The 230,686-nt window shown below is 41.0% G+C and carries 225 protein-coding genes, 2 tRNA genes and 3 pseudogenes (2 of these 230 running past the window's edge); 79 read left to right on the forward strand and 151 right to left on the reverse strand.

Translation table 11 applies throughout. The features are described 5' to 3' along the window. From cfbD to ribC, 9 genes are all read right to left on the reverse strand, one after another. Nucleotides 1-200, reverse strand: the beginning of a protein-coding gene (cfbD, locus tag MmiHf6_RS03980) for a Ni-sirohydrochlorin a,c-diamide reductive cyclase catalytic subunit (RefSeq protein WP_316558409.1). Its footprint begins 1,033 nt before the window's first position; the window shows 200 of its 1,233 coding nt (coding positions 1-200); its start codon is at nucleotides 198-200; its stop codon lies off the left edge, out of view. A 182-nt stretch (nucleotides 201-382) separates the two neighbouring features. After that, complete coding sequence (cfbE, locus tag MmiHf6_RS03985) at nucleotides 383-1,936, reverse strand: coenzyme F430 synthase (protein WP_316558410.1); 1,554 nt, start codon at nucleotides 1,934-1,936, stop codon at nucleotides 383-385. Between the two features lie 337 nt (nucleotides 1,937-2,273). Beyond that, nucleotides 2,274-3,419, reverse strand: coding sequence for a pyridoxal phosphate-dependent aminotransferase (locus tag MmiHf6_RS03990; RefSeq protein ID WP_316558411.1), 1,146 nt, complete (start codon nucleotides 3,417-3,419; stop codon nucleotides 2,274-2,276). A gap of 288 nt (nucleotides 3,420-3,707) precedes the next feature. Further along, nucleotides 3,708-4,031 (reverse strand): hypothetical protein, encoded by a 324-nt coding sequence (locus MmiHf6_RS03995; protein WP_316558412.1) that lies wholly within the window; start codon nucleotides 4,029-4,031, stop codon nucleotides 3,708-3,710. Nucleotides 4,032-4,429: 398 nt separating this feature from the next. Further along, on the reverse strand, nucleotides 4,430-4,834 hold the full coding sequence (gene ribH / locus MmiHf6_RS04000) for a 6,7-dimethyl-8-ribityllumazine synthase (RefSeq protein WP_316558413.1): 405 nt from the start codon (nucleotides 4,832-4,834) through the stop codon (nucleotides 4,430-4,432). A 96-nt stretch (nucleotides 4,835-4,930) separates the two neighbouring features. Beyond that, a complete protein-coding gene (locus MmiHf6_RS04005; protein WP_316558414.1) occupies nucleotides 4,931-5,431 on the reverse strand; it encodes an MAG6450 family protein in 501 nt (166 codons plus the stop codon). A 5-nt stretch (nucleotides 5,432-5,436) separates the two neighbouring features. Beyond that, nucleotides 5,437-5,898 (reverse strand): Panacea domain-containing protein, encoded by a 462-nt coding sequence (locus tag MmiHf6_RS04010; protein ID WP_316558415.1) that lies wholly within the window; start codon nucleotides 5,896-5,898, stop codon nucleotides 5,437-5,439. Between the two features lie 242 nt (nucleotides 5,899-6,140). Beyond that, nucleotides 6,141-6,740 carry a DUF1877 family protein gene (locus MmiHf6_RS04015; RefSeq protein ID WP_316558416.1) on the reverse strand — a complete coding sequence of 200 codons (600 nt, stop codon included), beginning with the start codon at nucleotides 6,738-6,740 and terminating at the stop codon, nucleotides 6,141-6,143. Between the two features lie 146 nt (nucleotides 6,741-6,886). After that, complete coding sequence (gene ribC, locus MmiHf6_RS04020; RefSeq protein ID WP_316558417.1) at nucleotides 6,887-7,351, reverse strand: riboflavin synthase; 465 nt, start codon at nucleotides 7,349-7,351, stop codon at nucleotides 6,887-6,889. A gap of 103 nt (nucleotides 7,352-7,454) precedes the next feature. Between ribC and MmiHf6_RS04025 the strand changes: the two genes are divergently transcribed. Then, nucleotides 7,455-9,284, forward strand: a complete 1,830-nt coding sequence (locus tag MmiHf6_RS04025; RefSeq protein ID WP_316558418.1) for a radical SAM protein — start codon at nucleotides 7,455-7,457, stop codon at nucleotides 9,282-9,284. Here the strand turns inward: MmiHf6_RS04025 and MmiHf6_RS04030 are convergent. The 6 genes from MmiHf6_RS04030 to MmiHf6_RS04055 all read right to left on the reverse strand — a co-directional run bounded on the left by MmiHf6_RS04030 (nucleotide 9,254) and on the right by MmiHf6_RS04055 (nucleotide 15,187). Beyond that, nucleotides 9,254-10,591, reverse strand: coding sequence for a nucleotidyl transferase AbiEii/AbiGii toxin family protein (locus MmiHf6_RS04030; protein WP_316558419.1), 1,338 nt, complete (start codon nucleotides 10,589-10,591; stop codon nucleotides 9,254-9,256). The two genes, MmiHf6_RS04025 and MmiHf6_RS04030, sit on opposite strands and share 31 nt — an antisense overlap. A 30-nt stretch (nucleotides 10,592-10,621) precedes the next feature. Continuing rightward, complete coding sequence (locus tag MmiHf6_RS04035) at nucleotides 10,622-11,341, reverse strand: DUF6577 family protein (RefSeq protein WP_316558420.1); 720 nt, start codon at nucleotides 11,339-11,341, stop codon at nucleotides 10,622-10,624. Between the two features lie 345 nt (nucleotides 11,342-11,686). Beyond that, nucleotides 11,687-12,895, reverse strand: coding sequence for a Fic family protein (locus MmiHf6_RS04040; protein ID WP_316558421.1), 1,209 nt, complete (start codon nucleotides 12,893-12,895; stop codon nucleotides 11,687-11,689). 454 nt (nucleotides 12,896-13,349) lie between these two features. Then, complete coding sequence (locus MmiHf6_RS04045) at nucleotides 13,350-13,769, reverse strand: pyridoxamine 5'-phosphate oxidase family protein (RefSeq protein WP_316558422.1); 420 nt, start codon at nucleotides 13,767-13,769, stop codon at nucleotides 13,350-13,352. Nucleotides 13,770-14,096: 327 nt separating this feature from the next. Continuing rightward, nucleotides 14,097-14,285 carry a hypothetical protein gene (locus MmiHf6_RS04050; protein ID WP_316558423.1) on the reverse strand — a complete coding sequence of 63 codons (189 nt, stop codon included), beginning with the start codon at nucleotides 14,283-14,285 and terminating at the stop codon, nucleotides 14,097-14,099. 482 nt (nucleotides 14,286-14,767) lie between these two features. Then, nucleotides 14,768-15,187: a pyridoxamine 5'-phosphate oxidase family protein gene (locus tag MmiHf6_RS04055; protein ID WP_316558424.1), complete on the reverse strand. Its 420-nt coding sequence runs from the start codon at nucleotides 15,185-15,187 to the stop codon at nucleotides 14,768-14,770. 310 nt (nucleotides 15,188-15,497) lie between these two features. Between MmiHf6_RS04055 and MmiHf6_RS04060 the strand changes: the two genes are divergently transcribed. Further along, nucleotides 15,498-16,343 carry a S4 domain-containing protein gene (locus MmiHf6_RS04060; RefSeq protein ID WP_316558425.1) on the forward strand — a complete coding sequence of 282 codons (846 nt, stop codon included), beginning with the start codon at nucleotides 15,498-15,500 and terminating at the stop codon, nucleotides 16,341-16,343. Nucleotides 16,344-16,678: 335 nt separating this feature from the next. Here the strand turns inward: MmiHf6_RS04060 and MmiHf6_RS04065 are convergent, their stop codons facing one another. Further along, nucleotides 16,679-17,110 carry an MreA family transcriptional regulator gene (locus tag MmiHf6_RS04065; protein WP_316558426.1) on the reverse strand — a complete coding sequence of 144 codons (432 nt, stop codon included), beginning with the start codon at nucleotides 17,108-17,110 and terminating at the stop codon, nucleotides 16,679-16,681. Nucleotides 17,111-17,621: 511 nt separating this feature from the next. Here MmiHf6_RS04065 and MmiHf6_RS04070 point away from each other — a divergent pair. From MmiHf6_RS04070 to MmiHf6_RS04080, 3 genes are all read left to right on the forward strand, one after another. Beyond that, nucleotides 17,622-18,212: a CDP-2,3-bis-(O-geranylgeranyl)-sn-glycerol synthase gene (locus tag MmiHf6_RS04070; RefSeq protein WP_316558427.1), complete on the forward strand. Its 591-nt coding sequence runs from the start codon at nucleotides 17,622-17,624 to the stop codon at nucleotides 18,210-18,212. Nucleotides 18,213-18,296: 84 nt separating this feature from the next. After that, nucleotides 18,297-18,836 carry an orotate phosphoribosyltransferase gene (pyrE, locus tag MmiHf6_RS04075; RefSeq protein ID WP_316558428.1) on the forward strand — a complete coding sequence of 180 codons (540 nt, stop codon included), beginning with the start codon at nucleotides 18,297-18,299 and terminating at the stop codon, nucleotides 18,834-18,836. A gap of 700 nt (nucleotides 18,837-19,536) precedes the next feature. Beyond that, complete coding sequence (locus tag MmiHf6_RS04080; RefSeq protein ID WP_316558429.1) at nucleotides 19,537-20,676, forward strand: hypothetical protein; 1,140 nt, start codon at nucleotides 19,537-19,539, stop codon at nucleotides 20,674-20,676. Between the two features lie 389 nt (nucleotides 20,677-21,065). On the opposite strand, the gene MmiHf6_RS04085 is transcribed toward MmiHf6_RS04080, so the two are convergent. Next, nucleotides 21,066-22,421: an FAD-dependent monooxygenase gene (locus MmiHf6_RS04085; protein WP_316558430.1), complete on the reverse strand. Its 1,356-nt coding sequence runs from the start codon at nucleotides 22,419-22,421 to the stop codon at nucleotides 21,066-21,068. A gap of 694 nt (nucleotides 22,422-23,115) precedes the next feature. Here MmiHf6_RS04085 and MmiHf6_RS04090 point away from each other — a divergent pair. Beyond that, nucleotides 23,116-24,762: a DEAD/DEAH box helicase gene (locus tag MmiHf6_RS04090; protein WP_316558431.1), complete on the forward strand. Its 1,647-nt coding sequence runs from the start codon at nucleotides 23,116-23,118 to the stop codon at nucleotides 24,760-24,762. Nucleotides 24,763-24,929: 167 nt separating this feature from the next. On the opposite strand, the gene MmiHf6_RS04095 is transcribed toward MmiHf6_RS04090, so the two are convergent. Next, nucleotides 24,930-25,193, reverse strand: coding sequence for a hypothetical protein (locus tag MmiHf6_RS04095; protein WP_316558432.1), 264 nt, complete (start codon nucleotides 25,191-25,193; stop codon nucleotides 24,930-24,932). Between the two features lie 915 nt (nucleotides 25,194-26,108). Between MmiHf6_RS04095 and MmiHf6_RS04100 the strand changes: the two genes are divergently transcribed. Together MmiHf6_RS04100 and MmiHf6_RS04105 are read left to right on the forward strand one after the other, a co-directional pair. Then, nucleotides 26,109-27,254, forward strand: coding sequence for an AAA family ATPase (locus MmiHf6_RS04100; protein WP_316558433.1), 1,146 nt, complete (start codon nucleotides 26,109-26,111; stop codon nucleotides 27,252-27,254). Further along, nucleotides 27,247-29,517: a S8 family peptidase gene (locus MmiHf6_RS04105; RefSeq protein WP_316558434.1), complete on the forward strand. Its 2,271-nt coding sequence runs from the start codon at nucleotides 27,247-27,249 to the stop codon at nucleotides 29,515-29,517. Before MmiHf6_RS04100 ends, MmiHf6_RS04105 begins: the two co-directional genes overlap by 8 nt. A gap of 69 nt (nucleotides 29,518-29,586) precedes the next feature. On the opposite strand, the gene MmiHf6_RS10215 is transcribed toward MmiHf6_RS04105, so the two are convergent. The 3 genes from MmiHf6_RS10215 to MmiHf6_RS04115 form a co-directional block, all read right to left on the reverse strand. Beyond that, on the reverse strand, nucleotides 29,587-29,667 hold the full coding sequence (locus tag MmiHf6_RS10215; RefSeq protein ID WP_420891320.1) for a DUF2080 family transposase-associated protein: 81 nt from the start codon (nucleotides 29,665-29,667) through the stop codon (nucleotides 29,587-29,589). Between the two features lie 453 nt (nucleotides 29,668-30,120). After that, nucleotides 30,121-30,324 (reverse strand): helix-turn-helix domain-containing protein, encoded by a 204-nt coding sequence (locus MmiHf6_RS04110; RefSeq protein ID WP_316558435.1) that lies wholly within the window; start codon nucleotides 30,322-30,324, stop codon nucleotides 30,121-30,123. A 2-nt stretch (nucleotides 30,325-30,326) separates the two neighbouring features. Beyond that, entirely contained in the window at nucleotides 30,327-30,614 is a 288-nt protein-coding gene (locus MmiHf6_RS04115) for a hypothetical protein (protein ID WP_316558436.1), read from the reverse strand. A gap of 134 nt (nucleotides 30,615-30,748) precedes the next feature. Here MmiHf6_RS04115 and MmiHf6_RS04120 point away from each other — a divergent pair, with 134 nt between their 5' ends. After that, nucleotides 30,749-31,945 carry an IS5 family transposase gene (locus MmiHf6_RS04120; protein ID WP_316558437.1) on the forward strand — a complete coding sequence of 399 codons (1,197 nt, stop codon included), beginning with the start codon at nucleotides 30,749-30,751 and terminating at the stop codon, nucleotides 31,943-31,945. Between the two features lie 79 nt (nucleotides 31,946-32,024). Here the strand turns inward: MmiHf6_RS04120 and MmiHf6_RS04125 are convergent, their stop codons facing one another. Beyond that, entirely contained in the window at nucleotides 32,025-32,489 is a 465-nt protein-coding gene (locus MmiHf6_RS04125) for a hypothetical protein (RefSeq protein WP_316558438.1), read from the reverse strand. Between the two features lie 167 nt (nucleotides 32,490-32,656). Between MmiHf6_RS04125 and MmiHf6_RS04130 the strand changes: the two genes are divergently transcribed. From MmiHf6_RS04130 to hflX, 6 genes are all read left to right on the forward strand, one after another. After that, a complete protein-coding gene (locus tag MmiHf6_RS04130) occupies nucleotides 32,657-32,968 on the forward strand; it encodes a hypothetical protein (RefSeq protein ID WP_316558439.1) in 312 nt (103 codons plus the stop codon). An 8-nt stretch (nucleotides 32,969-32,976) separates the two neighbouring features. Then, nucleotides 32,977-33,354, forward strand: a complete 378-nt coding sequence (locus MmiHf6_RS04135; protein WP_316558440.1) for a hypothetical protein — start codon at nucleotides 32,977-32,979, stop codon at nucleotides 33,352-33,354. Between the two features lie 352 nt (nucleotides 33,355-33,706). Next, nucleotides 33,707-34,792 carry a tRNA-intron lyase gene (gene endA / locus MmiHf6_RS04140; RefSeq protein ID WP_316558441.1) on the forward strand — a complete coding sequence of 362 codons (1,086 nt, stop codon included), beginning with the start codon at nucleotides 33,707-33,709 and terminating at the stop codon, nucleotides 34,790-34,792. Between the two features lie 209 nt (nucleotides 34,793-35,001). Beyond that, nucleotides 35,002-35,157 (forward strand): hypothetical protein, encoded by a 156-nt coding sequence (locus MmiHf6_RS04145; protein WP_316558442.1) that lies wholly within the window; start codon nucleotides 35,002-35,004, stop codon nucleotides 35,155-35,157. A gap of 66 nt (nucleotides 35,158-35,223) precedes the next feature. Continuing rightward, nucleotides 35,224-35,652, forward strand: coding sequence for a DUF2209 domain-containing protein (locus tag MmiHf6_RS04150; protein WP_316558443.1), 429 nt, complete (start codon nucleotides 35,224-35,226; stop codon nucleotides 35,650-35,652). Nucleotides 35,653-35,747: 95 nt separating this feature from the next. Further along, nucleotides 35,748-37,043, forward strand: a complete 1,296-nt coding sequence (hflX, locus tag MmiHf6_RS04155) for a GTPase HflX (RefSeq protein ID WP_316558444.1) — start codon at nucleotides 35,748-35,750, stop codon at nucleotides 37,041-37,043. Between the two features lie 93 nt (nucleotides 37,044-37,136). Here the strand turns inward: hflX and comE are convergent, their stop codons facing one another. The 8 genes and pseudogenes from comE to MmiHf6_RS04195 form a co-directional block, all read right to left on the reverse strand. Next, a complete protein-coding gene (comE, locus tag MmiHf6_RS04160; protein ID WP_316558445.1) occupies nucleotides 37,137-38,249 on the reverse strand; it encodes a sulfopyruvate decarboxylase subunit beta in 1,113 nt (370 codons plus the stop codon). Nucleotides 38,250-38,289: 40 nt separating this feature from the next. Beyond that, a pseudogene (locus tag MmiHf6_RS04165) lies at nucleotides 38,290-39,576 on the reverse strand (cysteate synthase); the annotation flags it as partial. A gap of 21 nt (nucleotides 39,577-39,597) precedes the next feature. Further along, entirely contained in the window at nucleotides 39,598-39,912 is a 315-nt protein-coding gene (locus MmiHf6_RS04170) for a hypothetical protein (protein WP_316558446.1), read from the reverse strand. 117 nt (nucleotides 39,913-40,029) lie between these two features. Then, nucleotides 40,030-41,049, reverse strand: a complete 1,020-nt coding sequence (locus tag MmiHf6_RS04175) for a homocysteine biosynthesis protein (protein WP_316558447.1) — start codon at nucleotides 41,047-41,049, stop codon at nucleotides 40,030-40,032. Further along, the gene (locus MmiHf6_RS04180) at nucleotides 41,046-41,678 is read right to left on the reverse strand and encodes a (Fe-S)-binding protein (RefSeq protein ID WP_316558448.1); all 633 of its coding nucleotides are present in this window, start codon (nucleotides 41,676-41,678) and stop codon (nucleotides 41,046-41,048) included. Before MmiHf6_RS04180 ends, MmiHf6_RS04175 begins: the two co-directional genes overlap by 4 nt. A 6-nt stretch (nucleotides 41,679-41,684) precedes the next feature. After that, the gene (locus tag MmiHf6_RS04185) at nucleotides 41,685-42,395 is read right to left on the reverse strand and encodes a GTP-binding protein (protein ID WP_316558449.1); all 711 of its coding nucleotides are present in this window, start codon (nucleotides 42,393-42,395) and stop codon (nucleotides 41,685-41,687) included. Next, nucleotides 42,392-43,204 (reverse strand): ATP-binding cassette domain-containing protein, encoded by an 813-nt coding sequence (locus MmiHf6_RS04190; RefSeq protein WP_316558450.1) that lies wholly within the window; start codon nucleotides 43,202-43,204, stop codon nucleotides 42,392-42,394. The genes MmiHf6_RS04185 and MmiHf6_RS04190 overlap by 4 nt, the downstream gene beginning before the upstream one ends. 272 nt (nucleotides 43,205-43,476) lie before the next feature. Next, nucleotides 43,477-43,617, reverse strand: a complete 141-nt coding sequence (locus MmiHf6_RS04195) for a hypothetical protein (protein ID WP_316558451.1) — start codon at nucleotides 43,615-43,617, stop codon at nucleotides 43,477-43,479. A 332-nt stretch (nucleotides 43,618-43,949) separates the two neighbouring features. On the opposite strand from MmiHf6_RS04195, the gene MmiHf6_RS04200 reads away from it, so the two are divergent. The 3 genes from MmiHf6_RS04200 to MmiHf6_RS04210 all read left to right on the forward strand — a co-directional run bounded on the left by MmiHf6_RS04200 (nucleotide 43,950) and on the right by MmiHf6_RS04210 (nucleotide 46,161). Beyond that, a complete protein-coding gene (locus MmiHf6_RS04200) occupies nucleotides 43,950-44,174 on the forward strand; it encodes a hypothetical protein (RefSeq protein WP_316558452.1) in 225 nt (74 codons plus the stop codon). Between the two features lie 277 nt (nucleotides 44,175-44,451). Continuing rightward, complete coding sequence (locus MmiHf6_RS04205) at nucleotides 44,452-44,946, forward strand: Lrp/AsnC family transcriptional regulator (RefSeq protein WP_316558453.1); 495 nt, start codon at nucleotides 44,452-44,454, stop codon at nucleotides 44,944-44,946. A gap of 9 nt (nucleotides 44,947-44,955) precedes the next feature. After that, on the forward strand, nucleotides 44,956-46,161 hold the full coding sequence (locus MmiHf6_RS04210) for an aminotransferase class I/II-fold pyridoxal phosphate-dependent enzyme (protein WP_420891314.1): 1,206 nt from the start codon (nucleotides 44,956-44,958) through the stop codon (nucleotides 46,159-46,161). Here MmiHf6_RS04210 and MmiHf6_RS04215 read toward each other — a convergent pair. From MmiHf6_RS04215 to MmiHf6_RS04230, 4 genes are all read right to left on the reverse strand, one after another. Then, nucleotides 46,115-46,456, reverse strand: coding sequence for a hypothetical protein (locus MmiHf6_RS04215; RefSeq protein ID WP_316558454.1), 342 nt, complete (start codon nucleotides 46,454-46,456; stop codon nucleotides 46,115-46,117). The genes MmiHf6_RS04210 and MmiHf6_RS04215 overlap by 47 nt on opposite strands. A gap of 375 nt (nucleotides 46,457-46,831) precedes the next feature. Continuing rightward, on the reverse strand, nucleotides 46,832-50,551 hold the full coding sequence (locus MmiHf6_RS04220; protein WP_316558455.1) for an AAA family ATPase: 3,720 nt from the start codon (nucleotides 50,549-50,551) through the stop codon (nucleotides 46,832-46,834). Then, complete coding sequence (locus tag MmiHf6_RS04225; RefSeq protein WP_316558456.1) at nucleotides 50,548-52,239, reverse strand: exonuclease SbcCD subunit D; 1,692 nt, start codon at nucleotides 52,237-52,239, stop codon at nucleotides 50,548-50,550. Before MmiHf6_RS04225 ends, MmiHf6_RS04220 begins: the two co-directional genes overlap by 4 nt. 144 nt (nucleotides 52,240-52,383) lie before the next feature. Beyond that, entirely contained in the window at nucleotides 52,384-53,079 is a 696-nt protein-coding gene (locus tag MmiHf6_RS04230) for a PHP domain-containing protein (RefSeq protein ID WP_316558457.1), read from the reverse strand. 195 nt (nucleotides 53,080-53,274) lie between these two features. On the opposite strand from MmiHf6_RS04230, the gene MmiHf6_RS04235 reads away from it, so the two are divergent. Beyond that, on the forward strand, nucleotides 53,275-53,763 hold the full coding sequence (locus tag MmiHf6_RS04235; RefSeq protein ID WP_316558458.1) for a hypothetical protein: 489 nt from the start codon (nucleotides 53,275-53,277) through the stop codon (nucleotides 53,761-53,763). 338 nt (nucleotides 53,764-54,101) lie between these two features. On the opposite strand, the gene MmiHf6_RS04240 is transcribed toward MmiHf6_RS04235, so the two are convergent. The 8 genes from MmiHf6_RS04240 to MmiHf6_RS04275 all read right to left on the reverse strand — a co-directional run bounded on the left by MmiHf6_RS04240 (nucleotide 54,102) and on the right by MmiHf6_RS04275 (nucleotide 62,329). Beyond that, a complete protein-coding gene (locus MmiHf6_RS04240) occupies nucleotides 54,102-55,877 on the reverse strand; it encodes a ribosome biogenesis/translation initiation ATPase RLI (protein WP_316558459.1) in 1,776 nt (591 codons plus the stop codon). A gap of 226 nt (nucleotides 55,878-56,103) precedes the next feature. Further along, nucleotides 56,104-56,553: an EMC6-like membrane protein gene (locus MmiHf6_RS04245; RefSeq protein WP_316558460.1), complete on the reverse strand. Its 450-nt coding sequence runs from the start codon at nucleotides 56,551-56,553 to the stop codon at nucleotides 56,104-56,106. A 271-nt stretch (nucleotides 56,554-56,824) separates the two neighbouring features. After that, nucleotides 56,825-56,983: a hypothetical protein gene (locus MmiHf6_RS04250; RefSeq protein WP_316558461.1), complete on the reverse strand. Its 159-nt coding sequence runs from the start codon at nucleotides 56,981-56,983 to the stop codon at nucleotides 56,825-56,827. Further along, nucleotides 56,955-58,217, reverse strand: a complete 1,263-nt coding sequence (locus MmiHf6_RS04255) for an ethanolamine utilization protein EutH (RefSeq protein ID WP_316558462.1) — start codon at nucleotides 58,215-58,217, stop codon at nucleotides 56,955-56,957. The genes MmiHf6_RS04250 and MmiHf6_RS04255 overlap by 29 nt, the downstream gene beginning before the upstream one ends. Nucleotides 58,218-58,694: 477 nt before the next feature. Then, on the reverse strand, nucleotides 58,695-59,837 hold the full coding sequence (locus tag MmiHf6_RS10250) for an MBL fold metallo-hydrolase (RefSeq protein WP_316558463.1): 1,143 nt from the start codon (nucleotides 59,835-59,837) through the stop codon (nucleotides 58,695-58,697). Between the two features lie 713 nt (nucleotides 59,838-60,550). Beyond that, on the reverse strand, nucleotides 60,551-61,165 hold the full coding sequence (locus MmiHf6_RS04265; RefSeq protein ID WP_316558464.1) for an orotate phosphoribosyltransferase-like protein: 615 nt from the start codon (nucleotides 61,163-61,165) through the stop codon (nucleotides 60,551-60,553). Nucleotides 61,166-61,433: 268 nt separating this feature from the next. Next, nucleotides 61,434-61,949: an NOB1 family endonuclease gene (locus tag MmiHf6_RS04270; RefSeq protein WP_316558465.1), complete on the reverse strand. Its 516-nt coding sequence runs from the start codon at nucleotides 61,947-61,949 to the stop codon at nucleotides 61,434-61,436. A 62-nt stretch (nucleotides 61,950-62,011) separates the two neighbouring features. Then, nucleotides 62,012-62,329, reverse strand: coding sequence for a DUF6951 family protein (locus MmiHf6_RS04275; RefSeq protein ID WP_316558466.1), 318 nt, complete (start codon nucleotides 62,327-62,329; stop codon nucleotides 62,012-62,014). Between the two features lie 469 nt (nucleotides 62,330-62,798). On the opposite strand from MmiHf6_RS04275, the gene MmiHf6_RS04280 reads away from it, so the two are divergent. Further along, the gene (locus MmiHf6_RS04280) at nucleotides 62,799-63,185 is read left to right on the forward strand and encodes a 30S ribosomal protein S8e (protein ID WP_316558467.1); all 387 of its coding nucleotides are present in this window, start codon (nucleotides 62,799-62,801) and stop codon (nucleotides 63,183-63,185) included. 115 nt (nucleotides 63,186-63,300) lie between these two features. Here MmiHf6_RS04280 and MmiHf6_RS04285 read toward each other — a convergent pair whose 3' ends face one another. The 7 genes from MmiHf6_RS04285 to MmiHf6_RS04315 all read right to left on the reverse strand — a co-directional run bounded on the left by MmiHf6_RS04285 (nucleotide 63,301) and on the right by MmiHf6_RS04315 (nucleotide 71,851). Beyond that, the gene (locus MmiHf6_RS04285; RefSeq protein WP_316558468.1) at nucleotides 63,301-63,441 is read right to left on the reverse strand and encodes a hypothetical protein; all 141 of its coding nucleotides are present in this window, start codon (nucleotides 63,439-63,441) and stop codon (nucleotides 63,301-63,303) included. Between the two features lie 402 nt (nucleotides 63,442-63,843). Then, nucleotides 63,844-65,043, reverse strand: a complete 1,200-nt coding sequence (locus tag MmiHf6_RS04290; RefSeq protein WP_316558469.1) for a cysteine desulfurase — start codon at nucleotides 65,041-65,043, stop codon at nucleotides 63,844-63,846. A gap of 535 nt (nucleotides 65,044-65,578) precedes the next feature. Continuing rightward, the gene (locus MmiHf6_RS04295) at nucleotides 65,579-66,382 is read right to left on the reverse strand and encodes a TPD domain-containing protein (protein WP_316558470.1); all 804 of its coding nucleotides are present in this window, start codon (nucleotides 66,380-66,382) and stop codon (nucleotides 65,579-65,581) included. A 169-nt stretch (nucleotides 66,383-66,551) separates the two neighbouring features. Then, nucleotides 66,552-68,612 (reverse strand): hypothetical protein, encoded by a 2,061-nt coding sequence (locus tag MmiHf6_RS04300; RefSeq protein WP_316558471.1) that lies wholly within the window; start codon nucleotides 68,610-68,612, stop codon nucleotides 66,552-66,554. A gap of 281 nt (nucleotides 68,613-68,893) precedes the next feature. Beyond that, on the reverse strand, nucleotides 68,894-69,751 hold the full coding sequence (locus MmiHf6_RS04305; RefSeq protein ID WP_316558472.1) for a ribose-phosphate diphosphokinase: 858 nt from the start codon (nucleotides 69,749-69,751) through the stop codon (nucleotides 68,894-68,896). 158 nt (nucleotides 69,752-69,909) lie between these two features. Next, nucleotides 69,910-70,047 (reverse strand): hypothetical protein, encoded by a 138-nt coding sequence (locus MmiHf6_RS04310; protein WP_316558473.1) that lies wholly within the window; start codon nucleotides 70,045-70,047, stop codon nucleotides 69,910-69,912. Between the two features lie 7 nt (nucleotides 70,048-70,054). Further along, the gene (locus MmiHf6_RS04315; RefSeq protein WP_316558474.1) at nucleotides 70,055-71,851 is read right to left on the reverse strand and encodes an NAD(P)H-hydrate dehydratase; all 1,797 of its coding nucleotides are present in this window, start codon (nucleotides 71,849-71,851) and stop codon (nucleotides 70,055-70,057) included. A gap of 858 nt (nucleotides 71,852-72,709) precedes the next feature. Between MmiHf6_RS04315 and MmiHf6_RS04320 the strand changes: the two genes are divergently transcribed. Next, on the forward strand, nucleotides 72,710-74,173 hold the full coding sequence (locus MmiHf6_RS04320; RefSeq protein WP_316558475.1) for a DHH family phosphoesterase: 1,464 nt from the start codon (nucleotides 72,710-72,712) through the stop codon (nucleotides 74,171-74,173). Between the two features lie 169 nt (nucleotides 74,174-74,342). Further along, on the forward strand, nucleotides 74,343-75,425 hold the full coding sequence (locus tag MmiHf6_RS04325) for a nucleotidyltransferase domain-containing protein (RefSeq protein WP_316558476.1): 1,083 nt from the start codon (nucleotides 74,343-74,345) through the stop codon (nucleotides 75,423-75,425). Between the two features lie 103 nt (nucleotides 75,426-75,528). On the opposite strand, the gene MmiHf6_RS04330 is transcribed toward MmiHf6_RS04325, so the two are convergent. The 3 genes from MmiHf6_RS04330 to yciH form a co-directional block, all read right to left on the reverse strand. After that, complete coding sequence (locus MmiHf6_RS04330) at nucleotides 75,529-75,711, reverse strand: hypothetical protein (RefSeq protein WP_316558477.1); 183 nt, start codon at nucleotides 75,709-75,711, stop codon at nucleotides 75,529-75,531. Continuing rightward, nucleotides 75,702-75,848 (reverse strand): hypothetical protein, encoded by a 147-nt coding sequence (locus tag MmiHf6_RS04335; protein ID WP_316558478.1) that lies wholly within the window; start codon nucleotides 75,846-75,848, stop codon nucleotides 75,702-75,704. Before MmiHf6_RS04335 ends, MmiHf6_RS04330 begins: the two co-directional genes overlap by 10 nt. Before the next feature lie 468 nt (nucleotides 75,849-76,316). Next, a complete protein-coding gene (gene yciH, locus MmiHf6_RS04340; RefSeq protein WP_316558479.1) occupies nucleotides 76,317-76,625 on the reverse strand; it encodes a stress response translation initiation inhibitor YciH in 309 nt (102 codons plus the stop codon). A 467-nt stretch (nucleotides 76,626-77,092) separates the two neighbouring features. Here yciH and MmiHf6_RS04345 point away from each other — a divergent pair, with 467 nt between their 5' ends. The 6 genes from MmiHf6_RS04345 to MmiHf6_RS04370 all read left to right on the forward strand — a co-directional run bounded on the left by MmiHf6_RS04345 (nucleotide 77,093) and on the right by MmiHf6_RS04370 (nucleotide 83,244). Continuing rightward, nucleotides 77,093-77,335, forward strand: coding sequence for a helix-turn-helix domain-containing protein (locus MmiHf6_RS04345; RefSeq protein WP_316558480.1), 243 nt, complete (start codon nucleotides 77,093-77,095; stop codon nucleotides 77,333-77,335). A 132-nt stretch (nucleotides 77,336-77,467) separates the two neighbouring features. After that, the gene (locus MmiHf6_RS04350; RefSeq protein ID WP_316558481.1) at nucleotides 77,468-78,565 is read left to right on the forward strand and encodes a mannitol dehydrogenase family protein; all 1,098 of its coding nucleotides are present in this window, start codon (nucleotides 77,468-77,470) and stop codon (nucleotides 78,563-78,565) included. Nucleotides 78,566-78,744: 179 nt separating this feature from the next. Beyond that, entirely contained in the window at nucleotides 78,745-80,016 is a 1,272-nt protein-coding gene (locus MmiHf6_RS04355; protein ID WP_316558482.1) for an Nre family DNA repair protein, read from the forward strand. Nucleotides 80,017-80,189: 173 nt separating this feature from the next. After that, a complete protein-coding gene (locus MmiHf6_RS04360) occupies nucleotides 80,190-80,453 on the forward strand; it encodes a metal-sensing transcriptional repressor (protein WP_316558483.1) in 264 nt (87 codons plus the stop codon). 395 nt (nucleotides 80,454-80,848) lie between these two features. Continuing rightward, on the forward strand, nucleotides 80,849-82,813 hold the full coding sequence (locus MmiHf6_RS04365) for a heavy metal translocating P-type ATPase (RefSeq protein ID WP_316558484.1): 1,965 nt from the start codon (nucleotides 80,849-80,851) through the stop codon (nucleotides 82,811-82,813). A 140-nt stretch (nucleotides 82,814-82,953) separates the two neighbouring features. Next, complete coding sequence (locus MmiHf6_RS04370; protein WP_316558485.1) at nucleotides 82,954-83,244, forward strand: hypothetical protein; 291 nt, start codon at nucleotides 82,954-82,956, stop codon at nucleotides 83,242-83,244. A gap of 146 nt (nucleotides 83,245-83,390) precedes the next feature. Here MmiHf6_RS04370 and MmiHf6_RS04375 read toward each other — a convergent pair whose 3' ends face one another. Next, nucleotides 83,391-84,161 carry a hypothetical protein gene (locus MmiHf6_RS04375; RefSeq protein WP_316558486.1) on the reverse strand — a complete coding sequence of 257 codons (771 nt, stop codon included), beginning with the start codon at nucleotides 84,159-84,161 and terminating at the stop codon, nucleotides 83,391-83,393. A 522-nt stretch (nucleotides 84,162-84,683) separates the two neighbouring features. Here MmiHf6_RS04375 and MmiHf6_RS04380 point away from each other — a divergent pair. Then, the gene (locus tag MmiHf6_RS04380) at nucleotides 84,684-84,896 is read left to right on the forward strand and encodes a hypothetical protein (protein ID WP_316558487.1); all 213 of its coding nucleotides are present in this window, start codon (nucleotides 84,684-84,686) and stop codon (nucleotides 84,894-84,896) included. A 235-nt stretch (nucleotides 84,897-85,131) separates the two neighbouring features. Here MmiHf6_RS04380 and MmiHf6_RS04385 read toward each other — a convergent pair whose 3' ends face one another. Beyond that, entirely contained in the window at nucleotides 85,132-85,398 is a 267-nt protein-coding gene (locus tag MmiHf6_RS04385; RefSeq protein ID WP_316558488.1) for a hypothetical protein, read from the reverse strand. A 259-nt stretch (nucleotides 85,399-85,657) separates the two neighbouring features. Between MmiHf6_RS04385 and MmiHf6_RS04390 the strand changes: the two genes are divergently transcribed. Further along, the gene (locus tag MmiHf6_RS04390) at nucleotides 85,658-85,978 is read left to right on the forward strand and encodes a hypothetical protein (RefSeq protein WP_316558489.1); all 321 of its coding nucleotides are present in this window, start codon (nucleotides 85,658-85,660) and stop codon (nucleotides 85,976-85,978) included. A gap of 92 nt (nucleotides 85,979-86,070) precedes the next feature. Here the strand turns inward: MmiHf6_RS04390 and MmiHf6_RS04395 are convergent, their stop codons facing one another. From MmiHf6_RS04395 to MmiHf6_RS04435, 9 genes are all read right to left on the reverse strand, one after another. Beyond that, the gene (locus MmiHf6_RS04395) at nucleotides 86,071-86,607 is read right to left on the reverse strand and encodes an inorganic diphosphatase (protein WP_316558490.1); all 537 of its coding nucleotides are present in this window, start codon (nucleotides 86,605-86,607) and stop codon (nucleotides 86,071-86,073) included. 102 nt (nucleotides 86,608-86,709) lie between these two features. Continuing rightward, nucleotides 86,710-92,346 (reverse strand): DUF4011 domain-containing protein, encoded by a 5,637-nt coding sequence (locus MmiHf6_RS04400; protein WP_316558491.1) that lies wholly within the window; start codon nucleotides 92,344-92,346, stop codon nucleotides 86,710-86,712. Between the two features lie 628 nt (nucleotides 92,347-92,974). Continuing rightward, nucleotides 92,975-93,649, reverse strand: coding sequence for an ADP-ribosyltransferase (locus MmiHf6_RS04405; RefSeq protein WP_316558492.1), 675 nt, complete (start codon nucleotides 93,647-93,649; stop codon nucleotides 92,975-92,977). Between the two features lie 152 nt (nucleotides 93,650-93,801). Beyond that, entirely contained in the window at nucleotides 93,802-94,935 is a 1,134-nt protein-coding gene (locus MmiHf6_RS04410) for an aldo/keto reductase (protein WP_316558493.1), read from the reverse strand. 219 nt (nucleotides 94,936-95,154) lie between these two features. Beyond that, the gene (locus tag MmiHf6_RS04415) at nucleotides 95,155-95,319 is read right to left on the reverse strand and encodes a hypothetical protein (protein ID WP_316558494.1); all 165 of its coding nucleotides are present in this window, start codon (nucleotides 95,317-95,319) and stop codon (nucleotides 95,155-95,157) included. Continuing rightward, nucleotides 95,301-95,561, reverse strand: coding sequence for a hypothetical protein (locus MmiHf6_RS04420; protein WP_316558495.1), 261 nt, complete (start codon nucleotides 95,559-95,561; stop codon nucleotides 95,301-95,303). The genes MmiHf6_RS04415 and MmiHf6_RS04420 overlap by 19 nt, the downstream gene beginning before the upstream one ends. Nucleotides 95,562-95,904: 343 nt before the next feature. Further along, the gene (locus MmiHf6_RS04425) at nucleotides 95,905-96,528 is read right to left on the reverse strand and encodes a DUF2150 family protein (RefSeq protein WP_316558496.1); all 624 of its coding nucleotides are present in this window, start codon (nucleotides 96,526-96,528) and stop codon (nucleotides 95,905-95,907) included. Between the two features lie 152 nt (nucleotides 96,529-96,680). Further along, nucleotides 96,681-96,914, reverse strand: coding sequence for a UPF0179 family protein (locus MmiHf6_RS04430; protein WP_316558497.1), 234 nt, complete (start codon nucleotides 96,912-96,914; stop codon nucleotides 96,681-96,683). A 283-nt stretch (nucleotides 96,915-97,197) separates the two neighbouring features. Continuing rightward, nucleotides 97,198-98,244 carry an NAD(P)-dependent glycerol-1-phosphate dehydrogenase gene (locus MmiHf6_RS04435; protein WP_316558648.1) on the reverse strand — a complete coding sequence of 349 codons (1,047 nt, stop codon included), beginning with the start codon at nucleotides 98,242-98,244 and terminating at the stop codon, nucleotides 97,198-97,200. Nucleotides 98,245-98,584: 340 nt separating this feature from the next. On the opposite strand from MmiHf6_RS04435, the gene MmiHf6_RS04440 reads away from it, so the two are divergent. Both MmiHf6_RS04440 and MmiHf6_RS04445 read left to right on the forward strand, forming a co-directional pair. Next, complete coding sequence (locus MmiHf6_RS04440; protein ID WP_316558498.1) at nucleotides 98,585-99,460, forward strand: DUF63 family protein; 876 nt, start codon at nucleotides 98,585-98,587, stop codon at nucleotides 99,458-99,460. 140 nt (nucleotides 99,461-99,600) lie between these two features. Continuing rightward, entirely contained in the window at nucleotides 99,601-100,644 is a 1,044-nt protein-coding gene (locus MmiHf6_RS04445) for a stage II sporulation protein M (RefSeq protein WP_316558499.1), read from the forward strand. 196 nt (nucleotides 100,645-100,840) lie between these two features. Here the strand turns inward: MmiHf6_RS04445 and MmiHf6_RS04450 are convergent, their stop codons facing one another. Beyond that, nucleotides 100,841-101,167: a hypothetical protein gene (locus MmiHf6_RS04450; protein WP_316558500.1), complete on the reverse strand. Its 327-nt coding sequence runs from the start codon at nucleotides 101,165-101,167 to the stop codon at nucleotides 100,841-100,843. A gap of 140 nt (nucleotides 101,168-101,307) precedes the next feature. On the opposite strand from MmiHf6_RS04450, the gene MmiHf6_RS04455 reads away from it, so the two are divergent. From MmiHf6_RS04455 to MmiHf6_RS04465, 3 genes are all read left to right on the forward strand, one after another. Further along, a complete protein-coding gene (locus tag MmiHf6_RS04455) occupies nucleotides 101,308-102,471 on the forward strand; it encodes a formate--phosphoribosylaminoimidazolecarboxamide ligase family protein (RefSeq protein WP_316558501.1) in 1,164 nt (387 codons plus the stop codon). Nucleotides 102,472-102,642: 171 nt separating this feature from the next. Continuing rightward, nucleotides 102,643-102,996, forward strand: coding sequence for a hypothetical protein (locus MmiHf6_RS04460; RefSeq protein ID WP_316558502.1), 354 nt, complete (start codon nucleotides 102,643-102,645; stop codon nucleotides 102,994-102,996). Nucleotides 102,997-103,178: 182 nt separating this feature from the next. After that, nucleotides 103,179-103,337, forward strand: a complete 159-nt coding sequence (locus MmiHf6_RS04465; RefSeq protein WP_316558503.1) for a hypothetical protein — start codon at nucleotides 103,179-103,181, stop codon at nucleotides 103,335-103,337. 60 nt (nucleotides 103,338-103,397) lie between these two features. Here the strand turns inward: MmiHf6_RS04465 and MmiHf6_RS04470 are convergent, their stop codons facing one another. Next, nucleotides 103,398-104,756, reverse strand: coding sequence for an MATE family Na+-driven efflux transporter (locus tag MmiHf6_RS04470; protein WP_316558504.1), 1,359 nt, complete (start codon nucleotides 104,754-104,756; stop codon nucleotides 103,398-103,400). Nucleotides 104,757-105,156: 400 nt separating this feature from the next. Here MmiHf6_RS04470 and MmiHf6_RS04475 point away from each other — a divergent pair, with 400 nt between their 5' ends. The 6 genes from MmiHf6_RS04475 (at nucleotide 105,157) to MmiHf6_RS04500 (ending at nucleotide 109,463) form a co-directional block, all read left to right on the forward strand. Further along, complete coding sequence (locus tag MmiHf6_RS04475; protein ID WP_316558505.1) at nucleotides 105,157-106,383, forward strand: translation initiation factor IF-2 subunit gamma; 1,227 nt, start codon at nucleotides 105,157-105,159, stop codon at nucleotides 106,381-106,383. Then, nucleotides 106,361-106,819 (forward strand): type II toxin-antitoxin system VapC family toxin, encoded by a 459-nt coding sequence (locus MmiHf6_RS04480; RefSeq protein WP_316558506.1) that lies wholly within the window; start codon nucleotides 106,361-106,363, stop codon nucleotides 106,817-106,819. Before MmiHf6_RS04475 ends, MmiHf6_RS04480 begins: the two co-directional genes overlap by 23 nt. Before the next feature lie 351 nt (nucleotides 106,820-107,170). Further along, nucleotides 107,171-107,785, forward strand: coding sequence for a DNA-directed RNA polymerase (locus MmiHf6_RS04485; RefSeq protein ID WP_316558507.1), 615 nt, complete (start codon nucleotides 107,171-107,173; stop codon nucleotides 107,783-107,785). Nucleotides 107,786-107,829: 44 nt separating this feature from the next. After that, entirely contained in the window at nucleotides 107,830-108,015 is a 186-nt protein-coding gene (gene spt4 / locus MmiHf6_RS04490) for a transcription elongation factor subunit Spt4 (protein WP_316558508.1), read from the forward strand. A 1-nt stretch (nucleotide 108,016) separates the two neighbouring features. Continuing rightward, nucleotides 108,017-108,643, forward strand: coding sequence for a GTP-dependent dephospho-CoA kinase family protein (locus MmiHf6_RS04495; protein WP_316558509.1), 627 nt, complete (start codon nucleotides 108,017-108,019; stop codon nucleotides 108,641-108,643). 241 nt (nucleotides 108,644-108,884) lie between these two features. Beyond that, nucleotides 108,885-109,463 (forward strand): hypothetical protein, encoded by a 579-nt coding sequence (locus MmiHf6_RS04500; protein ID WP_316558510.1) that lies wholly within the window; start codon nucleotides 108,885-108,887, stop codon nucleotides 109,461-109,463. Nucleotides 109,464-109,891: 428 nt separating this feature from the next. Here the strand turns inward: MmiHf6_RS04500 and MmiHf6_RS04505 are convergent, their stop codons facing one another. The 6 genes and pseudogenes from MmiHf6_RS04505 to MmiHf6_RS04530 all read right to left on the reverse strand — a co-directional run bounded on the left by MmiHf6_RS04505 (nucleotide 109,892) and on the right by MmiHf6_RS04530 (nucleotide 113,462). After that, nucleotides 109,892-110,062, reverse strand: coding sequence for a hypothetical protein (locus tag MmiHf6_RS04505; RefSeq protein ID WP_316558511.1), 171 nt, complete (start codon nucleotides 110,060-110,062; stop codon nucleotides 109,892-109,894). After that, nucleotides 110,035-110,178 carry a hypothetical protein gene (locus MmiHf6_RS04510; protein ID WP_316558512.1) on the reverse strand — a complete coding sequence of 48 codons (144 nt, stop codon included), beginning with the start codon at nucleotides 110,176-110,178 and terminating at the stop codon, nucleotides 110,035-110,037. Before MmiHf6_RS04510 ends, MmiHf6_RS04505 begins: the two co-directional genes overlap by 28 nt. Before the next feature lie 174 nt (nucleotides 110,179-110,352). Continuing rightward, entirely contained in the window at nucleotides 110,353-110,937 is a 585-nt protein-coding gene (gene hisB / locus MmiHf6_RS04515) for an imidazoleglycerol-phosphate dehydratase HisB (protein WP_420891322.1), read from the reverse strand. A gap of 297 nt (nucleotides 110,938-111,234) precedes the next feature. Then, nucleotides 111,235-111,972, reverse strand: a complete 738-nt coding sequence (gene hisA / locus MmiHf6_RS04520; RefSeq protein ID WP_316558513.1) for a 1-(5-phosphoribosyl)-5-[(5-phosphoribosylamino)methylideneamino]imidazole-4-carboxamide isomerase — start codon at nucleotides 111,970-111,972, stop codon at nucleotides 111,235-111,237. 85 nt (nucleotides 111,973-112,057) lie between these two features. After that, nucleotides 112,058-112,930, reverse strand: a pseudogene (gene hisG, locus MmiHf6_RS04525) (ATP phosphoribosyltransferase). A gap of 163 nt (nucleotides 112,931-113,093) precedes the next feature. Then, nucleotides 113,094-113,462, reverse strand: coding sequence for a hypothetical protein (locus MmiHf6_RS04530; RefSeq protein WP_316558514.1), 369 nt, complete (start codon nucleotides 113,460-113,462; stop codon nucleotides 113,094-113,096). Nucleotides 113,463-114,533: 1,071 nt separating this feature from the next. On the opposite strand from MmiHf6_RS04530, the gene MmiHf6_RS04535 reads away from it, so the two are divergent. Then, nucleotides 114,534-115,742 (forward strand): methionine adenosyltransferase, encoded by a 1,209-nt coding sequence (locus MmiHf6_RS04535; RefSeq protein ID WP_316558515.1) that lies wholly within the window; start codon nucleotides 114,534-114,536, stop codon nucleotides 115,740-115,742. Between the two features lie 221 nt (nucleotides 115,743-115,963). Here MmiHf6_RS04535 and MmiHf6_RS04540 read toward each other — a convergent pair whose 3' ends face one another. The 10 genes from MmiHf6_RS04540 to engB form a co-directional block, all read right to left on the reverse strand. Then, on the reverse strand, nucleotides 115,964-117,964 hold the full coding sequence (locus MmiHf6_RS04540; protein ID WP_316558516.1) for an AIPR family protein: 2,001 nt from the start codon (nucleotides 117,962-117,964) through the stop codon (nucleotides 115,964-115,966). 35 nt (nucleotides 117,965-117,999) lie between these two features. Further along, on the reverse strand, nucleotides 118,000-119,400 hold the full coding sequence (gene glmM / locus MmiHf6_RS04545; protein WP_316558517.1) for a phosphoglucosamine mutase: 1,401 nt from the start codon (nucleotides 119,398-119,400) through the stop codon (nucleotides 118,000-118,002). A 181-nt stretch (nucleotides 119,401-119,581) separates the two neighbouring features. Continuing rightward, nucleotides 119,582-120,367, reverse strand: coding sequence for a proteasome assembly chaperone family protein (locus tag MmiHf6_RS04550; RefSeq protein ID WP_316558518.1), 786 nt, complete (start codon nucleotides 120,365-120,367; stop codon nucleotides 119,582-119,584). 72 nt (nucleotides 120,368-120,439) lie between these two features. Continuing rightward, a complete protein-coding gene (locus tag MmiHf6_RS04555) occupies nucleotides 120,440-120,616 on the reverse strand; it encodes an RNA-protein complex protein Nop10 (protein ID WP_316558519.1) in 177 nt (58 codons plus the stop codon). Nucleotides 120,617-120,707: 91 nt separating this feature from the next. Further along, entirely contained in the window at nucleotides 120,708-121,508 is an 801-nt protein-coding gene (locus tag MmiHf6_RS04560) for a translation initiation factor IF-2 subunit alpha (protein ID WP_316558520.1), read from the reverse strand. Nucleotides 121,509-121,753: 245 nt separating this feature from the next. Further along, nucleotides 121,754-122,107: an RNA polymerase Rpb4 family protein gene (locus MmiHf6_RS04565; RefSeq protein ID WP_316558521.1), complete on the reverse strand. Its 354-nt coding sequence runs from the start codon at nucleotides 122,105-122,107 to the stop codon at nucleotides 121,754-121,756. 187 nt (nucleotides 122,108-122,294) lie between these two features. Next, nucleotides 122,295-122,594, reverse strand: a complete 300-nt coding sequence (locus MmiHf6_RS04570) for a 50S ribosomal protein L21e (RefSeq protein WP_316558522.1) — start codon at nucleotides 122,592-122,594, stop codon at nucleotides 122,295-122,297. 1,021 nt (nucleotides 122,595-123,615) lie between these two features. Next, a complete protein-coding gene (locus tag MmiHf6_RS04575) occupies nucleotides 123,616-124,563 on the reverse strand; it encodes a hypothetical protein (RefSeq protein ID WP_316558523.1) in 948 nt (315 codons plus the stop codon). Between the two features lie 350 nt (nucleotides 124,564-124,913). Beyond that, a complete protein-coding gene (locus tag MmiHf6_RS04580) occupies nucleotides 124,914-126,257 on the reverse strand; it encodes a tRNA pseudouridine(54/55) synthase Pus10 (protein ID WP_316558524.1) in 1,344 nt (447 codons plus the stop codon). A gap of 20 nt (nucleotides 126,258-126,277) precedes the next feature. Next, the gene (gene engB, locus MmiHf6_RS04585) at nucleotides 126,278-127,009 is read right to left on the reverse strand and encodes a GTP-binding protein EngB (protein ID WP_316558525.1); all 732 of its coding nucleotides are present in this window, start codon (nucleotides 127,007-127,009) and stop codon (nucleotides 126,278-126,280) included. A 173-nt stretch (nucleotides 127,010-127,182) separates the two neighbouring features. Here engB and MmiHf6_RS04590 point away from each other — a divergent pair, with 173 nt between their 5' ends. Then, nucleotides 127,183-127,941, forward strand: coding sequence for a Nif3-like dinuclear metal center hexameric protein (locus MmiHf6_RS04590; protein ID WP_316558526.1), 759 nt, complete (start codon nucleotides 127,183-127,185; stop codon nucleotides 127,939-127,941). A gap of 156 nt (nucleotides 127,942-128,097) precedes the next feature. Here MmiHf6_RS04590 and MmiHf6_RS04595 read toward each other — a convergent pair whose 3' ends face one another. Both MmiHf6_RS04595 and MmiHf6_RS04600 read right to left on the reverse strand, forming a co-directional pair. Continuing rightward, complete coding sequence (locus tag MmiHf6_RS04595; RefSeq protein WP_316558527.1) at nucleotides 128,098-129,546, reverse strand: right-handed parallel beta-helix repeat-containing protein; 1,449 nt, start codon at nucleotides 129,544-129,546, stop codon at nucleotides 128,098-128,100. A gap of 502 nt (nucleotides 129,547-130,048) precedes the next feature. Beyond that, a complete protein-coding gene (locus MmiHf6_RS04600; RefSeq protein WP_316558528.1) occupies nucleotides 130,049-131,671 on the reverse strand; it encodes a sodium:solute symporter family transporter in 1,623 nt (540 codons plus the stop codon). 237 nt (nucleotides 131,672-131,908) lie between these two features. On the opposite strand from MmiHf6_RS04600, the gene MmiHf6_RS04605 reads away from it, so the two are divergent. Then, a complete protein-coding gene (locus MmiHf6_RS04605; RefSeq protein ID WP_316558529.1) occupies nucleotides 131,909-132,202 on the forward strand; it encodes a hypothetical protein in 294 nt (97 codons plus the stop codon). A 90-nt stretch (nucleotides 132,203-132,292) separates the two neighbouring features. On the opposite strand, the gene gyrA is transcribed toward MmiHf6_RS04605, so the two are convergent. The 7 genes from gyrA to MmiHf6_RS04640 all read right to left on the reverse strand — a co-directional run bounded on the left by gyrA (nucleotide 132,293) and on the right by MmiHf6_RS04640 (nucleotide 140,793). After that, complete coding sequence (gyrA, locus tag MmiHf6_RS04610) at nucleotides 132,293-134,932, reverse strand: DNA gyrase subunit A (RefSeq protein ID WP_420891323.1); 2,640 nt, start codon at nucleotides 134,930-134,932, stop codon at nucleotides 132,293-132,295. 176 nt (nucleotides 134,933-135,108) lie between these two features. Beyond that, complete coding sequence (gyrB, locus tag MmiHf6_RS04615) at nucleotides 135,109-137,163, reverse strand: DNA topoisomerase (ATP-hydrolyzing) subunit B (RefSeq protein ID WP_316558531.1); 2,055 nt, start codon at nucleotides 137,161-137,163, stop codon at nucleotides 135,109-135,111. Nucleotides 137,164-138,024: 861 nt separating this feature from the next. Next, nucleotides 138,025-138,297 (reverse strand): hypothetical protein, encoded by a 273-nt coding sequence (locus tag MmiHf6_RS04620; RefSeq protein ID WP_316558532.1) that lies wholly within the window; start codon nucleotides 138,295-138,297, stop codon nucleotides 138,025-138,027. Between the two features lie 401 nt (nucleotides 138,298-138,698). Next, entirely contained in the window at nucleotides 138,699-139,136 is a 438-nt protein-coding gene (locus MmiHf6_RS04625; RefSeq protein ID WP_316558533.1) for a PPC domain-containing DNA-binding protein, read from the reverse strand. Between the two features lie 163 nt (nucleotides 139,137-139,299). Then, the gene (locus tag MmiHf6_RS04630) at nucleotides 139,300-139,773 is read right to left on the reverse strand and encodes a peptidylprolyl isomerase (protein WP_316558534.1); all 474 of its coding nucleotides are present in this window, start codon (nucleotides 139,771-139,773) and stop codon (nucleotides 139,300-139,302) included. A 122-nt stretch (nucleotides 139,774-139,895) separates the two neighbouring features. Continuing rightward, nucleotides 139,896-139,980: transfer RNA gene (locus MmiHf6_RS04635), tRNA-Ser, on the reverse strand. Between the two features lie 126 nt (nucleotides 139,981-140,106). Beyond that, nucleotides 140,107-140,793 (reverse strand): peptidylprolyl isomerase, encoded by a 687-nt coding sequence (locus MmiHf6_RS04640; RefSeq protein ID WP_316558535.1) that lies wholly within the window; start codon nucleotides 140,791-140,793, stop codon nucleotides 140,107-140,109. Between the two features lie 207 nt (nucleotides 140,794-141,000). On the opposite strand from MmiHf6_RS04640, the gene MmiHf6_RS04645 reads away from it, so the two are divergent. Next, entirely contained in the window at nucleotides 141,001-141,243 is a 243-nt protein-coding gene (locus MmiHf6_RS04645; protein ID WP_316558536.1) for a hypothetical protein, read from the forward strand. A 156-nt stretch (nucleotides 141,244-141,399) separates the two neighbouring features. Continuing rightward, entirely contained in the window at nucleotides 141,400-141,561 is a 162-nt protein-coding gene (locus MmiHf6_RS04650) for a hypothetical protein (protein ID WP_316558537.1), read from the forward strand. A 33-nt stretch (nucleotides 141,562-141,594) separates the two neighbouring features. On the opposite strand, the gene MmiHf6_RS04655 is transcribed toward MmiHf6_RS04650, so the two are convergent. From MmiHf6_RS04655 to MmiHf6_RS04685, 7 genes are all read right to left on the reverse strand, one after another. Next, nucleotides 141,595-142,434: a protease inhibitor I42 family protein gene (locus tag MmiHf6_RS04655; protein ID WP_316558538.1), complete on the reverse strand. Its 840-nt coding sequence runs from the start codon at nucleotides 142,432-142,434 to the stop codon at nucleotides 141,595-141,597. 167 nt (nucleotides 142,435-142,601) lie between these two features. After that, nucleotides 142,602-143,783 (reverse strand): argininosuccinate synthase, encoded by a 1,182-nt coding sequence (locus MmiHf6_RS04660; RefSeq protein WP_316558539.1) that lies wholly within the window; start codon nucleotides 143,781-143,783, stop codon nucleotides 142,602-142,604. 619 nt (nucleotides 143,784-144,402) lie between these two features. Then, entirely contained in the window at nucleotides 144,403-145,740 is a 1,338-nt protein-coding gene (locus tag MmiHf6_RS04665) for a cyclic 2,3-diphosphoglycerate synthase (RefSeq protein ID WP_316558540.1), read from the reverse strand. Nucleotides 145,741-145,890: 150 nt separating this feature from the next. Continuing rightward, entirely contained in the window at nucleotides 145,891-147,057 is a 1,167-nt protein-coding gene (locus MmiHf6_RS04670) for a pyridoxal-phosphate-dependent aminotransferase family protein (RefSeq protein WP_316558541.1), read from the reverse strand. A 326-nt stretch (nucleotides 147,058-147,383) separates the two neighbouring features. Further along, entirely contained in the window at nucleotides 147,384-147,707 is a 324-nt protein-coding gene (locus MmiHf6_RS04675; protein WP_316558542.1) for a hypothetical protein, read from the reverse strand. Between the two features lie 486 nt (nucleotides 147,708-148,193). Continuing rightward, nucleotides 148,194-148,823 carry a sugar O-acetyltransferase gene (locus MmiHf6_RS04680; RefSeq protein ID WP_316558543.1) on the reverse strand — a complete coding sequence of 210 codons (630 nt, stop codon included), beginning with the start codon at nucleotides 148,821-148,823 and terminating at the stop codon, nucleotides 148,194-148,196. Nucleotides 148,824-148,933: 110 nt separating this feature from the next. Next, nucleotides 148,934-149,488, reverse strand: a complete 555-nt coding sequence (locus tag MmiHf6_RS04685; protein ID WP_316558544.1) for a CBS domain-containing protein — start codon at nucleotides 149,486-149,488, stop codon at nucleotides 148,934-148,936. 269 nt (nucleotides 149,489-149,757) lie between these two features. Between MmiHf6_RS04685 and MmiHf6_RS04690 the strand changes: the two genes are divergently transcribed. Continuing rightward, on the forward strand, nucleotides 149,758-151,440 hold the full coding sequence (locus MmiHf6_RS04690; RefSeq protein WP_316558545.1) for a SulP family inorganic anion transporter: 1,683 nt from the start codon (nucleotides 149,758-149,760) through the stop codon (nucleotides 151,438-151,440). A 241-nt stretch (nucleotides 151,441-151,681) separates the two neighbouring features. Then, nucleotides 151,682-153,574 (forward strand): chloride channel protein, encoded by a 1,893-nt coding sequence (locus MmiHf6_RS04695; RefSeq protein ID WP_316558546.1) that lies wholly within the window; start codon nucleotides 151,682-151,684, stop codon nucleotides 153,572-153,574. A gap of 44 nt (nucleotides 153,575-153,618) precedes the next feature. On the opposite strand, the gene MmiHf6_RS04700 is transcribed toward MmiHf6_RS04695, so the two are convergent. Beyond that, nucleotides 153,619-154,023: a hypothetical protein gene (locus tag MmiHf6_RS04700; RefSeq protein ID WP_316558547.1), complete on the reverse strand. Its 405-nt coding sequence runs from the start codon at nucleotides 154,021-154,023 to the stop codon at nucleotides 153,619-153,621. A 197-nt stretch (nucleotides 154,024-154,220) separates the two neighbouring features. On the opposite strand from MmiHf6_RS04700, the gene ilvD reads away from it, so the two are divergent. Next, nucleotides 154,221-155,882 (forward strand): dihydroxy-acid dehydratase, encoded by a 1,662-nt coding sequence (gene ilvD, locus MmiHf6_RS04705; protein ID WP_316558548.1) that lies wholly within the window; start codon nucleotides 154,221-154,223, stop codon nucleotides 155,880-155,882. A gap of 109 nt (nucleotides 155,883-155,991) precedes the next feature. Here the strand turns inward: ilvD and MmiHf6_RS04710 are convergent, their stop codons facing one another. The 3 genes from MmiHf6_RS04710 to MmiHf6_RS04720 all read right to left on the reverse strand — a co-directional run bounded on the left by MmiHf6_RS04710 (nucleotide 155,992) and on the right by MmiHf6_RS04720 (nucleotide 159,059). Continuing rightward, nucleotides 155,992-156,135, reverse strand: coding sequence for a hypothetical protein (locus MmiHf6_RS04710; protein WP_316558549.1), 144 nt, complete (start codon nucleotides 156,133-156,135; stop codon nucleotides 155,992-155,994). 737 nt (nucleotides 156,136-156,872) lie between these two features. Next, a complete protein-coding gene (locus MmiHf6_RS04715) occupies nucleotides 156,873-158,000 on the reverse strand; it encodes a class I SAM-dependent methyltransferase (RefSeq protein WP_316558550.1) in 1,128 nt (375 codons plus the stop codon). 96 nt (nucleotides 158,001-158,096) lie between these two features. Further along, nucleotides 158,097-159,059 carry a replication factor C small subunit gene (locus MmiHf6_RS04720; protein WP_316558551.1) on the reverse strand — a complete coding sequence of 321 codons (963 nt, stop codon included), beginning with the start codon at nucleotides 159,057-159,059 and terminating at the stop codon, nucleotides 158,097-158,099. A gap of 626 nt (nucleotides 159,060-159,685) precedes the next feature. Here MmiHf6_RS04720 and MmiHf6_RS04725 point away from each other — a divergent pair. Continuing rightward, nucleotides 159,686-160,681, forward strand: coding sequence for a DNA integrity scanning protein DisA nucleotide-binding domain protein (locus MmiHf6_RS04725; protein ID WP_316558552.1), 996 nt, complete (start codon nucleotides 159,686-159,688; stop codon nucleotides 160,679-160,681). Nucleotides 160,682-161,181: 500 nt separating this feature from the next. Beyond that, nucleotides 161,182-161,313 (forward strand): hypothetical protein, encoded by a 132-nt coding sequence (locus MmiHf6_RS04730; RefSeq protein WP_316558553.1) that lies wholly within the window; start codon nucleotides 161,182-161,184, stop codon nucleotides 161,311-161,313. A 125-nt stretch (nucleotides 161,314-161,438) separates the two neighbouring features. Here MmiHf6_RS04730 and pyrI read toward each other — a convergent pair whose 3' ends face one another. After that, nucleotides 161,439-161,942 (reverse strand): aspartate carbamoyltransferase regulatory subunit, encoded by a 504-nt coding sequence (pyrI, locus tag MmiHf6_RS04735; protein ID WP_316558554.1) that lies wholly within the window; start codon nucleotides 161,940-161,942, stop codon nucleotides 161,439-161,441. Then, the gene (pyrB, locus tag MmiHf6_RS04740; protein ID WP_316558555.1) at nucleotides 161,939-162,874 is read right to left on the reverse strand and encodes an aspartate carbamoyltransferase; all 936 of its coding nucleotides are present in this window, start codon (nucleotides 162,872-162,874) and stop codon (nucleotides 161,939-161,941) included. The genes pyrI and pyrB overlap by 4 nt, the downstream gene beginning before the upstream one ends. 306 nt (nucleotides 162,875-163,180) lie before the next feature. Between pyrB and hxlA the strand changes: the two genes are divergently transcribed. Both hxlA and MmiHf6_RS04750 read left to right on the forward strand, forming a co-directional pair. Then, nucleotides 163,181-164,476 (forward strand): 3-hexulose-6-phosphate synthase, encoded by a 1,296-nt coding sequence (hxlA, locus tag MmiHf6_RS04745; RefSeq protein ID WP_316558556.1) that lies wholly within the window; start codon nucleotides 163,181-163,183, stop codon nucleotides 164,474-164,476. A 203-nt stretch (nucleotides 164,477-164,679) separates the two neighbouring features. Continuing rightward, nucleotides 164,680-165,852 (forward strand): pyridoxal-phosphate-dependent aminotransferase family protein, encoded by a 1,173-nt coding sequence (locus MmiHf6_RS04750; protein ID WP_316558557.1) that lies wholly within the window; start codon nucleotides 164,680-164,682, stop codon nucleotides 165,850-165,852. 145 nt (nucleotides 165,853-165,997) lie between these two features. Here MmiHf6_RS04750 and MmiHf6_RS04755 read toward each other — a convergent pair whose 3' ends face one another. Next, nucleotides 165,998-166,309: a hypothetical protein gene (locus MmiHf6_RS04755; RefSeq protein WP_316558558.1), complete on the reverse strand. Its 312-nt coding sequence runs from the start codon at nucleotides 166,307-166,309 to the stop codon at nucleotides 165,998-166,000. Between the two features lie 42 nt (nucleotides 166,310-166,351). Here MmiHf6_RS04755 and MmiHf6_RS04760 point away from each other — a divergent pair, with 42 nt between their 5' ends. The 5 genes from MmiHf6_RS04760 (at nucleotide 166,352) to MmiHf6_RS04780 (ending at nucleotide 171,389) form a co-directional block, all read left to right on the forward strand. Next, entirely contained in the window at nucleotides 166,352-167,506 is a 1,155-nt protein-coding gene (locus MmiHf6_RS04760; protein WP_316558559.1) for a hypothetical protein, read from the forward strand. A gap of 242 nt (nucleotides 167,507-167,748) precedes the next feature. Beyond that, nucleotides 167,749-169,188 carry a TIGR00297 family protein gene (locus tag MmiHf6_RS04765; RefSeq protein ID WP_316558560.1) on the forward strand — a complete coding sequence of 480 codons (1,440 nt, stop codon included), beginning with the start codon at nucleotides 167,749-167,751 and terminating at the stop codon, nucleotides 169,186-169,188. A gap of 107 nt (nucleotides 169,189-169,295) precedes the next feature. After that, a tRNA-Leu gene (locus MmiHf6_RS04770) sits at nucleotides 169,296-169,378 on the forward strand. Nucleotides 169,379-169,619: 241 nt separating this feature from the next. Then, the gene (locus tag MmiHf6_RS04775) at nucleotides 169,620-170,216 is read left to right on the forward strand and encodes a Panacea domain-containing protein (protein ID WP_316558561.1); all 597 of its coding nucleotides are present in this window, start codon (nucleotides 169,620-169,622) and stop codon (nucleotides 170,214-170,216) included. 597 nt (nucleotides 170,217-170,813) lie between these two features. Next, on the forward strand, nucleotides 170,814-171,389 hold the full coding sequence (locus tag MmiHf6_RS04780) for a hypothetical protein (protein ID WP_316558562.1): 576 nt from the start codon (nucleotides 170,814-170,816) through the stop codon (nucleotides 171,387-171,389). 210 nt (nucleotides 171,390-171,599) lie between these two features. On the opposite strand, the gene MmiHf6_RS04785 is transcribed toward MmiHf6_RS04780, so the two are convergent. The 3 genes from MmiHf6_RS04785 to MmiHf6_RS04795 all read right to left on the reverse strand — a co-directional run bounded on the left by MmiHf6_RS04785 (nucleotide 171,600) and on the right by MmiHf6_RS04795 (nucleotide 174,166). Continuing rightward, on the reverse strand, nucleotides 171,600-171,779 hold the full coding sequence (locus tag MmiHf6_RS04785; RefSeq protein ID WP_316558563.1) for a Rossmann-fold NAD(P)-binding domain-containing protein: 180 nt from the start codon (nucleotides 171,777-171,779) through the stop codon (nucleotides 171,600-171,602). 595 nt (nucleotides 171,780-172,374) lie between these two features. Beyond that, entirely contained in the window at nucleotides 172,375-172,872 is a 498-nt protein-coding gene (locus MmiHf6_RS04790) for a flavodoxin (RefSeq protein ID WP_316558564.1), read from the reverse strand. 157 nt (nucleotides 172,873-173,029) lie between these two features. Further along, nucleotides 173,030-174,166 (reverse strand): aldo/keto reductase, encoded by a 1,137-nt coding sequence (locus MmiHf6_RS04795; protein ID WP_316558565.1) that lies wholly within the window; start codon nucleotides 174,164-174,166, stop codon nucleotides 173,030-173,032. 122 nt (nucleotides 174,167-174,288) lie between these two features. Here MmiHf6_RS04795 and MmiHf6_RS04800 point away from each other — a divergent pair, with 122 nt between their 5' ends. The 3 genes from MmiHf6_RS04800 (at nucleotide 174,289) to recJ (ending at nucleotide 177,354) form a co-directional block, all read left to right on the forward strand. Continuing rightward, on the forward strand, nucleotides 174,289-174,630 hold the full coding sequence (locus tag MmiHf6_RS04800) for a hypothetical protein (RefSeq protein WP_316558566.1): 342 nt from the start codon (nucleotides 174,289-174,291) through the stop codon (nucleotides 174,628-174,630). Nucleotides 174,631-174,702: 72 nt separating this feature from the next. Then, nucleotides 174,703-175,518, forward strand: a complete 816-nt coding sequence (gene hisF, locus MmiHf6_RS04805; protein ID WP_316558567.1) for an imidazole glycerol phosphate synthase subunit HisF — start codon at nucleotides 174,703-174,705, stop codon at nucleotides 175,516-175,518. A gap of 408 nt (nucleotides 175,519-175,926) precedes the next feature. Continuing rightward, nucleotides 175,927-177,354 (forward strand): RecJ family nuclease, encoded by a 1,428-nt coding sequence (gene recJ, locus MmiHf6_RS04810; protein WP_316558568.1) that lies wholly within the window; start codon nucleotides 175,927-175,929, stop codon nucleotides 177,352-177,354. Nucleotides 177,355-177,599: 245 nt separating this feature from the next. Here recJ and MmiHf6_RS04815 read toward each other — a convergent pair whose 3' ends face one another. From MmiHf6_RS04815 to MmiHf6_RS04825, 3 genes are all read right to left on the reverse strand, one after another. Further along, nucleotides 177,600-177,881 (reverse strand): hypothetical protein, encoded by a 282-nt coding sequence (locus MmiHf6_RS04815; protein ID WP_316558569.1) that lies wholly within the window; start codon nucleotides 177,879-177,881, stop codon nucleotides 177,600-177,602. Nucleotides 177,882-178,160: 279 nt separating this feature from the next. Beyond that, nucleotides 178,161-178,370: a hypothetical protein gene (locus tag MmiHf6_RS04820; protein WP_316558570.1), complete on the reverse strand. Its 210-nt coding sequence runs from the start codon at nucleotides 178,368-178,370 to the stop codon at nucleotides 178,161-178,163. A 163-nt stretch (nucleotides 178,371-178,533) separates the two neighbouring features. Further along, nucleotides 178,534-178,776 carry a hypothetical protein gene (locus MmiHf6_RS04825; protein WP_316558571.1) on the reverse strand — a complete coding sequence of 81 codons (243 nt, stop codon included), beginning with the start codon at nucleotides 178,774-178,776 and terminating at the stop codon, nucleotides 178,534-178,536. Nucleotides 178,777-179,078: 302 nt separating this feature from the next. Between MmiHf6_RS04825 and radB the strand changes: the two genes are divergently transcribed. From radB to MmiHf6_RS04850, 5 genes are all read left to right on the forward strand, one after another. Continuing rightward, the gene (gene radB, locus MmiHf6_RS04830; protein ID WP_316558572.1) at nucleotides 179,079-179,708 is read left to right on the forward strand and encodes a DNA repair and recombination protein RadB; all 630 of its coding nucleotides are present in this window, start codon (nucleotides 179,079-179,081) and stop codon (nucleotides 179,706-179,708) included. Nucleotides 179,709-179,931: 223 nt separating this feature from the next. After that, entirely contained in the window at nucleotides 179,932-180,963 is a 1,032-nt protein-coding gene (locus MmiHf6_RS04835; protein WP_316558573.1) for an S-methyl-5-thioribose-1-phosphate isomerase, read from the forward strand. Nucleotides 180,964-181,244: 281 nt separating this feature from the next. After that, nucleotides 181,245-181,424, forward strand: a complete 180-nt coding sequence (locus tag MmiHf6_RS04840) for a preprotein translocase subunit Sec61beta (protein WP_316558574.1) — start codon at nucleotides 181,245-181,247, stop codon at nucleotides 181,422-181,424. Nucleotides 181,425-181,866: 442 nt separating this feature from the next. Further along, entirely contained in the window at nucleotides 181,867-182,028 is a 162-nt protein-coding gene (locus MmiHf6_RS04845; protein WP_316558575.1) for a hypothetical protein, read from the forward strand. Continuing rightward, on the forward strand, nucleotides 182,009-182,353 hold the full coding sequence (locus tag MmiHf6_RS04850; RefSeq protein ID WP_316558576.1) for a hypothetical protein: 345 nt from the start codon (nucleotides 182,009-182,011) through the stop codon (nucleotides 182,351-182,353). Before MmiHf6_RS04845 ends, MmiHf6_RS04850 begins: the two co-directional genes overlap by 20 nt. A 121-nt stretch (nucleotides 182,354-182,474) precedes the next feature. Here MmiHf6_RS04850 and MmiHf6_RS04855 read toward each other — a convergent pair whose 3' ends face one another. Beyond that, complete coding sequence (locus MmiHf6_RS04855; RefSeq protein WP_316558577.1) at nucleotides 182,475-183,239, reverse strand: ABC transporter ATP-binding protein; 765 nt, start codon at nucleotides 183,237-183,239, stop codon at nucleotides 182,475-182,477. Between the two features lies 1 nt (nucleotide 183,240). After that, nucleotides 183,241-184,038 (reverse strand): ABC transporter permease, encoded by a 798-nt coding sequence (locus MmiHf6_RS04860; protein WP_316558578.1) that lies wholly within the window; start codon nucleotides 184,036-184,038, stop codon nucleotides 183,241-183,243. A gap of 290 nt (nucleotides 184,039-184,328) precedes the next feature. On the opposite strand from MmiHf6_RS04860, the gene MmiHf6_RS04865 reads away from it, so the two are divergent. Next, the gene (locus MmiHf6_RS04865) at nucleotides 184,329-184,643 is read left to right on the forward strand and encodes a hypothetical protein (protein WP_316558579.1); all 315 of its coding nucleotides are present in this window, start codon (nucleotides 184,329-184,331) and stop codon (nucleotides 184,641-184,643) included. Between the two features lie 191 nt (nucleotides 184,644-184,834). Here the strand turns inward: MmiHf6_RS04865 and rpsB are convergent, their stop codons facing one another. From rpsB to MmiHf6_RS04930, 13 genes are all read right to left on the reverse strand, one after another. Next, nucleotides 184,835-185,491: a 30S ribosomal protein S2 gene (gene rpsB, locus MmiHf6_RS04870; protein WP_316558580.1), complete on the reverse strand. Its 657-nt coding sequence runs from the start codon at nucleotides 185,489-185,491 to the stop codon at nucleotides 184,835-184,837. A gap of 165 nt (nucleotides 185,492-185,656) precedes the next feature. After that, nucleotides 185,657-185,848: a DNA-directed RNA polymerase subunit K gene (locus tag MmiHf6_RS04875; RefSeq protein WP_316558581.1), complete on the reverse strand. Its 192-nt coding sequence runs from the start codon at nucleotides 185,846-185,848 to the stop codon at nucleotides 185,657-185,659. 187 nt (nucleotides 185,849-186,035) lie between these two features. Further along, nucleotides 186,036-186,224 carry a DNA-directed RNA polymerase subunit N gene (locus MmiHf6_RS04880; protein WP_316558582.1) on the reverse strand — a complete coding sequence of 63 codons (189 nt, stop codon included), beginning with the start codon at nucleotides 186,222-186,224 and terminating at the stop codon, nucleotides 186,036-186,038. A gap of 11 nt (nucleotides 186,225-186,235) precedes the next feature. Further along, nucleotides 186,236-186,643, reverse strand: a complete 408-nt coding sequence (locus MmiHf6_RS04885) for a 30S ribosomal protein S9 (RefSeq protein WP_316558583.1) — start codon at nucleotides 186,641-186,643, stop codon at nucleotides 186,236-186,238. Nucleotides 186,644-186,648: 5 nt separating this feature from the next. Then, on the reverse strand, nucleotides 186,649-187,071 hold the full coding sequence (locus MmiHf6_RS04890; protein WP_316558584.1) for a 50S ribosomal protein L13: 423 nt from the start codon (nucleotides 187,069-187,071) through the stop codon (nucleotides 186,649-186,651). An 11-nt stretch (nucleotides 187,072-187,082) separates the two neighbouring features. After that, on the reverse strand, nucleotides 187,083-187,463 hold the full coding sequence (locus tag MmiHf6_RS04895) for a 50S ribosomal protein L18e (protein ID WP_316558585.1): 381 nt from the start codon (nucleotides 187,461-187,463) through the stop codon (nucleotides 187,083-187,085). A gap of 368 nt (nucleotides 187,464-187,831) precedes the next feature. Beyond that, nucleotides 187,832-188,875, reverse strand: coding sequence for a methyltransferase domain-containing protein (locus tag MmiHf6_RS04900; protein ID WP_316558586.1), 1,044 nt, complete (start codon nucleotides 188,873-188,875; stop codon nucleotides 187,832-187,834). A gap of 78 nt (nucleotides 188,876-188,953) precedes the next feature. Then, nucleotides 188,954-189,289: an ArsR/SmtB family transcription factor gene (locus tag MmiHf6_RS04905; RefSeq protein WP_316558587.1), complete on the reverse strand. Its 336-nt coding sequence runs from the start codon at nucleotides 189,287-189,289 to the stop codon at nucleotides 188,954-188,956. Nucleotides 189,290-189,521: 232 nt separating this feature from the next. Then, on the reverse strand, nucleotides 189,522-189,788 hold the full coding sequence (locus MmiHf6_RS04910; RefSeq protein WP_316558588.1) for a hypothetical protein: 267 nt from the start codon (nucleotides 189,786-189,788) through the stop codon (nucleotides 189,522-189,524). A gap of 153 nt (nucleotides 189,789-189,941) precedes the next feature. After that, a complete protein-coding gene (locus MmiHf6_RS04915) occupies nucleotides 189,942-190,292 on the reverse strand; it encodes a cupin domain-containing protein (RefSeq protein WP_316558589.1) in 351 nt (116 codons plus the stop codon). A 217-nt stretch (nucleotides 190,293-190,509) separates the two neighbouring features. Next, a complete protein-coding gene (gene serA / locus MmiHf6_RS04920) occupies nucleotides 190,510-192,084 on the reverse strand; it encodes a phosphoglycerate dehydrogenase (RefSeq protein ID WP_316558590.1) in 1,575 nt (524 codons plus the stop codon). A 278-nt stretch (nucleotides 192,085-192,362) separates the two neighbouring features. Next, nucleotides 192,363-194,072, reverse strand: coding sequence for a glutamate--tRNA ligase (locus tag MmiHf6_RS04925; protein ID WP_316558591.1), 1,710 nt, complete (start codon nucleotides 194,070-194,072; stop codon nucleotides 192,363-192,365). Nucleotides 194,073-194,225: 153 nt separating this feature from the next. Further along, a complete protein-coding gene (locus MmiHf6_RS04930; RefSeq protein ID WP_316558592.1) occupies nucleotides 194,226-194,531 on the reverse strand; it encodes a hypothetical protein in 306 nt (101 codons plus the stop codon). 384 nt (nucleotides 194,532-194,915) lie between these two features. Here MmiHf6_RS04930 and MmiHf6_RS04935 point away from each other — a divergent pair, with 384 nt between their 5' ends. Then, a complete protein-coding gene (locus MmiHf6_RS04935; RefSeq protein WP_316558593.1) occupies nucleotides 194,916-195,302 on the forward strand; it encodes a hypothetical protein in 387 nt (128 codons plus the stop codon). 13 nt (nucleotides 195,303-195,315) lie between these two features. Here MmiHf6_RS04935 and MmiHf6_RS04940 read toward each other — a convergent pair whose 3' ends face one another. After that, nucleotides 195,316-196,089: a fumarylacetoacetate hydrolase family protein gene (locus MmiHf6_RS04940; RefSeq protein ID WP_316558594.1), complete on the reverse strand. Its 774-nt coding sequence runs from the start codon at nucleotides 196,087-196,089 to the stop codon at nucleotides 195,316-195,318. 89 nt (nucleotides 196,090-196,178) lie between these two features. Then, nucleotides 196,179-197,297 (reverse strand): ORC1-type DNA replication protein, encoded by a 1,119-nt coding sequence (locus MmiHf6_RS04945; RefSeq protein ID WP_316558595.1) that lies wholly within the window; start codon nucleotides 197,295-197,297, stop codon nucleotides 196,179-196,181. Nucleotides 197,298-198,017: 720 nt separating this feature from the next. Between MmiHf6_RS04945 and MmiHf6_RS04950 the strand changes: the two genes are divergently transcribed. Continuing rightward, nucleotides 198,018-198,317: a hypothetical protein gene (locus MmiHf6_RS04950; protein ID WP_316558596.1), complete on the forward strand. Its 300-nt coding sequence runs from the start codon at nucleotides 198,018-198,020 to the stop codon at nucleotides 198,315-198,317. A gap of 521 nt (nucleotides 198,318-198,838) precedes the next feature. Here MmiHf6_RS04950 and MmiHf6_RS04955 read toward each other — a convergent pair. Both MmiHf6_RS04955 and serB read right to left on the reverse strand, forming a co-directional pair. Beyond that, nucleotides 198,839-199,693 carry a coiled-coil protein gene (locus MmiHf6_RS04955; protein WP_316558597.1) on the reverse strand — a complete coding sequence of 285 codons (855 nt, stop codon included), beginning with the start codon at nucleotides 199,691-199,693 and terminating at the stop codon, nucleotides 198,839-198,841. A 128-nt stretch (nucleotides 199,694-199,821) separates the two neighbouring features. Next, nucleotides 199,822-200,511, reverse strand: coding sequence for a phosphoserine phosphatase SerB (serB, locus tag MmiHf6_RS04960; protein ID WP_316558598.1), 690 nt, complete (start codon nucleotides 200,509-200,511; stop codon nucleotides 199,822-199,824). Between the two features lie 567 nt (nucleotides 200,512-201,078). Here serB and MmiHf6_RS04965 point away from each other — a divergent pair. The 5 genes from MmiHf6_RS04965 to MmiHf6_RS04985 all read left to right on the forward strand — a co-directional run bounded on the left by MmiHf6_RS04965 (nucleotide 201,079) and on the right by MmiHf6_RS04985 (nucleotide 204,204). Continuing rightward, entirely contained in the window at nucleotides 201,079-201,483 is a 405-nt protein-coding gene (locus MmiHf6_RS04965) for a M57 family metalloprotease (RefSeq protein WP_420891315.1), read from the forward strand. Between the two features lie 41 nt (nucleotides 201,484-201,524). After that, nucleotides 201,525-202,184 carry a hypothetical protein gene (locus MmiHf6_RS04970; protein ID WP_316558600.1) on the forward strand — a complete coding sequence of 220 codons (660 nt, stop codon included), beginning with the start codon at nucleotides 201,525-201,527 and terminating at the stop codon, nucleotides 202,182-202,184. 59 nt (nucleotides 202,185-202,243) lie between these two features. Further along, entirely contained in the window at nucleotides 202,244-202,840 is a 597-nt protein-coding gene (locus tag MmiHf6_RS04975) for a hypothetical protein (RefSeq protein WP_316558601.1), read from the forward strand. Nucleotides 202,841-202,876: 36 nt separating this feature from the next. Further along, nucleotides 202,877-203,494 (forward strand): dTMP kinase, encoded by a 618-nt coding sequence (gene tmk / locus MmiHf6_RS04980; protein ID WP_316558602.1) that lies wholly within the window; start codon nucleotides 202,877-202,879, stop codon nucleotides 203,492-203,494. Nucleotides 203,495-203,925: 431 nt separating this feature from the next. After that, nucleotides 203,926-204,204: a hypothetical protein gene (locus MmiHf6_RS04985; RefSeq protein ID WP_316558603.1), complete on the forward strand. Its 279-nt coding sequence runs from the start codon at nucleotides 203,926-203,928 to the stop codon at nucleotides 204,202-204,204. 42 nt (nucleotides 204,205-204,246) lie between these two features. Here the strand turns inward: MmiHf6_RS04985 and MmiHf6_RS04990 are convergent, their stop codons facing one another. From MmiHf6_RS04990 to MmiHf6_RS05020, 7 genes are all read right to left on the reverse strand, one after another. Continuing rightward, a complete protein-coding gene (locus tag MmiHf6_RS04990) occupies nucleotides 204,247-204,582 on the reverse strand; it encodes a DUF3784 domain-containing protein (protein ID WP_316558604.1) in 336 nt (111 codons plus the stop codon). 191 nt (nucleotides 204,583-204,773) lie between these two features. Beyond that, on the reverse strand, nucleotides 204,774-205,040 hold the full coding sequence (locus tag MmiHf6_RS04995) for a hypothetical protein (RefSeq protein ID WP_420891324.1): 267 nt from the start codon (nucleotides 205,038-205,040) through the stop codon (nucleotides 204,774-204,776). A 38-nt stretch (nucleotides 205,041-205,078) separates the two neighbouring features. After that, a complete protein-coding gene (locus tag MmiHf6_RS05000) occupies nucleotides 205,079-206,143 on the reverse strand; it encodes a PDDEXK family nuclease (protein WP_316558606.1) in 1,065 nt (354 codons plus the stop codon). Beyond that, on the reverse strand, nucleotides 206,133-206,912 hold the full coding sequence (locus MmiHf6_RS05005; RefSeq protein WP_316558607.1) for a DNA-methyltransferase: 780 nt from the start codon (nucleotides 206,910-206,912) through the stop codon (nucleotides 206,133-206,135). The genes MmiHf6_RS05000 and MmiHf6_RS05005 overlap by 11 nt, the downstream gene beginning before the upstream one ends. A gap of 61 nt (nucleotides 206,913-206,973) precedes the next feature. After that, complete coding sequence (locus tag MmiHf6_RS05010; RefSeq protein WP_316558608.1) at nucleotides 206,974-208,242, reverse strand: radical SAM/SPASM domain-containing protein; 1,269 nt, start codon at nucleotides 208,240-208,242, stop codon at nucleotides 206,974-206,976. Between the two features lie 219 nt (nucleotides 208,243-208,461). Beyond that, the gene (locus MmiHf6_RS05015; RefSeq protein ID WP_316558609.1) at nucleotides 208,462-209,070 is read right to left on the reverse strand and encodes a translation initiation factor IF-2 subunit beta; all 609 of its coding nucleotides are present in this window, start codon (nucleotides 209,068-209,070) and stop codon (nucleotides 208,462-208,464) included. Nucleotides 209,071-209,332: 262 nt separating this feature from the next. Next, nucleotides 209,333-209,698 carry a hypothetical protein gene (locus tag MmiHf6_RS05020; RefSeq protein WP_316558610.1) on the reverse strand — a complete coding sequence of 122 codons (366 nt, stop codon included), beginning with the start codon at nucleotides 209,696-209,698 and terminating at the stop codon, nucleotides 209,333-209,335. A 314-nt stretch (nucleotides 209,699-210,012) separates the two neighbouring features. Here MmiHf6_RS05020 and MmiHf6_RS05025 point away from each other — a divergent pair, with 314 nt between their 5' ends. Further along, nucleotides 210,013-210,141 (forward strand): hypothetical protein, encoded by a 129-nt coding sequence (locus MmiHf6_RS05025; RefSeq protein ID WP_316558611.1) that lies wholly within the window; start codon nucleotides 210,013-210,015, stop codon nucleotides 210,139-210,141. A gap of 24 nt (nucleotides 210,142-210,165) precedes the next feature. Here MmiHf6_RS05025 and MmiHf6_RS05030 read toward each other — a convergent pair whose 3' ends face one another. After that, complete coding sequence (locus MmiHf6_RS05030; protein WP_316558612.1) at nucleotides 210,166-210,687, reverse strand: 50S ribosomal protein L16; 522 nt, start codon at nucleotides 210,685-210,687, stop codon at nucleotides 210,166-210,168. 764 nt (nucleotides 210,688-211,451) lie between these two features. On the opposite strand from MmiHf6_RS05030, the gene MmiHf6_RS05035 reads away from it, so the two are divergent. After that, nucleotides 211,452-211,997, forward strand: coding sequence for a hypothetical protein (locus tag MmiHf6_RS05035; RefSeq protein WP_316558613.1), 546 nt, complete (start codon nucleotides 211,452-211,454; stop codon nucleotides 211,995-211,997). Between the two features lie 238 nt (nucleotides 211,998-212,235). Beyond that, the gene (locus MmiHf6_RS05040) at nucleotides 212,236-212,769 is read left to right on the forward strand and encodes a hypothetical protein (protein WP_316558614.1); all 534 of its coding nucleotides are present in this window, start codon (nucleotides 212,236-212,238) and stop codon (nucleotides 212,767-212,769) included. A gap of 12 nt (nucleotides 212,770-212,781) precedes the next feature. On the opposite strand, the gene MmiHf6_RS05045 is transcribed toward MmiHf6_RS05040, so the two are convergent. From MmiHf6_RS05045 to MmiHf6_RS05090, 10 genes and pseudogenes are all read right to left on the reverse strand, one after another. Further along, on the reverse strand, nucleotides 212,782-213,858 hold the full coding sequence (locus MmiHf6_RS05045; protein ID WP_316558615.1) for a radical SAM protein: 1,077 nt from the start codon (nucleotides 213,856-213,858) through the stop codon (nucleotides 212,782-212,784). Between the two features lie 311 nt (nucleotides 213,859-214,169). Further along, on the reverse strand, nucleotides 214,170-214,478 hold the full coding sequence (gene rpl12p, locus MmiHf6_RS05050; protein WP_316558616.1) for a 50S ribosomal protein P1: 309 nt from the start codon (nucleotides 214,476-214,478) through the stop codon (nucleotides 214,170-214,172). 79 nt (nucleotides 214,479-214,557) lie between these two features. Continuing rightward, nucleotides 214,558-215,397 (reverse strand): annotated as a pseudogene (locus MmiHf6_RS05055) (50S ribosomal protein L10); the annotation flags it as partial. A 1-nt stretch (nucleotide 215,398) separates the two neighbouring features. Next, the gene (locus MmiHf6_RS05060; protein WP_316558617.1) at nucleotides 215,399-216,040 is read right to left on the reverse strand and encodes a 50S ribosomal protein L1; all 642 of its coding nucleotides are present in this window, start codon (nucleotides 216,038-216,040) and stop codon (nucleotides 215,399-215,401) included. 367 nt (nucleotides 216,041-216,407) lie between these two features. Further along, entirely contained in the window at nucleotides 216,408-216,893 is a 486-nt protein-coding gene (locus MmiHf6_RS05065; protein WP_316558618.1) for a 50S ribosomal protein L11, read from the reverse strand. A gap of 345 nt (nucleotides 216,894-217,238) precedes the next feature. Next, a complete protein-coding gene (locus tag MmiHf6_RS05070) occupies nucleotides 217,239-217,715 on the reverse strand; it encodes a transcription elongation factor Spt5 (protein WP_316558619.1) in 477 nt (158 codons plus the stop codon). 1 nt (nucleotide 217,716) lies between these two features. Beyond that, entirely contained in the window at nucleotides 217,717-217,947 is a 231-nt protein-coding gene (locus MmiHf6_RS05075) for a protein translocase SEC61 complex subunit gamma (RefSeq protein ID WP_316558620.1), read from the reverse strand. Between the two features lie 389 nt (nucleotides 217,948-218,336). Then, nucleotides 218,337-218,936, reverse strand: a complete 600-nt coding sequence (locus tag MmiHf6_RS05080; protein ID WP_316558621.1) for a hypothetical protein — start codon at nucleotides 218,934-218,936, stop codon at nucleotides 218,337-218,339. Between the two features lie 431 nt (nucleotides 218,937-219,367). After that, nucleotides 219,368-220,489 carry a cell division protein FtsZ gene (gene ftsZ / locus MmiHf6_RS05085; protein ID WP_316558622.1) on the reverse strand — a complete coding sequence of 374 codons (1,122 nt, stop codon included), beginning with the start codon at nucleotides 220,487-220,489 and terminating at the stop codon, nucleotides 219,368-219,370. 400 nt (nucleotides 220,490-220,889) lie between these two features. Next, nucleotides 220,890-221,282: a hypothetical protein gene (locus MmiHf6_RS05090; RefSeq protein ID WP_316558623.1), complete on the reverse strand. Its 393-nt coding sequence runs from the start codon at nucleotides 221,280-221,282 to the stop codon at nucleotides 220,890-220,892. Nucleotides 221,283-221,563: 281 nt separating this feature from the next. Here MmiHf6_RS05090 and ppk1 point away from each other — a divergent pair, with 281 nt between their 5' ends. Then, nucleotides 221,564-223,738, forward strand: a complete 2,175-nt coding sequence (gene ppk1 / locus MmiHf6_RS05095) for a polyphosphate kinase 1 (RefSeq protein WP_316558624.1) — start codon at nucleotides 221,564-221,566, stop codon at nucleotides 223,736-223,738. Between the two features lie 1,253 nt (nucleotides 223,739-224,991). Here the strand turns inward: ppk1 and MmiHf6_RS05100 are convergent. From MmiHf6_RS05100 to MmiHf6_RS05110, 3 genes are all read right to left on the reverse strand, one after another. Beyond that, nucleotides 224,992-225,234: a hypothetical protein gene (locus MmiHf6_RS05100; RefSeq protein ID WP_316558625.1), complete on the reverse strand. Its 243-nt coding sequence runs from the start codon at nucleotides 225,232-225,234 to the stop codon at nucleotides 224,992-224,994. Then, a complete protein-coding gene (locus MmiHf6_RS05105) occupies nucleotides 225,225-225,872 on the reverse strand; it encodes a hypothetical protein (protein WP_316558626.1) in 648 nt (215 codons plus the stop codon). Before MmiHf6_RS05105 ends, MmiHf6_RS05100 begins: the two co-directional genes overlap by 10 nt. Before the next feature lie 172 nt (nucleotides 225,873-226,044). After that, nucleotides 226,045-228,987 carry a CYTH and CHAD domain-containing protein gene (locus MmiHf6_RS05110; protein ID WP_316558627.1) on the reverse strand — a complete coding sequence of 981 codons (2,943 nt, stop codon included), beginning with the start codon at nucleotides 228,985-228,987 and terminating at the stop codon, nucleotides 226,045-226,047. Nucleotides 228,988-229,488: 501 nt separating this feature from the next. Here MmiHf6_RS05110 and MmiHf6_RS05115 point away from each other — a divergent pair. Next, nucleotides 229,489-230,010: a hypothetical protein gene (locus MmiHf6_RS05115; protein ID WP_316558628.1), complete on the forward strand. Its 522-nt coding sequence runs from the start codon at nucleotides 229,489-229,491 to the stop codon at nucleotides 230,008-230,010. 114 nt (nucleotides 230,011-230,124) lie between these two features. On the opposite strand, the gene MmiHf6_RS05120 is transcribed toward MmiHf6_RS05115, so the two are convergent. After that, nucleotides 230,125-230,686, reverse strand: the final stretch of a protein-coding gene (locus MmiHf6_RS05120) for a proteasome-activating nucleotidase (protein ID WP_316558629.1). The gene runs 1,013 nt beyond the window's last position; 562 of the gene's 1,575 nt are visible here — the last part of the coding sequence; its start codon lies off the right edge, out of view; it ends in the stop codon at nucleotides 230,125-230,127.

A 230,686-nucleotide genomic window follows, 5' to 3' on the forward strand; every position in this document is an offset into this window, starting at 1 on the left:
CCGCCGAAAACGAAATCATTTTCATCCATTGCGCTTGTCAAAACGCGGAGGCGGTCTTCTTCGAGCAGGCGAGCGTGTTTAAAAGAGCAGCCGGGCGGCCCGTGCAGAATCGCGACATCCACATTTAAATCGCGAAGTGTATAAAGCGAAGCCACAATCGAACTCGGCCTCGGATGAACAATCAGTTTTTCCTCTGTCATTTTTCTACCTTTAATAATCAAATAAATAATCAAATCCAATTTCAATTCTCTGAAATTTAATTAATCTAAAACTCGATTAATCTGAAACACGATTAATCTGAAACTTTCAATATCTTGAAACTTTCCACATCTGAAGTCTTCTGCCATTCAAAATTTTGACATGAAGTATTTTCCTAAAGCACTTATCGGAAGCACTTGACGGCCGCGACGATGATATCTCCCTCGTCCGTTATTTCAATTGCTTTTTCAAGACCGTCTTCAAATGAATCCGCGTAAATTGATTTGCAGAAGATGTCATCTTCCGTTTTCTCAAGCGGGTCGTCTTCACAATCGCTTGCTTTCACTTTTGTAAACGGTTTCATACGTTCGCCGACCAAAATCAAATTTTGAATGTCATCTCTGTAATCGACGATCAATTCTTCGATATCGTGCGGTTCAATTCCTTCGCAAACGGTTTTTTCGTCTTCGCCGATGACTAATGTGACGCGTTTGGAAACGGTCGAATCGTATTCGGGCGATTTCTTGTCTGTGTATTTCTCAAGCATATATTTGAGAGCGGTTTCTGCCGTTTCAATCGTCAATCCCGAATTGGAATTGTCCATGATCAAGCGGCCTTTTTCTTCGTATTCGCGCATGCGTCCTTTCACTCCTTTAAATTCGGAAATCACTTCCGTGATTTGCTGTTCGGGAATGTCCAGTTCAAGCGCTGCCGCAACTGCCGCGGCCATTGCCGTTTTGTAAGAGTTCACATTGTAACCGGAACTTAGCGGCGCTCTGAAAAATATTCCCGTTCTTGAAGATTCAATATCCGCGACAGGTTCTTCGTCCGTTCCCGTCGTAATATTGACATAAACGTCGGTCGGCGTGTTTTCTTCAACCGCCTCCCCTGAATCATCGAAAATAATCAATTCCTGATCTTCTCGAATATAATTTTGAATAATTTCGGAATCATGATAGCTGACAACAAAAGCGCTGCCTTCTTTTGAACGGCTGATCATTTTGGTTTTGGCGTCGGTCGAATTCATCGTTCCGCCCGCAATCATGTAATCGGGATGCGCTTCAGTCAAAATGCCGATGTCCTGCGCGCCCGTAAACCCGAGCGAGATTTCAAAAATCAACGTGTTGGGCATGTATTTGCGTTCAAATGCCAAATCCGCTAAATCGGGAACATATGCGGGCGTGATGCTGATACCGGGCTCGATTCGCTCAAATCTGCCGTTGTCCCAAAAGGTCATGCCTTCGGACGTGTGCAGAAGAACACGATTTTTGTAAGAGAGCATTTGCGCAAGCAATACAGCCGTGCTTGTTTTTCCGCGAACGCCCGTGATTTCAACCAAATACCGGTCAGCAATTCTTGGATCGCTTCGAAGAAGGCGGCCGACAATTTCGTGATGCGTCATCGTCGGAAGACCGAGTTCTTCGGCTTTTTTATAAAATGAATTTTCGGGGCTTAAATGAACGGGAAGACAAACGAGTTCAAAATCGTCCGTTAAATCGTCTTCATTCGCCGTGATTTTAATTTTGGTGCCTGTTTCAGAGTCTGTTTCAGAGTCTGTTTCAGAGTCTGTAACGGACTCGTCACCGGCGGCTTTCATAATATCTGCCGGCATTTTTTTGTAAACATCAAAAGCAACAGCCAATATGCCGTATTTTTCCAGCTGTTTCGCAATCGAAAGGCCGCCGTGATTCACGTCAAAGACGGCGATTTTTTCCCACGGGATTTCCGGATGAGGCATTTATGATCTCCAATTTATTTTGAATGAATCAATATCATTTTTCGTTTAAAATGGTTTTGTAATACAAAAAGGTGTCATATGTAATACTGCCCTGATTCCAAAGCAGCCGCTTTACTGCAAATCCTTTGAATTGTCACGATTTCAAATCCGATTGAAAACATATCAAAGAAATCAATCAAGAAATGATTGAAAACGGATTGGAAATTGATTGGAAACTGATTGGAAACTGATCCGAAATTATTGGAAACAGATCAGAAATTATTGGAAACAGATCAGAAATTGATTGGAAACGGATCAAAAGCCGACGAAATGAAACGAAATAACAAACGAATAAATATCAGCCGAATACTTTTTCCATTCTGACAAGTGCTTCCTGAATTTTTTCAACGGATGCCGCATATGAAATTCGGATGTTGTTTTTGCCGGACTCACCGAATGCGATTCCGGGTGAAACTGCAACGTGCGCTTCTTCTAAAAGGCGGTCGGTGATTTCTTCGCCGCTTCCGAATTCGCTGACATCGGGATACGCGTAAAAAGCGCCGTCGGGCATCGGACATTTCAGACCGAGCTTTCGGAGTCCTTCGATAAGCACGCCGCGTCTTTCTTTGAAGGCCGCCTGCATTTTATGAAGTTCGTCCTGCGGTCCTGTCAGTGCTTCGACGCCGCCGTATTGGACAAATGTCGTGACATTGCTGATGGTATGGCTTTGGATTTTTTCAAGACTTTTAAAAATGTGCTGCGGCGCGTCCATGTAGCCGAGGCGCCAGCCGGTCATCGCGTATGCTTTTGAAAATCCGTTGATCGTGATGGTGCGCTCGTGCATGTTGTCAAAAGAAGCGATGCTGTAATTCTTTTTGTCGTAGATGATTTTTTCATACATTTCATCCGACATGACTAAAAAGTCGTGATCGATTGCCAAGTCGGCGATTTCTTTCAGCTGATTTTTGTCGTAAACTGCGCCCGTCGGGTTGCAGGGCGTGTTGATAACGATCATTTTGGTTTTGTCGGTGATGTATTCCAATAAATCTTTTTTTGAGAAATAGTTTTTTTCGGAATCGGTTTCAATCCAAACGGTTTTGCCGCCCGCCATTTTGACGCACGCGTCGTATGAGACCCAGGCGGGATCGAATAAAAGAACTTCGTCGCCGTCTTCGATAAGCGTCATCATGGATTCAAAAATCGCGAGCTTCGCGCCGGGCGTTACCATGACATTTTCGGATGCGGTCGGAATGCCGTTTTCGCTTCGCAGTTTGTCGGCGATTGCGGACCTGAGTTCGGGAATTCCGGCAACGGCGGAATAGTGGGTTTCTCCGGCCAGCATGGCGCGGTATGTTGCGTCTGTAATATTTCGGGGCGTGTCAAAATCCGGTTCGCCGAGTGTGAAGTTGATCACGTCAACGCCGGATGCGATCATGTTTTTCGCTCGTTTGGATGATTTGATTGTCGCCGATTCTTCAACCCTTTCTATTCTTGATGAAATCATTTCTTTTCCGCACCCTAAGGGATTCAACAAACCGATAATTTGAATCATGTATTTGAAAAATAATTTAAAAACAAAAAATTGATTTTTGAATTGATAATTACTTTCTGTAATAATAACTCTTGCTGTCTGTTCCATTGGATACGGAATGAATAAAACGGTTTCGGCTGAAAAAAATCATATTTTAAATGCAGCGCTTATTTTGGATTATTTGATAAATGCAACTTTAATTTTTTGTTACTTTTTAAAAATACAACTTTCATTTTTGGTTACTTTTTAAAAATACAACTTTCATTTTTGGTTACTTTTTAAAAATTTGTGCGGCTTGCGCGGGCGGCGGCAGCGGGTGCGGCTGCCGGCGAAGCGGCGCGGCAGCAGCGACGGCGCAAACCTGACCGGCAGCGGAAACAGAAACAGTAAGGTAGCAGCGGAAACAGAAACAGTAAGGTAGCAGCGGAAACAGAAACAGTAAGGTAGCGGCGGCACGTTCACGAATGCCAACAGATTACGATAAAATGAGCAGATACAGGCAGCAACGCAGACCTGACCCGCAACGGTAAAACATAAACCAGACCTGCAAGCTGAAACATAAACCTGACCAGCAAGCTGAAACATAAGCTGTTTTGTATTTTTTGTTTTGTATGGGAAGAATCCGCCAAGTCTCGTTTCCTCCGCTGCGCTTCGGAAACTCAACTTGCGGGGGCGGTTTTTGAAATTTAATTCAATCAAAAATTGATTGAAACATCATTTTTATCAAAATTCTTCAAAAACAGAACGCCGTCTTTTATCCAAATCTAAAACATTTAAGTTTAGGATTTTATCGGGCGTTCAGGTTCACCGATTTTGAAAATTGGATGTTTAGGTTTCATCCGGAAAACAAAATAAAAACGGCAAACGAATTTGAAAAAGAAATAAAAACGGAGCAGCTCGCGCGCGGCGATGCTTCAAAAAGTAAAAAAATAAAAAATCAAAGTAAAAAGTAACAACAAAAAATAAAAGAAATAAAAAGGAAATCAAACGCGCTGGACGATTTTAACAGCGGCTTCGACTGCTCTTTTGGCGTAGTCCATGCGTTCCATTGCCTGCATGCGCGTCATTCCGGGACCGGAAATGCCGAGCGCAACGGGTTTTCCATATTCGAGTGACAAATCTGTCATTTTTCTTGTCACTTGCGCGACGACGACTTCATCGTGGCTCGTGTCGCCTTCAATGACACAGCCGACGGTGACGACGGCGTCAATGTCTTTGTTTTCAAGCAATTTTTTAATCGCAAGCGGCATGTCATAAGCGCCGGGGACGTAAATTTTTTCGGTGACTTCCGCGCCTAAGAATTTGGCGTGTTCTTCGCCGAGGATTTCCATTTGATAAGTGATATCTCTGTTGAATTCGGCAACAACAAATCCGATTTTAATTGTCATTTTGATTTTTCTCCTGTATTTTAATGGTACATTTTTAAGATTTTAAATTCATTTTTAAGATTTTATTATGATAGGTATTGTATTATTAGAAGATTTTTATTCATTGACATCATGAGGCGGATCCATCGAAATAATATAAAAAATATTTTCGTCACAAAATCCGTGCAAACGATATGTGCTGCTTAAATAAAAATGGTGCAGAGGATGAAACCCTCTGTCGATATGTTCGGGATCTTTGGGAACATGTGAATTTTCACCGGTATTTCTGTATCCTTTGATTTTCTTAATTTCTTCAGCAGTATAACCGAGAGTGTCATGTATAAAACTGTCGAATACTTTTCTTTCGTCTTTAGATTGTTTATACAAACACACATTTTTTATTCCGCATTTTTCGTAGTGTTCGAAACTGTAAATCAATAAATCCGATGTGTCAATTTTTGGAGATAACGGTCTTTCCCGCGGCGAAAATCCTTTTTGTTTGTTTGAGACATCCCCGACAGTAATTCGATTCATTTTACCGGATGTTTTATTATCAGGTGTTTTAGATGTTTTAGGTATTTTAGATGCTTTGTCAGATGTATTCTGTTTTTTAGACATGGAAATCAGTCATTTTGGCTCTCTTCATAGATTTTTGCATAATATTTTTTCATATCGGCTGCTGAAATAATTGCTTCCGATCTTTCAGAATCACCCAAATCGCCTCTTGCAATTTGCCACGGCTCTTCATCATGAGTTAAATTCTCCAATTGAAATTGTGTTAAATCGCCGTAGGAAGCCCAAACGAATTCCAACACATCTTCCGCTTCATCGAAATCATAATCACATTCTTTTTGAGGAATATGAAGCCAACCGTACTGTTTGTATTCTTGGTAAAGCATCGGATTCGCAGGCCCGTGTATCCATGCCTGAAAATCAGAATTCGTACATAACGGTTTATCAAGTAATGTATATGTCCATGCAACAGCATAATAACATAATTTTTGAAGCTTTTTGTGCTGCAACGGCTCTTTATTCAAAAACCAATCAGCCACATCAAAAATGTCAGGTAATTTATTTTCATCCATTTCTTCGGCTCCTCCGAACATGTTACGTACATGTACGTCAAACATCAGAAAGACAAGCAGAAAGATAAATACTTTATTATATTGGTTTTATTCGGATAAAACAATTAGAATAAAATTTGTTCAGAATAATCCGTAAATGTTACGGGACGATTAAAAAACAGTTGGAGACAGTCAAAGAACGATAAGAAGATAATTAGAGAACGGTTAGAAGACAGTTAGAAAATACGGATATTCAAATTAAATCATTCAAAATCTTCATTTTCATATATTGAAAAGATAACGGCATGATTTTCACCGTCATTCACTTTTTCATAAAAACTTCTGAGAACGGCAATTTCATTCCAAAGCATTTCAAAAATATCGCCCGCGCTTTCTTTCAACGCCTGCTTCTTCTTGCTCAAAAAACTGCGCTTCGTCAGTTTCTTAATTTTAGAATCAAAAGCGTCTTTGAATTGCTCTTTATCAATCGTTTCCAAAATTGCGGCGCCTTTTTTGATTTCATCATTTGTCATATAAACGGCAGGATCCATGATTTGAAATCCGCCGCCGTTGTCGCTGCCGTCGCCGCCGTCACTGCTGTCATTTTCTTCATCAATAAATAAAATCGGATCAATGACCAAAGCCGAACCGTCACCGCCTGCAAGAATTTCTCCGCCGCCGACAATTTCCCAATATTCCGAGAATTCATCATCGTCCGCCAAAACATTAATGGCACGGTCAATTTGGGAAAGTTCGATTCTTTCAGAATTGATCAAAATGTCGATGAATTGATCTTTGTCGATGTCACCGTTTTCAAAATCTCTGATCTGCTGTTTGGAAACGGCGGCAAAAACGATAATCATAAGGATCTCCAATATGGTTTTGATGTTACAGTTTTAGTGTTTTGATTTATGATATTTATGATTTATGATTTATAGTTCATGATTTCAATTTATGATGTTTTGATTTCCGCTTTTTATTCGATTTTATTCGATTTTATTTATCGGATTTATCTTCCGAGCGGTTTAGCGTCCGCGAATCCTTCGCGCTGTCCCGTCCCCGCTTCTTTGATCATTTGTTCGGGTGACTGAAGCATTTTAACGACATTTTTCGCGTGTTCGCGCGTTCGGCTGTCCATTAAAAAAGAAAGTTCTTTATCGTCACGACCTTCGTCTTCGTGAACAAAAACCTCAATGATGTGTTTGTTTGTCATCAGCTGCGCCGCAATTATTCCCGTCGACGCTTCGTGCGCACACGTTTTGTCCTGCGGCTTGCTGCCGGGCATTCCGAGCGCCATCACGATGTCACAGTTTTGTTCTTCGATCAGTTTTTTCGCGGCAACCGGCAAATCTTTGATTCCCGGAACCGTCACGCGGATGAGTTTTGCGTTGATATGCTGCTTGAGTTCGTCAACAGCAGCGGCGCCCATATTGCAGCGGGCAAAAGTTGTGTCGGCAATTCCGATTGTAGGCATAGACGAAAAAATAGACAGATAAATAAATAAAGGTATTCATTTTAAGAAAGAAATCCTGAAATCAGTCATTTAGACAGTCATTTAAAAGGGAATAGAAATTGTTATGAAAGCAATCATTTTAGACGGCTATGTAGACGAACCCGCGTGTTTCGGCGTTCCGCCTTATCTTTCTCCTTATCCCAGATACACGGCAGGCGCGCTTATTGATGCCGGCTTCCAAGAAGAAGATATTTCATATTTCACAATCGACACCGTTCGCGCTTCCGGAAAAGCGCTGACCGAACAGTTCAGATCCGCTGACGTTTTCATTATCATTTCGGGAATGACCGTCCCCGGCAAATATCTCAGAGGAACGCCGATTACGGCTGATGAGATCCGCGCACTTTTCAGACTTTCAAACGGCAAAAAGATTCTCGGCGGCCCGATCCGCCTCGGCTATTCGGCAGAAGGCGGCGTTGCGGCAACAAATCTTTCATTTTTGCCCGAAGACGTCATGGTCGCGCAAAAAGATGTTGAAAGTTTTGTTTACGATTATTTTTCAAACAAATCAAAATTTTCAAACGAATCAAAATCCGACTCCGAGACAAAATCCAACTCGCTGATAAAATCCAACTCGCTGATAAAATCCAACCCGCTGATAAAATCTGACTCCGAGCTCAAATCCGGCTCACACATTGAACACCGCTACAGAACGGCAGCAGACATCGCTGTCTGGTCCAAAAAAGGCGCGTTCATTGTCAAGCAGCATCCGGATTTCCCGAATATTATCTGCGAACTTGAAACTTACCGCGGCTGCGGCCGAAAAAAGCATTGTTCGTTTTGCACGGAATCTTTTTACGGCAAACCTGATTTTCGTGACGAAGAAGACATTATTTCCGAAACAGAATTGCTTTACAATAACGGCGTTCGTCATTTCAGAATCGGCCGCCAGCCGGATTTGTTCGCCTACAAAGGAATTGATGACGGCGGCGCAAACCTCAAGCCGAATCCTGTGGCGATTGAAAAACTTTATTCGGGAATTCGCCGCGTCGCGCCCGATTTGAAAACGCTTCACATGGATAACGGAAATCCGATTACGATTGCCGAATATCCCGAGGAGTCGCGTGAAATTTTGAAAACGATTGTCAAATATCATACACAGGGAGATGTTATTGCAATGGGAATTGAAAGCGCCGATCCTGCCGTCATTGAAGCAAACGGATTGAAAGCGACGCCGGAACAAGTCTTGACAGCTGTTCGATTGGTTAATGAAATCGGCGCGGTTCGCGGCGCAAACGGAATGCCTGAAATTTTACCGGGCATCAATTTCGTTTACGGGCTTCTCGGTGAAACGAAAAAAACGTATCAGCTCAATTATGATTTCCTCAAACAGATTTATGATGATGGTTTGATGGTTCGAAGAATAAACCTTCGCCAAGTCATGGTTTTTCCGAAAACGGCACTTTTTGAAAACAGCGTTTCGGATTTTAAAAACGAAAAGCTTTTCCGCGCGCACAAAGAACAAGTCAGAAAAAATATTGACCTGTCGATGCTTCGGCGCGTTGTTCCGGCCGGGACCGTTCTCAAAGATGTTTTCACGGAAGTTTCCGAAAACGGCGCAGACGCTTCCAAAGTGATGACTTTTGGCAGACAGTTCGGCACATATCCGCTTTTGGTCGGTATTCCCGCGGATTTGGAATTGAATCGCTTTTATGACATTCTTGTCACCAACCACGGTTTCCGATCGATTACAGGCGTTCCTTATCCCGTGAATGTCAACACGGCACCGATTTCGATTTTAAAAGAACTGCCCGGATTGAATAAATCAATGGCTGAAGAATTGATTTTGAAGCGGCCTTATTCGAATGAAGAAGATTTGCTGAAACGGTTTCAGTATGGGAAATTGATTTCAAAATATGTTTATTATTCTTCACCCGAAATCAATGATATTTGATAGAGATAATAAAAAGCCTCAGGGTTTACTTTTTTAAGCATTCTTGTTGTTTTTGTATCAAGCGAACCGTTTATCTTTAAATCCTTCACATTTACAGCAGACTTAAATCTGTTTATTTCAACCCGATCAGTCTTAATAATTGAAGCGGCGTATGCTGTTTTCGATGATGCAATCAGTGCTTGATTCATATTAAATTTTCCGGAAAAGATGTATGATCTTACACTCACCAGACCGCGATTCAATATCTTCAAATTTGTATTTTTTCGATCCTCATTCAAACATATCGCTAATGCTGTTTCAATGATATCATTCAAAACATCAATACAATTCGCCCCGCTCTTTCTGTAACTCAACTCCGTTTCTGCAAACTTTGTAAAAACTTCTGCAACAACTTGCATATCATCTGCTTCATCAAATAAACATCCGATATCAAACATTTGCTTGATAATTTCCATTCCCATATCTCGTCCGTTTTTTTGATACGGGATTCCTGACGTATTCGGAGCAAAAGCTGTCAATTTATCACCGAGAAGATTGTTACAGTCCGGAATTTGCACAATAATGTTTTCACCATCTGTTAAAAGAAATTCATGGAAAATGTCAGTAAATACTGTTTTTGTGTAAAGAATTTCTTCCCTTAAGACATCCAATAAAACATATTCCTCATTTTCTCCAAGGACCGATTCATAATATAATTTATAATGTTCTTTTTGAATCAATGCCGGAGCTTTAACAGCTTCATCAGACCTAACAGATTCAGTAAAATCAATAGACTTAACAGATTCAGTAAAATCAATAGACTTAACAGATTCAGTAAAATCAATAGACTTAACAGATTCAGTAAAATCAATAGACTTAACAGATTCAGTAAAATCAATAGACTTAACAGATTCAGTAAAATCAATAGACTTAACAGATTCAGTAAAATCAATAGACTTAACAGATTCAGTAAAATCGAAAGACTTAACAGATTCAGAAAACTCGACGAACTCAGCAGAAATCGGATCTTGACGAAAGTTTCTCTCATATCTCAAAAAGCCTTTATCTTCACAGATTTTTTGCAATATTTCATCGAGCCCATTTTTATCCGGAGTGATGATGTCTATATCAATGGATAAGCGTCTGATCGGATCAAGCAGCAATACTAAAGAGGTCCCGCCTTTGAATACAAAATTCAAATCTGATTCTGCCAATCCTTCCAGCAATATGAGCGCACGAATCATTTTTTCTAAAAGAATATCCTGTACGTGTCCTTTTTTAGAATTAGATTTAATCCAATCATATGTAATACATTCTTCAGATATCATAAATGTCGAATTAACGACTGCGGCTATTAATTATTGCCGATTTAATTCTGTCAGTAAATCCGATATTTTTGATCTTTTTCCTTTTCTTCCCGCATATCTGAGCATCGTATTGCGATTTATTGTGTAATTATCAAAAGCGTTTTCATAAATATGATAAATTTCATTATTTTGAAACGGAGAGAATTCCTTATCTGAATATAAATCAACCAAAATTTTTTCCAAAGCCGGCAGCGGCATTTCAGAACCGGTCATGAGAGGAGAATCCGTAACGAAAGGGCGAACAATAATATATTCCGCAAATTCAGAAATATCTTCATACAAATCCTGAACGCGTATGACATCACGATAAATACTCTTCAAATCATAATACATATATTTTGAAGCAGCGCGCTCAACATCAACAAAATAAATATTATAATTTATCAAATGTTGATTTAATTTATTTACAAATGCCATTTCCCATACACAAAATTTAATCTCGGAATAATTATCAAGAATTATTTTTCCGATTTCTTTTGTTTTTTCAGACGGTTCCTGCGTAAATGTTGTCGTCTCCCCAAACTCATATGTTCCGCGTCCGACACGCTGAATCACACCTTTTTCAACCAAATCATGAATTCTCCAATTCACTGTTGCTTTCGAGATTTTTGGTTCTTTTTTTGAATAATAATTGAAGAAATCATTCACCTGACATACATTCTGATTTGAAAGCTGTTTTTTAAATTTTATAAGATCCAATTTCTGTTTCATAATATATGACTGGGATGAAACTATTTCAAATTATTGTCATAAATTTAAAAAAATTGACAATAATTTGAATTAACGGCATCTAATGTGATATTTTTAAAAACAAAGTTGAAAAAAATTGAAAAAGAATAATAAAAAAATCAAAAAGTAAAATCAAAAAGTAAAATCAAAAAGTAAAATCAAAAAGTAAAAACAAAAATTAAAAGATCAAAAATTAAAAAGAGCAAAAATTAAAAAGAGCAAAATAAAAGAGTAAAATAAAAGAGCAAAATAAAAGAGTAAAATAAAAGAGCAAAATAAAAGAGCAAAATAAAAGAGCAAAATAAAAAAAAGACAAAAAGAAATTGATTATTCAAAATCAGCAAGCACATAATTCGTGCTTCTTCCGCCTTCTTTTTCTTGTTTCAGAACACCTTTTTGAATCAAGTCTTTAATGTCTCTCAACGCCGTATCCTGTGATATTTTTGTAATTTTTGCCCATTTCGAAGTCGTCAGTTTGCCGTCAAAGCCGTCTAACAGGATGTTGATGATTTTTTTCTGTCTTTGATTGAATTCCGTTTCTTCATTATTTTTCCAAAAATCTGCTTTTTGAAGAATTTGTCCGGTCATCTTTTCAGACATTTCGATTGCATGTCTCAATGTTTCTAAAAACCAAATCAGCCAATTCGTTATGTCTAATGTATCGGTTTGCGTTTTTTGAAGCATTTCATAATATTCTTTGCGTTCTTTTTGAATTTGAGCAGACATACTGTAAAAACGCTTTTCTGTCCCGTCCGACCGGGCCAGCAGCATGTCGGTCATCGCGCGCGCAATTCTTCCGTTTCCGTCTTCAAAAGGATGAATGATTAAAAACCATAAATGCGCAATTCCTGCCTTTAAAACGGGATCTAAATTCTCTGATTTTTTTGTTTCTGTTTGCTCTTCTGTTTGCTTTTCTGTTGGCTCTTCTGTTTGCTCTTCTGTTTGTTTTTCATTTTGTTTTTCATTTTGTTTTTCATTTTGTTTTCCGGTTTCTTCCGAATTTATCCAATTCAAAAAGATTTCCATTTCGTGCGGAACTGTTTCGGGACTTGGCGCGGTATATTCAATGACTTCTTTTCCGGGTCTTCCCGAAATCACATACATTTGATTCGGACTCCAATTGCCGACAACTTTCAAATGTGAACTTCCTGAAAACAATAATTTGTGCCATTGAAACAGGCGTTCTTTTGTCAGCGGTTCATTGTAATTTTGAGTTGCGTCTAATGTCATTTCAACGATGCCGTCAACTTGGCGGCTTGAAGAAATCAATCCCGGTTTGTCCATTCCAAGATGTTTGGCAATTGAAGAATAAACTTCAATTTCATTCAGTTTTTCGTTTTCGATTTCGGATGATTTGACAATTTCAACAGATACCGTTTTCAAAACGGCTTCTTCTTCCAACGAAAAACCGATTGATAACATCTTCCCGATCAGTTTTCCCTGTTTGTTTCGCGTGTCGGCAAGATGAGAGATGATTTTTTTATCATCCCACATAAAATTCGGCCAACCTTCCTGTTGATAAATATATTGCGGCATAAATCTTGTTCCCGTTTTTATTTTCATATCATATTCATTTCAAGCATATTGTTTAGAGATTTTTAGAAACTATTGCTCAAACACCTTGATTTTGTTAAATTTGCGGTGAATAAAATCGTAATCTCCGCAATTTATGCGGCGAATATATTTAAGATTTACCACATTCTCCGCAATTTATGCGGCGATTATTTTTCAAAATGTCGCCTAATCTCCGCAAAATGTGCGGCGAATAAAAATTTAATCTCCGCAAAAATGACCGGCAGATATTAATTTTTGAAAAACAAGTAAATCGTAAAACAAACATAAAACTAAAAAAATGAAACAAAAAAGTCACAAAAAGAACAAAACAAAAATAAAAACAAAAAATAAAAACAAAAAATAAAAACAAAAAATAAAAACAAAAAATAAAAACAAAAAAGAAACCGGAAATAAATCCGGCAAACTCATAATTTATTTATAAAATCTTTTGTCCGGCATCTTTTCCGGATTTGCAGTTAAAGATATCTGTAATTTTAATTCTGATAATTTCCTTCATCGGAAGACCGGGTTTTGCTTCTTTGACACGTCCTGTCATGCCGTCGTAAACATCGCCTTTTGCGGTGATTTCGACTGCTTCACCTTTGATCTGAATGCAGCCTGCTGTTTCGGGACTCCAGATGTAAAGCGCAACTTTCGGGTTTTCCTTAATGTTTGCGATTGTTTTGAGGAAGAAGTTGTTCATGATGTGAATGTAATCATCTTTGTCATCACTATCATCGATTTCAGCGATTCCGATCGGAATGACGTTGGGTGTTTTATCGTTGGAAGCGGTGGCAAGCGGTAAAACTCTGACTTTTTGAATATCTTCTTTCATTTCGGGCGTTAATTTAACCATATTTTACATCTCCTTTTATTATTTTTTGTTATTATCCGTTTTTAAAATAATCACTGAAAATAGAATTGCAGGCTATTTAAAAATTCCCTGCTCTATATTTTTATGATTCTATAAATTTCAAAGATATGATGAAAATAACTTTTCAAACAAAAAAAGAAAATGAGACAAAAACGGCAGTGAAAATTGAAGAAATTTGAAGAAAATTGGGTATGATTTTTGATTGTTTTTCAAAAAATGGTGCGGCTCGCGCGCGGCGGCGGCAGCGAAAACCGAAACCTATAGGTAACGGCGGCAACAAACACCTCCCTCCCATCGCAAACAAACACCTCACTCCAATCTGCCATTTTGAAATTTTGTGAGGCGAAGCCGAGCAAAATTTAATGCCAACGGATTACGATTAAAAAGAGCAGATACAGGCGGAAGCACAAATCTGATTTGCAGAGGCACATTTAAAGACAGTTGCAGACGAGCAGGCACAGCCGAAACCGGCAGCAAAAGACAGGGGTAAGAAAGCACTCGCAGGAGTCGAATGCAACTGAAAAAGCAGAACGTTTTAAAATTTTCGTTTCGTATGGGAAGAATCCGCCAAGTCTCGTTTCCTCGCTGCGCTCGGAAACTCAACTTGCGGTGGCGGCTTTTGAAATTTAATTCAATCTAAAATTAATTGAAACATCTTTTTTATCAAAATAATTCAAAAACGGAACGCCTCTTTTTCAATAAAATCTAAAACATTTATTAGGGTTTTATCGGGCGTTCAGGTTCACCGACTTTCTTAAAGTTGGATGTTTAGATTTCATCTAAAAATAAAATAAAATAAAACGGATGAACGAATTTGAAAAATAAAATAAAAACCGTGCAAATCGCGCGCGACGCAGTGCCGCAGAATAAAGCAGACATGAATGAATGAAAAATAAAAAAGTCAAAAAGTAAAGTTAAAAATAAGTTAAAAATAAAGTTAAAAATTAAAAAAGTAAAATGAAAGCAGAATCAACTTTCATTTACAATTTCTTTTTGCCGGCTTCCTTTCCAAGCTGGCAGTCAAAGACTTCCGTGACTTTGACGCGGATAACTTCAATCAACGGCAGGTCCGGTTTCTCGGGTCTGACGCGGGCGGCGAAATCTTCATAAACACTGCCTTTGTTTGTGATTTCGACGACTTCGCCTTTGATTTGGTTGCAGCCGACTGTTTCGGGTGTCCAGAAATAAAGAGCGACAAGCGGATTTTCTTTAATGTTGTTTAATGTTTTGAGGAAAAAGTTGTTCATGATGTTGATATAATCATCTTTTTCATCGCTGTCATCAATTTCTAAGATCGCAATCGGGACGACGTTCGGGACGCCTGATTTCGTTGCAGTTGCAAGCGGCAAAACGCCGACGCTTTTGATATCTTCTTTCATTTCAGCTGTTAATTTAACCATTGTATTGAACTCCACGCTCTGAAGAGCAACTTGAATTGTTCTGCTTATTTAATATAGGTTTCGAAAAAATATTAGAATCTGAAAGAAATTCAATCCTGTTTCAAAATAATTTTTGAATGAATTCCAACATTTTTTACCGTTTATTAATTTTAGCATTTTATTTCATTTTATTTTATTTTATTTTGCGTTTTATTTCATTTTGTGTTTTATTTCATTTTGTTTTATTTCGTTTTGTGTTTTATTTCGTTTTGTATTTAATTTACGTTTTAAACGATGTTATTTATAACAAAGACGTTTTTGGCATGATATTATGAGACTTGACAGTTATTTGGTGGATACCGGCTTTTTCAAATCACGCGGGCGCTCCAAAAGAGCGATCGAAGAAGGAAAAGTCAAATTAAACGGCACTGTCTGCACCAAACCTTCTAAAAACATTACCGTTGACGATGTGATCGACGTCGAGGAAGGCATGGATATGCCGCGCGGCTATTTCAAAATCAAAGCAATTCACGAAAGAATCCCGCTGTTTAAAGACGGCGATTACGTTTTGGATTTGGGATCCAGCGCCGGCGGCTTTTTGATGTTTGCAGGCGAACATATCGGCGGCACTGGACACGTTCACGGCATTGAATTTTCAAAAGATTTTCGAACAGAACTCGGGAAACTGGCGTTTGAAAATGAAAACATAAGCGTCATGTTTGCCGATGTCTTTACCGTTCCTTTTGAAGAGGTTGCGACAAAAGAAACTTCTAAAAACGGATTTTATGATGTTCTTCTCAACGATATGACGCTTGAGCCGACAGATTCGGTTTCCGCGCTCATTCGAATGGATCCTCTTTTAAGACCGGGCGGCCGTCTTCTTCAAGTCATTAAAATCCCGAAAAACAGATCCAAATCCTCTGTTCTTCGAAAAATCGAAGAAGCCGGATACATTATTGAAGAAGTCATTGAACCCGAAAGACAGGAAACGTATATTATCGCCCGTAAAAACGGCGGAGAATCCGATGATGAAAACGGTGAAAACACGGAAACAGATAATGAATTTTTGGATTCCGCTTATGTCGATGAAGACGGTGTCGAATATGACCTGTCCGAAGAAATCGGCGGCGACGAAATTGACATTACAGATATGATTTTTGAAGGCGAAGAAGATTAATTCAAAAATCATTCCTTTTTTTCAAAAATAATTTAAAAATTAAAAAATGCTTCAAAAATTGCCTCAAAAACACATTCCAAGTTATTTCAAAATTATTTCAAAAAAATCAAAATTATTTCAAAACCGCTTCAAAATGTTTCAAAAACGTTTAAAAATTGTTTCAAAATCATTTCAAAAACGTTTAAAATTGTTTCAAAAATGTTTCAAATATCACTTTAAAAAGATTTCAAAGCCGCTAAAGCTGAAAAATTAATTCTCATAAATCTAAAAAATATTAAAAATATCAAAAAATAAATTGAAAAAATGAATTGAAAATACCCGTATATTTTTTCAATTCATTTTTGTCCGTCTTTGTTGATCAGTTCTTTCAACTGATTTATTTTGCCGATCGAATTTTCATAATCTTCATGCGCTTTCATTTCGTAATACGCATAAATCGTTTCCATGGAAGCACAGAGCGAATAAACTTTTAAAGGGCGTCCTTTTTTGTTTACTCTCACCATACGATTTTCAATCCAGCCGTTGTCGCCCATGAAACAAATCGCTAAACTGATTTCCGGCTGACGGAGACCCGTCCCGATTTCAATTTCACGTGATGATGCTTCTTTTACATTCGACAAATAAACCAGTGTGAGTGCTACATTCCTTTGAATGCCTAAGTTTCTCAAATCGGAAACAAAAATTAAATCGTTTTCATCTAAGATTTTAACTTCGAAATCGATCAAATAACCACCTGCTGCATTGTCGAAAACGTCTGACAGAGTCATTTTTCGAAAACGCTTTTAAATTTTTATCTATATAACGACGTTTTTTTCCTCATCTTTTCACCTTATTTTTCATCCGTTTTTTTAATGCAGTCTGTCCCGTCAACTTCGTGAATTAATTTGGTTCAATTATTTAAATAAATCGAAATTATTTTTGAAAAGTTTAGTTTTATGCCGGATTTATTATAATCAGCTTAAATCAGCTTCAGATTCTGTTTTCATACAATGATCCATTTTACAATAATAATAAAAGTAGTAATTCATATTAATAATAGTATGTTTAGATATTAATCGTTTGATATTAAAATAATTAAATTGTCATCTTTGATTTGCCATCTTTGATTGCCATCTTTGATTTACCGTCTTTGATTGCCGTCTTTGATTGCCATCTTTAATATCATCTTTGATTTTCATCTTTCACATTATTTTTATTGCTGATGACTGACCGATTCCGCGATAAATATAAAACATGGAACGGTTATTTCTTTTCAATTCACTTGAAAGGTTTTAAAACATGTTTCTTGAACTCATAACAGCAGTTGTCGTCGGTTTGTGGGTAATGCTCCCCGCTTATCTGCCCAATTCATTTGCAGCCGTTTTCGGCGGCGGGAAACCGATTGACGGCGGAAGAACAATGAAAGACGGGCGCCGCATTTTAGGAGACGGCAAAACCTGGCGCGGCCTTTTCGCTGGCATTCTTCTCGGTTTTTTAACAGGCGCCGCTGAAATTTTCGCCCTTCGTCACGGATTTCATTTTTTCGGAATTGAACTTCCCGGATTCAGCGCAACCGGCGTTCCCGGCGCGTTTGACCTATCCGCCGTGATTGCTATTTTATCGCTCGCAATCGGCGCTCTTTTGGGCGACATGGCGTTCAGTTTCTTAAAACGCCGTCTCGGGCTTCAAAGAGGACAGGCAATGCCGCTCATTGATCAATATGATTTCTTAATCGGCGCTTTCCTGCTGACCGCGATTACTTCTTACGGCTGGCTGACAATGACATTGGATTGGCTGACATTTATTGTCATCATTATCATTACGCCGATTCTTCATGTCGGAACAAATATCGTCGGTTATTGGCTCGGCATCAAAAATGAGCCGTGGTAAATTGAAAATGTAAAACAATTCAAAAAATGTAAAAATGAAAAATTAACGCAAAAAAATAATTGACACATTCACTCACTGATTATTATGGACAATTCTGAAATTATTCAAGCTTTAAAAGACTGCAACGCTGTTCAATTCGGCGATTTTACGTTATCGTCGGGGCAGAAAAGCAATTTTTACATCGACATTAAAAAAGCAAGCACCGACCCGAAAACATTGAAGATTATTGCCGATTACATCGCCCGCTTTCTTCCGTCCGTTACGGAAACGCCGGCAGACAAAATAATTATCGGCGGCGTTGAACTCGGCGGCGTTCCGATTGCAACAGCCGTTTCTCTTTCAACCCAATATCCGCTTTTGATTATTCGTAAAGCAACCAAAGAATACGGGACGAAAAGCCGTTATGTCGGGGAATTGGACACGAATAAAGAAATCATTTTGATGGAAGACGTGACAACCAGCGGCGGTTCCGTTAAAAAAGCGATTGAAGCTCTTTTGGAAGACGGCGCTGTCATCCGTAAAGTCATCACAATCGTTGACCGTGAATCCGGCGCGGCCGAATCTTTAAAAGAACTCGGCGTCGAATTGATTCCGCTCGTTTCTTCAAGCGAATTGGTTGAGTAAAGCGCTTTCGATTCGTTTTCTTTTTACTTTTTCAATTCTTTTTTTATATTTTCCTTTTTTACTTTTTTGTTTAAAATATGAAAAACGCAGGGTGCCGTTTGAAATATTAAATGAAAAACGGAGCGGCTCGCGCGAGACGGCGGGCAGCAGCGGCGATGCAAACCTGACCGGCAGCAGCAACCATAAAAAGACAGTTGCAGACGATCAGGCTGAGCAGCACCGCAACAGTAAAAGACAGTCGCAGATTGGAAGGTTCAGCAGGAACAGAAAAGCAATTTGAATCAACAGTTTTTGATTTTTCGTTTCGTATGGGAAAGAATCTCCATCTCCTCCTTCACTCGCTTACGCTCGCGAACTCGTCGTTGGAGAGGCGGTTTTTGAAATTTAATTCAATCTAAAATTAATTGAAACATCTTTTTTATCAAAATAATTCAAAAACGGAACGCCTTCTTTTATCGAAATCTAAAACATTTATTTAGGGTTTTATCGGGCGTTCGGGTTCACCGTGTTCTGAAAAATGGATGTTTAGGTTTCATCCAAAAACAAACTAAAACGGCGGACGCGTTTGAAAAATTAATTAAAAAACGGAGTATCTCGCGCGCGGCGGAGGCAGCGGAGGCAGCTCAGAAATTGCATGTTCAAATCAGGACATTTTGAGCAATGTTTATTACCGATTCGTCCTATTCATTGTTGATTCATCGTGATTTCTAAACAAACGCTTCTAAATCTTCTGAAATATTTCATTTTTATGACCGTCTGCATCGTCATCGTTTCCGCGGGATTGTTTCATTTTGTCCCGCCCGAAGACGTGAAAAAAACGGTCGTTTATGCCGCGCGAGACTTGATGACTCCGGGAGGCGACATTGTGATCGTTTATCCGTCACTTTCCGATTGGAGCGGTTTGGAGCGTTTCAAATTATCCGATGAAGGCGAAACATATAACGTCGTCTACACGTGGTCTTACGACACACAATCTTATTCTCAAAGCGTTGAAATCCCGCGCGAGATGTTTGAATATTATCAAAACAAATCGCATGACCGCCGCGATTACGCCCAGTACGCCGTTTCCGAATATGACCGCGACGTCGTTTTAAAACTTGCAGAATCTTTCCGCGCGCACGGACAAAAATACAGATATTCCGAAGACGAAATCGCGCTGAACATCATTTCTTTTGTTCACACCATTCCGTACACCTACGATTCGGAAACAAAAGGCGTTTTGGAATATCCGCGCTATCCGGCAGAAACACTCGTTGAAGGCGGCGACTGTGAAGACCGCGCGATATTGGCAGCCGCTATTCTTTATGAATTGGACATCGACTGCATTTTAATTCACATGAAAGATCACATGGCGCTCGGCCTGAAAGACAACGGCAATTTCACGGGACAATCTTATGTTTACAACGGCACCGTTTACTATTACGCGGGCGTCACCGACGGCGAAACAACAGTCGGTATCATTTCCGAAGACATCAATCCCGAATTGATTGCAATTTTCCCCGTCGTTCAATCCCCTGTTTTATCCGCCAAAATCAATCAATACATGATCGGATTCGATGATGATTCTTACAAATATGTTCTTCAGGGAACCGTTCAAAACGCAGGTGCCGGTCACGGTCAAAATGTGTCGATCCGCGTTGTCACGGAAATCACAAACAGCGCCGACACCGTTCCCGACCAGCTCATTTCAATTGCTTCAATTCCCGAAGATTACAGCGCCGACATAGAAGTGACAATAAAAGTGCCGAGAGCAAACGGAATCATTACAATATTCATTGAAGGAGAGAATTTCGAACCGATAGAAGTCGGCGGATTTTATTTCAACCTCGGAAACCGCTGATTTATCGGCTGCGGTTTGATTTTATTTTAAAAATATTTCAATAATATTCTTTTCTCCCGATTTCCAATTATGCTTTCCGATCTTGTTTTCGAATTCTGTTTTCCGATTCTGTTTTCTAATTCTTTTTCTTAGTTCTATTTTTTCAATTCTTTTAATTTTCCAATGTTGCGGCGCCGGGCTAGGGTTGTGCTGCTGCTTTCAGGTTTTCGTTAAGGCAGCCGCTGCCGCTGCTCGCGCGAGCCGCACAAATTTTAAAAAATAATCAAAAAAGAGTATTGCATTTAAAAAAAAGAATCAAAAAGAGTATTGCATTTTTTAAGAAACAATCAAAACAGGGAAATGCATTTTTAAAAAAATAACCAAAAAGAGAATTGGATGTCAATATTTCCTCATTTTAAGAGAAGATCCAAACCTCGTTTCATTGTGCCGGAAATTTTTCCGCACTGCATTTCTTTCATTTTATCGGCGGGAAGCAGTTTAAACGCCGCGTTGATTCGCGTGTCCGACACCAGGAATTTGTCCATCAGCTTTCGCGCCTGAACGGACGCATCAAGCGCTTCACCGAACTCGGCGCGCCACCGCTGCTCGTACGCCGCCGTTGACAAGCCTCTGCCGCATTGGTCTTCCAGCACGGCTTCTGCCGCGACTTCGCCTGCAATTTTTCCGGCAGCCATTGCAAACGGAATGCCGCCGCCGTTTGTTGCCATCACGTGTCCGGCCGCATCCCCCGCCACCATCACGGAGTTGGTTGCCGTTCTCGCAGGCGCGCCCGAGACGGGAATGATGCCAGCAATCACGGATGTGATTTTTCCGCCTTTTAACTTTTCCGATGCGATCGGATGTTCCCGGATGAAACGATTTAAAAATTCGCGCGCGGACAGCTTTTCCGTACAAAGCGATTTTCGAAGCCCGATTCCGACATTCGCTTTGCCGTCACCTTCGGGAAAAATCCAAATATAACCGCCGGGGACGTATTTGTTTCCGAAAAACATTTCCAAAGAATCCGAATCAATATCAACGTCAGTCATTTTATATTCAAAACCGATGCCTCTTTCATATCCCGAATCATTCCCGTAATCAAAATCCGAAATCGAATTTGCAAGGTCAGACACCGTGCTTTCCGGTCGCCCCATTCTTTCTTGCGGCCCCGTATTTTCGAATTGTCCCATGCTTCCGATTGCCGAGTCAGACGCTGTCGTTTTTGTATTATGACATAAGCCGAATGTTTTCCCGATAAAAGAATTCGGCCCGTCGGCACCGATAATCACTTTCGTCGTCACATCGAATTTTCCGAAAATGCCGTGCAAGCGAACGGTATGTTTTGTCGACCCGGATAAAACGGATGTGACAGTTGTCCCGCACAATAACTCCGCGCCGGCTGACGCGGCTTGTTCGGCTAATTCCGTGTCAAAAATGCGCCTGTCCAAAACATAGCCGTCGACATCAAATTCTTTGGATTTCAAATCGGGCGTGTAAAGTCTTTGCTTTTTTGTTTTGCAAAGAATGCTGTTTTTCGGGAGCTTTTTCATTTCTTTGGGCAGCGTCATTCCCGGAATCAATTTTTCGATTTCAGACGCGTCCGGCGTAAATCCGGCGCATTGAATCGGCGCGCCGATTTCGCGTTTCCGGTCAACAAATAAAACATCAATACCGCCGAAAGCGGCGTATTTGGCGGCAATCGAGCCGGCAGGGCCCGCGCCGACAATGACGGCGTCATAGTTTTTTTGAGTTAACGGAAACGACATTTTAAACTCCTGTATTTGTTTTAAAGAATTTTGCGTTTTAATTTTCTTTTAATTTTGCTTTATTTTGTTTTAATTTTCTTTTAATTTTCTTTTAATTGTTTTAATTTTGCTTTATTTTGTTTTAATTTCACTTTTTAATTGTTTTAATTTCACTTTTTTAATTGTTTTAATTTTGATATTGATTCGTTTATTATTGATTATTGTTATTGATTATTTGTTATTTATGAATCCGGTAATTTATGAGTCTGTTATTGAAAAGAATGAATACGCCAAACGAATAAATCATTTATCTCAATTTTCGAGAAACTGTATAGAAAGGTTCATATACCGGGATACTATTTTTAGAATTCCTATCCGGGTTACGTTTCTCTCGGGTGTGTTACGGCACATCAAATAATCAGAGAATGATTCCGGAATTTCGGTCGTATTCCGACAATCAGAGAGAAAATATCGTTTATCCGATTTGTTTTACTTTGTTTTTTTAGAGAACGGCCGCTTAATCAGAAACAGCGTTTTACTCTGTTCTTCAATCGTGTTATTGATTTGCTGAAACCTTTTTCAGCAGCTTTCGGCGCAATGATTTGAATTTGTGTTCATTGCTGCCTTTTCCGTTCGGGATGGCCGGACGAGTCGGTCTCTTTGAAGCAGGGTTCTTTGACGTTGTTTTTGTTCATAAATTTAAGGAAAAATAATTATGACAACAACATTTCAAGATCTCGGCATATCGGACAGAATTATTCAAACTCTTCTCATGAAAGGATATGAGAATCCGACCCCGATTCAAATTCAAACAATTCCGCTTTTCTTAAGCGGTGACTGCAATATTATTGGTCAGGCGCAGACAGGCTCCGGAAAAACCGCAGCATTCGGCATCCCGATCATTCAAAATATCACCGAAAAAACAGGCCGCGTTCAGGCAATCGTTTTAACGCCGACACGTGAGCTTGCGATTCAGGTTTGTGATGAAATGTCGTCTTTCGGCGGCATGAAAGGATTAAACATCGTCCCCGTTTTCGGCGGTCAGCCGATTCCGATTCAGCTTCGCGCGCTTGCAGCCGGCGCAGACATCGTTGTCGGAACACCCGGCCGTGTCATTGATTTGATTCACAGAAAACGCCTCGATTTGTCTCACATTTCTTATTTCGTTTTGGACGAAGCCGACGAAATGCTGAACATGGGATTCATTGACGATATCAAAGAAATCATTCAGCACACAAGCGACGACAAACGTATGCTCTGTTTCTCGGCAACGATGCCCAAACCGATTTTGGGAATTGCTAAAAAATATATGGGTCAATACGAAATGGTTTCCGTCGAAAAAGTTCAGGAATCCGTTTTGATCGAACAGCTTTCAATTGACGTTCCGCCGGCATTGAAATTTGAAGCGCTTTGCCGTGTGATCGACTCCGATCCCGACTTTTACGGATTAGTTTTCTGCGCCCGAAAAGACACTTCCGACGAAGTCGTTCAGAGATTGGAAGAACGCGGCTACGACGCCGACGTGATTCACGGCGACATTTTACAGGAGCAGCGCATCCGTATTATGGACCGCTTCAGAAAACATAAATTGAAAATTTTGGTCGCAACCGACGTTGCCGCTCGCGGTATTGACGTGAATGAATTAACGCACGTTGTCAACTATGATATCCCGCAAGACCCCGAATCTTATACGCACAGAATCGGAAGAACCGGCCGCGCCGGAAAAACCGGTATCGCAATTACACTTTTAACGCCCTCTGATTTCAGAAAATTCGCGTTTATCAAAAAGCTTGCCAACGTTGATGTCCGCCGCGTCGAGCTTCCGGATGCCGATCAGGTGGCCGCGATGAAGCGCGACAAATTACTTCACGACCTTTCGGTTGCGGTTCAATCCGATTTCGTCAACACCGAAGAAGCCGAACCGTTCAAAGAGTTCGCGGAAGCATTGATTACGGAAGACAGAACTGCAGAAGATGTCGTTGCCTGCCTTTTGAAACGCGCTTATGAAAGCAGAATTTTGCCGCGCGCCGATGACAAACTTATTGATGAAATGTTTGCGCAGATTCCGAAAAACCGTTTCGTCAATGACGGTGCCAAGAAAGGAAGATACGGCGCCAAAAACAGTGACGACGGCAGAAGCCGTGACCGTAACGGCGGCTACTCCAAAGGCGGCAGAAGCGGCGGCTCCGGCTACAAAAAGGAAGGCGGCAGATCTGACGACCGCAAAGGCGGCAGCAAATACAAGAGCGGATCCAGCAGCAGCGGAAGCGGAAACAAAGGCGGCAAGAAATACGGCGGCAAAGATTCCAGTTCCAACAAGGATTACGCAATGAAGAGAATCGAAAACAAGAAATATAAATGAAAATATTGATGAAGCGAAGTGATTCGCTTTTTTCAATTTCTTTTTCAATTTCTTTTTTATTTCTTCTTTTTTCTTTTTTGATTCATTTTTCAAACAAATCCGATGGCGATTTTTGATTCATTTTTTCAAATAAACTCATGGCGATTTTTGATTTGATTTTTATAGGTTCAGTGTCGACTTTTGATTTGATTTTTAAATTTTGCGCGGCTCGCGCGCGGCGGCGGCAGCTGCTGCCGTAACGGAAGCCTGATTGCAAGCGGCAACAGAAACCCGATTGCCGGCAGCAAACTAAAATACAGTTGCAGACTTGCAGACCTGTTCAGAGTTGACAGTAAAAGACAGTTGCAGACGAGCAGGCTGAGCAGTGCCGAATGCAACTGAAAAAGCAGAACGATTTTGATTTTTCGTTTCGTATGGGAAGAATCCGCCAAGTCTCGTTTCCTCCGCTTCGCTTCGGAAACTCAACTTGCGGGGGCGGTATTTTGTCTTTTCATTTACTTTGTTTTTTGTTGAAACATCTTTTTTCATCAAAATAAACAAAAACGGAACGCCGTTTTTTTCCAAAATCTGGCTTTGTGTATAAAGTCCATCCTGTGTATAAAGTCCGCATTCTGTGTATAATGTCGGTGAAAACCGACTTTATACACAAAACCAGACAAATGTAAAAAATTGGAATTAGAAAAACGAAGATAAAGATCATCAAATTCTCATGTTGAAAAAACAATTAGTTTTATTCTTGACATTGAAACAATCTAAAAACCGAGAAATTAAAATATAAAAGCAAAAACAAACAATGGTATAAATGATTTTTAGATGTAAGAAAAGTACCACGGATCCGCAGCCGACAATAAAATTATTTCTATTATGCTAATGATTATTTCCATAATCACCACCTCCTCCTTGTGATCTTGGCGTTTCACTTTGTAAACGCATTTTTTACATTTTTTCTCTACTGTTAACATATTCCGGGTACTTATTAACAACATTAACAAAAAAATGGCAGAAGGGACCGCGGTCACCCCTAAGGGTATGCTTATGTTAGATTTTGAGTCATAACAAAAGTGAAATTACATCTCTTGAATTATTTATATAACTTTGGATATGTGAAATTTTAAATTAAAGTAATATAAAATATTAAAGGAAGTAGGAGTGGAGAACGGCTAATAGAAGAAGAGAAAGGCTGGTAGAAGAGGAGAAGGCTGGTAAGAGATGAGAAAGGTTGTAGGTGACGGGAGTTTTTAAATCGTTCGAAACTTTGATATAATCGTTCAATCTATCTATCATTTGTACATCAAATATTTGTGTATCGTTCAATTTTTTCCTATAACTGTTCTAATTTAAAGAGGGTGTCATTTATTAAATATTCAATTGAAATCGGAAAGATTGTTGAAGGTGCTTTAAAACACGATCAGACTAAAGTAATTAATTATACTAAACAATTAATTTGCAAACTTGAAGAAGATCATGAAACATATGCTGCAAAGAAATTCACTCAATTAATGGACAATAAAAATTCGACAAATCTCTCCCCAATGGGGATAACGAAAGAAGCAAATTTGCCAATTGATTTAGAATCTCGAATAGAAATGGTGGATGTTATATGTCCTAATGATAATGATATTGAAGTCATATTGTCTAAATTAAACAAAGAGAAATTTCAGTCATTTATTCTTAATCGTAAAAATGCAGACAAATTAAATTCAGCTGGTATTGATGTGTCTAATACTTTGTTATTGTATGGTCCTCCCGGGTGTGGTAAATCAAAATGTGCATATTTAATTGCAAAAGAATTAGAATTACCTCTCGTAGTTGCTAGATTAGATAGTTTAATTTCATCTTATCTGGGGACAACAGCAAAAAATATACGAACTCTATTTGAATATGCACAAAAAACTCCATGCGTTCTATTTTTAGATGAATTTGATGCAATTGCTAAAGCAAGAGATGATAACAATGAATTAGGCGAACTTAAAAGAGTTGTAAATAGTTTACTCCAGAACGTAGATTCAATGAGTAAAGACAGTTTATTAATTGCTGCCACCAATCATGAAACTTTGTTAGATTCAGCAGTATGGCGAAGATTCGACTATAAAATTGAAATAAATCTCCCTGAACCTGAAACAATAATTGAGTTAATTGATTTGTTCACCAAAAACAATATTGAATTTAATTTTAAGGAAAAAAAAGAATTTTCCATATTATTTAATGGTCTTAGTGGATCTGACATTGAAGAAATTATAAAAAAGGCTATTCGTAATTCTATTCTCAATGATTCTTCTTTTTCAAAAAGGGATATTTACGACGAGTTTTTTTTAAATATGAATATCATCCCCCAAAATTGTAAAAACAAAAGAGAAGAAAATATTATCAAAGCAAAATATTTGAAAAATTTGGACCCTATTTTTAGTTATTCTGTCATTGGGGATGTTTTAGATCTTTCCAAATCAACGGTTTATTCTTTAATCTCTGAAAAAGGTGAAGTCAATGAGTGAAAAAAAATTACCTATCCAATTAGTATTGCCTAGAGTTTCGGATATAACATCCAATACGGGGTTCCCAGCGCCTAAGTTTTTTGGAGAGTTCACCCCCGAAATTCAACAGAAAATAATCAATGATTTCGATTTTGTTCGGGATTATTACAAAGATCTATTTATTGAAAACGAACATGTGCCGGCAGTTAGCAAAATTACTATTAAATCCGAAGCCATCGCCAAATCTCATAAACCGGCAGACCTATGTAAAAAATGCCCCATTATTGGCAGCAAAAATTTGAATGAAATCTACATTAAAGTGACAAAACAGTCACTTGATGAGACTATTAAAATCATAGAAGAAGCATCATCTGTTGCGATTAAGGCAAATTTAACTGCCATTGAAACCATTCAACCTATTCAGATCGAAGAAAAAATAACCAGTGAGTTATTAAAAAAAATAGAGGGGGGAGAGTTCAATGAAATTAATGATCGTATCAAAATAAAATTTTTCAATTTTGATAATGAATACGATGACCAACAAATTCTTCAATATTTAATGACAAAACTTGATGCAATTGACTCCTGCGAACATTATGAATTAATAACCTTTAAAGGGTTACAATATATAAAAGCTAAAATCAATAACTCTGAGGATATCAAAAACATTGCTTCTCTAAATGGTGTAAAAACAATTGATTTTTTTCAAAATTATTCTCTTCCTTCTGATTATTCAATAATTTCAGATAATGGCTTCACATCTCAGAAAGAATATGCCAATTGTGAGACATGTATTGGAATTATTGATGGTGGAATCAGTACAGGCAACGAGTTATTAAGACCTTATATCGCAGATCGAATGGAATATGTAAGTTCTGAATATCAAAATCCATCACATGCAACATTCATTGCTTCTACAATTCAATTTGGTAATGAATTAAATGACATTGAATCTAATGATTGGAGACATTTCTCATTTATTGATGTTGTTGCGTTGCCAAACAATGATCCAACTTATGGTCCTACAGATGGTGTTGGTGAATTAGAATTAATGGAAATTATAATAGAAGCAATGGATAAACACTCAAGTAATGTAAAAATATGGAATTTATCTCTTGGATTCGAAGATATCATATGCGATGGACATATGACAGACTTTGGAATTTTTTTAGATTTAATTCAAGATGAATATACCGTTCAATTTTTCGTTTCGAGTGGTAATTTTAAAGTGGGAACTAGACAATGGCCACCCCAGGAAGAAATAGGTGAATTAGACCGAATTATTTCTCCGGCAGATTCTGTAAGAGCAATTACAGTGGGGTCAATTGCTTTATCGGATTCCGATAATTCAATTGTAAAATGTAATGAACCTTCTCCATTTAGCCGAAGAGGTCCTGGGGCAAATTTCCTAATCAAACCTGATGTTGTTGATTATGGGGGAAATATTGGAACGAACTCCAGTTATGAAGGGTTAGGTCTTAAAGGTCTGGATTCGGCAGGTCATGTAATTGAAGGAATCGGAACCAGTTATTCTAATCCACGCGTCACTCAAAAATTTTCTTCAATATATGATGAAATGGTGGATAAAGACATATTGCTTGCTAAAGCGATGATAATTCATTCCGCAAAAATCGAATCAAGAGAACATTTTAGCTCCGAAAACGATGTTAATTATTATGGATTCGGTAAGCCTGCAACAGACGTTTTAGATATTCTTCAATGTAGTGAAAGTGAAGTAACTCTTGTTTTCCGCCAAGAAATTAAACAGCGAAGTCATCTTGAAATGTGGGATTTTCCTTATCCGCCCTCTTTAATCAGGGATGGGAAATATTATGGTGAAATTTGTATGACTCTTGTTTATAATCCGCCACTGAATGAAAATTATGGAAATGAATATTGTAGATGTAATATTGATGTGGGATTCGGTAGGTATGTATTAACTGAAAATGGAGCCAGGTATAAAAGTGAAATTCCCTTGGATCGGACATGGAGTAAAGCAACAGAGTCAGAAATGGTAGAAAATGGTTTTAAATGGAGCCCGGTTAAATCTTATTATCGCAATATTAAAAATGGAATTGAAGTCCGAGACGGATGGAAAATCAGAATTGATATGACTCCTAGATTTAATGAAATTATTCCTCGACAAGAATTTGTGTTAATCGTAACAATTCGAGATCCTGAGGGCCGACACGACATCTATTCGGAGATGATTCGTGGATTAAAAGAAAAAGGTTTCTCTACGAATAACTTGGAAATTAAACAACAAATTCGTCAGCGTCAATAAATCAATTCTCATTGGTGTTTTGGATATTTTTATACATCCAAAATACTAATTATTTTATCTAAATGGATATTATATTTCATTAATCAAGAATATTTTTACTTTTTCTCCAATCCATTCTTTTGGCAAATATACTCTACCGGATGTATTCAATCTGCCCGGTGCTTTTTTTCAATTACTCCCTAAGCATTAATCGTAATTTCCAAAGAAAACGTAAATTAATTTACTTTTCCGCTTTCGCTTTGAACTTAATTATTACAATTGTCAGTAGATAAGTTAGTCCCAGCCACCCACCCACGATTATTAAAGACCGCAGTCTTTATAATCTCCCCGGGGTAAATTCCGCCTTGCCGGTTCCCTTAATTAAAGACAGAATTTAGAAAGGCAACTGGAAGAATTGAACCGTATAGAGGGTGACGAAATTTATTTTGAAAAGAAATCCGGTTACAAAGAATATCAACCAAAATATGAAAAGTTAATGACTCGATTTGTAGAAATATAAATCCTATTTAACGTAAGTCATTTATAACAGACTTTGGACGAATTGAACTATTATATTTCGCATCAAATTAAAAAGTAATATTGATGCAAAATAATTCCATTATTTCAAAAAACATTCTTAATCCACCAATAAACAGCCCCGCTCTTCTTCCCCCTATTCAACAACCCCCTCTCATACATTTGCTCTAAATGGTTCTTTGCAGTCTGCCATGCCATTTCCGACCTTTCAGAAATCTCTTTTGTAGTGAGAGCTTTATTTGCAAAATAAAGGGTATTCATAATCCTTTTTTCCTCCGGACTGAGAATCATTATCAAACCACCAAATCAATCTTTAATTCATTTTTTCCGCCAGTTCCCGGCTCTGGTTTTACGACCGTAAATTTAATCTGATTACCTTTTGTAATATTCATTTCTTCTGATATTTCTTTAGGAATTCTGATGATGAATTGTTTTCCATCCCATGATAATTTTGACTTTTTTTCGATAATATGCGGCTTTTCTTCCAGTATCTCTTTGAGCTTATCTGAGAATGGCGAATAATCTACAACTGGCAATTCATCAAGCTCTTCTATTTCATCTGTTTTAGCGGATTTTGTCATAATATCTAATAGAATATCATACGATTATAATATAAAGTCCTTTCTTTTTAATTAATATCGTACGAAATCGAATGAAACTTTTAAATAGATATACGACTTTTAGCATATCGTACGATATTCCAAAAGTGATAATTATGAATTCAGGACTTCCTATTAACATACGAAAGGAGCGCGGTTATGAAATCGCTGCCACGTCATTAATAGTGGAGACTGAAAAAGGGTGGAAAGTGCCGAGCCAAAGCGGCGGCGGTTCATATTTCGTAAAAAGTAACGGTTTCAGTGCCAAATGCACCTGTAAGGATTTCAAAGGTGGAACTGATAAATGTAAACACATTTGGGCAGTTGAATTTATTATAACCGGACAAATAAAACGAAAAGCAGAACCCGTTCAAAAAAAGACATATAGCCAAAACTGGCCGGCTTACGACAAAGCTGCAATATGCCAAAAATCTCAATTTATGGAACTGTTAAGCGATTTAACAAACTCAATTGAACAGCCAGCTAATTCAATGGGAAGACCGGCACTTCAAATCCGAGATATGATTTTCACATCAATTTTAAAAGTGTACACCACATTTCCTTTGAGACGATTTATGGATGAAGTGGAAGCAGCGCACTCTAAAAATTATATTTCCACCATTCCTTGTTATTCGTCAATCGGCCATTTTATGCAACGAGGAGACATTACTCCGATATTGGAAGAACTGGTTACAATAACAAGTCTCCCGTTAAAATCAATTGAAAACTCTTTTGCTGTCGATAGCACCGGATTTGGAACAAGCCAATTTCAGAGATGGTTTTCTTTTAAATATGGAAAAGAGATTAAGTCAAGACGATGGGTCAAAGTCCATGTTATGATTGGTACCAAAACAAATGTGATTACGAGTGTAAAAATAACATCCGAAGTAGAGAATGATTCTCCGCAATTGGAATATTTAGTTAAAGACACCGCTCGCAATTTCGAGATGACCGAAGTATCCGCAGACCGTGCTTATTTAAGTCAAAATAATTTGGAACTTATTGACAGCTTTGGTGCCATGCCGTATATCCCCTTTAAATCGAACAGTAAAGCCACAGAGAGAGGCGAACTATGGAAAAAGCTGTATCACTACTTCAATTTTAATCATGAAGACTTCATGGAGCATTATCATAAGCGTAGTAACGTGGAAACTACATTCAGTATGATTAAATCGAAATTCAGCGGTTCAGTTCGAGCAAAAACATGGGATGCGCAGGTCAATGAAGTATTGTGCAAAAATATTTGCCATAACATTTGTGTTCTGATTCATGAAATGCATGAATTAGGCATTGATTTTGACTTTAAAAAATAGATGGGCGGACAAAACAAGGTTAAAAAAGTAGATGCTTCAATTCATTATACGAATTTGAATATGAAGAACAATTGAGACATTATTTGTTTTCCTTGACAACTTTATTTACAATTTCATAAATCATTTCTTCTAATTCGCTTTTTGAAATATCCAATTTTTCTTCCGGAACAATTGGCTTTATTGCTACTTTTTCAGTGTTGTTGCAAACTTCTAAAAATCGGGATAGAGCCATCCGGACAATAAATGACTTGTTTTTTTGAGTTGCTTTTGCCAAATTTTCAAGTTCGGTATCTAAATATCCACTCAATGATACTGATATTTTCACCCTTTCCGGATTATCTGTCGGTATATCCTCCACAATGGATGCATAATCAAAATTAGGATTCGTTCGTTCCGTAAATAATTCCCCCAAAACAAACACAATTGCCGTATTTACAATATCAGATACGGATGAAAATTTTCGTTCTTGAATCATTAAATCCATTTGATTCAATAATTTTTGATTTATTATGATGGATGAGGTCTTTTTGTGTAGGGGAACCATAATTGTTTGACGTTTTTGAGAAATATTATTGTGTGCGATGTAAAAATAGTATTTTTATTTTTGAATACTATTTATAAGTTAATGGGCGTATTTTTTATATAAAATAACTATTATTTAGTAAATATTAAAATCCGAATCGGATTTGGTTATATTTTGGAGGAATAGTTATGGCCGGATTTTTAAGTCCCCAATGGATTGTAGACAATATAGGCATAATTTTTGTGATTTGTATCATTGTTGCTGCTTATTTTATTCTTAAAAAAAGACCGCTTGAAAAGCCAGTTAATCAAATGATTCAGAATTTCGGACGCGAATCATTTTTGAATAAAGATATGGCAGAAATTGAAAAATATTTAGAAGAAAATGTTGATTTCTCCGATGTGGATTATACAGCAGATGCCCTTGCGAAAGAAATATACCTAAAAGTAAATCAAATAGACCCAAAAAAATATGAAAAAGAACAAAAAATGAAATCATGAGGATGAAAATGGTTAAGTTGAATATAGACAAAAAAACGATAACAATTATTTCAATCCTTGTTTTTGTTATTTTTGCAGGTTGTTTAACACCTGCTCAATTAACAGAGGATGATAAATACGGCACCGTCAGTTATGAAGGAGCCATATATCCTATTGGAAACACAAATACGGTAACATTCAAAACTTTGGATGACAACACATATTATCCATTTTTTAAGAATAGCATCGACAAAACCAACGGTTATTATTTCGTGAATGGGAAAGGGCAAGTTTTTGAAAATTTGGAAAACGATTACGAGAATCACCCGATTGAGCTTACTCCGATTGATTTAGAAATCGGGGCATTTAATTGGGGCAAATGGTTTAGCGATATGGGTAAATTTTGAATAATTTACTCCCTTTCTTTTTTTTTAATTTTATTGTTGTGTAAAAAGTTGGCATCTTGTGTATAAATTCTGAGGAAAAATCGACTTTTTACACAAAGCCCCAAAATCTAAAACATTTATTTAGGATTTTATCGGGCGTTCAGGTTCCCCGATTTTGAAAATTGGATGTTTAGGTTTTATCCAAAAACAAAATAAAAACGAACCACCTGTTTGAAAAATTTATGAAAAACGGAGCAGCTCACGCGCGGCGGCGGCTGCCTGCAAGAACAGCGCGCCGTTTGGGCAACCTTTTTTAACCTGAATCAATGTTTAGATGAATATTCAAGATTCAAGAATTTAATTATAACAACAGGTGTCGCTTTTGAAAACGCAGATCAAAGGAAATTATGTCATCGGAGACGCGGAAGCCGTCTCGGCGCTTTATGATGCAGGCGGATTCGGCCGTCCTCGCGACAGCAGTCTTCAATTGCGTTTTACGGAAGCCGCTTACCTTTTGTCCCGCAATAAAATTGAAATTTTCAAAAACGGCAAAGAAACGGATTTTGATTCATTTATTCAATTTGCGGCGCAGCAGGAAGAATTTTTTGAACTCAAATACATCGTTTACAAAGATTTGAAAGAACGCGGCTATTATGTTCAATCTTCCGCGACCGATTTCAGAGTTTATCCGCGCGGCAGCAAACCCGGAAAAGGGTCGGCCAAAAGCTTCGTTTTTGTGAGATCGGAAAGAGTGCCGATAACGCTTCTTGAATTGACGGCGCTGATTAACGAAGCGCAGAACGTGAGAAAACAATTTATCCTCGCCATCGTCGATGAAGAAAGCGATATCACATATTACGATGTCAAGCGCGCCGATGCCGTCGGCAGTTTTGAAGGCGAAATGCCCGTGCCGTTTTTGCCGGAAGTTAAAAACAAGCCGTCAAAAGCCGTTTTGTTTAAAGAGCGAATCATTTTGGCGGATAAAGAAAAAGCCGATTTGCTTTACAAAAGATCTTTTTTCGGCAAAATGATGGATGAAGAACGCCTTTTGCTGTCGCTTCCCGAAGCGCTCTATTTGGCGGAAAATAATGTTTTGGAACTTTTCGGAATGAACGGCGAAAAACTTTCCGACGAGGAATTTTCAAAAAGCGCATCCCTCATTGATTCGGAATTTCCGCGAAAATATACGATTTACAAAGAATTGAAAGAAAAAGGATTCGTCCCGAAAACAGGCTTTAAATTCGGAACGCATTTTCGCGTTTACCGCAAAGTCGAAACACTTGACAAAATCCCGCACTCCGAATTTTTACTCAGCGTCGTTCCCCTCGAATATGAATTTAAGCTGCCGGCAACATCGGGTGCCATTCGATTGGCAAACAGCGTCCGCAAAAGAATGATATACGCGGCAGATCTCGGAAACAAACGCGAATACATTGAATTTGAAAGAATAAAGATGTAAAAAAATTTTGCTCGTGACCGACCTGCGGTCGGTCTCTCACAAAATTTCATCGGGCAGGGGGAGGGCAGTGTTTGTAAAAAAATTTTGCTCGGCTTCGCCTCACAAAATTTCATCTGGCAGGGGGGCGGTGTTTGTAAAAAATCGCTTCGCGATTTTTCAGGCTTCGCCGGTTTGCGCTTAGGGGCGGTGTTTGTTTCCGCTTAGGGGCGGTGTTTGTTTGCAGTTGGAGGGAGGTGTTTGTTTGCGCTTACCGTCAGGTTTTCGTTGCGGCAGCAGCTGCCGCCGCCGCGAGCCGCATCAATTTTTCAAAAACTGTGAAAAATGAGGAGCGAATTTACAATAAACCAAAAAAAGAAGATTTTTGAAAACTCAACGGCTTTATAGGAAAAACTCAATAGTTTCACTCAGAAGAAGAGGACAGGCTTTTTACAATGTTTACGGTAATCGCGGTTGATATTTCGGGAAGGCATCGAATTGATGCGGGCTATTACATGGTCTGCGCGGCGGCGTCTCTTGAAATTACGCCGACTTCAATTGAAAAAGTCAATGAGATCAATACCGACGCTTTTTTGTATCACGCGCCGCCGAAACTTCCCGATATTGTCAGAATTATTGAAACAACGGCGGCAAAAATCAAAAAGAAAGGAGCGCTGATCGTTGAGCGCGGCGACCTTTTTAATTTGGATGAAAATCTTTCGCAAGCGATGTTTACGCAGGAAATTCGATATCAGGAATCCATCGGCGAAAGAAAAGCGATCGAACTCGCGCATTATGTTTCTCTAAGCACGCGAAACCTTTTGCTGAAAGAAACGGGACTTGACATCCGAATTTATGAAAATGAAGAAAACGGATATGAATAGAACGAAAATGAAGAGAACATGAATGAAGAGAACGAGAATGAAGAAGATGAAAACGGATACGGAAGAACTGAAAACGGAAACAGAGAGGATTTAAAATGAACCCGTATCAAGAGCTTGTCACGGATTCCTCTCGAAATGTGATTCTCGTTATGCGAACAGACCCCGATTCGGACTCGGAAGACAACCGCCGAAAATTGCAGGAATTTTGCGAGTTGACAAAAGCGCTGAATGACCGCGTTGTCGATGTTATCACGCAGGAGCGCTATCCTGATCGAAAATACAATGTCGGAAGCGGCAAAGCAAAGGAAATTGCAATCGCCGCAAGAGATAAAAGAGCCAACCGAATCATCTTTTATGATCCGCTTTCAACGTCTCAAATTTACAATATTTCAAAACTCTGCAACGAAGCGGGCGCAAGCTGCCGCGTCATGGACCGGTTTCAGTTGATTTTAGATATTTTTGCACAGCGCGCCACAACGCATCGCTCCAAGCTTCAGGTCGAGCTTGCGCGTTTGCGCTACGAGCTGCCGAATGCGCGAATGCTGGTGTCGCTTTCCAAAAAAGAAGAACGCGCCGGCTGGGGCGGTCTCGGCGATTATGAAGATTCTTACGAGCAGGACATTAAAAAACGGATTGCGAGAATCACTGCCGAACTGAAAAAAGCGGATTTGGAAGAAGAAGCGCGCCGCGTTTACCGTCACAAAAACGGCTTTTTTATCGTTTCGCTCGCCGGTTACACAAACGCCGGCAAAAGCACGCTTTTTAACGCGCTCGTTGACGAACAGACGGAATCAAAAGATATGTTTTTCACGACATTGATTCCGAAAACAAGAGCGCTTGTTATCAACAAACGAAAAATATTGCTGACGGATACGGTCGGCTTCATTGAAGATTTGCCGCACTTTTTGGTCGACGCTTTCCGCTCGACTTTGGAAGGCATTTATTTTTCAGATATGATTCTGCTCGTCGTTGATTTCAGCGAACCGGTTGAACATATTCGCAAGAAATTGATGATCAGCCACGAAACATTGTGGGAGAAAAGCACGTCCAATATCATCACCGTCCTCAACAAATCGGAAACGATGAAGCCGGATGAGCGCAAGAAAAAATTGAGGGAACTTTCGCATTTGATTTACAATCCGATTTTCATATCCGCTAAAACAGGCATGGGAATCGCCAATTTGATTGATGAAATCAACCAAAATCTTCCGGCGCTGATGACGCGAACGATTTCACTTCCCAATGACGAGCGCGGCGCGTCTGCAATGTCATGGTTTTACGATAACGGCGTCGTTGAAGAAATCCTGTACGGCAAATATATGACATTTGAATTCAGCGCGGCAGAAGACGTGATGTCGAAGGCGGATGATATTGTTTCAAAGGCGCAGTGATGCGTTTATTGTAAGCATTTATTATAATTTATTTTAAGCATTTATTGTAAGCATTTATTGTAAGCATTTATTGTAAGCATTTATTGTAAGCGTTCACAACAATGCATTCATAAATCTCTTTTTAATTTCTTCCGCCGAAATCGGAATATTTGAAACGTCTGAATTGCCGGGAAGAATCGGAACATGAACGAAAGCGGCGCCGGTCATCTTTTGAGAAAATGAATTTTTCAGCTCTTCTTTTGTGCAGGCGCGCGAAACATTTGAAAACCCGGAACCGTGTGCGATAAACGGCAAATCAGCCGTCATGTATGCCGGACTGATTTGATTTCCCGTACTTCCGAATGTGCCGTTGTCAAGCGCAAAAATCGTCAGATTGAGCGGGTCAGCCGCTGCAATGACCGGCAGGACGGAAGAGCCGAGCAGGCTGCCGTCGCCGTCAATCACATAAACATTTCGATGCGAGGCAAGTGCGCAGCCGAGTCCGATGGCTGACACCTGCGTGTAACTGCCGAGCATGTAAAAATTCAAATCTCTGTCTTTCAAATCATACAATTCTTTTGAAGGGATACCGATATTGGAAATTAAAATATCTTCTTCGGAAATGTTTTCTGCAATAACTGAAATCGCATCCCGGCGTTTCATGAAAAGTTGATCAAACCCGTTCATTGAAAACGTTTTTGACGGCCAGTGTCTTTTCGGATAAGAAATTTGTATCGGGGATACCGGCTCCCAGCAGGACGGCAGAATCAATGCGACCGCCGGCGTGTTTTTTTCGTAAGCGATTTGAATGATTTCACCTAAATTTTCCAAATCCTCTTTTTTTGAAAAAATGCGGTACGGAATATCGTAAACGTCAAGCAGTTTCGTCAGATTCTGATTGAACGGAATTTGCGCTTCAATCGTTTCATCCGCGCCGCCGCGCCAACTCGCGAGTATCGGAAGCGGCATCTTATAAACGCACGTCAATGACATCATCGCGTTGAGCATGTTTCCAAGACCCGAACTTTGAATCGACTGAATCGGTTTTTTGCCGACCAAATAAGCGCCCGCGCAGATGCCGACACCGTCTTCTTCACGCGTTAAATCGATGACATCAAAAGAGTCGGGAAGTAAAGCTGTCAGCCGTTTATTTTTATCGCAGGGGAGAGACGCGACAAAGTCGATGCCTTCTTTCTTTAAAATTTCAATAACATGCTCCTCGTTCACAATAAAACCTCTTAAAATAAAATTTCATTTAATTCGTTCATTAATTTGATAAAATCTCTTTTAATTCATCAGCGCTTATTTCAGGAGAAACGGATGCAATCGAACTCATCGGAATATTTCCGAGATCCTCTTCGATTCGTTTGTAACCGCCGCCCGTCACGTTTAAAACAATCGTGTCATTGGCGCCGACAACTTTTTCTTCGACGGCTTGAATCAGCCCCGCAAACGCGACAGCTGCCGCCGGATCCGTATCGATTCCCGTCATTTCTTCAAACAGTTTGAATGCGTCATCAGCTACGCAGTTGTCAACAGAATCGATGTTTCCGCCGCAAGCGGTGAGCGCGTCAAAAACGCCGCCTGCAACGCCGTAAGGCGGTGAACGGTTTGTCAGAACGGGAGAGTAAACGGAAGCAACAGCGTTGAGCGCATCCGGCATATCCTCCTCGCAGATTTGACGGCTTCGGCGCTTCCAAGCCGACGACATCGGCGTAAACGGCCGATTTTGAATCAAATGAAGTTTCGGAAGAGTTGAGCCGAATCTGCCGTCCTGAATCAGCCGCTCGGATGCTTCCCATGCGGCAATGCCGCCGGTTCCTGAGCCGACCGCTTGGAAATAATAATCGGGAAGTCTGCCGAGCGTTTCTGCCGCGCTGAGCATCACGGTTCCCATCCCATCCCGCCGCGCAATGTTTTTAGCGCCGCCTTCGGGAATATATTCATCTTTTTTTGCGCAGGATTGATTCGGATTTCCGCAAAGTTTTTCGGAAACTTGGATCGCATCAAAATAATCTCCCGAAACAGTGATGATCTTGACATTTTCTTTCGACTCTGTGACTGTCCATAAAGATGAAACTGATTTTTCGGGAACGATCAAAACGACGGAGCGCCCGGTTTCCGCAGCGGCCTGCGCAAAAGCGCGTCCCGTATTTCCTGCTGACGCGATAACCATTGATTTTCCGCAATCGGCGCTTATGTTGGAAAGTGTCGGATAAGCTTCCAGCTCTTTAAACGAACCTGTTTTCGCGTAGCAGCCGCGTTCAGGCGCCCAGCCCGTAAAGGTCAGCCAAAGACGCGGAAGACCGAGATGCTTGGACAATGCTTTGTTTTGAAACGTCACGGGACATGTCCGCGTCGGAAGCGGGTTTTGGACGGGAAGCCAGTCGATATATCGAAATAATCCCGGAAGACCCGAACGAACGGTAAATTGTTTGTTTTCGTAAACCGTTCGAACCAAACCCGAATGTTTGGGGCATCCTCTGACGGATTCAAAAAATAAAGAATCTGATGAGAGAGATTTCTGCGGCAGAATTTCACCGCCGCCGAGACATTGAAGCCGATAGTTTCCCGTTTAAATCCCCCGCTCGCCTGATTCGATTTTAGTTTTAAGAAGAGAAGCTGCAAGTTCGCCGCGCCGCCTGTCGGATTGGCGCAGGCAAATCGGAATGCTTCGGCTGCCGTCCGACTCTGTTCTGCCATCCGACTTTGTTCTGCCGTCAGACTCAGCTCTGCCATCCGACTTTGTTCTGCCGTCAGACTCAGCTCTGCCGTCAGACTCAACTCTGCCGTCAGACTCGATTCTGCTGTCAGACTCTGTTCTGCTGTCGGAAACTGTTCCGCCGTTTGCCGCATAAACGCCGTTTTGACAAGAAAAAGTACAAGTCAAACATAAAACACAATTTTTCGAAATTACAAAAGGATCTTCAAGCGCATCTGTCGGACATGCTGCAGAAGCGACGCACTCGGCGCAGTTCAGACATTTTTCTTTTCGGACTTGAATTTCCTAATCAGTTCCCTGCCAAACATCCGAATACGCGGCGGAAAAGACTGATTTTCTGGATGAAACATCGATGACGGGAAGCGCAATGTCTTTGTCCGTGATTTGGAGCGCTTCAAATGTTTCTTCATCCGTTACGGGAATTGCGGTTGCAAAAGACGTCATGCATTCGGGACCTTTGGACGTGACAAAACCGCCCATCAAATTCGGATCCATTTCAAACATGTCGGCAGCAGCTGAAAGGTTCGGCTTTTCTTGCGTGCTGCGCGTCCCCGTTCCGAGAAGAACGCCGTCGGCACCGTTAATTAAAACGTGTTTTCCTGCGAAATGGTGTTTCAGTGAGGGATCGTTTTGAATCGGATTGATTTCGCCGCAGCCTGAAACTGTGATTTCAGATAAATTTCCCTGAAGCGGCAGAACCGAAAATATTGTCGGAACGGAACAATCGGTTGTATTGATGAAAGCGGAATAATTTTTAAAAGCGCCGCGCGTGATGATTAAACGCGCCGTATTCATGTCATCAATCGTCAGCTCTTTTGTAAATGATTTTGATTTTGCAAAAGAATTCGAAGCCGTTTGAATTTTGATTTGGGTTTCAGTTTGGGTTTCGGTTTGGATTTCAGTTTGAATTTCATTTTGGACTTCAGCTATAACGATGGTTTTTATTTCGGCTTGAATCGTTTTGCGGGAAACGAGATCTTTAAAGAGATGACCGCCGCCGTACCTTTTATTATTTTTTGAAACGGATGTTCCGAGAACGATTAAATCAATGAAACCGTTGTTTTCGTTCGGACACGGACCGACGCTTGCAGGAACGCCGTTTAAAGTAACATCGATCGCCTTTTCAAAAACGCCTGCTTCTGACGCCTGAAATGAAAAGACGGCCATTGTTCCCGACATGATTCCGAACGTGCCGCAAGTGACGGCATCGACTTCTCCGAATGCCGGCGGATTTCCTTCGCGGATTTTATTTTTCAATTCGGCTGCGGTCATCACTCTGATTTTTCGATTGTTTTCGGCGGTCATAAAACAATCACTCCTTCAATTCGAACATGAATTCCGGAAGATTTGTTCAAAACCATGTTAACCAATCCCGAATGCGCCCGATGCATCATGCAGAATCCCGGAAGAAATGAATAACGTTTTCCGAATTCGGGCGGATTTTTAATGACTTGAACATTTCCTTCAAACCCGATCATGTGATACATTTTGACATCTTTGATGTTCGGATTTTCACGCGCTTTTGCGGGGCTGACGACATAACCCGTAATGACGCCGGTCAGCGGATCGGCTTCACGGACTTGAATGACATGCTGAACAGGACAGCCGGCGCCTGCCGGGCGGCCGAGAACAAGATCGCCTGGCTGAATGTCTAAACGCTCCGTTAAATCGGCGCGGAAAGGCAGAATGATTTTGCGGGCGGACGGCTCATTCGGAAGCGCTCCGATGACAAAATCATAAGGCATTCCCGTAACATCAACGCCTGAATAAACAGAATCAGCCGTTCGTAAAAGCGTTTTTTCGGAAGAATGAAAAATGCAGTCGGCATTTTTTTTAGTTCCTGCTGCAACTGCATTTGAAAAAGACGCGCAGGTTTGAAAGCCGCAAGCGCCGCAATTTTTCCCGGGCGGCTGCCATGATGAAGCAGAAAACATGATTTTTCAGTCTCCTCGAAACAAATTGTCGGGCGCATCTAAAGGTCGGATGACGCCGAAATGATTCTGCCAGCCGACTTCTTTTTTGCCGACACAGATCGTGCAGACGCCCAGCGGCGGAACGCCTCGAAGCGTGTCTGTGCCGCCGGCGGGCGCGGGCAGTTCTTTGATGCGCTTCATCAGATAACGCATATTTGTTCCGGAAATCGCATCGGTTTCAATGATGTCCGTGTCGGGCGAGACGGTTCGGACAGCTTCTCTGAAAACTTCTTTTTCGGCTTGGGAGACCAAATCTATTTTTGTGACAACAACGGCATCCGCGAATGTAATCATCGGCGCCATTTTAAGCGGGGTGTGCATTCCGGAAACGGCGGGAACGACGCAGAGGCCGAAAGCGTTTTCGGTGTAAGGCGTGCATCGGAGGCAGAGTCCGGCGCTTTCGTAAATGAGGTAATCAGCGTTTTCCGAATTTGCCCAATTGACGGCATCTTGAAGAACTAAAATTCCGGTATGATCGGGGCACATGTCGCCGGAATAAACTTTTTTGACGGGGATGTTGAATTCTTTGGCGAGTTCTTCATCTTCCCAAGCTTGAACGACGTCGATTTTCAAATAAGCGACTTTTGATTCGGGAAGCAGGTTTTTGATGATTTGACGAACAACTGCCGTTTTTCCGGCGCTCGGCGGACCGGCAACGGTTATCAGGCGCGCGGTCATATCGGGACACACTCCGCGGCAGGTTTTTTGGTGTATTCTTTATCGGAAAGGAGTTCGCCGTCGCGGATGCGTTCTCGGAATTCGGAAAGTTCTTTGTCCATTTCTGAAATTTTGAGCAAAATTTCTTTTTCACGATTTCCGGGCTCTAAAATGCATTTGACGGTACCGTTTTCCATGACGATTCTTCGGTCTGTTAAAAGCGCGACATACGGATCGTGTGTGACAAAAATCGTTGTTTTTTGAAGGCTGCGAAGTTCTTCGATAACTTTTTCTTTAAAAATTCCGGCATTTTCGAGTTCGTCTAAAAGAATGATCGGCGTGTTTGAAATGATGACGGCGTCGGCGATGAAAAGGGAGCGAGTTTGTCCGCCTGAAAGCGAGCAGATGCGCATGTCGGCGCGGATTTTTTCGCCTGTGAATTTGTTGGCGGTTGCAACGGTTTTTTCAATCAGGGATAAATCTTTGATTTTTCGGGAGCGCAGATGCATTTCCAAAAATTCGCGAACGGTTAAATCGGCGAGACATTTTGTGTTTTGCGTGATCATTGCAATCGGTTTCATGGAAGGGTCGCGGATGAGTTCGTCGGCAGGCGTTTGTCCGTTGACGAGAATGGTGCGGCCGGTGACGGTATCTCCTTGGGCGAGAACTTCAATGTCGTTGATGAGAGCGGTTTTGCCGGAACCTGTCGGTCCGACAATGGATAAAACGTCTCCGGGAGAAAGAAGAATTTCCGTGAAATTTTCAATATTTCCGTTTTTGTTTTTTCCGGGGAGAACGGTGATTGAAAAAATTGAATTTGATGAAGACATATATGATGATTTTGTTTCTTCAGATATGAACTTTGGCATGAAATCAAAATTATTGTACAAAAAGGACAATTTTAAAAAACGGCGAAAAATAGAATTTGGACGAAAACAAAATCAATTAATACATTTTCAAAAATTTGAGATTTTCATGAATTGTACAATTGTCCTATTTTTGATTTTTCGGCGATTTTTAATAAGTCTTTAGAAGTTGATTATACTTTTGTGTCAATTTTTTAAAAAATTGTCCTGAATAGGAAAAATGTTCAATATTTCTATTATTTTCCCTTTATTTTCAATTCAATTTCTATTATTCCCCTTATTTTCAATTCAATTTCTATTATTCCCCTTATTTTCAATTCAATTTCTATTATTCCCCTTATTTTCAATTCAATTTCTATTATTCCCCTTATTTTCAATTCAATTTCAATTCATTTTTCTCTTTTGTTTTTTATTCAATTTTCTTGAAACCCAAACATCCATTTTTCAAAAATCGGTGAACCTGAACGCCCGATAAAACCTTAAAAAATGTTTAATTTTGAAAAAAGACGGCGTTCCGTTTTTGTTTATTTTGATGAAAAGAGATGTTTCAACAAAAAACAAAGTAAATGAAATTCTAAAAACCGTCCCCGCAAGTTGAGTTTCCGAAGCGAAGCGGAGGAAACGAGACTTGGCGGATTCTTCCCATACGAAACAAAAATTCAAAAACAGCTGATTTTTTAGCTGCTGTTCAGCTCCTGCTCGTTCCGTCTTGCAACTGTCTTTTGCTGTCAGCTTCCGGCTGAGCCTGCTCGTCTGCAACTGTCTTTTAATGTTTCCGATTGGAGTCAGGTTTCAGTTTCCGTTGCCGATCAGGTTTGCACTGCCGTTGCCGACAGACTGCACGGCAAAGCCGGCAGCTGCCCTGCCACGCCCGCCGCCGCGCGCGAATCGAACAAAATTTGAAAATGAATCAAATAAGAAGGCTTCGTTTTAATAAATGAATCAAAACGGGAATTTCCGTTTTAAAAAATGAATCAAAATGAAAAGTTCTGTTTTTAATAAATGAACCAAACCTGAAGGCTCCGTTTTAAGAAAAAAATGAAAATGTATAATTTCATCTTATTTTTTTTGTTTTCGCTTCTTTTATATAGATTGATTTGTTCTATTTTACGGCAAACGGATGCTAATCATCCGCCTGTCTTCAACTTGATACAGGCAGGCAAATTGCAGAAAACTCAAAACTCAAAACTCAAAACATGGAGTTAACAGAAATGGATAAACAAACACAGGACGTTCTTGAAATTCTGGAACAAAACGCGAAAGCGACTCCCGAAGAAATTTCAGAACTCACCAGAATTCCGCCGGCTGACGTTTTAGAAATGATTCGGACACTGGAAGCGGCGGGCGTGATTCGAAGCTATAAAACAATCATTGATTGGGATTTGGTGGAAAGTCCGTACGTGTACGCGTTTGTCCAGTTGAAAGTGTCACTTGAACGCGGTCACGGCTATCAGAAAATAGCGGACCGCATTTGCAAATTCACGGAAGTCCGGTCTCTTCGCCTTCTTTCAGGAGAAGATTATGACTTGGAATTCATGATTCAAGGAAAATCAATGAAAGATGTCGCATTCTTCGTCGCGGATAAAATAGCGACGCTCGACCAGGTTCAAAATACGTCGACGCACTTCATTTTAAAGACATATAAAGAAGACGGCGTCATTATGGAAGAGAAGGAAGAATTTAAAAGATTGCAAGTTTCGCCGTGAGGAACAACAATGACACAAATACCTGATTTATCGCCGAGAAAGGCAGATCAACTCGATTATTCAAAATATATTACCGGAAAAATGAAATATGTACCGCCGTCAGGAATTCGAAAATATTTCGATATCGCAGCGGGCATTGAAGACGTGATTTCCCTCGGCGTCGGCGAACCGGATTTTGTGACGCCGTGGCACATTCGCGAAATGTGTATTCATTCGCTTGAAAAAGGGGAAACCGCTTACACTTCCAATTACGGAATCATTGAGCTTCGCGAAGAAATCGCCAAGCGTTACAGAAGAGATTACAGACTCGACTATGATTCCGAGAGTGAAATTCTTGTCACGACCGGTGTCAGTGAAGCGCTTGACATTGCCATTCGCTGCGTCACAGACCCGGGAGATGAAATTTTAATCGTTCAGCCGACGTATGTCGCTTACGTTCCCGAAATCGTTTTAAGCGGCGGCACTCCTGTTGTCGTTAAAACGGTTGCAGAGAATGAATTCAAGATTTTGCCCGAAGAATTGGAAAAGGTCATTACGCCCAAAACGAAGGCGCTCATTATCAATTATCCGCATAATCCGACCGGCGCCGTTATGACTCGTGAAGATTATGAAAAGATTGCGCCCGTCATTGAAAAACACGATTTGATCGTGATTTCCGACGAAGTCTACGAATGTATGACTTACGACGGCGCCCACATTCCGTTTTCATCTATTGACGGCATGAGAGAGAGAACGATTCTTTTGAACGGATTTTCAAAATCATATGCCATGACGGGTCTTCGCCTCGGCTACATATTGGCGCCGCCGGAATTGATTTCCGCGATGATGATGATTCACCAGTATTGTATGATGTGCGCTCCGATTACGTCTCAAATCGGCGGTATTGAAGCGCTCCGCAACGGTGAAGAAGAAATGAAGACGATGGTTCGGGAATTCAACCGCCGCCGCATTTTAATCGTTGACGGCTTCAACAAGCTCGGCTTGGATTGTTTTGAACCCAAAGGCGCTTTCTATGCGTTCCCATCCATAAAATCAACGGGATTGACATCGGAAGAGTTTGCCGACAAATTCTTTGCCAACCAGCATGTCATCACGATCCCGGGAACCGCATTCGGCGAGACCGGCGCGGGACATTTGAGATGCGCTTACGCAACTTCCCGCGACGACATTAAAGTCGCGCTGGATCGGTTTGAAGATTTCTTAAAAACACTTTAAAATTTAACGAATGAAGCAAAGTGAAAAACTTTGTTTCACATTTACTTTTTTTGAAAATATGAAAAAGAAGAGCAGCAGCTTTTGAAATTTTAGATAAAAAGGGGCGTGAGTTTTCAATTATTTTTTTGAAAAATGGAACGGTTCGCGCGCGGCGGCGGCAGCTGCTGCCGTAACGGAAACCTGAAGGTAGCTGCGGCACGTTCACGAATGCGAACGGATTACAATAAAATGAGCAGATGCGGGCGGCAACGCAAACCTGATCGCAGCAGTGCAAACCGCCCCGCAACGGCAACATTAAAAAGCAATTCACAATCAGCGGTTTTTATTATTTCGTTTCGTATGGGAAGAATCCGCCAAGTCTCGTTTCTTCGCTGCGCTCAGAAACTCAACTTGCGGGAGCGGTTTTTGAAATATTATTTAATTTTAATTCAATTGAAACATCTTTTTTCATAAAAAATTTCAAAAACGGAACGCCGTCTTTTTTCCAAAATCTAAAACATTTAATTAGGGTTTTATCGGGCGTTCAGGTTCAACGATTTTTTAAAATGGATGTTTAGGTTTCATCCTAAAAACAAAAAAACCGAAGGACAAGTTTGAAGAAAATTAAAAATGAAGCGGCTCGTGCGCAACGCCGCCGCTGCAAACACGAACCGCTTGAAAACAATTTAAATCATTCGACAACAGCAGAAGCATTTGTCAGCGGATTCTTTTCGATCTTAAAGTTTACATCAGCCGAATCAATCAACGATTCGTCGTGTGAAACGACAATGATTTGTCCGACGCCGTCTTCGCGCATATGTTCGATCAATTTGATCAATTGACGGACGTGACCGCTGTCCAAAAAGACCGTCGGCTCATCAAAAATGAGCGGCGGAAGCGATGTTTTGCCGGCGCTGTTTTCACCGAATCCGAGTGACAGAAGACGATAAATCGCACAACGGAGAGCTAAATTAAAGATCGCGCGCTCGCCGCCGCTGAGCTGTTTAGGCTCCAATACCGAACCGTCTTTTTCGTGAACTTTTAAGTTGTAATCGCTGTCAAGCTCCAGATGGGAATAAGCGTTGTTGGAATAAATGAAATCAAACATTTCATTGAGAAGCTGATCAAGCGCCTCGATATTTTTCGCTCTCAAATCCGCGCGGATCCTCAAATACATTTCTTCAAGAGCGGTAACATCTTCCGATACGAAAGACAAAAAGAGAAGTTTGTTTCGAAGAATCCCGGATTCCTTTTCGTAATCGGAAAGCACTGAAAGTTCATTTCGAAGCTTGCCCGTTTCTTCCAAAATATTTGTTCTGTTCAAATCAAATTCGGCAACGGATTCTGTAACCGCGCGGATTTGAGCCAAAAGCTGTTCTTTTTTGGATTCAAAAGAAAAGCCACTGTTGTCGCCGCTGTTGTCGCCGCCGGCGCGTTCGTTGCCGTTGTCACCGCCAATGCTGCCGTCTTCGAATTTATCAATGATGATTTTGATTTTTTCATTCAACTCTTTAATTTTGACTTCCTTTTCTGAAATCTGTTTTTTGTAATGACTAACAGATTTATCCTGCTCCGCCATCGTTGTTTTACGGCCGTCCAAAACAGCTTTCAATTTGTCTTTCTCTTTTCCGAAATCAGCCAGCTGCTCGATTTTGGCGCGAACATCCGTAATCAAAGCGTAAATCTTGTTCGCCTGCTCAACTTTTGCTTTGACTTGAATCATTTCGGCATTGATTTTATCGGCTTCCGTTCTCAATTCAGAAATATTTTTCTCAACCGCTTCTTTCTGCTTTTCGACTTCTTCAAGACGCTTTTGAGATTCGGCACTCATGTTGCTTTCGGCTTCAAGCGTTTTGTACCCCAAAAGAATGGAATTGACTGCTTCCGAAAAACTCTTTTCGCGGCCGGAAAGCAAATCAGATTTCTCTCTGCGCTTGTCGCTTTCCGCCTGAAGCTCTTTCAAACGCTCCTCCGTTTTCGCCAAATCTTTTCGGCGCGCTTCACAGAAAACGGAATGCTCAAGCTTTCTCGCGTTCAGTGCCGCCTTTTGTTTATCAATGTCTTCCAAATCCTTTTTGAATTTTTCAATCATTTCCGCCTTTCCTTTTTCTTCGGCGTGGAACGTGTTCATTTCGGCTTTGATCTGCTCGATTTTTTCATCAATTTGAGAAATTTCTTTCAAAATCGACATCTGAGATTCGGATTCTGTTTTGAGCACCAAAAGCTCTTTGAGGCGCGCCGCGATTTCTTCGCGCTGTTTGACTTCTTCACCGGTGCCGTGCGAATGGGTGCCGCTGTTGTCGCCGCCGCTGTTGCTGCTGCCGTCACCGCTGCTGCCACCGTTACCGCTGCTGCCACCGTCACCGCTGTTGCTGCCGTCACCGCTGCTGCCGACACTGTTGCTGCTGCCATCACTGCTGCTTCCGCCACCGTCTGCTTTAATGATTTGACCGCAAGTGGGACATTTGCCGGCTTTCAAAAGTTCTTCTTTCTTTAAAATTGATTTTTGAATTTCTTTGTCGCGTGATTCCAGCGATGCGATTTCGGCCACATATGTTTCTTTCTTCGCCGAGAGTTGTTCGTGCGCGTCGGTGACGTCTTTTGGCAAAATGTCATTGAGCTGATAACGCGACGGCGGAACCGTTTCTTTCAAAATTACGGCGGCTGTAAGCTTTTCATTGCGTTTTGAATTGTGCATTTCAAGAAGCGCGGTATAATCGGAAATAAGTTTTTTCTTTTTCTCAAATTCGGCGGATTCATTTTTCAACTCAAGCGCCGCCTTTTCTTTGTCCTCATCCAAACGGCGGCTATCTTTATCGGTTTCTTCGATACTCTTTTCCTTTTCGTCCAATTCGCCTTTAATCAGCGCTTTTTTCTTCTCTTCTTCAGTTAATCGCGACTCCTCGCAGCGAACGCGTTCCAAAATATATTCTTCAAGCTTCTCAATATCATCGATCATCCGCCTCCAAGATTCCTCATCAGAAGGCTTCGGCAGATCTTCGATTTTAATAACATTGGAATAAAAAGAAATGTCGCAAATTCCCGAAATACATTTTTCGTCACAGGCTTCCGATTCTTTTTCAATCGGATTAGACTGCGATTCCTTTTCAAGCGCGGCGTACAAATCGTCAAACAATTTCAAAAACGCCGCTTTCTCCGTTTCGGCATTTGAAAGACCGCCTTCGACGGCTGCATTTGCTTTTGAAACGATCGAGATTTGATTTTCGATTCGTTTTTTCAGCTCATTCAAATTTATTTTGATTTCGGAAAGCTCCTTTTCTTTTTGCCGAATCTCTTTTTCGGCATTGTCTTTGCGGACGCCGATGACTTCCGATTCCTTTGAAACAGCATGCTTTGCCTCAAGCGCGCGGCTTTCTTCGGCGCGGGCGGCAGAGGACACGAGTTCGATATTGGCATCGTCATCGCTGATTCGAAGCGACGGAAAATCCGGATTTAAAACAGAAGCTTCATCGCGGTTTTTAAAACCGTTGATATCGGAGCGCAGCTGCCCCGCGGCAAGAGTGATTTCGGCAATTTTCTTTTCGGTGCTTAAAATTTCCTGAAGTGAATTTTCCCGCCTTGAAATTTCGGTATCACATTGCTGTCCCAATTCGGCGGATTCTTTTTTCAGCGTTTCGATTTCCGTTTTATCCTTTTCGATTTCTTTGATTTGAGCGTCCAAAAGCGTCAAATCGCTTGAAAGTTTGTCTTTCTCCTCATTCTTTTTCGCAACAGCCGCGTTGATTTTTTCAATCACTTCCTGACGGCGGTTGAGTTCGGCGTGCAGATTTTTAGCTCTCAGCTGAGCGATTTTATCTTGTGTGATTGTTTGCTTTTCATTTTCCGATCTCAAAACGCGTGAAACTGCCGTCTTGGAATTGTGAGCGCGCTCGCGGTATTCTTCCAATTTCCCGAGGCGGAGCAAATCATCGATCATTTGCTGGCGGTCTTTGGGTTTTGCGTTAATGAGCGCGTCGACATCGCCCTGCCGAATGTAAGCGCAATTTTGGAAATTCTTTTCATCCATATTCAGCAATTTTTGAATCGCCTCATACGTATTTTTGGATTGCTCGGCAATGATTTCACCGTTTTTTCTCAAAATGGATTTCGAATTGCTCGCGCCGCCCGTTTTCGTTGCGCGGTAATGCTGCTCGATTTGATAATCGTCTCCCGAGTGTTCAAAATCCAAAATAATGCAGGCTTTTGAACTGTCTTTTCGAATCATATCCGGAATCTGAAGCGCCGTTCCTCTCAGCACTTCGCCGCCGAAAATGCCCATAAAACAGGCTTCAAGAATACTGGATTTGCCGCTGCCGTTCACGCCCGAAATCACGGTCACGCCGTCCGGAAAATCCAAGTCAAGCGTTTCATAACTGCGGATATTTTCGACATGCAGATGCTTAAACTTCATTCTTCATCCTCCGAGCCGAACATATCGCCGAGCGTATATTGACGCGGCGGAGAGTGCGGTTTTTCTTTTGCTTTTTCTTTTTTAGTTTCGATTTTAGTTTCGATTTCAGTTTCGCCTTTTGTTTCGATTTTTGCTTCGTTAAAAGTTTCACTTTGGGTTTCGCTTTTAGCTTTATTTTTGAGTTCATATTCGTGTTTGGCAGAAACTACTGAATCCTGAGAAGAATCAATCATTTCTGTTTCTGCTTCCGTTTCGCCCTCTTGTGCATGCCGAATCTGTTCAATCACTTCAGCGACATTAATTGTATCAGCCGAATCGATTTCATTATCGATTTCATTATCAATTCCATACTCATCTTCAATCAAATTCAAATCACTGATATCGCTTTCATTGGATTCAAAATCATCAAGTTCGAAACCTGTTGATTCAAAACCGTTTGACTCGAAATCGGGATCATAAAGATAAATACTGTCGCGTCTGAATTCTTCTTTGAATTCATGACCGTTCAAATATTCTCTCAAACTGTCTTCCGAGACATCCGCCACGTTTGTTTTTGACGTATCAGAATCTCGAATAATGCTGTCAAGCAGCAAACCCGCTTCCGTTAAGTTCAGCCGCTTCAACTCCTGCGTAACGACTTCATCGGGGTCTCTGAATGTGATTTGTTTGATCTTATCGGAATCGTCTTTTTCCAAATCTCTTTTGTCGCCGACGCGGGCAACGACCGCGCCTTTGTTTTTGACATATTCTTCAATTTCGCTGATCGGAATCAGCGTTTTCTTAATGCCCGACAATTCGACAAAAACGACGGCGCCGTTTATCTTTTCGGAATAAGAATCGATTTTTGAATAAATTTCATCAATTTTGATTTCGCCGCTTTCATCGCTTGCAATCGGAATCGTAACGAAATCGCGCGTCGGAATCGTGCGCCGCGTGATTGAAATTTCTGTTCCGTCAAAAGTGAGAATGTTGTACGCGCGCGGCTCGACTTCGGCGGCGCTGCATCGCTCGGTGCTGCCGGGATAGGTCAGCCAGGCGCCGTTATGCTTGATGCATTCGTATTTGTGATTGTCACCGAGTAAAACCGCGTTAAATTGAATCGGAATGGAACAGGTAAAATCGTCACACGAAAGCGGCTGCCCCGGAAGAACAGGGTCGAGCAGCTGATGAAGCGTTAAAATGTTGTAAATCATTTTGCCTTCGCCGCCGCATTTCGGATCGGCTTCAAAGATTGAAAAATCGAAAGCTGCAAGGCGCGGACCGGAAAGGTTGTCGATTCCGTAAAAGCGGATTTGAGAATGCAGATTTTCAACGACGACGGGAGTGTTTCCGAGTCTTTTGGCAAGCCCCATCGTCTGAAAAATGTCCAACCACTGCGTGTTTTGCTTGCCTTCATGATTTCCGACGATTCCCAAAAACGGGATGCCGGCTTTTTTAAGCGGCGTTAAAATGGCAATCGTGTCAATCAAATCTTCAATCGTCGGATTGCGGTTGTCAAACAAATCTCCCGTATGAATCACGGCATCCATTTCATTTTCGACGGCATCTTGAATGACTTTTTCAAATGAATCAAAAAAATCACGGCGCCGGATATCGCTGTGATACTGTCGGGAACCGAGATGCGTGTCTCCCGTGTGAAGAATTTTGATTTCGGATTTTTCAACCGTGTAAACCGATATGTTTTCCATTTTAAACCTCAATGAACAAAATAAATTACATATAAATTAGAATACAAATTAGAATACAAATTAAAATATAAATGCTAATATTCGACCGTATTCGACCATACTTGACCTCGTTCGACTGCATTCGCCGCGTTCAACCGTTTGCCGTCAGAATTCTTTCAGCCTGCCGTTCATGATCAAACGCGTTCTTCGAACGACGTTTTTCTTCATTTGATTGATGACGGTGCCGACGGGCGTGTGTTTTCCCTCCGGAATTGTTTCCCCGCGAAGAATCGCATCAAACACATTTTCGCGCGTGTTGATGTCGATATTAACAAGCGTGTAGCCTTGCCCGACCAATTCGGCGATGTGCGCGTCGCTTCCGCCGACCTGCGGCATTCCGAGCCTTTCTGCTTCTGCCCGCGCCTTCTTATTAGAGCCGCCCGTAATGCATTTGGAGTTGAACGTTTCCGCCGCGTCTGCGCCGCTGCCTTCTAAGTAGCCGATTCCGTGAGCGGACTTTCGAAACGGATGTGCAATGATTGAAACGGCATTTAAATCGCGCGCGTAGTCCGTTGTTTCTTCCGGCGTCATGAATGAAGGAATCTTTTCGGTCACGCCGAGCACTAAAACGTGTCCTTTGGAAGTGCTGACTTCGGTTCCGGGAATGACGATAAAGTTGTCGTATTTGTCGGGATTTGATTTGACGATTTCAAGGGCTTTTAATCCGCCTTTCACTTCATCATGGTCACAAATAGCGATTCCGTTCAGATTTCTCTCTTTTGCGGCGCGCAGAATATCTTTGAGCGGCGTTTGTGAATCTCTGGAATATTTGGAATGAATGTGAAAATCGTATTTGAACATGAGACAGAATTGGCGCTCGTGTTATATATTTTTATAGTTTCGGCGGTGTTTTTCGAACTTTTCCGACCGCCGATTTTGATTCATTTGTTTAATACTTTCACCCCGCTTATTTGACCTTTATATTCTCTAAAGCACTTCTTTGATTTGTTCTTAAACTGAAATAAAAGAAAGAACCAAGATAAATCAGGTGAAATTATGTCAATTGAAATCGAATCGGAATTCTCCGTCATAAAAATCAAAGGAGAAAAATACCTTCAAACTGTCCTTTTAACGACAGAAGCCGCAGCCGCCGAAACCGGCACCGAAGTTCGCGCTGAAACTGAAACTGTTCAGACGACTTTCTGCGACAGGGGTATTTCATACATTCGTTCCGACCGAATGATTTCGGATCTGAATGCTGATTACGATGAAGATGACGCAATTCACGCAAAATATTCGCTCAAGGAAATCGATGAATTGATCGAATTCCGCAAGGATCCCGATTACGAAGATGACGTTTGCGAATTTGAAGATTTGAGCGCCTGTAACGGATATGACAGTCTGCTCCCTTACGATTACGAAACAGACATCGTTGACGCTTTGAATCTGGATGAACAAATCGCAATGTACGCGGCAAACTCCTGGGAATTTGTGTCAATCAACGACAACATCATTCTTTTCCAAAGACCGAAATGGGAAGCCTGATAAAAAAAGAATAAGAAATCGAAAAAATCTGATTTCGTTAAAATAAAATTGCATTTATCTTTCGCGGCAAATCCGGCACTCGATTTGTCGTGAAGATTCCTCCGGCTTATATTTCAAGCCGAAAACTCCAAAAAACAGAATTGTGAAAGAAAAACGAAACCAAAGCCATAACTTTGAATAAATGTGTGAATGAAAGGATTCAAAATACTTTTCTGCCGGAAGTGTGTGAACTTCCGGTGAATCCTTTTCAAACTTTTCTTAAATCAAACTAATTTTTGAATCAAACGTAAAATTCTTAAAAAAATTAAAGTGTTTTAAAATTTGATTTTTACGATTTTTTACGATTCTTCCAAATAATAATATTCGCCTTTTTCTTTTTGTTCACGATCCAATCTCGACATATAATTATTCACGCGCGGGCGCTTTGTTTCTTCGTCGCGGCGGAATGTAATATCCAAATTGGACAGGAATTTATTCATGCCGTCTTTCATATTGGTCGGCGCATTTGCAAAACCGCTTTTAGACGGCTCGCCTTCAAAAACAATCAAGCGCTGACTGATCATGTCAATCATATAAATATCGTGATCGACAACCATCGCAGTTTTACTGTTGCTTTCGGCAAAACGGGTGATGACACGCGTTGCAATAGCGCGCTGCTCAACGTCCAAGTGGGCGCTCGGCTCGTCCAAAATGTAGAAGTCGGCCTCGCGGCTGAGACACGCAGCAATTGCGACGCGCTGCAGCTCGCCGCCGGAGAGGTCTGTCAAATAACTGTCATAAAGCTTGTCCAAGCGCAGCGGTCTTGCGATTTCCGTTTCGTAGTAGCCGGTTCCGAATTTGTCGGCAACTTCCATCAGCAAATCACGGACGCGGATATCGGAGTCCGCTTTGATGTACTGCGGTTTGTAAGAAATTTTCACGTCAATTCCGACTTCGCCCGTATCGGGTTCGATTTCGCCGGCAAGAATCTTGACAAAAGTCGATTTACCGGTGCCGTTCGGGCCGACAATGCCGAGAACTTCGCCTTCTTTGACGCTGCCGCCTTTCGCCTCGAGTGAGAAAGCGTCGCCGAATTTCTTTGTGAAAGAATCGTAAGAGAGAATCGTTCGAACATCAGCGCCGTCTTTGGGCGGATGCGTTTCAAAGCGGAGGGCTTCGTCACGAATACGAATGTTTTCTTCGGGCAGATAGCCTTTGATGTATTGATTGATGCCGACGCGAACAGATTTAGGCATCGTCATGACACCGTATCCCGCGGGCACGCCGTAAGCGATGTGAACAGTATCGGCAAGCATGTCTAAAATTGCAAGATCGTGCTCGACGACGAGAACGGATTTGTTCAATTCTTTCGCCAAATCCTGAATAAGGCGAGCCGCGTTGATTCTTTGGTAAATGTCAAGATAAGAACTGATTTCATCGAAGAAGTAGAAGTCGGCTTCTTTGACGATACAGGCGGCAATCGCAACTTTCTGAAGTTCGCCGCCGGAAAGCGCGCCGATGTCGCGGTCCATGATGTCTTTCATTTCCAATCTTTCAACAACATCATCGAGGCGGCCGCTTGTATTTGCTTTATTAAGCAAATCCGAAGTTTTGCCTTTAAAAGCTTTTGGAATCAAGTCAACATACTGCGGTTTTTGAGAAACTTTCAAGTTTCCGGATGACGCGAGTTTGAAATAGTCGCCGAGCGCCGTTCCTGCATAATGCGCCAAAACTTTGTCCCAACCGGCTTCTTCTTCGCCGAAATTCGGAATCATTGCGCCTGAAAGGATTTGAACAGCGGTACTTTTACCGATGCCGTTTGGACCCAGAATGCCCGTGACTTTGCCCTGCTGCGGAACGGGCAGACCGTAAAGCGCGAACCCGTTTTGACCGTAGCGGTGTGTCGGGAATTCCAAAGATTCGGGGAGACCGATGATCATAATGGCGTCAAACTGGCATTTTTTGATGCAGATGCCGCAGCCGGAGCACAAGGATTCGGTGATGACTGCTTTGCCGTCCTCTTCGCTGAATGTGATCGTTTCGTCGCCCGTTCGGACGCGCGGGCAATATTTGTAGCATTCTTTGCTGCATTGGCGCGGCTGACATTTGTCTTTATTTAAAACGGCTATTCTCATAATGTTCTACCTTGAAAGCAATCTGTTTTTGGATTAATATTGAAATTAAATTGAAATTAAATTGAAATGAATTATTTGAAATGAATAATTTTTGAGCGACATTTGGATGAATATTTTTAATGAATATTGAACGGATGAAATAAATAATAAATGAAATTTCAGACAAAATATAATCAAAGAGGATAAAAATAAATTAAAAAAAGACCGGCTGACGCCGGATTAGATCTCAAAGAATATTGGTGTTTAAAAGAATCGTCCATGTGACGATACAGTAAATTAAAACCAAGAATTGGATTCCGAACCAGTCTTTCCAGTTCAGGAGCTTCATGTCCATTCGGAAAGCGGGAAAAACGAGTCTTCTTTGGATGTAGTAAGTGAAAATCATAATAAGCGGAAGGATGACGAACCAAGCGTATTTCAAAGGTGTGGTTTCGCCTTCAACAGGTGCTGCTGATCCGAGCAGGAAATAACAAATGACACCGGCGATAATACCGACGACGGATGCAGTCACTGTTCTGAGAAGACTTTCCTTGTACATTCTTTTCTTTTCTTCAGGCGTCTGCTCAATCTTGCCGCTTGGGCTGATATGGTATTCAGCCTCAACTTTTTCGGCTTCAACGTGTTCAGGCATTTCCGGCTCATTCGGTGTTGCCTGTTTTTTATTCCTCTTTGCCATTATTCCATAACTCCGAAAATCCATAGGAATTTTTGAACAATTCTTTTTGGATTGTTATTCTTTTGAATGTTATTTTTTGAATTGATATTCTTTAGAAGTTTCATTTAATTATTAATATTTCATATTTAAACCCGTTGACGATTCAAACCAAAAATGCCGGAAACAGGCAAATGTGAAAACTTACCACAAAAAAGAACAAGTCGTTCTCTTTTTTCAAAAATGGAATCCTCTGTCCAATAATTTTTTAAAAAATGCACCTGTGAGTCTTGATTCATTTAAAAATTTGTGCAGACTGCGCGCGGCAGCAGGCAGCTGCGGCTGTCGGGCAGAAACCGGGCCGGCAGTGCAAACTCAAATCTGCCGACAGCAGAAACTGAAACAGGATTGCCGGCAGCAGCAACTCAAATGCTGCTTTCAATATTTTCAGCATTTTTGGAATCCGAATCAGAATTGACAACTTTCAGCACATTTTTCTTTAAGAGGAAAAGCGTGAGCAAAATTGCCAATATGCCGCCTGTCAGTTTTGCAACAATAACCGGAAACACCATTTCCGTGTTGACGCCGCCTGCAAATGCTAAGACGTCGCCGAAGACGAATGCAGCCGACACCGTGAAAACGACGTTGAGAAGTTTCCCGCGCCGGTCCATGCCGCTCATTTGGCTCCAAATCGGAAGATTGTTTGCAAGCTGTGTTAAAAGTCCTGCCGATGCTTCCTGATTGATGCCGACTTTATTTCCGAATTTGTCCATGCCTTTGCCGAGTTTTCGTTTGAGAAAAAGAACCATCGGAAAAGCGCCGGCTAAAACGATTGCGATCAAACCGATGAGAAGAAGACCGACTTCAAGGGGAACGCCGCCTAAAACAGTGTCTTCTTCGACCATTAAGTTGAACAGCGGAAATCGGATTCCCGTCAAATATTGGAAAATCGCGACCCCCGGACTGATGACTGCAATGAATGTTACGATTTTTCCGAATATTGCGAAAAGTTTCAGCATCAGACTTTGTTTGAGAAGGAGACCGATTCCGACAAGAACAGCAAGAAGGATGACAGGAAGCGTGTTGATTAAAAGTTCGTGCGCCGTCAGTGGTGTTGATGTGAAATTCATCGCGAGTCCGCCGATCAAACAGCCGATCGGGAGCGTAACAATACCTAAAAGAATACCGGTTGCAAAAAGCGGATGATCTTTTTTGTCTAAAATCGTAAGCGCATAAGGAATCGTGAATGACAGCGTAATGCCCATCATGGAGGCGACGATTAAACCTGAATAGTTTCCGATAGCAGCGTTTCCTTCCGACATTTGAATCGCCATTGAATAGCCGCCCATATCAAGCGCGAGCAGTGAACCCGGGAACATGGCGGGTGACGCGCCAATCGCGTGATAGAACGGAGAGACAATCGGCGAAAGCACAAGCAGAAGAACGGGAGAAAGCGCAATGATTCCGACAATTGCCAAAGCCAGATCGCCCATCGCTTTGAAGCCGCGGTCAAATTGTTCGGCGTAGCCGAGTTTTCCGCCGCGCAGTTTATCATAAACGCCTAAAAGCATGAATAAGGCAAGAATCGTCATAACGACGCTGCTCACGCTTAAAGTTGCCCAATACAATGATACTGATGACGTAAAGACGTCAATGTTCGTTATACTTTCCACAAGGTCTGTAAACATAGTTTCCACTCACCAAAAAAGCTTGCTTAAAAGTTCAAAACTTTAAATTCAAAATTAAATCCGCCTTCGGAAGCCAAACCCCAAAGGAAATTTAAGTTTAAAACTTAAAAGTTCAAGCCGCTCAAACACACACATAAGATACAAATTGATACAACAAACGTGGTACAACAAGTTGATACAACAAACGTGGTACAATTTAAACAAAGATAGAATATAAAAGATGACGCAGAGAAGACTTTTTCAAAGAATTCTCCGCAGACATTAATGAAATAAAAACTCATTTTTCGTATAAAACATAACCCCGAGATAATTTCGAGGGACTCTGCAATAATACAAAGATTTGTCGGAAATCAGGCAGACCGTTTTATTCATACTGTTTTGTATAAATCGTGTCGTTCAGACTGCTTTATTTGGATTTTAAAAAAAATTATTTGCTCGAATCGATTTGCTCAAATTGATTTGCTCAAATTGATTTGCTCAAACCGTTTTTTCATTTCTTACAATATTTTGAATTTTATTGATTGAAAAAGCTTTAAAACCGTTCTTCTCAAGATGTTTCGCAAATTTATCTGTCCGCGGACTTTTGTTGGGATGATAAACGACTGTGATTTTCGGGCAGATTTCTTTGACCATACGCGTTAATCCGTCGACGTCTAAATGGTCGCTGAGACGTATGTTTTCAAACGGATAGTCTGAGCGGCACGTCAGGACGTATTTGCGGATGTCAGAGCTGAAATTAAAAAGTTCGCCGATAGGAACGATGCTGACATGACAGCTGACGCTGAGATCTTCGCTTTGACTGACAGTGTTTTGATTAAGACTGTTTTGGCTGACATCATTTTGACCGGCGTCATTTTGAATGAGAGTGCTTTGACTGAAACTAAATTGACCGGTGCCGATTTCAACGAGTTCGCCTGAGTTTCTGACAAATTTTTCCGTCAGCGTCAATGTTTTGCTGTTCATGGCAATCGGCCCGTTATATCCCATGTCGCGGAGTATGGAAACGGCTTTTTGGGATTTTCCGAATTCATAAGCGCCGAATGCGATTTTTCGTTCGCCGATGTGGGATAAAACGGCATGATGAAGTCCTTCAATATCGTCTTTAAAATAACAGCTTATGTCGGAAGGGTCGCCGTAACTGGCTTCCGTCAGCAAAATGTCGCATTTCGGAAGGTTTCGGGCATCTTTGACGTCGCCGGTGATCAGAATGGAATTCCCGAGCTCGTTTTCCCAGTAAAAAGCGGATGATCCGGGCGTGTGATAAACGTCAAATGTTTGAACTTCAACGCCGCAAACAAAAAAAGTGCTTCCGTTTTCAAATGTCTTTCCTTTATACGTTTTTTCATAACGGATTTCAAGCGCGCGGGCGGTTTCTTCAGAGCACCACGAAATTTCGGAAAGCATCGCCGATTTACCGTAGTGATCGGAATGCGCGTGTGTGATGAGATAAGCGTCGGGCGGTTCCTGAGAAGCCGGAATGCGCGTCGTATCGATTGCAAAAGTCAGCAACTGCCCTTCTTTGGACTTGAAACGAATAAAAAGATGAGGTTTGATACCGCCGTTATCGTTTTGACGGCGAAAAACAACAAAACCCAATTCTGCCAATTCTTTTGAATACACAATAAAACGCCTGCGCCTTTTTAAAAAATAAACAAACACGAAAACACGGCAATGGATTTAAATTTTGTTAATTTGCGAAAAGAGAAAGGTTGAAATGTGTGATTATTTTAATTTTGATTTTTATTTTAATTTTTTGATTTATTTCAACTTGATTTTAATAATCGGACAAACCTAAACATCCAATATTTCAAATCGGTAAACCTGAACGCCCGATAAAACCCTAAAAAATTATTTTGATTTCATTAAAAAACGGCGTTCCGTTTTTGAAGAAAATTGATAAAAAACGATGTTTGATTTTTGAAAAATAAATGAAAAATTCAAATACCGCCCCCGCAAGTCGAAATTCCCGCAGCGTAGCGAAGGGAATTGAGACTTGGCGGATTCTTTCCAAGACGAATTAAACATATCATCCCACTGATCAGACTCACGGCAACTGGAAAAAGCGGAAAACGCAAACCTGTTCCGGCAAAGTGCCGTCTTGCAACTGTCTTTTGTTGTTACTGCTGCTGAGGCGGTGTTTGTTTGCAGTTGGAGGCAGGTTTCCGTTTGCCGCCGCCGAGCCGACGCCGCGCGAATCGCAACAATTTAAAAAAGAAATCGAAAAACGTACCCCGTTTTTACAAAAATCAAAGAAAAAAGAAATCGAAAGTAAAAATAAGAAAAAGAAATGGAATTGAAAATAATAAAGAAAGAAAGAAGAAGAATCGGAAAAATTACCCGAGTCTTGTAATTCTCATAATCGCAACGACAGGAACGCCGTCGACTTCATCAAAACCGACTTTGTCAACCAAAACAGCGACCGCAATCGGATTGCCGCCGGCAGCTCTCGTTTGAGCAATCACGTCAGTGATCGTGCCGCCCGTTGAAATGACGTCGTCAATAATTACACAGTTCTTGCCGCGAACTTCGGAGAAGTTGCGCGAAAACGCGCCTTTCGCGGCGCCGGAATCCTCGAACTTGGCTTTTTTGGAATAGTAAACCGTAAATTCAGATTCCATTTCACCGGCCATGAAACTTGCAACAGGTACGCCGCTTGAAGAAACGCCGACAATCACGTCAATGTATTCTTTTTGCGTGACAGCGGCTTCAGACACCATGTCGCAGAGAATCTGCGCCGTGCAGCGGAGGCGTGTTGCGTTCTGTCCGAGCGCGCTCCAGTTGACCGACAAATCTTTCGGCATCGAACCGTCCGGATTCGGTTTTTTGTTCGTCAAAAGCCAGACAACCGTTTCGGTGGAAATGTTCAGTTCATCAGCGATTTGACCGGTCGTTAAACCGCTCTGCTGCAATTCATCCGCCTTTTGAGACAAGTCTTCGATTTTCTTCATATGAAACCCCCTGTCGGGATAAGTTATTGATAAATAATTGACAAGTTGAAATATTAGTTGACAAGTTGAAATATTAATTGATAAGTTGAAGTATTGATAAGTTGAAATTATGTAAACGATATTGCGATAATTACGTATTATTTAAAAATTTTAGAAATTTATGAATATTTACGATAAGCCGTAATAAATTATAATTTTGAATTAATTAAAATATGTAATGATATGCAATGTGTTTCCACCTATTTAATTTTTAATACATTTCGGCATTTTATATTGTTTTCGGTTTTTGCTTCACTTTTTTCTTCATTTTCTTTCGAAGCGGCGACCCGCAAACCGGACACTCTTCACCGTCTTTGAAATGGCGGAAACAGCCGATACATTGTTTCTGCCAAATAATTTGATCCGAAATCACGCGCTGCGCAACGGGCATAACGGCAATTCCGAGGCGCGCGGCAATATTCTGAACGGCAAAATCATCCGTGATTAAAACAGCGTCGTCACCGATTTTTTCATGATATTCCAAAGCTTTCGCTAAAATTCCGATATCGGTTGAAGAAAGTTTTTCAATATCGCGTGTTTGAGACGCCTGTTCTTTGACGGCGTCTGCAAAAACATCTTCGACCGCTTCGACCATCAGACCTTCCGCGACATAAATATCGTAACGAAGAGAAGCATCTTCACTTCTCATTTCGTCCTGAACATGCGGTATCGTCACCATGTCGGCGGCGGCAATCGGGCAATTACCCATAATAAAAACGGCTGAGTCCGCGATATATTTCTTCATATTTTGATTCGTTTTATTTATCGATTTAATTTTAATTTAATTTTACTTCATTATTAAGTCGCTTAATCATCATATTCGATTCGAATCGGGCTTTTGTTTTTAACAAGACTTTTGGCAATCATGCCGTTTTCCATCCAAACGACATTCATGACCAATGTCGGGACAAAACATGTCGGTGTCAGCGGAAATGTCTGAAGCTTGGATTCAAGCGTTTCATTTCTGTTGTCCATGATTTGGTCCATCGGGATGTCGAATTCCGTGCCCCAATTTTTGATTTTCGGGCATGTCGATTCAATCGTAACATGTGTTATCATGCCTTCGCTTTTAGCAGTCACTTTATTGACGTGACCGCAGATTGTATCCATTGTTAATGTCGCCATTTCTATAACCCTCTAAATTTTATAAATTTTAAATTTTACAAATTTTAAGAAATTTAACAATATTACCAAGCAGTAAAATGTTCTCAGTTTATTTATTCGTATTCCTTTTTCGGATTTTTATTTTCTTTTTTTAATAAGGTTCAAATAGAATGAATGACTGTTTGAGAGAATTAAAACTGAAATTCCGTATCGCAAGATTCATATATTGAATTATTCGTATTGGATTTTTGATTAAACTTCCCATTTACATTTAGCTCTCATCGCCGGCAAACCGTGCACGAAGGAACCGGACCGGCAGAAAAAGTATCTAAAAATGCAGAAATGCAAACAAACGCAGAAATGCGAGCGATTCCAAACGCTGCTCACGTTTGAATCAAAATTTAAAATAAATTAGATTTAATTAAGTTAAATTAAATAAAATAAATTTACATTAATTCATTACATTCACAACCCGACAGAGGAAATAATTATGAGATGGCAAGGTGCATCTAAAAGAACATATACAGGCGGCAAAAGAATTGCTTCCAGAAGCAAGAGAAAGTTTGAAATCGGTCGCGAATTCGCCGAAACCAGAATCGGCCCGACAAAGAACAAGAACATCGCAACACGCGGCGGCAACAGAAAGGTCAGACTTCTCAGCGACAATTTCATCAACGTCACTGACCCGAAGACCGGCAAAACACAGCGCGCAACTGCTGAAAAAGTGACCGGAAACCCCGCAAACAAACACTACATCAGACGCAACATCATGACAAAAGGAACACTCGTCAAAACCGACATCGGTCTTGTGAGAATCACAAGCAGACCGGGTCAGGCAGGCGTTATCAACGCAGTCCTTTTGGAAGAACAAGAGTAATTTTAATTACTCATTTCTTTTCTTTTTCATTTCTTTTTTCTGAATATTAAAATTGAAAAGCGAAAGCTCTTTTTCTTTGATTTTTTTGAATTTGCGGTTCGGGTTTTAAAATAAATTAAAACGGGGACAATTCGCGCGCGGCAGCGGCTGCGAGGCGGAAGCCTTCGAGCAGACGGCAAACAAAAACCTGTAGGCAGCAGCGGCACGTTCGCGAATGGGAACGGATTACGATAAAATGAGCAGATGCAAGCGGCAACAGAGAACGCCCTGACAGCAATAACACTAAAAGCGAGAAACAATTCACAATCAACGGTTTTGAATTTTTTGTTTTTTATGGGAAGAATCCGCCAAGTCTCGTTTCCTCCGCTTCGCTTCGGAAACTTAACTTACGGGGGCGGTATTTTGTCTTTCATTCAAGATTTAATTCAATTGAAACATCTTTTTTCATCAAAATAATTCAAAAACGGAACGCCATCTATTCTCAAAAATCTAAAATATTTAAAATTAGAATTTTATCGGGCGTTCAGGTTCACCGATTTAGGAAATTGGATGTTTAGATTTCATCTCAAAAATAAAATAAAACCGAAAGACAAGTTTGAAAAACAAAATAAAAATGAAGCAGCTCGCGCGCGCCGCCGCCTCACCAAAAAAAGGAAAATCAGCGGCTTCCGGCAATTTCGCCGACCGCTTCAACAAAAATATCGACTTCTTCTTCCGTATTGTAAAGTGCAAAAGACGCACGGGACGACCCGTTGATTCCGAGCGCTTTTTGTCCGGGAATCGCGCAGTGATAACCGCTTCGGACGCAAATGTTTTTGACTTTATCCAATCGCATGGCAACGGTGTGCGGCTCAAGTCCTTCAATATTGAACGAAACGAGGCCGGCGCGGTTTTGAGGACCGTAAACTTCAACGCCGGCGATTTCTTTTAGGCGTTTTGCAGTGTCCTGCGCCAGCTTATTATCGTGAGATTCGACATTTTTCACGCCGAGCTTTTGAAGATATTCAACGGCGGCGCCGAGTCCGATGACTCCGGGAAGATTCGGCGTTCCGGCTTCAAAACATTCGGGCGACGATTTCGTGGTGAATCCGCAGGTGTCTGCGTCCGACGTCGTGCCGCCGCCGAGAACGGTCGGCTGAATCGTTTCGGGGTTTTTGATGTAAAGAACTCCGGTTCCCTGCGGACCGAGCAAGCCTTTGTGTCCGGCCGCTGCGAAATAGTCGCAGTCAAGCGCTTTCAAATCAAGTTCCATGTGACCTGCCGACTGCGCGCCGTCAACCAAGACGGGAATATTATTTTTGCGAGCGATTTGAATGATTTTTTCAATGTTTTGAATCGAGCCGAAAACATTTGAAATATGACCGACGGCAATCATTTTAGTTTGATCCGTAATCATTTCATCAATTTGATTCGGATTCACAAAACCTTCGGAATCAATATCTGCGACACTGATGACGGCGCCGTTTTCTTTTTGGCGCAGCCAGGGAACGAAATTGGAATGATGCTCAATCATCGTCGTGATAATGTGATCACCCTTCTGAAATCCGAATCCGTTGGCAACAATATTGATGCTGTCCGTCGTGTTTTTCGTCATGATCGTATTTTCGGGCGGCGTATTTAAGAAGTCGGCGACAATTTCGCGCGCGTCTTCAAAAGCGTTCGTTGCTTCAATAGATAAACGATGAGCGCCGCGACCGTAGTTGGCGGCGTAATTGTAAAAGAAATCATTCATTGCAAGAACGGCGGATTTGGGTGTTTGTGTCGTTGCGCCGCTGTCCAAATAAATGACTTTTTCCAAAACGGGAAAATCTTTTCGAATTTCGTAAACGTCGTACATGAGAACGAAAATGTGTTTCAAATAAAAAAAGATACAGGTTCAAAACGGAAACTGTTTCAAAGAAATTAAATTGGTTCGTCGGGCTTCATAAAAGTTCGCGAAAATCTCCGCCTCCTCGCATCCTCCGCTGACGCTTCGGATACTCGTCAGCGGGGGATCAAGCTATTGGAATTTATCGTTTTTTCAAAAATGAAACATCATTTTTCATTTAAATCTAAAAAAAATGAAACGCCGTTTTTAATTCAAAAGTTATTTTTTAGATTAAAAAAGAGGGGCGTTTTGGTTTCATCGATTTTCACGAAATTGGATGTTTGGGTTTCGTTGTTGATTTTTGAAAAACAAAACCGCTTGTATTGGAGGAAAACAAATCAACCAACTGCGATTTTCAAATAAAGCAAACGAAAAAACGGAGCAGCTCGCGCGCGACGCCGCCAATGAAAAGAACAAAGTCAAAATGAAAAGAATGAGGTCAAAAAGAATGAAATCAAAAAAATACAAAAACACAAAAAAGAGAGAAGAATCAAAACAATTCAATTAAAACAGATAAGAGGAAGCCTTACCAATGAATCACGTAATTCAAAAACTTTGTCACGTGCTCAGGAACGTCTTTTTGGAAGAAATCGTGATCGGCGATTTGATATCCTTCGCCTTTTTCTTTTAAAATATCCGTTTCATAGCCGAACCAATAAACAACGAGCCCGTCACCGAAACAGTCGGCATATTCTTTAAATTGTTTTTTCTCGTAATGGCGATGTTCTTTGAGTTCGCCGAAAAGCGCTTTGCTTTCAATCCAGCAAACTTCGCGCCCGCTGATTTTGATTGATTTTCGAAGAAGGAAATCCGGCGTTTTTCCGGTGCAGCCCTCGGCGCGCATTTCGTCTTCACAAGTGAAGTCGCAGCTTTTCTTTTTCAGCCAAAAAGAAATAATATTTTCACCGATTTTGCCTTTCTCTTCCTGCAATTGATGCGCCCGCGGCGAAAAGAAATAATCAGAATTTAAAGATTCAATCAATTCTTTTTGAATGCGCCCGTTTTCAATTGTTTTCGGATTTTTATAATAAAAACGAATTTCTTTTTTGGAATGACCGAGATTTTCCAAAACAAGCGTTGAGACCAATGTTGCCGGATAATTGTATTTTCGACTGAGCGCTAAAAAAGATTGACCGTTAAGCCATTCACCGACAATTTTCTCTTCTTTTCTTTTAAAACGATAATGAGATTTCTTGACGTCTTCGACTACTTTTTGATTTAAAATGCTTGACAGCGTGCCGCAGCAAACATTATATTTTTGCGAAAGTTTTTGAACGTCTTCGTGAGAGTTGAGGGATTCATAAAAATAATGATACAGCTTTGAATCCATTAAAAAATCTCCTGTTTTTGTTTTTAAATCCGAAAATCGGATATTTTAATGCAAAGATAAGAATGATTTACTTGCATTAAAATATTTTCATTTACTATTTCAAGTTTCCAGCACTTTTCCATCAGATAAAAATTTGATTCAGATAAAATTTCCGTTTCAGACAACCGTTTCAGACAACAAATTCATCATCCAAATTCTGAACAGAAGTTCTGTTCGCGCGCAATTGTTCCAAACTTTTCTTTTCGCTCAGCAAAGCTTGAAGATCGGCATCGTACTCCGCATCCGCATCATCGGCAGAAGCAGCAGACTCAGGCATAACAGGCGTAGCCGGAGTAACAGATTCAGGCGCAGCAGAAACAATAAGATCAGACGCAGCAGAAACGGCAGAAATCGGCTCTGACACAGATGCTTTGTCGGAAAGATCAATAATAACTTCTTCGGCAATAAGTTCAACTTTAATTTCATCGCCGCCGACTTCGATTTCAATATCTTTTTCAAAGATTTCAATAACAATGTCATCTTCCAATGGCTCAAAGATTTCGGCATTTTCATCAAAAACGGCTTCAAATTCGTTTTCAACTTCTTTGAATTCGCCCGCCGGTTCGACTTCACTTTCTGAAGTGAAAAGCGGTTCTTGAAGAGCATTAAGAGCAGCATCTTCGGAAACGGAAGACGCAGCAAATGCGGCAGACGCTTCCGCTATTTTCTCCCGCGCTCTGATTAAAAGTTCGCGTTCTTCATTTTCAATGCGGTTTTCACGTTCCGCGCACCATAAATCATAAGCTTCAGCACGTTTCTGCTTTTTCATATTGGCAGTGACAGCGGCTTTCAACGCGGCATCTTCAGCCGCGATGCGTTCTTCGCGTTCGGCAATCCAGTTACCGTGAGCTTCGGCGTATTTCTGCTTTTTCAAATTGGCGGCAACGGCAGCTTTCAGCGCAGCATCAACGGATGCGATTCGCGTTTCGCGCTCGGCAATCCAATTGTCGTGTTCTTCGGCATATTTCTGCTTTTTCAGATTGGCAGCGACATTTGCTTTCAATTGAGTGTCTTCTGCTGCAATGCGTTCTTCGCGTTCGGCGAGCCATTTATCATGAGCTTCATTTTGCTTTTGTTTTGCAAGAGATGTTTTCAGTTTCGCGTCTTCTGCTGCAATGCGCGCGTCGCGCTCGGCAACCCAAATGTCATGCGCTTCGGCATATTTTTGCTTTTTCAAGTTGGCAGCGACATCAGCTTTCAGTTTCGCGTCTTCTGCTGCAATGCGCGCGTCGCGCTCGGCAAGCCAAATGTCATGCGCTTCGGCATATTTTTGCTTTTTCAAGTTGGCAGCGACATCAGCTTTCAGTTTCGCATCTTCTTCGGCGATTCGCGCGTCGCGCTCGGCAAGCCAAATGTCATGCGCTTCGGCATATTTTTGCTTCTTCAGGTTGGCAGCGACATCAGCTTTCAGCTTAGCGTCTTCTGCTGCAATGCGCGCGTCGCGCTCGGCAACCCAAATGCTGTGCGCTTCAGCACGCTGCAATTTTTTCTGTTTGGCGGCAGCCGTTTGAATAAGTTGTTCTTCTTCGCCTTTGATTTTGGAATTCCGTTCTGCAAGCCATTCCGTATACGCTTCGGCGCGAATGACTTTTTTGCGGGCAGAATCGAAAGCGGGGCGGGACGGTTTTAATTCCTGTTCCGATTTCGGTTCAATCGCAGATTCGGATTTTGATTCTGCGGGAATTGATTTTGGTTTTGATTCTGACTTTTCGGTAATTCTTTCATCAATTTCCCATAAAATATCGTCCTGTTTGACGACAGGCTCTGTTTTTTCAAAAATTCTTTCCTGATAAACGATTTCTCTTTGCCTGTCGCGATCATGCGGCGCTTCCGGCCACGGTGCCGGCTCTTTTTGAGGCGCCTTTACACGTTTTTCAGATTCGGCAACCGCTTTTTGAATGCGCTCGCGCCAATCCGTGCTCTTAGCATAATCGTCAACAACATCGGAACCCGGAACGGAATACATGCCTTTCGGCTGCGCGCCGGCAAAAGGCGCGTCGGGTTTGGTTTGCGTTGATTCGATGTATTCTCTTTTGGTTGACGACAGTTCTTTTCGCTGAACCGAGAAAATAAAACGTTCTGCTTCTTCGTTCCCGCGTCCGGGATCGGTCGGCAGTGAAGAATAATCCTGATATTTGGGATCCTCACCGGATGAGGATTTAGAAGTGCGGCGAATCTTTGAATCTTTCATAGGTTTATGATATTTTGTAAAAATATAAAAGTTCCTGCCGGATTGGAAATTGTCCCGCCGACGAGGATATTTAAAAAATGAAGACGGGTCGAAACAAATAAAATTGCCAATGTTGAAAAAAATACGCTGCTCATTTTTATTGCAATTCAAATACAATCACAAATATGCCGCCGCTGTCCGACCGTCACCCCCGGCAACTGCCGCCGCGCGCGAGCCGCATAGGTTTTAAAAAAGAATCAAAAAAGAGAATTGCGTTTTAAAAAATGAAAAAAATGAAGCCGTTACTTTTTCAAGGCTTCAACAATAATCGGCGCGGTGCTGATTCGGCTTTGAACTTTCTCAATCGTGTCGGTCGCCATAATGTCTTTAACGCCGGCGTTGGAAAGTCTGAGAACAGCGTTTCTTGTTAAAACCGGGTGGATGCAGGCAACATAAACATCTTTGGCGCCGTTTTTCTCTAAAATGCTGACGGCTTCTGCCATTGTGCCGCCGGTTGCAATCATGTCATCGACAATGATGACGTCGCGGCCTTCGATATCCATTTTTTTGTCAGCCATCACGACCTGATCGCCTGCAAGACGCGTTTTATCAAAAACATCCCAATCCAAATTCAACCCGGCTGCCATGTTTTCAACCATTGCGCGAACGCCTTTATCGGGCGCAATCAAAAGCGGGCGTTCCAATCCTAAGCTGACCGCGTACTCTGCAATCAATTTGGAAGCGTCCAAGTCTTCGGCGGGACAGGAAAAGTAATTCAAGATGCTTTTTTCATGAAGATTGATCGTATAAACTTTTTCTAAATTGTGAGCGGTGACCGTTCTTGCCATGGCGCGGGCGCTGATTGCTTCGCCGTCTTTGAATTTTTTGTCCTGGCGCGCGTATCCCATGTACGGGATGACGACCGTAATCTTTTTCGCGGATTCGCAGGCGTCCAAAAGCTGCAAAAGCGCGACCAAATCGGAATCGGTTGTTGTGCTTTGAATCAAAACAACATCTTCGCCTGCGACATCTTCTTTGATCTGAATATATTGTTCATTGTCGGGAAAGCGAATAAAATCAGTAATAGTCGGTTGAATATTCAATCCGGCCGCAACGCGGCAGGCGAGAGCTTGAGAAGATGGGCCGCCGATAATTTTCAATGTGATAACCTCTGTAACGATTTAATAAATAAAATCATGAAATGTAAATGAAATAAATCATGAAATTTAAATGAAATTTCAAATGAACGATAAATCAAACAAAAATGAGAAGAAAGGCTTTTCATAAAAATGTTTTCGGCAAAAAATAAATTTCATCCTCATTTTTTATTTGCAGATTTATTTGTAAATTTATTTGCAGATTTTGCAGATTTATTTGTAAATTTATTTGCAGATTTATTTGTAAATTTATTTGCAGATTTATTTGTAAATTTATTTGTTGAAAACGCTTCATCCAACGTTTTCTCATTCTTTTCGTGATCTGCCTTTAACGGTGCCGTTTGAAAACGCAAACGGGATTTTATCAATCACATCCGTCGGAATTAAGGAATCGCCGACCTCAGTGTATGCAGCGTCGCCCGCTTTTCCGCAGATGTAAGCGCCGCAGAGGGTTGCGAGTTCTGCCTTGTTTTTTGCAAGCAGTCCGCCGACAATACCGGCCAAAACGTCACCCGTTCCGCCGACCGACATAGCCGCATTTCCTGTTGAATTGTAACGAACTTCATCAAAACTTGCAATCATATCTTCTTGTCCTTTTAAAAGAACCATTGCACCGAGCCTTTCACTGATATCCATTAGAATATCTTCAAGCGCGAAAATATCTTCTTCATCGCGATTCTCAGACAGATCAATGCCGCAATAGGCCGCTGCCCTCATTAATTCATGATAATGCGGCGTAATGATATAGTCGGCATAATCATTCTCACTTTGCTCAATCGCTTCAAACATTTCAGGAACAAGCGCATCAGCGTCAATGACTGCTTTTTTGAAATAAGGAACTAATTTTGCCGCCGCCTGAATTGATTCTTTGTTCTTTCCAAAACCGGGACCGATAACAACAGCGTCATGAGATTGAATCAACCGCGTAACAAACGGAATATTTTGTTCATTGAAAAATTCACCCGATAATTTTTTTATGATTAATTCGGGGGCATATGATGAAATCGATTCGTAAATGCTTTCCGGTGCCGCGATTGTAACAATATCAACGCCGGTTCCAAACGCGGCCATTCCGGATAGTGCCGGAGCTCCCGAAAACGGACCGCCTGCAATTACCAAAACTTTTCCGCTGTCTCCTTTTTTGCTGTTAACAGATCGTTTATAAAGAGACGAAATGTCGCCCGACCCGACATATTTCTCTGCTGCCTCTGGAATTCCGATAGGAGCTATGACAATTTCACCAAAGATATCATCCAGAATTTTTAAATTCGGACAATCCCTGGATTTATGAAAAGTGACAGTCAGGTCAGCTTTGACAACGGATTCGGGATTGAAAGATGAAACGGATGATATAGCTGATGATAATAAAGGCGACAACTCCTGAGATAAATTCGATGATAAATCAGATAAAAAATCAGGAGATAAATCGGATAATGACATCGAAGATCCGGCAGACGATACAATAGGCAAAACCGTGAGACCGGGAATCTGATCAGGTCGCATTCCTGAAGGAATATCGATTGATAATACAGGAATATTTCGCGTTTTTCTCTCAGAATTAATCAATTCGATCGCCGCTTTTTCTAAACCTTTCAGTTCTCCCGAGAATCCGGTTCCAAAAATTCCGTCAATAATTGCTCCGATACCGGCATCTTTTAAAGAATCATACACATTTACGAGTTCGGATTCACTTTTTATTTCAAAAATATGAACCTTCTCCGAATGTTTCAGCAATTTGAAATTGACTTGTGATTCATGCGTTTTAATTTGATCTTCCGTTCCGAGTAAAAATACAAATGACGAAACAACCTTTTTTTCTAAATGCCGTGCCGTAACAAATGCGTCTCCGCCGTTGTTTCCAAGACCTGCCAATATCAAAACAGGAGAATTGAATACATCATGATTGGAATCAGCTCCCGTCTTGTTGTTTTTTTTGTTTTTATGGTTGTTTTTTCGATTTGTTTTCAGTTTATTTAAACATTCAATTGAAGCTGCAACTCCTGCACCTGCATTTTCCATTAACATAAGCGAACTCATTCCAAGACCGATTGCGTTTTTTTCAATTACTTTCAATTCTTCATATGTGATTACTTCTTGCCTCATGATAACACCCCACATTCGTTTTGGAACGAATCGTATGAATTAAATTTGTATTATGTAAATAATTTATCTGTAATTTGTATCTGTAATTTGTATCTGTAATTTGTATCTGTAATTTGATTTCGCCGCCGCCTCGCGCGAGCCGCTCCGATTTGTTTTGATTTTCAAAATTTGGAGTTGTTTTTTGCTTTTTTTGTTTATATATTCTTATTCCTAAGTATTTTATTTTTGATCCATCATATAATTAGACCTTTGATTCCGTTTTCTAAAAACTGAATTGATTAACGATTTGTAACTATTTTATATTTCCATTGTAATTATTTTAAGATTGCTTAAAGTCAACAGCCCATGATTTTAATTGTCATGACAAATCTTTGAAAACAAATCGAAATCGGCGTATTTGAATAAACAAATGGATTTAAATATATGATGACAAATTCTTGATATTACAATTTCAGGCGCGAACGATATGAAATAAACAGTTTCAAGCGTCGATGATCAGAAAAGATACATGAAATAAAATCAATGTATTCTTTTATTCTTTACAATTCAACGAATTATTCAATCATTTCAATCTATATTCAATTTATACAATGTATAATCACAAATGAAAAATAGAAAAGATGCAAAACTTTGTTTATTGTCATTGTTTTTCTTATTAAAACAAAAGCGGCATCTTATAAAAATCAAAATTTTTGAAATTTAAATTAAAAATATTTAAATTACTATCAAATCATTATCAAATTATTATTAAAATTATAACAAACCATTATCAAATAAACCATTTTATCTATGTCAAATTATGTCAAATTATGTCAATTTATGTCAATTGAATTTTTATGAATTTATGGGGTGAATTTTATGACACAAAAAAATGTCGAAAGCGTTAAAAAACCGCGTCCCGAATTTTTGATATTAGGCGGCGGCATTATCGGCTTTGCGGTGGCAAAAGAACTGCGCAAATCCGAAAAAGAAATCACGATTATCGACGTTGATAAAACGCGCGTTGAAACACTTCGCCAGGAAGGATTTAATGCGCTTCTCGGAGACATCACAGATCCCGAGCTTTACAATACGATTGATATGCGCAACCTCATTTGCGTTGCCGCGCTCAGCTCCAATGACGATGCCAATACAAAAGCGGTGACAAATTTTAAGTCGATCGTTTCCGATAATGTTAAAATTATTTCCCGCGCTTCTGACACACTCAAAAAAGAAGAAATGATGACCGTCGGCGCAAGTTACGTTTTTATTCCGCCGCTGATCGTTTCAAAAACGATTACGGAATATTTGGATCTGATTGAAACAAAACATATCGGCAACCGTTTAGCGCAATGGCTGGAAGAACACCGCGGCCTCAAACTCGGCATCGTTCTTCACGACAATCCCGACCCCGACGCGATTTCAAGCGCTTACGCGTTAACGGAAATCACGAAGAAATTCGACATCAAAGCAGACATTTTATACGACGGAAAGGTCGGCCATCACGAAAATAAAGCTTTTATTAATTTATTGGAGATCCCGCTCATCAAAATTTCGGGACCCGAAGTTTACGAACAATATGATTCTTTGGCTTTGGTGGACAATTCCATTCCGTCCGTTAACAATTCTGTTCCCGCCGACCATCCGATCGGAATTATTATCGACCACCACTCTTACGGCGACATTGAGCCGTACGCCGATTTCATGGACATACGAACAAATGTCGGCGCTTCCGCAACGATTTTAACGAAATATCTCCAGCAAATGGATATTCCGGTTTCAAAAGAACTTGCCACCGCGCTTCTTTTCGGCATTCGAACGGATACAAATGATTTCAGAAGAAACACGACATCCGCGGACTTCGCGGCAGCATCTTTTCTTCATCCGCTTTCCGACCACGATTTATTGACGCAGGTCGAAACGCCGTCCATGTCTGTTGAAACGCTTGACATTCTCAGTGAAGCCATCCGCAACAGAGAAGTGTACGGAACGGTTTTGCTCTCAAATGTCGGCACCATCCGCAACAGAGACACGCTTCCGCAGGCGGCGGATTATCTTTTGGCGATGGAAGGCATTTCAACGGTTGTCGTTTTCGGTATCATGGAAGACAGCATTTATGTTTCCGCGAGAAACGATGACATCCGCGTTCATTTGGGCGACGTGATGCGCGAAGCTTTTGGCGAGAATGCGGGCGGTCATCCGACAGCGGCCGGCGCCAGAATTCCGCTCGGCGTTTTCAGTTCCGCCAAAGACAAACAAATTCTTCAAAAATTGGTTGAAGAGTCCGTTGTCAAGCGTTTTTTAAGCGCAATCGGCGCGGATGAAGACGGCGAAGATCTTTAAACAGATTGTTAAACGAATTAAATTAAAAACGGAATCAATATTGATTCCGATTCATTTTTATTTTGACTTTTTGAATTGATTTTTTATTTTAATTGAATCTTTATTTTAATTGAATCTTTATTTTTAGCCAAATCTTATTTCAATCGAATCTTATTTTGAAGGAAATTTCATGGAAAAATCATCTGCTTCAAAAAATTCAATCTTAAGCGATCCGATTTTGCGCGATTTTTTTGTAACAAAAGATGATTTGATTTTTTCCGTTCCTGATTATTATCATCCGCCTGAAGGTATTCGTTCAATCCTAAGATATATTCCCGATGAAAACGGATCGCGCGTCCGAAAAACAACCGGAATAAGATATCGTAAAGCGGAATTTTTTGAAACGTTTGCTTATCTCAAAAAACATCATCCGGATTGGGTTTCTGATGTTGCTGTTGTTCCGCGATCGGAAATCGTTGAAATTTTAAAACCCAATGATGTCGTCATCGAAATCCGAAATAATCCAAAAATGAATCCTGCCGCTTTTGAATTAATTTGCCGGTTCAGAGATGCCGGCATTCCGGTTTCATCGATGGGAATCACAGGGTCGATTTTAGCCGGCCTTGAAAATGACGAATCCGATATTGATTTTTTGGTTTACGGAAATGATTGGTTTTTTGCAAAAGATGCTTTGAAAGAAATGAAAAACGATGACCGCGGAGAATTGAAACCGTTTAAAATTGCCGAACTTGACGGCGAAATGTGGCAAACAGTTTACAATAAACGAAAATCGCCGTTTTCCTTTGAAGACTTTTTCACTCACGAAATTCGAAAAGGAAATCGCGGAATGCTTGTTTCGAATAACGATGACAACAATGACAGCGGCAGCAACAGCGACAGCGGCGGCAAAAATATTTATTTTGATTTGTTATTCGTTCGCTCAAATAATCAGCTTCCCGGACCGATTCAAAGAGGAATCGACACTGAAAAAAGAATTATTGAAGCAATCGTCACAAATGATGATTTCGCTTTTGACAGCCCCGCGATTTATTTAATCGACCATGATGAAATCGATGAAATTTACAGCTACACGCACACTTATGCGGGTCAGGCGCTGAAAGGTGAAAAAATAAGAGCGCGCGGAATCGTTGAAGAAATCGACGATAAAAAAAGACTTGTGATCGGAACGTCGCGTGAAGCGGAAGACGAATGGATGATTTCGTTGTCTCTTTTGGAATCTTGGGATGAATTGATGTCGCGAACGGAAGAATAAAAACATAAAGAAAAACGGAATCGGGTTTTGGAGAACAAATTCAAAAACTATAGCCTGTTTTTTTTAAAAAAATAATGAAAAGTTGGGGTTGTTTTGAAACATTTTAATGAAAAGCGAAGCGGCTCGCGCGCGGCGGCGGGCAGCGCCCGAAAAAATCGCGCAGCGATTTTTCAGTAAACACCTGACTCCCACTGCAAACAGAAACCTGACTCCCACTGCAAACAGAAACCTGACTCCCACTGCAACCCGAAATTTTGTGAGCAAAGCGAGCAAAATTTAATGCCAACGGATTACGATTAAAATGAGCAGATGCACGCAGAACGCAAACCTGATTGCAGGCAGCAAATTAAAAGACAGTTGCAGACGAGCCGGCTCAGCCGAAATCTGACAGTAAAAACAGGGGTATAAGAAAGCACTTTGCAAAGTCGAATACAGCCGAAAAAGCAGAACGTTTTAAATTTTTTATTTCGTATGGGAAGAATCCGCCAAGTCTCGTTTCCTCCGCTTCGCTTCGGAAACTTGAAACTTCGTTTCAAGTCCGGTTCGCCGCTTCGCGCCGCTCGGAACTCAAATTGCGGGGGCGGTATTTTGTCTTTCATACAAAATAGATTCAATTGAAACATCGTTTTTCATCAATTTTCTTCAAAAAGAGAACGCCGTTTTTTAACGAAATCTAAAACATTTATTTAGGATTTTATCGGGCGTTCATGTTCACCGACTTTTGAAAATTGGATGTTTGTTTTTAAAACAAAATAAAAAAGGAAAAGATAAGGAAAAGAAATAGAAAAATCAATAAAAACGGATATGAAAGCTTTCAGCTCACCAATAAATCAATTAAAAAAGAAAAAGTGAAAAGAAAGTATAAACAGAAATCTTTTGATTTCTGCCGGATTAATCTTTGATTTGATCCGCGCTGAATCCGCGCTGAATCAGTACATCTTTCATGCGTCCGAGATGGTTGCCCTGCAATTCAATAGAACTTTCGCGTATTGTTCCGCCGCAGGCGAATTTTGATTTCAGGTAAGTTGCCAGATCATGAACATCAATTTCAGACGGGTCCAAACCTTCAACAATCGTCACTTCTTTGCCATATCTTCTTCTGTTGACTTTAACGGTAATTCTTTGCTGCTCTTTTGCAACTTCTTCGCAAATACAGAGCTCTTCAGGCAAACCGCATACAGAACACATTCCGGTACTCATTTTTAATTAAATCCTCCAATCGTTTCAAATCGAATTTTTTAGCAGCTCACATGAAGCGAACCGCTTGCAGATTTTCTGCTGTTTTAGTTTTTATTATTAAATTATTGTAAATTGATAAGTTTTTGAAAAATTATTGTTTTGTTTATTAAAGCAATAAAAGCAATAAATTTCATTAAAACAATAAATAGCGGAAATTATAACGGTCAAAATAACTTCCGACAAGCAATATTCACCAACTTTGTATTAATAGTTATGTTTTTTGATATGCTTCATTTTGATGAAAAATCTTAAGTGGCGACATTACAAAAGCAAAATTATAATACGGTTAAAATGAATTTCATTCTTATACTTTTATTCAAATTACTTTACAAATAATCAAAACAATTGCAAAAATCACATAATAATTGTAATACAAATTATCATGGAGATAATTGCAATACAAATTATCATGAAGAGGAGTCATCATTATGGAAGAACTTGCAGGATTTGTCAACGGCAGCGTCAACCGCCGTAAAGTTTTAGAGATTTTGGAATCAAAAGGAGCGACGGAACCGAAAAGAATTGCAAAAATCGCCCGTCTGATCCCTTCCGCCGTCGATAAAATTATCGCGGAATTGGAAGAAAACAAACTCGTTCAAAAAACGGATGACGGCAAAATCGAACTCACCGCCGATGGAAAAACCATCATTGATTATACACGGGCACTTTGATGAATCATGAAAATGATGAAAAATGAAAGTGATGAAAAATGAAAGTGATGAAAAATGAAAGTGAATATGAAAACGAATAATGATTATAAATTATGAAAACGAGAATATAAATCAAAATAAAAATTAAAAATCATGACCGCCAAAGAAATCATTGCGATTATCGGTGCCGGCGCAATCGGGCGCGGATTTCTGCCTTGGAAAATCAACACAAATAAGTATGATTTGGTTTTCGTCGACATTAATCCCGAAATTGTAAACGGCATGAACAAAAACGGCGGTTTTTTGACATTTAAATCGCATAACGGCAAATTGGAAGAAAAATTTGTACGCGCGAGCCGATCCTGTTTAATTTCTGAATTTAAAGCAGCAAATTATACGAATCTTGCCGCCGTTTTCGTTGCTGTCGGACCGAGCAATGTGAAAGCCGTCGCCGACTGCTTAAAAGGCGTTTCCGGTTCAATCATTTTATGTGAAAACGATCCCGAAACGGTCGAATTATTGAAAGCGGATCTCGGAACAGATAATGTTTATTTTGCAATTCCCGATGTAATTGCGTCCAACACCGCCTCAAGCGAAAACCTGCTGCGCGACGAACTTGCGATTCATACCGAAAACGGCAAACTTTTCGTTGATGACAGAGCAAATCGAATCGACGGAGACATTGAATACATCAGCGTCGACGAATTGTTAAACAAAGAATGGGAAGCAAAATTATTTCTGCACAATACACCGCATTGCATCGCCGCTTATTTGGGCGCGATGTACGGGATGATATATTTGCATGAAGTCATGGAACATCCTGAATTACGTGAAACCGTTTCCGGTTCAATGAATGAAATGCTGAGCGCTTTGAAAAACAAAAATGGAAGTCGAAATAAAAACGGAAATGAAAACAGAAACGAAAACAAAAATGAAAACGATCACGCTTTTTTGGATCAGTACGCGGCAAAAGAAATCGAGCGTTTTTCCGACAAACTTTTGTGTGACCCGATTTCAAGAGTTGCGCGGGAACCTTACAGAAAATTGCAGCCGAACGGAAGACTGATCGGCGCTGTGAAATTATGTCACTCCGCCGGTGTCAGTTATGACAATATCATGATCGGTATCGCCGGAGCCGCTCTTTATGCTTATAGAGAAGAGTTCGGCGAAAATGAGGCGACACATTGTGTTTCCGATAAAGAGAAAATATCACACGTGTTTGCAAAAATCGGCTTGATAAACCAAAAGTAAACAATACTCAAAAATAAACAATACTCAAAAATAAACAATACTCAAAGTAAACAATACTCAAAAATAAACGATAAAGTCATATTCAATGTCAGATTTTGTTTTGAATATCTTTATATTTCAAAATTCACATTTTGATTCAAAATTGACTCAAAATTGATTCAAAACGACGGGTGAAAAAAATGGCGGAAGGACTGTGCGTGCGTTGTAAAGGAAAAGGTCTCTGCGGCCGCCCGTATTGTCCGACTTTGGAGCGTTTCAAAAACAACAATCGTTTGACAAAAGCGCTTTCCAATCAAACATCCGTCTTTGGTCCGTCACCGCCTTCTGTTTTTGTCGGCAGCTACAATTATCCGAGTTTAGCCGCAGGACCGTTGATTCCGCCGTCAGTAGACTTGCCGGAATTGGAATTCAGCGAAGCCTCTGAAATTCTGCGCGAAAAAGTCGTCAAAAATCCCGGATTTTTGGAAGACTCGCGCCTGTGGCATGATTTGCAGATGCAGGACGTCATTTCGATGAGAACGGCACTTGTTCGCGCCAATACAACTTTTAAGCCGTCGGATGCAAAAACCGACAATCCTCTTTTAATGAAAGCTCAGGAGCTTGCGCTTTCGTCAAAACCGATCGATACGGAAGCGTGGTTCAAAAAACCGATTGTCGCCGACTTGAAATTTGACAGCATGATGATGCCGATGGGACCTTCCGGACAAGTCAAAAATTTCAATATCACCGAAAACCCGAAAGTCCCGAATGCCGTTGACCGCATCATTTACGACACGGACGCGCTTGCCAAAGACGCAATCGTCGAGATGTACCAAGGAGATGTGTCCAACGAGCAGATGACGCGCCTGATGTCAATCGGTCTTCTCGGCCGTGACCGAAAGTTAGTTCCGACGCGCTGGTCGATTACGGCAATCGATGACATGACCGGAAAAGAAACCATCAAACGCATCAAAGATTATCCGCACATTCGAGAGATCACGGTTTTGACCGGCGAAATATTCGGAAATCACTTTGAAATTCTGCTTCTTCCCGGAAGCTTTTCTTACGAGCTGCTTGAAGTTTGGCAGCCGCATTCGGTTTGGAACGGCGAAAAAACATACATCGGGCAAGACCACGAAGACTTTTACGGCAAAAAAAATTATTCAAATCTGTCAGGCGGCTATTACGCGGCGCGCCTTCCCGTTTTGGAATATTTGGATTCGATCAAAAAGCAGGCGTTTATTTTTGCGGTTCGCGAAATCCGCCCGACTTACTGGGCACCGCTCGGCGTTTGGGTGGTTCGGGAAGCCGCAAGGCAGTCTGTTGAAAATCCGAAAAGAATATTTGAGACGAAAGAAGATGCGTTAGCAGACATGGCATCGCGCCTTTACACGCCGAGAGCGGAATGGGAGAGAGAGACGAAACTGCTTTACAATCAAGCCGTTCAGATGAGAATTGATTCTTATATATGATTGATATGAGTGAAGATCAATAAAATCAATAGACCAATAATATAATCAGTATATTATTTCGTTTAAAAACGGACTCAATCGGCTTCATCGAACAATGTTTCGATAAGTAAATAAACTTTAATTACTTTTTAAGATAACAAGTTATACTTGAGAGGGTAATCATGAAAAAATGTATGGATTCTGAGAATTTACACAGGCGGATGAAAAAAATAATCGGCCAGTTAAACGCAATCGATAAAATGATTGACGAAGACGTGCCGTGCGAAGACATTCTCATTCAGATCAACGCCGCGAAAAACGCGCTTCATAAGGTCGGCCAAGTTGTTTTGGAAGGACATTTGAATCACTGCGTTCGCGAAGGAATCCAACACGGCGACGCGGAAAAAACAGTTGAGGAATTCGCAAAAGCGGTCGAACATTTCTCACGAATGTCTTAATTTTAAAATTTTTAAAAATTAAAATCTTAAAACGAATTTTCATTTTACCTTTTTATTTCATTTTTTGTTTCATTTTTATTTCATTATTTATTTTCGTCTTTTTTATTTCATCTCTCCGATTTCACAAATGCCGCCTTGGAAGCAGCGCCGCCGCGCGCGAACCGCACAAATTTTAATATTTTTTTTGAAAAACGCACCCGGGATGTGTTTTACAATTAAATTATTCCTTTTACGCCCGATTTAAGTATCTAATCTAAAAAGATTACAGTTGTAATTTTTGTGTTACACCCCCTATCATTAATTCACATTGAGTGTTACAAACAAAAAACTTTATATGCTATTTACCCATACCCCCATAGGTATAACAATTTCAGATTGTTCTTAAAGGGATCGATATGGGAAAAATAACAGAAATTTACGAAAATTTTTACGAAAAATATGAGGTTTATTTCGTCATCATTTCAATCATTTCTTTGATTGTCAGCTTTTTTGACATCGGAAATTTGCCGATCAATGCGGCATGGATTGCCGTTATTTTGTGCGGTCTTCCGATCATCAGAGAAGCATTTATCGGAATGGTTACGGAATTTGACATCAAAGCAGATTTGTTGGTATCACTTGCTTTGATTGCATCCGTTTTAATCGGCGAGCTGTTTGCCGCGGGCGAAATCGCCGTGATTATGACAATCGGCGCGATGCTTGAAGACAGAACCGTTGCAAAAGCGCGCGCAGGCATTGAAAAATTAGTTGAATTATCGCCGCAGACGGCACGTTTGTTAAAAGACGGCGCTGAAATGATTATTCCGAGCGCCGATGTTTTGAAAGGAAATCATTTGCGCGTTTTGGCCGGCGAAACCGTTCCGGCAGACGGGCACATCACAAGCGGTCACACCACCGTTGACCAATCCGTGATTACCGGAGAATCCCTGCCCGTTGACAAAGAAGTCGGCGACGAAGTTTTCAGCGGCACCGTCAACCAATTCGGAACATTTGACATGGTTGCTTCAAAATCAGGCGAAGACAGTTCGCTTCAGCGCATGGTCAAGCTTGTCGAATCCGCCGACGCCGAGAAAGCGAAATCCGTCAGAATCGCCGACAAATTCGCGACATGGATCGTCATTATTGCGCTCACCGCAGCCGCATTGACATGGTTTGCGACAGGTGAAGTGATTCGTGCCGTTACCATTCTTGTCGTTTTCTGCCCGTGCGCGCTTGTGCTGGCAACGCCGACTGCGATTATGGCCGCCATCGGAAATGTTACCAAATACGGCATCCTCGTCCGCGAAGGCGACGCGCTTGAACGCCTTTCCAAGACGACTAAGATTTTCTTTGACAAAACAGGCACGCTGACGCGCGGAAATCCTGTCGTGACCCGCATTCACATTTTGTCCGATGATTATTCGAATGATTTGCTTCTTCAAATCGCGGCGTCCGCCGAACTCAAATCGGAACATCCGCTTGGAAAAGCGATTGTCAAACATTACAAAGAAATTCGAGGCGCGTTGCCGATCGAACCCGAGGATACGGATATTGTTCCGGGACGCGGCGTCAAAGCCGATATCAGCGGAAAATCCGTTTTGGTCGGCAATGAAAAGCTTTTCAATAAATTCGATTTGCCGGTTCCCTCAGCGATTTCGGGAATTGCTCAAAAAGATCTGGACTGCGGCTCAACTGTCGTTTATATGACAATTGATTCTGTTTTTGTCGGATTTATTGTTCTTTCCGATACCGTTCGTACGGAATCTTCAAAAGTCGTCTCGGCAATTCAGGATGCCGGAATCGGCTGTGTCATGCTGACCGGAGATGGCCGCGCTTCTGCTCAATACATTGCAGGATCGGTCGGAATCAGTGAAGTGCTTTACGATTCGCTCCCCGAAGACAAGCTCAACGCAGTCAAAAAAGGCCGCGACGACGGCGAATTCGTTTGTATGATCGGCGACGGCATCAACGATGCGCCTGCTTTGAAATCGGCGAACACGGGAATTGCGATGGGCGGCATCGGAAGCGATATTGCGATTGACGCGGCAGACATTGTTTTGGTGAGCGACAACATTTCAAATTTGCCGCATTTGCTTTTGCTTTCGCGTAAAATGATGACGACGATCAAAATCAATTTCGCGTTTTCGCTCGGTTTGAATTTTGTCGCAATCATTTTGGCGATGACAGGTATTTTGACGCCTGTGACAGGCGCTTTGGTTCATAATCTCGGTTCCGTTTTGGTGATTATCAATTCGGCGTTTTTGCTGAACCGGAAACCTCAAAAGCTGAAAAAAGAAATCGGCGAGCCGCCGGTGCAGATGCCTGAGACCGAAACGCCGCTTTGCAAAAATGTTTCTGAAAAAGAGGCTTCAAGTTTTTGAAGGCTATTCTTTTTCTTTCCTTTTTTCTTTCTTTTTCTTTTTTTCTTTTTTTCTTTTTTCTTTCTGCTCTTACTTTTTTCTTATTCTTGCACCATTTATATACATTAACAAACATACAAACTTGCAGGAGGAAAAACAATATGAAAAAGATAATATTGATGATGACAGCACTCGTTTTAATTTCATTCATTGCGGCAGCTCCGGCTTTAGCGCATCACGGGTATTCCGTAAAAGAAGATAATTCGCAAGCAACGGCATGTTATAAAACGGACAAAACCGGGTATATTCATACCGCGGACTGTCTTGATAATGAAGCATGTATAAAAGGATACAATGACAAACACTGCAGCAGTTTATTGCAGTTTGCCGACAAGCATTTCAGTCATTTTTTCAAAAATAATGATTCAATCCGTATTCACGGACACTGCTGAATTTCATAAAGATTTGCAGATGTAAACCAAAAAAAAGGCTTCGAACGAATTGCTCGAAGCCGATTACTGTTTTTAATTTAATTCAATTTAATAATTAAACTTTTTTTAAGCATTTAATTATCAATTTTAAGCATTGATTGTCAATTTTAAGTATTGATTGTCAATTCGCCGCCGGCAATCGTAAAGGAAACGAAGTAACCGTTGACGTTAACGGCGTAAGTTCCGTCTTCCATACTGTCAAGCTGACCGATTGTGAACTGTTCTTCGCCCCATTTCATTTCCATTGTGGACGGACCGTCTTTGGTGATTAACGGGATGTAAATGTCGTATTCGCTGTCAGCGTTAAAACCGCCGGCAGTTGTGATGTTTGCCGTGTCAATGCTGTTTGCGCCGCCGCCGATTGCAACGACTGCGGTTGCGGTAATGTTGTTTCCGTCAACGGCAACAGTCACGCTGTCAATGTTGGCCGGTCTGAAAGAATACAATGTACCGTCAACAATTTCAAAGCCGAATTGGTTCATCGCATCGGTTTTACCGCCGACTGTCACTGTATAGTATGCGTCTTCTTTGAAGTCGCTTTTTTGTCCGAGGACAACAATGACATCTTCGAAACCGATGTCCATTGTGTTGATATCGCTTGATGAAGCCGTCGGAATGATGACGTTCACGTTGGATTTGTCGGCGTCGATGCTGACGGTAATGTTGTCTTTGTCAATGGACTGGCTGTGTGTTCCCATGATCATGACTGTCATTTGGGCGACAACGTTATCGCCGTCGGTATAAATAATCATAGACTGAACAGGCGCGGAGGCAACTGTTTCAGGGTCGGTTGCGTCGCCGGAGCCCAAGCAGCCGCTTGCAGCAACTGCCAAGACGGCAGCGGCGAGAACCGCGAAAATCATAAGCATTTTTTTCATAATTAATTCCCTCGATTGTTTTGTTTTTTTGTATAAATGTTTTGTATAAATGTTTTGTATAAACATTTTGTATTAACGTTTTTTTCCTTTTAGAAATCTGAAAAGAAACTTCGGCTGAAATATTTTTCAGCTCGGAAATATTGTTCCGGTTTCTTGATACCCCTAAAAGAAACTGTTTCTTTATAACCGTTCTCTAAATTGCGGTTTCGTTTGAAGTTATTTGTTTTTCAAAAGCCTGCGGCTTCGATTGTTTTTGATAGTTTTCCGAAATTAAAAAATGACAAATTGAAACGGAAAATGGCATAATAAAAAATCAAACCCAAACATCCAATTTTCAAAATCGGTGAACCCGAACGCCCGATAAAATTCTAAAAAAATGTTTTAGATTTCGATAAAAGAAGGCGTTCCCTTTTTGAAGAAATTGATGAAAAACGATGTTTCAATCGAAATAAATGTGAATTCAAAGACAAAATACCGCCCCCGCAAGTTGAGTTCCGGGCGGCGCGAAGCGGCGAACCAGACTTGAAACGAAGTTTCAAGTTTCTGAGCGAAGCGAAGAAACGAGACTTGGCGGATTCTTTCCCATGCGAAACGAAAATTCAAAAAACGTTCAGATATTTTGATTGCTTCCCGGCCATGCTAAGCCTGCCAATCAGCAACTGTTCTTTACTGCTGTCGGTTCCGGCTGAGCCTGCCAATCAGCAACTGTTTTTTACTGATGCCTGTCCCTGCTGAGCCTGCTAATCTGCAACTGTCTTTTATGGTTTCCGCCTGCACCTGCTCATTTTAATCGTAATCCGAAACATAATTGCGAACGCGCCGCCGACGCCTGCAGTTTTTTGTTTAGGCATGCAAATCAGGTTTGCGCCGCAACAGCCGCCGCCGCGCGCGAGCCGCTCCGCTTTTCATAAAAAATCGAAAAATAATCTGCTGTTTTTATTGAATATTCAATCAAACCCGAATTCGTTTTTTACAAACTTTTTAAAATTCGCAATCCGTTTTGAGTAAGAACGAAGTCTTTTTTGCCGTCTTCGGGTTCAAAAACAGTTTCAAACAATTGGATATTTTCTGTTTTTTGAACGCGCGGCGCCAAACCTAAGCGAACTTTCAGCAAAAGTTCTTCAGGAACCTCTTTTGAAGTAATCGGAATGCCGGGCGCTTCCAAAGCTTCATGTTTATGACGTTCCAATTTGTGTCTGAACTCATGCAACGTGTTTTTTTCAGCTTCTGTCAGCATAATTTTAACTTCGTTTTTAGCTATAGAATCAAATAAATATTATAATATTTTTGATTATACAGATTTATAGAATTGCTTTGAAAAACATTAAATCTTAAAGCAGCATTCAAGAATTTATCATGCCGAATATGAAGGTCAACGGAAGGAAAGTCTATGTTAAGCCGATTTATTGGGCGATATTCTGGACTTCAAAATTAATTATTCTCATTTTAGCCACGATTTTTGTTCTCAAAGAGTTTACCGACGTTTTAGACGGGGTATGGTTTTTTTAAAAAAATTTTGCTCGGCTTCGCCTCACAAAATTTCAGGGCGGGGGGAGTCTGTCTCTGCAGAAAAATCGCTTCGCGATTTTTTATGGCTTCGCCTGAGCAACTGTGAATCTGTTTTAGTTTACCGGCTTGGAGTCAGGTTTCTGTTTCCGATGGGAGGGAGGTTTCTGTTTCCGACGGGAGGGAGGTTTCTGTTTCCGATGGGAGGGAGGTTTCTGTTTCCGATGGGAGGGAGGTGTTTATTGAAAAAATCGCTGCGCGATTTTTTCCGCCGACGGCAGCGCCGCGCCCGCGAATCGCACCAATTTTAACAAAAAAATCAAAATGATCCGCGAATTTTAAAACAAAAAATATCGAAAAACAACCGACCGTTTTTAAAAATAAATCAAAAAGGAAACGAGAGTTATCTCTCGCTTTTTAAAATCTTGTTGTAATATTCAATATACTCGGCAATCAATTCTCTTGCCGCTTCCGCGCCTGAAACGCTCTCAATAATCGTCTTTTTGCCCTCAAGTTCTTTATACACTTCAAAAAAGTGCATCATTTCATCCGCGATGTGTTTGGGCAAGTCTTTGATTTCCTTGTAGCCGTTGTAAGTCGGATCGCCGAAAGGAACGGCAATGATTTTCTCGTCTTTGGAACCGCTGTCCGTCATCGTAATGACGCCGATCGGATAGCAGGAAACGATTGAAAGCGGAATCAAATTCTCGCTGCAAAGCACCAAAACATCTAACGGATCGTCATCCATCGCAAGTGTTCTCGGAATAAAACCGTAGTTTGCGGGGTAATGCGTTGATGTGTAAAGAACGCGATCCATCATCAAAAGACCCGTTTCCTTATCAAGTTCGTATTTGATTTTGCCGCCTTTCGGAATCTCGATGCAGGCGCAAAAATTGTCCGGCTGAATTCTCTCGGCCGGCATATCATGCCATATGTTCATTTTTAATCCTCGTTTTGTATTTTTTGTTTTGATTTCTTGTTTTTCTATTTCTTGTTTTTCTATTTCTTGTTTTTCTGTTTCTTGCTTTTCTGTTTTGTTTTATTATTCGTCCAAATAAATTTTGCCGTTTGGCAAATGAACGATTTTGCCGTCCTTGACGGCCTTATTGACAACGCCTTCGATCTTTTCCTTGACCGCCGGTCTCATGATTTTAAAACCGAAAATTTGAGAAACTTTCTTCACCAACTGATCCTGCGGCGTCGAATACTGTGTTTTCAAAACATAAATCGTTGCCTGAAGAATTTCTTCTTCCGAAATCCAATCAATATTAAGCAAATCGCCTTCTCTCTTTCGGACAATACAGCCCTTCACTTTCGGCGGCCACAGGAAATTGCCGCGGACGCGGATGTAATTGGATTTTTCAGCCGATGAAATTTCACGGATAATCATATCGCGCATCGCTTTCGTCAAACGCTTGACATCGCAGCGTTGTTTGATTTCCAAAATCAATTGTTCCTTATGAATCGGACCTTCGTGGCTCACGATTTCAACGATTTCATGTTCCATCTTGTGGCGCGGGATCTCAAGCAGATTTTCAGTCGACGGCAAATCAATTTTCGTGTAAGGCGCGTAATCCGGAACACCGTTTTGAATCAGCGGCTCAACATTCATCAGCTGTTCATCAGTAATGTCTGCCGGCATCTTTTTCATGTCGCCGAAAAGATTGTCGTATTCTTCATCCTCGTCATAACCGTCATCCATGTCGAGTTCGCCGTCATCGTTTAGGTTGACAACTTCGGGTTCGAATTCCGGTTCGAGTTCAGACTCTGAAGCCGGAACAGCCTTTTCCTTTTTCGGCTTTTCCGTTTTCACTTTTTCGGGACGATATTCAATGACTTCTTCTTGAATCTCTTCTTGAATATTTTCTTGAATCGGCTCTTTATTTCCAAAAATAACGTCGTCAGAAACTGTTTCAATTTCCGAAACAGCTTCATCAGAAACAATGTCAATTTCGTCAGAAATCGGTTCAACTTCAATTTCGGATTCTGTTTCTTCGATTTCATCTTCAGCTTTTAATTTATCTTCAATGATCGGCTCCGACTTTTCATCCGTTTCCGCCGGCGTTTCGTTCGCGGCCGCGTTAATTTCTTTGATAATTTCAATTTCTTCGACAACTTCGATTTCTTCAATTGAATCTTCATCGGACAAATCATTTACAACAACAGCCTCATCAACAATCCCATCAACCGTTTCGACAATGACTTCTTCGACAGAACCGGCAGATTCGGATTCGCCTTCCTCCGCTGCTTTTGCTTTCTTCAAAGCATCCGCCTCATCCATTTCTTTCTGCTGTCTGCGGCTTTCAGCCTCGCGTTCATTGATGATTTGAATCATTTTTTCGATTTCTTTCTCATCGGTAACCGTCACGGTGACCTCTTCGTCATCAAATTCGAATTGAACCGGCGCTTCAATCTTTTTGGCATTCTCCTTCGCTTTTTCAATCGCGTCAAGCAAATTTTTCTTCGCTTTCTGCGGATTCAAATACCAATCCGTTGACCAAACGCGATAAAGCTGCCAGCCGAGTCCCGTCAGAACATCATGTCTTAAACGGTCACGGTCGCGGGCAACGCGGGAGTTGAAATACTGCGGGCCGTCACACTCGATTCCGATAATGTAATGTCCCTGAATTTCCTCATTCACGATCGCCATATCCATTTTGTAGCCGGCGCATCCGATTTTCTGATGGATCGTAAAACCGTTTTCACGCAGGAACGTCGCAACAGATTCATCAAACGTCACTTCATCCGGTTCGTATTCCGGCGTCTTGCAGACAAATGCTTTCGTTTCCGCGTATTCCAAGAATGATTTGAGAACACGAAGACCGGCCGGGTCGTCATCGCCGACATGTAAATCAATTGACGTGAAGTTGGAGAAAATAACACATTTCTCTCTCGCGCGCGTGAACAGCACATTCAAACGGCGTTCTCCGCCGTCCCTGTTGAGCGGACCGAAGTTCTTGGACAAGCGTCCTTCCTGATCGAAACCGAAGCCGATGCTGACGAAAATCACATCTCTTTCATCGCCCTGAATCGTTTCAATGTTTTTGACCATGAAATTTTCACCCTTCTCGTTGGTGAAATATTTTTCAAAGCCCGGACTGTTTTTAACAAGCGCCTCCACTTCTTTTTGGATCGCTTCCTGCTGCTTCACGTTAAACGTTCCGACCATCAATGTTTTTTCGGGGAATTGAATAAAGTGGCGCATCACTTCCTGCGCGACAACACGCGCCTCTTCCCGATTTACACCCGTTTTTCCGCGTTCGTAAACGGAATTTTTGATATGACGGAACTGAAGGCCCATATTTCTGTCTTCATGAAGCGGCGACGGATAAACATACAAATGGTTGCCGTAGAATTCATTATTGGAAACCGCAATCAAAGATTCGTGGCGGCTTCTGTAGTGCCAGCGAAGCGTCTTGTACGGGAAACTGCGCTTGCAGATGTTTAAAACACTTTCCACATCGGAATAAAATGAAGCGTCTTCACTGTATTCGTCGTCCGACTCCAATAAATTTTCAAAGAACGTGGTCGGCGGCAGCTGCTTTGAATCGCCCATCACAACAACCTGCCGTCCGCGCAGCAGCGCGCCGAGCGCGTCTTCGGGTCTGACCTGACTGGCTTCGTCAAAAATAACGACGTCAAAAGACGTGTTCTGCGGTTCCAGATATTGCGCAATCGAGAGCGAACTCATCATGAAACACGGTTTGATCTTTTGGATCAGTCCGCCCGCGCTTGACATCAAACGGCGGATCGGCATATGCGCTTTTTTCTTGTTGAATTCGTTGAGAAGGATTCCCGCTTCGGATTCTCTTGACGCGCCGACATAAATCTGCGGCATCCGCTTGTAAATTTCGGCGTTGACGCGTTCTCTGTTTTTGACAATAACTTTTTCATCCAATTCCGAAAACTTGTGAATTTTATTTTCATGAACCTCTTTGATGAACGTTGAAAGAACGCGCTTTTTCATAAACTCCGCGCGCAAAACGCCATCGGCATAGTTTCCTTTGAATGTCTGGACCAAATCTTCCGGCAGAACTTCATTTTCATTGATGTAGGGAACCATCGGCGCCGCAACGGTTTCCAAACAGTTTTCACGATATAAAAGGAACTGACTCCACAAAACAAGAGACGGGAGCTGTGTGTCCCAAACATGAAGAATATTGCTGAGCTGTTTGACGGTAAGCGTTTCTCTGAATACATTTCCGTTTGCCGTCAATTCATACTTTTTCTTCTGCGGAATCTTGACCGCGTCTTCGGGATTGTTCGGCTCTTCCACTTTTATGAGACCGCCGTCTTCTTCACGGTTTTCGGGCGCCGCGATTTCAACTTTGGATTCTTTTTGAGGCAGAATTTCTCGGACATGCTTTTCATTGAAGAATAAATCCGGATCGGCGCCGATCATGTTGACGAGTTTCATCACAGCGACATCTAAATATTCTCTTTCCGTCACAATATTTTCAATGGCGGCTTCGAGCGCCGGACCGTTGATGCCGCGCTCAATGCAGTCGTATGTGCTGTCGGTGACCTTGCCATCGCTTTCCAAGACGTCAAAGAGAACGATCCAGTCATAAAACGATTCCAAACGGGCGGGGTCGGCAAGTCCGGCTTCCCAGTGCGCTCCGAAAAGAAGAATCGCTTTGTGTTTGGAATTTTCAAGTTCGCGTTCCAAATCCGTGAATTCCAGAACCAATTGAACATCTCTTTTGAGATCGGCATCGCTTTTATCAGTGCGTTTGATGTAGCAATTTTGAATGCGGGCTTTAGAATCTTTAAAGCTGCTGTCCATGAATTTGAGGAACTTGCCTGCTTTTTTCATGTAACTTTCAACATCTTCTTCAAAAATCTGAGACGTGAATATTTCTTCGATCTGCTGTTCCAATTCACTGTAGCGGCGCGCTTTTTTCATCAGTTCTTTCTGCGTGCCGCGCTCTTTCATACTTTGATTTTTCAAAACATCGCGGCTGATTTTCGGCGCGTTTTGGAATGTTTCGATATGATTGATAAATTGATCCAATTCGTTGATGGAAGCAGGCGCTTCAAGACCTGTTTCGGCGACAATTGCGTCCACGCTGTCGCTGACGGCTTTTGCGCGGCGTGAAATATCTTCCAAAACGCGTTCGATGTCCTGTAAATCGGGCGGCAGAATGATTCCCGGGCGAACGTCTCGCCACGGATTTTCTTTAACGCCGCCGACGCCCGGAAGCGCATCGCCGATTTTTTCCAAAATTGAAACGGCTTCCGTCCATTGTTTTCGGCTCCATTTTTCGGGATTATTGAATTCAATGTGCGCCATTCTTCTTTTGTTGACGTTGAAATAATGCGTGACATCTTCGCGGATACCGTAAATATCGTAAACGGTGTGACCGATCGGGCCGACGGTTTGACTGAGCGTTTTGGCGTATTCGTTGAGCTCGTATTTGAGATTTTCAAGTTCGGCCAAATCCTGCGCGTAATTTTTCTCTGCCGGCGGCTGGCGCTTTAAAGTGCGGTCAAGTTCGTCCAAAACGGCTTTTTTCTGCGCTTTGTGGCTGTGCATTTCCAAAACCATGTCGCCGAGACCGATGGCATCCAATCTTTTCTTAACGACTTGAAGCGCAGCCATTTTTTCACTGACAAAAAGAACGCTTTTGCCGCTCATGAGAAGTTCGGCAATTAAATTTGTGATCGTTTGTGATTTTCCCGTCCCGGGCGGACCTTCGACAACGAGGTTTCTGCCGGCTTTGACATCTTCGATGACTGAGATTTGAGAAGAGTCGGCGTTGACGATGTGATAAACGGAATCCGTGCTTAATTTTAAATCGACTTCGTTTTCGGCAAAGCCGCCGTCGTAATTTTCATCGGACGGATTGAAAACCTGATTGATGAGCGGATGGGTTTCGGGACCGTGTCCCTCGGGCCAGATTTTTGGATCCAGGTCTTTATACATGACGAATTTTTTGAAATTGTAAAAGTCGACATTTGCTTCGCGGACGATTTCCCAGTCTTTTTTATCGGAAATCAAGTCGTCAACGGCTTTGAGATAAAATTCAACGGCTCCTTTATCGTCGGCGCCGAAGAATTCGGGCAGTTCCAAACCGAATTCTAAGAGTTTGGCTTTGAGCGTGATGGAGGCGAAAATGTCATCGCCCGTCCACTGAACGGTAAATCTTCTTTTGGGACCGACGCGTTTGAATTCAACAGGAATGAGAATCAAAGGTGCTTTGAATGTTTTTTTCGTTCCGTCGGTCCATTTTAAAAATCCGACGGCCATGTAAAGAATCGGATAACCCTGTTCTTCAAAAACGGCGATGGATTGGTTGTTTGTATAAAAAAGGCGTTCTTCGAGTTCATCGACATGATACGGCGTTTCCAAGCTGATCGTCGCGTTTTCTTTTCCTTCTTTTTTCTTCATCAATCCTTTTAAAAATCCGGATTCTTCATCGTCATCGGAAACGGCGGCATCGGCGGCATCGGCAGCATCTTCCGCTCCTTTTTTCTTTTTTCGGACAGCGTTCGGGTCGGCTTTAAACCGCATCGTTTTTTCCTGAACAACCAAAATATCGTAAATTTCGGCGATATTTTCATTTTTAATTTCGACCGTTCTTTTGACGGACGGTTTGTAATTTAAAAGATTATTTGTCAAGGATAAGTCCAATAATTTTTGTCTGAGGAGTTCGAGTTCTACTTTAACGTCAACCATGAATGATACCTTCCCAAAGGAGACTGTTAACGGGTTTGCCGATGATAATTTTTAAAAAGAAGTGAAACGCGGATTGAATTGTTTCAATTTATTTGAATTGTTCAAATGTTTCAGTTTTTTCCAACTTTTTGGTTTTTAAAGAGTTTTATGCATTATTATTCTAAGAATAAAAGAATAGAGGAATGCTTCTATATAAGGTTTATTTCAAAAATCCTTGACGGGAAAAACAAAATATCGTTTTTGATTCTGTTTAATTTTTAAAACATGCAAGATCTTTTCGATTATTTTTAAAATGAGACACCCCTTATTGAATGTTTTTAGGAATTTGTGAGGCTCGCGCGCGGCGGCGGTTGCCGGCGGAAGTCTGCTGATCGAGGCAACCGGAACCCTGACCGCGGTAACAATTAATTGTAAAAGACAATTACAAAATTGCTTTTGCTTTTGTTTTTATTTCGATTATAAATCACAGAAACATTTGCGTTCGCCGCGTTCATATTCATTCTGCTATTCCCAATCAGCGTTCGCTTCTTCCAGCAATTTTCGGATTTCTTCTTCTTCTTCGGGAGTCGGTTCAGGTGCTTTTCCTATATATCTGAATATTTCAGAAGCATATTCTCTTTGCATTTCGTCACTTCAAAATTTCTTCAATAGTAATCACAGTAACTTCCATATTTAAAGATTCTTCGTATTGTTTTTTTATTTCAATGATTTTATATCTTGTTTTTCTCGGACGTAACATCTCACATTCTGTTTCATCAATATACAAAGCTTTCATTTGTTTTTTCAGTTTTAATCGAAAAATTATCGGATTCTGCGGATTTGTGTATTGATATGCAATTGATTTTTTCAAACTGAAACTTCCGAATGCTTCGTCTTCAAACTCATCTTGTCTGATGATTTTTTTGAGCCAATCTATATCGTAAACGCCCCTGTAAACAAACAGCTCTCCATGAATTTCACTTTTCTCAATCGCTGAATCTATATTGTTGACATTGAAATTGATCAATTCTTTTTCAAAATATGTTCTTTCATCATAAAACATTTGAAATCTGCAGCATGAATTGATCATGTAACACCAAGGCTTTTCTTTCATCGTTTCGGGAACCTTACAGCTCCAATCTTCTTTCTGTTCATTCCAATAATGAACATCCTGATAGTTTCCGATGCAAACTTTTTCTTCGTTCGTCAAATCAGATCTTTCAAAATACGGTTTAAATCGTTTAGCCCGATATTCTTCCTGCCTTTCACGAACAAAAGGAAGGGAAACCGTAAAGTCTTCCGGCAGTGTCATTTCTTTTTTCATAGACTGCCTGTCATTTTTTCAAATGATAAAGCCGCCGATTTTTTCAAAAACGAAAGGTTTAAAAAAGATTTTAAAAACAAATTAAAAATGAATTAAAAGTAAATTGAAAATGAAATGAATGAACAAAAAACGGAATATTCAATACCAATAACTTACTCAGCCGCAAATTCCGCAATTTTTTTCATTTCTTTCGGAATATCGATTCCTTGCGGACATTTCGGCAGACAAACGCCGCATCCGGTACAATTGTGCGCCTGCCGCTCTTCGCCGATCCACGCATATTCGGAAAGGAATCTGTTTTTGTCGGTGTCGCCGCGAACAAAATATTGATTGTATTTGTCAAAGACTTTCGGGATGTGAACGCCTGACGGGCATTCCATGCAGTAGCGGCAGTAGGTGCAGGGAATTTTAAAAGAAGATTGGTATTCTTCGACCGCTTTTTCAATGATTTCATGATCATGCTCGTTGAGCGGGCTGAAATTTTCAATCGTTTTGACATTATCTTTGACTTGTTCCATGTCAGACATGCCGCTTAAGACTGTTAACACATTCGGAAATGTTGCAGCATATCGAATCGCCCACGACGCGATGCTTGCGTTCGGGTCGGCGTTTTTCAAAATATTTCTTGCGTTTTTCGAAAGTGTTGCAAGAGATCCGCCGCGAACGGGTTCCATGACGATTATCGGAATTTTGCGTTCGTTTAATATTTCATATTGACGCTTTGCATCTTGAATTGTCCAATCTAAATAATTTAATTGGATTTGAACAAAATCCCACTCATATTTGTCTATGTCTGCTACGGTTTCCAAAAAATCAGGACTGTCGTGAAATGAAAAACCGATGTATCGGATTTTTCCTTCGGCTTGTTTTTGTTTCAAAAAATCGTATATTTTCAGATTTTCCGCCATTTCAAAATGCTCTCGATTGAGATTATGAATCAAATAAAAATCAAAATAATCAACTTTGCATTTTTGGAGCTGTTCTTCAAAAATACGCTCGACATCCGCTTTCGTTTCGGCTCTCCACGGCGGCATTTTGTCTGCTAAATAAAAACTTTCGCGCGGATATTTGGACAAGGCTTCTCCGATAAAAATTTCCGACTCGCCTTCGTGATACATGTAAGCGGTGTCAAAATAGTTCACGCCGTGCGCGATTGCGTAATCGACCATTTCCTGTCCGGTTTTATAATCGATTTCCTGCGTCTCGTCAGACGCTCTCGGAAGCCGCATCGTTCCGAATCCGAGCAGTGAAATCTTTTCGTTATTTTTGAACAGCCGATTTTCCATAGTCTTCTTTCGTCGTTTTTCTTATAAATTGTTGCCGTTTTGATTTAAAAATGAGGATTGGATTAGGATATATTTTGAAAAAACGGGTACGGTTTGGAATTATTTTTGAAAAAACGGGTTGAATTGAAATTATTTTTGAAAAAACGGGTTGAATTGAAATTATTTTTGAAAAAACGGGTTGAATTGAAATTATTTTTGAAAAAACGGGTTGGATTGAAATTATTTTTGAAAATCGGGTTGGATTGAGATTGTTTTTTGAAAAATGGAGCGGCTCGCGCGGCGGCGGGCAGCTGCGGCGGTTGCCGGCAGCGGCAAGCTGAGAGGCGGCGGCAAACAGAAACCTGACCGGCAGCAGAAACACAAACCTAAAGGTAGCGGCGGCACGTTCGCGAATGCGAACGGATTATTATAAAAAAGAGCAGATGCAGGCAGCAGCGCAAACCTGACCTGTGGCGGCACAAACCGCCCGCAACGGCAACATTAAAAAACAGTTGCAGACGAGCAGGCTCAGCCGGGAGCTGACCGCAAAATACAGTTGCAGACGAGCCGACCTGTTCAGCGCCGAATGCAATTGAAAAAGCAGAGCGTTTTAATTTTTTTATTTTCGTATGGAAAGAATCCGCCAAGTCTCGATTCCCTTCACTTCGTTGCGGGAATCTCAACTTGCGGGGGACGGTTTTTGAAATAATATCAATCAAAAATTAATTGAAACATCGTCTTTCATCAAAATTATTCAAAACCGGAACGCCTTCCTTTTAATAAAGTCTAAAAATTTAAGATTAGGATTTTATCGGGCGTTCAAGCTCACCGATTTCTGAAAATTGGATGTTTGGGTTTAATCTCAAAAGAAAAAAAGAACATTGGCTTCGTTTTTTGAAAAATATGAAAAATGAAATATGAAAAATGAAATATGAAAAATGAAAAAGAGAAAAGCGAAGATTAAGAAAAATCAAAAAACTTATGACAGCCTTAATCTTTTTCATCATCAACTTCATCGAAGTTCTTGTAACTGTCCGACCCGACCATCGCGGCGGCAATTGAATCGATGCCGTCTAACCATTCGGCGACAATACTTTCTTCGGGAAGGATTGTTAAATATTCTTCATCAAACGGCTCGCCGCCGATGACCATCGCGCCGACGTTTGCGATAATCATGAACGCGGTGTCCATGTCTTCGGCAACTTCCGCGGCGCCGGCTTCTTTGATTAATTTTTTGATGTCGGCTTTCTTGTCGTAATCTTCAAGGAAATACGCTTCAAAAGCAGCCATTGAACAGTTCAAAGAGTCCTGAACGGACATAATCATAATGTCGGCGTCTTCTGAAATCGGCGGGACTTCTTCCAAAACGATATCCTGAATCGTTCCGAGAATGTCAAGCGCGCCTTCCGCATCTGTTGCACCTTTTTCAAAGCGGGCCGCGACTTTCAGGCAGGAAAGAATAACGTCGTCTGCCATGTTTACGAAAATCATCGCGCTCTTTTCAGCTTTTTCTTCATCTTCCAAAGAAAAGCCCGCTTCTTTTATTTGGGAAATCCAGTTGTCCCATCTGGCTTTTGAATAAAATTCATAATAAGGCATATTTTTTTCAGCCATTTCTTCACCTTTCTCAATGAAATTTGATAAATTGAATTTTTTATTTTAAATTTAAATTTTTTAAATTTTAATATGATATTTTAAGATTAAATCAGATTGATAAGAATTATTCCTAACACAAAGCTTACTCGCTTAAACCTTTTTCCGTCCTGTTAGTCAACGCTGATGACGTCAACTGCCAAAACGCCGCCGTCGTGAAGCGCGCATTTCAGCAAATTATCATTTCGAACGGAAACGATTTCATATTTTTTGCCCGAATCCAAATTCAAGCAAGTGCCGCGAATGTTGCATCTTTTGCATTCATCCTTTTCGCCCATGAAGAAAAACGTCTCGCCGGGCTTTGCCAAACGGGAACCGATCACCGTTAATTTTGTCGCCTCTGTCATATCTTTTCAATCCTTTTCATTCAATCCTTTCGTTTTCGTATAATCCCAATAAAATAATTAATAATCCGATAAGTGTTAAGTGTTTTTGATCAGTATTAAGCGTTTTAATTCTGTAAATTCACTAATCAATTTCTTTACATTTGAATGTTCGCCGTAAACCTTTTGAATGAAAAGATTCAGCCGTTTCCATTCATGCTCATATTTCTGTTTTGAATCATTCTCATTTTGAATCATTCTCATTTTGAATCATTCTCATTGAGAAACCATTTGTTTCGATTCTTTTTCAGTCTGAGATGACTTTCGTCACGGAAGCCATTTTTTCAGCCGCAGAAAGCGTCAAGCCGCCGCCGAGAATCGTGTAGCGCTCGGGCCGAATCGTATGAGCGCGAAGCAGCGCTTCAATAATTTCTTCGTCTTCGATTCCCATTTCGCGTGCGGATGTCGGCGCGCCGATTTGCTGAAGCGAATTGCGGATTTTTTCCCAGTCGCCGCCGTGCAGATACATCATCATGATTGACCCGACAGCGCACTGCTCGCCGTGCAGCGCCGGCTTCTTTGCAATTCTGTCAAGCGCGTGACTGAACATATGTTCCGATCCCGATGCCGGTCGGGACGAGCCTGCAACGCTCATTGCGGCGCCGCTGAGCACAAGCGCTTTGACCGCAATTCTTGCCGAACTTTCAAGCCCGGGGCGAATCAGCGTTGCCGAGTTTGAAATCATGTCCGCGCTCATGTAAGCCATCATCGACGCCGACTTGCTGAACGGTTCGTTTTGATGGCGGGAAGCGAGTTCCCAGTCCAAGACGGACGTGTAATTGGAAATGACATCGCCGCAGCCGGCCGCAAGCAGCCGGAAAGGCGCTCTTGAAATAATTTCCGTATCGGCAATCACGGCAATCGGCGCCTGCGCTTCAACGGATTCTGATTTGCCGTCCGAATGAATCGACGCGCGCGCGGAAACGATTCCGTCGTGCGACGCGGCTGTCGGAATGCTGATGAACGGAACATCGCAGTTTTTGGAAGACAGCTTCGCCAAGTCAATGGACCGGCCGCTGCCGACCCCGAGGAAACAGTCGGCTCCAAGTGCCGCGCCTGCTTCTGTAATCTTTTTCACTTCTTCCGGAGATGCTTTTTCGGAAACACAAATCTCACAGACGCCGCCGTTGTTTTCAATCATTTCCAAAATCTGCTTTCCTGCAACGTCAAGCGTATTTTTACCGGTGACCAAAAGCACTTTTTCGCTGATTTTCAATTTGTTCAAAACGTCGGGAACATTGTTCAAAACGTTTTTGCCGATCAGAATTTCTCTCGGAAATTCCATCCATTTCATGGCCGCCGCTTCATCTTCGCGCCAGTCGGCAGACAGTTGTTCCTCATTGTGTTTCATTATCATGATTGCAGCCTTTACAGTTTTCGCTTTTAAGCTCAAATTAAGCTTAAAATAAGCTTATTAATTTTTATCAAATATGACCTTTTAAATATAAAACCTATAGGTTGCCGCTTTTGTAAAGGTTTGATTTAATATTTGTAGTAGATTTGTAGTAGATTTGGAGTAGATTCGGAGTAGATTTGGAGTAATAATGATTTTTATAGAACTTGTCCGATTTATTCCTTAATATTATCTTTCTTTGAAAAATTAATCATTTTTTCAGGCGCGGGGATTTCCGATTATGTCTTTTATTGATTCCGTTATTGCTTTCATTCAAACATATTACATTGACCCGATCATTACCGATTCGGGCTACAATATTTTCAATACAGTCACGTGGGCAATTATTTTAGGAATTGCCGTTTATTTGCTGATTACGGCGCTTCAAAAGATGAATATCAAAATCGACGCAAAATCGCTGGCTGCAACGCTTCCTTTCGTGATTGCCGGCGCGTCCCTTCGCGTCGTTGCCGACACGGGAACCATTTCTCCGCCTTACAGTTACATTCTGATTACGCCCAACATTTATTTCTTTGTCTTTTTGTTGACCGCGGCTTGTTTAGGCGTTTCGCTGCTGCTTCAAAAATACAAAGCGGTTAAGTCTTTCCATCTGCCGTACGCGCTTATGGGATGTCTGTTTATTCTAATCGTTTATTTCATTTTGTTTTCCGTCGGAACGGTTGCCAATTGGTGGGTGCCGTTTGCGGTTGCAATCATCGGCATCGGCGCCGCCGCAATTGTCGGCATTGTCGCCAAAAAAGCCGGGAGCGCACTCTTCTCCGACAAAATGAATCTCATGATTTTAGCGTCTCATTTGATGGACGCAACTTCGACAGTCATCGGAATTGAAGTTTTCGGATATGTTGAAAAGCACGTCGTTCCGGCTTATTTGATTGAACTGACGGGAACCGCGCTGATTATGTATCCGCTGAAACTGATTATTTTCTTCTTAGTCGTTTATATGCTGGATGTCGTTCTCGAAAAAGCGATGGCGGGTGAAAGCGACAAAGAGAAAGGACAGATGGGGCAGATCAAAAACGCCATCAAATTCGTGATTATCATTCTCGGTTTGGCGCCCGGAATCCGAAATTCGATTCGATTGTTTTTCGGAATTTGATTTGATAAGGAATTTCAATTGAATTAATTCTCAGGTGGAGTAATTTTTCAATTGAAGGATTTCCAATTGAGTATTTTCAGTTGAAGTTAAACGAATAATAAATAAAAAATCATTAAAAACACATTCATCATGGTTGAATTATGAACAATGATCAAAAAACCGAGCCGGAATCTTCGGAATTTAAAGGCGCTATCGACTTTGATTCTGCATTCGGAATCGTTTCAGCTTCCGCGCCGCAGTCTCCTCAGCCGCCGCAGTCTTCCAAATCTCAGCCTCCTGCGCCCCATTCTCCCAAATCCCAATCGCTCACGCCGCAACAATTATCTTTGCAGCAACTTTTGTCGCGCGTATCCGGTCCTCTTTTTTGGATTTTTTTCGGATTCATGATTCTCATTTTCATCGGCTACGCCGCTTATTTCATGTTTGCGGTGCTTGCTCCGTTTAACCCGCAATTCTTTTCAAGCATTTTAAACGCGGTTTACAAGCTTCCGACGCCGATATTAACGGTTTTGTCGCTTTTCATTGTTTTCCATATGGCGATTGCCGCGGTTTTAGCGCTTTTGAATTTCATCGTCAGCTTCGCCGATTTTTATTTATCGAAAAAATCAATCAAAACATATTTGATTTCTTTGCTTCAATCGGTTTCAAAGCCGGTTCTTTGGATGACGGTTCTGTTCTTGGGCGCTTTGATTCCCAGCTACGTTGTCGGTTATTTCTATCCGGAAATTTTTGAATTTTTGTTCAATTTCAGCAATCTTCCCGAAGACGGATCGCTTTCGGTCATGGTTTACATTTTTCTCAACAATACGAGAATCGTTTTCATGCTGATGTTTTTAGGATTCATTTTCGGCCTTTTGCCGATTGTAATAATTCTCGTCAACGGATTTACGATCGGGATCGTTGCCGAATACACAATCAAATATGAAGGCGTTGTGTATCTGCTGACCGGATTGATTCCGCACGGCATCATCGAAATTCCGGCGATTCTGCTCGGCGCAGGCGTCGGTTACGGGTCAGGCGTTTTGGCATCAAACGTTCTCATCGGGCGCAAAACTTTTGAAGATTTCAAACAGAATTTCATCGGCATGACTTGGATTTTCTTTTTGATCGCGGTTCCGCTGCTGTTCATTGCGGCAATTATTGAAGTTTATGTGACGGGACCGCTTCTCGGAGTTGTTTTTTGAATAAGAAATTCGTTCTTCTTTTATATTTTATTTTTTAAACACGAAGATTGAGATTGATTTGATTTTGTTAAAACGAGAGTTTGATTTTGATTTGATTTTGTTAAAACGAGAGTTTGATTTTGATTTGATTTTGTTAAAACGAGAGTTTGATTTTGATTTGATTTTGTTAAAACGAGAGTTTGATTTTGATTTGATTTTAAAAAAACGGAGCGGCTCGCGCGCGGCGGGCGGCGCTGCCGCAAAGATGGCGAAAAAAATCGCTTCGCGATTTTTTCATAAACGCCATCTTCCAAGTGCAAACAGAAACCTGACTCCAACCGGAAACAAACACCACACTCCAACCGGAAACAAACACCGCCCTCCAACCGGAAACAAACACCGCCCTCCCACTGCAAACAAACACCACACTCCAACCGGAAACAAACACCGCCCTCCAACCGGAAACAAACACCGCCCTCCCACTGCAAACAAACACAGCACCCCAATTGCAAACAGAAACCCGACTCCAACTGCAAACAAACACCTCCCTCCAATCGGCAACCTAAACAACGCCTTTTTATAACCTGACGGATTTGTTAAAGTTTAATATATCATCAGCTATTTTCAAATTTCAAATTTCAATTTCAATATTTACATTTTTATTATTCAGAAAAGTGGTTAATCATGATTTCAAGAAAACAAATTCAGGAAACCGTGGATCAATATTATAACAATCCCGACAAAATCAAAATCGGAACGATTGCCTCTCACTCCGGTTTGGATGTCTGCGACGGCGCCGTTGAAGAAGATTTCAAAACGGTCGCTTACTGCAAAAAAGGCAGAGAACAGACTTACGCAACTTATTTTAAAGCGCAGCGCGACGCAAACGGCAAACTTCTTCGCGGAATCGTTGATGACGCGGTTGTTTTTAACAGTTTTGATGAAATATTAAAACCCGAAAACCAGCAGAAAGCGCTTGATGACAGCGTTTTGATGGTGCCGAACAGATCGCTCACTTCTTACTGCAAAATCGATGACATCGAAGACAATTTCAAAATCCCGATGATCGGAAGCCGCAACATGCTCAGAAGCGAAGAACGCTCGGAAGCGCAGAGCTATTATTGGATTTTGGAAAAAGCCGGCCTTCCGTTCCCCGAAAAAATCGACAAACCCGAAGATATTGACGCGCTTGTGATGGTCAAACTCCCGCACGCCGTCAAAACATTGGAGCGCGGCTTTTTTACGGCGGCAAGCTATGATGAATTCATTGAAAAATCAGACGCGCTTCTCAAACAGGGCGTTATCACCGAAGACGCTTTGAAAGGCGCAAGAATCGAACGCTACGTCATCGGCCCGGTTTTCAATTTCGATATGTTTTATTCGCCGATTGAAGAAGAAATGACGCCGCTTGAAATTCTCGGAATCGACTGGCGCTTTGAAACAAGTCTTGACGGTCACACGCGCCTGCCCGCGCCGCAGCAGATGCGCCTTCAGGGCGAACAGCTGACGCCGGAATACACCGTTTGCGGTCACAATTCGGCAACGCTGCGCGAATCGCTGCTTGAAAACGTCTTTGAAATGGCTGAAAAATTCGTTGAAGCCAGCAAAAAACACTACGACCCCGGAATCATCGGTCCGTTCTGTTTGCAGACTTGCGTTGACAAAGACTTAAACTTCTATATTTATGACGTCGCTCCGCGCGTCGGCGGCGGCACCAACGTTCACATGTCCGTCGGTCACCCGTACGGCAACACTTTATGGCGTCGGCCTATGAGTACAGGGCGCAGAATCGCTTATGAAGTGAGACGAGCGCTTGAGAAGGACAGATTGGAAGATATTGTCACATAATCTCGACTGTTTGCTAAAATGACGGTTGATTATCAGCCTTCATTTCTTTCTTTTTATTTTTTGTTTTGTTTTTTGTTTCTATTCTTGTTCTTTGTTTTATTCTTGTTTTTAGTTTTTATATCTTGTAAGCTGTTTTGTAAAAGTGAAATCAAAAGTAGGCGAGGCGAAGAAATGGAAGATATTTTAATTGATGTCAGAAAAAAATTATCGGAAAAAGGTTTCATTCAAAATGATTTGCTGACATGGGGAATGAAAAGAGAAGCTTCCATCTCTCTGAATCGTGAAAATGTATTTTTCGGGATTAAGGACGGGGAATTCATGATTCTTCCTTTTACTGATTTTAATACCGTTTTGTATGATCAAGTCAAATATTACAAAAAAGGCGAAGTTGAGATCAAATTCCTTTCATTTTTTGGAACTTTTAAAATCACTTTTAAAAACGGGAGTAAAAAGAAAAGTACAAAATATGGTCTTTTGGCGGGGCGCGAGGATATAAAAGAGATTATTTTAGTGTTTTATGATTGACTTAATTATGTATAAGACATTCAAGTGAAAAGGGCGAGAAGAGGGACAGTAACTTTAGGTTACTAATCTATTTATACTCCTGAATCCTTTCTCAACATTGCTTAGTAAAATAAGTATCCGAACGAAGTTTTCTTCGAAGACTGGATTCAGTCCGGTCCCTCCCTCGTCGCCTGGTGGATACTTTGGCATCTAAAGTAATATTTTGGAGGATAAAAATGACTAATAAAACACCAATGACTCAAAAAGCAGCATCACGTATTCAGTCAAGTGCGGACAAGTCTGGTAGTAACCAGGGCTTCAAAGCACGTGCTCAAAGTGCCGCATCAAAAAGTCAGAAGTAAAGTTTAAATCAAAAAGGCGGATTCTCCGCCTTTTGGTTTAAAATTAAATATTATTTTTTTTTAAGTTCCATTATTAAGTTTTTCCAGACTATAAAAATCAATATTTATATTTCTCTTTTTAAGGACATACAAATACAGTATGCTTGTTATGATAAAGTCAAACAACATACCGAATCCGAACATCAATGAAATTCCAAGCAATGTCGGCTGATATATTCCTGTCATGTACAAAATAAAGGCAATTCCATAATATACAATATTTACGATTGCTGATTGAATCAGCATATATTTCGTTAACCCCATGCCGTAAAAAGTGCTGTCCATTAAGTTGTTTAAAGTAAATGTAATGTAGAAAACCAATTGCACCAAAACGATTCCCATAACGATTTTATAATCAGCAACATTCATTATATTTATTAAAAACGTTTCCCAAAGCGGAATTGTAATCAACCAAAATACAACAACAAATCCTGTTATCATCAGATATCCTGCTGTTTTTGTTTTGATGTTGTTTATATTTTCACCAACTTCTTTTTTAATCAAATCTCCGAGAGCAAGAATCGGAATCAAAAGCCAAAGCCAAATAAAATTATTTGCAATCCAATAATTTCCCTGCTCTGCGACGATATTCACCATTCTGATAATCATAATCATGAAAGCGGCATTTCTCAAGAATGATTCTAATCCGGAATACATTCCAACTTTTGCCCATTCTTTTACCCAGTCAAATGAAAGTTTGACATGTTTTCTGATGATGAATATTTTTTCTTTTGCCAACAATATCAAAGCAACTCCAAGTATTGCAATATTAACGACAATATTTGAGATTGCAATTCCGTTTACGCCGATATTTGCCGAAAAACTCAATCCGCTGATTAAAAATGTATCCAATATGATTGAGAGAATCATTTGAACCGCCAAAATGATGTATAAATAGCTGTCCTTTTTCATAAACATTAATGCAATGATTAAAAATCGGGCAAGTGTGGAAAAAAGCAGAGCAATTGTTTCCAATCGAATATATTCAACAGTTGCAGTAATTAATTGCGGATCTTGTGCCATAAATGTAACAAGCTGTTCTGTAAAAAGGTAAATAAATACAGCTAAAAGCAAGTATATTGAAGAAACAATCAGCAATCCGCTTCTAATTTTGTTTTCAAAAGCTTGTTTGTTTGTTACAGATTTTCCAAGAACATAAAATAAAGGCAAAATTAATGCTTCTTGAAATATTTCATAAATTAAATTAATCCAAGCAAGCTGACTTGCAATGTTAATTCCCCATTCTTGAGGCATATCTCCCAAAAAGTTAATTCTGACAGACAAATAAATTGCAGGAAATAATCCCATTAAAATTAATGCAATCCATAAACGAAAATCAAATGTTTTAAGTATTGTTTGTGCCTGTTTTACAAATTCCATAACCATCATCCAATTTATAGAAGACAATTGCGTCCATTTTTATCAAACTTATGCTTAATTTAAACCATAAACCTTTAATAATTATTATATATCTTAACAGCACAGATATACCAAAATTCTGATTGCGCTTATTCTTAATCACTAACAGTTGAAAGCAGATAAGCATTTTTTGTTCGAACATTGAATTCTGCTTATTGATGTCGTTTTACATCAATCTTTTATTCAAGACTCGTTTCAGAGGTATTTGAAAATTAAAATCGGGAAAAATCTCATATTTTATCAACATTTATTCAAGTTAATATATTCATTTCATTAATATCAAAAACATTAAAACTCAAATTTATTCAAATTCATCAATTCATTCAAGGAATTATCGAAATCGAATAACGGAGGAATCACCATGGCACAACCAAGTTTAAACATCGGTATGGTCGGGCATGTCGACCACGGAAAAACGACGCTTGTACGAGCACTCTCAGGCGTGTGGACAGATACGCACAGTGAAGAAATCAAAAGAGGTATTTCAATCCGCCTCGGCTATGCGGATACTGTTTTCAGAAAATGTCCGGTCTGCCCCGAGCCCCAATGCTACACCGTCGAAAAAAAATGCGTGCACTGCGGCGCAAAAACGGATGAAATCAAAACAGTTTCATTCGTTGACGCACCCGGTCACGAAACATTGATGGCGACAATGCTTTCAGGTGCTGCAATCATGGACGGCGCGATGCTCGTCATTGCGGCAAACGAAACATGCCCGCAGCCGCAGACGAAAGAACACTTAATGGCACTCAACGTCATCGGCATCAAGAACATCGTTATCGTTCAGAACAAAATCGACCTTGTCCCGAAGGAACGTGTTTTAGAAAGCTATCAGGAAATCAAAGAATTCGTCAAAGGAACCGTTGCCGAAGGCGCGCCGATCATTCCGATTTCCGCGCAGCAGAAAATCAATATTGACGCGCTCATCCAAGCGCTTGACACTTACATTCCGCTTCCGGAACACAAACTCGAAAAAGAAGCGCAGATGCTCATTGCAAGATCTTTTGACATCAACCACCCCGGCTTCACCTACGAAGAAATCAAAGGCGGCGTCATCGGCGGCACTTTGACTCAAGGTTCATTCAAAGAAGGCGACGACGTTGAAATCCGCCCCGGCTTAAAAATCACATCCGACGGTGTGACCCGGTGGGAGCCGATTTTTACAAAAATCACGGAAATTCACGCCGGCAAATCCAAAGTTAAAAAAGCAGTTCCCGGCGGTCTTTTGGCACTCGGAACACAATTGGATCCGTCACTCACAAAAGGCGATTCGCTCACAGGACAAGTTGTCGGAATCCCCGGCACGCTGCCGCCCACAAGAGACGGCTTTTTGATGAAACTTGACCTGCTCCAGCGCGTCGTCGGCGTCACAAACGAATCCGAAATCAACGAAATCAAAACGAGTGAACCGCTGATGCTCAACATCGGAACGGCAACCACCGTCGGCGTCGTCACAAGCGCCCGCAAAGATTTGGCGGAGGTCAAATTGAAGCGTCCGGTTTGCGTTGAAACAGGCGCGCATGTCGCCATCAGCAGAAGAATCGATTCCAGGTGGCGTTTGATCGGTGTCGGCATTATCGAAGACTGAAACGGATGATTCGTCATCCGAATTTGTTTACGATTCAAATTCCGCCGTTCTCATCGATACGAACGGCTTTATGATTCCGGTTCAGTTCGGCATTGACATTTTTTCGGAACTTCAGCGATTGGGATTTTCAAAATTTCTGACAATTCCTGCCGTCGTTTCCGAACTCGAAAAACTTTCAAAAACCGTTTCGGGAAACGATCGGATCGCAGCCCGCGTTGCGCTTCAATTGTCCCGAAAATGCAGCCTGCTTGAAACGCCCGTTCACGGAAAAGGTGTTCGGAATTATGCCGACGACATTATAATTGAGTCGGCGCTTCGGCATTCCGTCAGCGTTTTAACAAACGATGCCGGTCTTCGCCAAAAACTGATGAAACGCGGAATTCAAGTCATATCCATGCGCCAAATGAAGCGGCTGGACATTATTGATCAAAAATAATCGGAAAAACGAATCTATTGAATCATATTATTGAATCACATGTTTCAATAAATGATTTAATCATATATTTCAATCAAATGATTTAATCATATATTTCAATCAAATGATTTAATCAAGCAATGAATGAATTGTGCAAGGGTTGATAATCTAAAAACGCTTTTATATCAATTCATTATTTATGCTCATCTGAATCAATATTAATACAGCATTATATACAACATTTATACCAATAATTTATAACATTTCATTTTAATTTATAATTCCGCTTAAATTTATTATTTCACGTGAATATTCAATATTTGAGCCGGCTGCTTGATGCGGTTTGGTTTAAAATCCCGGAGAACAAAATTTATGTACAAATTAATGACCCTTGTCGACACGGTCCGCATTGATCCGACGCTTCTCGGCGAAGACGTCATGGACAATGTCAAAAAAGCCTTAAAATACAAATTGGAAGGAAAAGTTGACAAAAAAATCGGCTGTTTGGTCGCGGTTTGCGATGTCGAAAACATCGGCGAAGGACACATTCTTTACGGCGACGGCGCTGTTTATTATGATGTCACTTTCAAAGCCATTATGTTCATGCCCGAAAATCAGGAAGTCATCGAAGGCGAAGTTTTGGAAACCGTCAGCTTTGGTGTTTTCGTCGGCATCGGTCCGATGGACGGTCTTTTGCACGTCAGTCAGATTACGGACGAATTCATGTCTTATGATTCCAAGAACGGCAGACTCGTGTCCAAAACCGGCAAGAAAGCACTCGGCGAAGGCGACCATGTCCGCGCCAGAATCGTTGCGGTCAGCATCAACGAACGCGACCCGCGCGAAAGCAAAATCGGTATGACAATGCGTCAGGCGGCGCTCGGCAGAATACAGTGGATCGAAGAAGCGCGCGAAAAGAGCGGCGGCGGAAAAGGCGGCAAAAAGAAAGAAGCTGCCCCCGAAACAGCTGTCGAAGAAAACAACTGAAATGATTCGAAAAAACGAAATTAAAAACAAACAAGGTGATTTATATGGCAGAAAAAGTATGCAGAAAATGCATGAGATTGATTAACGGCGATACTTGCGAAATCTGCGGATCCAACGATTTGGCAGATGAATGGATGGGACTCGTCGTCGTTATTGACCCGATGAAATCCGAAATTGCCAAGCGGATGAACATTGACTTGGCTGACAAATATGCATTGAAGGTGCGCTGATTTGGAACTTTTTTTTGACCTTCCGGTTGAACTTCGCCCGCGGCTGAAAAAGCCGTACGGCAAACTTTACCCGGGAGATCACCCGACAGTTGTCGACCAAATCAAAAAGCATCTCGATGAATCATTAGTCATCGCAGTCGGCGACGTAACGACTTATAATCTTTTTAAGGCGGGCGTCAGGCCTCGTCTCTGTTTTGTCGATCAGTATACGAAACGCTCGGCCGTTTCGAAAGCGATTTCCGCCGTGACTTCGCGAACGGATTATGTCAATATTTACGTCAAAAATCCGGCCGGCATGATTTCAAGCGAAATGGTTCTTGCGACCAAAGAAGCGCTGGCCTCTCCCGAAAAGCATATTTGCATTTGCGTTGACGGCGAAGAGGATTTGGCGACCATTCCCGTGATTGCGCTTTGCGACATCGGTTCCCGCGTCCTTTACGGCCAGCCCGACGAGGGTTTGGTGTGTGTGACCGTCACGGAAGAGAAAAAAGAAGAAATGAACGGCATGCTTAAAGTGATTTTCACGGAAAAGAATGCCAAGAGCATTAAAACCGACGATCCCGTTTGCAAAGAATTGAAAAATGCTTTGAAATCGGAATTGGATGAGTTTATTGCTGATGTTTTTTGATTATTTTTTCATTTGATTTGTCAATTTATCTTTTTTGTCTGTTTTACCTCATTCCTTTTCATTCAATTTCATTTTTTTTAATTCTTTGAAAAACGCGGTACCGCTTTCATTCTTTTTTTATTTGGGCGGCTCGCGCGCGGCAGCATCGGCAGCGGGAGCAGCTTGCATTTTATAAGATTCGAATAAATTAAAAATCTTTAATAAGTCGGTGAAACTGGAATCTTGACGGAGTGATAAAAATATGAACAACAACTACATTTCACCTCATTTTAGGAACTTTAGTAACGAAGCGGATTTAATTAAAAAGGCCGAGGAAGCCGTCAATCAAACGATTCCGGGGCTTACGATGTTTGTTCGTGATGTGAATTTGCCTGACAGCCTTGCTCAAAAGTATGAGCCGGGTATGATTATCCGAGAAAAAGCATTTGTTGATGCAAGCATGCGGGTGATGGGAATGGTGACAACGCACCGCTATGCGATTCTTTCAAATCATATGGCTGATTTCGGACCGTATGAACACGGGACAAATTGGGGTTTATGCGTTGCCGCGCGTGATTCCCGCTTTAAAGTCTTGGCTGTGCATAAATATTCCGGAAAAACGCTCATATTGCTTCTTCATTTGCCGGATAATGAAAGCTGGAGAGTGTTTTTGAACGCGCAATTCAGTATTGAAGAGGAAATTATTTTATCCTCAATTGGGCGATTTGAATATAAATGCAATCTTGCGCCGATACCCGAACTTGCAGCAGACAGCTGGCTGGTAAGATGTTCTTTTCCGATCGGAATGGATGATGAAGGCAATTTCTTTGAGATTGATTAAATACGGCAAATCAGAGAAGCGGGTGAGGCGGTCTTTATTTTAAGATTTATTTGTTACCGCAAGAACGCCACTGCCGCCGTCGCGCGAGCTGCACCGTTTTCCGAAAATAGAATCAAAAAGTTGACCGGATCTGATTTAAATAAAATTTAATCAGTGGTCGATTTTGATTTTTTTGTAAAAATGATTGGTTGGTTTTGATTTGTTTTGTTAAAGTTGACGATTGATTTTGATTTGTTTTGTTAAAGTTGGAGATTGGTTTTGATTTGTTTTGTTAAAGTTGGAGATTGGTTTTGATTTGTTTTGTTAAAGTTGGAGATTGGTTTTGATTTGTTTTGTTAAAGTTAGCGATTGGTTTTGATTTGTTTTGTTAAAATTGGAGATTGGTTTTGATTTGTTTTGTTAAAGTTGGCGATTGAGTTTGATTTTTGTTAAAAGTGGTGCGTTTCGCGGGCGGCGGCGAGGCATTGCAGCGGAGCTGCAAAAAAATCGCGCAGCGATTTTTCAGTAAACACCTCCCTCCAACCGCAAACAGAAACCTGACTCCCATCGGAAACAAACACCTCCCTCCAACTCAAACAAACGCCTCCCTCCCGCTGCAAACAAACACCTCCCTCCAACTGCAAACAAACACCTCCCTCCAACTGCAAACAAACACCTCCCTCCAACTGCAAACCGGCGAAGCCTGAAAAATCGAAAAGCGATTTTTTACAAACACCTTCCCCGCTCTGAAATTTAGTGAGTAAAGCGAACAAAATTTAATGCCAACAGATCGCAATTAAAATGAGCAGATGCAGACCAGAAACAGAAAAGAAATGAAAACGAAAAAAGAAAGTGAAATGAAGAAAACAAAAATAAACAAAAATGCAAAATAAACAAAAAATAAAAAAAATTAAAGCACGCCTTTCGTGCTTTTAATTTCCTGCCCTTCAATCACGGTCGCTCTTTTCATCGCGTACGCGAACGCTTTGAACAATGCTTCCGTTTTGTGATGATCGTTGTCGCCTTCCACTTTCATGTTCATGTTGATGCCGGCAGCAGAAGCAAGCGACTCAAAGAAGTGTTTCGTCATTTGCGTGCTGTACGTGCCGATGACGGGTGCGTAAAAGTCTGCTTTCATCACCAAAAAACTGCGGCCGCTGATGTCAACAGCAACTTCTGCGAGCGCTTCATCCATCGGAATGCGCGCTTCGCCGAAACGGGCAATGCCGCGCTTGTCGCCGAGCGCTTCTGCCATCGCCTGACCGAGAACGATTCCCGCATCTTCCACCAAGTGGTGACCATCGACATGCAGATCGCCGACAGCTTTGACCGTCAAATCGTAGCCTGAGTGGCGCGCAAAAGCGTCAAGCATATGGTCGAAAAATCCGATGCCCGTGTCTATTGCGGCTTTGCCGCTGCCGTCCAAATTGATTTCAATCGTAATGTCCGTTTCTTTGGTTTTTCGGGAAACGGAGGCTTTTCGGATTTGTGACATCATTCTTTTTCCTGAATTTGAAATGAATAATTTTGAAATGAATAATTTTGAAATGAATAATTTTGAAATGAATTAGTTTGAATTAAATGGATTTGAATTAAATGGATTTGAATTAAATGGATTTGAATTAAATGGATTTGAATTAAATGGATTTGAATTAAATGGATTTGAATGAGTTTGAATTGAATCAAATAATTTGAAATTAAAATTTCTCAAACATTGATTTTATCATTTTGATTTTATACTTGTATATGATTTTCGTTGATAAAAAGAATTGCCGCTTCTATTATTTTTATTTTATTCCTTTTTCAAAGCGTCAATCGCTTCTTCTAACGTGAATTTATCCGTATAAAGCGCACTTCCGACAACCGCGCCGTATGCGCCGGCATCGCGAATTTTCAAAACGTCATCAATCGCGGCAACGCCGCCGGATGCAATCACCGGAATATTCACGGAGTCGATCAAATCTTTGGTCGGCTTGATGTCAACACCTTTGAGCAAGCCTTCCGTATCGATATTTGTGAACAGAATATATCCCGCGCCCAAATCTTCAAACTGTTTTCCGACATCTGTCGGGCTTTTGTCTGACAGTTTTGTCCAGCCTTCAATCGCGACTTTTCCGTTTTTGGCGTCCAAGCCGACAACAACCGCCTGTTTTCCGAAGCTTTCGGAAATGTCTTTCACGATTTGCGGATTTTTCATCGCAATCGTGCTGAGAATCACACGGTCGGCGCCTGCTGAGATCAGCGTTTCGGCATCTTCATAAGAACGAATGCCGCCGCCGATTTGAATCTCAACGCCGAGCGGTTTTGCGCGTTTGACAATGTCTTCAATAATCGGCCCGTTCTTTCTTTTGCCTTCAAAAGCGCCGTCCAAATCAATTAAATGAAGCATTTTCGCGCCGCGCGCAACCCAATTTAAAGCAGCGGCAGCGGGGTCTTCAAGCGAAACCATTTCGCTGCCGGGAATGCCTTGAACAAGCTGAACGCATCTGCCGCCTTTCATATCTACGGCCGGAATTATTTGAAATGACATTTTTGTCTTCCTGTTTGATTTTCTCGGATTTGTTTTTGTTTCTTTTCTGATTTTTTTGTTTCTGATTTTTTCTTTTCTGATTCTATCATGGAATCAATCTTTCAACAGGCAGAACCAAAATGTCTCTTGCGCCGAGAATCTTTAATTTGCGGATGACTGCAAAAATCGAATCGGCATCGACAACCGCATGAACGGCGAACATTTTCTCGCTCTGTTTGAGACTTTGAACTTCCATCACGGTCGGCCCGTTCATTCCCGGAAGGATTTTCTAAACGTCGTGCAGCGAGTCTGCCGGCAGATTCATCATGATGTATCTTTTTGTTTTTGCCAGCAAAACGCTTTCCAATGCGGTTTCCACGTCTCTGATTTTTTCCTGCGCCGCCAAACTTTTTTTGTTGGCGATCAAAAACACTTTTGAATCAAAAACGGTGTCAATCTGCTTTAATTTGTTGATCATCATCGTCGTTCCCGAGCTTGTGATGTCAACGATCGCTTCGGCAACGCCGATGTGCGGCGTCATTTCGCAAGCGCCGCTGACTTCGATAACTTCGACATCGGGAATATTTTTGTATTCAAAATATTGTCTTGTAATTTCGGGAAACTCTGTTGCAACGCGTTTGCCGCTGAGCTCTTCTGCTTTTGATATTTCGGACGTTTCGGGAACTGCCAAAACAAGGCGTGAACTGCCGTATTTCAAGTCGATTAAACATTCGACATCCGCTTTTCTTTCCGTTACCAAATCGAGACCGGTAATTCCGATGTCGGCCGTTCCTTCTTCCACGTAAAGCGGGATGTCTGCGGCTCTTGCAAAGATAAATGTAATTTCCGGATCGGTTGTTTTTGAAATCAATTGTCGGCTTTCGTTTCCGCCGCCGAAAACGGGAATCCCCGCGTCTTTAAACAGCGCCAATGTCGGTTCGTGGAGGCGGCCTTTATTCGGAATCGCAATTCGAATCATTTTATTTTCCTTAATTTTTGAATTTGAATAATTTTAGTATTAATTGAGTTGTTTTTGTATTTTTTGTATTTATAGCCGTATTGAAGACTTTGTGTTTATAAAAACTTTGTTCGTTTCTTTCGCGATGATATTCGATTTTTGATGATTTTTTGAGAAATAATTTTTAAAAAACGCAGGTCGGGTTTGAATATTTTTTGAAAAAAGTGGGAGAGGGGTTTGATTTTTTTGAAAAATGGTGCGGTCCGCGCGCGGCGGCGGCAGCTGCTGACGGGCGGAAACCTGCAGGCAGCGCGGAAACGGAAAACTGATCGGCAAGCGGAAACGGAAAACTGATCGGCAAGCGGAAACGGAAACTTGCAGGTAGCTGCGCCCACGTTCGCGAAGCGAACGGATTGTGATAAAAATGAGCAGATGCAGCGGAAACATGGATCGCCCTGACAGCAGCAACACTAAAAGATAGTTGCAGACTTGCAGGCTCAGCAGGAAGCTGACAACAAAAGACAGTCACAAGAAGACACTTTGCCGGAGCCAAAAACCAGTTTTAGCCAGCGGTTTTGTATTTTTCGTTTCGTATGGGGAGAATCCGCCAAGTCTCGTTTCCTCGCTTCGCTCGGAAACTCAACTTGCGGGGTCGGTTTTCGAATTTTAATTCAATCTAAAATTGATTGAAACATCATCTTTCATTAAATTTTTTCAAAAACGGAACGCCTTCTATTCAATAAAATCTAAAAATTTAAATTTAGGATTTTATCGGGCGTTCAGATTCACCGATTTTGAAAATTGGATGTTTAGGTTTCATCAAAAAATAAAACAAAAACGGGGTACAAATTTGAAAATTTATTGAAAAACGGAGCGTTTCGCGCGCGGCGGCGACAATCATAAAAAGACAGTTGCAAGAAAGCACTTTGCAGGAGCCGAACGCAGCTGAAAAATTAGGATTGTTGTTTTATTTTTCGTTTCGTATGGGAAAGAATCTCCATCTCCTCCTTCCCTCCGCTTGCGCTTCGGGAACTCGTCGTTGGAGGGGCGGTATCTTGTCTTTTCGTTTAACTTTATTTCAATTGAAACATCATTTTTCTCAAATTATTCAAAAAATGGAACGCCTTTTATCCAAAATCTAAAAATTTAAGATTAGGGTTTTATCGGGCGTTCAGGTTTACCGATTTTGAAAATTGGATGTTTAGATTTCATCCAAAAATAAAATGAAAAATGAGAAACACGTTTGAAAAATAAAACAAAAATGTCGGACGAATTTGAAAATATTATGAAAAATGGAGCAACTCGCGCACGGGCGAGCGCCATCGACAAACCCTTTTTGCATTCTGTCAAAAATTTCTTAAAAATCTCAAAATCACTTGATTTCTTCTCAAATATTTTTGATTAAAAACCGTTCATTATAACCGAAAATCATTTCTGAGTATTACTGTCAGTTATATTGCGATGTAAGGATTATATACTATATCTTCATAATTTTAATTCCTAATTTTACTTCATACTGAAATTAAAAACGAAAAAAGCAAAAACGAAAACAAAAACAAAACAAAACAAAACAAAAACGGCTTTAGATTTATTTTAATAAAGGATTAAGGGAAACGTGTTTTATATGAGTCAAAGAAACATTTGCATTGAGCAATATATGGAAACGCCTATCGAAAAGCAGCAAATCGAATTGGTCGAGCGCAAAGGAATCGGTCATCCCGACAGCATTGCCGACGGACTTGCCGAAGCCGTCAGCCGCGCTTTCTGCAAAGAATACATCGACAAATGCGGCGTTATTTTACATCACAACACCGATGAAACACAAATCGCAGCCGGACATTCGATCCCGAAATTCGGCGGCGGTCAAGTCATTCATCCGATTTACATTTTACTCGTCGGCCGCGCTACCAAATCCTTCGGCGACATCGACATCGCAACCGATACGCTCGCGCTCAAAACAGCCCGCAGTTATCTGAAAAATACGATTCCGAATATTGATTTGGACTCCGACATCATTCTTGACTGTAAATTCGGTCGCGGCTCCTCCGATCTGTCCGACGTTTTCGGCCGTGAAGGATATGTCCCGATGGCAAACGACACATCTTTCGGTGTCGGTCACGCGCCTTTTTCAGAACTTGAAAACATCGTTTACAACACCGAGCGCTCACTCATTGAAGACCTGAAAAAGAAAAAAGGACTCAACGCAATCGGCGAAGACATCAAAGTCATGGGTCTCCGCAACGGCGAAGACATTTCACTCACAATCTGCTGCGGCATGGTTGACAAATACGTCGACGACATGGGCGCTTACATCAATTATAAAGAGCAGCTGGAAGACTACGTTAAAGATTTAGTCACAAAATACACGACCCGAAACGTAAATGTTCACGTCAACACAGCCGACAACATCGAAAAAGAATCCGTTTTCCTGACCGTTACCGGAACGTCTGCTGAAATGGGTGATGACGGCTCTGTCGGCCGCGGCAACCGCTGCAACGGTTTGATTACGCCGAACCGCCCGATGAGCATGGAAGCGACAAGCGGCAAAAACCCGATCAACCACATCGGCAAAATTTACAATCTTATGTCAACGCAAATCGCCCGAAAAATCGCAACCGATCTTGACGGGATCGATGACGTTTATGTAAAATTATTATCTCAAATCGGTCAGCCGATTGACAAACCGCTCGTTGCAAGCGTTCAAATCAGCGTCAAAGACGGCGTTAAATTTGATTCCATGAGAAAAGAAGCCGAAGGAATCACCGACGAATGGCTTGCAAATACAAAGAAAATTACAGATATGGTCGCAAAAGGAGAATTAGAAACTTTCTGATTCTCTTTCATTTTTCTATTTTATTTTTTCATTTCTTTCAAAATTAAAAAAGAATCAGGTTCAGCAATTGTTAATTTAAGATAGAAAATCAAATTTAGATTGATATTTTAATTACCTCAATAATCATGTAATGGTTCAACTGATGCCGTTTTTAAATAGTGCAGGTGAACGAAAATATCTGGTAAATTTTGGCTAACAATGCTTTAGGTCCTAATTCTTTTTTAGAGAAATTTGATATTTATTGCATGTTCTGATGAGGTTTGATGATCAAATTCTGTATCATACAGTACTTCTTTGTAAAGTAAGTTGTCAAAATCAATAATTTTGATTTCATTATTTTTAGTTTCATGGAAAAATATATTACGCGGTTGTTTGGATATAAAACCATATCGGCGACCATATCTATCATAACCTGATTTTATTATAGTGCCTCTATAACTTGACATATCTTGTAAGTTTGTAGTACCTGAAATTTTGTTATAAAGATATGAATTAAACTCTGCGGAATCCTTTATAGCTGATTTATATTGAGTTCCCTTTATAGTTATCCATTCGTTTTTTATTTTATTAAATTGCTCAACGGAGTCATTAACAGTGTTAATAAACTCTTTTTCATCAACTAAAACTGACAGAAGCTTTTGACAGTACTTTGAAATTTCTTTTTCATTATTAATATCTGGACAATTTGGACCTGCTTTTTCTTTTATAAGCATCGATAATTGAGCTTTTGAAGGCCTTTTTGTTTTTTCAATTTTGTTATCTCTAAATAATTTTTCGACTTTTACAAAAATCAATGATGATATGTAATACGGATACTTCGATTGATTTTCGATAAAAATTTTATTTTGGTAATCTTGTAATAACTTTGATTCGTGACGATGTCCTTTATGTGGTTCTTTTAAAAATACACTAACAAAACTTTGTATTAGAACTTTGAAATTTATTTTTTGGTGTTGGAGTATTGCAGTATTACTCGAATATTGTTTTGATCGGCGTTCATAATATATTCTTTCATTTTCATCATCAAGAGGTATAGATATGAATAATTCTTCAAGTTCTTTGTGAAATGGTTTCGTGACTTCAAATGCTTCATCGTATACGATATTCTGTCTATTTGTTCCTTTTACGATTTGATTAATTATTTCATAATCATTTGTGGAAATAATTTTTGCAGATATAACAACACTACTTAAGTCTAAAGTCATTTTATGAGCATGGTAAATAACATTACAGGTTTGGCAACCGTTTACAATTTGGGGATTTTTTATAGTAATTTTTCTATTTGCAGGAACAATTTCATCACAAACAATAGTAATACCATTATTTAATAGCATAAAACTTTCAGGGTCTGCATTTAAAGTTTCTAAAATCTCCGAATTTATTGTTGTATCACCTTGATAGTCTCTCACATTATCTGTGAACAAAGTTTTTCGAATTAATCCTTCATCAGATTTTAGCATATTTAACAAAGAATCTGCAGGCAACAGTACGATACTGGAATCATTTATATTTTTTACTTCGGGAAGTGGGGTGGAGTCTAAATAGTGCAAGGTTACTTTTAAACAGTTGTCATTTTCATCAATTATTTTTTTAAAAGCTAAATAGTCAATATAATTAAAAGCAATTTCATCATAAGAATTTAAATTTTCAATATCGTCTTTTAGTTTTTCTGAATGTGCAATAATATGAGGATATTTTGATTCATCCCAATTGCCCATTGATACATAGTATAGTCTGACGTTAGGTTGCTGAGGCCAAAAAACTAATACTTCCTCGCTAAAGAGATAATCTTTTAATTGAATCCATTCATCAATTTTTTCATTTCTCGGCTGTATATGCTTAAATGATAAAAAATCATGGACACCAGATGTAAATTTCAAATATTCGCCAGAGTCAAACGACTCTTTAAATTTTGATTGTATAAATATAAATTCGATATCTGCTGTTTTTCTTGTTTCAATTAAATCTTTTGCTTCTGAAATAGTCGAAATTAGATTCCCATTAAGTTTTATACATATGCCATCTAAACCCATATCATCTTGGCCGCCAATGCATATATTTTCTAATATCTCATTTTCAGTATTGAACGCATCTGGCTGATGGCTAGATAATATTGTTTGATTTACAAATCTTTCAAATACAATATCATCGGAAATAGTTTCAAGTCTACTTTGAATTTTGTATTTTTTTAATTTCCCTTGAATTATTGGCTTCAGAATCATGACGGGTCCCCGTTACTATATATCTATCTGTTTAATTATGATTGGTATCCATTTACATATTTTTCGCCGATTTTCAAATACTTCGCGGCATCTTCTTCATTTTTCGCTTCGGCAGTGATTCTGATAATCGGCTCGGTTCCCGACGGGCGAATCAAAAGCCAGCCGCTTTTAAACCATAACTTCAAACCGTCAATTCTCTCGGCTTCCGAAAATCCGAGTTTTTCCTGATCGTCAATCATCTTTTTTGTAATTTCCGCCATCACTTTTTTCAAATTCTTATCGGGAACACGGATTTTAACTTTTTCATTATAATAAGTCGGAACAGTATCCTTGATTTCCGACGCTTTCATTCCCGTGTGCGCAAGCATTTCAAGAACAAGCGCTGCCGCCATCGCGCCGTCCCGGCAAACCTGATGGCGCGGATAAATGATGCCGCCGTTACCTTCACCGCCGTAAACCGCGCCGACTTCAACCATCTTTCTGCCGACATCGACTGAGCCGACCGCCGTGTAATAAATGTCGACTTCTTCATCTTTGGCAATATCCGTAAAACGCTGAGAAGTACTGACGGTTGTGACAACCGGTCCTTTTTCTTTATGAAGAATGTATTTTTCAACAGCCGCAAGCATGATTTCGTCATCAATGAATTCGCCGTTTTCATCAATGAAAACAGCGCGGTCGGCATCTCCGTCCTGCGCGATGCCGAGATCAAAGCCGCCCTTGCTCATCAGCGCTGCCGCTTCAGAAAGCGCTTCCGGGAGCGGTTCCGGATTACGCCACGGGAATGTGCCGTCCGGCTGCGCGCCGAGCGAGAGCACATTGCAGCCCAGCTGACTCATCAGTTTCGGCATTGTGAGCGAACCCGCGCCGTTTCCGGTGTCGGTGACGACTTTGAATTTCTTCTTTTCGATTGCTTTTTTGTCAATAATTGCCAAAATGCCTGTCAAATATTCTTCATTGCAGTTTTGATCAAAATACATTTCACCCGTTTTTGACCATTCCGCGTGCATAAACCTTTTAGAATTGTAAATCTCTTCAACGATTTTTTCAGACTCTCTTGAAAATTCAGTTCCGTCGCACGCAATCAATTTAATGCCGTTGTATTCGCGCGGGTTATGGGATGCCGTGATAACAATACCGGCGTCCGCTTCCGGCCGGCTTTTTACATAATATTGAAGAGACGGCGTCGGAACAACGCCGACATCAATCACGGCAACGCCGCTTGCAAGCAATCCCGAGGCGGCTGCAGATTTAAGCATCATTCCGGAAATGCGCGTATCGGTTCCGAGAATTACAGCAGGGGGCGTTCGCCGTTCCGTTTCGCTTTTCTTTTCATGTAAAAAAACAGCTAAACTGCGCGCTAAATTCAGCGCAATTTCAGGCGTCAGTTCCTCATTTACGATTCCTCTGACACCGTTGGTTCCGAAAAGTGCCATTTCTGTTTTCCGCCGGTGGTGTTTGATTTTAAATTTTTAAATTAACAAAAAATGTTGTCCTTAAATAAAAATAATTAAAAAACAATTGAAAATTATAAAATAATTAACAAATAATAAATAATAATTTAATAATTAACAATTAATAACAATTTAATAATTAACAAATGATGATATTTCGGACTCAGCCGAAATACACTAAATCTTCATCGGATGCAGGCGCCTGTTCGTAGTATTCATCGCCGTCTTCGCCGACAACGGAATCCTTGATCTTTTCAACGATTTGATCCATATCTTTGATTTTTTCGTCAAGCGCGTCCATATTCACTTCGACATCTAAAATGTCGCACAATTTGCCGAGAAGCGTTTTTGAGCTTTTCGGATCGGCAATGTAACCCGTTGTTGTTCCCATCAAACAGGCAGCGTCAATATTTCTGAATTTGGCGAGTGATAAAATTAAACCGGATGCGCCGACAATGCCTCCCGGCGGCTCGGACGGATTAAATTGAATTCCTTTTTCTTTTAAGTCGTCAATCAATTTGACATTGTTGACGGCGCCGATGACGTAATTTTCATCCGCCATAACGCCTGTCGGGTATCCGCCGAGTGTAAAAATGCGGTTGACTTTAAACTCTGAAGCAAAGTCAAGATAAATGTCACATAATCTGTAATGGCCGGCAGGGTCCGTGCTTTGCGAATCACCCGCTAAAATCAGTAAATCCGTTTTGTCTGTTTTTGCCAAATAAAGTCTGTTCCCGACCAGTTCGACCGTGCTGTCTTCTTTCACCATCACTTGAGGCGGGAAGTGTTCGGAATAAACGTCTACGATTTTTTCGGCATTCAGCGCTTCAACCAAGTGATCTGCAACCAATTTTCCGACATGTCCGACACCGGGAAGGCCGACAATCATTACCGGATTGTTTAATTCCAAAGTGTTGTAATCAACGTGATAAATTATTTCTTCTTGCATTTTTAAACCCCCGAAAAAGGGTAATTGGTGATATTAATTATTTCTGCAATTGTATATATTCCGCCGAGGTCTTTATTCCTTTCGGGATGAATTCAGGTTCTGCCTGTAAATCCGGCGGTATTTTCCGTATCGATCTTCCGGCGAATAAGAAGCGGGCTTCGGGCTGACACAATCGCCGCCGCAATCGGGACAAGCATCAGACAGCGTATATCTGCCGCAGCCTTTGCATTTCTTAATTCGCTTTCCCATTTCATTCACAACCGAATCTTTCAATTTTATTTTTATTTTGTTTATTTTTTGTTTTTAATTTGTTTTGTTTTTATTTTGTTTTTGATTCCGCTTACGATTTGACGGATTCGATATGACGGTTGAAAAGACCTTCGCCGCCGTTGTCGGTGATGACTTTGATGGATGCGTTTGAAGCTTTCTTTAAAACGGCTTCGGCTTTTTTGTAATCCGGCGCGACCACTTTAATTCTGTAGCGGGGAGAGCCGACATAGGTGACTTCGATGCGCACTTCTTCGTCATCGATTTCATCGGCGGCTGCTTTTAAAGCTTCGCGGATGATTTCAATGCCGTCGGGCGCGGTTGTCGTCAAGTCGACGTAGCCTGCAATTTCAACGAACGCGTCTTTGATGTTTTCGCGGGCGACATTAACAACGGCTTCAATCATTTTTTTGTTAACGGACATGCTGTCAAATGCAGATTCGCCGCTGATTGCCGCTTCTTCAAATGCGGTGTAAGCGCTTCCGAATTCGGAAACAAAATCGTGATAGAGTTCTTCGACCATTTTGTCGTCAAAACCGGATGTTTCGGCGGCAATCTGGATCCATTTTTCAGCTTTCTGCTCGTTCTTCCAAAGCTGAATTTTTGTTCTCTTCTGATGTTCATTGACATCTTTGAGTGATAAGTCGATATGACCGCGGTTTTTGTCAACGTTGAGCACTTTACAAACGACTTTTTGTCCTTCGCGGATGTAATCGCGGACATATTTCACCCAGCCGGCTTTGATTTCGGAAATGTGGATGAAACCTTCTTTCTCTTTATATTCTTCAAGCTCGACGTAAGCGCCGAAGTCAGTCACGTTTGTGACATTACAAACAACATAATCGCCGGATTCCGGCCAATCATTACTTTTCATTTTTGTCCCTCTTTTGCCGCGGTTTTCCAAAAGCGGCGGTAATTGTCATTCAGAAATGTTCATCTGAACATTCATTTCAATACTATCTTGTCAGACAGAACTGATTAAGAAATAATATAATATAATATAAAAGGTTCCGAACGTTTTTCAAACCTTTTGGAACTCTTTTTAAAATTAAAAATTTAATTTAAAATTAATTTAAAATAAATCTAAAAATAAGTGAAAATGAATGAAGTGTTCGGCGTTTAAGCGTACTGTCTGACGACATCTAAAATGGCGTCGAGTTCATCATCTTTAATTGTAAATTTTTCTTTGGCGTAAATGGATCTGAGCTCGTCTCTGGATTGCGGCAGAATGTCTGTGATTCTGACGGCAACAGCCGGCCTCATTTTTTCAAATTCAAGCAGCTTAGAAACCAATTCTTTTGCGTCGTTTGCGCTTAATTTTGAGAAAATTTCGGCGTGATTCAAAGCTTTTCTGAACTCATAAACCTGTTCTTCATCGCTTTCTTCACGTCTTTCTTCCATAATTTGAGTTAACATTTCCTTGACTTCGGCAAGGGTTAAGAGCTCTTCGTTAACAACTTCTTTAACAATCATTTGAAAACACTTCCGATCAAATATTTTTCACTCATTTGCAACTGAGTTTCGTTTTATAATATAAAACTGATTTGTAAATAAAAAGAGTAAGGCTTGATTTTATTTAAAAACCAAGCCTTCTTTTTTGTACAAAGTACATTTTTTTAATTTTAATGTTTGAATTATTAAATTCCGTTTGAATCAGAATTTAATTGTATTTTTGGGGTTTCAAGTGCTGGGGAAGGGAGATGACTTCTTTCTGAGCTCTTCCGTCTCTGACGCTTAAAACGTATGCGCGGCCGCGCTGACCGATCACTTTGCCGGTGGAGCCCTGGAATTTAGGGTTCGGGTGGCCGTGTTGGACACTGGCGTCAATGTCGATGTGAACCATCTGTCCTTCTTCGAATTCTTGAATTGCTCTGCTCGGAGCGGATAATCCTCTCTCGCGAATCGAGTTTTTCAACTTATATCTTGTGCAGCGTCTTTCGCCTGCTGATTTTGATGACATTTTTAAATCCTCCTAGATAATGACGTATTCGTTGTCATGTAATGATGGGATGAATGTGATATTGATTATTGAGCCCGGAATTGTTTATTCAACTGAAATGTTCATTTGAAACATAATCTGTATTGATTGCAGACAATTCAACTCATTTGACCTTAATTTGATCGATTTCAGAAACGGCTCTTACAGGGCAGTTCCTGTCAGCGTTTTAATTTCGTTTAAACCGCTGATTTTCTCTTGATAATGAAAAACAATTATTTTCATGCTCGTTTTTAATCAAAGTTAAGCCATGAATAATTATTTTGGTATATTAAGTTTATCGAATAGAAGAAAACAGAATACAAATCCAACCTTAATAAATCTTCGGGTTTGCTTTGTACAAATTTCCCAATTACGTACTAATTAATGTGTTTATTGAATTATGTGATTAATATTTATGAAATTTGTTAAACGTTTTTTGGTATTGTTAGCCAAGATAGTTTCATTGGTTTTTTGGATCATCCTCAATTTATAAAATGAATGAATTCGACACGAGTCAAAGTTATTTAAAACAATTGAACCAGCCAAAAATCAACCAAAACTTGATTTTCTATATTAAGTTAACAATGTCAAAAATTTAAATCAATTGTTTTTATACTTCAATTCTACTAATATGCATAGAAGTGATCCTATTATAAATAATACAAAAAGTGTGTACTGTAAGGTCTGTGGAAAAAACTGGTCAAGTAGCAGTAAAGCATATGAGATAGTCCCCATTATGAGAAAACACATTTTCCAAAAATTCGGGTAGTCTCTCTCTGCTAAAACAATTTCTTTTATAAAAACGGGTCCAAATATATACATTATACAATAAGGATTTGAAAATATGGTGTAAGTGGAATAAAAACTTAAAAGTATGAGGTAGAACAAATTAATGAAACAAAAAATTGAAGTAAATATCGTAATTATTTTTTTTGTTTTCATGATAACACCAAAATAAAAAAATCAATGTTATGAATATAACATTGATTTAAATTTGATAGATTTATCTGCCATATCGAGTAATTTCCAAATAAAGACAAAGCGGTGGGACAACAACCGTGTCTCCCCATGCCGGAGCGGCATTGTAGGTGTATAATAAACGATTTACCTGGTAAACATCCATGTATGTATCCTGCGGAGAAAGATTATATTTGTAGAGATAATTATCCAACAAAACATCTGCGGCCAATGTCAGAGCACCAACAATAATTGGAATTGCAACTCCGCCTGTAATGGTACCAAGTATAATGCCGGCAATTAATGTAAGAGCACTACCGCCAATAATGACAGTTTGTAATTTCAAATCAGAATAAACTAATGTTGAACCCGATGGTGGATTACTAGGCTTATTAACAACTGCCCTTGTTGGGATTAATGAAGATATTTCTTGTTCTACAGAATTAATTTCTTTATCAGCTGATGATGATTCAATGTTCTTCTGTAAAATCCCATCTTTGATTACAGTTGTTTCTGTCAGATATGTTACAGTGTTTTCATCTTCTGAATCCAAATATCTATTAATCTTATAAAATTCATCATCTGTTTTTGATTTGGATACCATCAAATTAGATTTTTCAATATAATCAAAATTTGAATAAAATTCGAATTCTTTGAAAGTATTTGAATTTCTAAAAGATTTTGAATCAGTATTCTGAAATTCAAATGAAATTTTACCTGCAGTTATAATACCAGATTCAGTTTCAATATACTTTAAATTACTTAGATCCAAGTTTTCAACTTTAAGTCCATCTAATTCTAACATTGCAGTAATAAAATCTGCAATTTCAAGAATTTCAGTGTCATTTAAAGCAGACATACTAGGTATATCAACTATGGGCATTAAAGTTTCGTTTAAAAATCTTTGTTCATTTTCTTGTGCCATTACTCCCGGAATAAATAAGGCGGAAATAAGCAGTAGAGTTATTAATATTGTGAAATATTTTTTAATCAATTTTTTCAACACCTATATAATGTATATAGGGCAAATAAAGCAAAAATTTTTATAGTTTTTTTTATTTATACCTTATTGTCCTTTTAATAGAGGGTATGGACTCAATTGAATTTGAACGTACGATTGAGTCCACCACAATTATTTTTCAAATTGCAACTTTATAAATATCTTAATTATATATAATTGTTCTCGTCAAGGTTTTTCAAAAAAAAATGATTTAAAATCGTGCCTCTATGCATCTATTTTAAGACATATGAGTAAAATAATTCTTTGATTAAAAGAATATTCCAATAAACTTGTATCTTTGGAAAGTGCTATTTTATTGGTGCGTCCATTTTAAAATTATGTCTTCATTCAATATCAGCAATGTCAACGTCAATAACATCCAATTCATCGACTTTCGCGCCGATACCCAAAAGTCCCGAAATGCTCGGAACGGTTCTTCCCTCATCGCTCGACGTTAATTCTTTGACATAAAGGCCGCCGTCGCAATGAATCTTGACCCATGCGACATCAAAAGTTCCGTCCGGTTCTGATTTTTCAAATTCGGCGGAATGCACCGTTCTGTTTCGGCACAAATCGGCTCTTCTGTGTTTAACGCGGTTGGGCGTATTCTGGTTGATTTCTTTTCCTTCCAATTCTTTTAAAACGGATCTCAAAGAGTCTTCCGTCACGGGAGATTCAAATTTGATTTTCAAACGGTACGTTTTCTTCGCTTTTTCCGTTTTCAATTTTTCAACCATATCTTTGCCGCAAAGCGCAAGGTTTGAAACTTCGACTTTTCCGGCGGCGTATTCGTTGATTTCTTTTTCAAGCGCCGCCAAGTCTAATGTTCTGATAATCGGCGCTTTGGCTTCCAAAACGAACGGTCGCCCGGTTCCGAGCATGAGCGCATCAATGTCTTCTCGGCCGGCGCCGTGGAAGACAACATCTTCTGATTTTGACGCCTTCCAGAGCGGGTAGCCTGCAAGCTCGCCGACGGACTCGGGATACTGCTTGCCTGTTCCGCCGCAGTTGTCGCATCCTTTGCCGTGGCAGTTTCGGCACGGCCATTTCGTCTGCGGAATGCCGCGGACCTTCTTTTGGTACCTGCCGTAAATGTAAACGGAGCGGATGTTTAAATCGACTTCTTTTTTGGCGATATCAAATGTTACCATAATGTCGGGATTGGAAAAGGCAACCGTTTTCCCTGTTTTTTGGGAAATGATTTTTCCGATTTCACGATTGAGCTCACTCTTCAGCTGCTCGGCATAAGCAGTTCCCGCCTGTTCCCACAAAATTTCTTCGTTTTCGCTGAGAAGGCCGCTGAGTTTGGTGCCTGCCAAAAACGTTTCATATTCAATGCCCTGCAATTTTTCAACAGCCATGTCCGCCCAGAAATCCAAATTTTTGAAAATATCCAAACAAACCCAGCATTTTTCAACGACAGGCTCGCCCTCAATTTCCGTTTTGTTTTCTTTTGCCAATGTTTTTTGAGCGTGAATGCTTGAGGGCGCCATTTCCATCAGAAGCGCGTCATCTCCGCTGTCTTTGAGGCGGCGGTCGGCATCCATTGCAAGCGTCAATTTGACAGATTTGCCGCGCTCGTCATTGGAAAGCCCTGTTGATAATTTTGCAAACTGGCGTCCGAGACAGTGATCACAAATCGGTCCTTCCGCCACGATTTTTTCCGCGATTTCAAGAATTGTCGTCATTTTTTCTCTCCTTTCCCCTCTCATTTGAAATGCTTAAACAAGTCATCACGTTTCATTTTATGGAATTCGTTTTTCAAATGCGAAATCAGCGGTCTGATGTCTCCGCCGCGCGCGCTGACGGGCGCCACAAGCGCGCCGCTTTCTTTCCAGGTTCCTTCGCCTCTGTCGTATCCGAAAATTCCAACGACATCATTCAACAAATCGTCTTTTTCATCATCTTTAACGCGGTCCATTTTGTTAGCGGCAATAATTGTGATAATTTCCATTTCTTCCAAAAAGTCGTGCAGTTCCAAATCAATCGGAATTTCATCGCGCGAATCCCAGCGCTCCGTAATTTCAACAAAAGCGGGTCCGTCAATCACTTGAACGGCAATCATGATTCGATCGGCGTGTTCTTCAATATAGTGAACAATATTATCTTTCACGTCATCCGATTTTTCTTTGGTGACGCCTGACATGAAACCGAATCCGGGCATGTCGGTAATTAAAAAGTCGTCAAAATAAAGATGTGTCGGCTTCAGCGTCACACCCGGGCGCTTGCCCGTTCTGACATTTCGTCCGGTCAGATTTTTCAAAAGCGTTGACTTTCCGACATTTGAGCGGCCGACAAAAACCACTTCAAAAGTGACGGCATCGTTCTTCTTTTCGATTTTTTCAATCGCTTTTGCTTTTTGGCGGGTTTTGAGTTTCGCTAAATTTTTCTTTCTTTTAATGCCGTGTTTCGGCTTATGGGACACGGGAGGGTTTGTCATATTTATGTCTCTTTTCCTCTTTTATTTCGGCGGTGATTGGAGATTGATTTTCTTTGATCAATCGTCATAATTTTAAATTAATTTTAAATTTATTTTAAATTCATAATTTGAGGTTGAATCAGGTTGAATTATTGTCGTCTTCTATTTAAAGGATGCAGACCTTTTTTAAAATTATGAAACAAGAGGAAGTTATTTCACTTTTAGAACAAATCGCGCCGCCTGAAATCGCGGATGATTTCGATTGCGGCCGCATCGGAATGATTTTGGATTTGTTATTTACAAAAAACCGTGAAATCAATAAAATCGCCGTAACGCTTGATGTCACAGACGAAGTTCTTCAAAAGGCGGCGGCTTTTAAAGCTGATCTTTTGATCTGCCATCACACCCCGCTTTTCCATCCAATCATGACGATTCCCGAATTTTTGGCAAAACGCCTGAAAATCGCGTTTGACAACAACATTTCCATTTACACGATGCATACCAATTACGACAACGCCGAAGGCGGGATCAATACAGCTCTTGCCGACATTTTCAATGTCAGAAATACATGCATGACCGATTTCGGAATCATCGGAGACATCGATCCGATCGAATCAAAAGACTTTGCCAAACTCGTTTCTGAAAAGTTAAATACGCCGCTTCTTTATGCCGGCGACAAAACCGTTCAAAAAGTCATGATCTGCGGCGGCAGCTGCCTCAACCGACACGCGCTTGCAATCGCCAAAGCAAACTGCGTTGACGCGTTTTTATCTTCGGAATTAAGACACAGCGATGTTTTGCGCGAGCGCGGCGATATGACAATCATTGATGCCGGCCATTACGCAACCGAAAATCCCGGAATGCGCGTTTTGGCAGAGCGGTTGAATAAAGAAATCGGAGACCGAGTTGAAATTTTGTTTATTGAGGACGATCCCGGTTTGAAATCCGTTTGATTTTTATTTTTCAATTTTTCAATCTATTTTCATTTTTTTGTTTTTTCAATCTATTTTCTTTTTTCAATCGTTCCATTTTTTTCAGTTATTAATAAAAATGAAAAATGAAATCACCTCTTTAAGAGATGATTTCAAATCTCAATTCATTTTCATTTATCAGCAGGCTTCAACCCACATGATTAATGTGCCGTCAACATTTCCGGTGCTTGCGTAATCGGTCGGAACTTTTAAGACAACTTCCGAAATTTCAGTCGTTCCCTGTCCGACAACTTTTTCGTAGTTCGGCCAGAAAGCGTTGTCAATCCAAAGTCCTCTCTTGTACAAGTCATCAGATGAACTTGTTACTTCCGCGGTCACTCGGACATCGACTCCGCCGCTGTTTGTAATCTCAAGTTCTTTCGGAGCGCTTGTCTGTCCTGCGGCCAAGTCGCCGAAGTCAAGAGAATCAATCGAGAACGAAACAGAAACTGCTGACAAAATGTTTGCCGTCATTGAAATGGAGTTTCCTGTTTTGCCGGGCTGCGTCGGGTCAACAGGGTCGACAGGATCAACGGGGTCAACCGGATCAACAGGTCCGCCTGCGCCGATGCCGTATGCGGAAATTGAATCCGTTAACGGGTAAAGGTCCGCATATTTGTCCAAAATTGATTTTTGAGTGCTTCCGATGCCGTTGCCGTTTGTATCGACGCCGTCGTAATCATCGCCCCAGTAATTGCCGGCTTTTCCCGTCCAGGATTTTCCGCCGTAAGATAATTCCACGTTGGTCGGGCTGTTAAAGGAAAAGCTTTCGGGAAGCGTTCCGTAACTTGCGACATTTGCACCTTTGTTGTTGTAAATGTCATTCAAATAAACAACATTGTTTTCGCCGGCATTGTAAATGTAAATGCCTTTTTGCGTGTTTCCTGAAATCGTATTTTTGGTAATGACGACGTTTTCGGAATCAACTCTCCAAATGCGGATGGCTTCTCCGGCGTTATTCGTAATCGTATTGCCTTCAATCAAAGCGTTGGTCGCATTTTCAAGACAAATGATTCTTGCAGCGTTTCCGCTTCCGGAAAGTCCTGATATTGTGTTTCCGATGAGCTGAACATCGGCAGCCGTTACATGGATTGCGTTTGTGAAGCCGTCCATATTTCTGACAATGTTATTTTTGAAAACAGCACCGTCTTTGGCAAGCTTAATGCCGTCTTTATGCGTTAATCCGTCAAAAATACAGTTTTCAATGAGTGCGTTTGCTGCATTTGTCTGAAGATTAATGCCGTTGGAACCGTTTGCAATTGTCACATTTCTGATAACGAAGTTTTCTTTTTTCGGAATGATTGTGTAACCGCCCAAATCCAAAATGACGTTTTCTTTGTTTTCGCCTTCAATCGTCAATGTTTTTCCGATGCTGATATTTGCCGCTGTTTCATAAGTTCCGGCGCGGATCAAAATCGAGTCGCCGTCAGAAGCGGCGGTAATTGCTTCAGGAAGTGTTTGGAAATCTGCTCCCGTGCTTCCGACAGTCCACTCTTTAGCGGCGGCGGTTCCGGTCAAAGCAAGCAGGATCAAAAAGGAAAGCAAAAGAACTTTCCCGAATGTTTTAGTTTTGTTTGTGTTTTTCATAGTTATCCTCTTAATGTTTTTATTTTTCATGTCTGATTTTTAAGATGGCAGCAAACTGCAGACAAAAGTTTGCTTCAAAACACAGTAAAATCATAAACGTTAATAGGCGTTCCGATTTTTTCAAAATCGATAACTATATCAACGAAAAATAGAAATCCGATTTATACAATTCAACAGATTGCGATTTTAAAATGAGTTGAAACTGAAAACAAGGAAATTGAAAAAAAGAAAATTGAAAAAAAGAAAATTAAAACGAAATAAAAAGAAAATTAAAACGAAATAAAATGAAAAACAAAATAGAGTAAAAAACAAAAAATGAAAGCGAAAATGAAAATGAAAGCGAAAATGAAAATGAAAGCGAAAAACAGAACAAAAAGAAAAATCGAAAAACAAAAAAATCAAAATTAAAGCAGAATCGAAAACAAAAAAACGAATTGAACAAAATATTAAATTGAAAAGAGAATTAAAACGGGATGTATTTCCCGTTTTCAAAATTTCATTCTTATTTTTCTGCGTTTCCGGCAAGCTCCGGCCATTTCAAAACTTTTCCGTCCGTGTCCGTCAGCGGAAGCGGCGGGTGTTTCTTTTGGGTGAGCAGGGAAACGGCAAACATTGCAATGCCTGAGAAAAGCCACGGGACGAACGTGAAATAAATTTCCCATTCGGCATCCGACGGAACAATGACAAGAGTTCCGGCCTGAATCGATAAATAAGCGCATCCCAAAATCGAAAAAGAAATTCCGACAAGCATTGACGCGATTCCGCCCGGAACATTTGCTTTTTTCCAGAACAATCCGCAGACGACAGCCCAGAAAAGACAGGCGAACAGAAGTGTAAAGCCGAAAATCATCAAATCATACAAACTGACGGCAAGCATACTGATGCCGATACAGAACACGCCGATGACGACGACTAAAATCTTTGTCAAACGGATTGCTTTTTTATCCATTTCTTCCGTTCGTTTTTCGCCGACGGTTCCGGGAATCAAAACGGTTGAAATAACAGCGGCCGATGCAAAAATTGTCGAACTCGATGTTGACATGATTGCCGCCATCAAAGAGCCGATGAAAATTGCCATCGGCAGCGGATGAAGCAGTTTCTGAGCAAGCATCGGGACGATCACTTCCGAATCGTTTGCAAGCGTCGCAACTTCTGCGGGCGTGAAGAAGTCAAGCTGAAGCATCACAATGCCCAAGAGACCGATGAAAATCGGACCGAGACCGGCAACCCAGTAAAGACCGGCGCCTGCCAAAAGGCCGCCTTTTGCCGCTTTTTCATCTCTTGCAGTCAAAACACGCTGCGTAATGTCCAAAGATGCCAAACTGCCGAGACCCATGCCGCACCAGGCGGCGGCCCAAATCAGAACGCCTTTCAATGTGCGCGTGATACCGCTCGGATGGTCCGGATCGGCTGACGGAAGCAGTGTCCAGAAGTCGTTTGGCGTATTTTCTTTGATAATTCCGAGTCCCGAAATCATATTGTCCAAATTGACGGCAAAAGTCGCGCCGCCGCCGGCTGCAATGTAACAAATTGCCGCGGGAATCAACACAAGCAAACCTAAAATAATAATCACGGCCTGAATGTTGTCGGTCCAAATCACAGCAAGCATTCCGCCCATATAAGTGTAAATAATAACAATGCCGCCGGCCAAAAGCATACTGATCCACGGTTCAACGCCGATGAAAAGGTTCAGCATCTTGCCGATGGCAACCATTTGAACAGCCGTCCAGGCGATAAGCGTCGGAACGGAGAGAATAGAAGCAACATAAGCACCGCGTTTTCCGAAACGGATGCGGTACATTTCGCCCAAAGTTCCCATTTTCATCTTTAACAAAATCGGAACCATAAACATAGCCATAATAATAAGCGTGATGCCGGAAGCCCAAGGATCGGCGATTGTGCCTAAATTATAAGAATCTAAAGCTGCACCTGCGCCGCCCATCACCGTTCCGCCGCCCCAGAATGTCGCAAAAAGCGTTCCGCCAATCAAAAGAGCGCCGACATTTCTGTTTGCCACCAGATATCCTTTTGAAGAGGATGATCCGATTTTTTGAGTCAAGAAACCGATAACAAGCATTGCAGCGAGATAAACCGCAATGATGATAATTTCTATACCTATTTCCATAATTTTCCCAAAAACGTAAAATTAGATTCAGGTCTTAAACATTACGTTTCAAATCACGAAAATTGAACAATTTCTTCAAAGAAAAATGACATTCCGATTTTCAAGAAGAGAATCACCGAAAAAAAAGAGAAAGTTTTTTAAACTGAGTTTCTCTTTTTCAGTCTTTTTTGTATCAAAATTTTGATCGCGTCAGCCTGGCGGCTGCCGCTTACAAAATTTCAAGGCGGGAGGAGGGCGGTGTTTGTAAAAAATCGCTTCGCGATTTTTCAGGCTTCGCCGGTTTGCAGTTGGAGGGCGGTGTTTGTTTCCGCTTGGAGGGAGGTGTTTGTTTCCGCTTGGAGGGAGGTGTTTGTTTCCGCTTGGAGGGAGGTGTTTGTTTCCGCTTGGAGGGAGGTGTTTGTTTCCGCTTGGAGGGAGGTATTTATTGAAAAAATCGCTGCGCGATTTTTTTGCAGCTCCGCTGCAACACTTCGCCGCGCGCGAACTGCATCATTTTTCAAAAAAAAGTTAAACCCGACAGACAGGTTTTGAAAAAGATAAATCAAAAATACGACCAAAATTTATTGAAAAAAGAAAACCGTAAAAAAGAATTAACGAGATGTCAAAACATCTCGCTCATATTCATTCTTCATTATTGTTGTCGAGATCTTCCGCTTCAGGCTCGGCATCAAATGTCTGCTGCGTAAATCCGGCATCGGTTTCAGCCGAATCGTTTGAATCGAATTCTTCGCCATCGTCATCGGGTTGCTTCACCGCCGCGACGCTGACAACTTTGTCGTTGTCGGCAAGCTTCATGATGCGGACACCTTTGGTATTTCTGCCCTGTGCGCGGAGTTCTCCGACACGGATCTTGATGATGATTCCTTCGGCACTCGTAATGATTAATTCATCGTCTTGGCCGACGGATTTCACCGCAACGACTTGGCCGTTTCTGTCATCGGTGACGATTGACATAACACCCTGAATGCCGCGATGCTTTTTCATGTATTCATCAAAGAGAGTCACTTTTCCGAAACCGTTTTCGGTAATCGTTAAAAGCGCTTCTTCCGTGTTGACAACATCCATGCTGACAACAGCGTCGCCCGGCTTTGACAGGCGCATGCCCATCACACCGCGCGCGGATCTGCCCATCGGGCGGACTTCTTTCTCATCAAAACGAACCGCTTTGCCGCCGCGCGACACGATCACAACTTCGCGGCTGCCGTCGGTTTGAATCACATTCACGAGTTCGTCGCCGGGCGCAAGCGTTGTTGCAATAATTCCGGCCTTTCTCGGATTCTTAAAGTCGGTGAGCGGCGTTTTCTTGACCGTTCCTTCTTTCGTCACCATCATCAAATATTGGCCTTCCTTAAATTCGGAAACCGGAATCGATGCCGTCACCGTTTCATCTTCTTTCAAATCCAAGAAGTTGACAATCGATTTGCCCTTAGAAGTTCGGCTTCCTTCCGGAATTTCATACCCTTTCTTCCAATAAACACGTCCCTTGTTCGTGAAGAACAAAATGTAATTGTGCGTCGACGAAACAAAAAGATTCACGACAATGTCTTCTTCTTTCGTTTCCATGCCGATGATTCCCTTGCCGCCGCGGCGCTGGCGCGAATACGTGTTGGCAGACAAACGCTTGATGTAGCCGCGGTTGGTCATCGTGATAATCACATCTTCTTTCTGAATGAGATCCTCATTGTCGATATCAAAGCCGCCGTGAATGATCTGCGTTCTGCGATCATCGCCGTATTTTTCTCTCATTTCCAAGAGTTCGTCGCGAATGATTCCGTATTTGATTTCATCGCTTCCGGCAATCTTTTCCAATTCACTGATTTTTGTCAAAACTTCTTCAAGTTCATCTAAAATCTTCTGAATTTCCATGCCGGTAAGCCTTTGAAGTCTCATTTCCAAAATCGCTTTAGACTGAATCTCATCCAATCCGAACTTTTCCATCAAACCGACTTTCGCGGTTTGCGCATCTTCGGACGCTTTGATCAATTCAATAACGGGATCAATATTATCAAGCGCAATTTTCAAACCGTTTAAAATATGTTCGCGCTCGCGAGCGGTTTTCAAATCATGAAGCGTTCTTCTCTGAACAACTTCCATTCTGTGCTTCAAATAAATTTTCAAAAGCTGGCGAAGTCCCATCACGCGCGGAACACCGTCAACGATCGCCAAATTGATGATGCCGAAGCTTGTTTGAAGCTGCGTGTGCTTGTAAAGCTGGTTCATCAAAACGCTTGCGTTCGTTCCGTTCGTGAGTTCCATAACGACACGAATACCGTCGCGGTCGGATTCATCGCGAAGATCTGAAATGCCGGTGACTTTTTTATCGCGGACAAGCTCGGCAATGTTTTCGATCAATCTCGCTTTATTGACCTGATAAGGCAATTCGGTCACAACGATTCGTTCGCGGTTGCCTTTCATTTCTTCAATGTGAGAAACCGACTGAATACGAACGCTGCCGCGGCCTGTTTTGTAAGCGTTGATGATTCCTTCGTTGCCCAAAATAACCGCGCTCGTCGGGAAGTCCGGACCTTTGATCACTGTCATCAATTCGGGAACATCCGCCTCGGGATTGTCGATCATCATAACGGCTGCGTCAATGACTTCCGTTAAATTGTGCGGCGGCATATTTGTCGCCATGCCGACGGCAATACCGGTGGAGCCGTTGATCAGTAAACTCGGAAGTTTTGAAGGCAGCACGGACGGTTCTTGAAGCGATTCGTCGTAGTTGGGGCGGAAGTCCACCGTGTCCTTGTCCAAATCTTCAAGCATCTCGGCAGAAATCCTTGCCATTCGCGCTTCCGTATAACGCATCGCGGCTGCTTCGTCGCCGTCAATGGATCCGAAATTGCCCTGACCGTCAATAAACGGATAGCGAAGGGAGAAGTTCTGCGCCATCCTGACCATCGAATCGTAAACGGCAGAGTCGCCGTGCGGATGGTACTTTGCAAGCACGTCACCGACGACGTGAGCCGATTTCTTCGGCGGCTTTTCATAAACCATACCGTTTTCCTTCATGGAAAACAGAATTCTGCGGTGAACCGGCTTCAAACCGTCGCGGGCATCAGGCAGCGCGCGGCCGATAATCACACTCATCGCGTACTGAATGTATGAATTTTTCATTTCATCATTCAATAAAATGGGACGAACCGAAACGCGTTCTTCATCGACGATTGGAATTCCGTCATCTTCGCCGTCATCCCCGTTGCCGTCGTTGTCATTGCCCTCACCGTTATCGACAGCTGCGGTTTTCATTTCGTCTTCCATTTCGTCGGGAAGCTCGGAACGGCGGATATATTCATCAAGAACTTGCTGTTGCTGCGCGTTCTGATTGTTTTGCCGATCATTTTGCTGATTGTTTTGCTGATTGCTTTGTTGGTCGGTGTGTTGATTATTTTGTTGACCGTTTTGCTGATTATTTTCATCCATCTTTGGCGCCTCCATCAGATATCCAAGTTCACCACTTCTTTGGCGTGCGCCTGAATGAATTCTTTTCTCGGAAGAACTTCATCGCCCATCAAAATCGAGAAGATTTCATCAGCGGCAATCGCGTCTTCGATCGTTACCTGAAGCAAGGTTCTTGTTTCCGGATTCATTGTGGTTGACCAAAGCTGCTCGGGATTCATTTCACCAAGACCTTTGTAACGTGAAACCGTCACGCCTTTGTCTCCGACTTCTTCGAGTTTTGCTCGAAGCTGTTTATCGTTGTAAGCGTAATATTCGGATTTGCCTTTCTTGATTCTGTAAAGCGGCGGCTGCGCGATGTAAACATAGCCGTTGTTGATCAAATCCGGCATGTAGCGGAAGAAGAATGTCAGAATCAAAGTTCGAATGTGCGCGCCGTCGACGTCGGCATCGGTCATGATGACGACTTTGTGGTAGCGGAGCCTGTCCAGATCCATGTCGTCTCCGAGACCTGCGCCGAGCGCGGTGATGAGTGACGCGATTTCGGCGTTTTTGAGCGCTCTGTCCATTCTGGTTTTTTCCACGTTGAGAATTTTTCCTCGGAACGGAAGAATCGCCTGAAACGCTCTGTTTCTGCCCTGTTTTGCGGATCCGCCGGCGGAATTACCTTCGACGAGATAGAGTTCGCAAAGAGAGGCGTCGCGCTCGGAGCAGTCGGCTAATTTTCCGGGAAGCGTGCTGACTTCAAGCGCGCTTTTTCTGCGGGTGAGCTCTCTGGCTTTCTTGGCAGCTTCTCTGGCTTTCTTGGCAAGAAGCGCTTTTTCCAAGATGGCGGTTGCGACTTTCGGATTTTCTTCGAAGTATTCGGAAAGCCCTTCCGTGACGAGTGAATCGACAATGCCTTTGATTTCGCTGTTGCCGAGCTTTGTCTTCGTTTGGCCTTCAAATTGCGGCTCTAAGAGCTTGACGCTGATGATGGCAGTCAAACCCTCGCGGATATCTTCGCCGCTCAAAGAAGCCCCGTCTTTGGTGTCTTTATCGAGGTTATTTTTCTTGATGTAATCGTTTGCGACACGGGTGAGCGCGGACTTGAAGCCGACTAAGTGGGTGCCGCCTTCTGTTGTGTTGATGTTGTTTGCGAAAGAATGAACGTTTGAGTTGTAACTTTCCGTGTACTGCATGGAAATTTCAACGTCGGTTCCCTCTCTTTGGCGTTCAAAATAAATGGGATTTTCATGAAGAATGTTTTTGCCGCTGTTCAAATATTTGACAAACTCTATGATGCCGCCTTCGTAACAAAGGTCGTGATATTTTTCTTTGGTTCCGAGCGTGCGTCCGGACTTCTTTTTGCCGCCGCTGCTTTCTTCTTCATCGCTTTCGTCAAATTCAATTTCGGCGGTGAGGTCGGAATCGTCTTCGGCAATGTCTCCGAATTCGTCTTCGATTACTGCTTCGGGAATTCTGAGATCTTCGGTGATGATGTGAATGCCTTTGTTCAAAAACGCGAGTTCTCTCAATCGGGTGAGAAGTGTGTCATATTTGAAGTCGACTGTTTCGAAAATCGTTTTGTCGGGCATGAACTGAATTGTCGTCCCGGTGGAACCGCTTTCGTATTCGCCGACGACTTCAACACCGGATGTCGGGATGCCGTATGCGAAGGTTTGGCGGTAGACTTTTCCGTCTCTTCGGACTTCGGCAATCAGCCATTCGGAGAGCGCGTTGACGACGGAAACACCGACGCCGTGAAGGCCGCCCGATACTTTATAAGAGTCTTTGTCGAATTTTCCGCCGGCGTGAAGGATCGTTAATACGACTTCAAGAGCTGGTTTTTGATATTTCGGCTGAATGCTTACGGGAATGCCTCGACCGTCATCGATAACGGTAACGCTGCCGTCTTCATTGATTGTCATGCGGATGTTTTTCGCGTATCCGGCAAGCGCTTCGTCGATACTGTTGTCTACGACTTCGTAAACAAGGTGGTGAAGACCGCGCGAGTCCGTGCTGCCGATATACATGCTCGGTCTTTTTCGGACAGCTTCAAGGCCTTCTAATACTTGAATGCTGGAGCCGTCATATTTTTTCTGTTCGTCCATAAAGTTTCCTTCGTGTGTTTATTGTGTGTGGTTCTGTAGATTTTTAATTTTAATTTAAAATTTAATTTATAATTTTAATTTATGATTTTATGTAAAAATGGTTTAATCTAAAAATGATAAATTTGATTTTAATGACAAATTTGATTTTTAAATGATAAGTTTGATTTTTTTGAAAAATCCAAAATTTTTGAGATTTTTCACGCGTTCGACAGAATGCGATTATTTCTGCCGTTTCGGGTTTGGTTAAAATTTAATGGTGTATGCTAATGAATATTATTTTTTCTTGAATTTTTCATTTGAAATAGAGTTCGACAGGTTCTGTTTTCAGAACAGTTTTTGTTTCAACAAAGAAATCAATTGTTTTTTCAAAATAATTTGAAATTTTTGAAAATTATTTCAAAATCAGTTTGAAAAATTAAAAGAAAACAAATTTAAAATTGAATCTTTTGAAATGAATTTGTCATCGAATTAAAACCGATTTAATATCGCATTCAAAAGAGCCTTTTTTTGTTTCAGAAATCTTTGTTTTATTTTACATATTTCAATGACAAAAAGAGGGTTTCAACGTATATAAATATACTCATTCACTTCGTTTTTCCAATGACGATTTTGTGACGCGGAAAATAATTTTATTTTTTATATTTGATGAAATTATTTTTAAATCTTTATGATGTTTTAATTTTCATCCTTTCAATGTTGTTTTCCATGTTTGATTTTATTTTTCATATTTTCGGGTAAAGATTTTTTTGAAAATTAAACAAAATTGCGGTTGGATTTTTGGTTATTTTTTTTGGTAAAATGGTCGGCTCGCGCGCGGCGGCGCGGCAAAAAGTGGCGAAAAAAAATCGCTGCGCGATTTTTTCATAAACACCTCCCTCCAACTGCAAACAGAAACCTCCCTCCAACTGCAAACAAACACCTCCCTCCAACTGCAAACAAACACCTCCCTCCAACTGCAAACAGAAACAGTAAGGTAACTGCGCCCACGTTCGCGTTAGCGAACGGATTACGATTAAAATGAGCAGATACAGGCGGAAGCGCAAGCCTGATTGGCAGCATCAATTTAAAAGACAGTTGCAGATTAACAGGCTTAGCAGGAACCGTCAGCAGCAAAAGACAGTCGCAGAAATGCACTTTGCAAGAGCAGGGAAGTAATTAATGATCAGCGGTTTTAGAATTTTTGTTTCGAATGGGAAGAATCCGCCAAGTCTCGTTTCCTCCGCTTCGCTTCGGAAACTCAACTTGCGGGGGCGGTTTTTTAAATTTTATTCAATTTAAACTCAATTGAAACATCGTTTTTATCAAAATTATTCAAAAACGGAACGCCAATTTTTAATAAAATCTATTTTTAGATTTAGGGTTTTATCGGGCGTTCAGGTTCAACGATTTTCTTAAAGTTGGATGTTTAGATTTTCCGTTGAAAATTAAGTAAAAATACAGGGTGAGTTTGAAAAATTATTAAAAATGAAGCGGCTCACGCGCGGCGCAGCGACTAAAATAAAAATGAATTGAATCAAAGCGCTTGATTCTTGATTTTACTTAAAAGTAATCGGTGAATATCCTTCAACATCATTCCAAACGCGCTCCGCCTCAAATCCCGTCAATTCAAAAACAAACGCTTCAATCACCATAAAGATTTGATTTTCTTTTCTGACACACCCGATTCGCCCGTCTTCGGCGCGCCCGATCCCTGCATGAAGATGAATGACAGGCTCACCCTTTTCTCTGAATAAATTGCCGACGCCGACGATTTCATGCGCTTCTTCAAAATTAATCCACATTTTGTTCGGCGGGCGCTCATTCTTTTTCGGCCCGACAACCAAATTGCCGGCTTCGATTGCGCCAAGTAAAACAAAAGTCGCCGCTTGAATATTTTCAATTTCCGCGAGCTTTTTGAGCGATTCCAATAAATATTCGCCGTGATCCATTCTGACGGTAAAGACGCGGCCGATTTGTCCGACTCTGTAATCCATGAAAAAGAGTTCTTGTTTTTGGTTTAAAAAAGTATTGATAAACGAAAAGATAAATGAAAAGATAAACGAAAAGATAAATGAAAAGATAAACGAAAAGATAAATGAAAAAGAAAAGAATGAAAGTGAAATGATTCGACTTTCATTTAAATTATTTTTTAAGAATTCAGACAATTGTTGCCTTAACGATTTTAACATCCTGCATCGGTTTGTCGCCGCGTGCGGTTTTGACGTTACCGATTTTGTCAACAACATCCATGCCTTCAACGACTTCGCCGAAAACGGGGTGCTTGGAGGATCCCGGGGGCTTGTCCCAGTCAAGGTATGTGTTGTCAACGAGGTTGATGAAAAACTGGCTGCCGCCGGAGTTCGGGCCTGCGTTTGCCATCGAAAGTGTGCCGCGAACGTTGGAAGAGCCTTTCACGAATTCATCGGGAATGGAGTAGCCGGGACCGCCCATTCCGTTTCCGTTCGGGCAGCCGCCCTGAATCATGAAATTCGGAATCACGCGGTGGAAAATGATGCCGTCGTAAAAGCCGTTTTCAATAAGCTGTTTGAAGTTGCCGGCAGTAACGGGCATGTTGTCGTACAATTTGATTTTAATGTTTCCCATAGTGGTTTCAAGTAAAACGTCTGTCATATTTTATTCTCCTTTTCTGTTTTTCGTTTGGTTCAATAATTTAGTTCAATTAATTATAAAAATGCAATTAAAATGCAAAACGAAAATAAATTTAAAATAAATGAATTAAATTAAAAATAAAGCGCGGAGAGGGAGATTTGAACTCCCGAGGTGCGAGGCACCACCGGTTTTCAAGACCGGCGCCGTGGGCCGCTTGGCTATCTCCGCAAAGAGATATTCGCAGTAAACTGCAACACATAAACATGATTCGGGTATATAATTATTTTTCAAAAATAAATCCGAAAAGTAAACGAAATAAAATTTAAAATAAAAGAATTAAAAAGAAAAGCAGAATTACTCTGCTTTTTCAGCCTTCTCTTCTTTTTTAACGGTTTCAACGTAGCGGATTTCTTTCAGGTCGGTGTTTTCCAAAACTTCGTTGGCCAACTTTCCTTTCATGAAAAGCCATCTCTGGTTGAATGTGATTCCCGTCGGGATTTCAATGTCGGCGACATCGCCGTTGATTGTCACGTCAGCTTCCTGAACGCCTGTGTAAAGCGCGAAAAGTCCTTTGATTTTGTCTTCCGGCGTTTCCAAAACGGCTTCAACTTTGTAGCTGTAAACAACAGGTTTTCCGGCAAGCGGACTGTTGAAGTCAAGTGTTGCGCGGCGACCGATGACTTTTGTCACGACGCCCTGGCGTCCGTCCTGTTCAATGACCATGCCGATTTGAGCGTTTCCGTCTTTGAATTTGGATGTGGAAACGGATTGGATCAAATCTTCTCTGGGCATGCCGAAAGCATCTTCGGGCGCAATTGTCACTTCGCCGGATGCGCCGGCTTCTTTGCCTTCCAATTCCTTGTCAAGGCCTGCAATGGTGTGGCCGTAGCCGATGATGATCACGTCGCCGCCGTAAAGACCCTGCGGTGTGTAAACGCCTTCTGCTTTTGCAACTTCTTCTTCGGTCGTGTCAAAGACTTTACCGTCTTCCATTTTACCGGTGTAATTTAACCGGATAAAATCTCCTTTCTTCAATGCCATAATATCACTTTCACGTTTAAGAGCGAATCCTCTGATTCATAATTGAATAAAAATAATGAAAACCGCTGTGCAAAGACACTGCGATCAATTGCGTTTTATACTCGGATAGAACGTTTGAATGAACCGTAAACATGATTATTCCTTTAATAACCTTTTCCTATAACTCCGGTTTATATATCTTCAGAGCCGATTCTTATCGGTGAGATTATGACGGAAATAATTTCGGAAAGAATGAAAATTGTAAGAATTGTTGAAAAGATCTGCGCAGTTTTTCTCTTATTATTTGTTTTCTGCACCGCCGCTGTTTTTTTAGCTTCTGTTTTTGAAATAAACATCGAAATTCCGAACAGCATTTTGTTTGTTTTAAAATGGGGTTTGATTATTTCGCTTATTCTTTTGATCATTACGGCAGCAATTGAATTTGTTACCGCTTTGAAGCAAAAACAATGACAAATGTTCGATTTTGATTCGTTGCATTTTTATTTATTTCAATTTGATTTCTTTTTATTTTATTTATTTCAATACAATTTCTTTTGAAATTATTTAATAAAGTCTAAATAGTTTTGAAAAATTGAAGGCTTTACTCAATAATTTGGAGAAACAAAAATGGCAACTTCATCATATACGACAAGATTGATTGTGAGAAATCCGAAATCCATAAAGATATTAGAAGAGCTTTTAGCAGCAGAAGGTAATTCCAGATTCAAAAAAGATGATTCGGGAGTGGATGTATTTGAAGAAATGCGTCGATGCCACGAACTCCTTTAACTCTTTTTTTCTGTGAAATTGCTGAATTTATACTCACAGAGATTCATCCCAATAAGGCACAGGTTCGCCTTTGACTGAATTATAACTGATCTTCCGAATGGATATTTTATTATTTTCATTAATATATACGTCACAAACAATTTCGGAGATTAAACCGATACCGATCCAATTCCCTAAATTCTCATTCACATAATTCATCGTTAATGTGATATCTCCTGAATTTTGCCCTTTCATTTCCCATGAGTGCCACCCATACCCAGGGTCTGTCTCATAATGATTGCTTGTTTGGTTTATAATCTCCAACATATCGGTTTGACTCTTTTCCAAATACCAATGATTATTTCCTGCACCCGTCGAGCTGACACATTGACCATCGAGCGTTAATAATGTCTTATCTTCACTGACACTTATTCCTTCTGTATACGGTCTGTTGTCTGTTCTGTTTCCAGAGAGTGAAGTAAACGATAAAATTTCCAATTCTCCTTCTGTATTTTTAATCATATAGGTGTATATTTCCGGAGTATAACGATTCCCCGAACGAATATACTCAAATTTCAATACAGTGATTCCCTTTTCGTTTCCTTCAAAAATCCATTGATGTTTTCCAATTCCCTGTGATGCTTTATCAGTCGGAATTTTTTCATCTGCGGCTATTTTTAAAACATCTTCGGTTTCCATTGTAAGTTCCCACCGGAAGTCGGAATTAAAATCTTCATCAAAAAGCATTGTCAGCGTTGTATTATTTTCAGAAATAGTCGCTGTTTTTGTAAAATTATCCGGCTCAAACGAATTACTGTCGTTTAAAAGACAGCCGGATGTACCGATTTCCAATATCAAAAAAATAAAAATGGTGAATAATGTTGTTTTTTTCATATTTTCCCATAATTATTATTTTAGTTATATATCTGTCGTCATCTTTTTATTTTGACGCTATGCCGGAAAATCAATTCCGGCAAAAAGAAAAAAAGTTCGGCATGAAGCCGAGTTTTATATTGTTATTTATTTCTGAACGGTGACCGCTATCACGATCAAACCCGTTTTCACTTTTTCAATTGCTTATACAATCTCGCCTGAAACCCGTGATATTTACAATATCCCTCGGCATCTTTTTGATCAATTGTTTGGCTGTCAAAAGACACCAAATCTTCGGAATAAAGCGCAAACGGCGATTCGCGGGCAACCGCAATCAAACTGCCTTTGTAAAGCTTTACTTTGACGGTTCCCGTCACGCGTTCCTGTGTTTTGTCGATGAACGCATTTAAATCGGCGTAAAGCGGCTCTTCTGTAAGTCCCTGATATGCGAGTTCGGACCATTGCGCGTCAACCGCTGCCTTGAATTTCAATTCGGCGCGTGTGAGCACAAGCTGTTCCAAATCTTTGTGCGCTTTGAGAAGAATCGTTGCCGCCGGATGTTCATAATTTTCGCGGGCTTTGAAGCCGAGTATGCGGTCTTCCACCATGTCGGAACGTCCGACGCCGTTTTCGCCGCCGATTTGATTCAATTTTTTAATCAAATCATAACCTTTCATTTTTATGCCGTCAAGCGATATCGGAACACCGTTTTCAAAACCGATGTCAATCAAAGTTGCTTTGTCGGGCGCGTTTTCCGGCGCAGTCGTCCACTCGTAAATTTCTTCCGGCGGAACAAAGCTCGGATCTTCCAAGCGGCCGCCTTCGATGCTGCGGCTCCATAAGTTTTCGTCAACGCTCCACGGCTTGTCTTTGGTTGCGGCAACCGGAATGTTATGACACTTGGCGTATTCGATTTCCCATTCGCGCGTCAGATTGCGTTCGCGCATCGGAGTAATCACGTCTTTGCCGGTGGAACGGAAAATCGTTTCAAAACGAAGCTGATCATTTCCTTTGCCGGTGCAGCCGTGAGCGAATGCGGAGGCACCTTCTTTTTCGGCGACTTCAACCACCTTTTTGGCAATCAAGGGTCTTGCAATCGAAGTCCCCATCACATAACCCTCATAGTCGCCGTTGGCTTTGATCAGCGGAAAAATGTAATCGGAGACGAATTCGTCTTTGGCATCAATCGTGTAATGTTTGTCGCTGATGAGTTTTGCTTTGTCTTCCGCGGCTTTCACTTCATGTTCGGGCTGACCGACGTCTACGGAAACCGTAATGACTTCGTCAAAGCCGTAATCTTCTTTAAGCATCGGAATACAGACGGAAGTGTCAAGACCGCCCGAGTAGGAAAGAATTGCTTTTTTAACCATTGTTTTTTTCACTTTTTAAGAAAAAATAATCAATTATTCTTAAAGTTTTTTCATACATATTATTAATTATATTTATCACGACACCCGTTTTGATAAACAATAATAACGGCGAATGATTTGAAAAAATAACGAAAAATGAAGCGGCTCGCGCGCGGCAGTGACCGGAGCAGCAACAAAAACAGATCCAGTCACGGCAGCAGCAATTAAAAACAGTTGCAGACTGTTCCGCTAGCAGGGGCAGGCAGCAAAAGACAGTTGCACGAAAGCGTTTTGTCGAAGTCGAATCTAATAATAAAAAGGCAGAGCGTTTTTAGTTTTTCATTCATTTTTGATTCAATTGAAACATCATTTTTATCAAAATATTCAAAACGGAACGCCAATTTTTAATGAAATCCATTTTTAAATTTAGGATTTTATCGGGCGTTCAGGTTTACCGATTTTGAAAATTGGATGTTTAGGTTTCATTCAAAAATAAAAAGGAAACAAGGGTCGGGTTTGAAAATCAAAATGAAAACGGAGCAGCTCACGCGCGGCAGCGGCTGTCGAACCGGCATAAATAGAATTGACAAAAAAAGAAAATAGAAAAAGCCGCGAGGCGGCTTCTTTGTTTTATCTAATCTTAATTTTTGATTTTCTTAATGAAATCCGTCAAAACATCTTCCATATCGGGATGACCGATTTCTTGAAGGCTGTAGTTGACGCGCGTATTGGGTTTGTCGATTTTTATGACGCGGGCGAGATCAATCGGCGTTCCGATGATCACACTGTCGCAATCGGTGCGCTCAATCGTGGCGGCCAAATCTTTCATCTGCTCTTCGCCGTAGCCCATTGCGGGAAGCAATCCTTTGACATGCGGGTAAATGCGGAATGTTTCCGCAATTTTCCCGACCGCATACGGTTTCGGGTCAACGATTTCGGAAGCTCCGAAACGCTTGGCGGCGACAATACCTGCGCCGATTCCCATTTCACCGTGCGTGAGCGTCGGTCCGTCTTCAATGACTAAAACGCGTTTGCCGCGAATGACATCGGGGTCGTCCACAGTGATTGTGGAGGCGGCATCAATAACCGTCGCGTCCGGATTGACGCGCTCGATATTGCGTCTGACGGTTTGAATATTGTCAAAGTCGGCGCTGTCGATTTTATTGATCACAACGACATCAGCGATGCGAAGCGTCACTTCGCCTGGGTAATACGAAAGCTCGTGTCCCGGGCGGTGCGGGTCAACGACTGTGACCATCAAGTCAGGCTTGTAAAACGGAAAATCGTTGTTGCCGCCGTCCCAAAGGATGACATCGCACCCGTCAGGGTCGTTTTCTGCGGCGCGCAAAATCGCTTCATAATCGACGCCTGCATAAATGACGTTGCCGCGCGCGATGTGCGGCTCGTACTCTTCCATTTCTTCGATGGTACAGCTGTATTTTTTCAAGTCGTCGATTGCGGCAAAGCGCTGCACTTTTTGAGCGACGAGATCACCGTACGGCATCGGGTGACGGATAGCGATGACTTTGAGACTGTGCGCCATCAAAACTTCTGCAATGCGGCGTGTGGTCTGGCTTTTGCCGCAGCCCGTGCGCACTGCGCCGACAGCGATAACGGGCTTTGTGCTTTTGAGCATGGTGTTTTTGTAGCCCATCAGTGTAAAGTCCGCGCCGGCGGCGTTGACGATTGCGCTGATGTGCATCACTTCTTTATACGGCATGTCGCTGTAAGCAAAGACGCACTCATCGGCGTCCAAGTCTTTGATGAGGCGCGGCAGTTCTGCCTGCTCGTAAATCGGAATGCCTTCGGGATAAAGGCTGCCGGCAAGTTCGGCGGGATATTTGCGGCCGGCAATGTCCGGAATCTGCGCGGCGGTGAAAGCAACGACTTGGCAGTCGGGATTGTCGCGGTAATAAGTGTTGAAATTATGGAAATCCCTTCCGGCGGCACCGATGATGATGATTTTACGCTGTGACATTTCGTTCTCCTGTATTCATTTTTTATATTTTTAAACTTTATTTTAAATATTTTTTTAAATTTTATTTTAAATTTTATTTTTAAATAAATTTTATTTTAAATTTTATTTTCAAATTTTTATTTTTGAAATTTTTATTTTTAAAAGATTCATTTACTCGTAAAGCTTTGCCATTGTTTTTCCGGCAATATCCATGACGGCACCTGTTTCTTCGCCGATGCCCATGTCGTAGAGAACCTGTTCAAGTTCGGAAAGCGTTGTCATGATGTTGGTCGGCGTTGTTGCGCCCATTGAGCCGATCCTGAAAATTTTGCCTTTCAAATCGTCCTGACCGCCGGTGATGATAACGCCTCTTTTGTTCATCGCTTTCTTAATTTCTTCGGCATCGATTCCGGCAGGCGCTTTCATTGCGGAAACCGTATTCGAATAAGCGCTGACTTCATTGAGCTGCGGGAACATTTCAACGCCGAGCGCGGTAACGGAGTCGCGGACAGCTTTTGTCATTAAAAAGTGTCTTTCGATTCTCTTGTCAACGCCTTCTTCTTCGACGATTTTCAAAGCTTCCTGAAGCGCGTAGAACAAAGAAACGGCAGGCGTGTACGGGGTTTCTTTTAGTTCTTTGTTTGCGCTTTTGTGATATGCGACCAAATCTAAATAATACGGGCGTGTCGTCACGTTTTCCATTTCGGCAAGCGCGCGTTCGTTTGCGGCAACAACGGAAATTCCGGGCGGTGCTGCAATACATTTCTGTGATCCGGTGACCGCGATGTCGACATTCCAGTCATCGATTCTGATGTCGTCGCCGCCGAGTGATGAAACGACGTCAAGAATGAAGTACGCGCCGAATTTTTTGGCAAGTTCGCCGACTTCGGCGGCGGGGTTTCTGATTGCGGTGGATGATTCGTTGTGAACCATCGTAATTGTTTTAATGTCGCCTGCAGCGAGTTTTTCTTCAACGGCCGCCAAATCAACGGATTTGCCCCATTCAAATTCGAGCGGAACGACATTGCCGTATTTGCCTGCGATTTTCTTGAATCTCTGACCGAATTTACCGTTTTCGATGGCGAGGATTTTGTCGTCTTTGTTGTTTAAACAGCCGACAGCGGCTTCCATACCGGCGGTTCCCGAGCCTGAAATGACGGACACATTTTCCTGAGCGGTGTTGAAGAGTGATGCTGAAATTCTCTGACAGTCATCGTAAATGGCGGAGAATTCTTTTCCGCGGTGGTTGATCATCGGTTTGGCCATTGCCATTAAAACACGCTGCGGGACCGCGACCGGTCCGGGCATCATCATTAATTTATCTTCGGTTTTAATCATAAGTTATACCTGCTTCTGTTTCATTTGCCGTTTTTGTGACAGAAAAATAATTTTTTAGTACGTTTTGTTATATAAAACTAAATCTTTTTTTTGGATTCAGACGAATTAAATCATTTCAAATAATAAATCTAATCCTTCCTTTTTTGATTGAACTCCATTATAACTTTTTGGTCATTAATATTTTTGTAATAAATATTTGTTCCAGCCATTTTTAATTTTTCATTTTTTAATTATGTATTAGATTTCTTTTTTGGTTATTTTTAAAAAATGCAAATCTCGTTTTTGTTTGTTTTTTTAAAATGCAAATCTCGTTTTTTGATTTTTTTTCAAAAATTTGTGCGGCTCGCGCGGCGGCGGCTGCTGCCGGCAACGCAAACCTGATTGCAAGCGGAAACAGAAACCTCCCTCCCACTGCAAACAAACACCTCCCTCCCACTGCAAACAAACACCTCCCTCCCACTGCAACCTGAAATTTTGTGAGGCGAAGCCGAGCAAAATTTTATGCCAACGGATTTCTTAAAAAAGAACAGATGCAAGCAGAAACACAAACCTGATCCGACAGTTGCAACGCAAATCGCCCCACAGTGACAAATTAAAGACAGTTGCAGACGAGCAGGCTCAGCAGGAAGCTGACAGCAAAAGACAGTCACAAGACGGCACTTTGCAAAAGCTGAAAAGCAATTAACAATAAGCGGTTTTGAATATTTTATTTTGTATGGGAAGAATCCGCCAAGTCTCGTTTCCTCGCTGCGCTCGGAAACTCAACTTGCGGGGGGCGGCGCTTTGACTTTTCAATTAAATTTCAAAATAAATCGAAACATCACCTTTCACCAATTTTCTTCAAAAACGGAACGCCTTCTTTTCAATAAAATTGAAATTTTTAAGAGTAGGGTTTTATCGGGCGTTCAGGTTCACCGATTTTTGAAAATCGGATGTTTAGGTTTCATCCGAAAATAAAAAGAAAAGAAAATTGAAGAAAAGAGAAGATAATGAAAAGAGAAATAAAAAAAGATGAAAAAAGAGATGAAAAGAAAAGATGAAAAGAGAAATAAAAAGAGAAATAAAAAGAGAAGAAAAAAGAGAAATGAAAAAAGAGATGAAAATAAAAACGGGATTGAGAATTCAAGTTTCTTAAATCATTTTTTCATTTTCTTAAATTCTTCTTTCGTTAATTTTTTGAAATATTTTTCTTTTAATTTGACTTCATCTTGGTCAATTGTTCGGACAACGCGGCAGGGATTGCCGTACGCGATCGAATTCGAGGGAATATCTTTTGTGACGACGCTACCCGCGCCGATGACAGAGTTGTCGCCGATAGTAACGCCCGGGCAAACGGAAACGTGGCCGCCGATCCATACGTTATTTCCGACGATGATCGGAAAAGAGTATTCGATGAATTTATTTCTCATTTCAATGCCTAACGGATGCCCTGTTCCGTAAAAGCCGACATTGGGACCGATCATGACGTTGTTTCCGAATTTGATTTTCGCGCCGTCAAGCATGACGCAGTTCATATTTGAAAAGAAATTGTCGCCGATTTCGATGTTGTAACCGTAATCGCAGTAAAACGGCTGTTCAATCAGGAAATTTTTGCCGGTTTTGCCGAACAGTTTTTTGATAATTTTATTCCGTTTTTTAAAATTCGTCGGCTTGCAGTGATTATATTTGTGATACAAGTTTTTTGCGCGGTGGCGTTCTTTTTCAAAAGATTTGAGCGCGGAGTCATAAAATAATCCTGCGGCCGCTTTTTCTTTTTCGGTTATCATAAATATCAGTGTTAAAAATTAATTATTATGAATTTTAAAAAATGAATATAATATTAAATTTAAATCTAAAATTAATTAAAAATCAATCAAAATGAAATGTCGCCGAAGAATTATCCGTTGACGATTTTCATAATGTCGCTTTTGGTGATCACGCCTGTCACGACTCCTTTTTCCATGACAAGAACGGCCGGACTGCGCTCCAAAATATGAGAAACGGTTAAGACGGAAGCCGTTTGCGGAACGGTCGGGAAGGATTCTTCCATTAAATCCGAAACAATTATTCCCGTAAGTGATTTTTTAACGGCGATTGTTCGAACGACGGCGCCTTCGGACAAACTGCCGACAGGAACGCCGTTTTCAATAACGGGTAATTGGGAAATGCCTTTTGAATTCATGATTTGAACAGCTTCTTCAAGCGGCTGTTTCGGCTGTACATGAATGACGGGCGAGCTGATGATGTCTTTGGCAACGATTTGCTGCTCTTTTTTCACTTCATCAAAAGCGGTGAGGATTTTTGCAACGGTTGAAAGACGCGGGTCGACGTCGCTCATTTCAATGCGCGCAATCAGCGGCTGGCTGACACCGGCGCGCTTCGCCAAGTCGCTTTGGGTCAGCCCCAACTCTATTCTTTTCTTTTTTAAATCCTCAGGCGTCGGTAATTGCATAGAAATTATTACTGAAAGTAATAGTATTTAATATTTCAGCCGAAATTTCGGGAAAATTTTGATTATTTTTTTCATTCAGTCAAATTCTGTCATGATAAAATAAATCAAATTTATTAAAAACGTAACGAATAAAAGATATTATATGTCATTTATTTTGTCATTTTTCCTGTCATAATTATATATACCTGGAAGATAATTCATTTGTCGCTGATAATTCCTCATTCCGAAGAAGTATTTGCTGATTCCGCTTTTAGGTTGGTTTGATAAATATGCCTGAGACTCATCTGTCCAAAGATTCCGTTACAAATTATTTCAAAAATATGTTTGTTTTCGACCTCCGGGCCGGATTTATTACTGCAATCGTAGCTTTGCCGCTCTCTATCGGCTTTGCTGTCGCATCCGGCGTCGATGCGTCGACAGGCATTTATACGGCAGTCATTGCCGGCTTTTTAGCTTCCCTTTTCGGCGGCTCCAAATATTCAATTACCGGACCGACAGGAGCGATGTCCGTCGTCGTTTTAACAGCGATTTCTCAATACGGATTGGAAGGATTGTTTTTGGCAACTGTTCTCGCAGGCTTGATTCAAATCATTTTAGGAATTTTAAAAGTCGGAAAAATTATCAAATTCATTCCGCTCCCGCTGGTTTCAGGATTCACGGGCGGTCTCGGACTGATGATTATTGTCAGCCAAATTCCCAATGCGCTCGGCCTGACGCTTCCCGAATATGAATCCACATTTGAAATGCTTGTTCTTGTTTTGGAAATGATTGGAAACACCAGCATCGTCGCGGTTTTAATGACGCTTGGCGCAATCCTTCTGATTCGTCTTCTGCCGCGTCTGACAAAAGGAAAAAAATATTTGGCATCTGTTCCGCCGACAATTATTGCGATTCTCCTTGCAATGATTTTGTTGGTTTATTTCGGCTTGGACATTCCGACTGTTGGCGCAATTCCGGCAAAGCTGCCGACTTTTTCATTTTTCAGCATCAACCTCCGCCTTACCGTAAATGTTTTGCCGTTTGCATTTATGCTTGCACTTTTGGGAACGCTTGAGTCACTTCTCTGCGCTGTCGTCTGTGACGGAATGACTGCAACAAAGCATGACAGCGACCGTGAGTTGATCGGGCAGGGAATTGCAAAAGTCGTAACACCTTTTTTCGGCGGTCTGCCGGCAACAGCGGCGCTTTCCAGAAGTACGGTCAACATCCGCGAAGGTGCCAAAACGCGCATGAGCGGAATTTTGTGTGCCGTATTCTTGCTTTTGATTATGTTGTTTTTCGGCCGTCTCGGCGCTTATCTTCCGTATGCTGTCGTTGCCGGCGTTTTGTTCTGCGCTGCGCTTCCGATGATCAATGTTCGTGAATTCCGAATCATGCTGAATTATGACCGTATTGACGCCGCAATTTTCGGAATTACATTTATTCTGACAGTATTTGCAGATTTGATTCTCGCGCTTGAAGTCGGTATTTTGATGACGATGATTAAATTCATGTATGATATGACGAAATCGGTTCAAATAGATTCGATCGAAGAATACGACTCGGCTGACAGCATCGAAAAAATCCGTATGTTTCAAAAAAAATTCGGCGACAAATTGGCAATTTACACGATCAACGGTCCGTTTTTCTTCGGAGCGATGAATATTTTTGATCAAAAAGTCAACGTTCACCTGCCCGAAAAACGCCAAGTTATCATCATTCGTATGCGTCATGTTCCGTATGTGGACGCAACGGCAACGTCGAGGCTGGATGAATTCATCACTCAGCGAAACAAAGAGAACAGATACGTTCTTATTACAGGAATCCGTCCCGTTGTGAAAAAACATTTGCTCCGCGATGAAGATTTCGATACGCATGTGAGAAATAAGGAGGTTTATTTGTTTGATTCAACAGAGATTGCCGTCCGATATGCGGTTAATGAAATTTTTCCAAAATTCGAGAACAATAAATGAAAAACGAATAATTTTATATTCTCAAACCGTATATCACAAAAAGTTTCACAAATTCAAAAACGGGATGCATTAAATTCATTTCATAATATTCATTTCAGAATATTCATTTCAGAATTTATTTCAGAATATTCATTTCAGAATATTCATTTCAGAATTTATTTCATCGCTTCATAATTTCACAATTTCCACAATTTCAAATTTCACAAATATTATTGGTTTGCAAACTTAACGGACGGTTTACGTGGCAGGTGACACCTTAGATTCAACTCACTCCGGAAAATCTTTTGAGGGTAGGATTTTCTCACTTAAACAGCAGGCAAAGAAGCAGGCACAGAACTTCTATACGCCGACTGTCAAGATTTCCTTAATCGCGATTATCATCGGCATTTTAACCGGCGTTCTCATCGGCATTTATACTCTTTTAATGGATTTTTTAAGCGGCGCTTTTTACGGCGGCAACTCGATTTTTGAATATTACGGCATTCCCGCTTGGACGATTATTCTCGTTCCGATGCTCGGCGGTCTTGCTGTCGGTTTCATTCGAAAATATTTCTTAAAAACACATTACGGCGTTGAAAGCGTGATTGAAGCATCCGCGCTTCACGGCGGTCGCCTGAAAGCCAAATACGCGCTCGGCGAAGCATTCCTGTCCGTCATCACAATCGGGACAGGCGGCTCGGCCGGCAAAGAAGCGCCGGGCGTTTTAATGGGCGCGGGCGCGGGTTCCGTTGCCGCAAAAGTGTTCAATCTGCGCGGCAAAAGTCTCCGCGTCTACCTCGGCTGCGGTGCAGCGGCCGGCATTTCCGCCGCATTTAACGCGCCGCTTGCCGGAATCGTCTTCGTCGTTGAAGTCATTTTCGGCGAACTCGAAGCCAAAACATTTATCCCGATCGTTCTTTCATCCGTTTTTTCAACATTCGTTTTTCAAGCATTTTTCGGATCCGACGCGCTCAGTTTTCCGCATTACAGCTTATCGCAGCCGCTTTACGAATTCTGGCTTTTCCCCGTCCTCGGCATTTTAGCGGGAATCGCTTCCGTTTTATTCATCAAGATCTTCTATTTCATTCGCGAATTCTTTAAAAATCTGAAAATCCCCTCCATTTTCAAACCCGCAATCGGCGGAATTATCGTCGGTCTCATCGGCTGGTATTTCCCGCAAATACTCGGACTCGGCTATGATGTGATGTTAGACGCTGTTGCCAATCCGCTTCCAATCATGCTTTTGCTCGCGCTCATCATTCTCAAAACGCTTGCCTTTTCATTCACGATCGGCTCCGACGGCGCCGGCGGCTCAATCGTCCCTTCCATGTTTGTCGGCGTCATGCTCGGCTCCGCTTTTGGTTTGGTTTGTGATTCTCTCATCCCCGGACTTTCCGTCAGCCAGGGCGCGTACGCAATTGCCGGCATGGGCGCCGTTTTTGCGGGCACGTCCAACGCGACATTTACGTCTATCATTCTGCTGATGGAAATGACGCAGGACTACGGATTGATTCTGCCGTTTATGGTTGCCTGCGTTCTCAGCAACGCCGTTGCGCGTAAAGCCAATCCGGAAACCATTTTTACGGAAATGATTCGAAGGAAAGGCTACACGATTCGCGGCGGCCGCGAAATCGATGTCATGGAATCCATTTTGGTCAAAGATTCGATGTATCCGCATCCGCAAACCGTGTTCGAAGACAATTCGATTGAAGCGCTTTCGGCGATCATGCAAAACAGCAAACATGCCGGATTTCCGGTCCTCAACCGCAGCGGTGAACTGACGGGTTTGGTCACGATTAAAGATATGCAGGAAAAAATGGATATTGAAAATGAAGATCAGAAAATCAAAGACATCATGACAACCGATGTGCTTGTCGCTTATCCGTTTGAAACGCTGGATACCGTTTTGGACAGAATGGTCAGCCGCGATGTTTCCCGCCTGCCGGTCGTGATGAAATCGAACCAGAAAAAGATGGTCGGAATCATTACGCAGAAAGACATTATGAACGCGTACAACAAGAGCGTTTTGACAAAAGTTCAGACTGTCGGCGATGACAATGAATATTCCGATGAATATGAAGGCGCGGATGAAAAAGAGGATGAAAAAGGAAATGAAGTTTCGGAATCGGATTCAAAAGACACGAAATCTTCTTGAAAAACGTCAGTCTATTTTTTCATATCTTTTTGAAAAACGTCGGTCTATTTTTCATATCTTTTTGATAAACGCCGGTCTATTATTTTCATATTTTTTTGAGAAACACAGCCTATTTTTTCATATCTTTTTGAAAATGCAGCGGGTCGCGCGGGCGGCGCCATGCGCAGAAAAAATCGCGCAGCGATTTTTTCAATAAACACCTCCCTCCAATCGGAAACAGAAACCTCCCTCCAATCAGAAACAGAAACCTCCCTCCAATCGGAAACAGAAACCTCCCTCCAATCAGAAACAAACACCTCCCTCCAATCGGAAACAAACACCTCCCTCCAACTGCAAACCAGCGAAGCCTGAAAAATCGCGAAGCGATTTTTTACAAACACCGCCCTCCCCCTGCCCGATGAAATTTTGTGAGAGGCCGACCGAAGGTCGGTCACGAGCAAAATTTGCAAACACAAACCTGACTCCAACTGCAACCTGAAATTTTGTGAGAGGCCGACCGAAGGTCGGTCGCGAGCAAAATTTTATGTCAACAATTTTTGAGATTGATTCGTTTTGCCGCTGTCAGACACAACAATTTTAATACACTTCTGTTCTTTTTCTATTCATTCAGATATTCAAATTTTTAAATAATTATCAGGCGACAATTATGAGAAGTGATAATGCAAAAGAGGGACTTGAGAGAGCTGCCAACCGCTCTTTGCTCAAAGCGTTGGGTTTGACGGATTCCGAACTCAAAAAACCGTTCATCGCGGTCGTGAATTCCAAAAACGAAATTGTTCCGGGACATATTCATTTAGATAAAATCGGAGAAGCCGTAAAAGCCGGCATCCGCAATGCAGGAGGCGTTCCTTTCGAGTTTCAGACAATCGGCGTCTGCGACGGCATTGCCATGGGACATGACGGAATGCGTTATTCGCTTCCGAGCCGCGAGCTGATTCAGGACACAATAGAGGTGATGGTCCGCGCGCATCAGTTTGACGGTATGGTTTTGATCCCGTCGTGCGACAAAGTCGTTCCCGGACATTTGATGGCCGCGGGCGAGCTTGACATTCCCGCAATTGTCATAACCGGCGGACCGATGCAGCCCGGCTTTGCCGACGACACCGATTTGGATTTGATTTCCATGTTTGAGTTTGTCGGCGCCGCCAAAAACGGCGAAATAACGGACGAAAAATTAAAGATGATGGAAAACAACGCCTGTCCCGGGTGCGGCTCTTGCTCCGGCATGTTTACGGCAAACACGATGGCGTGTATGACCGAAGCGCTCGGCTTGTCGCTTCCCGGCTGCGCAACGTCGCCGGCGGTGGACGCGAGCAAAATCAGGCTCGCCAAAGAATCCGGCGAACGCATTGTTGAAATGGTGAAAGAAAATCTGACGCCGCGCCGAATCGTGACGAAAAATTCGTTTGAAAATGCCGTGATGACGGATATGGCAATCGGCGGCAGCAGCAACACGGCGCTTCATTTACCCGCGGTTGCGAATGCTTTCAATATCGAGTTGACGCTTGATGATTTTGATCGGCTCAGCAAAAGCACGCCGCACATTGTTTCTTTGAGACCTGCCGGTTCATGGTTTATGACGGACTTTGACCGCGCGGGCGGTATTTACGCAATTTTGGATCGCCTCGGCAGCCGTGTTATGAAAGAGGAAATGACGGCAAACGGCAAAACAGTCGGCGAAAATCTGAAAGAAATGGTTTTGATCAACCCCAAATTCAATCAAAAAGTGATTCAAACAGTTGAAAATCCGGTTCATAAAGAAGGCGGAATCGCGATTTTGAAAGGCAATCTCGCGCCCGACGGTTCTGTCGTCAAGCAGGCGGCAGTCAGTGAGAAAATGATGAAACACATTGGTCCCGCGCGCGTTTATGACAGCGAAGAAGACGCGATGTCTGCGATTATGAACGGCAAAGTTAAAGCAGGCGACGTTGTCGTTATCCGCTACGAAGGTCCGCGCGGCGGTCCGGGGATGCGTGAAATGCTGTCTCCGACGGCAGCGATTGCGGGTCTCGGTTTGATTGAGTCCGTTGCGCTTGTCACGGACGGGCGTTTTTCCGGCGGCACGCGCGGTCCCTGCATCGGACACGTTTCGCCCGAAGCATCGGAAGGCGGTCCGATCGGGCTTGTCGAGGACGGCGATATGATTGAAATCGATATTCCGAACCGAAAACTTAACGTGATGGTGAATGACAATATTTTGGAAGAGCGCAGAAAATCTTTCAAGCCGATTGAAAAGCCGGTTGACGGGTATTTGAAGAAATACAGAAGAACAGTAAGATCAGCCAATCACGGCGCAATTGTTGAATAATACAGATTCGAATTTATTTTTCGAATCTTTTTCTTTATTTTTTGGTAATATTTTATTCATCTTGAAAATTAAAGGAAAAAAGATGTTTGGATTTATACAAATATAAAAATTATTCATGCAATTTCTTTCTGCCCGTAAAAGGGCTGTAAACAGTCATGCTCGGGCTTTTTTCAGAATAATTAATCCCTGTTGCAGTTTTGCCGGATGTATCTTCTTTTTCAACGACAGTTTTATTCTTGTTTCTTTTAAACATATTTGATCGCCTCAAGTGTATTTGTTAGATCGGCAACTGTAAATCCTATATATAATAAAGAATGCCTAAAGCAATCGGCAAACAAAGAGCTGTATACTGAAATATGAATTCTTTAATTATATATCTGTTTCTTCTGTCATTTATTTCTCTTCTGCACAAATGCATTCTGTTCAGATCTCGCAATACAATTTATTAAGATCTATTCCGTTTTTCATTGCGGTTTTGTATTCTTCATCCATCTTTTCGATGGTTCCCATATCCTAATATTTATTTTGAATTTGTGTTTTAACGGAATAAACGAGACTGAAAAGTAAGAACATGTAAATCAAAACAAGAAATAATACCAATCGACATCCTTCTAAATCCAGAATATCAAATGAAATAAGATATAACACAACGATTGAATATATTGAGATTATTGTGAATATTCCGTTTGCCTGATTCAAAAAAATCTTTTCTCTTGCTTTTTCTGTTTCATGCCCCAAAGTTCCAACTTTTTTCAGCTGTCTGATAAATTCTTGCTTATCGTTTTCGTTTTGTTCTTCATTTTGTTCCTGCACATTCATAATTTTTAAACAAAAATTCAATATGATAAGTCTTTTTTAATTTTTCATGATATGAAAATTTAATTAATATAATTCTGAAATCTATTGAATACACTTATTTCAAAAATACATCAATTCACGAAAAATTAGAACAAGAGAAATGTAATCAAAAAAAATTGAAGATTCAATAATTTATTTTTGAACAAAATAAATCCAAGAATCATAATTCGTTTCATCATCACGATTATCAACAATCGCACCATCAATTCCTTTTTCCTTTAAATGATCAGCAATCATTTTTGCTTCATGCTCTTCCCGAAGCGTCAGCAAAAGAAAACCGTCTTCTTTTAACATTTTTAAAGCTTCGTCGGCAATCGAAAACCAAACATCTTTGTTGAATTCATAAACCGTCCCGACCATAAAACCGATGACGGTATCAAACTGTTCAACATTCATGTTTCTTGAAAGCGTTGTCGCATCCATTATGATCGTTCTCTCGGGTTTTAAAACGCCGTGGGAAAGGCCGATACAAATATCTTCTTCATTGATGTCAACGCAAATCGGATTGACATTTTCATCATAAAGCGCAAGCGTTGACATGCCGTTGCCGCAGCAGATTTCAAGAACAGATGATTGCGGCGCTAAAAACTCTTTTTTTGAGTTTTTGATTTCGGAACTTTCATCTTCGATGTTTTCGGTTTTGAAACTTTCGGCTTTTGCGATTTCCCGAACTTTTTGAATCGTCGCCGCCGCTTTTGACACGCGTGCGGGAGAATAAATCGAATCGTAAGTCGGAATTGTTTGATCAGCTTCCTCGAAAAAAGCAAGTGCGTTTTTTGAATAATATTCACGAACGTCATCCGCCATTTCTTCAGGTGAAATTTCAATTTGATATGTCGGACAATTCAAAACAGCCGACTTTGAAATCAATTCGGGAAGAATCGAATAAAAAGCGCTTTTCGTTTCCAAATCAGAGATGACGGGCGTAAAAACCAAACAATTTCCCGTATCGGGAAGCGACGAATCTGCTGACGGCTGTCTTTCAACCATCACAAATCCGACAATGGAAGCCTGCGCGCTGCGCCGAATAAATTCTGCCGTGTCGGCAGGATTTTTTTCAAAAATCGGACTGTTTTCATAAAGCAAAAGAACAGTTTCAAAATCAAATTGACCCGCTTTTTTCATTTCAACAAGCTCTTCCAACTGCGGAATCCCTGAATAGAGAAAACGCTGGGAAGCGAAATCGTCTTCCGTTAAATAAAATGAAGCATTGATGCCGAGCTTTTGTAAAAAAAGCGCCGATAAATTTGACATTTCCATTCTTGTGCCCGATTCTGTTTAAATCTGTTTAAATCTGTTTTGTTTCTATGATTCGCGGAATGATTGCTTTTATTAATTATTTCATCAATTATTTCATTAATTGTTTCTTCGAAGCAATGCAAAATGAGCGATCAGCGCTTCCAACTGAATCTTTTCATTTGCGCCTTCCGTGATCCTGAAATCGGTTTCGCCGACAGCGTCAATCAATTGAATCATTTCGCTGTCGCTCAAATTTTCGATTTTGAAAAGCGCCCGATAAATCTGATTCATCACATCGTCGGCGGAAAGTCCCTGTTCAAAAACGAGAACATTCAATTTGTCACGCGCGTTTTTGAATTCGCCCGCAAGCGCCGTTTGAATCAAATCCAAAACATCTTCGGGGCGCGCCGTTGCCGTAATTTTGTAAACGGTTTCTTCATCAATATCTCTTTGAATAAAAGCAGCCGCCTGAAGCGAGTTGACCGCTTTTCTCATGTCGCCGCCGGAAACATAAACAAGCGCTTTCAAACCGTCTTCCGTGATCGTTAAGTTTTCTTGATCGGCAATATACTGAACGCGTTTAGAAATCGCGTCATCCGTTAAACTTCGGAATCTGTAAATCGCGCAGCGTGATTGAATCGGCTCAATAATTTTAGAAGAATAATTGCATGAGAGAATGAAACGGCAGTTACCGCTGTATTTTTCCATCGTTCTGCGAAGTGCCGACTGAGCGTCATTTGTCAGCGCGTCGGCTTCGTCAAGGAAAATGATTTTAAACGAAGCGCCGCCGATCGGCGCGGTTTTCGCAAATGTTTTGATTTTATTTCTGACAATATCAATACCGCGCTCATCAGACGCGTTGAGTTCCGTGAAATTTTCATTCCAGTATTCGCCGAACAATTCGCGCGCGATCGAAACGGCGGACGCGGTTTTGCCGACACCCGGCGGACCCGTAAAAAGCAGATGCGGCAGATTTTTTGAGCTGACGTAAGACTTTAAGCGCTCGACCGTTTCCTCCTGACCGAAAACATCATCCAGCTTCATCGGGCGGTATTTTTCAACCCAGATTTCTTCTCTCATAAATCAGATTCCTTTAAAATCGTTATTGGTAACTCGTTGTAAATAAATCGTCATAAGTAAAATGAATGGATAAAATAAACAAAATGTGAATTGAAAATAGAACGAATCTTATTAATTCTTTTCTTTTTGTTTTTCACTCAATTCATACCTGCCAATATTCTTCAATTTTGTTCTGTATTTTTCATATTTTTGTTTTAATTTTTCATTCGTTTTTCTTTTATTTTCATTTTCCGGTCGGCGCGAAGCGGCGGACGGACTTGAAACGCAGTTTCAAGTTTTTCCTTTTATTTTCTTTTTTCTTTAATTTTCATTTTTCCTTTTTTCATTTTTCCTTTTTTCATTTTCTTTTTTTTCTTTTTATTTCATCTATTTTTTTATTTTCATTCTATTTTTTAGTTTATTGTCGAAAATTTCAAATCTGATTTCGACAAATTCACGTGACGGGTACTGAAAAAATTCATAGAGGAGAGTAAAAAGTATATATAAAAGAAGACTGATTCTAAAATATATATAACAAATTTTGGGTAAAGATTCTGATTTTTAATCCTGAATTGTAAAACGATTTCAAACCAAAAAAATTGATTTTAATTCTCAATTTTTTATTTTTCATTATACAGTGACCTGTCATGGAAGAAGTAACAGAAAAGCAGGAAGTTAAAACGGCACTTGAAAACCCGATTTTTAACGCTTCCGCATCGGATGACCTCTGCGGCATCCTTCTCAAAGATTCTGTCAGACATTTGGCAAAGCTGACGGAAGCCGTTGCTGTCTTCACATTCGGAAATATTGATACCAAATCTTTCAAAGATTTAGATATTCCCGTCATCGACATCACTCAAATCAAAACAATTATCGAGAAACTGACTTACCTCAGAAATGAAAATCAGTTTCAAATCCAGGAAGTTTCCGAATCCATCAAAACGGAAGCCGACAAAAACGCATCTCTTCTGATGAGCGCAGCAGCTGTCGAATACAGCCTCGGGACAATTCCCTGCGGCATCGTGCTCGGTCTCATTCGCACGCAAAATTCCTATTCGCTTGTCGTTCACAGCATGGAAGAAAATGAAACAGTGCAGACCGTCCGCGAATGTGAAAAGCGCGTCACGCCTGAGACATTCAGAAACGTGCTTCACCTGTCTCTTAACATCGCAATGAAAGGAAGAGAAGGCAAAAAAGTCGGCACCGCTTTTGTTCTCGGCGACGAAGAAGAAGTTTTGGAACGCTCCCACCAAATGATCATCAACCCGTTCCGCGGCCAGGATTCCGAAATCAACATCAACAAAAAAGAAACTTGGGAAACCGTGATGGGTTTTGCACAGCTTGACGGCGTTTTTATCATTTCCGAAACCGGCAAAATCCTTTCCGCCGGCCGCTATTTGGATGTCGACACGCGTGACATTCACATTGAAAAAGGTCTCGGCACACGCCATCTCTCTTCTGCGTCTATCACGCGCGACACCAATGCAATCGCCGTTGCCATCTCCGAGTCGGGCGGCACGATCCGCGTTTACATGGACGGCAAAGAAGTCGTTTACGTCGAGCCGGGCGCATCACTTGTCGTGGTCGAAGGCGACGGCAGCCTGCGAACAGCCAAGCCTGTTTCCGAATTACCGTTGGACTGAATCCGCGCAGAGCAGCGCCGCCGCGCGCGAGCCGCTTCAGTTTTATTTTGTTTTTCAAATTTGTTCTTCTGTTTTATTTTGATTTTCAAACTCGTCTTTCGTTTTTATTTTGTTTTTTGGACGAAACCTAAACATCAAATTTCCTAAATTGGTGAACCTGAACGCCCGATAAAATCCTAAATATATGTTTTAGATTTTGGAAAAAAGAAGGCGTTCCGTTTTTGAAAATTTTAATGAAAAACGATGTTTCGATTGAATCTAACATTATATGAAAAGACAAAATACCGCCCCTCAATCGACGAGTTTCCGAAGCGCAGCGTAGGAAAGGAGGAGATTGAGATTCAAACCATCCAAAACGAAAAATCAAAAAACATATTGCATTTTGATTGCATTCGGCTCCGGCTGAGCCTGCTCGTCTGCAACTGTCTTTTGCATTTGCCGCGTGCATCTGCTCATTTAAATCATGACCCGGTGGCATTAAATTTTGCAGTGGGAAGGAGGTGTTTGTTTCCGGTGGGAGGGAGGTGTTTGTTTCCTGCGGGAGTCAGGTTTCCGTTTGCCGCTGCTGCCGGCAAACTTGCAGCCGGGCAGCTGCCCGCCGCCGCGCGAACTGCACAAATTTTAAAAAATAATTGAGAAAGAGGGGACGTGTTTTAAAAAAGAATTGAAAAAATGATTAAAAAAAGAATTGAAAAAAATGATTGGAAAAAGAATTGGAAAATGATTGGAAGAATGAATGAAAATAATTATTGAAAAATTACTCAATAAATTTGATCAAATCTTCCGTCATTATGCTTTCACAAAAAACGCATCTGAGAACGAGTGATTTAACTTTTTCATTTTCTGAGACAATAAATTTTGTTTCAATCGGTTCGCTGCTGTTTGTAATACAATTCGGATTGATGCATTTCACGATTCCGCAAACGGATTCCGGTTTTTGGATCGGTCTTTTTTGAACCACTTCAAAATTGCGAATGATATTGAGCGTCGCCTTGGGCGAAATCAGAGAAATTGAATTCACTTCTTTTTCCGTCAGTTCGCGCCCTTCAATTTTAACGACATCTTTGTCGCCGCGAGAGCCGCCGGCATTCATCACGACACTGACCGTATTTGTGAAATCGCCGTTCACTCTGAGAATATTTAAAACATTCAGCGCCTGCCCCGGCGTAATATGGTCGATCACGGTTCCGTTTTCAATCGCCTTGATTCGAAGATCATTTTTGTCGCCGAGCCTTGCCGAACGCTTTTTTTCACCGGTCATCTTTTCGCCTCCGGAATCTTGTCTTCCATCCCGAGAACTTTACAAAGAATCGCCATTCGCACAGGAACGCCGTAGAAAGCCTGCTTAAAGTAAGCCGCGTGAATCGTGTCATCCACATCATATGAAATTTCGTTCACGCGCGGGAGCGGATGCATGATCTTCATATCAGGCTTGGCCGACTGGATCAGTTCTTTTGTGATACGCATGCTGTTTGAAACGCGGTTGAATTCCGTCGGGTCGGGGAAGCGCTCTCTTTGAATGCGCGTCATGTAAAGAACATCAATGTCATCGATCACATCTTCCATGTCGTGTGTAATCGTCACGTCAATATTTGCTTTTCTTAAATCATCCACAATTCTTTCGGGAAGCTGCAATTCGGGCGGTGAAACTAAATTGATTTTTGCATGATAGCGAGAAAGAGCGTAACAAAGAGAATGAATCGTGCGGCCGTATTTTAAATCGCCGGCCAAAGCGACATTTAAATTTTCAAGATGACTTTCACGTTTGATTGTGTAAAGGTCTAAAAGAGTTTGCGTCGGATGATGCCCCGCGCCGTCGCCGCCGTTAATGATCGGCGCGGACGAACATTCCGAAGCCATCAGCGCAGCACCTTCACGCGGATGCCGTAAAACAACAGCGTCAGCGTATTGCGATGTCACGCGAATCGTGTCAGACAGCGATTCACCCTTGGCAATGGAGCTTGCTTCCACCTGCCCCAAGTTTAAAACTTGTCCGCCGAGACGAAGCATCGCCGTTTCAAAAGACATGCGGGTTCGCGTGCTTGGTTCAAAAAAGAGAAGCGCCAGGACTTTGCCGTCCATAATTTTGGACGAAACCTCGCCTCTTGCAATCGGCTCCAGCTTTTCGGCCAGTTCCAATATTTCGTCATACATTTCCGTTGTGTATTCCCGCGTTGAGATTATGTGATGCATCGGCCGCATAGTGACTCCTTTTGTTTGTTCAAATGTTGGTTGAAACAACGAACTCGGATATAACCTTTGTTATTTGTTGCCTCATTGTTAAACGAGAGAATTCAATATAAATTTACTGTGTTTTTCAAACCGTGTTTTCAAAAATTCGGAATGATTTATTAAGAGGAATGAAATAAAACGAAGTAATTACTCTTTCATTACTTTTTATAATTTTTATTATTTTTATTTTAAATTAAATTTTAAATTGAATTTTAAAATAAACCTAAAATAAAATCAAAAAATCAATAATTCCCCGAAGGAATTCAAATGGTTAAAATTCAAGTTGCTTTAGATGTCATCGAATCCGACCGCGCCGTCAAAATTGCCGAAGAAGCCGTTTTGGGCGGTGCCGACTGGATCGAAGCCGGAACGCCGCTGATTAAAAGCGCCGGCATGGACATCATTCGAAGACTTCGCGAAACTTTTCCGAACAATATCATTCTCGCCGACATGAAAACAATGGATGTCGGCGCAGCAGAAGTTGAAATGGCCGCCAAGTCGGGCGCAAATGTCGTCACCATTCTGGCAGCGGCAGACGATGCCGTCATTCGCGACTCTCTGCTCTCCGCCAAAAAATACGGTGTCCGCATCATGGTCGACTTGATCTCATCTCCGGATCCGATTGCGCGCGCCAAAGAAGTTGAAGCGCTCGGAATTGATTTGATCAATGTTCATGTCGGAATCGACGCGCAGATGACGGGCGAGTCCCCCATTGAAAAGCTGAGAAAGCTGGCGGCTGAGACGGACATGGAAATCGCCGTTGCGGGCGGACTGAATCCGGAGACGGCGCTGATTGCCGCTCAAACGGGCGCAGACATCGTAATCGTCGGCTCTTACATTATCAATTCCGATAACGTCAAACAGTCGGCGGCAGAAATCAGAAAAGCGGTTGATTCAAGCGAATCTGGTTCAATTGAATCGGCGGAATCAAACAAAAAATCAAAAGAAGAAGAAATGATTGAAATTTTCAGAAAAGTTTCCACTTCAAACATATCAGACGCCATGCACAGAAAAGGCGCGATGCAGGGCATTTCATCAAAAATTCCGGGCAAAAAAATTGTCGGAAAAGCCGTCACTGTTCGAACTTTCGGCGGCGACTGGGCAAAACCTGTTGAAGCGATCGACATCAGCGAACCGGGCGACATTGTTGTCATTTACAACGGCGACCGTGACATTGCGATGTGGGGCGGGCTTGCGACGCTGACGGCTGTCAACCGCAAACTCGAAGGCGTTGTCGTTGACGGCGCGATTCGCGATTACGATGAAATTCGGCAGTCGGATTTTCCGGTTTTCGCGGCAAATATCGTTCCGAACGCGGGCGATCCGAAGGGTCTTGGGGAAATCAATGTTGAAATCGTCTGCGGCAATCAAACCGTCAATCCGGGAGATTATATCGTCGGAGACGACAGCGGTGTTGTCGTTGTTCCGAAAGACCGCGCTTATGAAATCGCGCGCCGCTCCGAAGAAGTTTGGAAGCGCGAAAAAAGACTTTTTGATGAGATCAATAACGGCAAAACACTTGCCGGCGCTCTTGAACTTTTGAAATGGGAGACGCGGAAATAATTCGGGATATGAATGCGTTTTTAAAAATAAGACTATTTGACCGATATTATTTTATTCTTCTTTAGATTTTTGTCTTTTTTATTTTTGTTTATTTTCATTTTTGATGACTTCATCTATTTCATTAAAATTAAATCATTCAAATAAATCATTCAAATAAATCATAACATAAATCCTAATCATAAATCCTATATTGGGGGCCGTAATTGTTGAGACAAAGAAGACCAAAAGTACCTGATGTGCCGCTTTTGATGACACCCGGACCGACGCAGGTTCGCGAAAATGTCAGAATCGCTCGCGCATATGAGATGACAAATCCGGATATCGATTTTAAATTTTTCAAATTCTACAGAAAAACTTGCTTAAAGCTGGCTGCTTTTATGAACACGGAATCACAGGTTCTGATTTTAAGCGGCGAAGGAATGGTGGCGCTTGATTCCGCCTGCGCTTCCTTAGCCGAACCGGGCGACCGTGTTTTAATTATTGACAACGGCATTTTCGGCGAAGGATTTGCCGACATGGTGAAAGTTTACGGCGCCGAGCCTGTTGTTTTTAAAGGTGAGCGGACGCGCGGAATTTCTTATGAAAACCTGCGCGAATTTTTGGAAAAGGATTCCGATTTCAAATTCGCGACAATCGTTCATTGTGACACGCCTTCCGGTGTTTTAAATGATTTAAAAGAAATCTGTCCGCTTCTCAAATCTTACGGCATTCTGACGGTTGTCGACGCCGTTTCTTCGATGGTCGGCGAACCGCTTTTCACGGACGATTGGGCAATCGATATTTGTATCGGCGCATCCCAAAAAGGATTTTCCGCGCCGCCCGGCTTGGCTTTCTTAAGCATCAGCCCGGACGCGTGGGCGGCAATTGAAGGCCGCAAAACGCCGATTCCGTCTTATTATTGTAATCTGCTGCTCTGGAAAAACTATTTCGAAGACGCTTGGTTCCCGTATACGCCGCCGATCGGCGATATTTTCGCGTTTAAAATTGCGCTTGATAATGTGTTAAAGGAAGAAAACGCACTGAGGCGGCATCGGAAGATTGCGAAAGCCGTCCGAAAAGCCGTCATCCGTTCAGGTTTGTCTCTTTATTTAAGATCCGATTACTGCAGCACGGTCACAGCGGTAAATGTGCCCGAAGGCATTGACGGCGAAGCTTTGATTCAAAAAATGAAAGATGAGCACGGCATTTTAATCGGCGGCAATTTCGGATATTTGAAAGGAAAAGTGATTCGAATCGGACATATGGGTGAAAACGCCCGCTTAGAATATGTTTCGGAAACATTGAAAGCGCTTCAGCTGACGCTTGAAAGCGAAGGTATATTTTTAAGAGCGGATATGGAATCCGTTTTTCTTGAAGAAATGGTGAAAAAGAGATAAAGAAGATTTTCTTTTTCTTCACTTTTTCATTTTTTTGTTTTTCTATTTTATTTTTTAAAAAATGCAGATTTTATTTTCGATTCTTTATTCAAAATACAGATTTCATTTTCGATTCTTTTTTCAAAAATGCAGATTCCATTTTCGATTATTTTTCAAAAAATTGTGCGGCTCGCGCGGCGGGCGGGCAGCTGCCCGGCTGCTGCCGGCAGCAGCGGCAAACGGAAACCTGACTCCCGCCGGAAACAAACACCGCCCTCCCGCTGCAAACAAACACCGCCCTCCAACTGCAAACAGAAACCTGACTCCGCTCGGAAACAGAAACCTGACTCCAACTGCAAACCGGCGAAGCCTGAAAAATCGCGAAGCGATTTTTTACAAACACCGCCCTCCCCCTGCCCGATGAAATTTTGTGAACGGCAGCCGTTAGGCTGCCGTGAGCAAAATTTAAACTAAACATTTTTATCCTTTTTTCCCTTTAGGTTAAGCAGGTGATAAAACAATGGTTCGAGACGCTCGAGGAATAACAAGGTTTCTGAGTGTTTGTTTTATTACGTTTCTTGCGGTTTTGGCTGTTTCCATAGGGGCGGGAGCAGTTTACAGTATTTACACATTAACAGATTATTCATCCAAATCAACCGTTCCGGTCGTTATTCCGACAACGGCTGAGCCGGAATATGAAGAAACGGAAACACCGTCTTCAATTTCAGCCGTAGAAGTCGACACCGTTTACTCTTCAGAATATTATACGCGGACATATAATTGGACGTATTCCGGATATGAACAATCGATCACGGTTTCGATTCCGACGGAATATTATGATTATTACCGCAACAAATCCCATTCGGGAAAAGACTTTGATCATTACGCGCTTTCCGAAGACGATCGCGTTTTCTTGAATAAAATGATTGACGCTTTTGAAGAACAAGGCGAAATCCATAATTTCACGGCGGATCAAAACGTTTTGAACGTTATTGCTTTTGTTCAGGCGATGCCTTACACTTCCGACAGCGTGACGACCGGCTACGACGAATATCCAAGATATCCGATCGAAACGCTTGTTGACGGCGGCGGCGATTGTGAAGACAGCGCGATTTTGGCGGCAGCGCTTTTGCTTGAAATGAGCTACGGCGTTGTATTGATTGAACTTCCCGGACACATGGCGCTTGGCGTGATGGGTGATGAAAACATCAGCGGCACATATTACGAGTACAACGGCAGCCGGTATTATTATGTTGAAACAACGTCAACCGGATTTGCACTCGGTGAACTGCCTCCCGAATACGAAGGCGCCACGGCAAAAATCTATAATATGAGCCCGATGCCGTCAATGAATATTGAAATTTTGGCTGAATATGTCGACAGCGACTGGAATTATGTTTATTACCGCGTTCGCTGCGATGTAACAAACACGGGACCGACAACTGCTCAAAATGTGACCGTTGTCGTTCTTGCCGAAGCCGAGCCGTTTGATTTGACGCGCGTTTGGTCTCAAAGCGGCGAAATCAACATTGGAACGCTTGCAGACGATGAATCCGGTTGGGTCGAATATACCGTTTCAATTCCCAAACGGAATCAGACACGATTTACCTGCGTTGTTTACGGCGACAATTTCAATCAGGATTACGCTTACACGAGAGTTGCTTTCATCAATTGATGATTGCAGAAAAATTTTAACGGAATTGATATTCATTCATCATTTCCGTTTGTCATTTTTTATTTTGATGTCAGACAATTTAATATACCAAAAAAGACAAGAAAATCCATTCTTTGAATGATTCAAATATTGTTTAATTAATAAATTCATTTAATTTAATTCATTTATATCATCTTAAATTTCATCTTAAATTCCATCTTAAATTCTCTTAAATTTCATCTTATTTATTGAAGGCACAGTTTATGAGCGAAACGGCAGCGGCAGCAAACATTAATTCATCAGATCAAGATGTTCGCAACTGCAAGTTATTTTATTTGGCGAAATACGCTGCTGGTATTTTGTTTATCCTATCTGCTGCGTTCTTACAGCTTCCTTTTTTCATTTCAGTTTGTTTTGCCTGTTTCATTTTGTCATTCACGCCTGTTTTATCGAAAACAGCTGCATATTTTAATTTGACTGACAAAGATAAACTTCGTCAGCTTTCATCTGATTTTAGGATTTTAACATGTATTTTAACGTTCAGTTTTTTAGCGGCGTTATTGCTTGAAAATTATTTTCCGTTCCCGAGTTTTTTGATTTTTCAAGCGCTTGCCGTGACAATTTTCAGCACCCGTTCATGGTTTTGTTTATTCAACAAAGTGACGCTTTATGAAAATGTCCGCGAAACGGAGAAGTTCAAAAACATTTCTCTTCTTTACGAATTCGGCTTGATTCTTCTGCGCGTCATCGGCGCGTTTTTAGCCGGCGTTTGGGTCGCTTCATTTACAGGATTTGAAATGACGACGATATTTTTGAATCAATTGTTTTTCATTTCCATTATCGGCGCGTTTGTCGGCAGTTTATTTGAATCGATTCCGTCCAAAATGAACGCGAACGCTTCCATTTATCTCGGCGCTTTAATTTCGATGTGGGCGCTTTATCTTATCGGCTATCAAACGCCGTGGTCAGAAACGATGTTAGCCGCTATTTTTTCTGTCATTTTGGCATTTTTAGCTTACCGCTACAAAATTGCCGATGTTTCGGCGCTCTTTTCCGCTGCCGTTTTAGGCATCATTATCATTTTATTCACGAATTTGTGGTGGTTCGTCCTTCTCGTTGCGTTCTTTATTCTCGGCGGCGGATTTACGAAATATAAATTCAAGCAAAAAAAGGCCGCCGGACTTGCCGAATCCAAAACCGGTATCCGAAGTTATGAAAATGTTTTTTCAAACAGTCTTTGGGCGCTCATCATTGCCGTTCTTTACGGCGTTCTTGAAGCGCACCCCGAATACAATTGGCTTGCGATGCCGCTTGCATTTGCTTATGTCGGGACAGTGGCAACGGCAACAGGTGACACGATGGCCAGCGAAATCGGCGTCACATCCAAAGGTCCGACTTATATGATCACGAATTTCAGAAAATCAAAGCCCGGCGAAGACGGCGGCGTGAGTCTGCTCGGCGAGGCGGCGGCGCTCACCGGATCGATAATCATCGGTCTGATGGCATTTGCGTTCGGCATCATCGGCTCTTTGCCGCTTGCGCTCGGCGTTGCGATTGCCGGCGGTTTCATCGGCACGAACATTGACAGCGTTCTCGGCGCAATTATTCAAAAAAGAGGCTGGCTGACAAACAGCGGCGTTAATTTTGTTTCAACGCTTTCAGGCGCGTTGATTTCATTCGCGCTTTACTTTTTGATTTTCTAAATTAAATCAGAAGTTGCCGTTTTTCAGAAAAAAAGAAGCTCCATCATAATCTATTTATATGAAAAATCGATTTTAGAGTTGTTTACTTTTCTTAAAACATACATAGAGCGGGGATTACCGAGTGGTCAAAGGTGGCAGACTCAAGATCTGTTCGCGTAGGCGTTCGGGGGTTCGACTCCCCTTCCCCGCACTTAACTCAACTTTTTTCATAATATGAATTTTTGAGAACAGCATCTTCAATTTAATTCAAGGAAAATACACATTTTTATTCAATTCATTTCTATCTCTTGAAAAATTTGCATATATATTTATAGAGGCGACTGATTTTATTTATTGAAGATTCATAACCGCTGACTGAATCGGCTGTGAATTTCAATGTATCGCTAAATAACGTTTAATCAGAAAGAGATTTCAAAATCCGGTGAATGATTATGTCCGATGTTTCTTCTAAACCTGCATCTCAAATTGCCAAATGGTTTGTTCAGAATTTTGATTTGACAAACGATTTTTGCGATCAGGTGAAACTTCAAAAACTCTTGTTTTTCTCTTGGCTCATTCACAAATCCAAATTTGACGAATCCCTCTTTGACGATATGTTTTACGCGTTTGAAAACGGACCCGTTGTGAAAACAATTTATCCGTATCTTTGTTATGATTCTTTGTTTTCATCATTCAAAGATGAACCGCTGGATGAAACAAAATTCAGCGAAAATGAAAAAGAAACACTCAATACAGCATATGAAATATTTCATAAAATGGATTGGGAAGAACTTGTAGAAATCAGCCATGAATCTCCCGCATGGATAAAATTCTATAATGATTCTTTGATCTTTGAAGACGGCGTTTTTAAAGGATACCATTCTGAAAAAGCGCAAATTCCAAAAGAAGAATTGAAAACCGAACTTCAAATGATTGAAAATGTTCTTTACGTTTATGAAAATCTTGAAGAATTCGGATATAATGCCGACGGTTCAGTCGAGAATGAATCCGAATCTGTTGAGGGAGAGAAACAGGATGGTTCAGGTTAAACAAGTTTTGCATTATCGACCGCCTTTTTATTGCACCGGTAAAACCGGTGATCTGAAAGAACGCCCGATGATTGTTATATCCGCAAATGAAGAAATATAGGCTGTAAATGTCACGTCTCAATTGCCGAAACGAACTCATCCGATGAAAGATTATTTTAAAATGGAACGAAGCTGTCTTATTCCAATTAAACCGCAATTCCCGTTTCCGGTTCCGAGTTTCGTCCAAACAGAATGTCATTATCGGATTGAAAATTTTACAGATATTAAAAAACTGATACATTACAACGGGAAAAAAGTCGATGAATCAGTATTTCAGAAAGTGATTGAGAAAACAGATTGTCATAAAAATGTTTATTTCAGCGAAATTGAAATTCGGAATTACAACTCTCACTTATTTTAATAATAATAATAATAATATGTATTATATTTTTATGTTTATGTCTGTAGTTGCAAATAAATTCAAATGCCCGTCATTTTTTTTGTACAGTCTTCAATCTCTATTCATTTTCTATATTCTATGTCGAATACATTTAAGTAAAATTTTTATATATTATATCTGGGTTTGAATATTAAGAAGTTTCACTTTCCGGTGATAAAATGGATCAAACAAAAAATGATAACACCACTATTCTAATCGAATACCAAAAAAAACAATTAGCCGCTGAAAATTTCAAATATTACCAAAATATATTAAAAGATTATTACATTCCTTCCAATAAATTACTTAAAAAAACGCACAAAGAGTTGATTGATTTCCGAGCAGAACTGAAAAAGGATTACGATTTGAGCCCTGAGTTTAAACACGTCCCTGTTTTTAAATACCACAATCGGCTGTCAGCAATCATCAATGATTTCATTACGGAAGGGCTTGAAATGAACGGTGCATACAGATACATCGGTAAGGAATTGGATCGTGATATTGTTGTCTTTATATTCTCATTGGAGTCAGTCAAAAACCAACTGACAGAACAAGCTTTCATCACACACGATGACAGCGGAGAAGTAGCAGAAAAATTTGAAAAAGCTGATGCGGCACTCATCCGCGTATGTAAACTTTCAGATGAAATAATAGTCAACATTACAAACCTCTTAGAATCCTTAAATGTTGAATTAAATCGAGATTATTCAAGCTATGCTGTCGCCGAAGAGGATGAATTATTTCGAGAAGAATAAATCAGAATAAAAACAATTGAATCAAAAAATAAAAAATTGAATCGAAAAATAAAAATTTGAAACAAGGGCCGAAAAATCCGGCTCTCACTTCTTTTTTTTAAATTTATTTTTCCGCAACACTGATACGCTGCTGAATATGATTTCCAATTTCGGTTGCGGCAATCGCGTAATCAGCATAACTGATGACGCTCTCGCCTTTTGAATTCAAAGTCAATTCCTCGCCTGAAGGTCGTCAAGCGCTTTTCCCGTGTTGTCCGCAAGCGGTTTGAAAGCGTCAGGGAAGTCGGACGTGTCCATGACGCGCATCGTATGTTCGGGGTTGACGTAAAGACTTCCGACGCCGCCGACAACGATCAAACGGTTCGGTTTGCCCGGAAGAATGTCAGTCAAATGAATGTTTTTTTCTCATTTCAAAAATTGTTACGCCCGAGGGGACAACAAAATATATATACTTCCGGAGACTTTTACTGTTTGTCAAAAAATGTTACCTCAAATGGAACAACATTTTAGACTTTGATAAAGTACTCCATAAAACGAAAATATATCAAAACCACCCAAAAACAAACAAACCAAACAACCAAAAACCAAACAAAAAGCCAACAAAACGAACCAAAAACAACTAAAAACCAACCTGAAACCAAACGAAACCAAACCTGTAATACAAAAATGTGAAATATGTGAAATAAATGTGGCATAAAAAAAGCTGAATTTAATTTTCTTCACTCAAGTTTCTGAATAAAAACCAATCCCAAAACAAAACCCCAAAAAATCAACCCACCCAAAAAATTCAACCCACCCAAAAATAAACAACCCTATACCCGAATCAACAGAAAACTTGAAAATACAGAAAATTAAATCTTCTTTTTTTATATTTTAAATTTCTATTTTTTAAATCCATTTTTATTCATTTTTTAAATCCATTTTTATTCATTTTTTAAATTCATTTTTTAAAATCCGTTTTTTAATTCATTAGCGAATTTTAATTTCATTCAGCCAAGCCGATTTTTTTCAGCCAATCTGAAATTTTGCTTTCTGATTTTTCAGCATCATTATCACGAATGCATATGCTTTCCAACACTTTTGAATTCGGGCAAAGCGCTTTTAAATCCGGAATCATATGACCGTCTCCGCCGCCGCCATGCGTTGCGAAAGGAACGACAGTTTTGCCCGACAAATCATATTCCGAAAGGAAAGTTGTAATCGGCGGCGCAATCGTACTCCACCAATTCGGCGAGCCGATGAAAATAATATCATAATCGTTGATATTGTCGATTTTCGTTTTCAGCGCCGGTTTGAAGCCGCTGCTGATTTCTTTTTTCGCCTGGTCGACGACTGTATTGTAATCCGTCGGGTAAGCTTCTTCCGGAATAATTTCGACAACCGTTCCGTTGACTATATTTTGAATAATGTTTGCAACCGATTTTGTTTTTCCGGAGCGGGAATAATACGCGATTAAAATTTTGTTATCCATTTTGTTATCCATTTTTTCACCTTTGTGTTTAGTTTTAATTTAATTTCGTTCATTTAATTTCGTTCATTTAATTTTGTTCTTCGTATTTCTCGATATTGTTTTCATCAATTGTTTCCGTCATAATTTTCATCATTTTCGCCGGTATTTCGCCGGCATTTTTATCATTTCTTTATTCACTTGATTCTTTCATAGCGGTTTCAAAAACGGAAGCGACTTCTTTCAAATCATTTATTATCAGAATATGCTGCGGGCAAAGCTTTTCGCATTTTCCGCATTCGATGCAATCCGCCGGTTTTCCGCGGCTGTTTATCAAATCCGTGTAATAAGCGATCTGCAAAAACGTCAAGCCGAATTGTTTCTGATTGTTGTACAAAGAGAAATATTTCGGAATCGGAATGTTCTTCGGGCAATCTTTGAGACAATAATTGCAGGCCGTACACGGAATGGCTGTGTTTTCATTGATGATTGCCGTCACTTTTCGAATGATTTCCCGTTCTTCATCATTGAGCGGCGTGAAATTTTCCATATAACTGACATTGTCAGCCATTTGCTCAAAATTACTCATACCGCTGAGAACGCAAACAACATTCTCCAAAGACGCAGCAAATCGAATTGCCCAGGATGCAGCGCTCATGTCGGGATGATACTCTTTGAACAGTTTCTCCGCATCAGCCGGAACGTTTGCAAGCGACCCGCCTTTGATCGGCTCCATCACCAAAACAGAAACATTGTGTTTAACGGCTGCTTCATAACATCTTCGAGATTCAACGGCTTCACTCTCCCAATCGGCATAATTGATTTGAAGCAAAACATAATCAACTTCCGGATGATTTTCTAAAATTTGATCTAAAAAGTCGGCCGCCGCGTGATATGAAAAACCGATGCTTTTGGCTTTGCCTTCAGCTTTTATTTTTTTCAAAAACTCAAAACCGCCGAATTCAACAGAATCCGTGTATCCTTTTTCATCCAGCGCGTGCAGAAAATAAAGGTCAAAAAAGTCAACGCCGCACCTTTCTAATTGTTCGTCAAAAAATTTTTGATAATCGGCGTTTTCCTTTACCAGCCAAACAGGCATTTTATCAGAAACGGTATAAGCGTCCCTCGGATATTTCTGAACAACGGCTTCTTTAAACGCTTTTTCGCTGTTGCCGTGATGATACGAGTAAGCCGTATCGAAATGCGTCAATCCTTTTTCCATGAAATAATCAATCATTTTGACGGTTTCTTCCATATCAACAGACGCCCAGTCGTTTTCATCCGTTTGCGGCAGACGCATTAATCCGAATCCCAATTTGTTTTTGAACATTTTTATCCTCTCTTTTTTAATTATTCTTGAAATGAAAGATGAATATTTAATGTAAGCACTTACCGTAAGTATAGTTAATCAAAAAACGAATGCCGATTTTGATATTTTGATTAAGCGGCAGCTTGCGCGCGGCGGCGAAAACAGTTCCTTCAAAGTGTTTCCATGCAACTGTCTTTTCGTGGTGCTGCTGCCGGATGGTTTGGGTTTGCAGCGGGAGGGAGGTGTTTGTAAAAATCGCTTCGCGATTTTTCAGGCTTCGCCGACATCTGCCGCTTCCGCGCGCGAGCCGCACCGTTTTCCAAAAAACAAAAACAAAAACAAAAACAAATCGCATTTTATCGAATCAAGAAATTATGAGCACCATTCATAATAATTTGTCAGAATTATTCATTTTTGATATGAATTCAAATGACATACCGATATTTTTTAAAAACGTAATCAAGAATACAGATTTTTATGTTTGACAGTAATATCACGATTGAGAGTGATATTTTTCACTAAAAAGATTTATATTCTACTTCAAATCAGTTAAAATTATGGTAAAAGAAAAGAGAGTTATCCCCTGTCTCGACCTTCTTCTGGACGAGAACGGCGGCAGAGTTGTCAAAGGCATTGAATTTGAAGAACTTAAAGACGCCGGAGATCCGGTTGAATTCGCAAAAAAATACGAAGCGCAAGGCGCTGATGAAATCATCTTTTTGGATATTACGGCATCCGTTCAAGGAAGAGAAACAATTCTTGACGTGATTAAAAGAGCCGCAGAATCCGTATCCATTCCGTTTACGATCGGCGGCGGCATTTCAACGTTGGAAAACGCTCAAAAGAATTTGAACGCGGGCGCGGCAAAAGTTTCAATCAACACCGCCGGCGTTAAAAATCCTGAATTTATTTCAAAAGCCGTTGAAGAATTCGGATCCAACAGAATCGTTGTTGCCATCGACTGTAAAAGAAATCCCGACATCATTGATGATGTCAATGTTTTTGAAGAAAACGGACAAAAATTCTGGTATGAAGTCATGATCATGGGCGGCAACGAAGGCACGGGAATGGACACAGTCGAATGGGCCAAGCAAGTCGAAGCGCTCGGCGCAGGCGAAATCCTGCTGACCGGCAAAGACCGTGACGGCACCTGCGACGGATATGATTTGCCGATCACGCGCGCCGTTGCCGAAGCCGTTTCAATTCCGGTCATTGCGTCAGGCGGCGTCGGAACAGTCGAACACATGGTTGAAGGCGTCATTGAAGGCGATGCCGATGGCGTTCTTGCAGCAAGCATTTTCCACTTTGATAAATACACTGTCGGCGACGTAAAAGAAGAATTCAGGAAAAGAGGAATTCCCGTCAAATCGTAAACCAAATCATAAACAATCGAATCATAAATAATCAAATCATAAACAATCAAATCATAAACAATCAAATCATAAACAATCAAATCATAAATAATCAAATCATAAGTCTTGAATCAATTTCTGATTTAAAATAAATTCCTGAATTATTCAAGACATCCTCCTTTTTACAAAATATTTTAATTTTAAAAAACGATTACAGCAACAATGCTGAATTTTGCTTTTTTTATTTGATTTGAAAAATTAACTATCTTTTTAAATCAGAAAAGCATGTCAAAGGGATATATTGAGAAATATTTAGTTTTTATAATTTGTATTTACAATTTTTACAATTTATTTTACAATTTATTTTACAATTTATTTTACAATTTATTTTACAATTTATTTTACAATTCTTAAAATGAGCGAAAAAAAATGGCAACCGAGACTTTTAACAAATTAAGCGAACGGGCGGAATTGTGCGCAAACCGTCTGAAAACGGCAAATACTGTTCATCTTGTTTCTCACATTGATGCCGACGGCATTACATCCGCGGCGGTCATGAGTCTTGCCTTTGAACGCGCCGGCATCCGTTACACCGCCGAATATGTCAAAAAGCTGGATGAAAAAATCATGGCGCGCCTGCTTGAAGAAAATCATGAACTTCTTATTTTTACCGACCTCGGAAGCGCAATGGTCGATTTCATGGTTGACAACAATATGGATGCAATCATTGCCGACCATCACCAACCGAACGGGCGCCCTGAAAACATCGCGACGGATTCGTCTGTTTTTCCGTATCACATGAATCCGCATTTGTTCGGCGCAAACGGCGGCTTTGAAATCAGCGGATCAGGCGTTTCTTATATTTTGGCAAACGCGCTTGGCGACAACAAAGATTTGGCAGGTTTGGCAATTGTCGGCGCAATCGGCGACATGCAGAACCGCAAATACGGGAAATTGGTCGGCCTGAACAAAGAAATATTGGAACAAGGCGTTGAAGCCGGCGTTTTAAGAAACGCGCCCGACCTTTCTCTTTTCGGAAAACAGACGCGCCCGATTTACAAAATGCTTCAATATTCATCGGAGCCGTATCTGCCGGGATTAACGGGAGAAGAAGAATCTTGTATCCGATTCCTTCAAAACGCGGGCGTCGGCTACGACCAGCGTGAAGGCGCGAAATTATGGATCGAATTGTCTCAGGAAGAACGCGTCAAAGTGATTTCCGCGCTCATGAAATTCTGTCAGGACCGCGGTTTTCCGACACACCGCGTTGAAGAATTGATTCGCGAATGCTACACCTTGCTGACGGAAAAGGAAGGATCAGAGATGAGAGATGCTTCGGAATTTTCAACGCTTTTGAACGCGACCGGCCGCTATGACAAAGCGGACATCGGGGTTCGCGTTTGTATGGGCGATCGTGAAGAAGCGCTCGCTGAAGCCAGAACATTGCTTTCGGAACATCGGAAAAATTTAGTCAACGGGCTTAATTTTGTGAAAGAAAACGGCGTGACTCAGCTTGAATATATTCAATATTTCTATTCCGGCGAAGAAATTAAGGAAACGATTGTCGGAATCATTGCAGGAATGGCGACTTCTTTAGACGGTGTTGACCGCAAAAAACCGATTATCGGAATGGCCGATTCGGAAGACGGCATAAAGATTTCATCACGCGGCACGCAGGATTTGATTCGGCGCGGATTGAATTTGTCAAAAGCGATGAACGATGTCACGGAAATGGTCGGCGGTGCAGGCGGCGGGCACGACATTGCGGCAGGCGGAACGGTGCCGCCGGAAAGAGCAACGGAATTCATCGATCTTTTAGACAAATATGTCGGCGGGCAGCTGAACGGGAAGAAATGAAAAATAAAAATAAAATAACGGCAAAAATAAAACAACAGAATTCAACAAAAACAAAAAAATCAAGATAAAACAAAAAATTCAAGATAAAACGAAAAATTCAAAAAAACAAAATAATGCAAATTAACGAAAAAAAAATTGAAACTGCGTTTCAAGTCCGTTCGCCGCTTCGCGCCGACCGGAAAACAAAAAAGTAAAGCAGTTACACTCATTGTAACCGCTTAAAAGCAATTATTCGACGGGTGAATTTAATTCACCTTATTGAAAACATATCTCGCACGCATTCTGTTTCTCAAACCGTCTTCGACATTCAATTGATAAGCATCGTAAATATTCCACAACCAAATCAAAAACGCCGACACACTAAAGAAGAGCGGCGTTATATAAGGAATATACAAAATCCAACCGAAAGCTACCAAAATGCTGATAACAGCAAATATAAGCAGACCGCGCAAAAAATGTCCCGAGTAAAGTTGCCCAAGTCCGGGTATAACGGCGGACAAAGCAACAGAGATGACATCGTTTGCCATAATTAATAATTAATCATTATAATTTAAATAGTTTTCGAACAAACGGCACCGATGACGAAAAATGAAAAACGGAAGAAAATGATGAGTCGAGAAGTTTCGACCGAACATATTTCGATAAAAATAAAATTATGATTTAAATTTATTTTTGATTTGATTTTTTTGATTTTGTATGTTTGAGTTGGTTTTTTTTGATTTTTGAATTCAATTTAAATTCTTTTTGAATTTGATTTTAAAATTTTATTTAAATTTCATTTCAAATGATTTTCAAATCAAAAAGATTTATTTTGCAGAAGAATAAGCATCGCAAATATTCCAAATCCAATAGAGAAGAGCGATAAGCCATCCGATAACCGGAACAATAATTGCAATGAAACCAACAACAAAGGACCCGATAAAAACCAAAAGACCTTTTAAAAAACTGCCGCAGTAGAATTGACCGAGTCCCGGAATGAAAAACGAAAAAATTGCCGCGAGTAATGAGTTTGCCATGGCGCAACAAACAATTTGTTACTATTTGATTCTTGCCGTCTTATTTCCTCAATGTTTTGAAAGCAAAAAGAAACGTCAATGAAGCAAACGAAACAAAAAAAGAAAAAGAAAAAATTAATATGGAATTCAACAGACTGTTCTTTTGTCACGGAGTTTTGCCGCGTTATGTTCCTTTTGCGATTCTGTATGCATCGTAAACATAAGCGATAATCATTGCCAAGCCGACGACTGCCATCAACAGCAAGACCGGTTGGGAAGTTGTAATTGTCCTGATGTAATAGTAAATTACAGCAACTGCAACGACGGCGATGAAAATGACAGCGCCTCTTTTGAACTGACCTGCATAAACCTGTCCGAGACCGGGGATAATGAGCGATAAAACCGCTGCAATTATTGGATTTGCCATAATAGTTACATGGATTTGAATGAATATATATTTTATCGAACATAATAAATTCAAAATAAAACAGATTGGACGAACAAAACTTTAAAAGTTTTATACCACAAATCCATTTCATCATAAACATCATATCAAAAACTATATTCATGAACACTGTATCACAAACACACTTTGAAATTCAAATATATTTTAAACATCAAACATTCAAACATTCAAAAATTTTCAAACATTCAAACACATTTATCGAATGAGAAAGAGGTGCAAATATCGGAAATTATCTGACCACAGGCTGCAAACCGATTGATGATTTGATTGGCGGCGGCATTGAATGCGGCATCGTAACGCAGGTTTACGGAGAGCCCGGCTCAGGAAAAACGAATTTATGCCTTCAAGCGGCAATTGAATGTTCAAAAACGGGAAAAAAAGTCATTTACATCGATACCGAAGGGCTTTCTTTTGATCGATTCACTCAGATCGCCGGCGAAAAATCAAAAGAGGTCGCGCAGAATATTTTGATTTATGAGCCGATGAGTTTTGATGAACAATATACGGCGATTTGCGAAGCTGAAAAGATTTCAAGCGAAAATATCGGCTTGATCGTTGTGGATTCTGCAACTTCATTTTATCGCTACGAACTGGAAGATGAAAACGCGGGAATCCAAGGCAGGCGCGAGCTTTCCAATCAAATCGGATTTTTACAGGGAATCGCACGAAAAACAGGCATCGCCGTCTTGATTACAAATCAAATTTTCAGCGACATCGAAAACAGCGGAAACGTGCTCCCGCTTGGCGGCCGCGGTATCGAACACATTTCAAAAACAATCTTAAAATTGGATCGCGTCGGATCAGGCGAAAGAAGCGCAAAAATCATAAAACATCGGGCAAAACCCGAAGGTGAAACCGCTTACTTTACAATAACGGCTGAAGGTTTGAGATAAATCGGCTCAGCCTTTTTATTCCATCACACTTTAATTTATTTCAGTTTTATTCAATTTAATTTCGTTTATTTCAATTGTATTCAATTCAATTGCATTCACTCAAATTATATTTATTTCAATTGTATTCATTTCAAAAATATTCATTTCAACAACATTCATTTCAACGATTTTATATTCATTTCAAATTCATTTTATTTATTCATTAAAAAATTCAGGCAGAACTATGAGAACGATTGAGTGGGATGACTCTGATTCATCCGTCAAAATGATCGACCAAACGCTTTTACCGGGCGAATTAAAGATTATCAAGTGCAAAAATATTGCCGAACTTTGTGAAGCGATTCAAAGCTTAAGAATCAGAGGCGCGCCGGCACTCGGTGTCTGCGGCGCTTTCGGCGTTGCCCTCTCGGCGCAGCTGAGCAGCGCAAACACTGTCGAAGGTATGCTCAAAGATATGAAAGCAGCCGGCGAAGCAATCAAAAAAACGCGACCGACCGCAATCAATTTGTCGTGGGGCGTTGACCGCGTTCTTCAAATCGCCGAAGAAGAAGGCATGGACCCGCGTTTGATTCAAAATATTTCATTGGAAGTTGCCAAAAACATGGCTGACGAAGATGTCGCAACCAATAAGAAAATCGGCAAAAACGGCGCAAAACTGCTTCGCGACGGCGACGTTGTTCTGACGCACTGCAACGCCGGCAAAATGGCTTGTGTTGACTGGGGAACGGCTCTTGGCGTCATCCGCTCGGCTGTTGCCGACGGAAAGAAGATCACGGTTCTTGCGTGCGAGACGCGCCCGCTCAATCAGGGCAGCCGAATTACGGCGTGGGAGCTTCAGCAGGACAAAATTCCGGTTCAAGTGATCACGGATTCGACAGCCGGATTTTTGATGAGTGAAGGCGTCATTAACAAAGTGATTGTCGGCGCCGACAGAATTACGCAGGAATTTGTTTACAATAAAATCGGAACGTACACGCATTCTGTTTTGGCAAAAGAACATGACATTCCGTTTTATGTCGCGGCGCCCGTGTCAACGCTTGATCCCGAAAGCTGGGAAGAGAATGTTCAAATCGAAAGGCGCTCTGAAGACGAACTCCGTTACATCGGCTCCTGCAAAGATTTAAATGTCCCGACAGGCGTCCCGATTCTGAATTTAGCGTTTGACAAAACGCCGATGGAAAACGTGTCGGCAATCATTACTGAAGACGGCGTTTTTTATCCGCCGATTTTAATTGATGAAATCATTCTCGGCTGAGATGAAAAACAAAATAAAATAAATAAAAAATAAACTAAAACAAAAGCAAGCCAAAACAAAAGCAAGCCAAAACAAAAGTAAACCAAAACAAAAGCAAACCAAAACAAAAGCAAACCAAAAAACAAAAGCAAACCAAAAAACAAAATAAAATGGAAAATAGTGTTTGACAGCTCAAATTCGATGAAAAAGATTAAAAAAAGATAAATGTTTATATAAGAAAAAACGCTCTATCAATTACATTCTTTGAGACGTATTTAAAAAGATTAAGGAAAGATGAATTCATGGTGAAACAAAAAGGAAACGGTCTCCAGTCCTCCGCGGGATTGATGAGATATTTTGACGCGGACAAAAAAGCAATTACGTTTAAGCCGATTTATGTTTTAATCGCAGGGATTCTTATCGGTCTTCTTGTCCTGCTTATTTCTTATTTCTACGGCACCTGGCCGCTCACAAACTTGTAAGAAAATGAGCTGTTCATTTTCTTTCTTTTCAATTTTCAATTTATTTTCAACTTATTTTCAATTAATTTTCAACTTATTTTCAATTAATTTTTGGTTTTTCTTTTTTCGATTAGATTCGTTTTAAAATTCAACAGCTGATTTGCTTTTTTGGGTTAAAAAGAAACATCCGTTTTTATTTTCCGGAAAAACCTGAACGCCCGATAAAATCCTAAATAAATGTTTTAGATTTTGAATAAAAGAAGGCGTTCCATTTTTGATTAGATTGATGAAAGGCGATGTTTCAATTGAAATAAACATAATTTAAAAGACGAAATACCGCCCCCGCAAGTTGAGTTTCTGAGCGCAGCGAAGAAACGAGACTTGGCGGATTGTTCCCATACGAAACAAAAAATTAAAAACGATCAGATTTTTCAGCTGTGTTCGGCTCCGGCGAGGTGTTGTCTTGCGACTGTCTTTTGCTGCCAGCTTCCGGCTGAGCCTGCTCATCTGCAACTGTCTTTTAATTGCTGCTTCTAATCAGGTTTGCGTTTCCAATCAGGTTTGTGCTTTCCGGACGGTGCGAAGCAGCGAACCTGTCTTTCTGCGTGCATCTGTTCTTTTTTAGTAATCCGTTCGCATTCGCGAACGTGCCGCTGCTACCTTCGGGTTTCTGTTTCCGCTGCTGCCAACAGGTTTCTGTTTCCGCGTGGAGTCAGGTTTCTGCTTCCGCTTGGAGTCAGGTTTCTGTTTCCGCTTGGAGTCAGATTTCTGTTTCCGCTTGGAGTCAGGTTTCTGTTTCCGCGTGGAGTCAGGTTTCTGTTTCCGCTGCCGATCAGGTTTGCATTTCTGCCGCCCCGCCTGCTCGGCTGCTGCCCGGCAGCCGCGCCGTCCGCGCGCGAGCCGCTCCGCTTTTCCAAAAAAAATTAAAAATCGCCCTTCATTTTTCATGAAAATAAATGAAAAAGAAAAACAAGAAACAAAAAACGAAAAACAGGAAACAAAAAACAAAAAAAGAAAACAACACTAAAATAAAGTGAAAAAACAAAAAAGAAATGATTAAAAGAAGCGCTTTCAATCGATTTCGCTATTTTCGTTTGAATCCAAAAGTCTGAGAACCTCATTGCGGATCGCGTTTTCTTCCGGGCGCGTTCTGTCTCTCGGGCGCGGAATGGACACGTCGATAATCTTTTTAATCGTTCCGGGACGCTTGGATAAAATAACGATTCTGTCGGAGAGGAAAACCGCTTCATCGACGCTGTGCGTCACGAAAATGATCGTTCTCTTCTCTTCTTCCCAAATGCGGAGAAGTTCATTTTGAAGATTGTTTCGCGTTTGAGCATCAAGCGCGCCGAAAGGCTCGTCCATCAAAATGATTTCAGGCTCATTTGCAAGCGCGCGCGCAATTGCGACACGCTGTTTCATGCCGCCTGAGAGCTCATACGGATAACTGTTTTTGAATTCCGACAAGCCGACCAAATTCAAATAAGTCATCGCTTTGGATTCCGCTTCGCTTTTGGAAAAGCCCTGCATCTGCGGACCGAACATCACGTTTCCGAGAACCGTTTTCCACGGGAAAAGAGAATATTCCTGAAAAACCATACCGCGCTTGGGACCGGGCCCTTTGATCGCTTCACCGTCTAACGTTGCCGTTCCGCCGGAATAAGTCTCAAGACCTGCAATGATGCGCAGAAGCGTTGTTTTGCCGCAGCCGGAAGGACCCAAAATGGTCACAAATTCACCGCTGTTGACCGTCAAATCAATATCATCCAGCGCCAAAACTTCAGTATTGTCTTTTTTGAATTTTTTGGATAAATTCTCAATCACTAAGTTGCCCATTTCAGATCACCGTTCCTTTCTGCCATTTTAAGACCCGATTCTGGATGAGGACCCGGAACAGGAAATCCAAAAGCAATCCGACAAATCCTAAAATCAGCATATAAACGACAACATAATCCATCGCCTGAATACCGTAGTAGAACCAGATTTTGTAACCAATGCCGGAATCGCTGACGCCGAACATTTCGGAAGCCGCCAAACACATCCAACCGACACCCGTTGCCGTTTTAATGCCTGATAAAATCATCGGAGAAGCCGCGGGAATGGCAACATTTTTGATCAGTTTCACACTGGAAACGCTGCCGAGAACTTTTGCCGCTTCAACGTAAATTTTCGGGACATTTTTGAAACCGGAATATGTGCTGATAATAATCGGAAAAACCATTCCCATAAAAATAATGAAACCGGCGGCCTGGTGTGTTAATTTGAGCCAGATAATTGCAAACGGAATCCATGCCAAAGGCGGAATCGGTCTGAAAATTTCAACGATCGGATTCAGCGCTTTATCCAAAACCGGGAACCAGCCCATCATCATGCCGATCGGAATGCCGACGATGAGCGCGAAAACGAAACCGATAAGGAAGTGGTACAAACTGATTGCAACGTCGTTAAAGAAAATTGAAGATTGGATGACACTGAAAAATGCCGAAAAAACACTTGAAAAGCGAGGCAGATAAAATGAATTGCCGATATAAACGGCCAGCAATTCCCATATGACAGCGAATGCCGCTAATGATAAAGCCCCGATAACAACTTTTTGTACGTTTTGGGATTCCATGGCAAATATAAATGAATTCATTGTTTATAAGGTGTCGCTTGCCGTTTGGGGAAAATGATGAACTGTATTTGCGGTTGTCGTCTTTGCAATGACTGCGCCGCTGCCTGCGCGAATCGCTCCGGTTTTCAATAAATTTTCAAACTTGCTCCTTGTTTTTATTTTTTCACGTTGAAACCCAAACATCCAATTTTCAAAAACTGTTGAACCTGAACGCCCGATAAAACCCTAAATAACTGTTTTAGATTTGGAGAAAAGAAGGCGTTCCGTTTTTGAAAATTTAGATAAAAACGATGTTTCCGTTGAATTTAAAAATGAATGAAAAGAAAAACCTTCTGCTTTTCAGATGCGAGCTGACCCGGCTGGGCCTGCTCGTCTGCAACTGTCTTTTAATGTTGCCACTGCGAGTCAGGCTTGTGTTGCCGCTTGCGTCTGCTTATATTTATCGAAATCCGTTGGCATTAAATTTTGTTCGCTTCGCCTCACAAAATTTCATCAGGCAGCGGGGGGAGGCGTTTGTTTGCAGCAGGAGGGAGGTTTCTGTTGCCGTTGCTATCTTCGGGTTTGCGTTTCCGGCAGCAGCACGCCGCCGTCACGCGCGAACCGCGCAAATTTTCAAAAATAATTAAAAAATGTACCGCAATTTTTCAAAAAATTAAAAACGCACCACGAATTTACAAAAATTCAAAAAAAACAACAACAACAACTTCTTCGAATACTTGAAAAATCAAAAATGAATAAAAGAGAACAAGAAAAATCTTGTTCTGAAAGAATTAATTTAAAATTAAAAAAGGAAAAGTTGGATTCAACTTCACTCAACTTACAACGGAACTTCGAAATCCGTGAGTTCGTAGTTGAAAGGTGTGCCGTTGGACTTGCAGAGTTCTCTTGCCAAAAGCCAGTAAACGAGTGAAAGCGCCTTTCTTCCTTTGTTGTTTGTCGGGATGACAAGGTCAACATTCTTGGTCAAGTTGTTGGAGTCGGCAAGCGCGATAACGGGAATACCGACATCAAATGCCTCTTTAATGACCTGAGCATCGCCGGCAGGGTCAGTGACAATAACGATTTCGGGTTCGAAATAGCTGTCCATCTGCGGGTTTGTGAGCATGCCCGGAATAAAACGACCGAGTGCGGAGCGGCAGCCTGTTGCTTTTGCGAACATTTTTGCAGGGAACTGGCCGTACTGTCTGGAAGAGACGACCAAAACGCGGGAAATGTCGTATTTGGCAAGCAAGCCTGATGCTGCGATAATTCTTTCATCTGTGGACTGAATGTCAAGGACATAAAGACCGTCTGTTCTGACGCGGTAAACGAAGCGCATCATGTCTTTTGTTTTCTGCTGTGTACCGATGTGGACACCGGCAGCCAAATATTCGTCGATTGAGACGAGGTAATTCTGTTCGTTTTCGTTTGTGTTTGCTGCAGTTTCTGTTTCTTCAACTGCGGGTTGTTCTTGAATTTGTTCTTGGTTTTCCATTTAATTTCACCTTAAAATTGAATAAAAATTGATTTCCTTAATTTTTTAAGATTTATTTTAAGCTTAATTTAATGCTTATTTTTCCTTAATTCGATGAGTAATGATTGTAAATTCACGATTTCTTCGAATCTTTCCGACCCGAATTCGTGACTGAAATCCGCCAATTTATCTTTTGACGGTAATCGGAACGACGCCTCTTTCAAACTCTTCAAGAGCGATGTAGAGCGGATCAACGCCCGATTTTTCATAATCCTGAATTAAGACGGGGGCACCCATTGAAATTTGAAGGGCGCGGGCACCGACAATTCTGGCTCTTTCGAACCGTGTATATTCTTGTACTTGGAGTTTCATACCCATTTCACCCGGGAACTTCATCCGTCGCTGTTTTCAACGTGTTTGATTTAAATTTTCAATTGATTTTTTCAATGGACATCATTGATTTCAACTGATTTTTCAATTGGTTTCAATATGATTTCAATTGAAAACGAAAACAGAGGAGAAGAATCTGCCTCTGTCGTTTCATCAATTGCAATTGATTCTTTTCTTACTGGTACGGAGCAATCACGTCAACCATTTCGATATGACTCAAAAGCATTCTTCTGCAGCAGTATCTTGAATAGCCGAGATCATTTAAGATCTCGCCTTTATCTTCGCCTGCTTCAACGCGTGCTTTAAATTCTTCATATCCGGAAGCAATGACTTTCCCGCATGAAAAACAACGGACCGGTATCATTTTTTATCACTTTATCTGTATGATTTCTGGTATCTTGCTCTGGCACCCGGACCGCCGAAGTATTTCGGTTCTTTCTGTCTGGAGTCGCTGACAAGCAAGCTTCTGTCAAATTCTGCAAATGCATCGCGGACAGCTGTGTCGTTGGTGAATTCAACGATGCCTTTTGCGATTGCCGTGCGTGCTGCGTTTGCCTGGCCGACAAATCCGCCGCCTTCAACGGTGACGATGATGTCAAGCTTTGAAATAACCGCATCACCTGCGATGTTCACAGGTTCGGAAACTTTTTGGTTCACGAGCCAGTTTCCGTAAACCGGAAGCGGGATTTTGTTAATTCTGACAATGCCGGTTCCGCTTTTCACGGTTGCTCTTGCAACGGCTGTTTTGTGTTTGCCTGAAGTGTTTACAATTTTTTCTGCCATTTCAATCACTCCACCTTAGCGCCGAGGTTCTTGCCGATTTCGCCGAGCTTCACATATTTTGCTGTGCCGAGGCGGGTCATACTTGCGGCGTCGATTGTTTCGGCCTTTGCGCTTTTCAGTTCTGCCGGCACACCGACGTAGACCTTGAGGTTTGCCATGGCTTTGCGGCCGCTCAATCTCTTGTACGGGAGCATGCCGCGAACTGTTCTTTTCAAGATTCTTTCCGGTCTCTTCGGGAAGTAGGGACCGTATTCGGGTCTTCCTCTCTCGACAGAGTGGCGGTAGTCTGCAAAAATTGCATATTTGTTTCCGGAAACAACCGCGTTTTCGGCGTTGATAATATCAATTTTTTCACCGGCAAGGAGGCGCTTGGCGACAATGCTTGCCAGACGTCCCATAATTAATCCGTTTGCGTCAATAACTGTCATGTCTTTGCACCTCACTGGAAAATTCTGATGCCGGAACCGGTCGGGTTCTCTTCGATGATGTCTTCGATACGGACACATGTGCCGCCTGCTGCGGTGATTTTGTCAAATGCACCAACGCTGAAGTTCAATGCTGCAACGGTCACGGGGAACGTAATGTCACCGGCGCCGAGGACTTTTCCCGGAACCAAAAGGACATCGTTTTCCTTGGCGTGTCTGTTGATTTGACTCAAGTTGACATCGGCATAGTTTCTGGACGGGTTTTCCAATTTCTTGGCAATTGCTGACCAGATCGGTGCATCATTTTCTGTATTGGCGCTTTTCAGCGTCAAAATAAGGTTAATCATTCTCGGATTTGTCTTTCGAGAGAGCTTTACAAGTGTTCTTTTACCCATTATTTTCCTCCGCAAGATTTTTTGAAAAAATCCTACTCACGCAGTTTGCTTGAAAAATAAAAAGCAGGTTGCGTTCGAAAATAAAGTACCCTGAAATGAATATCAAAAAAGATATCTTACAAAATCAGATATACGCTATTTTCCTATAGGTGAACGCTTAGAAAGGAGTAATGACATATAAAGGTTTCTTAAATCGGGACATGGCGTTTTAATGTAAGAGTAGCCCTTGATTCATGTTTCAAAAAAGAAATATGATTTATTTTTGATAAAATCGTTAAATGAATTGTTCATGAAATTTGTGTCACCGGTGGTGACACAATCTCATCACTTTTACAATATTTCATAAAAATGTTTCTTTAGAACAATTATCAACAACATGACCCTGGTTTTATTTTCGCTTCGCTGCTGTCAGGTGTACAGCCGTCAAATTTTCCGAAATGTACAGAACGATCACCGACTACTTTGAAAGCTTTGCTGTAACGCGTGTCAGAAAGCATCGAAGCTGTATTTCCACACACAAGCATCGGCTTATTTGTGAAGAAGCGATGATGATCATCAAGATCGAAGAAATGCGGATGATCTGCAATGCTGCCGTCATACCAAGCGACTTGCCCATAATCTTCACAAATATCTTCCAAGTCATTGAGTTTGAAAGCTCTCACTGTTCGCGATGAAAACGATGCAAAACCGAGTTTTTTCAAAACAGCCTCATTTGTTAACTCAATGCTGCGTACGTTTGTATAACGAAAATCCGACCATCCTGTTTTTTCCATAAGTCTGCGGAAATCTTCCGTATATAAAGCGCCGCTCAAACATTCCCCTCGCAAAACAGGATCGGTTGTCAATTCTTCCGGAATTCGCCGATCTGCAAAAATATCTGAAAAGAATAATTCACCGCCGGGTTTTAAGACGCGGTATATTTCTTTAAAGACTTGCTCTTTGGCAGGAGACAGATTGATAACGCAATTGGAAATAACAACATCTACGCTGTTGTCCGCGATACCGAGGGATTTCAAATCCTCAATATATCCCTGTTTGAATGTGGCATTTGAAGTTTGGAAGCCGAAGCGGTTGCATTGCTCCTCTTGATATTTAACAGCAGTTTCGATTTGTTCCGCTGTCATATCAACGCCAATTGCGTGACCGGACTGCCCGACTAACTTAGATGCAATATACACATCTCGTCCGGTTCCGCAGCCCAAATCAAGAACAATCTTACCCTCAAGTAAAGGCGGCAGAGGGGATCCGCATCCGTAGAATCGTTCGTGTATTTCATCAGCAATCAAAGGTAAAATCGTTCTGATTTCTTCCGGAGGTTTTTCACTGCAACAGCAAGCAGTTGTTTTAAGATCGTTTTTGCTTTGCAATTCTTTTCCGTAATATTCCTTAACTTGCTCAATTATTTTGTCCATTATAAATTTCACCTTGTATTTTATCTAAATTATTGAATTTTTATTGAATTGAATTAAAATGATTTAAAAAAAATTAAATTAAAGTTGGTTCTCCCGGTTACAACACTCTTCATTGCTTTTATCGGCTTCATCAATCGTTACCACAGTCAATTTTTTTAATAAATTTGAGGCATTCAAACTTCCTGTCGGACAAATGGAATAATAAGTCCATTTCCCTTCTTTTCGTGAGGTAACAACCTCGCTTTCAATGAGAATTTTCATATGATACGACAGCGTTGATTGTTCAACACTTACTTTCTCCAAAAGAACACAAGCACATTTTTCGCCGCTTTGCAGAAGCGATAAAACTTTCAGCCGTGTTTCATCGCAGAACGCTTTGAAAACTTGAGCATTTTCCAAATATTCATTTTCCATACAGCTCACATCTAAAACATTCGATATGACAATTAAAGAATAAGATTACATTTAAATTTTTCGATATGATGTTTGAAAAAATAAAAACGCCTGTAATTACAGTTTCGATTGTTCATTTTTCAGACATATATTCTTTCAAACGATTTCTCAACTCTTTACCGCTGTCAGCCAATTTAGATTCATCTTCTAAAACATAAACTTTCCAAAGCAATTCAAATTGAGTTTCGAGTGACTAAACCGATTCTTTCAGATCTTTCCCGAATGAAAACAAATTAAAAAGCTCGTTTTCAAGAATATAAAGATCATTCTCAAAATCAAGTTCCAATTCAAGAGGACTGTTCAAAACCAAAAATGATTCCGAATCAAATTCGTTCAATTGACAAAATGTCAATTCTTTGAGAATAGGGTTCCCGATTTCGGCAATTAACCGAATATCCGTATCAGACAAATCGGAAATAAAAGAAAAAGCTGTATTATTTTTTGAGAACTCCGAAGACATAATGAATCACCGGATATTTTTTGTAAAATTACTTGATATTGTCAAATTTATCAAATTTGTTAAACGTAAAATATCAGAATCAATTCATCCATATAAAACAATTTAAAATTTTGAAGAAAGATAGAATTCAAAAAAATAAAATTCATTCTTAAATCATAATTTTAAAATCTCGGGAAACGAAACCGTCAGCATCATTTTAAATCGCTCTTCGGCGTAAACCGCGTGCGGAATTTGTGCAGGCATGACAATCGCATCGCCCTTATGAAGAATATAATCCTTATCGGCAATCGTAATTTTTCCGACGCCGTCAAGCGCAAACACCATGGCGTCTCCGCGCGAATCATGAGAACTGATTTCTTCGCCTTTATCAAAAGCAAATAAAGTTAAAGAGAGGCGGCTGTTTTGAGCCAACGTTTTGCTGACAATTTGACCTTCCTGATACGTGACTTGTTCCGCCAGCGGCAAAACTGTGCTGTGTTCTATATTTTTGATGTATTCGCTCATAATTTGACACCTCATATTTGTTTGATTTAAAAATCGAATATCTTAACTTCTTAAAAGTGTCTGCTCTATTTATAGAAATGTAAATTTAAAAATCATTTTTGAAAAAAAGAGAATAATCTTAAAAAAGTGAATAATTCATGCGAAAAACAGATTCACACGAAATTGATACAACAGATAAAATTACTGTAAAAAATTACTGTAAAAAATTGCGGCAAAATTAAATCGCCACAATTTTTGCGCTCAAAACACCGTCAACCGTTGTCAATTTTTTCAGCACGTCTTCGGGAACGTCGCTGTCAACACTGATGACCATAATTGTGGGTTCGCCGACACTGACGTGTCCGACCTGCATGCCGGAAATGTTGATGCCGTTTTCACCGAGAATCTGGCAGCACGGACCGATCACATTGGGCTGGTTGACATGGTCGGCAAAAATCATGTGCGCGGACGGGTAAACATCGACGCGGTTTTTGTCGATCTGAATGATTTTAATATCGTTGCCGACAGCGGTTCCGTAAACGCTGACGGATTTGCCGCCGCCTGAAACCGTGATCGTAAAGACGGACGCGTATTCATCGGATGTCTCGGACTTCTTTTCGCTCACTTCAACGCCGCGCGACTTAGCGAGACCGGGCGCGTTCACATAGTTGACGCCGGAGCCGACCGCAACTGCAAGCGCGCCTTTGAGCGCTGCAAGCGTCACCGTTCTGACATCTTTGGTTGAAATTTCGCCGTTGTAAGCGAGTTCGATTTTGTTGTAGCTGCCGCCGATCAGCGTTGCCGCGATTTTGCCGGAAACTTCCGCCAATTTCACATACGGAGAAATGACTTCCATCACTTCGGGGCGGACAGCAGGAATGTTGACTGCGCTTCTTGCGCCTTCCCCGTTTAAAACATTGATGATTTCGTGAGCGATGTCGATTGCGACATTCACTTGAGCTTCGACGGTGGACGCGCCGAGGTGGGGCGTCACGATAATTTTGTCGGACTTCAGAAGTCTTGAGCCGAACGGCGGTTCTTCAACGAACACGTCAAGCGCAGCGCCTGCGATTTTTCCGGATTCGATCGCATCAGCCAAATCATCTTCATTAATGATGCCGCCGCGGGCGCAGTTAACGATGCGCGCCGTCGGTTTCATGACATTGAACATATCGGCGTTGACGATGTTTCTGGTTTCCTTCGTGAGCGGTGTGTGAACGGTAATGAAATCCGCGTTTCTGCAAATGTCTTCAACCGTTGTCAGCGTGATGCCCATAGATTTGGCGCGCTCTTCGGAAACGAACGGGTCGTACCCGAGAACAGTCATATTAAAAGATTGGAAACGCTTGGCAACTTCTGCGCCGATACGGCCGAGACCGATGACACCGAGCACTTTTTTGTTAAATTCGACGCCCATAAACTTGTTGCGTTCCCACTTTTCGGATTTGAGAGAGGCGCAAGCCTGCGGAATGTTTCTTGCAACCGCCATCATCATCGCGCAAGTGTGCTCGGCAGCGGAAAGCGTGTTGCCGTCGGGCGTGTTGGACACGATAATGCCTTTTTTGGTTGCAGCGTCCGTGTCAACATTGTCAACACCGACACCGGCGCGGCCGATGATTTTTAATTTGTCCGCCGCTTCGATCACGCGCGCGGTCACCTGCGTTCCGCTGCGGATAACAAGCGCGTCAACGCCTTTGATTTTCTCGACAAGCTGATCTTCGGACAAACCGGTATCAACAACAACATCAAAACCACTTTCTTTCAAAATGTTTAAACCCTCTTCCGAGAGCGAATCACTGACTAAAATTTTCATTTTAAAACTCCATGAATAAATAAAAAATAATTGAGATTAATTAAAATTATGAATTATGAAATTAATTGAATAATTGAAATTTGAAAGTATTGAAATAAATTGAGTATTTGAATAATAATTATTAAAATAAATTGAATTTTGAATAATAAATAATTGAAATAAATTGAATTTTGAATAATAAATAATTGAAATAAATTAAAGAATTGAAATCAACCTTGAATTAATTTCAACTCGTATATCATTTTTGCTTTTTCTTTTGATTCGATTTTTTGATTTGATTATTTGTGCGCGAAATAAGCGACGACATTTTCGCCGTCAACCGAATCGATGCGGCAGAAACCGAAACGTTCGAACTGAACGACTTTGTCAAGCTCGTCTGCGATATTACGCTCGCCGATGCCGGCGAAGTTGCCGTCGGGACCGAGAACAGTCACTTTCAAACCGTCAACAGGCGCCCAGTGAATGATTTTCATCTTTTCCGCTTTGGCCGTGTCCATCGAATTATCGATGTATTTTGCAGAAAGCGGCGACAATGACGTAATTTCAACATTGCCCAAGTCTTTTAAGCGCGTTTTGGAGCCGACCGCTAAATTGGAAGCGTCTTCTGATGTGATAACGACAACATTTCCGGTTTCAATTTTGCGCATTTCCGGCTGATTCGGATACAGCGGCGCTTCAGCGATTCCGCCGTCGTAGCCATCGATTTTGATTTCAACGGGGTCGGCAACGAAAAACATTCTGTGCGCGATCGGATCAACGACTTTTCGGTTTTCGGCGTACAAATTATTCATGCTGACGCTGACATCGGTTTCACCGACACCCATTTCAATCATGAATTTTTTGAGCGCTTCGGGCTGAATGCCGCGGCGGCGAATCGCTTGAACGGTCGGAAGACGCGGGTCGTCCCAGCCGGTGTAAATGCCTGCTTCGATGTCGCGGCGGATTCCGCTTGTACTGAGTTTTCCGAATTCTTCGATTTTGACGCGTCCCCAGTGAAGCGTGATCGGGTACGTCCAGCCGAGATAATCGTAAATGTATTTCTGGCGTTTTCCGCTGTCCTGCAAATCTTTGCCGCGGATGATGTGCGTTGTTTCAAGCAGATGATCTTCGATAGCGCCTTCGAAATCCAAAAGCGGCCAAACGATGTATTTGTTTCCGATTTCGGGTCTCGGATGATCTTTCTTTAAAATTCTGAAAGCTCCCCAGTCACGAAGTGCGGGGTCTTTGTGAGAAATATCTGTTTTGATACGAAGAACAGCCTCGCGCTCTTCATAATCGCCGGCCAGCATTTTCTTCCAATAAGCCATATTGTCTTCGGGCGGCGTGTCGCGGTGCGGACAGGCTTGCTTTTTATCTTTTAAGCTTTTGAAAGTCTCGCCGTCGCAGAAACAAACGTAAGCGTGATCTTTTTCGATCAATTCTTCGGCGATTTCGTAATATTTATCGAACCGGTCGGATGCTTTGACAATTTGGTCGGGAACAACGCCGAGCCACTTGAAATCATCGACATACCAATCGTAAGCCTCAAGCATCGGGCGTTTTTGATCGGGATCGGTGTCGTCAAAACGCAAAATAAATTTGCCGTCATACATTTTGACGTATTCGGAATTGACGATCATGCCGCGGGAACTTCCAATCGTAGGCGGACCGTTCGGGTTCGGAGCAAAGCGCATGACGACTTTTCCTTTTTCGGCGTTCGGGAGTGCTTTAAGTCCTTTTTCCGGCTCTTTTTTGACGGAAATTTCTTCAAGCAATTCGGGCGCGATTTCGCTTAATTTTTGCTGCCATTCTTCAGGCGTTGTTTTGCTTAAATTTCCTGAAATTTCCTTGATAGCTTCCGTCACTTCGGGAACGCGTGTCCGAAGATGCGGAAGAATGCCCATAATTTTTCCGAGAACAGCCTTCTCCTGCGGAATCGCTTCGTATTTGACAGCGTTTTGCAGCGTGTATTTTTCAATCGTCAGTAAATCTTCGGGGTCGAGTGCCATAATTTTCCCTTACAATAGAGTGATGTAATTTTTCAATAAATTTAATAAATTCAATAAATGAGTCAAAAGAAATAATAAAACGGATGAAAGAACAGAATTTCATTTTCAGATATTTAAAAGTGCTCATATGAGAAATATATGAGAAAAACAGACTCAGCGAACGATTTCATTCCCGTGCTGTTCAATCACGTCTAATAATTCCTTGAGTTCGCGGAAATTTTCGTTTGCCGTTGTCAGAAATTCTTCCACGCCGTCGCCCGCGATTGCTCCCTGGGGAGAAGCTTTAATGAGATTGTTTTGTTCCAAAATGCGAAGCGAATACCGGACTTTGTGCGCCTGCATTCCTGTCATTTCCGACAATTTCAAAATGCCGACCGGTCCGTTTTCAATGACAATTTTAAGCACTTGCGTGTGCCGGTCAATTAATTCCAATTCATTGCGGGCCTGATCGAATAACATAGAAAAACATCCTTTTGATAATTCTAATAGTATCACTGTTTAAAATACTCTTCCATTCACTTGTTTATCTTCCAGTTTCATTTTTCATTTTCGTTTTCATTTTGCGCCGCCTCGCGCGAGCTGCTCCATTTTTTATAATATTTTCAAACATGTCCTCGTTTTTTATTTTATTTTTAGGATGAAACCCAAACATCCAATTTTCAAAATCGGTGAACCTGAACGCCCGATAAAAAACCTGAATCTTAAAATAATTTTATTGAAAAAAAGGCGTTCCGTTTTTGAAAATTTGAATGAAAGATGATGTTTCAATTGATTTTTGGATTGGATTAATTTCGAAAACCGACCCCGCAAGTTGGGTTTCTGAGCGTAGCGAAGAAACGAGACTTGGCGGATTCTTCCCATACGAAACAAAAATTCAAAAACTGTTTCTTTTTATTGTTTCGGTTTGGCTCCTGCAAAGTGTTTTCTTGCAACTGTCTTTTATGGTTGCTGCTTGCGTGGCGGTTTGCATTTCCGCTTGCATCTGCTCTTTTTTTAGTAATCTGTTGGCATTCGCGAACGTGCTGCCGCTACCTTCAGGTTTCTGTTACCGCCGCTACCTTCAGGTTTCTGTTGCCGCTGCTACCTTCAGGTTTCTGTTGCCGCGCTGCCGACAGGTTTGCGTCCGGCAGCAGCTGTCGCTGCCGCGCGCGAACCACTCCGCTTTTCGACATAAATTTCAACCGACTACGCTTTTCAAAAAAAATAACGAAAATGACTCATCGATTTTAGAAAAAATGAAAAATCAAGCAGAAACAACTGTATTTCTCAAAATTCCGATCCCTTCAATTTCCACTTCAACAACATCGCCGACCAAAAGTTCGCCGACCCCGGGCGGCGTTCCTGTCGCGATAACATCTCCGATTTCGAGCGTCATCACCGAAGAAATGAATGAAATCAATTCCGGAATCCCAAAAATGAATTCGCTCGTTGACGAACTTTGACGAACCTCTTCATTCTCATTTCGAATGACGCGGCACTGAACAAAAAGATTTCCGGGCGATAAATTCTGCTGCGAAAGCTCTTCCGGCGTCACAATAAACGGACCGAACGGCGCAAATGTGTCAAAACTTTTGGCGCGCGTCCATTGCCCGTCGGCGCGCTGCAAATCGCGAGCGGTGACATCATTAAAACAAGTATAGCCGAGAATGTAATCAAACGCGTCGGCGGCAGAAATATTTCTACATTGTTTGCCGATGACGATTGCAAGTTCCGCTTCGTAATCGACTTGATCACTCATTTGAGGATAATTAATCAAACCCTCGTGAGCCAACGCGGCAGACGGCGGTTTCAAAAAAAGAATCGGATTTTTTGGAAGCTCCATATTCAATTCTTTGGCGTGGTCGGCATAATTCAAGCCGACGCAAACGATTTTTGTCGGCCGCGTCGGCGGCAGAATCAAAAGCGAAGACAGCGGATACTCATCTTCAAGATGAAGAAAAGACGGATCGGGATAAACAATGTCGTCAAAAACTTCTCCCGAAAAAACAATGTCATTATATTGAAAACGACCGAACATAAAATTCACGCGCCTTGATTTACAAAAAATATTTCAAAAACAATTTCAAAAACAATTTCAAGAGATTACTTTAAAAGATTACCTTGAGATCACTTCAAAAGCTCGTCCAATTCTTCTTTTTTGAATCCCGAACGAATCATTCGCGTTCGTCCTTTCGATCCTTTTCCCGAAAAATCAGCCGTCAGATAACCCGCGGAAATCATTTTATTGACAATTTCATAGAAACGCGTGTAACCGATTCCGGTATGGTCGCGGAATTTTTCATACAAATCGCCCGCCGAAATTTCGCCGGCTTCGGATGCCTGAATCGCCAAATATTTTTCGTGATCGGTCAAAACCGAAAACATTCTGGAAAGATAAAGAGAACGGGAAGCCGCATACGCTTTGTTGACGTCTTCGACATCGATTTTGCGCGACGAACGTTTTTCCGCGTTCAATCCGGAGCGTTTCATCAAATCGATTCCGACACGAAGATCGCCGTTTTCGGCGACATAATCCGTCATCGATTCGCGAACAGAATCGGAAACGACGCCCGGGAAAAAGCCGCGCTGAATTCTGTCGGCCAAAATGTCATCGATTTCCGACCACTCGTAACGCGGAAATTCAACTTCTTCGGGAAGAAAAACGGATGCGACGCGCTTGTCAAGACCGTAGATCACTTCGGGATCGTTAACGATTGCCATGACACCGATTTTGGATCCGGGATACTGTTCGTGCGCGCGGAGAAGCGAATACATCACTTCGTCGGCGTGGCCTTCGTAAAAAAGATAATTGATGTCGTCCAAAACAACAATGAGCACCTTATCGGTGTCGATCAGTTTTTTGGCGAGTTTGTCAAAAATGCGGTTAAAAGAAACACCGGATGCCGGCGGCGCAATGTTGAGAACGCTTTTGTAAATGCGTGAAATAACGGCAAAACGCGTGGAGTCGATTTGGCAATTGACTTTGACCGTGATGACTTTGTCGGTATATTCTTTCAATTCGTCAAAAATTTTCAAAGCGGCGCTTGTCTTTCCCGTCCCCGGCGGGCCGTAAAGAAGACAGTTGAGAGGCCGACCGCCGCGAACGGCGGGTTTGAGCGCGTAGCGAATCGAATTGAGCTGATTATCGCGGTGCGGGAAATAGTCCGGCAGATAATCCAATTCAAAAATATCGGATTCGCGAAAAAGAGTTTCATCCCACATCAGCATATCTTTTTCAGTCGTCAATGTATTTACTCCGCCGGTTTTTAACAAAAATTGAAAAATATTTTTAAGATTGATTGATAAAATTCAAATGATCAAATGAATAAAAGGACTACTGCGGGACATTATATAACCGTTTTCAAAAGAATCAGTTTCAAATTTTTGATTTTCAAATCAAAATTTTTATTTTTTTCATTTAGATTTTCAATCTTTGATTCTTATTTTCAGTTTCAGTTTTCAATTTTCGATTATAATTCTTATTTTCAGTTTTCAGTTTTCAATTTAATTCTTATTTTCAGTTTCAGTTTTCAATTTAATTCTTATTTTCAATTATTTTGTTTAGAATCAAAAACAAACATCCCTTTTCGTGAAATCATTAAACCCGAACGCCCGATAAAATCCTAAATAAATGTTTTAGATTTGGAAAAAAGACGGCGTTCCGTTTTTGAATAATTTTGATAAAGACGATGTTTCAATCGATTTTTGATTGAATAATATTTCAAAAACCGCCCCCGCAAGTTGAGTTTCCGAGCGAAGCGAGGAAACGAGACTTGGCGGATTCTTCCCATACGAAACAAAAAAAACAAAACCGTTTTTTCATTGTTTTTTGTTCCGGCTGAGCCTGCCGGCCTGCGACTGTCTTTTAATGTTGCCGCTGCGGGGCGGTTTCTGTTGCTGCTGCCGGAACGGTTTACGTTGTCGCTGCCGTAGCTGTTTGAGTTACTGCTACCGGAACTGTTTGCGTTGCCACTGCGGGGCGGTTTGAGTTGCTGCTGCCGAGACGGTTTGCGTTACCGCTTGCATCTGCTCTTTTTTGAGAAATCCGTTCGCATTCGCGAACGTGCCGCCGCCAATCAGGTTTCCGTTTCCGCCGCCAATCAGGTTTCCGTTTCCGCCGCCAATCAGGTTTCTGTTCCCGCTGCCAATCAGGTTTCCGTTTCCGCCGCCAATCAGGTTTCCGTTTCCGCCGCCAATCAGGTTTTTGTTGCCGCTGCCAATCAGGTTTCCGTTCCCGTTTCCGCTCTGACCAAGCCGCTGCTCTGACCGAGCTGCCGCTCCGGCCGAGCCGCCGCGCGCGAGTCGCCTCATTTTTAAAAACACAAAGAAAAATTAAGGAACGGTTTTTAACAAAAAAGAAAATGGAGCCAACAATTTTAACAAAAAACAAAATGGAGCCAACAATTTTAACAAAAACAAAACAGTACCGGCGTTTTTATGAATTATGAAAATAGAAACAAAATCAATCAAAATGAATTGAAATCAATCAAAATGAATTGAAATTAATCAAAATAAATCGAAAATCAACAGCTTTCGCTCGTTATAAAAAACAAGCAGATTGAAATCTTAAAAAAAGGGAATTATGAAAAGAAGGAAGAGGAAAAACCCCAACTCCTCCTTTTCAGGGGACCGATTTTTTAAAGCCGCCGGAAGAAAAACAGAAAAAATCCAAGTCTTCCTTTGGCTGAATTCAATATTTTTGTATTTAATTTATATTTAAATTGTAATCAACTGACACAATTACTGATTCTGATCATTGCTGATTTGCGGATGCAAATGTGTTGAAATCAGTATTTGGAGCGCTGGAGAGCCATGAGGTCTTCCATCGTCAATTTGCCGCCGTCTTTGAACTTTTCGAAGATGTCCTGTGCATCCTTTTCCTGTTCTTCTTTGTCGACTTTGACTTTTGCGTCTTTGTCTTTCTTCTTCGCCTTTCCGTTCTCTTTGTCGATGTCACGGATTTCTTTTTGGGCTTCGATGAAGACTTTGTGCTGCTCATCTGCAGCTTCCTGCGCGCGGATGAAATTCTTGTGGGCAACATCGGATTCTGCGCGAATCTTGTCCGCTTCCTTAAATGTTGCAATCATCTGCTCGTGGAATTCCTGTGCCTGAGACGCATAAACCGCCAATTGCGCGTGGTATTCAGAAGCTTCGTCACGGATGACCTGCGCTTCGTCCAAAACAGCTTTCAAGTCGCTGTTTTCTTCCAACTGCTTTTTCTTTTCGGAATATTCGAGTTCAAGCTCTTTGATTTTTGTGACGAGTTCCTTCTCTTTCTTCGGATTCATCACGGAAGTCTGCTGCTTGAATTCAAGTTCATCGATCTGCTTGCGGATTTCTTTAATAGACGGACCGGCAAGACCGCCTTCCTTTCTGAGTTCGTCCGCTTTTGCAAAAAGATCGTTGGCTTTTGCGTTTGTTTCATCGCGCAAGGTCTTGTATTTGCTGACGTTGACATTCACTTCGTCACGCTTCACTTTTAAGTCCTGAGCGACTGTGATTAATTCTTTTGTCTTGTTGTTTAATTCATTTCTTTCGGCAGCAAACTTGCTTGCCTCGGCATTCAACTGATTTCTCTTTTCTTTTGCCTCTTCAGAGATGTCTTTCAATTCTGCTTTTCTGATTTGCAGTTCATTCGTCATATTTTGGTCCCCCTTCCCGAAAAAACGATTTCGGGCCGGTTACTGTACGTAAGCCAAGCGGCTTAAATTATGAGAATCCGAAAATCGGATATCATAAACGGAAATGATTGCGGAATTGTCCGCTGTGTTTAAGATTTCGGCGTTGCCGCCACGGATTCCAAAATGGGAATCACGCCGCGCAGATCCTTATCGGATACAACCGTGCAGGCCTGTTCACAAACGCGCGGTTTTGCGTTAAACGCAATCGAGTAGCCTGCTTTTTTAAACATGCATATGTCATTGGCACCGTCGCCGACAACCAAACATTCCTCATACGGAATGCCTGTTTTTTGAATCAGTTCGTCTAAAACGTCTGCCTTGGCGTTGGTGACCATGAGAGGTCCCGTTGCTTCGCCTGTCAGAATGCCGTCTTTGACAATCAATTCATTTGAATAAGCGTAATCTAAATTTAATTCCTTTTTCACCCAATCGGCTGCCAAACTGAAACCGCATGTGATCATCGCAGTTTTGCCGCCTTTATCGTGAATATATTGTATGAGTTCGACTGCGCCCGGCATCAATTGAATTTGATCGGCTTGCGCAAGCGCTTTTTCATACGAAAGTCCTTTTAAATAGCTGACACGCATTTGAAAAGATTCGGTGTAATCCATTTCGCCGTTCATTGCGGCTTCTGTGATTTTTGAAACTTCCTCGGCGGTTCCGGCCGCTTTTGCGAGTTCGTCTATGACTTCTGCGTCAATAAGAGTGCTGTCCATATCGAACACAAAGAGTTTAAACGAGTTGTTTGCCGGATTTTTGCTGTAATGAGAAAAGTTCACAGAATCATAACCTGTCTGCTTTATGAAATATTATTGCCGTCAAAACAGAAAATATTTCCGCTGTATCGCAGCGGATTATTTCGTCCTGTTCGGACACTGTGTCGCCGCTTTTTGAAATTACAAAAACCGATTTTATATAATTGACACATTGAATCGCAATGGTCTCATGAATGAAAGGCATTGCTTTTAAATCTTGTGGATAAAAACAACAAACTGTGCAAAAAACGCTAAAGAAAGAAACACACGGAAATAAATATTCACCAACTTGCAATAATTATACATCAGAATAATTAAATATAAATCAGATAAAAATATAACAAAGTAAATATATAAATGATGTTAATTAACTAGAGATGCCACTATATTTACACAAACATAAATAAAAAAATTATAATTAAGTGGCAATTTAAGATAGGAAGTGAAAAAATTAAAAAAATATTCGTTCTTTTAGCAGTACTCTTTCTTATTTCAATGAGTATAGGAAACGCAGCCGCGTATAATGTAACAAACTCGAATGGAAAAACAGAAACATGGAGCGTAAAACCAATCCCTGTAGATTCAAGAACAATGGATACAAGTTGGAGAAGTGCATCTAATTTATCAATTGATACATGGAATGCAGCAGGAGGCAACATTTCAATAGCTAAACAAAACTCAAACACCTCAAATACAGTAAATATCAGTATTGGAAAATATATATTGCCAAATGAGAATTGGGCTGGTCAGGAAAAACGCACAAGTGGTGTGACATTACCCAATGGAAATATTGAGAAAAGGGGCTCAGAGATAAAGTTGAATGTAAAACCAACATTAAATTGGTCAACAAGCAGCACCCAAAATACATCTGCCATTGATGTTCGTAGTGTTGTTCTCCATGAATTAGGACATTCATTAGGAATGGGACATTCCGATAATCAAAGTGCAGTAATGCAAGGAACTGTAACAGCAAATAAGCGCACCTTGACTAGATGATATTAAAGGTTTAAAGGAATTATATCCATGAGGAATAACTTATGAAAATAGAAATAAAATTATTGTTTGTTTTGGGAATTTTGGTCATGGGAGTATCCCTATGTAGTGCATTATTACCAACATCTATGAATGAAAAAGAGCAGAATTCAATTGAACATACCAATATAATTGAACTTACATCGCCACCCCTTCCTATATATTCATCTTATGAAGATATGAATAAATATAGTGATTTAATTGTTTTAGGAACAGTAACCAAGATTTCCGACCCAAAATGGAGTACAGTCAGCGGAAAACAACCGGTGGGAATTACAATTAAAGAAGTAATGGAAAAAGATGGAAAGTACTTGTACTATACATTTGACTACAAAGAAAATGAAACAATTTATACAGACATTACCTTTTTGGTAAATGAATGCTACAAAGGAGAATTAACATCAAAAGAGATTACGATTCGTTCATTTGGAGGAACGATTGGAGAATTCAGAATGAATGATTTTGACTATTTGAATCCTGAAGACTTTAAAGAAGGAGAAGAAATTCTTTTGTATTTGACAGAAGACCGTATGGGAATAACAAAAGATATTGGACCGGAACATTATATATTTTTATCACCAACAGGCAAATTATATGCAAAAGGTGATTTATTGATAAATGTACTCGGAGAAAAATATACAGCGGCCGAGCTATTGAAAAAATAAGCAGATGTGTGCAGATATGGTTTAACCATATTTGCATTTTATTTTTAGGTTTGATTAGAATGGTGAATATAAAAACAATATTATTAGGATTAATAATTATTACGATACTAACAACGGGTTGCATCAACTCGGATGATGTAAATTTTGAAAAACCTTCGAATTTGGAAACCATCGTTTTCCAAAAAGATTTTACAAAAATTCCGAGCGGTGAAAATATCAGTTATCTTGGAACTGGAAGGAACATAACATATGCACCCTATAATCAATATGGATTAGAATTATCAGATGTGATATTTTACGGAACAGTGAAAGAAATTCAACCTTCATTTTGGACAACAGCCGATAAGCGGGAACCGAATTTGACGTATTTTGTAAACAATGAAGGAAGAAAAAATGCAGGATCAGACGGTGAAGAAATATACACAGACATTGTTTTTACAGTTAATGAAATTGTAAAAGGAAATAGTTCGAAAGAAATGACAGTTCGTTTTTTCAGCGGGCAGGTAAATGATGTTGTTTACTCCAACGCATCGTGGCCAAGTCCTTGGGACGTTGAAATTGGAGACCAATACTTATTATATCTAACAAAACAAACGGATTATTACGAATTAACTGCAGTCAATGGAATAGAACCTGTAATTAAAGAAAAAGAGTAAACAGTCTTTTATTGAAAAAGAGTGAATTAGCAAGACATGACTGGAAAACTCATCACTTTTGAAGGAATTGACGGATCGGGGAAAAGCACGATGCTTGCCCGCCTTCAAAAACGAAATGAATCCGAACCTCTTTGGGATAACGGCACCGTTTTCACGCGCGAGCCGACCAAGGAAACGCTCACGGGAGATGCCGTTTATGCGGCAATCGAGAACAATGTCGATCCTTTGGCAGAACTGTTTCTTTTCTTAGCGGATCACGCCGCTCATTTGGCAGAAACCATCCGCCTTGCGCTCAATGCCGGAAAACTTGTCATTTCTGACCGCTATTCCGACAGCCGCTCTGCTTACCAAGGCGCAACGCTGAACAAAACGGTTCCCGACGCTTTTAATTTTGTCCGCCGCCTTCATGAGCCGTGGACGATTAAACCGGACCTGACTTTCTATTTTGAAATTCGTCCGGAAGTTTCGTGTGAAAGATGCAAAGACCGCGGCGCCCAAACCAAATTTGAGCGCGTTGATTTCCTGAAAGAAGTGACGACAAATTTCAAGAAATTGGCAGAAGATGAGCCGGAACGATTCGTGATCATTGACGCAGAAAAGCCGCAGGAAGAGAATGAAAAGATAATTCTTGAGAAAATCAGAAATTTGATTTAATTCATTTTTTCATTTTTCATTATTTTTCGTTTTTTAATTCTGTTTTTGTTTGTTTGTAAATGTGCTGCGCCTCGCGCGAGCTGCTCCATTTTTTATAAATTTTCAAAACTTGTCACTCGTTTTTGTTTTATTTCAGGATGAAACCCAAACATCCAATTTTAAGAAAGCATTGAACCAGAACGCCCGATAAAGCCCTAATCTTAAATTATTAGATTTTGGAAAATAGACGGCGTTCCGTTTTTGATTAAATTGGTGAAAGGCGATGTTTCAATTTATTTTTAAATTTAATCGAAATGTTAAAAGCCGCCCCCGCAAGTTGAGTTTCCGAGCGAAGCGAGGAGACGAGACTTGGCGGATTCTTTCCATACGAAACAAAAAACAAAGAGCCGTTTCTTTTTGTTAGTTCTGTTCGGCCCTTGCAAAGTGTTTTCTTGCAACTGTCTTTTACTGTTGCGGCTCCTGCTGAGCCTGCCGGTCTGCAACTGTCTTTTATGGTTGCCGCTTTCGGGGAGGTCTCTGTTTCCGCCTGCATCTGCTCATTTATAATAGTAATCCGTTCGCAATCGCAAACAGTGCCGCTGCTGCCTGCTGTTACAGTTGCCGCTGCCAATCCGGTTTGCGTTGCTGCTTCGGAAAGCTGCCGCCGCCGCGCGCGAGCCGCTCTGCTTTTCAGAGAGAAGAAAACTGCCCCACGCTTTTTGAAAAAATGAAAAAAATAGAAAACGAAAAGTGAAAAGTGAAAAACAAACCGTTTAATACGATTTATCTTTAATTTTTTGGTTAGAATTCATATAATAAATCCAAACGATTGTAAAAACTAAAATACAAATAAGACCGACAAGCGCCCACATATTGTTCTCCAAAATCATGCCTGAGAAAAGCGTAAATCCCATCAAAACCGCAAGAACGACCAAAAAAATTCCCATCGCGCGTGTCAATTCTTTTAAATTGTATTTTTCCTGCTCCTCTTTCGGAAGTGTATTGTATCCCGAAATTAAAAACGCGCCGCGACCGCTGAAAAAATAAACGGCTAACAAAAGCATCAAAGCCGGAATGATAAAAATAAGATAAGAAATCTCAAAAGCCATATGAATCCCCCAATTAAAAATTCAAATCAAATATGAATAAAAACAAAACGAATAAAACAAAATGAATTGAAATCAAAATGAATTAAAATCAAAATGAATTAAATAAATGAATTAAATCGAAATTGAAATCAAATAAATGAATCGAAATTTCGGAATAATCCGAAAAATCAAATTATTATTTTAATCCATTCTTATTCGTCGCTTTTGTTGTCGAAATTGTCCAAATCGTTTTCGTCAGCGAATTTGATGAGCGCTTCGCCCAAAACGCGTGTGTGTTTGGGGCTTAAGTTAAAGCGGGATCTCTTTTTGCCGGCGCGCTCTTTTGAAATTTCAACATATTCTTTGTCAAAGCGCTCGCTTCTCTCCAAAGAAATCGCCATGTACCAGCCGCCGCCCATCTTAATTTCAGAATATGCGGTCGGTGTGTCATCGTCGAGATCAGCGGTGACTTCTTCCATATTGTCTTTTTTTGCCATTTTCGAATCATTTCCTTAAATTATAATCCTTGTTCATTTCGAATATCATTTATAAGTTGACTAAGTGGACGGACATATTCTTTCATCCCTTTATGGATAGAAGCAGATTTATATCTCTCGCTTGTATCTGCCAAATAAAATATTTGGCGCTGTTGCCCTAACATAGTAAGTTTTTCATCACTTAAATCCTTGTCATAAGTTGTAATATGCCAAATTTCTTTAATTTGGTATCTTGAAAGAGCATTGCTGTCTGCACTTGAGACCTGCTTCCAACGTTCACGAAGAGTACGTTTACAACTAATTCCAATGGACCAGCCATCTCTGCATTTAAACCATTTATCAACTTCAATATCTGTTTGAAAATGATCTGGTTTAGGATGAGATGAAAATTTATAATAGTCAAAAAGAAAAGTAATGACATCTTCTAAACTTGTCCCAGCTCGTCCTTTTCGTTTCTGTCCGAGCCTTCGTTCAAACTCTTGTACGAAAGTAGTCAATAATATTTTTTCCTCAATTTCATTTCTTTCAAAAGGGATTGAACTTAAATTTGAGCATAAATTTAAAAATTCCAGCACAACATATTCCCTTTCCACACTCAAGCACCCTTTAACACCAAGTTCATCCCATAAACTGATAACTTGATCTACACTTTTTTCGCCCCGTGAATCCAAAATTTCTTTTGCTTTCACACAACAAAATTTTTTATCATCTGAAGGAACAAAAGCCATTGCAGTATTTATTGGAAGCAGAATATGTTTAATAGAAGTCATAAAAATAACAATATCTTCCCATGATTGAAGTTCAACATCTAAATAATCGCAGAAATTTTCAACTAGATTAGAAACTTTTGTGCCTTGGCGATATGAAGAGATAATCGTTTCAAGAACTTGTTTTTTTCCGATTTCGTACTTTTCAAGATTAGATAAATTTTCGGAATCTAAAGAGTTGTATATTTTAATTAATTCATTCATCAATTTATCATTTTTCCCAATTGCACCATATTGATCACTATTAATTAAAGCTCGTGCAAACCAATAAACATTTTTCCAAGGAGTGTCATCAATTATTTGATAGTTATCTTCCATTCCAATTATCTCCATTAATCCTTTTAAGTGCCATTTCACAATATACAGGTGAATTATCAATACAAACAAAATTACGGTTGTTATTCATTGCCGCTATTGCTGTTGTTCCACTTCCTGCAAAAGGGTCTAATATAGTTTGGGCATTCGTTGACGAAATAATACGTTCAATTAACTCAAGTGGAAAAGGAGCAGGGTGAGGATTGTTCATTTCTTGCATAATATCCCAAACATCACCGTATTTATTTGCCCCTTTTTCTAATTTAAAATGAGATTTGGTGAGCATATAAATTACTTCAAATGTTGGCAAAAAATAGCCAGAATTAAAATTAATACCCCCTTTTCTCCTCCAAATAATAATTTGTCTAACTGGCAAATTTTTAACAATTTCTTGTCTGTCTTGTAATAAACCTCCTTGAACACGCCATTTATGGTTATAAAATACTGCACCGTCATCTTTTATCAATCGTAACATTTGCCTAAGACATTTTCTTTGCCATTTGCAATATTCATCGTAAGGCATATCATCAGAATGTTGTTGGTACCCATTCTGTAATGCTGCGGATTCCCATTTTCCGCCTCGACCATCTTTCATCCCGTTCCCTGTTGAATTCTTTAAATTGTAAGGGGGCGATGTAACTATCAAGTCAAAAGATCTGGAAGGGAGACGTTTCATGACATCTAAAGAGTCACCTAAAACGACATTATTTTTAACTTTTTCTAAATTTTTTTCTTTTTTATTTAATGAGTCTGCTAAAAGTATTTTTGGCATTTAGTTCTCCCCAATATAACAAAAATTTCTAAAACATATCCTCACTTGAAGATACATAAGATTATTCTTTCGGTGATCTGAAATCCCAATCATTTGCGTCCCGAACTTTTTGAAGATAAATCGGATCGTAAAGAACATGCGTTTCCCGTTTCTCACGAAGTGCCGGCTCTTTTCTCATCTTTTTCCAAGCCGTTTTCATCGGCGTGTCGTTGATGTTGCCGTAAGAAAGCGGAATATACGGATCGGGCTGCATATCGCCTTCTGTTGTTACATGAAGCCAGCGTCTGCCGGCCATTGCGCCGAACATTTCGCCTTCAAAAATCGTATTTGAAAAAATACGCGGCGTTCCGTCGTCAACCGCATTGACTTTTTTGTAAAAATCGTTAATAACTTTGCGCTCGGCATCATTCATACGGCTTTCGCCTTCAAGCGTCGGAACCGATTCCCATATGGAAAATTCGTGAACACCGAGTTCGCTTGCAAGTTTCCATAAACCCTCCATTTCACCGACTTTTGCGCCGTCCAAATGCGTTGCCATCGTCACCAATAAACCGGCTTCCAATCCGAATTGAATCGCAGCAACCGCTTTATCGTAAGCGCCCGGAATCCCGCGCTTCAAATCATGAACGCCAGGATCGGTTGAATAAATGCTGACAAGAAGCGTCTGAAGTCCGGCTTCTTTGAGCTGCTTCGCTTTTTCCAAATCAAAATCAAGCCCCCATGTATAAGCCATGACAACCGCTTTTGATTTGTCAACGTAACGAACATAATCAACAATATTTTCATTCAAAAGCGGATCGCCTTCCGTAAACGTAATGACGACAGCGCCCATTTCCAGCGCTTCATCAATCGCTTTATAAATCAAATCGGCAGGCGGGTCAATCGAATTGTACGGATTCTCAAAATCAATATTATCGGAATTAGAATTTCCGGAAACAAGATTATCGGAAACATTATTTCCTGAACCGGACGGATGAAACGTTTTGGAATATTGTTTGGCATACCTTTCGGCATTGGCATTAAATTTGCGCGTCACTTCAATCGAAACCGTTTCGGGAACATATTTTCCGAACCCGATGCCGACCTCATCTTTGACGAGACGGTTAAAAGCGGGACTTGGAATCGGCGGAAGCCAGGCGGACGGATAAACGGCTGATTCGGTCACAAGAGCTGGTTTTTCGGCTTCCAGATGTTTATTGGCAATTGATAAAAAAGGTCGGGCGGCGAATTTGAGAATGCCGCCGGCAGTCAATTCGATTTTGCCGTCATCTGCTCGGATTGCGCTGACGGAAAGACCGGGCATACTGAAAACATTGACAGGCTGCTGCATTTCATGACATCCGTTTATTATTTTTGGAAATATTCATAAAAATTACAAAAAATACTAAAAATAAAAACAGGTAAAAAATGAAGCCGTTTACAATAAACGGCATTCAATCATTTTTTTTAATTTAATTTTAAATTAATTTTTTAATTAAATTTTTAAACTAATTTTTAAATTGAATTTTTAAACTCGATTTTTAAACTAAATTTATCAAATCAGATTCAATTAAGCTTTTTCGGCAAAAGCCAAATATCCTGAAATTTTCTTGATTTTCACATTCAAAGTCTGGCCTTTGGCGGCGCCCGGAACGAAAATCGTAAATTTATCGAACTTGGCAATACCGTCGCCTTTGGAACCGACGGCTTCGATATGGATTTCATAAGTGTTGCCTTCTTCAAGCGTCATTACGACTTTGCTTGTCGTCGTTTGTCTCTTTTTAACGGGGCGGTGGGCACCGCAAGCAGCGCACTGCAAGATCAAAACACGCTCGCGCTTTCCGAGCGTCGTGTCGGGGCGGTTGCATTCGGAACACATAACATATTCGTCGACATAATTCTGAATGTTTGCGTCCATTTGGTCTCTTGAAAATCTGCCCTGAAAAACAGCGCGACCGCCTTCAATTTTCCCGGCGGTACCGAGTTCGCGCGTGAGATATTTCATCACGTGATCGGGGTCGCGGCGCAAAACGCCGACAATGTTTGAGAAGTTGTCCAAGACGGTTGTTTTTCCTTCCGAGAAGAGTTTGGCTTCGGGAACAGTGAAACGTTCGTCCGTCGTTTCTTCTTCGGGAAGCTGTTCAATCGCCCGATTTAAAAGTTTTTCATAATCGTCCATAATTTAATCCCTCTTGTTTTTGATAATTTAAAAGATGAAAAATGATAATCATTGAAATAATGAAATGATTGATGTAAATGATATTAATGAGTATTGAAAAAGTACCGTATTAATATGTTTGTCTTTGAAGTCAGAGATATTATAAAAGGTTTTACAACAGACAAAACTCGAAATGATTTAAAAAATAAGGTTCTCTTTCTGAAAATGAAATAAATCGAAGGTGTTTCTTTTCATTTTTATTTTAAAAAACAAACGCAAGTTTTCATAATTTTTTTATTAAAAAACCGAATTGCAAATTTTCAAAAGATTTGAAAAGTCTGTGCAGCTCGCGCGGCGGCGGCAGCTGCTGCCGTAACAGAAACCTGTAGGTAGCAGCAGTAACTGTAACGGCAGGTAGCAGCAGTAACTGTAACGGCAGGTAGCGGCGGAAACAGAAACCTGCAGGTAGCAGCGGTACGTTCGCGAATGCGAACGGATTAAGATAAAAATAGCAGATGCACGCAGAAACAGAGACCGCCTCGGCAGCAGCAACGCAAACCGCCCCCGCAACGGCAATATTAAAAGACAGTTGCAGATTTGCAGTCTTGGCCGGAACAGGCAGCAGTAAAATACAGTTGCAAGAAAGCACTTTGCAAGGGCCGAACAGAACTAACAAAAAGAAACGGCTCATAGTTTTTTTTGTTTCGTTTGGAAAGAATCCGCCAAGTCTCGTTTCCTCCGCTTCGCTTCGGAAACTCAACTTGCGGGGGCGGTTTTTGAAATTTCATTTATTTATTTTCATTGAAACATCGTTTTTATCAAAATATTCAAAAACGGAACGCCGTTTATTTTCCAAAATCTAAACATTTAAATCAGGGTTTTATCGGGCGTTCGGGTTCACCGATTTTGAAAATTGGATGTTTGGGGGTCATCCTGAAAATAAAAAAAAACGAAGGAACAAGTTTGAAAATCAAAAGAAAAACGGAGCAACTCGCGCGCGACGGCGACAGCAATGCAAACCGCAGCAATGAACGAATTGAAGAAAATAAAAAAAGAAAAAGCAAACCCGAAAAAACGGATTTGAAAAAATAAATTTAAATTTTAAAAACAAAACGCTTACAAAACCAAGTCGGCGCCCTGATCAATTGTGATTCTTGTGGGTGTCGGGAGTTTTTGTCCGGCGTTCTTGAGTGCCTTCTTTGCTGCAAGGAAGTATTCTTTGTCGCAGGAAATGGTAAAAATCTTCTGGAGCGGGACAACACGTGCTGCCGTTCCGACGTTCTTACCGAAAGCGCCTCTCATACCGCTTGAAACACGGTCTGCACCGGCGCCGGTTGCCTGCTTGTTTTCTCTGAGAACTTCGTGCGGATAGACTCTCAACTTGATGTGGAAGTTGCCTCTGCCTGCCGCGTTGACCATGTGTCTGTTAGCGGTAATACGGGCAGCTTCAAGGGCTGTGTGTCTGATCGCGCATTTTTCTTCAACATGCAATGATAATTTGACGGGGTAGTCCTGTCTTGTTAAGTTACCCATGTCGTAGTGGATAATCTGAACACCCGGAACACCGCCCATATATTTTCTTCTGGTGAAGGAGCGCTGTCTGATGTTTCTGTACATACTTGCCGGCTTTCTAACCATAATAATGTCTCCAATGAATGAATTATTTGAAATTTATTGAATTAAATTTTATAATTGAATTAATTTGAAATTAAGATTAATTTGAATCAAATCTGAATAAATTAAAAATTGATTAAAACGATTATTTAACCAACTCAATTAATCCGATTCAACGATGAAAAACAAATACGGCAACCAAACCGCTGTGATTCATCAAAAAAAATCCGCCTTTGCATCATTGCTTTTTCAGCCACTCCGAAAAAACATCCTATGTATGATGGTTAGCCTCATGCGGCGCGGATTAACTACAGACTTTAAGCCCGATTTGTAACCCCCTAATACATTCAGGGTTTATAAATCTTATTCTTCAAGAAAGACTCAATTTCTTCAAGAAACTCAGTTTTTTCAATGATAGACTCAATTTCTTCAAGAAAGACTCAATTTCTTCAAGAAACTCAGTTTTTTCAAGAAAGATTCAATTCAAGATATCAAAAAAATCAGGAAACTTTGAAAAGAATTACACAAACAGTCTCAATAATATATAGAATAGAGAGAGAAGATATAAATAAACATGGGAATTATTACTTTTAAAGAACATTGACGAAAAGCATAGAAAAAGCATAGAATCTTAATATAAGGGTTTGAGATGTTTGAAATGCTGCAAAAGGGTGTCGCAGGATAACGAATAAAGACTTATATATAATTCAAGTGTCATATACATATCCATAATGTATCCATATTTAAGAGTTTAAGAGGTATTTTAAAGAGTTTAAGAGGTATTAAAATTGAATTCAACCGAGCAAAAACTGGCAGAAATAATTGAATATCAAAAACAATTGGTAGATATCGGGAACTACAACTACTACCAATCTGCGATTGATAACTTTTTTTATCCTGCGGAAATACTTAATGTCGAAGTAAAATCACAATTGCAAATTCTGAGAGTAGAATTTACAGAAGACTATAAAACAAATCCGCCGTTTGTGAAAGCTTCCATTTCAAGATACAGCGACAGATTGGCAGAAATTTTGGATTATTATGTGGGGACAGGCAAATTTCACGGTCGTCTGTATCCGCATCTTGGAAAAAAACAAATCAAAAACTCAATTGAAGTCATCGTGACATTGGAATCCATAAAAAATAAATTAGTAGATATTGTTGTTGATGCGGATGAAAGTGACATAGAAGAATTGTGCAAATCTTTTGATAAAGTCGACAAATTGATTTCCGAAAACATCTCATTATCAAAATCATTTATCAAAGACATTTCAAAGAAAATGACTGCAATTAACATTCGACTCGACCGCGACCTTACAAATTCTAAACAATGAATGATCTAAACAATGAATGATCTAAACAATGAATGATCTAAACAATAAATGATCTAAACAATGAATGGTCTAAACAATGAATGATTAAAGCCATTCCCGTAAAATGATTCAATAGTAATTATGAATCATTTTCTTTCTTCTTCTGAAATACCTGCAGGTTGACGAATATAAAGTTAAAAATAAATTCAGACATTACAGACATTATTTTAACATATATCCATTTTAATGAGGTATCGAATTGAATTTAACCGAACAGAAACTGACAGAACTGATTGAATACCAGAAACAATTGGTAGATATCGGAAATTATAATTATTACCAGTCTGCAATTGATGATTTTTTCTACCCTGCGGAATTACTCAATGTGAAATTGAAATCGGACTTACAGATGCTGAAAATGGAATTGATAGAAGATTTCAAGACCGTGCCGCCGTTTGCAAATGCACCGATTACAAAATACAGCGACAGATTAGCGGAAATTACAGATTATTATATCGGCGAAGGCAAATTTTTAGGAAGACCTTATCCGCACATCGGAAAGAAACAAATAAAAAATTCAACGGAAATTATTACAACATTAGAATCGTCTAAAAACTGTTTGACCGATATGATTTATGAAACCCATAATATTGACGGCATATTAAATCAAATCGATAAAATTGACAGATTGATTACCGAGAATATCCTGTATTCAAAATCAATTATCAAAACGATTTCAAAGAGAATGACCGCAATCAACGGCAGATTAAATCGCGACCTTACAAAAATATAATCGGAAAACGGCTTAAAGCCATTCATATCCGTAAAATGATTCAATATTGTAATTATTCATCAATGTCAGTTCGGCATAACCGAAAAACTGACAGCCTTCGCAATTGCGAATCATTTCTTTTCTTTCTTTTTTCGTTTGATTCCAGACTTTTGTGATCCCGTTTTCAATGATTTTTCCGCTTTCATCAAAAACAGAATTTTCAATAACATTCCCGAGCGGCTTGTTATGAATACGGCAGTTATACAAATCATTATGATGATCAACCGCTAAAATCCCGCAATCGACACGGCAATTTCGAATCAGTTTGCCGTCACGGATTTGTTTGAGATAAGTTTTGGAATTAATCAAAGGATATCCTTGTTTTTTGAGATCGATCAGCTCATTCATCAGCGAAACAAATTGAGGTTTCTGTTCATCCCGAATAATTAGATCATCCCAATCCGTATCACCCATTCGCTTAAAAGTGTAAAGCGGCTCAACAGCCATTTTGACATTTCCGAGTTCTTTGGCAAAACGCAGCAAATCGGTTACTTCGCCCAAATTTTTTCCGCTGATCACGCAATTCATCAAAAGCGGCTCATTCAAAAACCCGTTTTCGGAAGCATATCGAATGCCGTCGGCAATCACATCGTAATCGGTGCCGCGGATTTCACGCGTTGATGTCGGCCCGTCAACGGAAACAGAGATGTAATCAACGTCTTCAAGCTCATGAATTCTTTTCTTGAGCAAAGTTCCGTTTGTGATCATGAATGTTTTCATTCCCTTGGATTTGGCGTATTTCATAATTTCCGGCAAATCCTTTCGAAGAAGCGGTTCGGTCGACCAGGCATTGTAAGAGCCGATCCCGAAATCAACCGCCAGATCTATGATTTTACAGACATCTTCAAAAGAAGGATCTCTCAAAGCGGAAGAGATTGCAGAGCCTGCGGCAGGAGAGTCGACGGCTGAGCCGGAAGCCGAATCGGATGCAGCGTCCAAGTCGCCTCTTTCAACCAAATTTTTTTTCCATTCATCGCAGAAAACGCAGCGCAGATTGCAGCCGGAATTAACGGAGTGAGAAATTGTTACGGGGCGTCTTCGAACTTTCATCTGCCAGGCGCTTTTCGCCATAAAAACGGGATCGAATTTTGACACGCGGAAAAAAAGAAATTGAAATGACTTATACTTTATCCAAAAAATGAGGGTCAATTTTTAGAAAAGGCTGAAAAATGATGCGGCTCGCGCGCGGCGACTGCCTCCTATATAAAAAAAGAAGAAAAATACTGCAAACAGCTTGGACCTGGCGCTTCTGATTCGGTTGCCGCTGCGTGCGGTTGGCCGAACCAAAAAAAAGCCCGAAGGGAAAATCCCCTCGAGCTTTTAGAGCTGTACAATTTCGGTTTTGAAATTTCAATTTGAAATTAACCGAAGAGTGCGCCGAGACCGGCCATGCCTTCTTCTTCGGAGTGGTCTTCTTCCTCGGGCTCGGGTTCTGCTGCTGCTGCGGGTGCGTCGCCGCCTGCTGCTGCGGGTGCTGCTGCTGCGGGTGCTGCGAATGCTGCTTTTGCGATTGCTTCTTCGATGTCAACGCCGTCGAGTGCTGAGATGAGTGCTTTGACACGTGCATCGTCAACTTCTGCGCCTGCTGCTGTAAGGACTGCTTTGACTGAGTCTTCTGTGATTTCTTTTCCGCTCTTGTAGATTAAAAGTGCTGCGTAAATGTACTGCATATTGTTTCACCTTTTGATTTATTTTATTTCTAATGTGTTAGTTTATTTAATTCATTTATAATTCGAATTTGCTTGCTTTTGCAACGGATGTTGCCTCTGCATTGGCTTTGCCGATTAATTTGTCCATCACTTCAGGTTCAAAGATAACGGCTTCAACACCCAAGTTAACGGCTTCTGTGTGTGCCTTTTGGATGAGAACTTCAATGTTTTCTTTGGTCGGGATGGCTGCGTTCACGGACAAGTTGAATGCTTCCTGTGCTGCTGTAACGAATTTGTTGAACATTTCTGCTTCGTCAACATGCAAAACTTCCGGAAGATAAACAGTTCCGTCTTCGTAAACGGCTCTCAAAATTAAACCGACTTCCATCGGGAAAATTTCCAGTTTGGATAATGCGGTTGCCAATTTCTGAGAAACTTTTTCGCCGGCTTTACAGACAACTTTTGTTTCTTTGATGGCGATTTTGCCGCCTTCAACCGCTGTCGGAATGCCTGCGCCCTGGAATTCACTGAGCATCGGACCCGGCGGGAAACCGGTCGGACCTTTGTTGACTGTAATGTCAAAGGGTGCGATCGCGCCTGCTTTAATGGGTGCCGGTGTCTTTGTCTGGGCCAGCATCTTGTATAATTTGAACGGGTTGTCGTTTGTGAAAATCAAAGCGGTCTGCCCTTCAATGTATTGAACCATGTCGGGAACATTACCGTCACTTTCTTTGAGCGCTTTTTCGTTCAAAGTGTTTCTTGTGACTTTCAAAACGGCTGAGTCTTTAATGCTGCGTCTCATTTTCTGAAGCTGGTCAGCGGAAATGCTTTCAAAGCTCACAACGCCGAAAATACTGTAATTTTTGACGAGATCTTTGAGTTCTGCAACTTCATCCATTTTCCACTGCGGGATATGTTCTGCGCCTCGAGTTTCTGTCATATCACATCACCCTCTCGGATTTGCCCATTGTCGTCGTGACATAAATGGATTTAATGTTGTGCTTTCCTTTGACGAGTGCGCGTTCAACGCGGGAAATGACGGCATCAATGTTCTGAGCCAATTGTTCGGAAGGCATGTCGCGGCGGCCGACTGTGACGTGGAACGTCATCTTGTCTTTAGATCTGACGCGGACTGCGCTCTGTTTTGACTGGATCATTTCGCCGATGCTTTTTCCGGGAAGGAGCGGAACCGGCATTTTGCCTCTCGGACCGAGAACGGTACCGATGGTTTTACCGATTGTTGCCATGAACTGGGTTTCCGCAATGAAGAAGTCACATTCGTCGGCAACGGATTTTGCCCGTGCCTTGTCGTCCTTCATTTCCTGAATATCTGCATCGTCAAAAACGTACGCTGCCCCTGCTTGCTTGGCCTGTAATGCGACTTCACCTTTTGCAAAAACGCCGACCTTCAATTCTTTTCCGAGACCGTTCGGGAGAACGATTTCTTCGTCAACCCTGTTTTTGGGCTGATTGAGGTCAAGGTTTTTAAGGTTGATCGCAAGGTCAACGCTTTCTGAGAATTTGCGCTGGGGCGATTCCTCTAATAATTTCTTTACGAGTTCTTCGATAGCTACATCTGCCATTGTTTTGGCCTCCCCGTAGTCCCGCCAATCAAAAGCCGAGAAAAGAAGCAACTGAAAAATTTCAGCCGCGCGGCATTTTAATGTGCGTCAGTCATTTTGACTTTCTACGGTTAATTTGATGTTTAATATATATGTAAAGCTGTTTTCAGAAAAATTGCCGGCAAAAACCGATAACATTTCGAAAGGCGCTTTACGATAAATGTGAATGCAGTGTTAATGTGAAATATATGAAATTTACACTGTGGAATTATGATACATGAAATTATGACACATGAAAAATACATGTGAATAATTATTGGTAATATTTAATATGAATCAATTATGAAATTGTTCAATTATGAAATTGAAATAAATAAAGAACGGTAAATTACCATTCTTCGTTGTTGATAATTTCGTCGTATTGGCCTGCATCAACTGCTTTTTGGAAGTCTCTGACATCCATACCTTCGACGGTAACGCCCATTGAAACACCGACGCCGGTGACTTCTTTGATGGCTGCTTTCAAGTCGTATGAAAGGATGTCGTCCTTCTTCATGCGTGCGATTTTTGCTGCCTGCTGGACGGTAATGTTTCCGACTTTTTCGGTGTTGGGTTTGCCGGAACCTTTCTGAATGCCTGCTTCCTGAAGGAGGAGGGAGGATGTCGGGGGCGTTCCGACTTCGATGGTCACGCTCTTGTCGTCGGCGACGGTCACTGTAACCGGAACCTGCATGCCGTTAAAGTCTTTTGTTTTCTCATTGATTTGATCGATAACGTCTTTAATGTTGACACCGAGAGGACCCAATGCCGGACCGAGCGGCGGACCGGGAGTGGCTTTTCCTCCGGGGACCAATGCTTCTACTGAACTTGCCATTAAAATCACCGTGGATATAAGTGTTAATTAAATATTAGTTAAAGGTTAGTTAAATATTAATTTGGATTGATAATTGTAAAATAATTCAGATAAATGAATGACGTTTATCAGGTTTCTGATAATATTCGGATTCTGATATATTCTGATTTATTCTGAAAGAGATTCTAATAAATCGGATTCTTTGATTTAAAGCTTTCTCATGAAATTCGGGCGTGTCCAAGTCGCTGAAGTACGGCTCCGAAAAGGAAATGATGAAAAAAGTAAATCGGCAAACAGTCTTTTTGACTGCCTGCAAATTATTTGTAAATTTAATCTTACAAACTGTCTGCATTTCCTGCAAACTCTTTATTCTTCTTCCTTCTTCAAAACACGGACAGTGTCGCCGCGAATGGTAATCGGGATGGGGACGACGGCGTCGAACAATTCGACTGTGATTTCGTCGTGCTGTCCTGCGCCGACACGTTTGACTTTTGCTTTTTCGCCCTTGAAGGGGCCGGATGTGATTTCGATAATTGAACCTTCCGTGATGCCGACCGAGATGGGCTTGGGTTTCAAGAAGTGTTCGATTTCGCCGAGTGTTGCCGGACTTTTCAGCATGGATTTTGCGTGCGGAACGGCTTGAATCAAACTGTCAACGATAGCGGATTTAGGGGTTTCAACAAAGACGTAACCTTTCAGCTCTTCGGGAGCGAGAACGGCGCGAACGTCCAAGTGCTCTTTTTTAGCGACCAGTGCCATTGACTTGGCAACGGATTTTTCTTGGTTGACGGTCGTTTTTACGATAAAAATACTGACGTCGTCATTGTTTTCTTCTTCAAACATTTTATGACCTGATCGGGATGAAGTATTCCGGAACAATGTCCATCAAAACATAGAAAATGAAGCCCATGACACCGATTGCGATAATGCCGAGCGCTGCAACTTTTGCGATGGTAAAGAATTCTTTGCGTGTCGGCTTGCGGGCCAATTTTAAAATTCTGAGATAAGAGCGAAGTGTCGGTCCGATATTAGAGAAACCGTCTTTAACTTTATCTGCCGTGTTGTTTTCTGCCAAATTTTTCACATCCGAATCGCTTCGCAGGAAGCCGATTTATTAAACTTTTGAATTTGATATTTTTAGAATCTAACAGATAACCGAAATCACAAACTCAAAAAAGATAGCGATTCTAATACATTCATTCTTAATATACTTTGTCCTTTTTTCGATTTTTCACAAAAATCAATATCATAACCTAAATTTTATTTCCCTATGATTCAAACTCGCCTTGATTGCAGCAGAATTCTAATTTATGATAGTTTATGAATTTCCTTCGGCAGGATAAATCTTCAATTTACAAAATTTATACAACAGTTTCATAACTATTAAACGATTATTACAAGATAAGATTAAATGCAGCAATGGCTGACACCAACGAAAACACAATGAGATTTTATGAAAAATAATTACCAGACTAAGTTTGTGATATTCAATTTGTTATTCATTGCTTTCGTACTTATTGCTTTTATAGCAATGAAATATTTAGAGAGCGGAATTTTAAGGTTAGCTTTGGCTGTAATATTAGTTATCAGCGGCATAATTATAGTTATTGTAAATGTTTTGCATCTCGTTGCAGAGTATAAATGATTCCAATACTTCAATTGAATTTTTGAAAAACGAAGAGCATTTTCGTTTGAATATTTAAAAAATGAAGCGGCTCGCGCGGCGACGGGCAGTTGCGGCGTCTGCCGGCAGCAGCAAACGGAAACAGTAAGGCAGCAGCAAACGGAAACAGCAAGGTAGCAGCAGCAAACGGAAACAGTAAGGCAGCGGCGGCAAACGGAAACAGTAAGGCAGCGGCGGCAAACGGAAACAGTAAGGTGGCGGCGGCACGTTCGCGAATGCGAACGGATTACGATTAAAATGAGCAGATGCAAGCAGAAATGCAAACCTGACTCGCAAACGGAAACACTAAAAGACAGTTGCAGATTTACAGGCTTGGCCGGAACAGGCAGCAGTAAAAGACAGTTGCAAGAAAACGCTTTGCTGGAGCTGAACAGAAACAACAAAAAAGAACAGTTTTTGATTGTTTTATTTCGTATGGTTAGAATCTCCAACTCCTTCTTTCCTCCGCTGCGCTCCGGAAACGCGTCGTTGGAGGGAGCGGTTTTTGAAATTTAATTCAATCAAATAATTGATTGAAACATCGTCTTTCATAAATTTTTTCAAAAACGGAACGCCGTCTATTTTCCAAAATTTAAAACATTTAATTAGGGTTTTATCGGGCGTTCGGGTTCACCGATTTTTGAAATTGGATGTTTGGATTTCATCTTGAAAACAAAACAGATATGAGAGACATGTTTGAAATATTATGAAAAACGAAGCAGCTCGCGCGCGACGGCGGCAAAACTGAAAGGAACGAAGAAATCAAAAAGAGAATCAAACAAAAAATAAGAGAAATAAAAGTAAAAAAGAAAAAAGAATTGATTTGCCGAGATTACTCGACAAAGTCAATGCCGTATTTTGCGGTAATAAATGTACCGCTTCCCTGACCGTAAATCTGCGAAGACTTGACGCCGGTGACAATAATCATTGTGCGGATCTTGTTTTCAAGTTTCGGGTCAATGCGGGCACCCCAAATGAGGCGGGCGCCGGGGTCAATGCGGTTGTGGACTTCCTGGACGACGGATTGTGCTTCTTCAATCGTCATGTCCGGACCGCCGATAACGTTAACAAGCGCGGATGTGGCGTCGGAAATGTCGACATCCAAAAGCGGGCTTCGGAGTGCTTTTTGAATGGATTCAACGGCTTTGTTTTCGCCGGACGCTTCACCGAGACCGATCATGGCAACGCCGCCGTTCTGCATAATTGTGCGGATATCGGCGAAGTCGACGTTCACGAGACCGTCTTCCGTGATGGATTCAGTGATGCCTTTGACGGCGCGCATCAAAACTTCGTCACAAACTTTAAAAGCGGCTTGGAGCGGAAGTTTCGGAACCATTTCAATCAATTTGTCGTTCGGGATAACGATAACGGTGTCAGCGACATCGCGGAGTCTTTCAAGACCTGCTTCTGCGTTTGTTCTTCTGACAATACCTTCAACGCCGAACGGTAAGGTAACGACAGCGATTGTGAGTGCGCCTGCTGCGCGTGCTGCTTCTGCGACAACGGGTGCGGATCCGGTACCGGTACCGCCGCCGAGGCCGGTTGTGATGAAAACCATGTCGGCGCCTTCAACGGCGCGGCGGATGTCATCGACGTTTTCGATGGCCGCATCTTCGCCGACTTGCGGAAGACTGCCTGCGCCGAGGCCGCGGGTCTTCTTTTTGCCGATGAGGATTTTCTTGTTGGTGCCGATCTTTAAAAGGTGCTGGGCGTCAGTGTTGACGGCGTAGAGTTCAGCGCCGGAAATGCCTTCTTCAAGCATTCTTTGGATACTGTTGGAACCGCCGCCGCCGCAGCCGATAACTTTGATGTTTGTCTTTAAGCCTTCCAAAAAGGCGCGCAGTTCTTCATCCACTTCTTCGCCTTGGAGATTGACGTTGGGAGAATAACGGGGCGCTTCGCCGCGGTCTTCGCGGGCGCTTCTGGCTAATGCTTCTTCTACGATGGATTTCATGTGTGAACCTCTGTGTTATTAAAAACGGAACCGATGCGTGTGACGTTATCGACCCGAATGTAAAAGATGAAATGATAAGCTGAAATCAAATCATTAAATCATAAATGGAATCAATAAGTTTCTGAAATATTTAATAATTCCTATAAGATGAAATAATTTATAAACGATGTAATTTAAAAAAGTTATTGTTGCATTCAAATTTAATTCTTAAAAACGAATTTGAGTTTTTCAAGATTTTTGAAATAAAACGAAATAAATCAATTGGTACAACTTTTCAAAATTTTGAGAAAACGTATGACGATTTTTTTCAATTTTTTGAGAAAAATGATGACGATTTTTCAAATTTTTGAGATAATTGATGACGATTTTTCAAATTTTTGAGATAATTGATGACGATTTTTCAAATTTTTGAGATAATTGATGACGATTTTTCAAATTTTTGAGATAATTGATGACGATTTTTCAAAAAATTATAAATTTGTGCGGCTCGCGCGCGGCGGCGCGGCTGCCGGCAGCGGCGGCGGTTTGCGGCGCGGCGGCAACCTGCCCGCCGAGCGGAAACAAACACCTCACTCCAAGCGGAAACAAACACCTCACTCCAAGCGGAAACACAAACCGCCCTCCAAGCGGAAACAAACACCTCACTCCAAGCGGAAACACAAACCGCCCTCCAAGCGGAAACACAAACCGCCCTCCAAACGGAAACAAACACCTCATTCCAAACGGAAACAAACACCTCATTCCAACCGGAAACAAACACCTCACTCCAAGCGGAAACACAAACACCCTCCAAGCGGAAACATAAACAGCAACCAAAGAGGCAAACGATTCTCGCCCAAAAATTAAAAAAGAAATTAAAAACATATGCCGTTTTTTCAAAAAAGAAAAAATCAAATACCAAATCAAACACAAATAGCAAATTGAATACAAAACAAATAGCAAATATGATACAAAGCAAATAACAAATCAAATTCTGCTCAACTCGAAAAACAATCATTTTATATAACTGCAGCCTTATAAAAATAAGAACAGATTAATTGAAACACGGCATGCCGATAAAATAATGGTAAAATTATGAATCCCGATTCGCTTCCCTCACTTGAAAAAAAGGTAAACGCTTCCGACATTCCCGACGCTGCGGAAATTATGAATTCGACAGATCCTGACCTCTATATTGACCGCGATTTCAGCTGGCTTTATTTCAATGACCGCGTCATGGAAGAAGCCCTGGATGAAAGCAATCCGCTTCTTGAGCGCGTCCGATTCCTTTCGATTTTTGCAAGCAACTTAGACGAATACTACATGGTGCGCATTCCGGCGGTTAATAAAAGCATATTGGAAGACAGCATGAGCCCGGGTTCCGAAAGCACCGTTTACTTGGAAATGCAGAAAATTTACGCCGAACTTCCGATCATGCTCGAGCAAATGGAAAACTGCTGGAGCAACATCTTGATGCCGGAATTAAAAAAACAAAACATTCACATTTTAGAATATTCCGAATTGGAAGAGTTCCAAACGGAATATGTCAATAAATATTTCAAGAAAAATATTTTCCCGCAGCTGACGCCGCTTGCTTATGACTCAAGCCATCCGTTCCCGTATATTACAAATCAAAGCGTCAATTTAGCCGTCATTCTTTCCGATACGGCTTACGGTCGCGTTTTTGTCAGAATTAAAATTCCGTCAGACGTCAAACGCTTGGTTCCCGTTCCGTCCAAAGAAGATTTGAAATCGGGAAAAACCGAAGACAATATGGTAGCAGGCAAATCCGGAAAATTCAATTTCGTTTGGGTCGACGATGTCATCATCGCGAATTTGGATCATGTTTTTCCGGGACAAGTCATTCAAGAAGCGCACGCGTTTCGAATTACGCGCGACGGCGACCTCGGTCTTGACGACGACGGCGATTTTAATCTGATGAAATCCATCGAGAAAAAATCCGGCGCCAAATATTTCGGCAGCCCGCTTCGTATGGAAATTAATGACGGCATGTCCGATTACGTTTTAAAAATTCTGATGGAAAACTTAAAGCTGCGCTCCACTCAAGTCGAAGCGCTGGCGTCTCCCGTCGGATTGGTTTCGATTTCCGAGCTCTGCGACATCGGGCGGGCCGATTTGAAATACGAGCCGTTTACGCCGAAGAAAAAAGAATATTTAGATATCAAATCCAAGAAAAATAATATTTTTTCAAAAATCAAAAAGAAAGATGTTTTGATTTACCGCCCTTACGACAGTTTTGAGAGCGCAATCGATTTTGTTCAAACAGCGTCGACAGACCCTGATGTGATTGCAATCAAAATCACGCTTTATCGCGTCGATAAAAAATCCAAAATCATTCAATATTTGAAAGAAGCTGCCGATAATGGAAAACAAGTCATTGTTCTGATTGAGCTGAAAGCCCGCTTTGATGAAGAAAACAATGTCGCCAAAGCCAAAGAGCTGGAACACTCGAACATTCACGTCATTTACGGCGTTCCGAATCTGAAAACGCATGCCAAAATCTGTATGGTTCTGCGCAGAGAAGAAGACGAACTCATTCCTTACGTTCATATGAGCACCGGCAATTACAATGCGACAACGGCTAAAACGTATACCGATTTTGAATATTTCACCGCCGACCCTGTCATCGGTCAGGACGCTGTTGATTTATTCAATACGTTGACGGGATATTCCCGCAAATTGAATTATAACAAACTCCTCGTTGCGCCGAGTTCGATGCGGGACGCCTTGATTTCAAAAATCCGCCGCGAAGTTGAAAACCATAAGCTGCACGGCAACGGTTACCTGTTGTTTAAATTGAATTCACTTGTCGATCCCGAATGTATTTCTGAATTGTATAAAGCGTCGGCTGAAGGGGTTAAAATTGATCTCCAAGTCCGCGGCATCTGTTGTATCCGCCCGCAAATTCCGGGATACAGCGACAACATTCATGTGACTTCGATTGTCGGGCGCTTTTTGGAACACACGCGCGCTTATTATTTTTACAACAACGGCGATGAAGAATTATATCTCGGAAGCGCCGATTTGATGCAGCGCAATTTGGACAGGCGCATTGAAGTTTTGTTCCCGGTCGACGCTGATTATTTGAGAAAAATCAAAGATGTCATCATAGAAACGCATCTTCGAGACAATGTCAAAATCAGAGTCGGACTGCCCGACGGATCATTTAAAAAAGTTGTGCGCCCGGAAGATGAAGAGCCGCTCGATTCTCAAATTTGGATGACGAAAAATCAGGATAAATGGGATTAAAACCGGCACCGGTTTTCCGGTCGCTCGCCAATTATTTTATCGCGATTTTAATCGCTGCTTTTATTGTTACTTTATCGCAATTTTTGAAATAAGATTATCATTTTGCGATAATTACAATTGCGGTAATTACAATTGCGATAATTACAATTTTTTTGAAATAATTTTTTGAAATAAGATAATTTTGGCGATAATTGCAATTTTATCATAGTTTATCACAGTTTATTATAAATTATCACAGTTTATCACGGTCAGCCATCCGTTTTATAAGATTTAGCAGACACAATTATATCAAAAATTATACAAACAATTATATTAAATTTGTTTATTAAAATTGTCATTAAAAATTTTTATTTGTAATTTTCACACATTTATTTCAAATAACATTTTCAAGATCTGCAAGCCTATTTTGTTTTAAAACGATTGCTTAAAAATCAAAAAATATATAGATTCCGTTTAAAATATATGAATAAGTTTAAATATATTCAAATTCTTGGTTTATATTGAGAAAGCTGCATTAATTGAGTATTCTCGATTAAAAAACGGTCGGCAGTTTTCTCAATCGTGACATATCCGGTTTTTCCGATTCCGGAATGAAACGAAACAACGTGTAAAAACTAAAGCCCATTAAACCAACAAATAAGCCTCTTAAAACGCTCAGAAGGCATACCCCTAAAACACAAAAACGAACGCCAAAAATCCTATGAAAGATACGGATGCAAACCCGCAAAAACCCCGTCCGTATCTTTCCAAATATTTCCTCTATATTAAACATACAAATGGTTAATAAAAACGACATTAGAAAAAACGATATTAGCATTAGAAAAAACGTTAACACTCAATTTAAGCCAAACCAAACGGAAAAACGAGAAAAACGATAAACCAATTAATGATGATGTTTAAAACGGAATTCAAATATGAAATTTTAAAATATTAAAAAAATTTAAAAAAATGAAATGCGATTTGAAAACCAAATCGGTATTTCGAAAAACGAAACAGAGTTAGAAAAACAGAAATTTCAATCAAAAACGGTAAACATCATACATCAACATCATAAGATTAAATCATAATAAAATTAAATCATAAAATAATCATAAAATATTTGACACTAAAAAGATGCAAGAAATCTTAAAGACCCTCACTGCATCTTAAAGACTCTCTCTGTAAATATCTGTCAAATACCTCTCCAATACAAAACACCCCCCTCAAAAACACACAAAAACGTATTGTATATGAGATTTGAGTTCTGACAGAGCTCATATACAACCACTTAATACAACCACAAAACCACCAACAAAAATAAAACAATTAAAAAAACCGAACCACACACAAATTTTAAAATAAGTTAAAATAAGGTTTGTATTCAAAGGAGTTTTAAATGCAAAGCAGTCAGCATTTGAAACTCCTCTTTTTTTGGTCTTGATAAAATTCTCAATCTGTAATTTATTTCCAATTTTATTTCCAAATGTAATTTTATTTCCAAAGGATTTTATTTCCAAAATTCATACCATTTTTTAGTTTTGATTTCCGGTTCAGATGCCTGTGAATTTTTTAATTCATTCTGCTTCTCTTTTTCAATTTCTTCAACTTTTGCATCTTCTGCCGCTTTCTCTTTTCGTATTTCTTCTATAATTTCTTCTCTCATTTCCCCTTTGATCTCTTCTTTGATTTCTTCCTTTATTTTCTCTTTTGATTCGTTAGAATATTCTTTAGAATCTTTAGGCTCCGCGTTCTTTTCTTCCTGCAATCTCAGTTCCGCTGCCTTCTGAAGCTGCGCCGCCTCAACCAAAGGCTGCACTTGAAGCATATACGCCTGATATGTTTTCATTAATTCTTCGTAATTCTTGTTGGACGATTCCAGCTGATCTTTCAAATCCGAAATGTGACGGCGCTGAATCTCAATAATATTATTATCAATTTCCTTTTGAAGCGCGTTTTCATAGCGGCGCTTCTGTCCACCGTAATAGTTTTCCAAAGCTTTTTCCATGACGATTTCGGGATCTTTTTCAGAACTGATTCTTTTTTGAATCTCTTTTGAAAGATTCATTTTTCCGAATACGTTCTTGTCTGCCTTGATTTTATCTGCTTTGATTTTCTTCTCAGACATTTTCTTTTCAGACATTTTTTTCTCAGACAAATTTCTTTCCGGCAAATTTCTTTCCGGCAACTTTCTTTTCGGCAACTTTCTTTCGGATAATTTTCTTCCCGACAATTTTCGTTCCGATTTCTTTGACTTGGACATTTTTTTCACCGTAAAATCCTGTTTACAATCATTCAATTATAACTTCAAAAATAACTTCAAAATTAATTTAAAAATCCGCTTCCGCAATTATTTTTGCGATTCTTTCATTAAAGAAGCGGCGATCCATCTTTTCCCATTTCGTATGGAAGGCCGCAAGCAGCGTTTCCATCTCTTCTTCGCGGTAATTCTTATACCGGTCAAGCATTTCAAGCGTTGTTTCAATTTCAGCCGTTCTCGTCTCCGCGCTCGTCTCATTCGACGCTTTTCCGCTTTCAGCTTTCGATTTTACACATTCGTTTTTCGCTTTTTCGCTTTTCACGTTTCCGTTTTCCGCCTTCAATTCTTGCCGTTCTTTTTCTTCGGCGATTCTGTCAATATAATTGCCGATGACTTCAACCGCAACCACCGCATCATGGAAATCGCCGAGGATATCCTGGAGTTCTTTAAATTCCTTGATCAAATGTCCGGCGGCATCTCCCAAACAATCTTTAAAGAAATCCAATGTGTAGCGGAAGTTTTTAGCAGCGATTCGCAAGCGATGGAGCTTGTCAACGTAAATGTAAGGACCGTCCATCCATTCGTGATAAGCGGTAATGTCGGCCGCTTTTTCATATAAAACGGCGGGAAGCACATCACAGATGCGAATCGGCGCAACATCCCCCTTTTTGTTGATGTTGGGAATGCCAAGGTAAGTGTTGTCATCAAATGTCTTTTTCAAACCCGTGATGAAATCCGCGTATTCTTCCGATGTCAAATAATCGACAACTTCGACATGCGCTTTTTTTCGGTCGCTTGAAACGAAATCATAAAACACCGACATCTTTTCTCGGCGCGCATTTTCTTTTTTCAGCCATTCATCCGTTTTTTCCAAAATGACATCCAAATCTCTCAGTTCACCGAGTCCCGATAATGTTTTCTTGATATCGGCTTCCATTTCAGCCAGCCGATTCGGTTCCAAGAAATCTTTGAAAATCAGATTTGCCGAACGCATTTTTCGGAGAGCGACACGCATATCGTGAACATCTTCAATATCTCTTTCTAAAAGAACGCCCGGCTCGGCTTTTTCGACTTCATAAAGTCTGCCGAGCAAAATTTTTTCGGCGGCGACAGCCATTATATCTGTTTTTTCAATTTTTAAATTTCGAGTCGGAACGGAATTGTTTGGAGTGTTTGAATTATTTGAATTGTTTAAATTGTTTAAATTGCTTGAATTATTTGAATTGCTTGAATTGTTTAAAATATTTTCAACATCCTCATTTCCAACGCTGTCGTTTTCCGTCTTGTCACTTTCAAGACTTTTGATTTCGGGATTGTCGCTGTCGTTTTCCCATTCAATTCCGATTCTGCTTTCAGTTTCGAATTCGATTTCAAACCCGAATACGATTTCAGAAAACTTCTTTTTCTCCAAAATCGCAACCGTAATCAATGCTTTTCTTTGATATGAAAGCGGCACGTAAAAACCGGCTTTGAGGATTTTGTTTCTGATTTTATCGGGAGACGGCTTTTTTATTTTCCTTAAAACAAAAATCAATGCCAATGTTTTGATTTCATTCAGCGTTAAATTTTCAATCGGGTGCGTTAAAATAATGTCGGCGCCGATGTTGACATTTTTTTCCAAGGACAAGCCTTTTCCGACTCCGAAAAGCTGCGCCGCCGCGTTTAATATGATGCCGTCGTTTTCGGAAAGATTATTGGCAGACTGCAAACAGTCAAACAATATGCCGGCTTCTTTTGCTCTTGATTCGGACTGCACTTCATCCAAGCCGTAATATTTGACAAGCTCTTCCGCGGTCCAAATTTTTCCGTCGTCAATCGGCTTTTGATAAAAATAACGCTCATTTTCATCGCTTTCAAAAACAAAAGCGAACGGAAACATTTCAATACGGTTTTCTTCAAAATCGGTTCTGATTTTGTTGATTTCGGATTCGGACAAACCAAACGCTTGCGCTGCAAATCCTGTCGACATACCGCCGTCAAGAGAAAGCAAAACCGAAGCGTTCTTGGAAAACAAATCTCCGAATTCTTTCGGTTTCTTTAAAAAACCGGTGCTTCCGAAGTAATCCGTCGGATCGGCGGTGTAATCTTTCCCGCAAATCTGCATCAGCGCCGCTTTTTCCTGCGGCAGCAAAAATCCGGAATCGGTTGAATCGTATTCAAAAATTCTTTCATTTACTTCATTTCCGCCGTCCTGTTCGGCTTCCTTGTTTTTATCAGTTTTATCATTTATATCATTTTCATCATTTTTTTCAATCAGATTTTCATTTCCGTCCGAACCGTCCAAATCCGTGAAATAAGATTTCTTTTCAAACTCGGGAATCACTTTTCCTTCGATTTTGTCGCGGTTAAAATATAAAATCAAACCGCGCTCAAATTTAGAAAGCCGGCTGCTTTCAATATTGTTTTGAAGTTCGGGAAGTTCTTTAAGCGCGTCAATGAATTCCTGAAGTTCGTTTTCGGTGCCGTCGGCAAGTTCAATTTCAAGTTCGGTAAACGTATGTTTTTGTTCGGAAAATTTCAGGCTGACCGAATCGACCGACAAATCGCCCAATCTGTTTTCAGAAAAGGATTCGGTTTCCGCGGCTCCTTTTTTGTAAACCGTTTTAAAAATGCGATCCTGTTCAAGCGTTAAAATCGGAACGAGTTCCAAGTCTCCGAGAATATCTTTCAGCATTTTTTCAAAAGCGGGATCGTCAATATCCGCAGGAGTTGAATCAAGCGGCAGCGTTTGAATGATTTCGCGTCGCTTGCAGGCGTCGTCATCAGACGTATCGGCTTGTTTCAGCGTCCAAACCGCGTCGTCTCTGCCGGTTTCAAGTCTTTTTCTCAAATAGATACCGAGTGAAAAAAGCAAGAAATCAGGCGTGTCATAAAAAAAATCCGTAAAGAGCGGGTGAGATTTGTCTTTGATTTGATAATCTTTCACCGACGAAAGCGTTGTTAAGAAGTCAAACGTTTCAGCGTTTTTGATGCCGAATTTGTATTCGATTTCTGTTTTATTGATGCCCGACATTTTTGAATCAACCGCCTGGTTATGAATTTTTTTTGGAATGAAAATAAAAAAATAAAAAATAAAAAATATGATTTAATTTTTTTCGTTTTTGAATTGTTTTTGTATTGCTCTTCATTGTTTTTACTGATGTTTTTGCATTTTAAAGTAAATGAAGTTTGCCAAATATATTTACGCGCTGTTATATAATATGGTGGTTCAAGAGTTTGAAACCCGAAGAAATTAAAAGAATAAAATTGAAAGACAAACATCCAATTTTCATAAAATCGATGAACCTGAACGCCCGATAAAACCCTAAATCTAAAAATAGATTTTATTAAAAATTGGTGTTCCGTTTTTGAATATTTTTTATGAAAACGATGTTTTAATGAGAAGTAAATTCAAATAAAATTTCTAAAACCGCCCCTCCAACGACGCGTTTCCGGAGCGCAGCGGAGGAAAGAAGGAGTTGGAGATTCTAACCATACGAAATAAAACAATCAAAAACCGCTGAGCTGTAATATTTTGCTTTCCGATGCTGTTAAGCCTGCCGGTCTGCAACTGTCTTTTACGGTTTCCGCTGCCGGCAGGTTTGCGTTGCCGCTGTGGGTCAGGTTTGCATTGCTGCCTGTATCTGCTCATTTTAATTGTAATCCGCTCGCATTCGCGAGCGTGCCGCCGCCCCCACCGATTTCTGTTTCCGCTGCTACCTATTGGTTTCTGTTTCCGCTGCTACCTACAGGTTTGTGTTTCCGCTGCCACCTACCTGTTTCTGTTTCCGCTGCTACCTATGGGTTTCGGTTTCCGCTGCTACCTTCAGGTTTCTGTTGCCGCTGTCAATCAGGTTTCTGTTTCCGCTGCTACCTACAGGTTTCTGTTGCCGCTGTCAATCAGGTTTCTGTTGCTGCTGCCGGCAAACTGCCGACCGGCAGCAGCTGCTGCCGCCGCGCGCGAACCGCACATGTTTTAAAAAACAATCAAAAAGGAGAGAGCGAATTTAACAAAAAAAGAATCAAACAGGAGAGAACGAATTTAATAAAAAAATAATCAAAACGAATTGGATTTTTTAAAACCGAAAAATGAACATGCATTTCTTGATTGAAAATGAAAAAAGAAAAAAAGAAAGAAAAAGGAAAAAGAAAAGGAAAATCCTTTCCGAAATCAGTAGAACATATTTTCCGGAACGGGCAATTCTTCCTTTTTCTTGGATTCCATAACTTTATGAATCGCGTTGACAAAATCCGATTTTTCAATCGATGTCTTTTCCTCGCGAACGGCAAACATACCGGCTTCCGTCACAACAGCTTTGATGTCAGCACCGCTTGCATTTTCTGCCAGTTTGGCAAGTTCTTTGAAATCAACGTCGCCTGAAATTGTCATTTTTTCGGAATGAATCTTAAAGATCGATTCACGACCGTCGGCATCCGGAAGCGGAACATAAACCATTCTGTCAAAGCGTCCCGGTCTCAAAATGGCCGGATCCAAAATGTCCAAACGGTTCGTTGCGGCAATGATTTTAACATTCGAGCGGCGGTTAAAGCCGTCCATTTCCGCCAAAAGCTGCATGAGCGTTCTGTGAATTTCGCGATCGGCACTCGTCGTGTCATCCGTTCTTCTCGAAGCAATCGAATCGACCTCATCAATAAAAATGATTGAAGGCGACTTCTTTTGAGCCATTTCAAAAAGCTCGTGAACCATTTTCGCGCCGTCGCCGATATATTTC

The organism is Methanimicrococcus hongohii, assembly GCF_032594095.1.
Lineage (GTDB): Archaea > Halobacteriota > Methanosarcinia > Methanosarcinales > Methanosarcinaceae > Methanimicrococcus > Methanimicrococcus hongohii.

What these genes read in the sequence shown, in the direction of transcription:
- cfbE (WP_316558410.1), bottom strand. Translation starts at nt 1,936, where the DNA reads ATGCCTCATCCGGAAATCCCGTGGGAAAAAATCGCCGTCTTTGACGTG.
- MmiHf6_RS03990 (WP_316558411.1), bottom strand. Translation starts at nt 3,419, where the DNA reads ATGATTTCATCAAGAATAGAAAGGGTTGAAGAATCGGCGACAATCAAA.
- MmiHf6_RS03995 (WP_316558412.1), bottom strand. Translation starts at nt 4,031, where the DNA reads ATGTTTCAGCTTGCTGGTCAGGTTTATGTTTCAGCTTGCAGGTCTGGT.
- ribH (WP_316558413.1), bottom strand. Translation starts at nt 4,834, where the DNA reads ATGACAATTAAAATCGGATTTGTTGTTGCCGAATTCAACAGAGATATC.
- MmiHf6_RS04005 (WP_316558414.1), bottom strand. Translation starts at nt 5,431, where the DNA reads ATGTCTAAAAAACAGAATACATCTGACAAAGCATCTAAAATACCTAAA.
- MmiHf6_RS04010 (WP_316558415.1), bottom strand. Translation starts at nt 5,898, where the DNA reads ATGGATGAAAATAAATTACCTGACATTTTTGATGTGGCTGATTGGTTT.
- MmiHf6_RS04015 (WP_316558416.1), bottom strand. Translation starts at nt 6,740, where the DNA reads ATGATTATCGTTTTTGCCGCCGTTTCCAAACAGCAGATCAGAGATTTT.
- ribC (WP_316558417.1), bottom strand. Translation starts at nt 7,351, where the DNA reads ATGCCTACAATCGGAATTGCCGACACAACTTTTGCCCGCTGCAATATG.
- MmiHf6_RS04025 (WP_316558418.1), top strand. Translation starts at nt 7,455, where the DNA reads ATGAAAGCAATCATTTTAGACGGCTATGTAGACGAACCCGCGTGTTTC.
- MmiHf6_RS04030 (WP_316558419.1), bottom strand. Translation starts at nt 10,591, where the DNA reads ATGATATCTGAAGAATGTATTACATATGATTGGATTAAATCTAATTCT.
- MmiHf6_RS04035 (WP_316558420.1), bottom strand. Translation starts at nt 11,341, where the DNA reads ATGAAACAGAAATTGGATCTTATAAAATTTAAAAAACAGCTTTCAAAT.
- MmiHf6_RS04040 (WP_316558421.1), bottom strand. Translation starts at nt 12,895, where the DNA reads ATGCCGCAATATATTTATCAACAGGAAGGTTGGCCGAATTTTATGTGG.
- MmiHf6_RS04045 (WP_316558422.1), bottom strand. Translation starts at nt 13,769, where the DNA reads ATGGTTAAATTAACGCCCGAAATGAAAGAAGATATTCAAAAAGTCAGA.
- MmiHf6_RS04055 (WP_316558424.1), bottom strand. Translation starts at nt 15,187, where the DNA reads ATGGTTAAATTAACAGCTGAAATGAAAGAAGATATCAAAAGCGTCGGC.
- MmiHf6_RS04060 (WP_316558425.1), top strand. Translation starts at nt 15,498, where the DNA reads ATGAGACTTGACAGTTATTTGGTGGATACCGGCTTTTTCAAATCACGC.
- MmiHf6_RS04065 (WP_316558426.1), bottom strand. Translation starts at nt 17,110, where the DNA reads ATGACTCTGTCAGACGTTTTCGACAATGCAGCAGGTGGTTATTTGATC.
- MmiHf6_RS04070 (WP_316558427.1), top strand. Translation starts at nt 17,622, where the DNA reads ATGTTTCTTGAACTCATAACAGCAGTTGTCGTCGGTTTGTGGGTAATG.
- pyrE (WP_316558428.1), top strand. Translation starts at nt 18,297, where the DNA reads ATGGACAATTCTGAAATTATTCAAGCTTTAAAAGACTGCAACGCTGTT.
- MmiHf6_RS04085 (WP_316558430.1), bottom strand. Translation starts at nt 22,421, where the DNA reads ATGTCGTTTCCGTTAACTCAAAAAAACTATGACGCCGTCATTGTCGGC.
- MmiHf6_RS04090 (WP_316558431.1), top strand. Translation starts at nt 23,116, where the DNA reads ATGACAACAACATTTCAAGATCTCGGCATATCGGACAGAATTATTCAA.
- MmiHf6_RS04105 (WP_316558434.1), top strand. Translation starts at nt 27,247, where the DNA reads ATGAGTGAAAAAAAATTACCTATCCAATTAGTATTGCCTAGAGTTTCG.
- MmiHf6_RS04110 (WP_316558435.1), bottom strand. Translation starts at nt 30,324, where the DNA reads ATGATTCTCAGTCCGGAGGAAAAAAGGATTATGAATACCCTTTATTTT.
- MmiHf6_RS04115 (WP_316558436.1), bottom strand. Translation starts at nt 30,614, where the DNA reads ATGACAAAATCCGCTAAAACAGATGAAATAGAAGAGCTTGATGAATTG.
- MmiHf6_RS04120 (WP_316558437.1), top strand. Translation starts at nt 30,749, where the DNA reads ATGAATTCAGGACTTCCTATTAACATACGAAAGGAGCGCGGTTATGAA.
- MmiHf6_RS04125 (WP_316558438.1), bottom strand. Translation starts at nt 32,489, where the DNA reads ATGGTTCCCCTACACAAAAAGACCTCATCCATCATAATAAATCAAAAA.
- MmiHf6_RS04130 (WP_316558439.1), top strand. Translation starts at nt 32,657, where the DNA reads ATGGCCGGATTTTTAAGTCCCCAATGGATTGTAGACAATATAGGCATA.
- MmiHf6_RS04135 (WP_316558440.1), top strand. Translation starts at nt 32,977, where the DNA reads ATGGTTAAGTTGAATATAGACAAAAAAACGATAACAATTATTTCAATC.
- MmiHf6_RS04150 (WP_316558443.1), top strand. Translation starts at nt 35,224, where the DNA reads ATGTTTACGGTAATCGCGGTTGATATTTCGGGAAGGCATCGAATTGAT.
- hflX (WP_316558444.1), top strand. Translation starts at nt 35,748, where the DNA reads ATGAACCCGTATCAAGAGCTTGTCACGGATTCCTCTCGAAATGTGATT.
- MmiHf6_RS04175 (WP_316558447.1), bottom strand. Translation starts at nt 41,049, where the DNA reads ATGACCGCCGAAAACAATCGAAAAATCAGAGTGATGACCGCAGCCGAA.
- MmiHf6_RS04180 (WP_316558448.1), bottom strand. Translation starts at nt 41,678, where the DNA reads ATGTTTTCTGCTTCATCATGGCAGCCGCCCGGGAAAAATTGCGGCGCT.
- MmiHf6_RS04185 (WP_316558449.1), bottom strand. Translation starts at nt 42,395, where the DNA reads ATGACCGCGCGCCTGATAACCGTTGCCGGTCCGCCGAGCGCCGGAAAA.
- MmiHf6_RS04190 (WP_316558450.1), bottom strand. Translation starts at nt 43,204, where the DNA reads ATGTCTTCATCAAATTCAATTTTTTCAATCACCGTTCTCCCCGGAAAA.
- MmiHf6_RS04205 (WP_316558453.1), top strand. Translation starts at nt 44,452, where the DNA reads ATGGATAAACAAACACAGGACGTTCTTGAAATTCTGGAACAAAACGCG.
- MmiHf6_RS04210 (WP_420891314.1), top strand. Translation starts at nt 44,956, where the DNA reads ATGACACAAATACCTGATTTATCGCCGAGAAAGGCAGATCAACTCGAT.
- MmiHf6_RS04215 (WP_316558454.1), bottom strand. Translation starts at nt 46,456, where the DNA reads ATGTTGCCGTTGCGGGGCGGTTTGCACTGCTGCGATCAGGTTTGCGTT.
- MmiHf6_RS04220 (WP_316558455.1), bottom strand. Translation starts at nt 50,551, where the DNA reads ATGAAGTTTAAGCATCTGCATGTCGAAAATATCCGCAGTTATGAAACG.
- MmiHf6_RS04225 (WP_316558456.1), bottom strand. Translation starts at nt 52,239, where the DNA reads ATGGAAAACATATCGGTTTACACGGTTGAAAAATCCGAAATCAAAATT.
- MmiHf6_RS04230 (WP_316558457.1), bottom strand. Translation starts at nt 53,079, where the DNA reads ATGTTCAAATACGATTTTCACATTCATTCCAAATATTCCAGAGATTCA.
- MmiHf6_RS04235 (WP_316558458.1), top strand. Translation starts at nt 53,275, where the DNA reads ATGTCAATTGAAATCGAATCGGAATTCTCCGTCATAAAAATCAAAGGA.
- MmiHf6_RS04240 (WP_316558459.1), bottom strand. Translation starts at nt 55,877, where the DNA reads ATGAGAATAGCCGTTTTAAATAAAGACAAATGTCAGCCGCGCCAATGC.
- MmiHf6_RS04245 (WP_316558460.1), bottom strand. Translation starts at nt 56,553, where the DNA reads ATGGCAAAGAGGAATAAAAAACAGGCAACACCGAATGAGCCGGAAATG.
- MmiHf6_RS04250 (WP_316558461.1), bottom strand. Translation starts at nt 56,983, where the DNA reads ATGCTGAAAATATTGAAAGCAGCATTTGAGTTGCTGCTGCCGGCAATC.
- MmiHf6_RS04255 (WP_316558462.1), bottom strand. Translation starts at nt 58,217, where the DNA reads ATGTTTACAGACCTTGTGGAAAGTATAACGAACATTGACGTCTTTACG.
- MmiHf6_RS04265 (WP_316558464.1), bottom strand. Translation starts at nt 61,165, where the DNA reads ATGAAGAAAATCGAAGACTTGTCTCAAAAGGCGGATGAATTGCAGCAG.
- MmiHf6_RS04270 (WP_316558465.1), bottom strand. Translation starts at nt 61,949, where the DNA reads ATGAAGAAATATATCGCGGACTCAGCCGTTTTTATTATGGGTAATTGC.
- MmiHf6_RS04275 (WP_316558466.1), bottom strand. Translation starts at nt 62,329, where the DNA reads ATGGCGACATTAACAATGGATACAATCTGCGGTCACGTCAATAAAGTG.
- MmiHf6_RS04280 (WP_316558467.1), top strand. Translation starts at nt 62,799, where the DNA reads ATGAGATGGCAAGGTGCATCTAAAAGAACATATACAGGCGGCAAAAGA.
- MmiHf6_RS04295 (WP_316558470.1), bottom strand. Translation starts at nt 66,382, where the DNA reads ATGGATTCAAAGCTGTATCATTATTTTTATGAATCCCTCAACTCTCAC.
- MmiHf6_RS04300 (WP_316558471.1), bottom strand. Translation starts at nt 68,612, where the DNA reads ATGAAAGATTCAAAGATTCGCCGCACTTCTAAATCCTCATCCGGTGAG.
- MmiHf6_RS04315 (WP_316558474.1), bottom strand. Translation starts at nt 71,851, where the DNA reads ATGAGGCAAGAAGTAATCACATATGAAGAATTGAAAGTAATTGAAAAA.
- MmiHf6_RS04320 (WP_316558475.1), top strand. Translation starts at nt 72,710, where the DNA reads ATGACACAAAAAAATGTCGAAAGCGTTAAAAAACCGCGTCCCGAATTT.
- MmiHf6_RS04325 (WP_316558476.1), top strand. Translation starts at nt 74,343, where the DNA reads ATGGAAAAATCATCTGCTTCAAAAAATTCAATCTTAAGCGATCCGATT.
- yciH (WP_316558479.1), bottom strand. Translation starts at nt 76,625, where the DNA reads ATGAGTACCGGAATGTGTTCTGTATGCGGTTTGCCTGAAGAGCTCTGT.
- MmiHf6_RS04345 (WP_316558480.1), top strand. Translation starts at nt 77,093, where the DNA reads ATGGAAGAACTTGCAGGATTTGTCAACGGCAGCGTCAACCGCCGTAAA.
- MmiHf6_RS04350 (WP_316558481.1), top strand. Translation starts at nt 77,468, where the DNA reads ATGACCGCCAAAGAAATCATTGCGATTATCGGTGCCGGCGCAATCGGG.
- MmiHf6_RS04355 (WP_316558482.1), top strand. Translation starts at nt 78,745, where the DNA reads ATGGCGGAAGGACTGTGCGTGCGTTGTAAAGGAAAAGGTCTCTGCGGC.
- MmiHf6_RS04360 (WP_316558483.1), top strand. Translation starts at nt 80,190, where the DNA reads ATGGATTCTGAGAATTTACACAGGCGGATGAAAAAAATAATCGGCCAG.
- MmiHf6_RS04365 (WP_316558484.1), top strand. Translation starts at nt 80,849, where the DNA reads ATGGGAAAAATAACAGAAATTTACGAAAATTTTTACGAAAAATATGAG.
- MmiHf6_RS04370 (WP_316558485.1), top strand. Translation starts at nt 82,954, where the DNA reads ATGAAAAAGATAATATTGATGATGACAGCACTCGTTTTAATTTCATTC.
- MmiHf6_RS04375 (WP_316558486.1), bottom strand. Translation starts at nt 84,161, where the DNA reads ATGAAAAAAATGCTTATGATTTTCGCGGTTCTCGCCGCTGCCGTCTTG.
- MmiHf6_RS04385 (WP_316558488.1), bottom strand. Translation starts at nt 85,398, where the DNA reads ATGCTGACAGAAGCTGAAAAAAACACGTTGCATGAGTTCAGACACAAA.
- MmiHf6_RS04390 (WP_316558489.1), top strand. Translation starts at nt 85,658, where the DNA reads ATGGTTTTTTTAAAAAAATTTTGCTCGGCTTCGCCTCACAAAATTTCA.
- MmiHf6_RS04395 (WP_316558490.1), bottom strand. Translation starts at nt 86,607, where the DNA reads ATGAACATATGGCATGATATGCCGGCCGAGAGAATTCAGCCGGACAAT.
- MmiHf6_RS04400 (WP_316558491.1), bottom strand. Translation starts at nt 92,346, where the DNA reads ATGGTTGACGTTAAAGTAGAACTCGAACTCCTCAGACAAAAATTATTG.
- MmiHf6_RS04405 (WP_316558492.1), bottom strand. Translation starts at nt 93,649, where the DNA reads ATGAAAAAAGAAATGACACTGCCGGAAGACTTTACGGTTTCCCTTCCT.
- MmiHf6_RS04410 (WP_316558493.1), bottom strand. Translation starts at nt 94,935, where the DNA reads ATGGAAAATCGGCTGTTCAAAAATAACGAAAAGATTTCACTGCTCGGA.
- MmiHf6_RS04425 (WP_316558496.1), bottom strand. Translation starts at nt 96,528, where the DNA reads ATGGCTGAAAAAAATATGCCTTATTATGAATTTTATTCAAAAGCCAGA.
- MmiHf6_RS04430 (WP_316558497.1), bottom strand. Translation starts at nt 96,914, where the DNA reads ATGACAGAGGCGACAAAATTAACGGTGATCGGTTCCCGTTTGGCAAAG.
- MmiHf6_RS04435 (WP_316558648.1), bottom strand. Translation starts at nt 98,244, where the DNA reads ATGAAATGGATGGAATTTCCGAGAGAAATTCTGATCGGCAAAAACGTT.
- MmiHf6_RS04440 (WP_316558498.1), top strand. Translation starts at nt 98,585, where the DNA reads ATGTCTTTTATTGATTCCGTTATTGCTTTCATTCAAACATATTACATT.
- MmiHf6_RS04445 (WP_316558499.1), top strand. Translation starts at nt 99,601, where the DNA reads ATGAACAATGATCAAAAAACCGAGCCGGAATCTTCGGAATTTAAAGGC.
- MmiHf6_RS04455 (WP_316558501.1), top strand. Translation starts at nt 101,308, where the DNA reads ATGATTTCAAGAAAACAAATTCAGGAAACCGTGGATCAATATTATAAC.
- MmiHf6_RS04460 (WP_316558502.1), top strand. Translation starts at nt 102,643, where the DNA reads ATGGAAGATATTTTAATTGATGTCAGAAAAAAATTATCGGAAAAAGGT.
- MmiHf6_RS04470 (WP_316558504.1), bottom strand. Translation starts at nt 104,756, where the DNA reads ATGGAATTTGTAAAACAGGCACAAACAATACTTAAAACATTTGATTTT.
- MmiHf6_RS04475 (WP_316558505.1), top strand. Translation starts at nt 105,157, where the DNA reads ATGGCACAACCAAGTTTAAACATCGGTATGGTCGGGCATGTCGACCAC.
- MmiHf6_RS04485 (WP_316558507.1), top strand. Translation starts at nt 107,171, where the DNA reads ATGTACAAATTAATGACCCTTGTCGACACGGTCCGCATTGATCCGACG.
- spt4 (WP_316558508.1), top strand. Translation starts at nt 107,830, where the DNA reads ATGGCAGAAAAAGTATGCAGAAAATGCATGAGATTGATTAACGGCGAT.
- MmiHf6_RS04500 (WP_316558510.1), top strand. Translation starts at nt 108,885, where the DNA reads ATGAACAACAACTACATTTCACCTCATTTTAGGAACTTTAGTAACGAA.
- hisB (WP_420891322.1), bottom strand. Translation starts at nt 110,937, where the DNA reads ATGTCACAAATCCGAAAAGCCTCCGTTTCCCGAAAAACCAAAGAAACG.
- hisA (WP_316558513.1), bottom strand. Translation starts at nt 111,972, where the DNA reads ATGTCATTTCAAATAATTCCGGCCGTAGATATGAAAGGCGGCAGATGC.
- MmiHf6_RS04535 (WP_316558515.1), top strand. Translation starts at nt 114,534, where the DNA reads ATGAGTCAAAGAAACATTTGCATTGAGCAATATATGGAAACGCCTATC.
- MmiHf6_RS04540 (WP_316558516.1), bottom strand. Translation starts at nt 117,964, where the DNA reads ATGATTCTGAAGCCAATAATTCAAGGGAAATTAAAAAAATACAAAATT.
- glmM (WP_316558517.1), bottom strand. Translation starts at nt 119,400, where the DNA reads ATGGCACTTTTCGGAACCAACGGTGTCAGAGGAATCGTAAATGAGGAA.
- MmiHf6_RS04550 (WP_316558518.1), bottom strand. Translation starts at nt 120,367, where the DNA reads ATGCAAGAAGAAATAATTTATCACGTTGATTACAACACTTTGGAATTA.
- MmiHf6_RS04555 (WP_316558519.1), bottom strand. Translation starts at nt 120,616, where the DNA reads ATGGGAAAGCGAATTAAGAAATGCAAAGGCTGCGGCAGATATACGCTG.
- MmiHf6_RS04560 (WP_316558520.1), bottom strand. Translation starts at nt 121,508, where the DNA reads ATGAAAAGTAATGATTGGCCGGAATCCGGCGATTATGTTGTTTGTAAT.
- MmiHf6_RS04565 (WP_316558521.1), bottom strand. Translation starts at nt 122,107, where the DNA reads ATGATTGTTAAAGAAGTTGTTAACGAAGAGCTCTTAACCCTTGCCGAA.
- MmiHf6_RS04570 (WP_316558522.1), bottom strand. Translation starts at nt 122,594, where the DNA reads ATGTCATCAAAATCAGCAGGCGAAAGACGCTGCACAAGATATAAGTTG.
- MmiHf6_RS04580 (WP_316558524.1), bottom strand. Translation starts at nt 126,257, where the DNA reads ATGACGACAATTCTTGAAATCGCGGAAAAAATCGTGGCGGAAGGACCG.
- engB (WP_316558525.1), bottom strand. Translation starts at nt 127,009, where the DNA reads ATGACAAACCCTCCCGTGTCCCATAAGCCGAAACACGGCATTAAAAGA.
- MmiHf6_RS04590 (WP_316558526.1), top strand. Translation starts at nt 127,183, where the DNA reads ATGAAACAAGAGGAAGTTATTTCACTTTTAGAACAAATCGCGCCGCCT.
- MmiHf6_RS04595 (WP_316558527.1), bottom strand. Translation starts at nt 129,546, where the DNA reads ATGAAAAACACAAACAAAACTAAAACATTCGGGAAAGTTCTTTTGCTT.
- MmiHf6_RS04600 (WP_316558528.1), bottom strand. Translation starts at nt 131,671, where the DNA reads ATGGAAATAGGTATAGAAATTATCATCATTGCGGTTTATCTCGCTGCA.
- gyrA (WP_420891323.1), bottom strand. Translation starts at nt 134,932, where the DNA reads ATGGAAGACGAAATGAAAACCGCAGCTGTCGATAACGGTGAGGGCAAT.
- gyrB (WP_316558531.1), bottom strand. Translation starts at nt 137,163, where the DNA reads ATGGACGAACAGAAAAAATATGACGGCTCCAGCATTCAAGTATTAGAA.
- MmiHf6_RS04625 (WP_316558533.1), bottom strand. Translation starts at nt 139,136, where the DNA reads ATGGATTACAGAGTCGGACAAATCGGCCGCGTCTTTACCGTCAGAATG.
- MmiHf6_RS04630 (WP_316558534.1), bottom strand. Translation starts at nt 139,773, where the DNA reads ATGACAGACGTTTTACTTGAAACCACTATGGGAAACATTAAAATCAAA.
- MmiHf6_RS04640 (WP_316558535.1), bottom strand. Translation starts at nt 140,793, where the DNA reads ATGGCATTGAAGAAAGGAGATTTTATCCGGTTAAATTACACCGGTAAA.
- MmiHf6_RS04645 (WP_316558536.1), top strand. Translation starts at nt 141,001, where the DNA reads ATGACGGAAATAATTTCGGAAAGAATGAAAATTGTAAGAATTGTTGAA.
- MmiHf6_RS04650 (WP_316558537.1), top strand. Translation starts at nt 141,400, where the DNA reads ATGGCAACTTCATCATATACGACAAGATTGATTGTGAGAAATCCGAAA.
- MmiHf6_RS04655 (WP_316558538.1), bottom strand. Translation starts at nt 142,434, where the DNA reads ATGAAAAAAACAACATTATTCACCATTTTTATTTTTTTGATATTGGAA.
- MmiHf6_RS04660 (WP_316558539.1), bottom strand. Translation starts at nt 143,783, where the DNA reads ATGGTTAAAAAAGCAATTCTTTCCTACTCGGGCGGTCTTGACACTTCC.
- MmiHf6_RS04665 (WP_316558540.1), bottom strand. Translation starts at nt 145,740, where the DNA reads ATGTCACAGCGTAAAATCATCATCATCGGTGCCGCCGGAAGGGATTTC.
- MmiHf6_RS04670 (WP_316558541.1), bottom strand. Translation starts at nt 147,057, where the DNA reads ATGATTAAAACCGAAGATAAATTAATGATGATGCCCGGACCGGTCGCG.
- MmiHf6_RS04680 (WP_316558543.1), bottom strand. Translation starts at nt 148,823, where the DNA reads ATGATAACCGAAAAAGAAAAAGCGGCCGCAGGATTATTTTATGACTCC.
- MmiHf6_RS04685 (WP_316558544.1), bottom strand. Translation starts at nt 149,488, where the DNA reads ATGCAATTACCGACGCCTGAGGATTTAAAAAAGAAAAGAATAGAGTTG.
- MmiHf6_RS04690 (WP_316558545.1), top strand. Translation starts at nt 149,758, where the DNA reads ATGCCTGAGACTCATCTGTCCAAAGATTCCGTTACAAATTATTTCAAA.
- ilvD (WP_316558548.1), top strand. Translation starts at nt 154,221, where the DNA reads ATGAGAAGTGATAATGCAAAAGAGGGACTTGAGAGAGCTGCCAACCGC.
- MmiHf6_RS04710 (WP_316558549.1), bottom strand. Translation starts at nt 156,135, where the DNA reads ATGTTTAAAAGAAACAAGAATAAAACTGTCGTTGAAAAAGAAGATACA.
- MmiHf6_RS04715 (WP_316558550.1), bottom strand. Translation starts at nt 158,000, where the DNA reads ATGGAAATGTCAAATTTATCGGCGCTTTTTTTACAAAAGCTCGGCATC.
- MmiHf6_RS04720 (WP_316558551.1), bottom strand. Translation starts at nt 159,059, where the DNA reads ATGAGAGAAGAAATCTGGGTTGAAAAATACCGCCCGATGAAGCTGGAT.
- MmiHf6_RS04725 (WP_316558552.1), top strand. Translation starts at nt 159,686, where the DNA reads ATGGAAGAAGTAACAGAAAAGCAGGAAGTTAAAACGGCACTTGAAAAC.
- pyrI (WP_316558554.1), bottom strand. Translation starts at nt 161,942, where the DNA reads ATGACCGGTGAAAAAAAGCGTTCGGCAAGGCTCGGCGACAAAAATGAT.
- pyrB (WP_316558555.1), bottom strand. Translation starts at nt 162,874, where the DNA reads ATGCATCACATAATCTCAACGCGGGAATACACAACGGAAATGTATGAC.
- hxlA (WP_316558556.1), top strand. Translation starts at nt 163,181, where the DNA reads ATGGTTAAAATTCAAGTTGCTTTAGATGTCATCGAATCCGACCGCGCC.
- MmiHf6_RS04755 (WP_316558558.1), bottom strand. Translation starts at nt 166,309, where the DNA reads ATGTTTAGTTTAAATTTTGCTCACGGCAGCCTAACGGCTGCCGTTCAC.
- MmiHf6_RS04760 (WP_316558559.1), top strand. Translation starts at nt 166,352, where the DNA reads ATGGTTCGAGACGCTCGAGGAATAACAAGGTTTCTGAGTGTTTGTTTT.
- MmiHf6_RS04765 (WP_316558560.1), top strand. Translation starts at nt 167,749, where the DNA reads ATGAGCGAAACGGCAGCGGCAGCAAACATTAATTCATCAGATCAAGAT.
- MmiHf6_RS04775 (WP_316558561.1), top strand. Translation starts at nt 169,620, where the DNA reads ATGTCCGATGTTTCTTCTAAACCTGCATCTCAAATTGCCAAATGGTTT.
- MmiHf6_RS04780 (WP_316558562.1), top strand. Translation starts at nt 170,814, where the DNA reads ATGGATCAAACAAAAAATGATAACACCACTATTCTAATCGAATACCAA.
- MmiHf6_RS04790 (WP_316558564.1), bottom strand. Translation starts at nt 172,872, where the DNA reads ATGGATAACAAAATGGATAACAAAATTTTAATCGCGTATTATTCCCGC.
- MmiHf6_RS04795 (WP_316558565.1), bottom strand. Translation starts at nt 174,166, where the DNA reads ATGTTCAAAAACAAATTGGGATTCGGATTAATGCGTCTGCCGCAAACG.
- hisF (WP_316558567.1), top strand. Translation starts at nt 174,703, where the DNA reads ATGGTAAAAGAAAAGAGAGTTATCCCCTGTCTCGACCTTCTTCTGGAC.
- recJ (WP_316558568.1), top strand. Translation starts at nt 175,927, where the DNA reads ATGGCAACCGAGACTTTTAACAAATTAAGCGAACGGGCGGAATTGTGC.
- MmiHf6_RS04815 (WP_316558569.1), bottom strand. Translation starts at nt 177,881, where the DNA reads ATGGCAAACGATGTCATCTCTGTTGCTTTGTCCGCCGTTATACCCGGA.
- MmiHf6_RS04820 (WP_316558570.1), bottom strand. Translation starts at nt 178,370, where the DNA reads ATGGCAAACTCATTACTCGCGGCAATTTTTTCGTTTTTCATTCCGGGA.
- MmiHf6_RS04825 (WP_316558571.1), bottom strand. Translation starts at nt 178,776, where the DNA reads ATGGCAAATCCAATAATTGCAGCGGTTTTATCGCTCATTATCCCCGGT.
- MmiHf6_RS04835 (WP_316558573.1), top strand. Translation starts at nt 179,932, where the DNA reads ATGAGAACGATTGAGTGGGATGACTCTGATTCATCCGTCAAAATGATC.
- MmiHf6_RS04840 (WP_316558574.1), top strand. Translation starts at nt 181,245, where the DNA reads ATGGTGAAACAAAAAGGAAACGGTCTCCAGTCCTCCGCGGGATTGATG.
- MmiHf6_RS04855 (WP_316558577.1), bottom strand. Translation starts at nt 183,239, where the DNA reads ATGGGCAACTTAGTGATTGAGAATTTATCCAAAAAATTCAAAAAAGAC.
- MmiHf6_RS04860 (WP_316558578.1), bottom strand. Translation starts at nt 184,038, where the DNA reads ATGAATTCATTTATATTTGCCATGGAATCCCAAAACGTACAAAAAGTT.
- MmiHf6_RS04865 (WP_316558579.1), top strand. Translation starts at nt 184,329, where the DNA reads ATGAATGAAAAGAAAAACCTTCTGCTTTTCAGATGCGAGCTGACCCGG.
- rpsB (WP_316558580.1), bottom strand. Translation starts at nt 185,491, where the DNA reads ATGGAAAACCAAGAACAAATTCAAGAACAACCCGCAGTTGAAGAAACA.
- MmiHf6_RS04875 (WP_316558581.1), bottom strand. Translation starts at nt 185,848, where the DNA reads ATGGGTATGAAACTCCAAGTACAAGAATATACACGGTTCGAAAGAGCC.
- MmiHf6_RS04880 (WP_316558582.1), bottom strand. Translation starts at nt 186,224, where the DNA reads ATGATACCGGTCCGTTGTTTTTCATGCGGGAAAGTCATTGCTTCCGGA.
- MmiHf6_RS04885 (WP_316558583.1), bottom strand. Translation starts at nt 186,643, where the DNA reads ATGGCAGAAAAAATTGTAAACACTTCAGGCAAACACAAAACAGCCGTT.
- MmiHf6_RS04890 (WP_316558584.1), bottom strand. Translation starts at nt 187,071, where the DNA reads ATGACAGTTATTGACGCAAACGGATTAATTATGGGACGTCTGGCAAGC.
- MmiHf6_RS04895 (WP_316558585.1), bottom strand. Translation starts at nt 187,463, where the DNA reads ATGGGTAAAAGAACACTTGTAAAGCTCTCTCGAAAGACAAATCCGAGA.
- MmiHf6_RS04900 (WP_316558586.1), bottom strand. Translation starts at nt 188,875, where the DNA reads ATGGACAAAATAATTGAGCAAGTTAAGGAATATTACGGAAAAGAATTG.
- MmiHf6_RS04905 (WP_316558587.1), bottom strand. Translation starts at nt 189,289, where the DNA reads ATGGAAAATGAATATTTGGAAAATGCTCAAGTTTTCAAAGCGTTCTGC.
- MmiHf6_RS04910 (WP_316558588.1), bottom strand. Translation starts at nt 189,788, where the DNA reads ATGTCTTCGGAGTTCTCAAAAAATAATACAGCTTTTTCTTTTATTTCC.
- MmiHf6_RS04915 (WP_316558589.1), bottom strand. Translation starts at nt 190,292, where the DNA reads ATGAGCGAATACATCAAAAATATAGAACACAGCACAGTTTTGCCGCTG.
- serA (WP_316558590.1), bottom strand. Translation starts at nt 192,084, where the DNA reads ATGAAAATTTTAGTCAGTGATTCGCTCTCGGAAGAGGGTTTAAACATT.
- MmiHf6_RS04925 (WP_316558591.1), bottom strand. Translation starts at nt 194,072, where the DNA reads ATGGCACTCGACCCCGAAGATTTACTGACGATTGAAAAATACACGCTG.
- MmiHf6_RS04930 (WP_316558592.1), bottom strand. Translation starts at nt 194,531, where the DNA reads ATGTTATTCGATCAGGCCCGCAATGAATTGGAATTAATTGACCGGCAC.
- MmiHf6_RS04940 (WP_316558594.1), bottom strand. Translation starts at nt 196,089, where the DNA reads ATGTTCGGTCGTTTTCAATATAATGACATTGTTTTTTCGGGAGAAGTT.
- MmiHf6_RS04955 (WP_316558597.1), bottom strand. Translation starts at nt 199,693, where the DNA reads ATGACGAATGAACTGCAAATCAGAAAAGCAGAATTGAAAGACATCTCT.
- MmiHf6_RS04965 (WP_420891315.1), top strand. Translation starts at nt 201,079, where the DNA reads ATGGATACAAGTTGGAGAAGTGCATCTAATTTATCAATTGATACATGG.
- MmiHf6_RS04970 (WP_316558600.1), top strand. Translation starts at nt 201,525, where the DNA reads ATGAAAATAGAAATAAAATTATTGTTTGTTTTGGGAATTTTGGTCATG.
- MmiHf6_RS04975 (WP_316558601.1), top strand. Translation starts at nt 202,244, where the DNA reads ATGGTGAATATAAAAACAATATTATTAGGATTAATAATTATTACGATA.
- tmk (WP_316558602.1), top strand. Translation starts at nt 202,877, where the DNA reads ATGACTGGAAAACTCATCACTTTTGAAGGAATTGACGGATCGGGGAAA.
- MmiHf6_RS04990 (WP_316558604.1), bottom strand. Translation starts at nt 204,582, where the DNA reads ATGGCTTTTGAGATTTCTTATCTTATTTTTATCATTCCGGCTTTGATG.
- MmiHf6_RS04995 (WP_420891324.1), bottom strand. Translation starts at nt 205,040, where the DNA reads ATGGAAGAAGTCACCGCTGATCTCGACGATGACACACCGACCGCATAT.
- MmiHf6_RS05000 (WP_316558606.1), bottom strand. Translation starts at nt 206,143, where the DNA reads ATGGAAGATAACTATCAAATAATTGATGACACTCCTTGGAAAAATGTT.
- MmiHf6_RS05005 (WP_316558607.1), bottom strand. Translation starts at nt 206,912, where the DNA reads ATGCCAAAAATACTTTTAGCAGACTCATTAAATAAAAAAGAAAAAAAT.
- MmiHf6_RS05010 (WP_316558608.1), bottom strand. Translation starts at nt 208,242, where the DNA reads ATGCAGCAGCCTGTCAATGTTTTCAGTATGCCCGGTCTTTCCGTCAGC.
- MmiHf6_RS05015 (WP_316558609.1), bottom strand. Translation starts at nt 209,070, where the DNA reads ATGGACGATTATGAAAAACTTTTAAATCGGGCGATTGAACAGCTTCCC.
- MmiHf6_RS05030 (WP_316558612.1), bottom strand. Translation starts at nt 210,687, where the DNA reads ATGGTTAGAAAGCCGGCAAGTATGTACAGAAACATCAGACAGCGCTCC.
- MmiHf6_RS05045 (WP_316558615.1), bottom strand. Translation starts at nt 213,858, where the DNA reads ATGAAAGTTCGAAGACGCCCCGTAACAATTTCTCACTCCGTTAATTCC.
- rpl12p (WP_316558616.1), bottom strand. Translation starts at nt 214,478, where the DNA reads ATGCAGTACATTTACGCAGCACTTTTAATCTACAAGAGCGGAAAAGAA.
- MmiHf6_RS05060 (WP_316558617.1), bottom strand. Translation starts at nt 216,040, where the DNA reads ATGGCAGATGTAGCTATCGAAGAACTCGTAAAGAAATTATTAGAGGAA.
- MmiHf6_RS05065 (WP_316558618.1), bottom strand. Translation starts at nt 216,893, where the DNA reads ATGGCAAGTTCAGTAGAAGCATTGGTCCCCGGAGGAAAAGCCACTCCC.
- MmiHf6_RS05070 (WP_316558619.1), bottom strand. Translation starts at nt 217,715, where the DNA reads ATGTTTGAAGAAGAAAACAATGACGACGTCAGTATTTTTATCGTAAAA.
- ftsZ (WP_316558622.1), bottom strand. Translation starts at nt 220,489, where the DNA reads ATGAAATCCATCGTAGAAGAAGCATTAGCCAGAAGCGCCCGCGAAGAC.
- ppk1 (WP_316558624.1), top strand. Translation starts at nt 221,564, where the DNA reads ATGAATCCCGATTCGCTTCCCTCACTTGAAAAAAAGGTAAACGCTTCC.
- MmiHf6_RS05110 (WP_316558627.1), bottom strand. Translation starts at nt 228,987, where the DNA reads ATGTCGGGCATCAATAAAACAGAAATCGAATACAAATTCGGCATCAAA.